Annotated in this window: 201 protein-coding genes, 3 tRNA genes and 7 pseudogenes (2 of these 211 running past the window's edge); 128 read left to right on the top strand and 83 right to left on the bottom strand. The window is 61.7% G+C overall.

The genetic code is table 11. The features are described 5' to 3' along the window. The 4 genes from ACZYHG_RS29365 to ACZYHG_RS29350 all read right to left on the bottom strand — a co-directional run. Positions 1-27, bottom strand: partial view of an AbrB/MazE/SpoVT family DNA-binding domain-containing protein gene (locus ACZYHG_RS29365; protein ID WP_464611548.1) — the beginning only. Its footprint begins 249 nt before the window's first position; the window shows 27 of its 276 coding nt (coding positions 1-27); its start codon is at positions 25-27; the stop codon falls past the left edge of the window. A 76-nt stretch (positions 28-103) separates the two neighbouring features. Next, positions 104-1,516, bottom strand: coding sequence for a metalloprotease TldD (gene tldD, locus ACZYHG_RS29360; protein WP_464611547.1), 1,413 nt, complete (start codon positions 1,514-1,516; stop codon positions 104-106). A 117-nt stretch (positions 1,517-1,633) separates the two neighbouring features. Beyond that, positions 1,634-2,101 carry a YbjN domain-containing protein gene (locus tag ACZYHG_RS29355; RefSeq protein ID WP_464611546.1) on the bottom strand — a complete coding sequence of 156 codons (468 nt, stop codon included), beginning with the start codon at positions 2,099-2,101 and terminating at the stop codon, positions 1,634-1,636. A gap of 77 nt (positions 2,102-2,178) precedes the next feature. Further along, positions 2,179-2,739: an invasion associated locus B family protein gene (locus tag ACZYHG_RS29350; protein ID WP_464611545.1), complete on the bottom strand. Its 561-nt coding sequence runs from the start codon at positions 2,737-2,739 to the stop codon at positions 2,179-2,181. Positions 2,740-3,115: 376 nt separating this feature from the next. Between ACZYHG_RS29350 and coxB the strand changes: the two genes are divergently transcribed. The 13 genes and pseudogenes from coxB (at position 3,116) to ACZYHG_RS29285 (ending at position 13,345) form a co-directional block, all read left to right on the top strand. Next, complete coding sequence (gene coxB, locus ACZYHG_RS29345; RefSeq protein WP_464611544.1) at positions 3,116-4,000, top strand: cytochrome c oxidase subunit II; 885 nt, start codon at positions 3,116-3,118, stop codon at positions 3,998-4,000. 38 nt (positions 4,001-4,038) lie between these two features. Next, positions 4,039-5,691, top strand: coding sequence for a cytochrome c oxidase subunit I (gene ctaD / locus ACZYHG_RS29340; protein WP_027034230.1), 1,653 nt, complete (start codon positions 4,039-4,041; stop codon positions 5,689-5,691). 78 nt (positions 5,692-5,769) lie between these two features. Next, the gene (locus ACZYHG_RS29335) at positions 5,770-6,714 is read left to right on the top strand and encodes a heme o synthase (protein WP_464611543.1); all 945 of its coding nucleotides are present in this window, start codon (positions 5,770-5,772) and stop codon (positions 6,712-6,714) included. Then, positions 6,711-6,875, top strand: coding sequence for a hypothetical protein (locus ACZYHG_RS29330; protein ID WP_464611542.1), 165 nt, complete (start codon positions 6,711-6,713; stop codon positions 6,873-6,875). Before ACZYHG_RS29335 ends, ACZYHG_RS29330 begins: the two co-directional genes overlap by 4 nt. Next, entirely contained in the window at positions 6,875-7,507 is a 633-nt protein-coding gene (locus ACZYHG_RS29325) for a cytochrome c oxidase assembly protein (RefSeq protein WP_464611541.1), read from the top strand. Before ACZYHG_RS29330 ends, ACZYHG_RS29325 begins: the two co-directional genes overlap by 1 nt. 1 nt (position 7,508) lies before the next feature. Further along, positions 7,509-8,390: a cytochrome c oxidase subunit 3 gene (locus ACZYHG_RS29320; protein ID WP_464611540.1), complete on the top strand. Its 882-nt coding sequence runs from the start codon at positions 7,509-7,511 to the stop codon at positions 8,388-8,390. 69 nt (positions 8,391-8,459) lie between these two features. Continuing rightward, entirely contained in the window at positions 8,460-8,972 is a 513-nt protein-coding gene (locus ACZYHG_RS29315) for a L,D-transpeptidase family protein (protein WP_464611539.1), read from the top strand. Between the two features lie 3 nt (positions 8,973-8,975). Further along, entirely contained in the window at positions 8,976-9,380 is a 405-nt protein-coding gene (locus tag ACZYHG_RS29310) for a DUF983 domain-containing protein (protein ID WP_464611538.1), read from the top strand. After that, the gene (locus tag ACZYHG_RS29305) at positions 9,377-10,132 is read left to right on the top strand and encodes an SURF1 family protein (RefSeq protein WP_464611537.1); all 756 of its coding nucleotides are present in this window, start codon (positions 9,377-9,379) and stop codon (positions 10,130-10,132) included. The genes ACZYHG_RS29310 and ACZYHG_RS29305 overlap by 4 nt, the downstream gene beginning before the upstream one ends. Positions 10,133-10,219: 87 nt before the next feature. Beyond that, complete coding sequence (gene ispH / locus ACZYHG_RS29300; RefSeq protein ID WP_027034237.1) at positions 10,220-11,230, top strand: 4-hydroxy-3-methylbut-2-enyl diphosphate reductase; 1,011 nt, start codon at positions 10,220-10,222, stop codon at positions 11,228-11,230. Between the two features lie 5 nt (positions 11,231-11,235). Then, entirely contained in the window at positions 11,236-12,198 is a 963-nt protein-coding gene (locus ACZYHG_RS29295; RefSeq protein WP_464611536.1) for a homoserine kinase, read from the top strand. After that, on the top strand, positions 12,195-12,728 hold the full coding sequence (rnhA, locus tag ACZYHG_RS29290; protein ID WP_464611535.1) for a ribonuclease HI: 534 nt from the start codon (positions 12,195-12,197) through the stop codon (positions 12,726-12,728). Before ACZYHG_RS29295 ends, rnhA begins: the two co-directional genes overlap by 4 nt. Positions 12,729-12,807: 79 nt before the next feature. Next, positions 12,808-13,345 (top strand): annotated as a pseudogene (locus ACZYHG_RS29285) (histidine phosphatase family protein). Positions 13,346-13,349: 4 nt separating this feature from the next. Here ACZYHG_RS29285 and ACZYHG_RS29280 read toward each other — a convergent pair. The 3 genes from ACZYHG_RS29280 to ACZYHG_RS29270 all read right to left on the bottom strand — a co-directional run bounded on the left by ACZYHG_RS29280 (position 13,350) and on the right by ACZYHG_RS29270 (position 15,207). Then, positions 13,350-13,826: a DUF2938 domain-containing protein gene (locus tag ACZYHG_RS29280; RefSeq protein WP_464611534.1), complete on the bottom strand. Its 477-nt coding sequence runs from the start codon at positions 13,824-13,826 to the stop codon at positions 13,350-13,352. A gap of 5 nt (positions 13,827-13,831) precedes the next feature. Further along, a complete protein-coding gene (locus tag ACZYHG_RS29275) occupies positions 13,832-14,317 on the bottom strand; it encodes a peroxiredoxin (RefSeq protein ID WP_027034242.1) in 486 nt (161 codons plus the stop codon). Between the two features lie 83 nt (positions 14,318-14,400). After that, on the bottom strand, positions 14,401-15,207 hold the full coding sequence (locus tag ACZYHG_RS29270) for a protein-disulfide reductase DsbD domain-containing protein (RefSeq protein WP_464611533.1): 807 nt from the start codon (positions 15,205-15,207) through the stop codon (positions 14,401-14,403). Between the two features lie 172 nt (positions 15,208-15,379). On the opposite strand from ACZYHG_RS29270, the gene ACZYHG_RS29265 reads away from it, so the two are divergent. Next, positions 15,380-15,988: a YqgE/AlgH family protein gene (locus ACZYHG_RS29265; protein WP_027046619.1), complete on the top strand. Its 609-nt coding sequence runs from the start codon at positions 15,380-15,382 to the stop codon at positions 15,986-15,988. A gap of 158 nt (positions 15,989-16,146) precedes the next feature. Here the strand turns inward: ACZYHG_RS29265 and ACZYHG_RS29260 are convergent, their stop codons facing one another. From ACZYHG_RS29260 to thrC, 4 genes are read right to left on the bottom strand one after another with little or no spacing between them, the layout of a single operon-like run. After that, on the bottom strand, positions 16,147-19,035 hold the full coding sequence (locus tag ACZYHG_RS29260) for an EAL domain-containing protein (protein WP_464611532.1): 2,889 nt from the start codon (positions 19,033-19,035) through the stop codon (positions 16,147-16,149). Positions 19,036-19,038: 3 nt separating this feature from the next. Further along, the gene (locus tag ACZYHG_RS29255; RefSeq protein WP_464611531.1) at positions 19,039-19,638 is read right to left on the bottom strand and encodes a GNAT family N-acetyltransferase; all 600 of its coding nucleotides are present in this window, start codon (positions 19,636-19,638) and stop codon (positions 19,039-19,041) included. Positions 19,639-19,652: 14 nt separating this feature from the next. Beyond that, complete coding sequence (locus ACZYHG_RS29250) at positions 19,653-20,945, bottom strand: M16 family metallopeptidase (protein WP_027034247.1); 1,293 nt, start codon at positions 20,943-20,945, stop codon at positions 19,653-19,655. 14 nt (positions 20,946-20,959) lie between these two features. Then, positions 20,960-22,357 carry a threonine synthase gene (gene thrC / locus ACZYHG_RS29245; protein ID WP_464611530.1) on the bottom strand — a complete coding sequence of 466 codons (1,398 nt, stop codon included), beginning with the start codon at positions 22,355-22,357 and terminating at the stop codon, positions 20,960-20,962. Between the two features lie 129 nt (positions 22,358-22,486). On the opposite strand from thrC, the gene ACZYHG_RS29240 reads away from it, so the two are divergent. Continuing rightward, a complete protein-coding gene (locus ACZYHG_RS29240) occupies positions 22,487-23,251 on the top strand; it encodes a hypothetical protein (RefSeq protein WP_464611529.1) in 765 nt (254 codons plus the stop codon). 42 nt (positions 23,252-23,293) lie between these two features. Here ACZYHG_RS29240 and ACZYHG_RS29235 read toward each other — a convergent pair whose 3' ends face one another. After that, positions 23,294-23,983 (bottom strand): HAD family hydrolase, encoded by a 690-nt coding sequence (locus ACZYHG_RS29235; RefSeq protein WP_464611528.1) that lies wholly within the window; start codon positions 23,981-23,983, stop codon positions 23,294-23,296. 177 nt (positions 23,984-24,160) lie between these two features. Between ACZYHG_RS29235 and ACZYHG_RS29230 the strand changes: the two genes are divergently transcribed. Next, entirely contained in the window at positions 24,161-25,294 is a 1,134-nt protein-coding gene (locus ACZYHG_RS29230; RefSeq protein ID WP_464611527.1) for a DNA methyltransferase, read from the top strand. 65 nt (positions 25,295-25,359) lie between these two features. Here the strand turns inward: ACZYHG_RS29230 and ACZYHG_RS29225 are convergent, their stop codons facing one another. Both ACZYHG_RS29225 and mutY read right to left on the bottom strand, forming a co-directional pair. After that, positions 25,360-25,971, bottom strand: coding sequence for an HAD family hydrolase (locus ACZYHG_RS29225; RefSeq protein WP_464611526.1), 612 nt, complete (start codon positions 25,969-25,971; stop codon positions 25,360-25,362). Next, the gene (gene mutY / locus ACZYHG_RS29220) at positions 25,964-27,118 is read right to left on the bottom strand and encodes an A/G-specific adenine glycosylase (protein WP_464611525.1); all 1,155 of its coding nucleotides are present in this window, start codon (positions 27,116-27,118) and stop codon (positions 25,964-25,966) included. Before mutY ends, ACZYHG_RS29225 begins: the two co-directional genes overlap by 8 nt. Positions 27,119-27,172: 54 nt before the next feature. Here mutY and ACZYHG_RS29215 point away from each other — a divergent pair, with 54 nt between their 5' ends. The 3 genes and pseudogenes from ACZYHG_RS29215 (at position 27,173) to smc (ending at position 32,097) form a co-directional block, all read left to right on the top strand. Beyond that, positions 27,173-27,682 (top strand): DUF721 domain-containing protein, encoded by a 510-nt coding sequence (locus ACZYHG_RS29215; RefSeq protein WP_027058158.1) that lies wholly within the window; start codon positions 27,173-27,175, stop codon positions 27,680-27,682. 154 nt (positions 27,683-27,836) lie between these two features. Next, positions 27,837-28,581: pseudogene (locus ACZYHG_RS29210) on the top strand (DsbA family protein). A gap of 57 nt (positions 28,582-28,638) precedes the next feature. Continuing rightward, complete coding sequence (gene smc, locus ACZYHG_RS29205) at positions 28,639-32,097, top strand: chromosome segregation protein SMC (protein ID WP_464611524.1); 3,459 nt, start codon at positions 28,639-28,641, stop codon at positions 32,095-32,097. Between the two features lie 102 nt (positions 32,098-32,199). Here smc and ACZYHG_RS29200 read toward each other — a convergent pair. Together ACZYHG_RS29200 and ACZYHG_RS29195 are read right to left on the bottom strand one after the other, a co-directional pair. Next, positions 32,200-32,274 (bottom strand) — tRNA-Gln (locus ACZYHG_RS29200). 128 nt (positions 32,275-32,402) lie between these two features. Further along, positions 32,403-32,747, bottom strand: a complete 345-nt coding sequence (locus ACZYHG_RS29195; RefSeq protein ID WP_464611523.1) for a VOC family protein — start codon at positions 32,745-32,747, stop codon at positions 32,403-32,405. A 213-nt stretch (positions 32,748-32,960) separates the two neighbouring features. On the opposite strand from ACZYHG_RS29195, the pseudogene ppdK reads away from it, so the two are divergent. The 3 genes and pseudogenes from ppdK (at position 32,961) to ACZYHG_RS29180 (ending at position 37,857) form a co-directional block, all read left to right on the top strand. Then, positions 32,961-35,638: pseudogene (ppdK, locus tag ACZYHG_RS29190) on the top strand (pyruvate, phosphate dikinase). A 128-nt stretch (positions 35,639-35,766) separates the two neighbouring features. After that, on the top strand, positions 35,767-36,870 hold the full coding sequence (locus ACZYHG_RS29185) for a glycosyltransferase family 9 protein (protein ID WP_464611522.1): 1,104 nt from the start codon (positions 35,767-35,769) through the stop codon (positions 36,868-36,870). A gap of 246 nt (positions 36,871-37,116) precedes the next feature. Beyond that, positions 37,117-37,857 (top strand): polysaccharide deacetylase family protein, encoded by a 741-nt coding sequence (locus ACZYHG_RS29180; RefSeq protein WP_464611521.1) that lies wholly within the window; start codon positions 37,117-37,119, stop codon positions 37,855-37,857. Positions 37,858-37,875: 18 nt separating this feature from the next. On the opposite strand, the gene ACZYHG_RS29175 is transcribed toward ACZYHG_RS29180, so the two are convergent. Together ACZYHG_RS29175 and ACZYHG_RS29170 are read right to left on the bottom strand one after the other, a co-directional pair. Further along, the gene (locus tag ACZYHG_RS29175; protein WP_464611520.1) at positions 37,876-38,265 is read right to left on the bottom strand and encodes a DUF427 domain-containing protein; all 390 of its coding nucleotides are present in this window, start codon (positions 38,263-38,265) and stop codon (positions 37,876-37,878) included. Between the two features lie 130 nt (positions 38,266-38,395). Next, on the bottom strand, positions 38,396-38,752 hold the full coding sequence (locus ACZYHG_RS29170; RefSeq protein ID WP_464611519.1) for a hypothetical protein: 357 nt from the start codon (positions 38,750-38,752) through the stop codon (positions 38,396-38,398). Positions 38,753-39,071: 319 nt separating this feature from the next. Between ACZYHG_RS29170 and ACZYHG_RS29165 the strand changes: the two genes are divergently transcribed. Together ACZYHG_RS29165 and ACZYHG_RS29160 are read left to right on the top strand one after the other, a co-directional pair. Continuing rightward, positions 39,072-40,700, top strand: a complete 1,629-nt coding sequence (locus ACZYHG_RS29165; protein ID WP_464611518.1) for a fatty-acid--CoA ligase — start codon at positions 39,072-39,074, stop codon at positions 40,698-40,700. A gap of 80 nt (positions 40,701-40,780) precedes the next feature. Next, complete coding sequence (locus ACZYHG_RS29160; protein WP_464611517.1) at positions 40,781-41,566, top strand: DUF1499 domain-containing protein; 786 nt, start codon at positions 40,781-40,783, stop codon at positions 41,564-41,566. A 71-nt stretch (positions 41,567-41,637) separates the two neighbouring features. Here ACZYHG_RS29160 and ACZYHG_RS29155 read toward each other — a convergent pair whose 3' ends face one another. Beyond that, positions 41,638-42,651, bottom strand: a complete 1,014-nt coding sequence (locus tag ACZYHG_RS29155) for a LacI family DNA-binding transcriptional regulator (RefSeq protein ID WP_464611516.1) — start codon at positions 42,649-42,651, stop codon at positions 41,638-41,640. Between the two features lie 199 nt (positions 42,652-42,850). Between ACZYHG_RS29155 and ACZYHG_RS29150 the strand changes: the two genes are divergently transcribed. From ACZYHG_RS29150 to ACZYHG_RS29130, 5 genes are read left to right on the top strand one after another with little or no spacing between them, the layout of a single operon-like run. Further along, entirely contained in the window at positions 42,851-43,894 is a 1,044-nt protein-coding gene (locus ACZYHG_RS29150; RefSeq protein WP_464611515.1) for an ABC transporter substrate-binding protein, read from the top strand. A gap of 36 nt (positions 43,895-43,930) precedes the next feature. Then, entirely contained in the window at positions 43,931-44,968 is a 1,038-nt protein-coding gene (locus ACZYHG_RS29145; protein ID WP_464611514.1) for an ABC transporter ATP-binding protein, read from the top strand. Next, positions 44,965-45,855, top strand: a complete 891-nt coding sequence (locus ACZYHG_RS29140) for an ABC transporter permease (RefSeq protein ID WP_464611513.1) — start codon at positions 44,965-44,967, stop codon at positions 45,853-45,855. The genes ACZYHG_RS29145 and ACZYHG_RS29140 overlap by 4 nt, the downstream gene beginning before the upstream one ends. Then, on the top strand, positions 45,848-46,639 hold the full coding sequence (locus tag ACZYHG_RS29135; RefSeq protein WP_464611512.1) for an ABC transporter permease: 792 nt from the start codon (positions 45,848-45,850) through the stop codon (positions 46,637-46,639). Before ACZYHG_RS29140 ends, ACZYHG_RS29135 begins: the two co-directional genes overlap by 8 nt. A gap of 14 nt (positions 46,640-46,653) precedes the next feature. Then, positions 46,654-47,574: a phosphorylase family protein gene (locus tag ACZYHG_RS29130; RefSeq protein ID WP_464611511.1), complete on the top strand. Its 921-nt coding sequence runs from the start codon at positions 46,654-46,656 to the stop codon at positions 47,572-47,574. 162 nt (positions 47,575-47,736) lie between these two features. Here the strand turns inward: ACZYHG_RS29130 and ACZYHG_RS29125 are convergent, their stop codons facing one another. Further along, positions 47,737-48,645, bottom strand: a complete 909-nt coding sequence (locus ACZYHG_RS29125) for an MBL fold metallo-hydrolase (protein ID WP_464611510.1) — start codon at positions 48,643-48,645, stop codon at positions 47,737-47,739. Between the two features lie 170 nt (positions 48,646-48,815). Between ACZYHG_RS29125 and ACZYHG_RS29120 the strand changes: the two genes are divergently transcribed. The 19 genes from ACZYHG_RS29120 (at position 48,816) to ACZYHG_RS29030 (ending at position 70,804) form a co-directional block, all read left to right on the top strand. Then, positions 48,816-49,406 (top strand): biotin transporter BioY, encoded by a 591-nt coding sequence (locus tag ACZYHG_RS29120; protein ID WP_464611509.1) that lies wholly within the window; start codon positions 48,816-48,818, stop codon positions 49,404-49,406. A 64-nt stretch (positions 49,407-49,470) separates the two neighbouring features. Then, a complete protein-coding gene (locus ACZYHG_RS29115) occupies positions 49,471-50,505 on the top strand; it encodes an NAD-dependent epimerase (RefSeq protein ID WP_464611508.1) in 1,035 nt (344 codons plus the stop codon). 84 nt (positions 50,506-50,589) lie between these two features. Further along, positions 50,590-51,471: a glucose-1-phosphate thymidylyltransferase RfbA gene (rfbA, locus tag ACZYHG_RS29110; protein ID WP_464611507.1), complete on the top strand. Its 882-nt coding sequence runs from the start codon at positions 50,590-50,592 to the stop codon at positions 51,469-51,471. Positions 51,472-51,474: 3 nt separating this feature from the next. Continuing rightward, the gene (gene rfbC / locus ACZYHG_RS29105; protein WP_464611506.1) at positions 51,475-52,026 is read left to right on the top strand and encodes a dTDP-4-dehydrorhamnose 3,5-epimerase; all 552 of its coding nucleotides are present in this window, start codon (positions 51,475-51,477) and stop codon (positions 52,024-52,026) included. Positions 52,027-52,039: 13 nt separating this feature from the next. After that, on the top strand, positions 52,040-53,110 hold the full coding sequence (gene rfbB / locus ACZYHG_RS29100) for a dTDP-glucose 4,6-dehydratase (RefSeq protein ID WP_464611505.1): 1,071 nt from the start codon (positions 52,040-52,042) through the stop codon (positions 53,108-53,110). Then, positions 53,107-54,003 carry a dTDP-4-dehydrorhamnose reductase gene (rfbD, locus tag ACZYHG_RS29095; protein ID WP_464611504.1) on the top strand — a complete coding sequence of 299 codons (897 nt, stop codon included), beginning with the start codon at positions 53,107-53,109 and terminating at the stop codon, positions 54,001-54,003. Before rfbB ends, rfbD begins: the two co-directional genes overlap by 4 nt. Positions 54,004-54,399: 396 nt before the next feature. After that, entirely contained in the window at positions 54,400-55,827 is a 1,428-nt protein-coding gene (locus tag ACZYHG_RS29090; protein ID WP_464611503.1) for a phosphomannomutase, read from the top strand. A gap of 3 nt (positions 55,828-55,830) precedes the next feature. Beyond that, on the top strand, positions 55,831-57,246 hold the full coding sequence (locus ACZYHG_RS29085; RefSeq protein ID WP_464611502.1) for a mannose-1-phosphate guanylyltransferase/mannose-6-phosphate isomerase: 1,416 nt from the start codon (positions 55,831-55,833) through the stop codon (positions 57,244-57,246). Further along, complete coding sequence (gene gmd / locus ACZYHG_RS29080; RefSeq protein WP_464611501.1) at positions 57,233-58,357, top strand: GDP-mannose 4,6-dehydratase; 1,125 nt, start codon at positions 57,233-57,235, stop codon at positions 58,355-58,357. The genes ACZYHG_RS29085 and gmd overlap by 14 nt, the downstream gene beginning before the upstream one ends. Before the next feature lies 1 nt (position 58,358). Beyond that, a complete protein-coding gene (locus ACZYHG_RS29075) occupies positions 58,359-59,456 on the top strand; it encodes a DegT/DnrJ/EryC1/StrS family aminotransferase (RefSeq protein WP_464611500.1) in 1,098 nt (365 codons plus the stop codon). Positions 59,457-59,554: 98 nt separating this feature from the next. Further along, positions 59,555-60,280: an ABC transporter permease gene (locus ACZYHG_RS29070; protein WP_464611499.1), complete on the top strand. Its 726-nt coding sequence runs from the start codon at positions 59,555-59,557 to the stop codon at positions 60,278-60,280. Next, a complete protein-coding gene (locus tag ACZYHG_RS29065) occupies positions 60,277-61,023 on the top strand; it encodes an ABC transporter ATP-binding protein (protein WP_464611498.1) in 747 nt (248 codons plus the stop codon). Before ACZYHG_RS29070 ends, ACZYHG_RS29065 begins: the two co-directional genes overlap by 4 nt. 109 nt (positions 61,024-61,132) lie before the next feature. Then, the gene (locus tag ACZYHG_RS29060; RefSeq protein WP_464611497.1) at positions 61,133-63,412 is read left to right on the top strand and encodes a glycosyltransferase; all 2,280 of its coding nucleotides are present in this window, start codon (positions 61,133-61,135) and stop codon (positions 63,410-63,412) included. Then, positions 63,409-65,022, top strand: coding sequence for a glycosyltransferase (locus ACZYHG_RS29055; RefSeq protein ID WP_464611496.1), 1,614 nt, complete (start codon positions 63,409-63,411; stop codon positions 65,020-65,022). Before ACZYHG_RS29060 ends, ACZYHG_RS29055 begins: the two co-directional genes overlap by 4 nt. Beyond that, on the top strand, positions 65,019-65,639 hold the full coding sequence (locus ACZYHG_RS29050) for a NeuD/PglB/VioB family sugar acetyltransferase (RefSeq protein WP_464611495.1): 621 nt from the start codon (positions 65,019-65,021) through the stop codon (positions 65,637-65,639). The genes ACZYHG_RS29055 and ACZYHG_RS29050 overlap by 4 nt, the downstream gene beginning before the upstream one ends. A gap of 37 nt (positions 65,640-65,676) precedes the next feature. Further along, a complete protein-coding gene (locus tag ACZYHG_RS29045; RefSeq protein WP_464611494.1) occupies positions 65,677-66,765 on the top strand; it encodes a glycosyltransferase in 1,089 nt (362 codons plus the stop codon). Positions 66,766-66,892: 127 nt separating this feature from the next. Further along, a complete protein-coding gene (locus ACZYHG_RS29040; protein ID WP_464611493.1) occupies positions 66,893-68,011 on the top strand; it encodes a glycosyltransferase family 4 protein in 1,119 nt (372 codons plus the stop codon). A 212-nt stretch (positions 68,012-68,223) separates the two neighbouring features. Then, a complete protein-coding gene (locus ACZYHG_RS29035) occupies positions 68,224-70,170 on the top strand; it encodes an SDR family NAD(P)-dependent oxidoreductase (RefSeq protein WP_464611492.1) in 1,947 nt (648 codons plus the stop codon). Positions 70,171-70,249: 79 nt separating this feature from the next. After that, positions 70,250-70,804 carry a sugar transferase gene (locus ACZYHG_RS29030; RefSeq protein ID WP_464611491.1) on the top strand — a complete coding sequence of 185 codons (555 nt, stop codon included), beginning with the start codon at positions 70,250-70,252 and terminating at the stop codon, positions 70,802-70,804. Here ACZYHG_RS29030 and ACZYHG_RS29025 read toward each other — a convergent pair. Together ACZYHG_RS29025 and ACZYHG_RS29020 are read right to left on the bottom strand one after the other, a co-directional pair. Next, on the bottom strand, positions 70,783-71,736 hold the full coding sequence (locus ACZYHG_RS29025; protein ID WP_464611490.1) for an NAD-dependent epimerase/dehydratase family protein: 954 nt from the start codon (positions 71,734-71,736) through the stop codon (positions 70,783-70,785). The genes ACZYHG_RS29030 and ACZYHG_RS29025 overlap by 22 nt on opposite strands. A gap of 18 nt (positions 71,737-71,754) precedes the next feature. After that, positions 71,755-73,083 (bottom strand): O-antigen ligase family protein, encoded by a 1,329-nt coding sequence (locus ACZYHG_RS29020; RefSeq protein ID WP_464611489.1) that lies wholly within the window; start codon positions 73,081-73,083, stop codon positions 71,755-71,757. A 494-nt stretch (positions 73,084-73,577) separates the two neighbouring features. Between ACZYHG_RS29020 and cysD the strand changes: the two genes are divergently transcribed. From cysD to cysQ, 3 genes are read left to right on the top strand one after another with little or no spacing between them, the layout of a single operon-like run. Continuing rightward, complete coding sequence (gene cysD / locus ACZYHG_RS29015; RefSeq protein ID WP_464611488.1) at positions 73,578-74,483, top strand: sulfate adenylyltransferase subunit CysD; 906 nt, start codon at positions 73,578-73,580, stop codon at positions 74,481-74,483. A gap of 2 nt (positions 74,484-74,485) precedes the next feature. Further along, the gene (gene cysN, locus ACZYHG_RS29010; protein WP_464611487.1) at positions 74,486-76,423 is read left to right on the top strand and encodes a sulfate adenylyltransferase subunit CysN; all 1,938 of its coding nucleotides are present in this window, start codon (positions 74,486-74,488) and stop codon (positions 76,421-76,423) included. Between the two features lie 10 nt (positions 76,424-76,433). After that, complete coding sequence (gene cysQ, locus ACZYHG_RS29005) at positions 76,434-77,225, top strand: 3'(2'),5'-bisphosphate nucleotidase CysQ (RefSeq protein WP_464614816.1); 792 nt, start codon at positions 76,434-76,436, stop codon at positions 77,223-77,225. Positions 77,226-77,238: 13 nt separating this feature from the next. Here cysQ and ACZYHG_RS29000 read toward each other — a convergent pair whose 3' ends face one another. The 4 genes from ACZYHG_RS29000 to ACZYHG_RS28985 all read right to left on the bottom strand — a co-directional run bounded on the left by ACZYHG_RS29000 (position 77,239) and on the right by ACZYHG_RS28985 (position 81,238). Then, positions 77,239-78,381, bottom strand: a complete 1,143-nt coding sequence (locus ACZYHG_RS29000; protein WP_464611486.1) for a DegT/DnrJ/EryC1/StrS family aminotransferase — start codon at positions 78,379-78,381, stop codon at positions 77,239-77,241. Between the two features lie 263 nt (positions 78,382-78,644). Beyond that, positions 78,645-79,568, bottom strand: a complete 924-nt coding sequence (locus ACZYHG_RS28995) for a carbohydrate kinase family protein (protein WP_464611485.1) — start codon at positions 79,566-79,568, stop codon at positions 78,645-78,647. Then, entirely contained in the window at positions 79,565-80,011 is a 447-nt protein-coding gene (locus tag ACZYHG_RS28990; RefSeq protein WP_027034291.1) for an RbsD/FucU family protein, read from the bottom strand. Before ACZYHG_RS28990 ends, ACZYHG_RS28995 begins: the two co-directional genes overlap by 4 nt. Continuing rightward, positions 80,012-81,238 carry an ROK family transcriptional regulator gene (locus tag ACZYHG_RS28985; RefSeq protein ID WP_464611484.1) on the bottom strand — a complete coding sequence of 409 codons (1,227 nt, stop codon included), beginning with the start codon at positions 81,236-81,238 and terminating at the stop codon, positions 80,012-80,014. A 269-nt stretch (positions 81,239-81,507) separates the two neighbouring features. Between ACZYHG_RS28985 and ACZYHG_RS28980 the strand changes: the two genes are divergently transcribed. The 10 genes from ACZYHG_RS28980 (at position 81,508) to bglA (ending at position 97,733) form a co-directional block, all read left to right on the top strand. After that, positions 81,508-82,485, top strand: coding sequence for a substrate-binding domain-containing protein (locus ACZYHG_RS28980; RefSeq protein WP_464614815.1), 978 nt, complete (start codon positions 81,508-81,510; stop codon positions 82,483-82,485). A 163-nt stretch (positions 82,486-82,648) separates the two neighbouring features. Beyond that, positions 82,649-83,710: an ABC transporter permease gene (locus tag ACZYHG_RS28975; RefSeq protein ID WP_027034294.1), complete on the top strand. Its 1,062-nt coding sequence runs from the start codon at positions 82,649-82,651 to the stop codon at positions 83,708-83,710. A gap of 2 nt (positions 83,711-83,712) precedes the next feature. Continuing rightward, the gene (locus ACZYHG_RS28970) at positions 83,713-84,495 is read left to right on the top strand and encodes an ATP-binding cassette domain-containing protein (RefSeq protein ID WP_027034295.1); all 783 of its coding nucleotides are present in this window, start codon (positions 83,713-83,715) and stop codon (positions 84,493-84,495) included. A gap of 132 nt (positions 84,496-84,627) precedes the next feature. Continuing rightward, positions 84,628-87,096: a glycogen/starch/alpha-glucan phosphorylase gene (locus ACZYHG_RS28965; RefSeq protein ID WP_464611483.1), complete on the top strand. Its 2,469-nt coding sequence runs from the start codon at positions 84,628-84,630 to the stop codon at positions 87,094-87,096. 106 nt (positions 87,097-87,202) lie between these two features. Then, complete coding sequence (gene glgB, locus ACZYHG_RS28960) at positions 87,203-89,416, top strand: 1,4-alpha-glucan branching protein GlgB (protein WP_464611482.1); 2,214 nt, start codon at positions 87,203-87,205, stop codon at positions 89,414-89,416. Between the two features lie 53 nt (positions 89,417-89,469). Further along, positions 89,470-90,735, top strand: coding sequence for a glucose-1-phosphate adenylyltransferase (gene glgC, locus ACZYHG_RS28955; RefSeq protein ID WP_464611481.1), 1,266 nt, complete (start codon positions 89,470-89,472; stop codon positions 90,733-90,735). An 80-nt stretch (positions 90,736-90,815) separates the two neighbouring features. After that, entirely contained in the window at positions 90,816-92,261 is a 1,446-nt protein-coding gene (gene glgA, locus ACZYHG_RS28950) for a glycogen synthase GlgA (RefSeq protein WP_464611480.1), read from the top strand. Between the two features lie 3 nt (positions 92,262-92,264). After that, positions 92,265-93,893, top strand: coding sequence for an alpha-D-glucose phosphate-specific phosphoglucomutase (locus tag ACZYHG_RS28945; protein ID WP_464611479.1), 1,629 nt, complete (start codon positions 92,265-92,267; stop codon positions 93,891-93,893). 169 nt (positions 93,894-94,062) lie between these two features. Continuing rightward, entirely contained in the window at positions 94,063-96,063 is a 2,001-nt protein-coding gene (gene glgX, locus ACZYHG_RS28940; RefSeq protein ID WP_464611478.1) for a glycogen debranching protein GlgX, read from the top strand. Next, positions 96,063-97,733 carry a beta-galactosidase BglA gene (gene bglA / locus ACZYHG_RS28935; RefSeq protein ID WP_464611477.1) on the top strand — a complete coding sequence of 557 codons (1,671 nt, stop codon included), beginning with the start codon at positions 96,063-96,065 and terminating at the stop codon, positions 97,731-97,733. The genes glgX and bglA overlap by 1 nt, the downstream gene beginning before the upstream one ends. Positions 97,734-97,784: 51 nt before the next feature. Here bglA and ACZYHG_RS28930 read toward each other — a convergent pair whose 3' ends face one another. Then, complete coding sequence (locus ACZYHG_RS28930) at positions 97,785-99,554, bottom strand: pilus assembly protein TadG-related protein (RefSeq protein WP_464611476.1); 1,770 nt, start codon at positions 99,552-99,554, stop codon at positions 97,785-97,787. Further along, positions 99,555-100,001 carry a TadE/TadG family type IV pilus assembly protein gene (locus ACZYHG_RS28925; protein WP_464611475.1) on the bottom strand — a complete coding sequence of 149 codons (447 nt, stop codon included), beginning with the start codon at positions 99,999-100,001 and terminating at the stop codon, positions 99,555-99,557. A 282-nt stretch (positions 100,002-100,283) separates the two neighbouring features. Between ACZYHG_RS28925 and ACZYHG_RS28920 the strand changes: the two genes are divergently transcribed. The 4 genes from ACZYHG_RS28920 to ACZYHG_RS28905 all read left to right on the top strand — a co-directional run bounded on the left by ACZYHG_RS28920 (position 100,284) and on the right by ACZYHG_RS28905 (position 105,712). Beyond that, on the top strand, positions 100,284-101,876 hold the full coding sequence (locus ACZYHG_RS28920; protein WP_027034305.1) for a peptide ABC transporter substrate-binding protein: 1,593 nt from the start codon (positions 100,284-100,286) through the stop codon (positions 101,874-101,876). A gap of 162 nt (positions 101,877-102,038) precedes the next feature. After that, positions 102,039-102,962, top strand: a complete 924-nt coding sequence (locus ACZYHG_RS28915) for an ABC transporter permease subunit (RefSeq protein WP_464611474.1) — start codon at positions 102,039-102,041, stop codon at positions 102,960-102,962. After that, a complete protein-coding gene (locus tag ACZYHG_RS28910) occupies positions 102,955-104,076 on the top strand; it encodes an ABC transporter permease (RefSeq protein WP_464611473.1) in 1,122 nt (373 codons plus the stop codon). The genes ACZYHG_RS28915 and ACZYHG_RS28910 overlap by 8 nt, the downstream gene beginning before the upstream one ends. Positions 104,077-104,092: 16 nt before the next feature. After that, complete coding sequence (locus ACZYHG_RS28905; RefSeq protein ID WP_464611472.1) at positions 104,093-105,712, top strand: ABC transporter ATP-binding protein; 1,620 nt, start codon at positions 104,093-104,095, stop codon at positions 105,710-105,712. Positions 105,713-105,772: 60 nt separating this feature from the next. On the opposite strand, the gene ACZYHG_RS28900 is transcribed toward ACZYHG_RS28905, so the two are convergent. The 3 genes from ACZYHG_RS28900 to ACZYHG_RS28890 form a co-directional block, all read right to left on the bottom strand. After that, entirely contained in the window at positions 105,773-106,801 is a 1,029-nt protein-coding gene (locus ACZYHG_RS28900; RefSeq protein WP_464611471.1) for a hypothetical protein, read from the bottom strand. A gap of 490 nt (positions 106,802-107,291) precedes the next feature. Further along, positions 107,292-107,627, bottom strand: a complete 336-nt coding sequence (locus tag ACZYHG_RS28895) for a hypothetical protein (RefSeq protein ID WP_464611470.1) — start codon at positions 107,625-107,627, stop codon at positions 107,292-107,294. Between the two features lie 161 nt (positions 107,628-107,788). Further along, positions 107,789-107,865, bottom strand: a tRNA-Pro gene (locus ACZYHG_RS28890). 190 nt (positions 107,866-108,055) lie between these two features. Here ACZYHG_RS28890 and ACZYHG_RS28885 point away from each other — a divergent pair. Continuing rightward, the gene (locus tag ACZYHG_RS28885) at positions 108,056-110,290 is read left to right on the top strand and encodes a mannose-1-phosphate guanylyltransferase/mannose-6-phosphate isomerase (RefSeq protein WP_464611469.1); all 2,235 of its coding nucleotides are present in this window, start codon (positions 108,056-108,058) and stop codon (positions 110,288-110,290) included. 100 nt (positions 110,291-110,390) lie between these two features. On the opposite strand, the gene ACZYHG_RS28880 is transcribed toward ACZYHG_RS28885, so the two are convergent. From ACZYHG_RS28880 to betI, 6 genes are all read right to left on the bottom strand, one after another. After that, complete coding sequence (locus ACZYHG_RS28880; RefSeq protein ID WP_464611468.1) at positions 110,391-111,095, bottom strand: YoaK family protein; 705 nt, start codon at positions 111,093-111,095, stop codon at positions 110,391-110,393. 114 nt (positions 111,096-111,209) lie between these two features. Beyond that, entirely contained in the window at positions 111,210-112,673 is a 1,464-nt protein-coding gene (gene betB, locus ACZYHG_RS28875) for a betaine-aldehyde dehydrogenase (RefSeq protein ID WP_464611467.1), read from the bottom strand. A gap of 59 nt (positions 112,674-112,732) precedes the next feature. Continuing rightward, positions 112,733-114,385: a choline dehydrogenase gene (gene betA / locus ACZYHG_RS28870; RefSeq protein WP_464611466.1), complete on the bottom strand. Its 1,653-nt coding sequence runs from the start codon at positions 114,383-114,385 to the stop codon at positions 112,733-112,735. Beyond that, positions 114,378-115,382, bottom strand: coding sequence for a threonine/serine dehydratase (locus ACZYHG_RS28865; protein ID WP_464611465.1), 1,005 nt, complete (start codon positions 115,380-115,382; stop codon positions 114,378-114,380). Before ACZYHG_RS28865 ends, betA begins: the two co-directional genes overlap by 8 nt. Beyond that, positions 115,379-116,908 carry a choline-sulfatase gene (betC, locus tag ACZYHG_RS28860; RefSeq protein WP_464611464.1) on the bottom strand — a complete coding sequence of 510 codons (1,530 nt, stop codon included), beginning with the start codon at positions 116,906-116,908 and terminating at the stop codon, positions 115,379-115,381. The genes ACZYHG_RS28865 and betC overlap by 4 nt, the downstream gene beginning before the upstream one ends. After that, positions 116,905-117,495 carry a choline-binding transcriptional repressor BetI gene (gene betI, locus ACZYHG_RS28855; RefSeq protein ID WP_464611463.1) on the bottom strand — a complete coding sequence of 197 codons (591 nt, stop codon included), beginning with the start codon at positions 117,493-117,495 and terminating at the stop codon, positions 116,905-116,907. Before betI ends, betC begins: the two co-directional genes overlap by 4 nt. 199 nt (positions 117,496-117,694) lie before the next feature. Between betI and ACZYHG_RS28850 the strand changes: the two genes are divergently transcribed. Next, on the top strand, positions 117,695-118,861 hold the full coding sequence (locus tag ACZYHG_RS28850; protein ID WP_464611462.1) for an acetyl-CoA acetyltransferase: 1,167 nt from the start codon (positions 117,695-117,697) through the stop codon (positions 118,859-118,861). Between the two features lie 25 nt (positions 118,862-118,886). Then, on the top strand, positions 118,887-119,891 hold the full coding sequence (locus tag ACZYHG_RS28845; protein WP_464611461.1) for an asparaginase: 1,005 nt from the start codon (positions 118,887-118,889) through the stop codon (positions 119,889-119,891). Between the two features lie 12 nt (positions 119,892-119,903). Here ACZYHG_RS28845 and ACZYHG_RS28840 read toward each other — a convergent pair whose 3' ends face one another. The 3 genes from ACZYHG_RS28840 to ACZYHG_RS28830 are packed head-to-tail and all read right to left on the bottom strand — an operon-like array spanning position 119,904 to position 122,025. Continuing rightward, complete coding sequence (locus ACZYHG_RS28840; protein WP_464611460.1) at positions 119,904-120,527, bottom strand: HD domain-containing protein; 624 nt, start codon at positions 120,525-120,527, stop codon at positions 119,904-119,906. 26 nt (positions 120,528-120,553) lie between these two features. Then, positions 120,554-120,940, bottom strand: a complete 387-nt coding sequence (locus ACZYHG_RS28835) for a Rieske (2Fe-2S) protein (protein WP_464611459.1) — start codon at positions 120,938-120,940, stop codon at positions 120,554-120,556. Beyond that, positions 120,940-122,025 (bottom strand): amidohydrolase family protein, encoded by a 1,086-nt coding sequence (locus ACZYHG_RS28830; RefSeq protein WP_464611458.1) that lies wholly within the window; start codon positions 122,023-122,025, stop codon positions 120,940-120,942. Before ACZYHG_RS28830 ends, ACZYHG_RS28835 begins: the two co-directional genes overlap by 1 nt. 173 nt (positions 122,026-122,198) lie before the next feature. Here ACZYHG_RS28830 and ACZYHG_RS28825 point away from each other — a divergent pair, with 173 nt between their 5' ends. Continuing rightward, the gene (locus ACZYHG_RS28825) at positions 122,199-123,044 is read left to right on the top strand and encodes a LysR family transcriptional regulator (RefSeq protein WP_464611457.1); all 846 of its coding nucleotides are present in this window, start codon (positions 122,199-122,201) and stop codon (positions 123,042-123,044) included. A 116-nt stretch (positions 123,045-123,160) separates the two neighbouring features. Here the strand turns inward: ACZYHG_RS28825 and ACZYHG_RS28820 are convergent, their stop codons facing one another. After that, on the bottom strand, positions 123,161-124,537 hold the full coding sequence (locus tag ACZYHG_RS28820) for a TIGR03808 family TAT-translocated repetitive protein (RefSeq protein ID WP_464611456.1): 1,377 nt from the start codon (positions 124,535-124,537) through the stop codon (positions 123,161-123,163). A 140-nt stretch (positions 124,538-124,677) separates the two neighbouring features. On the opposite strand from ACZYHG_RS28820, the gene greA reads away from it, so the two are divergent. After that, positions 124,678-125,151, top strand: coding sequence for a transcription elongation factor GreA (gene greA / locus ACZYHG_RS28815; protein ID WP_464611455.1), 474 nt, complete (start codon positions 124,678-124,680; stop codon positions 125,149-125,151). A gap of 13 nt (positions 125,152-125,164) precedes the next feature. Here the strand turns inward: greA and scpA are convergent, their stop codons facing one another. Both scpA and ACZYHG_RS28805 read right to left on the bottom strand, forming a co-directional pair. Continuing rightward, positions 125,165-127,288 carry a methylmalonyl-CoA mutase gene (scpA, locus tag ACZYHG_RS28810; RefSeq protein ID WP_464611454.1) on the bottom strand — a complete coding sequence of 708 codons (2,124 nt, stop codon included), beginning with the start codon at positions 127,286-127,288 and terminating at the stop codon, positions 125,165-125,167. Beyond that, positions 127,285-128,726, bottom strand: a pseudogene (locus ACZYHG_RS28805) (methylmalonyl-CoA mutase subunit beta). The gene scpA and the pseudogene ACZYHG_RS28805 overlap by 4 nt, the downstream one beginning before the upstream one ends. Positions 128,727-129,042: 316 nt before the next feature. On the opposite strand from ACZYHG_RS28805, the gene ACZYHG_RS28800 reads away from it, so the two are divergent. Both ACZYHG_RS28800 and ACZYHG_RS28795 read left to right on the top strand, forming a co-directional pair. Beyond that, positions 129,043-130,590: a helicase HerA-like C-terminal domain-containing protein gene (locus tag ACZYHG_RS28800; RefSeq protein ID WP_464611453.1), complete on the top strand. Its 1,548-nt coding sequence runs from the start codon at positions 129,043-129,045 to the stop codon at positions 130,588-130,590. Between the two features lie 79 nt (positions 130,591-130,669). Then, the gene (locus ACZYHG_RS28795; protein ID WP_464611452.1) at positions 130,670-131,452 is read left to right on the top strand and encodes a TIM barrel protein; all 783 of its coding nucleotides are present in this window, start codon (positions 130,670-130,672) and stop codon (positions 131,450-131,452) included. 50 nt (positions 131,453-131,502) lie between these two features. On the opposite strand, the gene ACZYHG_RS28790 is transcribed toward ACZYHG_RS28795, so the two are convergent. Together ACZYHG_RS28790 and ACZYHG_RS28785 are read right to left on the bottom strand one after the other, a co-directional pair. Next, entirely contained in the window at positions 131,503-132,333 is an 831-nt protein-coding gene (locus tag ACZYHG_RS28790) for a L,D-transpeptidase (RefSeq protein ID WP_464611451.1), read from the bottom strand. A gap of 298 nt (positions 132,334-132,631) precedes the next feature. Beyond that, on the bottom strand, positions 132,632-133,294 hold the full coding sequence (locus ACZYHG_RS28785) for a haloacid dehalogenase type II (RefSeq protein WP_464611450.1): 663 nt from the start codon (positions 133,292-133,294) through the stop codon (positions 132,632-132,634). Between the two features lie 156 nt (positions 133,295-133,450). Between ACZYHG_RS28785 and ACZYHG_RS28780 the strand changes: the two genes are divergently transcribed. The 4 genes from ACZYHG_RS28780 to ACZYHG_RS28765 all read left to right on the top strand — a co-directional run bounded on the left by ACZYHG_RS28780 (position 133,451) and on the right by ACZYHG_RS28765 (position 136,597). Then, on the top strand, positions 133,451-134,329 hold the full coding sequence (locus ACZYHG_RS28780) for a branched-chain amino acid aminotransferase (protein ID WP_464611449.1): 879 nt from the start codon (positions 133,451-133,453) through the stop codon (positions 134,327-134,329). A gap of 107 nt (positions 134,330-134,436) precedes the next feature. Beyond that, positions 134,437-135,036: a superoxide dismutase gene (locus tag ACZYHG_RS28775; protein WP_464611448.1), complete on the top strand. Its 600-nt coding sequence runs from the start codon at positions 134,437-134,439 to the stop codon at positions 135,034-135,036. A 163-nt stretch (positions 135,037-135,199) separates the two neighbouring features. Then, a complete protein-coding gene (locus tag ACZYHG_RS28770; protein WP_464611447.1) occupies positions 135,200-135,637 on the top strand; it encodes a c-type cytochrome in 438 nt (145 codons plus the stop codon). A gap of 9 nt (positions 135,638-135,646) precedes the next feature. Then, positions 135,647-136,597: a cytochrome c gene (locus ACZYHG_RS28765; RefSeq protein WP_464611446.1), complete on the top strand. Its 951-nt coding sequence runs from the start codon at positions 135,647-135,649 to the stop codon at positions 136,595-136,597. Between the two features lie 125 nt (positions 136,598-136,722). Here ACZYHG_RS28765 and ACZYHG_RS28760 read toward each other — a convergent pair whose 3' ends face one another. The 3 genes from ACZYHG_RS28760 to ACZYHG_RS28750 form a co-directional block, all read right to left on the bottom strand. Next, positions 136,723-137,112 carry an SET domain-containing protein gene (locus ACZYHG_RS28760; protein WP_027034339.1) on the bottom strand — a complete coding sequence of 130 codons (390 nt, stop codon included), beginning with the start codon at positions 137,110-137,112 and terminating at the stop codon, positions 136,723-136,725. 166 nt (positions 137,113-137,278) lie between these two features. Further along, positions 137,279-137,905: a LysE family translocator gene (locus tag ACZYHG_RS28755; protein WP_464611445.1), complete on the bottom strand. Its 627-nt coding sequence runs from the start codon at positions 137,903-137,905 to the stop codon at positions 137,279-137,281. Continuing rightward, positions 137,902-140,025 (bottom strand): S9 family peptidase, encoded by a 2,124-nt coding sequence (locus ACZYHG_RS28750; protein ID WP_464611444.1) that lies wholly within the window; start codon positions 140,023-140,025, stop codon positions 137,902-137,904. The genes ACZYHG_RS28755 and ACZYHG_RS28750 overlap by 4 nt, the downstream gene beginning before the upstream one ends. A gap of 709 nt (positions 140,026-140,734) precedes the next feature. Here ACZYHG_RS28750 and ACZYHG_RS28745 point away from each other — a divergent pair. After that, on the top strand, positions 140,735-141,160 hold the full coding sequence (locus tag ACZYHG_RS28745; RefSeq protein WP_464614814.1) for a Ros/MucR family transcriptional regulator: 426 nt from the start codon (positions 140,735-140,737) through the stop codon (positions 141,158-141,160). An 85-nt stretch (positions 141,161-141,245) separates the two neighbouring features. Here ACZYHG_RS28745 and ACZYHG_RS28740 read toward each other — a convergent pair whose 3' ends face one another. Further along, positions 141,246-141,674, bottom strand: coding sequence for a SufE family protein (locus ACZYHG_RS28740; protein WP_464614813.1), 429 nt, complete (start codon positions 141,672-141,674; stop codon positions 141,246-141,248). Between the two features lie 101 nt (positions 141,675-141,775). Continuing rightward, positions 141,776-142,125, bottom strand: a pseudogene (locus ACZYHG_RS28735) (DUF5330 domain-containing protein). A 533-nt stretch (positions 142,126-142,658) separates the two neighbouring features. Between ACZYHG_RS28735 and ACZYHG_RS28730 the strand changes: the two are divergent. From ACZYHG_RS28730 to ACZYHG_RS28720, 3 genes are all read left to right on the top strand, one after another. Further along, positions 142,659-144,407, top strand: coding sequence for a sensor histidine kinase (locus ACZYHG_RS28730; protein ID WP_464614812.1), 1,749 nt, complete (start codon positions 142,659-142,661; stop codon positions 144,405-144,407). Continuing rightward, positions 144,382-145,200, top strand: coding sequence for a peptidoglycan-binding domain-containing protein (locus ACZYHG_RS28725; RefSeq protein ID WP_464611443.1), 819 nt, complete (start codon positions 144,382-144,384; stop codon positions 145,198-145,200). Before ACZYHG_RS28730 ends, ACZYHG_RS28725 begins: the two co-directional genes overlap by 26 nt. Positions 145,201-145,281: 81 nt before the next feature. Next, positions 145,282-145,629 (top strand): DUF1491 family protein, encoded by a 348-nt coding sequence (locus ACZYHG_RS28720; protein ID WP_464611442.1) that lies wholly within the window; start codon positions 145,282-145,284, stop codon positions 145,627-145,629. Here ACZYHG_RS28720 and ACZYHG_RS28715 read toward each other — a convergent pair. The 6 genes from ACZYHG_RS28715 to ACZYHG_RS28690 all read right to left on the bottom strand — a co-directional run bounded on the left by ACZYHG_RS28715 (position 145,607) and on the right by ACZYHG_RS28690 (position 153,279). Then, positions 145,607-146,635 (bottom strand): hypothetical protein, encoded by a 1,029-nt coding sequence (locus tag ACZYHG_RS28715; RefSeq protein WP_464611441.1) that lies wholly within the window; start codon positions 146,633-146,635, stop codon positions 145,607-145,609. The genes ACZYHG_RS28720 and ACZYHG_RS28715 overlap by 23 nt on opposite strands. Positions 146,636-147,092: 457 nt before the next feature. Next, positions 147,093-147,662 carry a DUF1254 domain-containing protein gene (locus ACZYHG_RS28710; protein ID WP_464611440.1) on the bottom strand — a complete coding sequence of 190 codons (570 nt, stop codon included), beginning with the start codon at positions 147,660-147,662 and terminating at the stop codon, positions 147,093-147,095. Then, positions 147,655-148,239: a DUF1214 domain-containing protein gene (locus ACZYHG_RS28705; RefSeq protein WP_027034351.1), complete on the bottom strand. Its 585-nt coding sequence runs from the start codon at positions 148,237-148,239 to the stop codon at positions 147,655-147,657. The genes ACZYHG_RS28710 and ACZYHG_RS28705 overlap by 8 nt, the downstream gene beginning before the upstream one ends. Before the next feature lie 103 nt (positions 148,240-148,342). Then, the gene (locus ACZYHG_RS28700; protein ID WP_464611439.1) at positions 148,343-150,496 is read right to left on the bottom strand and encodes a transglycosylase domain-containing protein; all 2,154 of its coding nucleotides are present in this window, start codon (positions 150,494-150,496) and stop codon (positions 148,343-148,345) included. A gap of 223 nt (positions 150,497-150,719) precedes the next feature. Then, the gene (locus ACZYHG_RS28695) at positions 150,720-151,652 is read right to left on the bottom strand and encodes a dimethylarginine dimethylaminohydrolase family protein (protein WP_464611438.1); all 933 of its coding nucleotides are present in this window, start codon (positions 151,650-151,652) and stop codon (positions 150,720-150,722) included. A 40-nt stretch (positions 151,653-151,692) separates the two neighbouring features. Beyond that, positions 151,693-153,279, bottom strand: coding sequence for a zinc-binding metallopeptidase family protein (locus ACZYHG_RS28690; RefSeq protein WP_464611437.1), 1,587 nt, complete (start codon positions 153,277-153,279; stop codon positions 151,693-151,695). Between the two features lie 75 nt (positions 153,280-153,354). On the opposite strand from ACZYHG_RS28690, the gene ACZYHG_RS28685 reads away from it, so the two are divergent. The 19 genes from ACZYHG_RS28685 (at position 153,355) to ACZYHG_RS28595 (ending at position 174,055) form a co-directional block, all read left to right on the top strand. Beyond that, the gene (locus tag ACZYHG_RS28685) at positions 153,355-154,251 is read left to right on the top strand and encodes a LysR substrate-binding domain-containing protein (protein ID WP_027034355.1); all 897 of its coding nucleotides are present in this window, start codon (positions 153,355-153,357) and stop codon (positions 154,249-154,251) included. Between the two features lie 119 nt (positions 154,252-154,370). Then, positions 154,371-155,465, top strand: coding sequence for an ABC transporter ATP-binding protein (locus ACZYHG_RS28680; RefSeq protein ID WP_464611436.1), 1,095 nt, complete (start codon positions 154,371-154,373; stop codon positions 155,463-155,465). A gap of 66 nt (positions 155,466-155,531) precedes the next feature. Then, positions 155,532-156,647: an ABC transporter substrate-binding protein gene (locus tag ACZYHG_RS28675; protein WP_464611435.1), complete on the top strand. Its 1,116-nt coding sequence runs from the start codon at positions 155,532-155,534 to the stop codon at positions 156,645-156,647. An 11-nt stretch (positions 156,648-156,658) separates the two neighbouring features. Further along, the gene (locus tag ACZYHG_RS28670) at positions 156,659-157,492 is read left to right on the top strand and encodes an ABC transporter permease (RefSeq protein ID WP_464611434.1); all 834 of its coding nucleotides are present in this window, start codon (positions 156,659-156,661) and stop codon (positions 157,490-157,492) included. Then, entirely contained in the window at positions 157,492-158,298 is an 807-nt protein-coding gene (locus ACZYHG_RS28665; protein ID WP_464611433.1) for an ABC transporter permease, read from the top strand. Before ACZYHG_RS28670 ends, ACZYHG_RS28665 begins: the two co-directional genes overlap by 1 nt. Before the next feature lie 168 nt (positions 158,299-158,466). After that, a complete protein-coding gene (locus tag ACZYHG_RS28660) occupies positions 158,467-158,874 on the top strand; it encodes a DUF3168 domain-containing protein (RefSeq protein ID WP_027060600.1) in 408 nt (135 codons plus the stop codon). A gap of 172 nt (positions 158,875-159,046) precedes the next feature. Then, positions 159,047-159,346, top strand: a complete 300-nt coding sequence (locus ACZYHG_RS28655; RefSeq protein WP_464611432.1) for a hypothetical protein — start codon at positions 159,047-159,049, stop codon at positions 159,344-159,346. Between the two features lie 124 nt (positions 159,347-159,470). Next, positions 159,471-160,136, top strand: coding sequence for a response regulator transcription factor (locus ACZYHG_RS28650; RefSeq protein ID WP_019857144.1), 666 nt, complete (start codon positions 159,471-159,473; stop codon positions 160,134-160,136). Further along, entirely contained in the window at positions 160,120-161,547 is a 1,428-nt protein-coding gene (locus ACZYHG_RS28645) for an ATP-binding protein (protein ID WP_464611431.1), read from the top strand. Before ACZYHG_RS28650 ends, ACZYHG_RS28645 begins: the two co-directional genes overlap by 17 nt. Positions 161,548-161,755: 208 nt before the next feature. Next, positions 161,756-162,208: a hypothetical protein gene (locus ACZYHG_RS28640; RefSeq protein ID WP_464611430.1), complete on the top strand. Its 453-nt coding sequence runs from the start codon at positions 161,756-161,758 to the stop codon at positions 162,206-162,208. Positions 162,209-162,325: 117 nt separating this feature from the next. Beyond that, entirely contained in the window at positions 162,326-163,465 is a 1,140-nt protein-coding gene (ccmI, locus tag ACZYHG_RS28635) for a c-type cytochrome biogenesis protein CcmI (RefSeq protein ID WP_464611429.1), read from the top strand. Between the two features lie 3 nt (positions 163,466-163,468). Further along, positions 163,469-163,912 (top strand): cytochrome c maturation protein CcmE, encoded by a 444-nt coding sequence (ccmE, locus tag ACZYHG_RS28630; protein ID WP_464611428.1) that lies wholly within the window; start codon positions 163,469-163,471, stop codon positions 163,910-163,912. A 5-nt stretch (positions 163,913-163,917) separates the two neighbouring features. Beyond that, positions 163,918-165,909 carry a heme lyase CcmF/NrfE family subunit gene (locus ACZYHG_RS28625; protein WP_464614811.1) on the top strand — a complete coding sequence of 664 codons (1,992 nt, stop codon included), beginning with the start codon at positions 163,918-163,920 and terminating at the stop codon, positions 165,907-165,909. Continuing rightward, positions 165,906-166,373, top strand: coding sequence for a cytochrome c-type biogenesis protein (locus ACZYHG_RS28620; RefSeq protein ID WP_464611427.1), 468 nt, complete (start codon positions 165,906-165,908; stop codon positions 166,371-166,373). Before ACZYHG_RS28625 ends, ACZYHG_RS28620 begins: the two co-directional genes overlap by 4 nt. A gap of 133 nt (positions 166,374-166,506) precedes the next feature. Beyond that, entirely contained in the window at positions 166,507-168,057 is a 1,551-nt protein-coding gene (locus ACZYHG_RS28615; RefSeq protein ID WP_464611426.1) for a Do family serine endopeptidase, read from the top strand. A gap of 354 nt (positions 168,058-168,411) precedes the next feature. Next, positions 168,412-169,086, top strand: coding sequence for a response regulator transcription factor (locus tag ACZYHG_RS28610; RefSeq protein WP_027034371.1), 675 nt, complete (start codon positions 168,412-168,414; stop codon positions 169,084-169,086). A 7-nt stretch (positions 169,087-169,093) separates the two neighbouring features. Next, positions 169,094-170,575, top strand: a complete 1,482-nt coding sequence (locus tag ACZYHG_RS28605; RefSeq protein ID WP_464611425.1) for a sensor histidine kinase — start codon at positions 169,094-169,096, stop codon at positions 170,573-170,575. After that, entirely contained in the window at positions 170,575-173,535 is a 2,961-nt protein-coding gene (locus ACZYHG_RS28600) for a bifunctional [glutamine synthetase] adenylyltransferase/[glutamine synthetase]-adenylyl-L-tyrosine phosphorylase (RefSeq protein ID WP_464611424.1), read from the top strand. The genes ACZYHG_RS28605 and ACZYHG_RS28600 overlap by 1 nt, the downstream gene beginning before the upstream one ends. A gap of 49 nt (positions 173,536-173,584) precedes the next feature. Continuing rightward, on the top strand, positions 173,585-174,055 hold the full coding sequence (locus ACZYHG_RS28595; protein WP_464611423.1) for an EF-hand domain-containing protein: 471 nt from the start codon (positions 173,585-173,587) through the stop codon (positions 174,053-174,055). A gap of 501 nt (positions 174,056-174,556) precedes the next feature. On the opposite strand, the gene ACZYHG_RS28590 is transcribed toward ACZYHG_RS28595, so the two are convergent. Both ACZYHG_RS28590 and ACZYHG_RS28585 read right to left on the bottom strand, forming a co-directional pair. Beyond that, entirely contained in the window at positions 174,557-174,817 is a 261-nt protein-coding gene (locus tag ACZYHG_RS28590) for a type II toxin-antitoxin system prevent-host-death family antitoxin (RefSeq protein ID WP_464611422.1), read from the bottom strand. 98 nt (positions 174,818-174,915) lie between these two features. Continuing rightward, complete coding sequence (locus ACZYHG_RS28585; protein ID WP_464611421.1) at positions 174,916-177,237, bottom strand: PAS domain-containing sensor histidine kinase; 2,322 nt, start codon at positions 177,235-177,237, stop codon at positions 174,916-174,918. Positions 177,238-177,488: 251 nt separating this feature from the next. Here ACZYHG_RS28585 and ACZYHG_RS28580 point away from each other — a divergent pair. Continuing rightward, positions 177,489-177,786 (top strand): annotated as a pseudogene (locus tag ACZYHG_RS28580) (type II toxin-antitoxin system RelE/ParE family toxin). Position 177,787: 1 nt separating this feature from the next. Beyond that, positions 177,788-178,087 (top strand): addiction module antidote protein, encoded by a 300-nt coding sequence (locus ACZYHG_RS28575; RefSeq protein WP_464611420.1) that lies wholly within the window; start codon positions 177,788-177,790, stop codon positions 178,085-178,087. Positions 178,088-178,133: 46 nt separating this feature from the next. On the opposite strand, the gene pepN is transcribed toward ACZYHG_RS28575, so the two are convergent. Beyond that, positions 178,134-180,779 (bottom strand): aminopeptidase N, encoded by a 2,646-nt coding sequence (pepN, locus tag ACZYHG_RS28570; RefSeq protein ID WP_464611419.1) that lies wholly within the window; start codon positions 180,777-180,779, stop codon positions 178,134-178,136. Positions 180,780-180,980: 201 nt separating this feature from the next. Here pepN and ACZYHG_RS28565 point away from each other — a divergent pair, with 201 nt between their 5' ends. Then, on the top strand, positions 180,981-181,946 hold the full coding sequence (locus ACZYHG_RS28565) for a DMT family transporter (RefSeq protein ID WP_464611418.1): 966 nt from the start codon (positions 180,981-180,983) through the stop codon (positions 181,944-181,946). Between the two features lie 21 nt (positions 181,947-181,967). Here the strand turns inward: ACZYHG_RS28565 and maiA are convergent, their stop codons facing one another. The 4 genes from maiA to ACZYHG_RS28545 form a co-directional block, all read right to left on the bottom strand. Continuing rightward, entirely contained in the window at positions 181,968-182,597 is a 630-nt protein-coding gene (gene maiA / locus ACZYHG_RS28560; protein ID WP_464611417.1) for a maleylacetoacetate isomerase, read from the bottom strand. 54 nt (positions 182,598-182,651) lie between these two features. Next, entirely contained in the window at positions 182,652-183,458 is an 807-nt protein-coding gene (locus ACZYHG_RS28555; RefSeq protein ID WP_464611416.1) for a helix-turn-helix domain-containing protein, read from the bottom strand. 131 nt (positions 183,459-183,589) lie between these two features. Beyond that, complete coding sequence (locus ACZYHG_RS28550) at positions 183,590-184,465, bottom strand: uracil-DNA glycosylase (protein ID WP_464611415.1); 876 nt, start codon at positions 184,463-184,465, stop codon at positions 183,590-183,592. Between the two features lie 51 nt (positions 184,466-184,516). Next, positions 184,517-185,161 carry a hypothetical protein gene (locus ACZYHG_RS28545; protein WP_464611414.1) on the bottom strand — a complete coding sequence of 215 codons (645 nt, stop codon included), beginning with the start codon at positions 185,159-185,161 and terminating at the stop codon, positions 184,517-184,519. 220 nt (positions 185,162-185,381) lie between these two features. Here ACZYHG_RS28545 and ACZYHG_RS28540 point away from each other — a divergent pair, with 220 nt between their 5' ends. Further along, positions 185,382-187,061, top strand: a complete 1,680-nt coding sequence (locus tag ACZYHG_RS28540; protein WP_464611413.1) for an electron transfer flavoprotein-ubiquinone oxidoreductase — start codon at positions 185,382-185,384, stop codon at positions 187,059-187,061. A 61-nt stretch (positions 187,062-187,122) separates the two neighbouring features. Next, positions 187,123-187,722 carry a DUF922 domain-containing protein gene (locus ACZYHG_RS28535; protein WP_464611412.1) on the top strand — a complete coding sequence of 200 codons (600 nt, stop codon included), beginning with the start codon at positions 187,123-187,125 and terminating at the stop codon, positions 187,720-187,722. 59 nt (positions 187,723-187,781) lie between these two features. Here the strand turns inward: ACZYHG_RS28535 and ACZYHG_RS28530 are convergent, their stop codons facing one another. The 5 genes from ACZYHG_RS28530 to ACZYHG_RS28510 all read right to left on the bottom strand — a co-directional run bounded on the left by ACZYHG_RS28530 (position 187,782) and on the right by ACZYHG_RS28510 (position 191,447). After that, positions 187,782-188,816: an endonuclease/exonuclease/phosphatase family protein gene (locus ACZYHG_RS28530; protein WP_464611411.1), complete on the bottom strand. Its 1,035-nt coding sequence runs from the start codon at positions 188,814-188,816 to the stop codon at positions 187,782-187,784. A gap of 102 nt (positions 188,817-188,918) precedes the next feature. Then, on the bottom strand, positions 188,919-190,382 hold the full coding sequence (locus ACZYHG_RS28525) for an AMP nucleosidase (RefSeq protein WP_464611410.1): 1,464 nt from the start codon (positions 190,380-190,382) through the stop codon (positions 188,919-188,921). Positions 190,383-190,498: 116 nt separating this feature from the next. After that, positions 190,499-190,693 carry a hypothetical protein gene (locus ACZYHG_RS28520; RefSeq protein ID WP_464611409.1) on the bottom strand — a complete coding sequence of 65 codons (195 nt, stop codon included), beginning with the start codon at positions 190,691-190,693 and terminating at the stop codon, positions 190,499-190,501. A gap of 39 nt (positions 190,694-190,732) precedes the next feature. Next, entirely contained in the window at positions 190,733-190,885 is a 153-nt protein-coding gene (locus ACZYHG_RS28515; RefSeq protein WP_464611408.1) for a hypothetical protein, read from the bottom strand. Between the two features lie 220 nt (positions 190,886-191,105). Continuing rightward, positions 191,106-191,447 (bottom strand): DUF2147 domain-containing protein, encoded by a 342-nt coding sequence (locus tag ACZYHG_RS28510; RefSeq protein ID WP_464611407.1) that lies wholly within the window; start codon positions 191,445-191,447, stop codon positions 191,106-191,108. Between the two features lie 450 nt (positions 191,448-191,897). Here ACZYHG_RS28510 and ACZYHG_RS28505 point away from each other — a divergent pair, with 450 nt between their 5' ends. Then, positions 191,898-192,164 carry an SEL1-like repeat protein gene (locus tag ACZYHG_RS28505; protein ID WP_010915070.1) on the top strand — a complete coding sequence of 89 codons (267 nt, stop codon included), beginning with the start codon at positions 191,898-191,900 and terminating at the stop codon, positions 192,162-192,164. Between the two features lie 427 nt (positions 192,165-192,591). Beyond that, positions 192,592-193,713, top strand: coding sequence for an ABC transporter substrate-binding protein (locus tag ACZYHG_RS28500; RefSeq protein WP_464611406.1), 1,122 nt, complete (start codon positions 192,592-192,594; stop codon positions 193,711-193,713). Positions 193,714-193,792: 79 nt separating this feature from the next. Here ACZYHG_RS28500 and ACZYHG_RS28495 read toward each other — a convergent pair whose 3' ends face one another. The 6 genes from ACZYHG_RS28495 to ACZYHG_RS28470 all read right to left on the bottom strand — a co-directional run bounded on the left by ACZYHG_RS28495 (position 193,793) and on the right by ACZYHG_RS28470 (position 200,181). Then, entirely contained in the window at positions 193,793-195,775 is a 1,983-nt protein-coding gene (locus ACZYHG_RS28495; protein ID WP_464611405.1) for an acetyl/propionyl/methylcrotonyl-CoA carboxylase subunit alpha, read from the bottom strand. A 49-nt stretch (positions 195,776-195,824) separates the two neighbouring features. Beyond that, complete coding sequence (locus tag ACZYHG_RS28490) at positions 195,825-196,199, bottom strand: hypothetical protein (protein ID WP_464614810.1); 375 nt, start codon at positions 196,197-196,199, stop codon at positions 195,825-195,827. 132 nt (positions 196,200-196,331) lie between these two features. Then, entirely contained in the window at positions 196,332-197,939 is a 1,608-nt protein-coding gene (locus ACZYHG_RS28485; protein ID WP_464611404.1) for a carboxyl transferase domain-containing protein, read from the bottom strand. A 1-nt stretch (position 197,940) separates the two neighbouring features. Beyond that, entirely contained in the window at positions 197,941-199,104 is a 1,164-nt protein-coding gene (locus ACZYHG_RS28480) for an isovaleryl-CoA dehydrogenase (protein ID WP_464611403.1), read from the bottom strand. 69 nt (positions 199,105-199,173) lie between these two features. Beyond that, entirely contained in the window at positions 199,174-199,824 is a 651-nt protein-coding gene (locus tag ACZYHG_RS28475; protein WP_464611402.1) for a TetR/AcrR family transcriptional regulator, read from the bottom strand. 72 nt (positions 199,825-199,896) lie between these two features. Then, entirely contained in the window at positions 199,897-200,181 is a 285-nt protein-coding gene (locus tag ACZYHG_RS28470; RefSeq protein ID WP_464611401.1) for an acylphosphatase, read from the bottom strand. A 146-nt stretch (positions 200,182-200,327) separates the two neighbouring features. Here ACZYHG_RS28470 and ACZYHG_RS28465 point away from each other — a divergent pair, with 146 nt between their 5' ends. Continuing rightward, on the top strand, positions 200,328-200,894 hold the full coding sequence (locus tag ACZYHG_RS28465) for a MarR family winged helix-turn-helix transcriptional regulator (protein ID WP_464611400.1): 567 nt from the start codon (positions 200,328-200,330) through the stop codon (positions 200,892-200,894). Here the strand turns inward: ACZYHG_RS28465 and ACZYHG_RS28460 are convergent. Further along, positions 200,891-202,003 carry a pyridoxal phosphate-dependent aminotransferase gene (locus tag ACZYHG_RS28460; protein ID WP_464611399.1) on the bottom strand — a complete coding sequence of 371 codons (1,113 nt, stop codon included), beginning with the start codon at positions 202,001-202,003 and terminating at the stop codon, positions 200,891-200,893. The genes ACZYHG_RS28465 and ACZYHG_RS28460 overlap by 4 nt on opposite strands. 115 nt (positions 202,004-202,118) lie before the next feature. Here ACZYHG_RS28460 and ACZYHG_RS28455 point away from each other — a divergent pair, with 115 nt between their 5' ends. Then, positions 202,119-203,801: a tetratricopeptide repeat-containing sulfotransferase family protein gene (locus ACZYHG_RS28455; RefSeq protein WP_464611398.1), complete on the top strand. Its 1,683-nt coding sequence runs from the start codon at positions 202,119-202,121 to the stop codon at positions 203,799-203,801. Positions 203,802-204,031: 230 nt separating this feature from the next. On the opposite strand, the pseudogene ACZYHG_RS28450 reads toward ACZYHG_RS28455, so the two are convergent. From ACZYHG_RS28450 to ACZYHG_RS28440, 3 genes and pseudogenes are all read right to left on the bottom strand, one after another. Beyond that, positions 204,032-205,220 (bottom strand): annotated as a pseudogene (locus tag ACZYHG_RS28450) (porin). Between the two features lie 123 nt (positions 205,221-205,343). Continuing rightward, entirely contained in the window at positions 205,344-205,706 is a 363-nt protein-coding gene (locus ACZYHG_RS28445; RefSeq protein ID WP_464611397.1) for a GIY-YIG nuclease family protein, read from the bottom strand. A gap of 56 nt (positions 205,707-205,762) precedes the next feature. Then, positions 205,763-205,853 (bottom strand) — tRNA-Ser (locus ACZYHG_RS28440). A 451-nt stretch (positions 205,854-206,304) separates the two neighbouring features. Here ACZYHG_RS28440 and ACZYHG_RS28435 point away from each other — a divergent pair. After that, a complete protein-coding gene (locus tag ACZYHG_RS28435) occupies positions 206,305-207,510 on the top strand; it encodes a porin (protein WP_464611396.1) in 1,206 nt (401 codons plus the stop codon). Between the two features lie 241 nt (positions 207,511-207,751). Continuing rightward, positions 207,752-208,819, top strand: coding sequence for a tyrosine-type recombinase/integrase (locus tag ACZYHG_RS28430; protein ID WP_464611395.1), 1,068 nt, complete (start codon positions 207,752-207,754; stop codon positions 208,817-208,819). A gap of 59 nt (positions 208,820-208,878) precedes the next feature. Here ACZYHG_RS28430 and ACZYHG_RS28425 read toward each other — a convergent pair whose 3' ends face one another. Both ACZYHG_RS28425 and ACZYHG_RS28420 read right to left on the bottom strand, forming a co-directional pair. Further along, positions 208,879-209,778, bottom strand: a complete 900-nt coding sequence (locus tag ACZYHG_RS28425; RefSeq protein WP_464611394.1) for an alpha/beta fold hydrolase — start codon at positions 209,776-209,778, stop codon at positions 208,879-208,881. A 102-nt stretch (positions 209,779-209,880) separates the two neighbouring features. After that, positions 209,881-211,911, bottom strand: coding sequence for a lytic transglycosylase domain-containing protein (locus tag ACZYHG_RS28420; RefSeq protein ID WP_464611393.1), 2,031 nt, complete (start codon positions 211,909-211,911; stop codon positions 209,881-209,883). A 349-nt stretch (positions 211,912-212,260) separates the two neighbouring features. Between ACZYHG_RS28420 and dapA the strand changes: the two genes are divergently transcribed. From dapA to ACZYHG_RS28405, 3 genes are all read left to right on the top strand, one after another. After that, positions 212,261-213,142, top strand: a complete 882-nt coding sequence (gene dapA, locus ACZYHG_RS28415) for a 4-hydroxy-tetrahydrodipicolinate synthase (protein ID WP_464611392.1) — start codon at positions 212,261-212,263, stop codon at positions 213,140-213,142. Between the two features lie 25 nt (positions 213,143-213,167). Then, on the top strand, positions 213,168-213,647 hold the full coding sequence (gene smpB / locus ACZYHG_RS28410) for an SsrA-binding protein SmpB (protein ID WP_027057698.1): 480 nt from the start codon (positions 213,168-213,170) through the stop codon (positions 213,645-213,647). A gap of 86 nt (positions 213,648-213,733) precedes the next feature. Then, complete coding sequence (locus ACZYHG_RS28405; protein WP_464611391.1) at positions 213,734-214,399, top strand: glycoside hydrolase family 25 protein; 666 nt, start codon at positions 213,734-213,736, stop codon at positions 214,397-214,399. A gap of 105 nt (positions 214,400-214,504) precedes the next feature. On the opposite strand, the gene ACZYHG_RS28400 is transcribed toward ACZYHG_RS28405, so the two are convergent. Continuing rightward, a complete protein-coding gene (locus ACZYHG_RS28400; RefSeq protein WP_181823960.1) occupies positions 214,505-214,867 on the bottom strand; it encodes a winged helix-turn-helix transcriptional regulator in 363 nt (120 codons plus the stop codon). Between the two features lie 110 nt (positions 214,868-214,977). On the opposite strand from ACZYHG_RS28400, the gene ACZYHG_RS28395 reads away from it, so the two are divergent. Then, on the top strand, positions 214,978-215,991 hold the full coding sequence (locus ACZYHG_RS28395; protein WP_464611390.1) for a zinc-binding alcohol dehydrogenase family protein: 1,014 nt from the start codon (positions 214,978-214,980) through the stop codon (positions 215,989-215,991). Between the two features lie 68 nt (positions 215,992-216,059). On the opposite strand, the gene ACZYHG_RS28390 is transcribed toward ACZYHG_RS28395, so the two are convergent. After that, on the bottom strand, positions 216,060-216,716 hold the full coding sequence (locus ACZYHG_RS28390; protein WP_464611389.1) for a uracil-DNA glycosylase: 657 nt from the start codon (positions 216,714-216,716) through the stop codon (positions 216,060-216,062). 11 nt (positions 216,717-216,727) lie between these two features. Next, positions 216,728-217,309, bottom strand: coding sequence for a LabA-like NYN domain-containing protein (locus ACZYHG_RS28385; protein WP_464611388.1), 582 nt, complete (start codon positions 217,307-217,309; stop codon positions 216,728-216,730). A 326-nt stretch (positions 217,310-217,635) separates the two neighbouring features. Here ACZYHG_RS28385 and rpoZ point away from each other — a divergent pair, with 326 nt between their 5' ends. From rpoZ to ACZYHG_RS28315, 14 genes are all read left to right on the top strand, one after another. After that, on the top strand, positions 217,636-218,037 hold the full coding sequence (rpoZ, locus tag ACZYHG_RS28380; protein WP_464611387.1) for a DNA-directed RNA polymerase subunit omega: 402 nt from the start codon (positions 217,636-217,638) through the stop codon (positions 218,035-218,037). A 128-nt stretch (positions 218,038-218,165) separates the two neighbouring features. After that, positions 218,166-220,397: a RelA/SpoT family protein gene (locus ACZYHG_RS28375; protein ID WP_027034414.1), complete on the top strand. Its 2,232-nt coding sequence runs from the start codon at positions 218,166-218,168 to the stop codon at positions 220,395-220,397. A 59-nt stretch (positions 220,398-220,456) separates the two neighbouring features. Then, positions 220,457-221,035 carry an orotate phosphoribosyltransferase gene (gene pyrE / locus ACZYHG_RS28370; protein WP_464611386.1) on the top strand — a complete coding sequence of 193 codons (579 nt, stop codon included), beginning with the start codon at positions 220,457-220,459 and terminating at the stop codon, positions 221,033-221,035. Positions 221,036-221,101: 66 nt separating this feature from the next. After that, positions 221,102-221,482, top strand: coding sequence for a VOC family protein (locus ACZYHG_RS28365; RefSeq protein WP_464614809.1), 381 nt, complete (start codon positions 221,102-221,104; stop codon positions 221,480-221,482). Between the two features lie 261 nt (positions 221,483-221,743). Then, positions 221,744-222,343, top strand: coding sequence for a DUF2062 domain-containing protein (locus tag ACZYHG_RS28360; protein WP_027034417.1), 600 nt, complete (start codon positions 221,744-221,746; stop codon positions 222,341-222,343). Continuing rightward, on the top strand, positions 222,340-222,753 hold the full coding sequence (acpS, locus tag ACZYHG_RS28355) for a holo-ACP synthase (protein ID WP_464611385.1): 414 nt from the start codon (positions 222,340-222,342) through the stop codon (positions 222,751-222,753). The genes ACZYHG_RS28360 and acpS overlap by 4 nt, the downstream gene beginning before the upstream one ends. A 78-nt stretch (positions 222,754-222,831) precedes the next feature. Then, positions 222,832-223,581 carry a signal peptidase I gene (gene lepB / locus ACZYHG_RS28350; protein ID WP_027057688.1) on the top strand — a complete coding sequence of 250 codons (750 nt, stop codon included), beginning with the start codon at positions 222,832-222,834 and terminating at the stop codon, positions 223,579-223,581. 2 nt (positions 223,582-223,583) lie between these two features. Beyond that, a complete protein-coding gene (gene rnc, locus ACZYHG_RS28345; protein WP_464614808.1) occupies positions 223,584-224,297 on the top strand; it encodes a ribonuclease III in 714 nt (237 codons plus the stop codon). Further along, positions 224,282-225,214, top strand: coding sequence for a GTPase Era (gene era, locus ACZYHG_RS28340; protein ID WP_464611384.1), 933 nt, complete (start codon positions 224,282-224,284; stop codon positions 225,212-225,214). Before rnc ends, era begins: the two co-directional genes overlap by 16 nt. Then, a complete protein-coding gene (locus ACZYHG_RS28335; protein WP_464611383.1) occupies positions 225,215-226,111 on the top strand; it encodes an aminoglycoside phosphotransferase family protein in 897 nt (298 codons plus the stop codon). Positions 226,112-226,704: 593 nt separating this feature from the next. Next, positions 226,705-227,871: a porin gene (locus ACZYHG_RS28330; protein WP_464611382.1), complete on the top strand. Its 1,167-nt coding sequence runs from the start codon at positions 226,705-226,707 to the stop codon at positions 227,869-227,871. A gap of 134 nt (positions 227,872-228,005) precedes the next feature. Further along, positions 228,006-228,767, top strand: a complete 762-nt coding sequence (recO, locus tag ACZYHG_RS28325; RefSeq protein WP_464611381.1) for a DNA repair protein RecO — start codon at positions 228,006-228,008, stop codon at positions 228,765-228,767. Beyond that, on the top strand, positions 228,764-229,282 hold the full coding sequence (locus ACZYHG_RS28320) for a PaaI family thioesterase (RefSeq protein WP_464611380.1): 519 nt from the start codon (positions 228,764-228,766) through the stop codon (positions 229,280-229,282). The genes recO and ACZYHG_RS28320 overlap by 4 nt, the downstream gene beginning before the upstream one ends. 83 nt (positions 229,283-229,365) lie before the next feature. Beyond that, positions 229,366-230,686: the 5' portion of a DUF2339 domain-containing protein gene (locus ACZYHG_RS28315; RefSeq protein ID WP_464611379.1), read on the top strand. Its footprint extends 1,463 nt past the window's final position; the window shows 1,321 of its 2,784 coding nt (coding positions 1-1,321); the start codon lies at positions 229,366-229,368; the stop codon falls past the right edge of the window.

Raw genomic sequence — 230,686 nt, 5'->3', positions numbered from 1 at the left:
CGTTACAAGTTTTTCTGTTGCAGCCATCGCGCCACGCCTTCATGTAAGACAATGGTAAGATAGTCTTGTCGCGGAAGACATTCAAGCCTGCCGGATTGCATCCTCAAACCCGGGTGCCGCCGACCGTCATCTGGTTCATCCGGAGATGCGGCTGGCCGACGCCGACCGGCACGCCTTGTCCGGCCTTGCCGCACATGCCGATGCCATTGTCGAGCTTCATGTCGTTGCCGACCATCGAGACGCGGTGCATGGCATCCGGCCCATTGCCGATCAGCATCGCACCCTTGATCGGCTGCGTCACCTTGCCGTTCTCGATCATGTAGGCCTCGGTGCAGCCGAACACGAACTTGCCCGAAGTGATATCGACCTGGCCGCCACCGAAGGAGACGGCATAGATGCCGTTCTTGACCGAGGCGATGATCTCGTCGGGCTCCATGTCGCCTGAAGTCATGTAGGTGTTGGTCATGCGCGGCATCGGCTGGTGCGCGTAGCCTTCGCGACGGCCGTTACCGGTCGCCTTCATGCCCATCAGCCGGGCGTTCTGCCGGTCCTGCATGTAGCCGACCAGTCTGCCGTCCTCGATCAGCACGTTGCGGGCCGAAGGCGTGCCCTCGTCGTCGACGGTGAGTGAACCGCGCCGCTCGGGAATGGTGCCGTCATCGACGACGGTGACGCCTTTTGCGGCAACCTGCTGGCCGAGCAGGCCGGCGAAGGCGGAGGTCTTCTTGCGATTGAAATCGCCTTCCAGCCCATGGCCGACGGCTTCGTGCAGCATCACGCCAGGCCAGCCGCTGGACAGCACGATGTCGAACGTGCCTGCCGGCGCCGGAATGGCCTCGAGGTTGACCAGCGCCTGCCGGAGCGCCTCCTTGGCGGCGTGCTGCCAGGCGTCCTCGATCAGGAATTCGCCGAACGCCTTGCGTCCGCCCATGCCGTAGGAGCCGCTTTCCTGGCGGTCGCCATCGCCAACCACTACCGAGACGTTGATGCGGACCAGCGGCCTGATATCGCGCACCACCTGGCCATCGGCGCGCACGATCTCGACATGCTGCCAGGAAGCGGCGAGCGAGGCGGTCACCTGGCGCACGCGCGGATCCTGCGCACGCAGCCAGGCGTCGATTTCCTGCAGCAGCTTTGCCTTGGCCTCGAAGGAGGGGGAGGGGATCGGGTTCTCATCGCCGTAGAGATGGGTATTGGTGCGGGCCGGTGCGGCGGCAAGCGTGCCGGAATAGCCACCCTTGACGGTCGAGACAGCGGCGGCCGCGCGCAGCAGCGAAACCTCGGACAGGTCGCTCGAATGAGCGTAGCCGCTGGCTTCACCCGCAACCGCGCGCAGGCCAAAACCCTGGTCGGTGTTGAAATTGGCGGTCTTCAACCGACCATTGTCGAACATCAGCGCCTCGCTCTCGCTGTATTCGAGAAACAGTTCGCCGTCGTCGGCGCCGTTAATGGTGTCGGCGACGATCTGCTTGACGCGATCGTCTGAAATGTCGAATTGGCCGATCAGGCTGTTCATGGCGCATCCATTCGTGGGAAGAGAGCTTGTTTCCCACGATGTAGGCGCGAAGCCGCGCCGAGACAATCGTCCCGCTGCGATGCGGGAACAAATGCGATCGCCGACAGGCCGCCGGCGTCACTTCTGGTTGATGAAGTCCTTGATGTTGTTGGTCATCGAATCCCAGTTCGAGAAATCTTCCTCGAGATTGGCCTTGGTGATGCCGCCGATGAAGCTGACATCCATCTTGAAGTTGGATCCGTCGCCGGAAAACGCCTTGACCCAGCGAAATTTCTTGTTCCACTCATTAGCCTGATCGGCCGTGAAGGCATCGGTGTAGCCCGAGGAAAACTGGATCGATTTGCACTTCTCGTGGTTTTCGCAGCCATAGAAGTAGATGACATATTTCATGCCTTCGAGCCGGCCGGAGACCATGGGGTCGCCACCGTCGTCCTTGTCCAGCTTGGCCGAGCCATAACCCTTGGCAATGTCGAGAATTGCCGCCGGATCAGGTGCCGTGATGATTTCGGGATTGTCAGCCCAAGCGACAGAAACCGCGCCAGTCGAAATCAGACCCGCGGATAGAAGCAAAGAAAACGAGCGCATGATGATCCCCACCGCCAAAAACCCGCATCTTGCGGGAATTGTGCGCCAGGATCGAGTTTTCCGCAAGCGTCCTGACGTCAGGGCAGGGCGGCGAAACCGTCGGCGAAGCCCTTGAGGTCAACGGGAATGCCGATGCCTTCTTCCGGCGTCTGGAAGACGATGAAGGTGGCCGACGTGCCGGTTTTCAGCGTGTCGAGCAATGGCTTTTCGAGGATCACCTCTGCATAGCAGCCGTCCTGGAAGCAGCGCACGAAATAGGCGCGGCCGATGTCCTTGCCGTCGACATTGAGGCCAAGCCCGTTGGGCAGGAGCACGCCGAGCGGCGCCAGCACGCGCAGAATCTCGGCCTTGTTGTCGGCGGTCCGCAGCACGACGACCGACAGCCCCATCTCCGGGCGGTCCTCGGCGACGACATTCTGCATCATCACGCATTGTTCAGAGGTGGCACCGGCGGGCGTGTCGCAGATGATCGACCAGGCACCATGCGTCGAGCGCACCGTGCCGCTCGGCTGCGCGGCATTGGCCTGACTGGCGACAGACAGGCCGGCCGCGGACAGGGCAACGACAAAAATGGCTTTCGCCAAGGCGCTCGAAAGCCCCAGTCTCGTACGCCCCAGTCTAGAAAGCCAAGAGTTCATGACGGCTCCATTGCGAATCACGGCACTTTAAGCCGCGCCAATGCCAAGTAAAGGACGAGACCGCGGCCGAACTGTCCCGAAACAGGCAATACGGCGCTTTTTCCCTGCCAAATTCGCCTGAATTACGACGCTGCGCCCACCCCGCCGGCGTGAGGCGGGTAGCTTGCCGGACATACGCGATTCGCAGCCTTCGCCGCCGCCTCGGAAGAGCCGTGCCAGCTTGCGCGCAAAAATGCCGCACAGTTTCCTCCGCTCCTTTCTTGCGGAGGGAAAAAGAGTATGGTTTGAACCACCTTGAGACTGTCGGGATTCCCGTCCCGGCATTGTTCGTATTCTCGCGGGCACGTTCGCGAGAAACTGGGAGACGAAGAGGGCGATGAGAAAATTCCTAGCAAACGCCAAGTTTCTAGCCAGTGCTGGGGCTGCCACCGCGTTTTTCGCCGGCACATCCGCCCATGCTGATCAGCCCGTGCCGTGGGAGACTAGCTTCCAGGCGCCGGCGACCGACATGATGCGGCAGATCGAGAGCTTCGGGAACTACACGATGTGGTTTGTCGTTCCGATCACCCTGTTGGTGCTGTTTCTTCTCGCCTATTGCATCTTCCGGTTTCGGGCGAGCGCCAATCCGGTGCCCGCCAAAACCAGCCACAACACGCTGATCGAAGTGATCTGGACGGTGGGACCGGTCGTCATCCTGCTTTTCATCGCCATTCCTTCGTTCAAGCTCCTGACCGCGCAATATACGCCGGGGGAAGAGCCGAAGCTCACCGTCAAGGCGACCGGCAACCAGTGGAACTGGGACTACGAGTACCAGACGGACAACACGCTCACCTTCAATTCGGCCATTCTTCAGGATGGCGATCGCGCCAAGGCCGGCAAGGAAGACCGCAAGGTTTATCCACGCCTGCTCGCGGTTGATAACGAGCTGGTGGTGCCGGTCAACACGATGACGCGCGTGCTCGTCACCGCGACCGACGTGATCCATTCCTTTGCCATGCCGTCCTTTGGCATCAAGATGGACGCCGTTCCGGGGCGCACCAACGAAACCTGGTTCAAGGCGGAGAAGGAAGGCCTCTATTACGGTCAGTGCTCGCAGCTCTGCGGCAAGGACCACGCCTTCATGCCGATCGCCATTCGTGTCGTATCCGACACGCAGTTCAAGACCTGGCTGGCTGCGGCCAAGACCGATCTGCCAGGCGCCAACAAGACGCTCATGGCCGAAGTCGACGGCCAGAACAAGGTAGCGGCCGCCGGCAATTGATGTCGCGGGTTAGCAAGATTTAGGGAACGGAGCGGAACATGGCAGACGCTGCAGCTCACGACGGGCACGACCACAAGCCGTATCACGGCTGGGTGCGCTGGGTCTATTCGACCAACCACAAGGATATCGGCACGCTCTACCTGATCTTTGCGATCATGGCCGGTATCATCGGCGGTGCGCTGTCCGTTGCCATCCGCATGGAACTGCAGGAGCCCGGCATCCAGATCTTCAGCGGCTTGGCGCAGATGGTCTACGGCATGAACGGTGATGCCGCGATCGATGGCGGCAAGAGCATGTACAATGCCTTTGCCACCGCGCATGCGCTGATCATGATCTTCTTCATGGTCATGCCGGCGCTGATCGGTGGTTTTGCCAACTGGATGGTGCCGATCATGATCGGCGCCCCTGACATGGCATTCCCGCGCATGAACAACATCTCGTTCTGGCTGCTGCCGCCGGCTTTCATCCTGCTGCTCACCTCGATGTTCATGCCGAGCGCGCCGGGCGCCTATGGCGTCGGTGGCGGCTGGACGCTCTATCCGCCGCTGTCGACCTCGGGTCAGCCCGGACCGGCGATGGATCTGGCGATCCTGTCGATCCACATTGCCGGTGCCTCGTCGATCCTCGGCGCCATCAACTTCATCACCACCATCTTCAATATGCGCGCCCCCGGCATGACGCTGCACAAGATGCCGCTGTTTGCCTGGTCGGTGCTGGTCACCGCCTTCCTGCTGCTCTTGTCATTGCCGGTTCTGGCCGGCGGCATCACCATGCTGCTCACCGACCGCAATTTCGGCACCACGTTCTTTGCGCCTGATGGCGGCGGCGACCCGATCCTGTTCCAGCACCTGTTCTGGTTCTTCGGTCACCCGGAAGTGTACATCCTGATCCTGCCGGGCTTCGGCATCATCAGCCATGTCATCTCGACCTTCTCGAAGAAGCCGGTGTTCGGCTATCTCGGCATGGCCTACGCCATGGTCGCGATCGGTGCCGTCGGCTTCATCGTCTGGGCGCACCACATGTACACGACCGGCCTGTCGCTCGACACGCAGCGCTATTTCGTCTTCGCCACCATGGTCATCGCGGTGCCGACGGGCGTGAAGATCTTCTCGTGGATCGCGACGATGTGGGGCGGATCGATCTCGTTCAAGACGCCGATGCTGTGGGCGCTGGGCTTCATCTTCCTGTTCACCATCGGCGGCGTCACCGGCGTTCAGCTCGCCAATGCCGGCCTCGACCGCTCGCTGCATGACACCTATTTCGTCATCGCCCACTTCCACTACGTGCTGTCGCTGGGCGCGGTGTTCGCCATCTTCGCCGGCTGGTACTACTGGTTCCCCAAGATGACCGGCTACATGTACTCGCCTGTCATCGCCAACACCCACTTCTGGGTCACCTTCGTCGGCGTCAACCTGATCTTCTTCCCGCAGCATTTCCTCGGCCTCGCCGGCATGCCTCGCCGCACCATCGACTATCCGGACGCGTTTGCCGGCTGGAATTACGTGTCGTCCATTGGCTCCTACATCTCGGCCGTCGGCGTGTTGATCTTCCTTTACTGCGTGTTCGAAGCCTTCCGGAAGAAGCGGATCGCCGGCGCCAATCCGTGGGGCGAGGGCGCAACGACGCTGGAATGGCAGCTGCCTTCGCCGCCGCCTTTCCACCAGTGGGAGCAGCTGCCGAAGATCAAGTAAGGCGGCAGCCTGCACGAAATCGAAACCGCCGGTTCGCCGGCGGTTTTGGCCAAACGGAATTATGGGACTTGAGTACGCATGGCCCTAGTCGACGAAACCAGTATTGACGAAGCGGGCTTCCGCATGTCGGAAGCGACGGCGGGCGATTTCTTCGCCCTGCTGAAGCCACGCGTCATGTCGCTGGTGGTGTTCACCGCCTTCGTCGGGCTGGTCGCGGCACCCGTGACGATCAATCCGCTGCTGGCGGTGATCGCCATCCTGGCTATTGCCATTGGCGCCGGCGCCTCGGGCGCGCTTAACATGTGGTACGACGCCGACATCGACGCGGTGATGACCAGGACGGCCAGCCGTCCAGTTCCGTCCGGCCGTATCCAGCCGCACGAGGCGCTGACCTTCGGCCTGGTGCTTTCCGTCCTGTCTGTGATGACGCTCGGCGTGCTGGTCAACTGGCTCTCCGCGACGCTGCTGGCCTTCACCATCTTCTTCTATGCCGTCGTCTACACGATGTGGCTGAAGCGCTGGACGCCGCAGAACATCGTTATTGGTGGCGCGGCCGGCGCCATCCCGCCGGTTATCGGCTGGGCCGCGGTGACCGGGTCGGTCAGCCTCGAGAGCATCGTCCTGTTCCTGATCATCTTCCTCTGGACGCCACCGCATTTCTGGGCACTGGCACTGTTCAAGTCCGAGGATTATGCCCGAGCCGGTATCCCGATGATGCCGAATGTTGCCGGCCAGGCGTCGACTCGCCGCCAGATCTTCGCCTATGCGCTGGTCCTGGCCCCAGTCGGTGTGCTGCCTTGGGTGCTCGGCTACACCACGCAGGTCTACGGCGTGGCCGCCGTGCTGCTGGGTGTTGGCTTTGTCTGGTATGCATGGAAAGTGCTCGGCATGGCCGACGATGATCGCGTCATGAAGCCGGCCAAGGCACTATTTGCTTATTCGCTGCTCTATCTCTTCGCCATCTTCGCTGCCTACCTGGCCGACAGCGTCGTCGAACGTGCACTTGCCATGGGTTGGGCATGACCATGGTCGAGGAAAAGCTTGAGACGGTCACGCTGACCGATCGTCAGAAGAAAGCCCAGCGCAGCCGGTCCATCGCCATAGGCTTGGCGCTGGCCGCGCTGGTCGTCATTTTCTACATCGCCACGATTATCAAGTTCGGCCACAATCTGGGCACGATGTGATGAGCGTCGAGATGTCCAAAAAGCCGGCCGGCAAGAACAGCAACGTCATCGTCGCGGCGGTCTGTCTTGCCTTCTTCACCGGCATGATCGGCATGGCCTATGCGGCCGTGCCGCTCTACAAGATGTTCTGCCAGGCGACCGGTTATGGCGGCACGACGCAACGCGCCGAGAAGCAATATGCCGGCCGCGTGCTGGACCGTGAGATCACCGTCCGCTTCGACGCCAATATTGCCGGCGTGCCGTGGGAGTTCCAGCCGGTCCAGCGCTCGATGACGATGAAGATCGGCGAGACGGTGCAGGCGCATTACCAGGCGACCAACAAGTTCGATCGCCCCGTTACCGGACGCGCCACCTTCAACGTGCAGCCGGAATTGGCGGGGCCATACTTCAACAAGGTCGAGTGCTTCTGCTTCACCGACACCTCGCTGAAGCCCGGCGAGACGCTGGACATGCCGGTCCTCTTCTACGTGGACCCCGATATCGTGAATGTGCCGGAACTGAAGGACGTGAAGACGATCACCCTGTCCTATACGATGTTCCCCGTAGAGAAGACCAAGCCGGTCGCCTCCTCGGAGCCGGTTCCGGGCAACGGCAAGACAATTTCCAATACCGAAGCAAATCTCGGGGGTTGATATGGCAGACGCGCACGCAAAACCACAGCATGACTATCATCTCGTCGACCCCAGCCCATGGCCTTTCCTGGGCTCGGTAGGGGCGCTCGTCATGGCGTTTGGCGGTGTCGCCCTGATGGAGTACCTGAAGGGTGGCACTTTTCCGATCTTCGGCCTCAATATCGCCAACCCTTGGCTGTTCTTCATCGGCTTGGCGATCGTGCTCTACACCATGTTTGCCTGGTGGTCGGACACGATCAAGGAAGCGCATGAGGGGCACCATACGCGGGTCGTGTCGCTGCACCTGCGCTATGGCATGATCATGTTCATCGCCTCGGAGGTGATGTTCTTTGTTGCCTGGTTCTGGGCCTATTTCGATGCGAGTCTTTTTGCCGGCGAGGCACAGAACTACGCGCGCGCCACATTTACCGGTGGCGTCTGGCCGCCGAAGGGCATGGAGGTTCTCGATCCCTTCCACCTGCCGCTCTACAACACCATCATCCTGCTTTTGTCGGGCACCACGGTCACCTGGGCGCACCATTCACTCATCCATGGCGATCGCAAGGGCCTGATCAACGGCCTGGTGCTGACCGTCGGTCTCGGCATGCTGTTCACCATGGTGCAGGCCTACGAGTACATGCACGCTCCGTTCGGCTTCAAGGATTCCATCTACGGCGCCACGTTCTTCATGGCGACCGGCTTCCACGGTTTCCATGTCATCATCGGTACCATCTTCCTGCTGGTCTGCCTGGTCCGGGCGATGAAGGGCGATTTCACGCCCAAGCAGCATTTCGGCTTCGAGGCGGCCGCCTGGTACTGGCATTTCGTCGACGTGGTCTGGCTGTTCCTGTTCGCCTCGATCTATGTCTGGGGATCGGTCGGCGCGGTGATCGAAGGCCACTGATCCGGCCGTAGGATTTCGATTTCGGGAGGGCGGCCGCGGCGACGCGGCCGCCTTCTTCTTTTCGGCGCAATGATCGCCGATCGATTGCTGATGCGGCTGACGATCTCCTGGGCGATTTGCGCATTCATCCTCCTGGCGCACCCGGCCCTTGCGGCTGAGAAAGTGGATCTGGTGCGCATTCACAAGGCGGAACGCCGGCTGGAGTTGATCGGCGGCGGCAAGGTCCTGCGCAGCTACAGCATTGCGCTTGGCGGCGATCCTGTCGGCCACAAGCATCAGGAGGGCGATCAGCGCACGCCCGAGGGGCGCTATACGCTCGACTGGCGCAATCCCAGCAGCATCGCGCACAGATCCATCCACATCTCCTATCCCAATGCCGGCGATCTCGCCGCCGCCTGGGCGCGCAATGTCGACGCGGGTGGCATGATCATGATCCACGGCCAGCCCAATGGTTTCGGCTGGTGGGGCTGGCTGCTTCAATTGGTCGACTGGACCGATGGCTGCATTGCCGTTACGGACTCAGACATGGACGAAATCTGGGCAATGGTGGCCGATGGCACGCCAATAGAGATCGAGCGGTAGGCTATGGGCGACGACGCTTCCAGGCGTGAAGATAGGGCGATCTGGCCTCCGATCGATCCGATATCGGCTGGGCTGCATGGCCGTTGCCCGCGTTGCGGCGAGGGGCGGCTGTTTTCCGGCTTCCTCACCGTTGGCAAACGCTGCACCAATTGCGGCCTCGACTATTCTTTCGCCGATGCAGGCGATGGACCGGCGGTCTTCGTCATCCTGATCATCGGCTTCATCATCGTCGGCCTGGCGCTCTGGGTTGACGTGACGCTGAGCCCGCCGCTCTGGCTTCATCTGCTGGTCTGGGTCCCGCTGGCCGTGGTGCTATGCCTGACGGCACTGAGGCTGATCAAGGGCGTGTTGCTCACCCTGCAATATGCCAACAAGGCGGCCGAAGGCCGGCTGGACCACGGCGAATGAGCGAGGCATCCATCAAAACTGGCGGCGGTTCGCGGCCAAGGACAGCATTGCTGCTCGGCCTTGGTCTTGTGTTGCTGGTTATCCTGCTGGCGCTCGGCACCTGGCAGGTCCAACGCCTGCACTGGAAGGAAGGTCTTCTGCAGACCATCGACCAGCGCACCCATTCGGCGCCGCTGCCGCTGGCAGAGGTCGAGAAAGAATTCGCGGCCTCGGGAGACGTCGACTATACGCCGGTCACGGTCTCCGGCACCTTCCTGCATTCCGGCGAACGGCATTTCTACGCGACCTGGGAAGGCGAGGCCGGCTTCAACGTCTATACGCCGCTGGCGCTCGACGATGGCCGCTTCGTGTTGATCAATCGTGGCTTCGTACCCTACGACCTCAAGGATGCCGCCAAGCGCTTGAAAGGGCAGGTGACGGGCAGGGTGACGATCACCGGGCTCGCTCGCAATCCGCTGCCGGCAAAGCCGTCGATGATGCTTCCCGACAATGACATGGCCAAGAACATCTTCTACTGGAAGGACCGCGACGTCATGGCGGCGAGCGCCGGGCTGCCGGCCGGGTTCACGCTGGTGCCGATCTTCATCGATGCCGATAAGACGCCCAATCCCGGCGGTCTGCCGGTCGGAGGCGTCACCATTATCGACCTGCCGAACAGCCATCTGCAATATGCCGTCACCTGGTATGGGCTCGCCGCGGCGCTCGCCGCCGTGCTCATCCTGCGGCTTCGCGGTCCCGCGAAAAAGGAATGAACGCTAGCAGCGTCCTTCATAGGGCCGGCCCTTGACAGAACAGGGGTAGGCACCTCATTTCGGCGCTGACGAACCGGCCAGGATCTAATGCTTCAGACAATAACAAAGCCTCCGCTGACGATCCGGCTCTGCCAGCCGCGCGGCTTCTGCGCCGGCGTCGACCGTGCGATCCAGATCGTCGTGCTGGCGCTGAAGAAATATGGCGCGCCGGTCTATGTCCGCCACGAGATCGTGCACAACCGCTATGTCGTCGAAGGGCTGCAAAGCCTGGGCGCCGTCTTCATCGAGGAGCTTTCCGAGATTCCGGCCGAGCATCGGCAGTCGCCGGTTGTCTTCTCGGCGCATGGCGTGCCGAAATCGGTGCCGGCGGATGCTCAGGCGCGCAACCTGTTCTATCTCGACGCCACCTGTCCGCTGGTCTCCAAGGTCCACAAGCAGGCCATGCGCCATCAGCGGCTCGGCCGCCATGTGCTGTTGATCGGCCATGCCGGACATCCCGAGGTGATCGGCACAATGGGCCAATTGCCGGAAGGCGCGGTCACGCTGGTCGAGACCGAAGCCGACGCCGCCACGCTCGAGCCCGCCGACCCGCAGGCGCTAGGCTTTGTCACCCAGACCACGCTGTCGGTCGAGGACACCGCCGGCATCATCCGGGCGCTGAAGGACCGCTTTCCAGCCCTGCAGGCGCCGGCGGCGGAATCGATCTGCTACGCCACCACCAACCGCCAGGAAGCGGTCAAGGATACCGCCCCGGGCGCTGATCTCTATCTGATCGTCGGTGCCCCCAATTCCTCCAACTCGCGGCGTCTTGTCGAAGTGGCGGAGCGTGCGGGTGCCAAGATGTCGCTTCTCGTACAGCGCGCCGCCGAGATTCCGTGGAATGACATCGGCAACATTTCGACGCTCGGCTTGTCGGCAGGGGCGTCGGCGCCGGAGATCATCGTCGACGAGATCATCGACGCGTTCCGCCAGCGTTTCGATGTCACCATCGACCTGGCCATCACGGCCACCGAAACGGAGGATTTTCCGGTCATGCGGGTACTGCGCGATGTCGAACTGACGCCGGCCGACATGGCCTTCGTCAACGGAGCCGCGTAAGGCACATGGCCGTCTATACCGACGTTGCCGAAGGCGAACTCGGCGCATTCCTGAAGCACTATCCGGTCGGCGATCTCCTGTCCTACAAGGGCATCGCCGAAGGCACCGAGAATTCGAATTTTTTGCTGCACACTTCGACCGGTTCCTACATCCTGACCCTCTATGAAAAGCGCGTCGAGAAGGCGGATCTGCCATTTTTCCTTGGGCTGATGGGCCATCTCGCCAACAAGGGTGTGTCTTGCCCCCTGCCGGTGACCGCGCATGACGGCAGCGTCATCGGTACACTCGCTGGCCGCCCGGCGGTCATCATCACCTTCCTTGAAGGGCTCTCGCTGCGACGGCCGACGGCAACGCATTGTGCCGAGGTCGGTAAAGCCTTGGCCGCCCTGCACCTGGCCGGTGCCGATTTTTCGATGACCCGTCCCAACGCACTCGCCATCGACGGCTGGCGCAAGCTTTGGGACGCATCCCGCGACCGAGCCGACGAGGTCGAGCTTGGGCTGGCGGCCGAAGTCGATGCCGATTTTGTGGACCTTGAGCGGAACTGGCCGAAGGGCCTGCCAGCAGGCATCATCCATGCCGATCTTTTCCCGGACAATGTCTTCTTCCTCGGTGAAAAGCTCTCCGGCCTGATCGACTTCTATTTTGCCTGTGACGACCTCTATGCCTACGACGTCGCCACCTGCCTCAACGCCTGGTGTTTCGAGAAGGACTTTTCCTTCAACCTCACCAAGGGCAAGGCGTTGCTTGAGAGCTATCAGAGCGTGCGTCCGCTGAGCGATCAGGAAAAGGCGGCATTGCCGATGCTGGCGCGCGGCTCGGCGCTGCGTTTCATGTTGACCCGGCTCTACGACTGGCTGACCGTTCCCGATGGTGGCTTGGTCATGAAGCGCGATCCGACCGAGTACATCAGACGGATCCGTTTTCACCGGGCGATCAAATCTGCGTCGGAATATGGGTTAGCATGAGCAAACAGGTTGAAATCTTCACCGACGGCGCCTGCTCGGGCAATCCCGGCCCTGGCGGCTGGGGTGCCATCCTGCGCTTCAACGGCACCACCAAGGAGCTTTCCGGCGGTGAAGCCGAGACGACCAACAACCGCATGGAACTGCTGGCCGCCATTTCGGCGCTGAATGCGCTGAAGGAACCCTGCACCGTCGAGCTTCATACCGACAGCAAATATGTCATGGAGGGCATTTCCAAGTGGATCCATGGCTGGAAGAAGAACGGCTGGAAGACCGCCGACAAGAAGCCGGTCAAGAACGGTGAGCTGTGGCAGGCGCTCGATGAAGCCAACCGGCGCCACAAGGTCACCTGGAACTGGGTCAAGGGCCATGCCGGCCATGCCGAGAACGAACGCGCCGACGAGCTCGCGCGCGAAGGCATGGCGCCATTCAAGAAAGGCACTTTCAAGCCAGCGGTTGCAGCGCCAAAGCCGGATCTCCAAGCAAAGCAGCCGCTTGCCACCAAGGCGCGTCGTTCGACCCAGAGCTATTGAAGTCCTGCTTCGCGGCCCTCGACTGGCGGGAGACATCTGTCATGCCGATCGCCTACTAATCACCCATCCCCAGGTTCAGATGGATGCCGCGATTCCCGTGCCGGAATGGGGGCTGTCCGACGTCGGCCGAGCGAGAGCCTTTACCATGCTCGATCAACCATGGGTCGGGCCGATCCGGCGCATCGTTTCGTCGGGCGAGCGCAAGGCTATGGAAACGGCCGAAATCCTCGCAAGCCATCTCCACCTCGCGGTCGTGGTGAGGGAAAGGATGCATGAGAATGACCGGTCCGCGACGGGCTTCCTGCCGCCGCCAGAGTTCGAGGCGGTCGCCGACCAATTCTTCGCCAATCCGCACAAAAGCGTTCGCGGCTGGGAGCGGGCGATCGATGCGCATCGTGAGCGAGGTCGAGGCCGTGCTCGGCGGCAATGATGCCGGCGACATTGCTTTTGTTGGCCATGGAGGCGTTGGAACGCTCCTGCTGCTGTCACTGAGCGGGCTGGAGATCAGCCGCGAAGCGGATCAGCCGGAGGGTGGCGGCAACTATTTCGCTTACGACATCGGCGCTCGCCACCTTCTCCATGGATGGCGGCCGATCGACTGGCTTGAGCAGTCCTAAACCCTCAACGGATCAGCAGCGCCGTGCCCCAAAGCCCGAGCGCGAACACCGTGTGCGAGATCAGGTTGAGCGCCCGGATCTGCATGGGATTGGGCCGCTTGGAGGCTGCCCATCCGGCACCCAGACCAGGCGCCAACAGGAACCAGCCTGCACCGACGGTGACGATGCCGAGAATGAAGGCGGGCAGGAAGGTCGGCGCGGCCAGCCAGCCCGCTCCGGCCACCAGGACCAGGATGATGCCGTAGATGATGCCGACGAAATAATGAAACGCCCAGCCCAGCGCCACTTCATGGGTATAGGGCGCCGCATCGCCGATGTCGTCGTGAAAGACCTTGTCGCTGAGGTGCCAGACCCAGCGTCCGACCGGTCCCCAGTTCGGCCTTGGCTGTCCGAACGCCTTGTGCAGGAAGACCGCCCAGAGGTCCATCAGCACCGTGGCGCCGATACCGATCGCGATGGCGCGCCAGGCGATATCGAACATCGAGGTCAGATCTGCTCGAGAATCTTGGCGGCGCTCGACTCGACGGCCTGGCCCGGGCTGCCTTCGATATTGAGCGTGGTCACATTGCCATTGTCGACGATCATCGAAAAACGCTTTGACCGCTGCCCCAGGCCACCGGCCGAGAGATCGACATCGAGGCCGACCGCCTTGGCGAAATCGCCATTGCCATCGGCGAGGAACAGGATCTTGCCCTCACCGCCGGTGAAGCGCGCCCAGGCGCCCATGACATGGACGTCGTTGACCGAAACGACGGCAATGGTGTCGATGCCGCGCGCCAGGATGGCGTCGTGGTTTTCGAGATAGCCGGGCAAATGGTTGTTGCTGCAGGTCGGCGTGAAGGCGCCGGGAACGCCGAACAGAACCACCTTCTTGCCCGGGAAAATCTCGGCCGAAGTGATCGCCTTGGCGCCATCGGCGGTCATCGTCTTGAAGGTTGCCTCGGGCAGCTTGTCGCCAACGGAAATGGTCATGAGTTCCTCACTTGGATAATGGGAAGGATGTGTGCTTGCGTAGCGAACTCGGCGTCGTCCTGCAACCGTCCGAACCAGCTGGATCAAGGGAAAGGCAAAAGCCCTTCGACCGCGCCTGACGAACTGGTCAGCGTATAGTGAAGTCCGCCATCCGTGGGTGTTGTCGACGGTCGATCGAGGATCGGCACGGTGAAGATCAGCTTGCCGTCCTTTTCGCTGCGAACCGGAGCACCGAACATGTAGTCCTGCTCGCCGGCGACAAAGAAATCCGCCGCTTCGGGCGCACCAGGAAAGCTCGCCTCGACAACCAGCGTCTCGTGATCACCCGGTAGCACATTGATGCCGAAATCGGGCTTTGCCGGCGCCGGCAGCGCCGTGAAAGCAGCCTTCACCAATGCCGCGTCGTCGGCATTGTCCGGGTCGGAAGTGGGGTCGACGGTCAGCCGTGTCTGCACGGGAATGCAGATCGTTTCGCAAATGCCGAGAAAGATGTCGGCATTGATGACAGCCGGTTGGTTCGGCATCGCCAGCGTGAATGTCACGGGCAGCGAAACCGGATAATTGTAACCTGCCCATTTGCCATAACCGTCATCGTGGCGTTGGGGCGCTGGAAAAGAAAGCGCTGCACCGGCGATGTTGGTGCTGGGTGAAATGTCGAGCTGCGGCGGCACACCGGCGTCGCCCGGATCGCGCCAATAGGTCTTCCAGCCGGGCTTCAGGGCGATGTCGAGAACGCCCAGGATGCGGCCGGCAGCATCGGCTTTGCCTGTTGTCACCAGCCGGACCTTGCCGCCTTCGCTGCTGTACCAAGCGGACGATGAGGCATTGGCGGGAAGGATGGTTGCCGGTCCGAGTGCGACGCCGAGCAACAGGATTTTCAAGCTTTGCATGGCGGTGATTTGATCGTCCGTTCGTGGCTTCGCAATGATTTCATGGCGCTGCCGATATCATATTTGCGTGACCCTTGCGGACAAACAAGTGCAAGGCTGGCGCCATGGGCTTTGGTCGAATCCGCTACCGTGCATCTTTTCGGCGCCCGGGAAACGCGTTACCCTCCCAACGATGGATTTGTTGCGCCACAAAAAGACAGCTGCTGGACGCGGCTTTCTCGACGATCAGTTCCTGATTGCCATGCCCGGCATGAAGGACGACCGTTTCACGCGCTCGGTCATTTACATCTGCGCGCACAGCGATGAAGGCGCGATGGGCCTGATCATCAACCAGACACAGCAGATGCTGTTTCCGGACCTGCTGGTGCAGCTCGGCATAATGAACGAGCAGGAGGCGATCCGCTTGCCGGCGCAGGCGCGCGATTTCGTCGTGCGCAATGGCGGGCCTGTCGATCGCAGCCGGGGCTTCGTCCTGCATTCCGGCGACTATCGCGTTGAATCGTCGCTGACCGTTTCCGACGACATCTGCCTGACCGCGACCGTCGACATATTGCGCGCTATATCGTCGGGGCGCGGCCCTCGCCACGCGCTGATGGCGCTTGGGTATTCCGGCTGGGGCGCCGGCCAGCTGGAAACCGAGATCGCCGAGAATGGCTGGCTGACCTGCCCGGCCAGTCCCGAGCTTCTGTTCGACGCCGACATCGAACGCAAATACGATCGGATTCTTGCCTCGATCGGCATCGATCTCGCCCATTTGAGCCTGGCGGCCGGACACGCTTGACCCATCAGGCCGACGCAGAGGCCGTTTCGAAACTCGCTCATGCGAGTCATATGATGGTGATTTCGAGAACCGGAGCGGAGCGTACTTTTGGTACGTGAGCACCGGAAGCGCAGAAAGCGCCATCAGATGGCCGCAGGAGTAGAGTTTCCAAACGGCCTCTAAGCCTGCGTCAGCGGATACTGTTCCTTCAGCGCCTTCAGCACCTGGTCGCCGGGCATCGGCGCGCCGAACATGAAGCTTTGCACATATTCGCAACCCATCTGGCGCAGTTCCAGGGCATCACGTTCGTCTGATATGCCCTCGGCGACCACCGACAGGCCGAGTTCATGCGCCATGTTGACCATGGATTTGAGCAGCACGGCGCGCTTGGGTGTGCTGTCGTCGACAAAACTCTTGTCGATCTTGATCGTGTCGAACGGAAACCTCGTCAGATATGCGAGCGATGAATAGCCGGTGCCGAAATCGTCCAGCGACAGTCCGATGCCGAGCTGCTTCAGCTTGGTCAGCACATGAGCGGTCTGTTCCGGATTGTCCATGACCAGGGATTCGGTGAGTTCGAGCCGGAAGCAGCGCGGCTTCAGATTGGCGCGCGCGATGACCGAGCGGACGTCGCTGACCAGGTCGCGGCGGATGAGCTGGCGGCTGGACAAATTTACCGAGACCGACAGCGGCGCGTCGCCGATCTGCTTTTGCCAGCCGGCGAGATCCTCGGCCGCCTGCTGCATGGCAAACAGTCCAAGCTGCACGATCAGCCCGCAGCTTTCGGCGACCGGGATGAAATCGGCCGGCGGGATCATGCCGCGGCGCGGATGGTCCCAGCGCAGCAAGGCTTCGAAGCCGGCAACGCTGCCGTCCTCCAGCCGAACGATCGGCTGGTAGGCCAGCGTGAATTCGCGCCGCTCGATGGCGCGCCGCAGGTCGGATTCAAACTGCAGCCGATCGGTACCAACGGTGCGGAAAGCCGGGCGGAACGGCTCGATCCTGTCGCCACCAAAACGCTTGGCCTGGTGCATGGCGAGCTCGGCGTCCTTGACCATGTCCTCGGCCGACATCTGCGGCGAATTCCAGGTGATCAGGCCGATCGACGCGGTCAGCACGATCTCGCGCTTGGCAAAGGTGATCGGGTTGTTGATAGCGTGCTTGATGGCATCGGCCACGCCGGCGATGCGAGCTGGGTCCTGTTCGGAGAGCAGCATCAGCGCGAATTGGTCGCCGGCAAAGCGAGACAGCGAATCCTTCGGCTTGAGCAAGCGGTGCAAGCGGCGCGCAATGGTGAGCAGGATGGTGTCGCCGGCCGAGATGCCGAGCCCATCGTTGACCTGCTTGAAGCGGTCGATGTCGATGACGAAGACGGTCGGGCGCACCTTCTCCTCGGTGCGGGCAATCGAGATGATCGCCTCCAGCCGGTTCATCAAAAGTTCGCGGTTAGGCAGCCCGGTCAGATTGTCGTGCACGGCGTCGTGCAGCAGCCGCTCCTCGGACTTCTTCTGCTCGGTGACATCGACCATGGTGCCGACGCAGCGGATGACCTCACCGTCGGATCCGATAACCGGGCGTGCGCGCAGCGAAAACCAGTGATAATGCCCATCGGCACCGCGCAGGCGGAAATTCTGCGACACCCGGCCGCGCCGATGTTCCAACACCACGTCGAGTGTCGTGCGGAACGTGTCGCGGTCGTCGGCGTGCAGCACCGGCAGCCAGTTGCGCGCGGCCCCGCCCAGACTGTTGGGCGCCAGGCCGAGCTGGATGCTGACATCGGGCTTTGTCACCACGCGGTCGCGCAGCACGTCCCAATCCCACACCGTGTCGCCTGATCCGGCCACCGCTAGCGCCTGCCGTTCAAGATCGGAGAACAGCCCCTGGTGCAGCGCGCCACCAGCAAAGGCGTGCTGCATGACGGTGAAGCCGATCAACAGGATGATCAGGATCAGCCCGCCGCCGAGCGCCGGCTGGGCGATGTCATTGTCGAGCATGCCGGTGATCGCCATCCACGATCCGCATAGCCACAACAGCACCATGACCCAACTGGGCACCAGCATGATGGCGCGGTCATAGCCGCGCAGGCCAAGGAAGATGATCAGGCCGAGCCCGGTGAACGCAGTGGCGGCAAACGAGATGCGGGCGATGCCGGCGGCCACCGCCGGATCGACAATGGCCACGCCGGCAATCAGCACCAGCCCTAGAATCCAGACCAGCGCGCCATAGCTGAAATGGCCGTGCCATCGGTTGAGGTTGAGATAGGCGAACAGGAACACCACGAAGGTCGCCGCAAGCGCCACCTCCGTTCCCGCCCGCCACATCTGCTCATTGCCGGGCGAGATCTCGATGACCTTGTTGAGGAAGCCGAAATCGACGCAGATATAGGCAAGCACCGCCCAGGCAAGTGCGGCGGTCGCCGGGAACATGGAGGTCCCCTTGACCACGAAAAGGATGGTCAGGAACAGCGCCAGAAGGCCGGCAATGCCGATGACGATGCCGCGAAACAGCGTGTAGGAATTGACCGAGTCCTTGTAGGATTCCGGGTCCCACAGATAGACCTGCGGCAGCTTCGGCGAGGCAAGCTCGGCGATGAAGGTGATCACTGTGCCGGGGTTCAGCGTCACCCGGAACACGTCGGCGTCGGGGCTGGTCTGACGGTCGAGCGCGAAGCCCTCGCTGGGCGTGATCGCTGCCAGGCGGGTCGAGCCGAGATCGGGCCAGAAAATGCCGGAATTCACCAGGCGAAAATGCGGCGCCACGATCAGCCGGTCGAGCTGCTGGTCGGTGGTGTTGGCGAGTGCGAACACCGCCCAGTCGCCGGTCGATCGCGCGTCCTTCGCCTCGACCTCGATGCGCCGCACGATGCCGTCCGGCCCAGGTGCGGTCGATACCTGGAAATTGTCACCCTGGTTTCGATAGATCTCGACGGCGCCCGACAGGTCGAGCGCGATGTCGTCGCGGGCAATCTTGATCGGCTCAACGGCAAAGGCCGACGAAGCCGCGCATAGCGTCACGATTGCCGCGAGGACAAAGGCGAAAAGCGGCCCGTTTCGCAGGAAATTCGTCAAAAATCAGTCCTTCGTTCCCGCGCCGCCCAGCGGATCGTCCGCGATCCGGGCGTAGAGGTAGTGGTCCTGCCAGATGCCGTTGATCCTGAGATAGGATCGTAAGAGTCCTTCGCGCCGGAATCCGGCTTTTTCAAGCACGCGGATCGACCTGATATTGTCGGGAATACAGGCCGCTTCGATCCGGTGCAACCTCAGCGTATCGAAAGCGAAGCGGGCCACGACCTTGACCGCGTCGGTCATCAGGCCGCGGCCGCCGAAACGCTCGCCGATCCAGTAGCCGACATGGCCGCTTTGCGAGACACCGTGGCGTATGTTGCCGAGCGTGATGCCGCCCGCCAACTTGCCGCTCGACTTCTCGAAGATGAAGAAGGCGATCGCCGTTCCCTGTGCATAATCTTCACGATAGCGGCTGATGCGCAGCCGCCATGCCGTGCGGTCGAGCTCATCGGGGGTCCAGCGTGGCTCCCAGGGTTCCAGGAAGGCGCGGCTTTCGCCGCGCACCGCCGACCATTCACGGTAGTCGTTGGTGAACGGCACGCGCAACGTGACGAGGTTGCCCTTCAGCGCCGGCAGGTCACGGCGAAAGAAAGGGAGCGCGAACACGACGCTTTGGGGACTTAGACGGCGAGCCTGCGGGCCGTGGTCTGCGTGCCCGGAAGCGAATCGAGGATCGCCTCATATGGTGCCAGCGTACCCACAGGCCCGACAGCGGTAAGCGTCGGCTTGGTCGAGAACATCCGCGACGACAGGTCGGTCAGCCGCTCGATCGTCAGCGCCGACAGGCGCTCCATCAATTCCTCCTTGGCGATCGGCCGGCCGAACAAAAGCAGTTGCCGCGCAATCTGCGAGGCGCGGCTGGCCGGGCTTTCAGCGGACATGATCAGCCCGGCACGATATTGGGCGCGCGCCCGGTCGAGTTCTTCCTGAAGGATATTCTCGCCGGCCTTCTGCAATTCATCGATGATGACGGGAACCAACTCCGCGATGTCACTCTGGCCGGTCGCGGCATGGACACCGAAGATGCCGGTGTCGGAAAAGCCCCAGTGGAAGGCATAGACCGAGTAACACAGGCCGCGCTTTTCGCGGACTTCCTGGAACAGGCGCGATGACATGCCGCCGCCGAGGATCATAGACAGAACCTGCGAGGCGTAGAAGTCGCGTACATGATAGGCGCGGCCTTCGAAGCCCAGCACGATCTGTGCGTCCATCAGGTCGCGGTCCTCGCGGAAATCGCCGCCGACATATTGCGCGTATTGCGGGATGGTGCTGTCGGCCTTGCTGCGGAAGCCGCCAAGCTGCTTCTCCACTTCGCGCACGAAATTGTCGTGCTTGATGTCGCCGGCAGCCACGATCACCATCCGCTCGGCGCCATATTGGCGTTCGATAAAATCGTGCAACTGTTTCGAAGTGAAGGATTTGACCGTCTCGGGCGTGCCCAGGATCGAGCGGCCGATGGTCTGGTGGCGAAAGGCCGTCTCGGTGAAACGGTCGAACACGATATCGTCTGGCGTATCGTGCGCGGCACCGATCTCCTGCAGGATGACATGCTGCTCGCGTTCGAGTTCCTGCGGGTCGAATTCGGACTCCTGCAGGATGTCGGCAAGAATGTCGACTGCCAGCGGGACGTCGTCGGACAACACCCTGGCATAGTAGGAGGTGGTCTCGACGCTGGTGGCGGCATTGATCTCGCCACCGACATCCTCGATTTCCGAGGCGATCTCGAACGCCGTTCGCCGCTTTGTACCCTTGAACGCCATGTGCTCGAGGAGATGGGCCATGCCATGCTCGTCGTCGCGTTCATTGCGGGCGCCGGACTTGACCCAGGCACCCAAGGCAACCGATTCGATACTTGGAAGGGTTTCGGTGGCGACTGTCAGGCCGTTCGACAGACGGCTTACCTCAACACCCATATGGCTCGTACTCCCTAACGCGCCGCCCGCGCGCGGCGGCTGACGTAATCTTCCACCATTTTCAGGTCAGATGGAAGTACCGTGTATTTTTCCTCAAATGTCATCAATCCACCTAGCCATGCGGGCAGGGTTGGCGAGACCCCGCAGGCTGCCTCAACGGCTGCCGGGAATTTTGCCGGGTGCGCCGTGCCCAGCACCACCATGGGAACAGCGCCCGATGCTTTGCCGGCCGCCACATGCATGGCCGCCGCGGTGTGCGGATCAAGCAAGTAGTTGCTGCCCGCGAGTGTCGAGCGGATGGTGGCGGCGACCTCGTCCATATTGGCGCGGCCGGCGTCGAATTCGGACCGCATCCCATTGATTTCAAGGGCTTCTATGGTGAAGGCGCCGGATTGCTTCAGGCCATCCATGTAGCGCCGCACGGTCGCCGCGTCGCGATTTGAGGCCTCGAACAGCAGGCGCTCGAAGTTCGACGACACCTGGATGTCCATCGATGGCGAGGTGGTCGCGAAGACCCCCTTGGTGCGGTATTCGCCAGTGGCGAAGGTGCGCGCCAATATGTCGTTGTCGTTGGTGGCGATGACCAGCCGTTCGATAGGCAGGCCCATCTTCTTGGCGGCGTAGCCGGCGAAGATATCGCCGAAATTGCCGGTCGGAACGGTGAAGGACACAGGCCGGTCCGGCGCGCCGAGCGACAATGCCGAGGAGAAATAATAGACGATCTGGGCCATGATGCGGGCCCAGTTGATGGAATTGACCCCCGACAACGCCACCCGGTCACGGAAGGAATGGTCGTTGAACATATCCTTGAGCAGGCCCTGGCAGTCGTCGAAATTGCCCTCGATCGCCAGCGCATGGACGTTTTCAGCCTTCGACGTCGTCATCTGCCGCTGCTGCACCGGCGAAACGCGGCCATGCGGGAACAGGATGAAGATGTCGGTGCGGCTGCGTCCGGCAAAGGCGTCGATAGCCGCGCCACCAGTATCGCCCGACGTCGCGCCGACGATGGTGGCGTGCTGGTCGCGTTCTGCAAGCACATGGTCCATCAGCCGGGCGAGCAATTGCATCGCCACGTCCTTGAAGGCCAGCGTCGGTCCATGGAAGAGTTCGAGGACAAAAATGTTGGGACCAGTCTGGACCAGCGGGCAGACGGCCTCGTGGCGGAACGTGGCATAGGCTTCGCGCACCAGGCGTTCGAAGACCGGCGCTGCGATTTCGCCGCCAAGGAACGGCGACAGCACGCGGATGGCTAGATCGGGATAGGCAAGGCCGCGCATGGCGCGAATCTCGGAAGTTGAAAACTGCGGCCATTCGCGCGGCACGTATAGCCCGCCGTCGCGCGCCAGGCCCGCCAGCACAGCATCGGAAAATCCAAGCGCGGGTGCCTCCCCGCGGGTACTCACATATTGCATGTCACAGATCCGTTCGAAGCTTGGCTTTCCGTTCACCACAAGGTGGTTAATTTCTGCGCTGGCTCAGTCGCATTTTTGCCGCGCCGTTGATATACGTCACCAGCTTTGCGAGAGGGAAGTGGGAGTTTCATGGCGTTTCGTACATCAAGTGGTCGCTTTTTGGCGGGTCTTGCGCTCACGGGCTTTATGCTCGCCGCCGCCGGCTGCCAATCGGGCGACAATGGCATCCTGAACCTCGGCTTGGGCGGCAAGAAGGATCCGACCGCGCCGCCACCTCCGCAGGATCCCAAGGTACTGGCCAGCCAGTTGAATGCCTATTGCCCCAGGGTGACGGTCCGCGACGGCACGGCATTCTTCAACACCATGGCCAAGGAAGTGCAGAAGCCCAAGGCGAAGTCGAAGCCCATGCACAAGCCGAGGAACAAGGCCGAAGCCGAACAGCAGGCCGCGGATGCACAAGCCGCCGCCGCGGCCGACGCTGCTGCCGCCGCGGCCGCGCCCGATGAGTCGGTGAACATCATCTACCAGGCATCGATCAGCGATGTGACCCGCGACTGCAGCCGCGCCGACGGGCAACTGACCATGAAGATCGCGGTCGCCGGCAAGATCGTGCCCGGGCCGAAGTTCACCCCCGGCACCATCACCATGCCGATCCGCACAGCGGTGATGCACGGCACCGACGTGCTTTATTCGCAGATCCACCAGTATCAGGTCCAGGTCACCGATCCCTCGGTCGCCACCCAGTTCGTCTTCACCGATTCCAACATCGTCGTGCCGGCGCCGACGGCGGCGGACTATCAGGCCTATGCCGGCTATGACGAGACGGCCCCGAAAGCTACGACGGACAAGCCGAAGAAGAAGACCCATAGGAAGAAGGCCGCGGCGACGAACTAAGCGGCCATCCGCGCGGCGTGCGTCCGGCTGGACGCACGCGTCTCAGGCGTCGGCCGACCATTCCGACAGCGCCGCGATCACGCTTTTCAGCTCCGCCCAACGGCGAATAACCGTTTCGGCGCCGGCCTCGGTCAACGCATCTGCATGGCCGGGATAGCTGTGGCTGGCGCCAGTAAAGCCGATCACGCGCATGCCGGCTGCCCTTGCGCCGGCAACGCCGTGCACGGAATCCTCGATGACAAAAGTGTTCGCCGGCTTCGCACCGAGTTTTTCCGCCGCGAGCAGGAACACGTCCGGGGCAGGCTTGGTCTTTTTGCTCGGTATCTCCATGGCCGAGAAGATACGGCCGGCGAAAAACGGCAGCAGATGCACCTTCTCCAGCATGAATTCTATCCTCTCCGAGCGTGAGTTGGAGCATATGCAGCGTTGCGTCGTGACGGAGGCCACCGCTTCGCGCACGCCCTCGATGGCACGGACATCGCTACGCAATTTGCGGTCGACCAGCTCTTCGGCGCGGTCGATCAGCGACGCCTGGAACGGGATTTTGGACTTCTCCTCGATCCGCATCAGGATGTCCTTGAAGGTCAGGCCCGCATAGGTCTCGGCAATCTCCTCGGCCGAGATTTCGTATCCGGCGAGCGTTATCAGCTCGGCCTCGACCCGTGCGGCGATGATTTCGGAATCGACGAGCACACCGTCGCAATCGAAGATGACAAGGTCTGGCTGAGGCATGGTGATCCGGAACAAGGAGGATGGAGGAATGCCGCTATGGGCTCAAGCGGCGCGACATACACCACCGGCCCGGCCTTCGCAAACCAGGCAAGCCATTCCTGAGGCCTTCACTGAATATTTACGCTGATCGGTAACCATAACGGGGAGTAAACAGTAACGCGTGCCTTGGGTGTAAAAATGTCTGCCGTGCGTCTTCTCGACGACCTTTCCAATGCCCCCCAGCAATCCGAATGGCTGGACACCATCCTGAAAGGCGACTGCGTCGCGGCCCTCGACCGGTTGCCAGAGAAATCCATCGACGTCATTTTCGCCGATCCGCCCTACAATCTGCAGCTCGACGGCGACCTGCACCGTCCCGACCAGTCCAAGGTCGACGCCGTCGACGACGACTGGGATCAGTTCGAGAGTTTTGAGGCCTATGATGCCTTCACCCGCGCCTGGCTGCTGGCCGCGCGCCGGGTGTTGAAGCCCAATGGCACCATCTGGGTCATCGGCTCCTACCACAACATCTTCCGGGTCGGCGCCAAGATGCAGGACCTGGGCTTCTGGATCCTCAACGATGTGGTCTGGCGCAAGACCAACCCAATGCCGAACTTCCGCGGCCGCCGTTTCCAGAACGCGCATGAGACCATGATCTGGGCCACGCGTGACCAGAAGGGCAAGGGCTACACCTTCAACTACGAAGCCATGAAAGCCTCGAACGACGATATCCAGATGCGCTCCGACTGGCTGTTTCCAATCTGCACCGGCGGCGAGCGGCTGAAGAACGACAATGGCGACAAATTGCACCCGACGCAGAAGCCGGAAGCACTGCTCGCCCGCATCATGATGGCCTCGACCAAGCCTGGCGACATCGTGCTTGATCCGTTCTTCGGCTCCGGCACGACAGGCGCGGTGGCCAAGCGGCTTGGCCGCCATTTCGTCGGCATCGAGCGCGAGCAGGCCTATATCGACGCCGCCAATGAGCGCATCGATGCGGTGCGGCCGCTGGAAAGCGCCGATCTCACCGTGCTGACCGGCAAGCGCACCGAGCCACGTGTCGCCTTCGTCAGCCTGATCGACACCGGGCTGATGACACCGGGTGCCACGCTCTATGACGCCAAGAAGCGCTGGGCGGCCAAGGTGCGTGCCGACGGCACGGTGGCGATCGGCGACAGCGCCGGCTCGATCCACAAGATCGGTGCAGAAGTGCAGGGGCTGGATGCCTGCAACGGCTGGACCTTCTGGCACTATGAGCGCAGCGGCGGGCTCACCCCGATCGACGAACTGCGCCGTATTGCACGGTTGGGCATGGAGCGGGCAGGGGCCTGAACCCCTGCCAATTGCTGCTTTCGCGTTGATTTAAAATATGAGCGGATCGCCGGAAGCGATTCAGATCACGCCTTGATTCCGAAGCGCTCAAGGTCTGCCTTGAGCGTTTTTGCATCCGTGAACAGCACCGCCTGCCAGCCGGCAGCCTTGGCGCCGTCGACATTCTTTTGGCTGTCGTCGATGAACAATGTGGCCGATGGTTCGAGGCCGAACGCGGCGACGTGATGGTCGTAGATGGCGCGGTCGGGCTTGATCTCACGGATATCGGCCGACACGGTTACGCCGCGCGGGCGGCTGAGAAAATCGAAGCGCAGCCTCGCTTCGGCAAGCGTGTCGGCGGCGAAGTTGGTCAGCATGGTCACATCATGGCCGCTCTCGATCAGGCCGAGCATGATGGCGACGCTGTCGTCATAGGCATGCGGCACCATGTCGTGCCAGTGGCGGCGAAAATTGCGGATGTTTTCCGTGTGCTCGGGATGGTCGGCGATCAGGAGTGCCTCTGCTTCTTCCCAGGTCCGGCCGCGATCCTGCTCTATGTTCCAGTCATGCGTGCAGACATTGTCGAAGAACCACTTTCTCTCTTCGGCATCGGGAATGAGGCGGCTGAACGGAATGTTCGGATCGTAGTGGATCAGCACGCGGCCGATGTCGAAAACGATGTGGCGGATTTCAGTCATGGAGCCTCGTTGCACTCTGTGGCGACGGTTTTTTCGTCGCGCCGGGTATCGCAGCCTCGATTGCCTTTTTCATGACAGTTGGCAGGGCCTCCCCGGAAATCTCGCGGGCGGGCGACCAGAAATGACCTTCCGGCGCATCACCTTTGATGTGGGCGTGGAAGACTTCGAGCTCGAGCGCGAAATGGGTGAAGACATGCGTGATTGTGCCGGCGCGCCGCCAGTCGCCGGGTAAGGGCGCTGCCGCCGGCGTCGTGGCCCCGTCCACCCGCGCCGTCCAGCCCGTTGTCGGCACCTCCGTCATGCCGCCGAGCAAACCGTTCTCGGGCCGTTTGCGCAGAAGAATGGCGCCGTCGTCACGCACGGCAACGAAAGCAGCGCCGCGTCGTTGCGGCTTGTCGGCCTTTGGCAGGCGTACGGGGAAATGTTCGGGGTCACCTGCAAGGACAGCACTGCAGTCTTCGCGCAGCGGACACAGCATGCAGCGCGGCCGGCGCGGGGTGCAGATCGTGGCGCCGAGATCCATCATCGCCTGGGCGAAGTCGCCCGGCCTGGTTGGCGGCACCATGCGCTCGACACGGGCGCGTATATCAGGCTTGGCTTCGCTCAGCGGCGTTGCGATCGAAAACAGCCTCGATATGACGCGTTCGACATTGCCGTCGACAACGGCGGCCGGGCGGTCGAAGGCAATCGCGGTGATGGCCGCCGAGGTGTAGGCGCCGATTCCGGGCAGGTCTCTCAGTCCGGCCTCGGTGTCGGGAAACTGGCCGCCGCGCGCCGCCACCAGATCGGCACAGGCCTTAAGGTTGCGTGCGCGGGAATAGTAACCGAGCCCCGCCCAGGCTTTCATCACGTCCTCGGTCGGCGCCGCGGCCAGTGCCTGGACATCAGGCCATTTCTCTACAAAGGCGCGGAAATAGGATTTCACCGCCTCGACCGTGGTCTGCTGCAGCATGACTTCGGACAGCCAGATGCGGTAGGGATCGGGCCGCACACCGCGCGCATGGTCGCGCGGGCTCACGCGCCAAGGCAGTTCGCGATGGTGCGCATCGTACCAGGCGAGCAGGCGCGACGCGGTATCGCCTGATATTGCGCTGTCAGTTTGGGCCCTGTCAGTCTGGGCCTTGCGGGTCTGGTCTGCTGGTGCCATTGATCGTGTATTGGCCTGGCCGGTATCTGCTGGGGTCGTGGCTGGAGAACGTACATGGCAGGGAGAACGCCCTACGGCAATCCCGTCCCGGTGAGCGATCTCGCCACCGCAATCCTCGACCCGGTGCTGCGCAAGCGGGCTGGCATTTCGATTGGTCTCGTCCAGTCCTGGGAAGAAATCGCCGGACCGCGCCTGGCCAGCCGCTCGCGGCCTGAAAAGATCCAGTGGCCGCGCCGCATGCATGAAGACGATCCGTTCGAACCGGCGGTGCTGGTTGTCGCCTGCGAAGGCATGGCCGCACTTCACCTGCAGCATGAGACCGGCGAGATCATCAACCGGGTCAACGCTTTCCTCGGCTTTACGGCAATAGGCCGCATCAGGATCGTGCAAAAACCGGTGACGGCGGACAAAGGACGGCCTAAACCGACCTTCAGGCCCTTGACGGTGGCGGAGAAGACGAAGTTGTCCGGCACGGTCGAACTGATCGAGGACGAAGGGTTGCGCGCCTCGCTGGAAAGGCTTGGCGCAACCATTTTGGGTGAAAGGAAGTCAAAAACCCCTTGAAGACAGTCATCGATTTGTCGTCAACATCTCGCATTCGTGATCGCCTTTGTCAGGTTTCGCGATTGGATTGGGGATCGAGATGCCTTAATTCGCGCCAACTCTCGCCTTTTCGTGCCTTTGCATTGCAAAATCCAACCCTTGTCAGGTGATTTGTATGAGCCGTTCCCCGTTTGGCCAAAGTCTGTCTCGCAGAAACGTCCTGTCTTCGCTGGCCGCCATTCCGGCGGTCGCCCTTCTCGCAGCCTGCAGCGACTCCGGCGAACAGGCCAAGGCGGCGGATGTGAAGCCGGCGGATCCGGCCGCTCCCGCAAAGCCGGCCACGCCGGCCGCCGTTCAGGTTCCCGAGTTCTCAGGGCAACGTCGACATGGCCGAATTGCTGAAGCCGGGCGCGCTACCCGACAAGCAGCTCGGCAAGGATGACGCCAAGGTCACCATCGTCGAATACGCCTCGATGACCTGCCCGCACTGCGCGCATTTCGCCGAAACCACCTTCCCGGACCTGAAGAAGAAGTACATCGACACCGGCAAGGCGCGCTATATCCTGCGCGAATTCCCGTTTGACCCGAGCGCGGAAGCCGGTTTCATGCTGGCGCGCTGCGCCAAGGACAACTACTTCCCGATGGTGGACGTGCTGTTTGCGCAGCAGGCGAACTGGGTTGGCGTGTCGAACACCAAGGATGCGCTGCTGCAAATCTCGAAGCTCGCCGGTTTTACACAGGAGTCCTTCGAGGCCTGCTTGACGGACCAGAAACTTCTGGACGATGTGAGATCGGTCCAGAAGCGCGGCGCCAATGAATTCAAGGTCGACTCGACACCGACCTTCTTCATCAACGGTAAGACCTACAAAGGGGCGATGTCGATTGAGGAAATGTCGGCCATCATCGACCCTCTGCTCTGACATTAGGTCAGCGCTGAAGCGGCAGCGTTTCGGCGCTCGCCTGTATGGGGCGCGTGAATGAAGTTTTCGCGCCTCCGCCTCCTTGGTTTCAAGTCCTTCGTCGAGCCCGGCGAGTTCGTCATCGAACGCGGCCTGACCGGTATTGTCGGGCCGAACGGCTGCGGCAAGTCGAACCTTGTCGAGGCGCTGCGCTGGGTGATGGGCGAAAGCTCCTACAAGAACATGCGCGCGTCCGGCATGGACGACGTGATCTTTTCCGGTTCAGGAACGCGGCCCGCCCGCAACACCGCCGAAGTCACGCTTTTCCTCGATAACACCGATCGCTCGGCGCCCGCTGCCTTCAACGATGCTGATGAATTGCAGGTGTCGCGCCGCATCGAACGCGAGGCCGGCTCGCTCTACCGCATCAACGGCAAGGAAGCGCGCGCCAAGGACGTGCAGCTTCTGTTCGCCGACCAGTCGACCGGCGCGCGTTCGCCATCGATGGTAGGCCAAGGCCGTATCGGCGAACTGATCCAGGCCAAGCCGCAGGCGCGCCGCGCTTTGCTGGAAGAGGCTGCCGGCATTTCCGGCCTGCACACCCGCCGCCACGAGGCGGAGCTGAGGCTGAAGGCCGCCGAGCAGAATCTCGAACGGTTGGATGATGTCGTCGGTGAGCTGGAAAGCCAGATCGAAAGCCTGAAACGCCAGGCGCGTCAGGCATCCCGCTTCAAGAACCTGTCGGCCGATATCCGCAAGGCCGAAGCGACGCTGCTGCATTTGCGCTGGACATTGGCCAAGACGCAGGAAGGCGAGGCGCGTTCGGCGCTGGCGGTTGCCACGGCTTTGGTCGGCGACCGCGCCGCCGCGCAGATGGCCGCCGCGAGGGAACAAGGCATCGGCGCGCACCGCATGCCGGACCTGCGCGACGCTGAAGCCGCCGCCGCCGCCGCCTTCCAGCGCCTGTCGATCGCCAAGTCGCAGATCGAGGAGGAAGCCGGCCGCATCCGCGCCCGTCAAGCCGAGCTCGAGCGCCGGCTGCAGCAGCTCGACGGCGACATTGCCCGCGAAGAACGCATGGTGCGCGACAATGCGGACATTCTTGAGCGCCTGCGCAGCGAAGAAGCGACGCTGAATTCGGAAAACGCTGGCGCCGCAGAGCGCGAGGCAACCACCCGGGCTGCCTTCGAACAGGCTGCGGCAACACTCTCGCAGAGCGAAGCCAAGCTCGCCGCGCTGACCGCCGAGCGAGCCGAGGCCGCCGCCTCGCGCAACCAGATCGAGCGGACGTTGCGCGACACCGCCGAGCGCCGCGACCGCTTTGGCCGCCAGCTGGCCGAGGTCGACCGCGAACTGTCGGATATCCTGTCCAAGGTCGCCGGCCTGCCGGATCCGGCCGAAAAGCGGGTGCTGGTCGAACAGGCGATGGCGCTGTTGGATGAATCCGAAGTTGCCGTATTGGAGGCCGAGCAGTCGGTCATCGATGCACGCACTACCGAGAGCGCCGCCCGCCCGCCGCTTCAGGATGCCAGGGCGGAGCTTGCTGGGATCGAGACGGAAGCACGGACGCTGGCCAAGATCCTGAATGCAGCCAGTGGCGATCTGTTCCCGTCCGTGCTGGAGCAGATCAGCGTCGAACGTGGCTTCGAGACGGCGCTGGGTGCTGCCCTTGGCGAAGATCTCGACGTGCCGCTCGACCGCAGCGCGCCGGTGCATTGGGGCGAAAGCGAGATCCAGTCCGGCGACGCCGCCTTGCCGGAAGGCATCAAGAGCCTGGCCAGCGTGGTTCGCGCCCCGGCGCAGCTTGCCCGCCGCCTGGCGCAGATCGGCATCATCGAGGCCTCCGACGGCCGCCGGTTGCAGGCGCTGCTCGCGCCAGGCCAGCGGCTGGTCAGCCGCGAGGGTGCGCTCTGGCGCTGGGACGGCCTCACCGCCAGCGCCGATGCACCGACGGCCGCTGCGCAGCGGCTGGCGCAGAAGAACAGGCTGGCCGAACTCGATGCCGAGGCGGTGCAGGCGACGCTGGCCCTGCGCCAGGCCGAGGCGGCATTGGCGCAGGCTGAACAGGCGCTTCGCCAGGCAAGCGAAGCCGAACGCAACACCCGCCAGGCCGGACGTGACGCCCAGCATCGGCTCGACGCTGCCCGCAATGCGCTGGCCGAGGCCGAAAAAGCCGGCGGTGAACTATCGAGCCGGCGTGCCGCTTTGGATGAGGCCCGCACTCGCATCGTCGACAGCCACGAAGAAACCTCGGCGGCTTTCGTCGAGGCCGAAATGCTGCTGCAGGACGCACCTGATCTGGGCGACTTGCAACTGCAGCTCGAACAGTCCTCGGCAAATGTTTCGCGCGACCGTGCCACGCTCGCAGATGCACGTGCCGTCCATGAGGGTTTGCGGCGCGAAGCCGAGGCTCGCGCGCGCCGGCTCGATGCCATTGACGCTGAGCGCAGCAGCTGGTTGCAGCGTGCCGAAAACGCCTCGACGCAGATTGCATCGCTTGGCGAACGCAAGGCCGAGGCCGAGGCCGAGCGCGAACGGCTTGCCGACGCTCCCGACGAAATCGACGCCAAACGGCGCGCTTTGCTGTCGCAGCTCACCGAGGCCGAGACCTTGCGCAAGGCAGCGGCCGATCGCCTGCAGGAAGCGGAGACCAAGCAAGCCGAGCTGGACAAGCTGGCCACCGGCTCCATCCAGTCGTTGGCCGAGGCGCGCGAGACCCGCGTGCGCGCCGAGGAACGGCTGACGGCGGCCGACGAGCGCCGGCTGGAAGTCGAAGCGCGTATCCAGGAAACGCTGAACACGCCGCCGCATCTGGTCATCCGCCATACCGGCTTGGAAGCCGACGATCCGATGCCCGAAATGCCGGAGATCGAACGCCAGCTCGACCGGCTGAAGATCGAGCGCGAACGGCTCGGCGCCGTCAATCTGCGCGCCGAGGAAGAGCAGAAGGAGCTGTCCGACCGGCTGGAGACGATCGTTTCCGAGCGTGAGGACATCATCGAGGCGATCCGCAAGCTCAGGCAAGCGATCCAGAGCCTCAACCGCGAAGGCCGCGAGCGGCTGCTGGCCGCCTTCGATGTCGTTAACGGCCATTTCCAGCGGTTGTTCTCGCATTTGTTCGGCGGCGGCACGGCGGAATTGCAGCTGATCGAATCCGAGGATCCGCTCGAGGCCGGGCTCGAAATCCTTGCTCGCCCGCCGGGCAAGAAGCCGCAGACCATGACGCTTTTGTCCGGCGGCGAGCAGGCGTTGACGGCGATGTCGCTGATCTTCGCCGTGTTTCTCACCAACCCTGCGCCGATCTGCGTGCTCGACGAAGTCGACGCGCCGCTCGACGATCACAATGTCGAACGCTTCTGCAATCTCATGGACGAGATGGCCAAGACCACCGAGACGCGCTTCGTCATCATCACGCACAACCCGATCACCATGGCGCGCATGGACAGGCTGTTCGGCGTGACCATGGCCGAGCAGGGGGTCAGCCAGCTCGTGTCGGTCGATTTGCAGGCGGCAGAGGCGATGCGCGAGGCGAGCTGAGGCCTGGGCTACCTGGATCGCATGAACGATCCGAGACGCTTGGCCACTTTCAGTCTCCGTAGAGTAGAAAACCAATTATTTGATTTTGTTAACCTTAATCTCTGGCTGGGGCGCCAGGATTCGAACCTGGGAATGTCGGTACCAAAAACCGATGCCTTACCACTTGGCGACGCCCCAATTGCCGTCAGAGTCGCTTGTGCGGCGCGTTATTAGCAGAGCAGCCGAAAAGCACAATCCTATCAGCGACAGCGAGAACGCTCAAAACGAGCAATCCACAAAACGCCGCCAGATCATGTCCAGGCGGCCTATTTGCCCCAGACGGCCAGCTCATTGCCGGCCGGATCGATAAAGTGGAAGCGCCGGCCGCCGGGGAACGGGAAGATCGGCTTGACGATCGTGCCGCAAGCACTTTCGACGGCGCCAAGCGTCTCCTCCAGATTTTCGCTATAGATCACGGGCAGCGGCTTGATCGGCGCCTCAGCGGCATCGGCCTGGAAGCCGCCGTCCAGCCCTTCTGCGAAGGCCGAATAGGTCGGCCCATAGTCTGTGAACGACCAGGCAAAGGCGGTACTGTAGAAAGCCTTCAGCCGGTCCAGCGTTCCGCCAGTGGCCGGCATTTCCAGATAGTCGAGTCTTCCGGGCAGTCGCATGGGGCACCTCTTTGTTCCCTTTATGTTCTAGTCTTCCGCCTGTGACGTGGCAAGTCTTTTTGACGCGGCTTTTGCTTAATCGATTGTAGCGACCATACGGCTTTGCCGGCGCTTGCCTTTCGCACTGCAGCATCATATCGCTCCAAGGTCGGACACGGGCGGAACTTTCCGTTTCGCCAATCTTTCCAATCTCCTGCAACCGGAGAGCAAAGCATGACCAAATGGGTTTTCACCTTTGGCGATGGTGCGGCGGAAGGCCGTGCCAGCGACAGGAATCTGCTGGGCGGCAAGGGCGCCAATCTGGCCGAAATGTGCAGTTTGGGCCTGCCGGTGCCGCCGGGTTTCACCATCACGACCGAGGTCTGCAACGCCTACTACGCCGACGGTAATACCTATCCAGCTGCATTGAAAGCCGATGTGGCGAAAGCGCTGGATCATATCGGCAAGCTGACTGGGCGCCGGTTCGGCGATCCGTCGAAGCTGCTGCTGGTGTCGGTGCGTTCGGGCGCACGTGCCTCGATGCCGGGCATGATGGACACCGTGCTCAATCTTGGCCTGAACGACGAGACCGTCGAGGCGCTGGCCACCGATTCCGGCGATGCCCGCTTTGCCTATGACAGCTACCGCCGCTTCATCCAGATGTATTCCGATGTCGTCATGGGCCTCGACCACGAGGTGTTCGAGGAAATCCTCGAAGACCAGAAGGGTGGGCTCGGCCACGAACTCGACACCGAGCTAACTGCCGTTGAATGGCAAAGCGTGATCGCGCTCTACAAGGCCAAGGTCGAGGAAGAGCTCGGCAAGCCGTTCCCGCAGGACCCGCATGAGCAGCTCTGGGGCGCCATCGGCGCCGTCTTCTCGAGCTGGATGAACAACCGCGCCATCACCTACCGGCGTCTGCACGACATCCCCGAGAGCTGGGGTACGGCGGTCAACGTCCAGGCCATGGTGTTCGGCAATATGGGCGAGACCTCGGCCACTGGCGTGGCCTTCACCCGCAACCCGTCAACCGGCGAAAAGCAGCTCTATGGCGAGTTCCTGGTCAACGCGCAGGGCGAGGATGTCGTGGCCGGCATCCGCACGCCGCAGAACATCACCGAGGCGGCCCGCATCGCGGCCGGCTCCGACAAGCCATCGCTGCAGAAGCTGATGCCGGACGCCTTCCAGTCCTTCGTCGCCATTTCCGACAGCCTGGAAAAGCACTACCGCGACATGCAGGACCTCGAATTCACCATCGAGCGCGGCAAATTGTGGATGCTGCAGACCCGGTCCGGCAAGCGCACCGCCAAGGCGGCGCTGAAGATCGCCGTCGAGATGGCCAGGGACGGCTTGATCACGAAAGAGGAAGCTGTCGCCCGCATCGACCCCGCATCGCTCGACCAATTGCTGCACCCGACCATCGATCCGAAGGCCGCGCGCGACGTCATCGGCATCGGCCTGCCGGCGTCGCCCGGAGCTGCAACCGGCGAGATCGTGTTTTCCTCCGGCGATGCCGAGGATCTGAAGACGCAAGGCCGCAAGGCGATCCTGGTGCGCATCGAGACCAGCCCGGAAGATATCCACGGCATGCATGCCGCCGAAGGCATCCTGACCACGCGCGGCGGCATGACCAGCCATGCCGCCGTCGTCGCGCGCGGCATGGGCAAGCCTTGCGTGTCTGGCGCCGGCTCGCTGCGCGTCGACTACAAGGCCGGCACGCTCCTCTCGATGGGACAGACGTTCCGCAAGGGCGACATCATCACCATCGATGGCAGCAATGGCCAGGTGCTGAAGGGCGCCGTATCGATGCTGCAGCCCGAACTATCAGGCGATTTCGCCGCCATCATGGAATGGGCCGACGCGGTGCGCCGCATGAAGGTGCGCACCAACGCCGAAACGCCGCTCGACGCCCGCATGGCCCGTTCTTTCGGCGCCGAAGGCATAGGTCTCTGCCGCACCGAGCACATGTTTTTCGATGGCGAGCGCATCGTCGCCATGCGCGAGATGATCCTCGCCGACACCGAGAAGGAACGTCGCACGGCACTCGCCAAGCTTTTGCCGATGCAGCGCTCGGATTTCCTGGAACTGTTCGAGATCATGGCCGGCCTGCCGGTGACGATCCGCCTGCTCGATCCGCCGCTGCATGAATTCCTGCCCAAGACCGAGGCTGAGGTCGCCGAGGTCGCCGCCGCCATGAACGTGTCGCCCGACAAACTCAGGCAGCGCACCGAGGCCCTGCACGAATTCAACCCGATGCTCGGGCATCGCGGCTGCCGGCTGGCCGTCTCCTATCCCGAGATTGCGGAGATGCAGGCGCGCGCCATTTTCGAGGCCGCCGTCGAGGCCGGCAAGAAGGCCGGCGCGCTGGTGGTGCCCGAGATCATGGTGCCGCTGGTTGGCCTGGTGAAGGAACTCGATTACGTGAAGGCGCGTATCGATGCGGTCGCCAAAAGCGTCATGGACGAGACCGGCGTCAAGATCGATTACCTGACTGGCACCATGATTGAGCTCCCCGGGCGGCGATCCGTGCCCATGTTATCGCCGAATCGGCCGAGTTCTTCTCCTTCGGCACCAACGACCTCACCCAGACCACCTTCGGCATCTCGCGCGACGATGCTGCCTCGTTCCTGGAGACCTACCGCCAGAAAGGCATCATCGAGCAGGATCCGTTCGTCTCGCTCGACATTGACGGCGTCGGCGAACTGGTGCGCATGGCCGCGCAAAAGGGCAAGGCGACGCGGCCCGACATCAAGCTCGGCATCTGCGGCGAACATGGCGGCGATCCCGCTTCGATCCGCTTCTGCGAGGAGGTCGGCCTCGACTACGTGTCTTGCTCGCCCTACCGAGTGCCTATAGCGAGGCTGGCGGCGGCGCAGGCGGCGGTGCTGGTGGCGAAAGCAGGCAAGGGATAGAGCATCAGACAGAGCTAAGATTTACGATTTTGTATGAAAGCTCACGCGAACGTGCTAGAGCCGTTGCACAATCTCGACATTGTTCGTGCCCAATTTGCGGACGGCCCGCCAATTGTCTTCGGAATCACATGTTGCAGATATCACCCGCGCCGTTCCGCTCGATCCTGATCATTCAAACGAAGTTCATCGGCGATATCGTCCTCGCCTCGACGCTCGCCAGGAACCTGCAGCTCGAGTTCCCCGGCGCCAGGATCGCGTTCCTCTGCGAAGCGAATTTCAAGAGCTTCGTGGTGGCGCATGGCATTGCTTCCGAGGTGGTCACGTTCAGGCGCGCCCGCATGCGGGGCACCCCGCTGGAGCGCGGAAAAGAACTCTATGCCATCGTGCGGGAACTGCGCGGCTTCCACTTTGATCTGACGATCGACCTGACCGATTCAAAGACCTCGCGCCTCATCAGCGGGCTCGTCAACGCAAAGACACGCATCGGCTACGATCCTCCCGAAAGGCCTCTGAAGCTGCTGGAGCGGCAACCGGCCAATCTGTTTGCAAAACCACAGGGGTTTGGCGGCCAGCATTTTGTCTATCGCTATCTTTCGCCCCTTGAAGCGCTTGGGATCGATCTGCGCGTGACGGTGCCAAGCATTCAGCCGCTGCCATCCGAGACCGTGAAAGCCCTGGCACTCCTGGGCAAGCATCGTCTCCATCCAAACGCCTTCATCGCCATTCATGCGGGGGCAAGCTTCAAGGGCCGGCAATGGCAGCCGGAACGGTTTGCCGAGGCGATTGACGAGATTGCAACCGACAGCGGATTGGGCGTTGTCCTGGTCGGAGGGCCGGACGAACGCGAGACTGCGGCGCAGATCCTCGCCAGGACGGCGACGCCGGTCATCGACCTTGTCGGGGCGCTGTCGCTCGAGACCTTGCTGGCTGTCTTGAAACAGGCCCGGCTGTTTCTCGGCAATGAGAGCGGGCCGATGCATATGGCCGCCGCCGCGGGCACACCGGTTGTCGGCCTTTTCGGCCTGACGCATCCGTCGCGCTGGGGGCCTGTCGGCGTGCCCAGCATCGCGCTGCGGCCGCCGATGCCGTGCGACTGCGTGGCCAGCAGCCTGTGCCGCCCGAAGGACCCCAGCAAGGCGTGCTGCGTCTGGCGGCTTGAAGTGAAGCCTGTCGTCGAAGCGGTGCGCGAGCTCCTTGCGCGCAGCGAAATGAAGCGGGAACGCGCTGTCTGAGCGGCGATCGATCGCCATGCCGTCGAATGGATTGCTCGCGAAGCGGGCGGCAAATTGCCGCGCCAGGCGCTTTTCTGCTATCCATCGTCCCGATTCCGCCTTCATGCGGGTCCTGGGATACCGGCTTGAAGAGCAATTCCAGGAAAGTGTGAAACGGTTTCCCCACGGGAATTGCTCCAAAACAAAGACTCATAGCGGGCGCCGTTCCGTGAAACGGTGAACTGCGCCAATCAGGAATTCGGTTTGATGCGTCTGTTGCAAAGACATCTCTGCATGATCGCCATGTCGTTGGCGGCGCTATCCGGCGCCCATGCCGCGCCGCTGGTCGAGCCCACGCTGCACATCAAGCCCGAGGCAAGCGGAGCCGGCCACGTGGCACTCACGCTCGATGCCTGCGGCGGAAAGACCGACACACGCATTCTCTCGGCACTCGTGGACAACAAGATACCGGCCACCATTTTCGTCACCGGCATCTGGCTGAAGCGCAACGCCGAGGCCGTCGCCATCATGCAGGCGCATCCCGATCTTTTCGAGCTCGAAAATCACGGCGGGCGCCATGTTCCGGCGGTCGACACGCCGCAGAAGATCTACGGCATAAGCAGCGCCGGCAGCCCCGAGGCCGTTCTGGCCGAGGTCGAGTCGGGTGCCGCGGCCCTCGCTAGGACCGGTGAGCCGGCACCGAAATGGTTCCGTGGCGCAACCGCCGAATACAGCCCTTCCGCGATCGCGATGATCCGCAAGCTCGGTTTCAAGATCGCCGGCTTTTCGATCAATGGCGATGGCGGCTCCTTGCTCGGTGCCAAGGAAACAGCCAAGCGTATCGCCGCGGCCAAGGATGGTGACGTCATCATCTCACACGTCAACCAGCCGACCCACGCCGCCGGTGAGGGCGTGGTGCAGGGCCTGCTGGCGCTGAAAGCCAAGGGCATGACCTTTGTGCGGCTCGATGATGTCGAAGGCACGGGCAATCACGGCACGACCGACTGAGCGGGAGTTTGCCGCTTCTCAGCTTGGCGTGGCTTCGATCGTCACCTTGCTGGCGTAAAACGCGCCGTGGTCGCGAATCTCAGTCATTTCGTCGAAAGGCTGACGATAGGCCCACATCGCGTCCTTGCCGGCTTCTCCGGCCGGCAGCACGCTCCAATAGCTGGCGTCGCCCTTGTAGGGGCAATGGCTCGAGTGTTCGGTGCTGCTCAGCCTGTCGAAATCGATGTCGGCGAACGGAATGTAGAAGGCGGCGGGATAGGGGGTTTCGGTCAGCACCTTGGCGTTCGTCGATGATGCAATGACCGTATCGCCGGCGCGCACGGTGACGGTGCCGATATAGGGCTCGATGGTGATGATCTTGTCGGGATTGCGCTGGAAGCCGGGTGCCGGATTGGCGATCTTGTCCATGCTGGTTCCTCCTTGCCTGGCCCCTTAAGGTGTGGCGGACACAGCTGTTGCGCAAGGTCTGTTCTCATCACGAAAACAGGCGTCAATCGCCGGGCGTGGCGCTACAGTGCTTTCGAATGTCAGCCGAGGCTCAGGCGGCGGTTTTGAATGCGTCCATCAGTCCAGCATAGGCGGCTGCAATGCCCGCCACCGGATTGCTGCTTCTTGAAACGGTCTCGACTTTCAGCGAGCCGCCGCCGGTCGGCAAGGTGAGCAGCAGGAACTGGCGATTGCCGCCAGCGCCGACGGATGCGGCCGCGACATGCTGGCCTTCGCCTTGGTTGTGGACGCACATCTTGAACAGCAGCGTGCCACCGACCGCTTCCAGCGCGCCGCCGACAACTTCTACAAATTCGTCTTCGGAAACAGTCTTTTCGTCCGGCACCAGATCGGCCAGGCTTTCGGCAAGTGTACTTTCGAGGGCCTTGTCGTCGAGCTGCACGTCCATGCGAACCTCTTTCAGTCGCCAATCGCACCCCTTTGCCCGTTAACGAACCTTAACGCCGAGGATGGCCGGATTGTGGCGGATTTCCCGGTCATTTCGCTCCATACGACACCGCTGCCATCATTCATGAGCATCCTGCCATCTCGGTGGCACGAGTGCCCAGCAGCTCAAAATCCAAAATATGGCGGAATTCAACCGCTTGCCGCTGCGGCATGGCCTCTGAAATTCGCCCGCCGCGGAGCCGAGTGACTAGACAATCCGCCGGTTCGCTTCACAATGAACCAAAGCTACGACGCAAAAGGCGCGAGGGAGGAGGAACGAGATGCTGGGGCTGATGCAGGAATGGCCGCTGCTGTGCCACAAGCTCATCGACAACGCTGAACGGCAGCACGGCGTGCGCGAGATCGTATCGCGCTCGATCGAGGGGCCGATCGTGCGCACAACCTATGCCGACATCCACCGTCGTTCTCTCAAGGTTGCCCAGCGGCTGGAACGAGACGGCTATGGGTTGGGCGACCGCATCGCCACGCTGGCCTGGAACACAGCGCGCCATATCGAGGCCTGGTACGGCATCATGGGCGTCGGCGCGATCTATCACACGCTCAACCCGCGCCTGTTTCCCGAACAGATCATCTGGATCATGAACCATGCCGAGGACAAGGCCGTCTTCGTCGACCTGACCTTCATACCGTTGCTCGAAAAGATCGCCGGTGCCGTCAAATCACTGAAAAAGGTGATCGTGCTGACCGACAAGGCGCACATGCCGCAGACGACCTTGCCCAATGCCGTCGCCTATGAGGACTGGCTTGATGAGGTCGATGGCGATTTCGCCTGGAAGACCTTCGATGAAGGCACCGCTGCCGGCATGTGCTACACGTCAGGCACGACGGGTGATCCCAAGGGCGTCGTCTACAGCCACCGCTCCAACGTACTGCATGCCATGATCGCCGCCATGCCCGACGCGATGGGCCTGTCGTCACGCGACACGATCCTGCCCGTGGTTCCGATGTTCCACGCAAATGCCTGGGGCCTTGGCCAGAGCGGCCCGATGATCGGCGCCAAGCTGGTCATGCCCGGCTGCAAGATGGACGGCGCCTCGATCTATGAATTGCTCGACACCGAGAAGGTGACCTTCAGCGCCGCCGTGCCGACCGTCTGGATGATGCTGCTGCAATATCTGGAGGAGACCGGCAAGAAGCTGCCCTATCTGAACAAGGTCGTCATCGGTGGGTCATCCTGCCCGCGCGCGATCATGACGAAATTCCAGGACAATTACGACGTCCAGGTCATCCATGCCTGGGGCATGACCGAAATGTCGCCGCTCGGCACGCTGTGCACCTTGAAGCCAGAATATGCCGGTCTTGAGGGTGAGGCCCGGCTCGATGTCAAGCAGAAGCAGGGCTATCCGCCCTTCGGCGTCGAAATGAAGGTGACCGATGACGACAACAATGCGCAACCCTGGGATGGCAAGACCTTTGGCCGCCTGAAGGTGCGCGGCCCAGCCGTCGCTCGTGCCTACTACGGTGGTGCCGGCGCGGAGCAATTCGATGAGGACGGCTGGTTCGACACCGGAGACGTCGCTCACATCGACGCCGGTGGTTACATGCAGATCACTGATCGGGCCAAGGACGTCATCAAGTCGGGCGGCGAATGGATTTCGACCATCGACCTTGAGAATCTGGCCGTCGGCCACCCCGATGTCGCGGAGGCGGCAGCCATCGGCATTCACCACTCGAAATGGGGCGAGCGGCCGCTGCTGGTCATCGTCGCCAAGCCGGGCAAGGAACCGACCAAGGCCGAAATTCTCGATTTCATGGACGGCAAGGTGGCCAAGTGGTGGATGCCCGACGATGTCACTTTCGTTGGCGAAATACCGCATACCGCCACCGGCAAGATCCAGAAGATCGCCTTGCGCCAGCAGTTCAAGGATTATCGCTTGCCGACGGATTGACGGGATGTTGCGTGTTTCGGCTTCAAGCCGCCGCGAAAAGGCACTAAACCTCCGTCCGGGTTGGGGCAGCGCAGAGAACAATGGTTAGCATTCCCGAACGGCAAACGTCGAAGGCCGCCGGCTGGTCGCGGCGCACGGCGGCATTTTCAGCGGTGCTGTTGCTGACCGTCTTTGTCGGTCATCATTTCGATCTCGTCGAAACACCGGTTTTCCTGTGGGTGCTGGGCATTGTTGCGCTGCTCGCGGCACTGGCGCTGCTGTTCGCCGCCTTTGCCTTTTCGAGGCTCTGGAAATTTGGCGACCGCGGTGGCCGCGACCTGACCGTCGGCGCCTTGCTGGCAATGCTGGTGCTGGTCCCCTACGGCGTTGCCGCCTACTGGGCGACAATCTATCCGCCGCTGAGGGACATCTCGACCGATTTCGACAATCCGCCCGCGCTCGACGTGAGTGACCGGACGAAGGACATGAATGTGCTGTCGCCGTCGACGCCGGGCGAACAGCGGCTGCAGGCCGGCAGCTTTCCGCTGGTTACCGCACGCAGCTACGATCTGCCATTCGAGACCATCGTCAATGCCGTCGAAACCGTGCTCGATCGGCGCGGCTGGGATCTTTCCGAGCCTTATCCCGATCTCGCCGGGCAAAGCGACGTGACCATCACCGCTGTCGCCAAGGGCTTTGTGGTCGGCCTTCCCGCCGATGTGGCGATCCGCGTGACGGACAATGGCGATACCGTCATCGTCGATATGCGGTCGGCTTCGCGTTATGGCCGCTACGATCTCGGCGACAACGCCGCGCGCATCACCGAGTTCCTGGCCGAACTGGACCAGGAAGTCGCCGGCCAGGTCGGCGCGGCTCCGGCCGAGTGAATCCCGGAACATCTTGCAGCCAGGCGGATTTGCGCAGTGCCGCACAAATGTGGCTTCAGTCTGCGAGCGGACTATTCGGCCGGCTCGAACCTGCCTTGCAGCAAGATTGTCGCGACCGGACCAAGCGGATTGGCGATCCGGCTCTCGAGGACCTCGACGAGTTTGTGCCCGACGTCTGCCATGTCCACGGAATGAACGTCGATATTCGCCGGCAGAAAACGCGCCAGACGCGTATTGTCACGGGTGACGATGTGAACGTCGCGGCCCGGCACCAGACCCCGTCTGCCGAGAGCGTGCAACGCGCCCAGAAGGCCCAGTTCGTTTGCGCATGCCAGGCCCGTCGGAGGATCTGACGACGCCAGCAGGCGATCGAACCAGGTCGCGCTCGATTCCATTGTGAACGTGCCGTCACCGATAAGCGATGGGTCGATCTGGATACCGGCCTCGGCCATCGCCCTTCTATAGCCGGCGAGACGCGTGGCGCTCGCCTGATCCTTCTGCACGAGAAGTTGTAGAGCAATGCGTCGACAGCCCTTGTCCATGAGCCGCCGGGTCGCCTCATATGCGATCTGTTCATTGTCGATATCGACATAGGGATAGGCGATGTCCAGGTCGGTTCTTCCAAACGCGACGAACGGTATGCCCTGATCCAGCAGCAGCTTGACGCGCGGATCGCCCGAGACCATGCGCGTGATGATCAGGCCGTCCGCGCTATGCGCCTGAAGCAGGCGCTGCACACTTTCGACCGGGTCGTCGTCGGGCGTGGTTGAATAGATCGACAGACTATAACCCGCTTGCCGCGCCGCCAGCGTCATGCCTTCGATCAAAGGCAGCTTCGCCAGATCGGACAGGTAGTCGCGTGTCTCCATCGGCAGCACTGCCGTCAACGTCAGGGTTCGTCCGGTTTTCAGCGCGCGACCATGATGGTTCGGGACATAGCCGAGCCGCTTCGCCGCCTCCTTGACGCGGGCTATGGTGGAGGGCAGCACTTCCGGCCCATCCTTCAGAGCGCGGGACACCGTGGTCACCGAAAGGGAAAGTTCCGCCGCGATCTGTTTTAGATTGGCCATGTCGCCCGACTTCATTTGCGAAAGCGCCGGCTGATCTTGCTGGGCATCGCAACGTTACCGGATTCGATCCGAGGGTCAAACCCAGGCTCGTCTAAGCAAACGAACCTGCCTGGCACCCGCTTGACTCGCGGACTATTTTCGGCAATCGTAACGTTACGATTAACAAAAAAGCCGATTTTATTGGCATTTTGATGAATTAGGAGGAGGAGAAACCATGTCCCGTTTCCTTCGCATTTCCCTGGCAGCGATCGCCGTCTCAGTTGCTTTGCCCGCCTATGCCCAGACAGTCACCATCACCACCGCAGGCGGCGACTATGGCAATGCCATAAAGGAGGCCATGTGGGCCCCCGCTGCAAAAGAGCTCGGCTATGATGTCCGCGAGGAGACGCAAAGCGACGGCCTGGCAGCTCTCAAGATGCAGGTCACCTCAGGCGCAGTCTCGACAGACATCATCCATCTCGGCTCGCCCGAAGGCACGCAGGCGGCCGCACAGTCGCTGCTGGAGCCGCTCGATTACAAGATCATCGATCCAAAATCCGTGCCGGCCGGCGCGAAGTCGGACTACTGCTATCCGTTCGACTCCTATGGCACTGTCATGTCGTGGAACACCAAGACCTATGGCGAGAATCCGCCAAAGACCTGGGCGGAGTTCTGGGACGTTGCCAAATTCCCGGGCCGTCGCGCCCTGCGCGCCAACGCGCAAGACTTGATCGAGATCGCGCTGCTCTCCGATGGCGTGGCGCCGGCCGACGTCTATTCCGTGCTCAGCACACCGGAAGGCCTGGCGCGCGCCATCAAGCGGCTCGAAGCGATCAAACCGAATGTCTCGGTCTGGTGGACCTCGGGAGCGCAGTCCGCGCAGTTGCTGAAAGACGGCGAGGCGGACTTGGTCGTTACCTGGAACGGTCGGGCGCAGACCGTGAAAGCGGATGGCGGTACGGTTGATTACACGTTCAAGGGTTCCGTCATCGGCACGGACTGCCTTGCGGTGCCGAAGGGAGCGCCGAACAAGGATGCAGCCATGAAGCTCATCGCGGCAATGACGCAGCCCGCGCGCGTGGCCAAGCTGACCGACTTTATCGCCTATGGCCCGGTCAATCCTGCCGGCTATGAGGGGGGTCTTATCCCCAAAGACCGGCTGAAGACCTTGGCGACCGCGCCTGAAAATGCTGGCACTTCGGTGTTTTCGAATGCCGACTGGTGGCTCAAGAACGGCGAGGCCGCTCAAAAGGCCTTCGATGAAATGATGAACCGCTGAGCGTCAAATTCGTCAGCTCTAAAGCTGGAGCCCATCATGAAGTCGCTCCCGGTCACCATCGACAGCGTTCGCAAGACCTATGGGTCTTACGTCGCGCTGGACGATGTCTCGCTTGACATTCAGGCTGGCGAATTCCTCACGCTGCTGGGGCCGTCCGGGTCGGGCAAGACCACGCTGCTCATGGCTTTGGCCGGTTTTGTCCGGCCCGATCGAGGTAAACTCTTGCTGGGGGATCGCGACATTACCCGCCTGGCCCCCAACAAGCGCGACATCGGCATAGTGTTCCAGAACTACGCCCTGTTTCCCCACATGAACGTTCTGGCAAATGTCGAGTATCCGTTGGTGTTGCGCAAAGTGCCGAAAGCGGAGGCCCGGCAGCGGGCGCTTGATACCTTGGCCCGTGTGAAGCTGGAGGGCCTGGCGGAGCGTAACATTGCCGCATTGTCCGGCGGCCAGCGCCAGCGGGTGGCGCTGGCGCGGGCCATCGTCTTCGAGCCACGCGTGATGCTGATGGACGAGCCGTTGTCGGCGCTCGACAAGAACCTGCGCGAAACCATGCAGTACGAGATCCGGCGTCTGCACGATGATCTGGGGATCACCACGATCTATGTGACGCATGACCAGCGCGAAGCTCTGACCATGTCCGACCGGGTCGCGGTGATGAATTCCGGCCGCATTCAGCAGATCGATACGCCACAGCGGATTTATGATCGCCCATCGACCCGCTTCGTCGCGGAGTTCATGGGTGAGGCCAACATTGTGGCTCCCGGTTCGGTGCGCAGAATGGACGGTGCCGATGAGTCACGCGAAGCTCTGATGATCCGCGCGGAAAGCCTCCATCTTGATACGGAACTCGTCGGGCGAGACGGAGTGGCGCTCGAAGGAATACTGAGCGCCAAGGCGTTTCGCGGCGAAAACTGGCTTCTGACGCTGGCGCTTGACGGTGGGCAAGAGGTTCTTGCCTGTATTCCGACGGCGCTTGCCGGGGGCTGCGCCGAGCTCGCCGCCGGTCAGCGGGTGACCGTATATGCACCAGCAGCGAAGGTTCACGCCATACCGGGAGCGATAGCGTGACCGCCGCCGCTGTCGATCCTGCGCTCGCGGCAGACGCTCGACGCGAGCGGCGGTTCTTCCTCTCGCTTTCACTGCCTGCGCTGTTCATCGTTGGGTTGGCGGCGATACTGCCCATCCTGTGGATCATCCGGCAATCCTTCCTGACCACGGGGGGCGAATACACCGTCGGCAACTACGAGAAGGTGCTTTCGAGCGGACTGACATGGTCGGCACTCGTGACAACCGTTGGGCTGTCCTTTGGGACGCTGGCGTTCTGCATTCTTCTGGGCACCCCCCTCGCGCTCGCCCTGGCCAGCGCCAGGCCAAGGGTGGCCAATTTGCTGATGGCCTTCGTCATGCTGCCGTTGTGGACTTCCATTCTGGTGCGCACCTATGGCTGGCTCGTGCTGTTGAGGCGCGATGGCTTGATCAACGCAGCTTTGACCGGCTCAGGCCTTACAACGGAGCCATTGCCGCTGGTCTACAACTTCACCGGAACGCTGATCGGCATGGTCCACTACATGCTGCCGCTCTTCCTGCTGCCCGTTTATGCCGCGATGCGCGATATCGACGCAAACCTCGTCCGCGCGTCAGCGAGCATGGGCGCCACTCTCGGGCAAACGATCCGCACGGTCATTCTGCCTCTTTCTGCCGGCGGCATCTTCTCGGGTTCGATCATCGTTTTCATCTACACGATAGGTTTCTTCATCACGCCAGCGGTGCTTGGCGGCGGCAAGGTAAATCCTCTCTCCATCCGGATCGAGCGCACGCTGTCGACCTTTCAGGATTGGGGTTCGGCGAGCGTCCTGGGCATTCTGCTGCTCGTTCTCATGGCGCTGATCGGCGTGACGTTCCTGGCGGCGCGACGACTAATGGCGCGCAACAATGTCGGTACAGCCCATGCTTGAAGCCTATCCAGACAACAGGCCGGCCCGCATCCTCCTGTGGAGCTTTTGCGCACTCGTAATGGCGTTTTTGATGCTGCCGACGCTGGTCGTCGTCCCGCTCTCCTTTTCGTCGTCCAATCTTCTCGAGTTCCCGCCGCGCGCATACTCGTTGCGCTGGTACGAGGCTTTCTTCGTCTCGGCGACATGGATGGCCGCACTCAGGACGAGCTTGATCCTTGGCACATTGACCGCGATGGTCGCAGTGCCCCTGGGGCTGCTGGCCTGCATCTCGATAAATCGTCTCGGCGGAAAGGCCGCCGCAACCATTCAGGGTATTCTGCTCACCCCGTCCATCGTGCCGGGCATCCTGCTTGCGATCGGCCTCTTCTTTGTGCTGGCGGCGCAACATCTGGTCGGGACGCTGTTCGGCGTGCTGGTGGGGCATGTGGTGCTGGCCATTCCCGTCGCCTGCATTGTGTTGTTGCCCGCACTGGCGCGCTTTGACTGGAACCAGGTGCAGGCGGCGCGCAGCCTCGGCGCAAACTGGGCGAGAGCCATTGGCGGAATAATTGTCCCGCAGCTTCAGATCAGTCTGTTGTCGGCCACGTTGATGGCCTTCCTGACGTCGCTCGACGAGTTCGTTATTTCGATCTTCGTCGCCAGCGGTCAAAACAGCACGCTGCCGAAGCTCATGTTCCTGTCGCTGCGCGATCAGATCGATCCGACCATTGCGGCGATCTCGACATTATGGACCGTCATCGTCGTGGCCGTAGTACTGATTGTGACCCTTCGCCAAAAATCCTGACCGAGACGGGAAACATGCCTACAAATCATCACGCAGCCGATGCTCCGGCGGATCAATCAACCGACATTCCTCAGGTAGGGTTGGCCATCATCACCGGCTCGGCAAACTGGGGGCTTGCCTTCCCGGAAGATGTCGAATTCGAGGGTGTGCGCACCTTGCAGCGCGACATGAGTTTTGAAACGCCTTTCGGTCGCACCGACAACTGGAAGTTGCTCGAGTTCGATGCGTCGATTACCGCGGAAGGCAAGACGAAACGTGCCTTGTGCATGTATTCTCACGGCAATCCCCGCGACCATATCGACCATTCCTGCCATCGCCGCGCGTTCTGGGTCTTGATGAACGCGGGTGTAAGGCAAGTGCTGTCCTGCTCGACCATCGGCGCCGTCAACAAGGCGATCCAGCCCGGTGATATGGTGGTCAACGCCGATATCATCGAACTGACGCAGACCCCGTTTTCACTGCTTCCCGGCCGCCAGAGCTTCGACTGCTCGGGCAAGCAGATCGTATGTCCAAGATGTGCGGCAGTTCTGGTCGAAACCGCCCGTCGTCATTGGCCAGCCGAATGCCGTGTTCATGGCATCGAACAGCAATTGGTCGCCGGCCACTGCTATGGGCCGCGACTTACAAGCCCAGCCGAAGCCCTGGCGTTTCGAAGCATGGGAGCGGATGTGCTCAACCATTCGATTGCCCCTGAGGCGACCTTGTCGCGCGAGATCGGTGCATGCTTCGTGCCCCTGGCATTCGTAACCGCCGGTTTCAACGACTACATGGACCGCAATCGCCAGAAATTGCTGCAGGAGGAGGTGTTGCCGAGCCTCTCCATGACAGCCTCGCGGGTCGCGCTGGAGACCGCAGCACGACTTCCGGTCAATCCGGAATGCTCTTGCCACGGTTTGAAGTCGCCTCAACCGGAAGAGCGGTCGAGCCGGTTCTGAGGGAGGGGCAGCGCAAGGTCGTGGCGAGGTCTTAGTCCAATTCCAGGAAAAGTGTGAAACCGTTTTCCCGGGAAAAGCGCATAGCGCTTTCCCTTTGGAATTGCGTCAAAACAAAGAGTTAGAGCAGTTCGCAGTTTCCGTGAGACTGTGAACTGCTCTAGATTAGCCAGCCGGTGTGAAAATGCCGTCGATGGCAGGCGCAGCGTCGGTCGACACCATGCCGCGCGCCACCAGATCCTCGAGATGGGCAAGCACCGATAGCCCGGCGGCACCATGCAGCCGGGGATCGGTATCCCTGTAGATCGCCTTGACCATGTCGGAGATAGTCCGGTCGCCGGCCCTGACGCGTTCCAGTATGGCCCGTTCGCGCATTTTTCGATGCATCTTCAATCCGCGCATGAAAGCCCGCGGCTTCGTCACCGGTCCGCCATGGCCTGGCAGCAGCAGGCGGTCGTCGCGCTCGATCAGCCGATCCAGCGATGCCATGTAGTCGGCCATTGCCCCATCGGGAGGCGCGACGATGGATGTCGCCCAGGCCATGACATGATCGGCCGAAAACAGGATGCCGGTTCCCTCCAGCGCGAACACCGCATGATTGGCTGTGTGGCCGGGGGTGAGAACCGAGCGGATCGCCCAGCCTTCGCCGGCGATCAGTTCGCCATCCGGCAACACGATGTCGGGAACGAAGGCGATGTCGGCGCTGGCGTCGAGCGCATTGCTCTCGCCTATATGCAAGGGTCTTGCCGGCCGGTGCGGCCCCTCCGCCATCACCAAAGCGCCGGTGCGCTCCTTCAGCCGGGCGGCCAGTGGGGAATGGTCGCGGTGCGTGTGGCTGACGAAAATATGGCTGACCGGCCTGCCGGCGATCACGTCGAGCAAGGTCTGAAGATGCGCCTCGTCCTCCGGTCCGGGATCGATCACCGCCAGCGTGTCGCGCCCGACGACATAGCTGTTGGTGCCATGAAAGGTGAAAGGGCTCGGATTTCGGACCGTGACGCGCTGAACGTCCGGAGCCACGTTCACGCCCTGGCCGTAGTGCGGATCGAAGCTGGTATTGAATTTGAGAGTCATGTTTTCCGAACGATGTCTTTTCGAACCATGTCGGCCCATTGTTCCCGGGAACAATGCAGGCCCATTGTTCCCGGAACGGCAAAACCGATTGCCGCATAGCACGCAAGCCAATATAGGAAAACGCTGAGACCGCGATTATCGGATCGCGACAGATCCTACAGGGGAAGACCATGGCAACTGCAACGACGATGCGCCCGCTTGTTTCTCTGGCTTTGCCGCAAGAAGGCGCGGCGCGACTGGCAACGCAGCTTTTCCTGGCGATCGCCGGAACACTGCTTTTGACCCTCTCGGCCAAGACCAAGGTTGTGTTGGGCCCCGTCGATATCTCGATGCAGACGCTCGCCGTCCTCCTGATCGCCGCCGCCTTCGGCATGCGTCTCGGCGTCGCAACCTTGCTGCTCTACATGGCGGAAGGCGCCATGGGCTTCCCGGTCTTCCAGGGCACGCCGGAAAAGGGCGTCGGCATCGCCTATATGCTCGGCTCGACCGGCGGCTACCTCGCTGCTTTCGTGGTCATGGCGGCGATTGTCGGCTGGGCCGCCGATCGCGGCTGGGATCGCCACCCGATCAAGCTTTTCAACGCCATGCTGGTTGCTGAAGTGGTGATGATGGCGATGGGCTTCGCCTGGCTGGCGCTGCTGATCGGCCCGGAAAAATCCTGGCAGTTCGGCGTCGTGCCGTTCATCGTCGGCGACCTGATCAAGGTTGCGCTGGCAGCAAGCCTTGTGCCGGCCGTCTGGTCGCTGCTGAAGCGCTCCTGAGGTCTGTCGGAAGCTTGGCGTGCCATAGACGTCAGGGGTCCATTCCCGAGGACGGGCGCTTCTGATGAAGGTTCTGGTCACCGGCGCTGCCGGCTTCATAGGCTATCACGTCGCCCGACGGCTTCTGGAGCGCGGCGACGAGGTTGTCGGCATCGACAACGTCAATGACTATTACGATCCAAGGATCAAGCAGGCGCGACTGCGCCTGCTTGCCGAGGCAAGCCGCAGTACCAATGCCGGCTACCATTTCATCCACGGCAATCTTGCCGACAGGGGCATCGTGGACGACTGCTTTGCCGACCATGCCTTCGACCGAGTGATCCATCTCGCCGCCCAGGCGGGGGTGCGCTACAGCCTGGAAAATCCGCGCGCCTATGTCGAAAGCAACATCGTCGCTTTCACCAACATGCTCGAAGCCTGTCGTAGCGGTACAATCCCACACCTGACCTATGCCAGCACGTCGAGCGTCTACGGCGCCAACACCGACATGCCGTTTTCCGAGCATCGCCCGGCCGACCATCCGCTGCAGTTCTACGCCGCCACCAAGCGCGCCAACGAGCTGATGGCGCACAGCTATAGCCATTTGTTCAGGCTGCCGACCACGGGCTTGCGCTTCTTCACCGTGTACGGCCCCTGGGGTCGTCCCGACATGGCGCTGTTTATGTTCACCAGGAGCATCCTGGCCGGTGAGCCGATCAAGCTGTTCAACAACGGCAATCATTCACGCGATTTCACCTATATCGATGACATCGCCGAAGGCGTGATCCGAACCAGTGACAGCCCCGCGGCCGGCAACCCCGCCTGGGATTCCGGTCATCCGGATCCGGCCACGAGCAGTGCGCCCTGGCGCCTCTTCAACATTGGCAACAGCAACCCGGTGAAGCTGACCGCCTATGTCGAGGCGCTGGAAAACGCGCTTGGCCGCAAGGCCATCGTCGAGCTGCTGCCGTTGCAAGCCGGCGATGTGCCCGACACTTTCGCCGACACCTCGGCCCTGCAAGCGGCGGTCGGCTACCGCCCCAGCACCTCCGTGACCGAGGGGGTAGGGCGGTTCGTGGAGTGGTACCAGGCGTATTTTGGTAACGACTCTAGGATATAAGCGGGCGCTGGCAGCGGCTTTTTCAAGGCGTAGTTATGGCTACCACTGCTGCCGAGAGGATTTGGGCATGTCAGGGAGAGCTTCTTGAAAGGAATTATCCTTGCGGGAGGTAGTGGAACGCGCCTTTATCCGCTGACATTGGCAATCTCCAAACAAATTCTCCCGGTCTACGACAAGCCGATGATCTATTATCCGCTGAGCGTGCTGATGCTGACGGATATCAGGGAAATCCTGGTCATTTCGACGCCGCGGGATCTACCCGTTTTCCGTGATTTACTCGGTGACGGATCGGAGTTTGGGCTGGAGATCTCCTATGCGGAGCAGCCGCACCCCAATGGGCTTGCTGAAGCTTTCATCATCGGGCGCGACTTCATCGGCAAGGACAGTGTGTCGATGATCCTGGGCGACAACATCTATTTTGGCGATGGGCTGCCGCAGCTTTGCCGCAACGCAGCTTCGCGCGAGAAGGGCGCTTCGGTCTTCGCCTACCGGGTCGATGATCCTGAACGGTATGGCGTTGTGTCGTTCGACAAGGCCACCGGAACCGCGCTCACGATCGAGGAAAAGCCGCAAAAGCCGAAATCCAACTGGGCCGTCACCGGGCTGTATTTTTACGACAACACCGTCGTCGACATCGCTTCGTCCATTCGACCTTCGGCCCGCGGCGAACTCGAGATCACGGCGGTCAACAACGCCTATCTTGATCGCGGCCTGCTGCATGTGCACCGATTGGGGCGCGGCTTTGCCTGGCTCGACACGGGGACCCATGACAGTCTGAACGACGCATCTTCCTTCGTGCGCACGATCGAACATCGACAGGGCATCAAGGTTGCTTGTCCCGAGGAGATCGCCTTCGAGCAAGGCTGGCTGACGGCGGAGCAAGTGCTGCAGCGCGCCACGCGGCTGGGAAAGAATGAATATGCCGCCTATCTGCGCCGGCGCGTCGCTGATCTGTCGGAGGGCTAAGGGTTGGAGATCAGGTCCCTCGACATCGAAGGCGTGCTTGAAATCGTGCCAAAGCGGCATGGCGATGCACGCGGTTTCTTCATGGAGACCTACAATGCCGAGCGCTTTGCTCAGGCCGGAATAGAATTGCATTTCATACAGGACAACCATTCCTATTCTGCGGCGGCAGGCGTCTTGCGCGGACTCCACTATCAGCTTGCGCCCCGCACCCAGGACAAGCTGCTGCGCGTGACGCGCGGCCGGATCCTGGACGTTTGTGTCGACATTCGCCGCAGCTCGAAGACCTTTGGGAAATGGATTGCTCACGAGATTTCGGCTGAAAAGGGTAACCAGATTCTGGTGCCGAGAGGATTTGCGCACGGCTTCCTGACGCTCGTGCCCGACACCGAGGTCCAGTATAAGGTCACCGACACCTATTCGCCCAAGCATGAACGCTCGATCCGTTTCGATGATCCTGCCATCGGCATCAAGTGGCCGTCTATCACTGGCGGATTCCAGCTTTCGGACAAGGACCTCAAGGCGCCGATGCTTGCTGCCGCCGAGGTGTTTGCCTGATGGGGGCAGGGGTATGAATTTTCTGGTGACAGGCGGTGCCGGCTTCATCGGCTCGGCGGTGTGCCGGCATCTGTGCGCCAATCCGGCCTACCGCGTGACCAATCTCGACAAGCTGACCTATGCGGGCAATCTGGCCTCGCTGCGGCCAATCGAGAATGCACACAATTACAGCTTCGCCCAAGCTGATATCTGTGACGAGAAGGCGGTGCTGGATCTTCTGCGCCGGGACGACATCGACATCGTCATGAACCTCGCCGCCGAGAGCCACGTCGATCGCTCGATCGACGGGCCGGGTGCCTTTATCGAGACCAATATCGTCGGCACTTACAAGATCCTCAATGCCACGCTCGAATATTGGCGCGGCCTTGCCCACGACAGGAAGGGCAGCTTCCGCTTCCATCACGTCTCCACCGATGAGGTGTTCGGCGATCTGCCTTTCGATGGCGGCATGTTCGTAGAGGAGACGCCTTACGCGCCTTCCTCGCCCTATTCCGCCTCGAAGGCGGCCTCGGACCATCTGGTGCGGGCCTGGCACGAGACTTACGGCCTGCCGGTTGTGCTCTCCAACTGTTCGAACAATTACGGCCCCTATCATTTTCCCGAAAAACTGATCCCGCTCGTCATCCTCAACGCGCTCGACGAAAAGCCGCTGCCGGTCTATGGCGCTGGCGCCAATGTGCGTGACTGGCTGTTCGTCGAGGATCACGCGCGGGCCCTGGAGCTCGTCGCCACCAAGGGCACACCCGGCGAGAGCTACAATGTCGGTGGCAATTCTGAACGCACGAACCTCGCCGTCGTCGAGACGATTTGCGATCTTCTCGACATCAGGCGTCCGCGGGCCGGCGGCAGGCGCTATCGCGAGCTGATCTCCTTCGTCACCGACCGCCCCGGCCACGACCGCCGCTACGCCATCGATGCCTCCAAGATCGGCCGTGAGCTCGGCTGGACGCCCAGGGAGAATTTTGACAGCGGCCTGGCCAGAACCGTGGACTGGTTCCTGGACAACAAATGGTGGTGGGGGCCGATCCGCGAGCAGCGCTACGCCGGTGAAAGACTGGGCGAAGCGCGCAAGGGTGGCGCGTGAGGCTCGTTGTCACCGGACGCGACGGCCAGGTCGCGGCAAGCCTTCTGGACGCAGGCCAGGGAAAGGCAGGTGTGCAGGTCGTCGCCATCGGCCGTCCGGAGCTTGATCTGGCGAGATCCGAGACCGTCATTGATGCCATTACTGCGGCGAAGCCGGATATCGTCGTGTCGGCCGCTGCTTACACGGCCGTGGATCAGGCCGAGGACGAGCCCGATCTGGCCTTTGCGGTCAACGCGACCGGCGCCGGCAAGGTGGCGCAGGCCGCCGCACTCCTTGGCGTTCCGATCATTCATCTCTCGACCGACTATGTCTTCGACGGCAGCGCCCCCGGCGCTTATGTCGAGACCGATGCGACGGCGCCCCTTGGCGTCTACGGCGCCTCCAAGCTCGCAGGCGAGCAGTCGGTGGCCGCTGCCGGCCCGCGCCACCTGATCCTGCGAACCGCATGGGTCTACAGCCCGTTCGGCAAGAATTTCGTCAAGACCATGCTGCGCCTTGCCGCCGATCGGGACGAGATTTCGGTGGTGGCCGATCAATGGGGCAATCCCACCTCGGCGCTTGATATCGCCGACGCAGTCCTGCGTGCGGCCGCGCTCTTGCATAGCGACAAAAGCTTCGGTGCATTCGGCGTCTATCACCTGACCGGTGCGGGTGACACCAACTGGAGCGGTTTTGCCCGTCATATCCTGGACACAAGCCGGGCGTCCGGCGGCCCTTGGGCTGATGTGCGGGATATTGCCACCAAGGACTATCCGACCAAGGCGCGGCGTCCCGCCAATTCGCGGCTGTCGAGCGCGAAATTCGCCGCCGCATTCGGATGGAGTGCGCCGCAATGGCGAAAATCCACTGAGCGGGTCGTGGGCCGCATCCTTGATGGTGGCCGGTCCGCTTGAGCCTTCAGCGTTCGATTTACTTGAAACCTGGTGGGTTTGGTCCGTAAGTTTGCGGCATTGAAATCGAACTCAGTCCCGCACGCGAGATTGACAAGCCGTGGCGCGAAACCTAAGCACGGGCGACTTGGTGTCAGGTGGGGGCTTGGCAATCAACGGAGAGGTTCTTGAAAGGAATCATCCTTGCTGGCGACGGTAAGAGCCGGCCTTGCTCAGGAATATTAGTGCCTTCTAAGCAAATACTGTCGAGATACCAAGATCAGGTTGCACGGTCTTGATCCGTTACGACGCATTGTCCGATGTCCGTGCGCGCCTGCCTTCCTGCAGGCTGCCGAAAGCGAGGCGTCGCGTCGCCACAATCGGTGCCAGGACGAAATCCCTGCGAAAAGGTGACGATCGGTGACTTTGAAGTTCGGTACCAGCGGGCTACGCGGGCTCGTCAGCGAGCTTCGGGGACCACCGGCGCGCACCTATACGATTGCCTTCACACGCATGCTTATCGAGCGCGGCGTATTGGGCGAGGGCGAGCAGATCTTCGTTGGACGTGACCTCCGCTCTTCCAGTCCCGACATAGCAGGGATTGTCCAGGCTGCAATCGCCGAAGCCGGATTGGTGCCGGTCGATTGCGGAGCCTTGCCCACTCCAGCACTTGCACTTTATGCCTCGGCCGAGAATGCGCCGGCGATCATGGTGACCGGCAGCCACATTCCCGACGACAGGAATGGGCTTAAATTCTACCGAGCGGATGGCGAGATCGACAAGCGCGATGAGCTCGAGATTGTGGCCATACACGCAGGCTTGCAGACAGCCAATCGATCACAGCCTGCCGTTGAACCCGTACAGCCGGGCACCGAACCGTCCGCAATCTACAGGGATCATTTTCTTGCCTTCTTTCAGCCGGGCAGCCTGTCTGGTGTCCGGGTCGGCGTCTACCAGCATTCGTCCGTAGCCAGGGACATCATTGTCGATGTCCTTCGTGCGCTGGGGGCGGAGGCGGTACCGTTGGGCAGGGCCACGCATTTCATTCCGGTGGATACCGAAGCGGTCAGGCAAGAGGATCTGTTGCTTCTGAAGGATTGGGCGGCGGCTGAGCCGTTCGATGCCATCGTGTCCGCCGATGGCGATGGCGATCGGCCGCTTGTGGCGGATGCGCAGGGCACGTTCGTTCGTGGCGACCTGGTGGGGGCAATCACTGCACGTTTCCTTGGCGCGGACTGTGTTGTCACGCCAGTCAGTTCCAATTCAGCACTGGAGCGTTGCGGGCATTTCGCAACGGTGGTGCGCACACGCATAGGCTCGCCCTATGTTATCGAAGGGATCGGCACGGCCCTCGCTCAAGGGGGCAAATGTGTGGTGGGCTTCGAAGCAAACGGCGGCGTTCTTCTGGGTTCACCCGTCGAAAAGGATGGACGCACGCTCGCAGCCTTGCTGACCCGGGATTCGCTTTTGCCAATTCTCTGCACCCTTTTAACGGTTGCGGCGACAGGTCGCCCGCTCGCCGAGATAGCGGCCAGTTTTGGATTCCTTGCCGCGGCGAGCGGTCGGCTCGAAGGCGTGTCAGCCGAGCACAGCGCGTCTTTTCTCGAAAGATTGGCGACGAACGCCGTCTATGCCGACAATCTCTTCGAGGGCCTGGGCGGCGTCGCGGATGTTGACAATCGCGATGGCGTGCGTATCACCGCCCGCAACGGAGAGGTTGTTCACTTCCGTGCGTCAGGCAACGCCCCCGAATTGCGCTGCTACATCGAGGCAAAGACCGAATCCCGCGCAGGCGAATTGCTCGGTTGGGGTCTTGCCCTTGGCCGAACTCAAATCTTGGAAAGCTGAAGTTTGACCAATATCGTTCCTGTCATCATAAGTGGCGGTGTCGGGTCGCGCCTCTGGCCGATTTCTCGTGCACTGCACCCCAAGCCCTTCATTCCCTTGCCGGGAGGGGGCACGCTTATTCGCCGGACTTACGCCCGCGCAGCCGGTCTCCAAGGCGTTGATCAAATTGTCACGGTCACCAACCGCGATCTATTGTTCCTGACTGCGGACGAGTATGCGGAAGTGTCGGCGCCAGGTGTAAAAAACACCTTCCTGCTGGAGCCTTTCGGCCGTGACACGGCCGCAGCTGTCGCGCTCGCGGCATTGCAGGTCGCGCGCAACAATCCCGACGCGGTCCTGGTTGTGCTGCCCGCGGATCATCTGATCCTGGACGAAGCAGCCTTTGGCGCGGCCGTGGCGAAGGCGGCGGCGATCGCCGCGACGGGGCGGATCGTCACGTTTGGCATGAAGGCCGAGCGCCCTGAGACCGGATTTGGTTATATCGAGGCTGAGGGAGATACGGTCCTTCGGTTCGTGGAGAAGCCGAATGCGGAACGAGCGGCTCAATTTATTGCCAGTGGCCGATTTTTCTGGAATTCGGGCATGTTCTGTTTCGCAGCTCGCGCCATGATCGCGGCCATGCAGGAGCTGTGTCCGGATGTGTTGTCCAATGCGCGCACAGCGCTCGACAATGCCAGGACAAGCGATGCGGCGGACCGCGTCACTGTCGAGATCGACAAGGATGGTTTTGCGGCTGTTCCGGCTGTTTCCATCGACTATGCGGTGATGGAGAAAGCAAGGAACGTAGGTTTCGTCCCCTGCAGCTTCGACTGGTCCGACATTGGCTCATGGAGCGTTCTTTCGAAGCTTGTTCCAGCTGATGACAGGGGCAATCGCACCATCGGCGAGACAATGCTTCATGATGTGACAAACTGCTACGTGCACAGCGAAGACCGGCTCGTTGGTCTTGTCGGCGTCTCGGATCTGCTGGTCATCGACACGCCGGATGCGCTTCTCATTGCCCACCAAGACAAGGCGCAGGAAGTGAAGGACCTCTACAATCGCCTCAAGGCAGAAGGGCATGAGGCGGCAACCGTGCATCGCACCGTGCATCGCCCATGGGGCACCTACACCGTGCTGGAGGAAGGTCCGCGTTTCAAGATCAAGCGGATCGAGGTAAAGCCCAACGCGCGCCTGAGCCTGCAAGCGCATCATCACCGCTCCGAACACTGGGTGGTGGTGAGCGGGACCGCGAAGGTCGTCAACGGCCAGAGTGAAATCCTGCTCGCGACCAACCAGTCCACCTATATCCCCTGCGGCCACAAGCACCGCCTCGAAAATCCCGGCATTCTTCCGCTCGTCATGATCGAAGTGCAAAGCGGGGAATATCTCGGCGAAGACGATATAGTGCGGTTTGATGATGTTTATGGCCGGGCGTAAGAAAAAGGATTCTCAATTGCCAGATAAAAAAGTTGCGCTGATTACCGGTATCACTGGGCAAGATGGATCTTACCTGGCGGAGTTACTGCTTTCAAAGGGGTATTCCGTGCATGGCATCAGAAGGCGTGCTTCGCTTTTCAATACGGACCGGATAGATCACTTATATCACGATCCGCATGACAGCGGTGCCGATCTCACATTGCATCACGGGGACATGACGGACTCGTCAAGTCTGACTCGCGTCATTCAGATGGTTCAACCGGATGAGATTTACAATCTGGCGGCTCAGAGCCACGTCGCCGTTTCCTTTGAAGAACCTGAATATACGGCAAACTCAGATGCCTTGGGTCCGCTTCGCGTGCTTGAAGCGATCCGTATTTTGGGACTGGAGAAAAAAACCCGTTTCTATCAGGCGTCAACGTCCGAGCTTTTCGGGTTGGTTCAGGAGATTCCTCAAAAAGAGACGACGCCATTTTATCCGCGCTCGCCCTATGCCGTGGCTAAGCTTTATGCGCACTGGATCACGGTAAACTACAGGGAATCCTACGGCATCTACGCCTGCAACGGGATCCTATTCAATCATGAGTTGCCGAACCGGGGCGAAACCTTCGTCACACGGAAAATCACGCGGGCCATAGCTCGGATCAAGCTGGGCATGCAGGAGAGGCTGTATTTGGGAAATCTCAGCGCCTTGCGCGATTGGGGCCATGCGCGGGACTACGTCGAGATGCAGTGGTTGATGTTGCAGCAAGATTCCCCTGAGGACTATGTCATCGCGACTGGAGTGCAGCATTCCGTCCGCGAATTTGTGACCGTTGCCGCCGCCGAACTTGGCATCTCCATTCGCTGGGAGGGAGAAGGCGCGGACGAAAAGGGTTATGACAGCTCGACAGGCGCCTGCGTCGTCGCCGTCGACCCACGCTATTTCCGGCCGGCCGAAGTCGAGACCCTGCTTGGCGATCCCTCAAAAGCCCGGCGGAAGCTTGGCTGGGAGCCAAAAGTAACATTCGCCGATCTGGTCAAGGAAATGGTCGTGGAAGACCTCAAGGGGGCTGAACGGGAGGCCTTGTTGGTGAAAAGCGGATATCCGCACTACAGCCGCAAGGAATAACATGGAACGGATCCCTGTTTATGAGCCCTATCTGGCGGGCAATGTCTCCGACTACGTGAACGAGTGCCTGACAACAGGATGGATCTCGTCACGTGGCGGGTTCATCGCGAAATTCGAGGCAGCCTTCGCCGAGTTTACCGGTGCGAAAGATGCCACGAGCGTAGCCAACGGCACGGTCGCAATCCATCTCGCGTTGGAGGCGTTGGGGATAGGCCCGGGGGATGAGGTGATCGTGCCGAGCTTCACCTACGTCGCATCTGTCAACACGATCCTGCAGACCGGTGCGAAACCCGTATTTGTCGATTCCCTGGAGGAAACCCTGCAGGTTGATCCGTCTGCAATTCGCAGGGCCATAACACCGGCAACCAAGGCCGTCATGGCCGTCCATCTCTATGGGCACCCATGCGATATGGATGCCATTGTCGCGCTTTGTCGCGAGCATGATCTTCTGTTGGTCGAAGACTGCGCGGAAGCGTTTGGCTCGTTATGGAAAGGCCGGCATGTCGGCACTTTCGGCGATGCCGCTACTTTCAGTTTTTTCGGCAACAAGACCATCACCACGGGTGAGGGCGGCATGGTGCTGGCCCGCGATCCCGAAATCATGTTGCGATGCCGGCGGCTGAAAAGCCAGGGTGTATCCCCTGGCCGTGAGTATTGGCACGACATGCTGGCCTACAATTACCGCATGACGAACATCGAGGCTGCGATAGGCTTGGCGCAGATCGAGACGGCACCAGATATTATCACGATGAAACGCAAGGTGGCAGATGCGTACCATGTTGGATTGTCGGGCTTGCCGTTGCGCACGCATGATCCGGTGGGAGATGTGACCCATTCATATTGGATGTGTTCCATCATCCTCGATCGGGCGGAAGACCGGGATCCGCTTCGCGCCTATCTCGCCGAGCAGGGTATCGAAACAAGACCCTTCTTTGCGCAGGCCCATCTCATGCCGCATTGCCGCGCCGATGAGGTCTTCCCAGTGGGGGCGAGCCTGAGCGAGCGAGGCATCAACCTTCCAAGCTACCCCGGATTGACCTCTGCACAGATCGAACGAATTTGCGCAGCGGTGACCTCTTTTTGGCGTCAGGGCATCTGATGTGTTCAGCGGCGGCGCGTCCACTTTGAAACGTTGGGACTAAAGTGACTTATCTAAGAGGCATCTGGGCAGCTCGTTACTTCTGGTGGCATCTTTCGATGTCCGACCTGCGCTCGCGCTGGCGACGGTCCTTCTTCGGCATTTTCTGGTCCATTCTGCAGCCGCTCGGACTGACGCTGCTGCTCTCATTCGTGTTCAGCAGGATTTTCAACACGCAGATTACGGAATACGCGCCCTACATTCTCTCGGGAATGATCATGTGGGAATACGTCGTGGGTTCGGTGATCGGCGGCTCGCTGGCCTTTGTCCAGGCTGACGCTTACATCAAGCAAACCAGGCATCCTTTGGCGATCTACACTTTGCGTAATGCCTTGACCGGGCTTATCATCTTGGCCATGGCGAGTACCGCGCTGGTCGCCTGGGTGCTTGTGGTAATGCCGCAAAATTTCGGCTGGTGCTGGCTTGCGGCGCTCACGGCATTTCCCATACTGGGGCTGATTGCGTGGCCATGGGCAACGATCATGGCCTACATCGCGACCCGTTTTCGGGACCTGCCACATGCCCTAGGCTTGATCCTGCAGGCAATGTGGTTCGTTTCTCCCATCTATTTTGAAGCATCGACCTTCCGCAAAGGCGATCTGCATGTGCTGGTGGATTATAATCCGATCTATCATCTGTTTCAGCTCGTGCGCGCGCCTCTGCTGCACGGCGAGTGGCCCACAGCCTCCAACTACACGTGGTCACTGGCGACAGTCGTCATCTTGACGGCGATTGCCGTGCTGGTCGGGCAGCGCGCGGAGAAGAGGGTGATTTTCTACCTATGACCAATATCATTCACCTTCAGAACGTCAATTTGCACTATGCCTCGGTGGCATTCAGGGAGCGATCGCTCAAATCTCTGCTTACCGGCTGGCTTGCTTCAGGCAAAACCGGACGCGATCTGGTCGACATCCATGCGCTCAAGGATCTTACTGTCGAGATCAAGGAGGGCGAACGCGTTGGCCTGCTCGGCCACAACGGAGCGGGTAAGAGCTCGTTTCTCAAAATGGTCGCGGGGCTCTATCCGATTTCCTCAGGCAACAGGGACGTGCGAGGAACCGTCCGTTCAATGCTAGATCTCAGCCTTGGCTTTGAGCCGGATGCCACCGGCCGGGAAAACATTCTCTATCGCGGTCTGCTGCTTGGCTTCTCGCCAAAAGCCATGCGCGCGATGGAAGCAGAAATCGTCGAATTCGCCGACATCGGCGAATTCATCGATTATCCACTCAAGACCTATTCAGCAGGCATGCAGGTGCGCCTTGCGTTCGCCATTTCGACAGCGGTGGGCGGCGACATCCTGCTTCTCGACGAGGTGGTTGGAGCCGGCGATGCGCGCTTCATCGCAAAGGCGCAGGCACGCATACTGGACCTCGTCGAGAAATCCGAAATCATGATCCTGGCCAGTCATGATCTGGCCACCCTGGAGAAACTTTGCCACCGCGGATTGGTTTTTAGCGGCGGTACGCTGATTTTCGATGCGCCGATCGGCCAAGCGATTGCTCACTATCGCAGGATATCCACGCAATGATGGTCTGTGGGTTCTTACCGAGGAAAGGCGCTAGTCAATATCCAGGACATCTGTGCCTACCGGGCATACCAGGCAGCCATCAGATGCACTTAAATGCATTGGAAATGCGATGAACGGGAAAATGCCACGGGTAATGTGGCTGCTCAATCACGGTGCTGCGCGTCGGTTCGAGATACCGATGTTGAAGGCATGCGGGTTCAACGAGATTTTTCTGCCGAAGACCTATCCTGCGGATCCAAGTTTTCGCAGTGCTTCGGTGGATTTCTCGGAGGATCAAAATCTGACGATTCCGGCCGACGATCTCGCGGTCCTTAATGCCGCCGATTGGTATGGCAATCCAGGCCGTGATGCGTGGACTGTCGCCAACCGCCATTTCTCTCTTCTGTTTTTCATCGTGCACAATTCTGATATTTTGGAAAGTATATCCAGGAACTTCAGAGGGTCGGCGATCTGGCGTGGATATGGTCTTTTTAAAGAGTTAAGTTATTCAAGAATACGAAAGTTCTACACTTCCGGTCTAAAAAATATTGAGGGTATGGGGGATCGCTTTTGGTTTGGTGAGGCATATAAAGATCTTCATAAAGTGGAAGAAAAATTTCTTCGCAGCAGAGCCATTTACCTCCCTTTAGGTCTTTCATCCCCGGAGGTCCACGATCAGTGGAGCGGTAGTGACAATCGAGTATTCTTCGTTTGCCCTGATATCGGGGTGAACGCTCACTACAAGGCGGTTTTCGACGAATTCAAACGTGATTTCGCAGGGCTTCCATATGCAATTGGGGGAAGCCAGCCTATTACGGTCGACGATCCCAATGTGCTCGGCTTTGTCCCAGACGAAGTGCATGAGCGGAACATGCGGGAATTGCGTGTGATGTTTTACCATTCCCGCGAACCTCGCCATGTCCACTATCACCCGTTCGAAGCTGTGCGTGCTGCAATGCCCTTGGTATTCATGGCTGATGGCATGCTCGACAGATTGGGTGGGAGAGATTTGCCCGGACGTGCTCGAACCATCGCTGAGGCAAGGGACAAGGTACAGAGACTCTTGCGCGGCGATAAGCGCTTGGCTGAACAAATTCGGACAAGTCAGGCAGTCTTGCTGGATTCCATGAGGCCTGATCATCTAGAAGGTGCATGGCGTGAGAGCCTCAATCGCGTCGTCGAGCGACTGGAATCAGTCAAGGCGGTTGAAGCTTCGCTATCGGTTCCAAAAAAAAGGATAGCGGTCATTATCCCGGTTGGCTATCGCGGCGGTTCACTCCGTGGAGCGAAGTTGCTGGCAGAGGCGATACTCGAAGGAAGCCAGCAGGCAGGCGAGGCAGTGGAAGTGGTCCTCGTTCACCTCGACGAGCCAGGGACCTACTCCGAGAAGGATTGGGCGGACATGCCGTCCACTATCAAGGTTCGATCGTTTCGGTGGCGCACGGTGGATAGCACGGAGGCAGTCCGTGCGATGCGTTATGCCGGACATTCCGAGTGGGAATCCCTTTCTGAAAAGTATCTCATAATCGAGGACGACATTCAGCAACTTTGCGATTGTGACCTGTGGGTCGTAATATCCGACCGGCTTGCAATCCCGCCTTTGCCTTTGCGCCCCAAAGTGCTGATGGTATTCGATTATTTGCAACGTCATTATGAGGTCACTGCCATTGTTGACCAAATCCTTCTTGCGAACAGGACTGCTGAGCACATACTTGTAACGACCGAGTTTACTCGTCAGGACGCGTTGCAATATACGGGTGTAAGACCCCGCAGTGTGACCAAAGTTCCAATGTTGGCGCCGAGCGGTTCGGATGCCACTCGCGATAGACGGGGCACTAATCACGGACACTTCTTGTGGACAACCAACCTTGGCACGCACAAAAACCATCGGCGCGCGTTAGCTGCTTTGCAGTTATACTACGAGGTTTATGGCGGACAGCTGAAGTGCCACGTAACCGGCGTAGGAACTGGGGAAATCATCGGCAACCTACGGCCACATCTCGAAGGACTGGGCCAGTTTGTCGCCAATAGTCGCGTCCTTAGAAAGAACGTCAAGTTTCTGGGCGAACTGTCCGATGCAGACTACCGTAAGGAACTCTCCGACGCAGCATTTCTGTGGCATCCAGCAGAGCTAGACAATGGCACATTCAGCGTCATCGAAGCCGCTCATTTCGGCGTTCCTTCACTGTCGAGCGACTATCCCGCGATGCGCGAGATAGACCAACAATTCAAGCTTGGTCTTAGTTTTATGAATCAGGACGACCCCGAGCAGATGGCCGCACAGTTGCATTCGATGGAAATCAACTTGGCGGAACGCCAGAACGGGCTTGCCAGTTCAGAACAACTTGCGAGTCAAAGCGTGAGCCTTTTAGCTCCGAAGTACTGGCAAGTGATACGCGAGTTTATATGAAAAAGTACGGAATTTTCATAGCTTATTCGCCCAATACGAACCTTCGTACGGAGGGACTTGGCCGGTATCTGGCTGCTTTTCTTAAGGCTGCGGCGGCAAGAGGGGACGCCCATTTTTCAATTCTTTGTCCAAGCTGGTCCCGAGAGGCGATGAGCCAATTGTGCGCGGAGGCCGGTATTTCTGCTCGGTCCTATAGCCTGCTAGGACCTGATCGAACGCCGCTACTGTTTCGCTTTTATCAGCGTATGCAGCGTCCAAAAAGGCCCAAGCCATCGCGGCGATCGCTTCGTGACAGGCTTTACCCGATTGCGACCAAGCACGCCGAATGGCTCAAGGGGCGCCTAGTGGGCTCGCGAAGTGTTACCGCACTGGTCGGCCTTCTCATTTACAGCATGCTCTTGGCGGTGCCGGCACTAATGATTGGGGTAATTACCCATTTTCTTCATCGAATTAGGGCGATTGCCTATCGTCGAACCCATCGAGTTGTCAGGAAGCTGCGGCAAGGCTTGTCTGTTTCGGCGCTAGTGTCGCCGTCGGCGATTCGCTTCCAGCTTTATGAAGGGATGTTGGAGCGAGAAACGGCATTAATGATCGACATCGGCAATGCCGAAAAGGACATCGTAGCATGGTACACGCCAGCCGCCTTTTGGCCTATCGTCAATAACCTGAACGCCCCTGTTCTTACGTGCGTGCCGGACGTAGTGCTTGCAGAGTTTCCCGCAGGGTTTGCCGCCGTTGGAGGTGCACCTATGCTGCAGGCGTTTCAGACCGTGGCGGAGACCATTCGCTCGGGGAAGAATTTTGTCACGTATAGCGAACACATCAAACGAAATACTCTTGTTAAAAAATTTGGTATCGACTCCGAAGTCGTTCGAACCATCTCGCACGCCCCAAATGATCTGAGCCGTCTGATGGCGATTACAGGATTTCGCGACAATGAAGCGACTAGCCTCGAATACTCGAAGCTTTTATTAATTGGCGCCATCCGAAAGGCAAGTTATGCAGCCTATTCGAGTACTTTCGACAACCCTGATGTGAAATTTCTATTTTATGCGAGCCAGTTTCGACCGTCAAAAAACGTGATTACCTTACTAAGGGCCTATGAATGGCTGGTGCGAAAGCGACGTATTGGTCACAAGCTGGTCTTGACTGGAAATGGACACCAAGAGGATGTCAGGGCATTTCTCAGGGAGCGGAACTTAAGGTCGGAGGTGCTGTGCATCCAGGGCCTTACCGAGGCTGAACTTGCGGCCTGCTATAAACTAGCCGACCTTGCTGTGAACCCTAGTCTGTCGGAAGGCGGGATGCCGTTTACATTCACGGAGGCACTATCCGTAGGGACGCCAGTGGTGATGGGCGATATCGATGTCACGCGCGAGATTATTACCGATCCTGCGCTGCGTGCGGCCTCGCTGTTCGACCCTTATGACTGGCGTGCCATGGCCGACAAGATCGAGTGGGCGCTCGACAATCGAGAAAGTCTCTACGCCCAGCAACGAAAATTCTACGACGATGTGCTGGCCAAGCGGACATGGGACGATGTCGTGGCCGAACACATTGCCATCCTCGATGAGATAGCGGCGCAGCCAAGACAATCGGCACCGGCATGAGTTCGATAGCCTATAGTGGCCTTTATGTGCTGGGTTTTGGCGGGCATGCACGCAGCGTTGCCGATGTGGCGCTGGCGGCGGGGGTCAAGGGTCTTCTGTTTGTCGATGCCAATGCCATGCCGGATGAAGAGTTTGCAGGATTTGCCGTGGTCAGCTCCATGCCGCACCCGGCAAGTGTCGACTGGGCGGTGTTTTCCGCCCTCGGCGACAATCTGCGTCGCAAGCAGGCCTTGGATAATGCGGCTCTGCCGTCTGTGGTGCTGGTGTCACCGACAGCCACAATTGGCAGGCTGGCTGAATTGGGCGAGGGGACTTTTGTTGGACACCACGCCCACGTAGGTCCAGCAGCGCGTGTCGGGCGTGGGGCGATTATCAATACCGGCGCGATCGTGGAACACGAGTGTGACGTGGGGGCTTTCTCCCACATCTCGGTCAACGCGGCAGTCGCCGGGCGTAGTCGCATCGGCGCGAACGTTGTGGTCGGAGCAGGAGCAACCGTGATCGATGGAATACGGGTCTGTGATGACGTGGTGATTGGCGCAGGTGCAACAGTGGTCGACCACATTGTGGCAACCGGCACCTATGTAGGCACGCCTGCTCGCCTGATAAGATCGTGAACTCTGCGGCTACGCAAATCGGTGAGCGAGTTCAGCCGTGATACACCCTGAAAAGATGGTCGTGGTTCATGATTATTTTGGCATCAGGGGAGGTGGCGAACGTGTGGCGCTAAGCCTTGCGCGCACTTTCGAGGCCACGCTCATGTTTGGCTACAGAACCAGCGAGACCTTCGATGCCGATATGTTTTCACCGGACATTCACGATCTCGGGTTGCCATCGATTTTCCAGAAACCAGGTCTTCGCGCAGCCGCCCTGGCCATGCGGTTCCGCGCAAGCCGGCGCACAGTGCAAAAATACGGCACCCGTATCTTCAGCGGCGTCTCGGCCCCCTTTGCGGCACCCGAAGCCGGCAGTGGGCGAAATATCTATTATTGCCATACGCCGCCGCGCTTTCTTTACGATCAGAAAGATCATTTCTCCAGGCTTGTCCGCGGCAGTTCGGTGAGAACATACGCGCTGGAGCGTTTCCGCAAGGCTTATGAGGCAGCATTCGACCGTATGGACGTGGTCGTGGCCAATTCGCAAACCGTGCGCGAACGGATCCAGACTTTTCTCGGGCGTGATGCCGTCGTTGTTTACCCGCCTTGTGATACCGACGCCTATAATTGGCTGGGCCAGGATCCGTTCTATCTGTCGACTGCACGCCTTTCGCCGCTGAAACGTGTTGATCGCATCGTAGATGCCTTCATCAGGATGCCGGACAAGCGGCTCGTGGTCGCGTCGCAAGGCGATGATTTCGAGATGTTGAAGCGTCGCGCCGCCGATGCGCCAAACATCACCTTTCTTGGCTGGGTCGGGGAGGAAAAACTGCGAACGCTGATGGGGCAGGCGATCGCGACGCTCTATGTGCCAGTTGACGAGGATTTCGGGATTTCGCCGGTAGAATCCATGGCTGCCGGCAAGCCGGTGATCGGGGTTGCCGAAGGTGGCCTGCGTGAGACCATTCTTCATGGTGAGACGGGATGGCTCCTTGAACCTGCCTTCGGTGTGGACCAACTGATAGAAGCCGTCCAGACAATGACCTCCGTGCGGGCGCTTGCCATGCGCTCAGCCTGTGAGGAGCGGTCGGTCTTGTTTTCTGAAGCCCGATTTGTCGCCGGGATGCATGCAGTTGTTGGCAAATGACGATATGCGCTCTCCATTTCTTACCGCTGGCCCGGAAAAATGCCGCACCCTTCACTTGGGAAAATCACGCCAGGGGCATGCTGCGGGTTTTTGAGCAGGCCATCGAGCAAAGACGGAAGAGCAACGCTTGAAAGTCCTGCACTTCTTCAAGACCTATTGGCCCGATACCTTTGGCGGGGTGGAGCGGACGATCCATGCCATTGCCCAAAGCACGGCTGCTCACGGCGTGGAAACCGAGGTGCTGTCGTTGAGCCGTGCTCCGGCTGAGAACACGAAGCAACTTGACGGACACATGGCCCGCAAAGCCAGGCTCGACTTCGAACTGGCGTCGACCGGATTCTCGCTTGAGGTTTTTCGGAGGTTCAGAGAGCTCGCGGCGAAAGCCGACCTGATACACTACCATTTCCCATGGCCGTTCATGGACTTGGTGCATTTTCATTCCCGTCACGGCAAGCCGAGTGTCGTCACCTATCATTCCGACATCGTCAAACAGAGACTGTTGCTGCCTTTTTATCGACCATTGATGCTGCGTTTCCTGAAGGACGTGGATGCCATCGTTGCGACATCGCCGAACTATCTGAAATCGAGTCCTGTTCTCAAAGCCTTCGAGGCGAAATCGACCGTCATTCCGATTGGCATCGACGAGAATGCCTACCCCGCACCAACCGAGGCAGACAAGAACTGGTGCCGATCGGTGGTGGCGCAACCCTTCGTGCTGTTTGTCGGCGTCTTGCGCTACTACAAGGGACTGGACGTGCTGATCCAGGCAGCCAGTCAGGTGCGGTGCAAGATCGTCATCGCCGGATCCGGCCCCATTGAGCAGCAACTCAAGCTCCAGGTCGCAAAACTGCGGCTCGATAACGTGATCTTCCTTGGAGAGATTACGGAGCAGCGCAAGATGGCGCTGCTTCATGCCTGCCGCGGATTCGTTTTCCCATCGAACCAGAGGTCGGAAGCCTTTGGGCTGTCCCTGGTAGAAGCAGCGATGTGCGGCAGAGCAATGATCTCGTGCGAAATCGGCACGGGAACGACCTATGTCAACGAGCCTGGGGTAACCGGGCTGGTGGTCCCGCCGTCGGACCCGGCGCGGCTGGCTGAAGCGATCAACCGCTTGGTGGATTCGCCTGAAGACGCCGGGAGATGGGGGCGGGCGGCGCGGGATCGCTATGCCAGTCTTTTTACCGCTGACAGGATGGGAAGCGCTTACGCCGCGCTCTATTCCCGGCTGGTCTCGCGCGTCATCTGAAACAGCCAGGTAACAAAAAAACTCTGGCGATGACAGCAACTCCACGCTATGCGATGGATTGCAGCGGGGGCTGAGGATTTTGACTTCAACGCGTGGTCAATGACGTATGTCAATTGATCTCACGCTAATGTAGTGTTCAAGTCCTTTCGCCTGGAGTTCAGTACTGGCCAATGACTTCCTATTTACAAGCCGTGTCCGGAAGTCGGCCGAAGATGCGGCGCGCCATCATCATGGTGCAGGATCTGGTAATGGTCTTGGTCGCTGTGGCGCTCAGCCTCGTCCTCTCACGGTCAAATCTTTCGTTCGAGCCGCTCTCCTATGAGGGCTTGGTCACCTGGGTTGGCATCGTTGTCATCAGCCACCTGCTGTTCAGATATTGTGGTCTCTACACAACCATCTGGCGCTTTGCCTCGACCCCGGATTTTTTCAACATTCTGAAGAGTTGCGGGATTCTGACGATTGTCCTTTATGGCGTCTCGCTGCTGGCTCGCTACATCCAGCCCGTCGCCGGCCTCAACGAGCGCCAGTTCATCGTCTTCTTCCTCGTTTCCTTCACCATCATATCGGCGCCTCGGCTGTTCTACCGATTTCTTCGCGATGGCGCGAGCTGGGGCATCCTTACCCATAAGACCGATAAAGCGCAGGCCAAGCGGGCGCTGTTCGTCGGCCGCCTCGGCGAGGCCGACCTGATCATTCGTTTCACGCGCACGGCAGAGCCATCAGACCATTCCATCGCCGGCATCATGGCGACAGAGCGCGGTGCGCCGTTGGGCACACGCATTCAAGGTGTTCCCGTGGTGGCGACCCGGCCGCGCCTGATCGATGTCCTGGAGGACTACGCCGCCGGCACCAAGAGCATCGACCTGCTTATTTTCGGCAGCGGCGCCGAGCATGAGATCGAGGAATATACTGAACTTGTGCGTGTCGCCCGGCATGGCGGCATAGCCGTTGCCCAGTTCTCGAGGCTTTCGCAACTGGGGCAGGAGGGTAAGCTCGTTCTCGACGAAGTCGAGATGGAAACGATCCTGCGCCGCCCGACGGTGCCGTCCGATATAGAACGCATTGGTGCCTTCGTCGGCGGCAAGCGCGTCCTGGTGACGGGAGGCGCCGGATCTATCGGCCGCACACTGGTCAAGCGGTCGTTGGAACTCGGAGCAGCGGCCGTGCTGGTCGCCGACAATTCCGAGTTCGGCATCTTCCAGTTGAGCCAGTATGTCGACGAGAAGGACCAGGATCGCCTCAAGGTCCGCATCGTCGATGTCGCGGACCGGCGCCAGATGACGCTCGTCGTCACGGAATTCAAACCGGATATTATCTTTCACGCCGCCGCGCTCAAGCACGTTCCGCTGCTCGAGGAAAACTGGGAATTGGCCATCCAGACCAATGTTTTCGGTACGCTTGTCTGCGCTGAGGTTGCCGCCAAATGTGGCGTTCCGCAGTTCCTGCTCATCTCGAGCGACAAGGCCGTGGATCCGTCCTCGGTGCTTGGCATTACAAAGAGAGCAGCCGAGCAGCTTGTCAGTTCCCTGCACGAAAGCCACGCAATCGCGCCGGATGGGCGCCGTTGCGGCACCAAGTTCATAGCGGTGCGGTTCGGCAACGTGTTCGGCTCCAATGGTTCGGTGGCAACGATCTTCCAGGCACAGATTGAAGCCGGCGGTCCGGTCACGATTACCGATCGACGCATGACCCGTTATTTCATGACGGTGGCGGAAGCTGTCGACCTCGTCATCATGGCGGCCGCCGACGCACAGTCGCGCAACGGTAAGGACGACTATGCCATCTACATGCTGGACATGGGCAAACCCGTGCCGATTCTCGAAGTGGCGGAAACCATGATCCGCATGGCCGGCAAAACGCCCTATACGGATATCCCGATCCGCTTCACCGGCATCAGGCCCGGTGAGAAGCTTCATGAGACGCTCCAGGGCGCCAATGAAGAGGTCGTCACGCTCGATATCGCCAAGATCTTCGGCCTCAGAACCGATGTCGTGGCGTGGCCGACGGTTCAGGCCGCGCTGGCCGCGTTGCAGGCGGCGATGAAGAATCAGGATAAGGCTTCGGCCCTTGCCGTGTTGGCGGAACTCCATGGGCCGGAGACGTCAGCGCCCGATACACGGCGGGAAACGGGCTCGAGAATAGTCGGGGAAGCAGGTTAGATACGTTGCAGCTGGTGGTTGAACGGCGAGATTTTGCCCTGAAATCGATCCCGCAGCCGGCGGTCTTATTGATTGGCGGATGGCCGTGAAGGGACTGAAGCGAGCCTTCGACCTCGTCGCGACAACCCTGCTGTTGCTGGTGACGTCCCCTGTTTTGTTGCTCTGCATCCTGGCCGTGCGGGCATCGTCGCCCGGTCCGGCGATTTTTTCCCAGACGCGGGTCGGCCGCGATGGCGTGCTTTTTCGTTGTCACAAGTTGAGGACGATGTATCAGGGAACGCCGTCCTTGCCCTCGCACGAAGCGCCCGCGCATGCCGTGACTTCGGTCGGAAGGGTCCTGCGGAAATTCAAGCTCGATGAGCTGCCGCAATTCTGGAACGTTCTGCGGGGCGAGATGAGCCTGGTCGGACCGCGCCCGTGTCTGCCGACCCAGACGGAACTGATCGAGTGTCGCAGGCAGCTGGGGGTTTTGGCGGCACTTCCGGGCATTACCGGCATGGCGCAGATCAGGGGCATCGACATGTCGAATCCGCGGCTTTTGGCGCAAACGGATGCCGCCTATCTCAGGGCGTCGTCGTTCTGGCTCGACCTTCGCATCCTGTTTGGAACGCTCTATCGTAGCGGAGGCGGTTGAGCGTTTTCGAGCCGCGCTATCTCGGCCAGCCGCTCGAGGGTGCCTGTTTCCGGCAGCCAGCCCTCGGATACGAGCAGGGAAGGGTCGCATATCTGGGTCGCGGTCATGCTGTCCCAGGATGTCCGCTTGCCCAAGAGGATCGCGGCTGCCCGCAGCGGCCCGGCCGGCACGGCCGTCAGGCGCGTCGGCCGCCCGAAACCGCAGCGAAAGGCGCCGACAATGGCCGCGATCGAAACCGGCGGCACATCGCTGGCAACATGGATCGGTCGCAGCGGCTCCGAATGGCTCAGGAGATGCCACACCGCGCCTGCCGCGGATTGCAATGACATGAGCGAGCGGGTTCCGGTCAGGGCGCCTGTCGGCAGCGGCAAGGCCGTGTCGGCCAGCCGCATCAGCATTGCCATGTTTCCTTTCATGCCACTGCCATAGACCGGGGGCAACCGCAGCACCGTGGCGTCGGGGCGGCCATGCGACGCATAGGCGCCCAGCACCCTGATCTCCGCTTCGCGCTTCGAGCGGCCATAGGCACATTGCGGATCGGGCATCGTGTTCTCGTCGATCGTTGCATTGACGCGCGCGCCGATCACGGCCCGGATCGAGGAGAGCTGGATGAAGCGTCCGCTTGCCTGTTCGGCCGCCGCTTGCGCCAGCCGCGCGCTCAATTCTGCATTGGCCGCCCGAAAATCGGCTTCGGTTGTGTTGCCTTCATCATTGTTCAGGCCAGCGCAATGCACGACGTCCGTAACATCCCTGGTCAGCGCCAGGAAGGCAGCCATCGGCGCATCGAAGCCGGGCATCAGCATGGCGTCATGTCCCGGACCAAGCCTTTCCGGACGGCGGGACGCGAGGCGGAGCTCCGCGCCCGCCTCACGAAGCCGATGCGCCACCTGACGGCCGATGAAGCCTGTCGCGCCTGTGACCAGGACTTTCATTGGCTTTGCCCTGAACGACTATTGGGTGGATCTAGGTGCCTGATCTTCCGTCGCTGGCGGAAGCACTCGGTCGTCCGTCCCCTGCGCATATGCCTGGTCGTGCGGCAATGGAACCTGGCGTCCGGAAGCAAGATATGTTCCCGATATCAGGAAGACCATCAGCACTGAGTCAAGAATGTCGTGACCAACCAGGATGCCTGTCATTCCGGCCGTGAGATAGATGATCACCACGATGACAATCATTGTCGCGCCAAAACACTCGAGCGGATCGGTGCTGTTTCGCAGGACCAGGGCGGCATTTCTGGCCGCAACAACAAAGATCGCCGCCAGCGTCACGGCGCCCAGGATACCTGCCTGCACCAAGGCGGTCAGGAAGCCGTTGTGGAAATGATTGAAGCCGGCATCCATTCCGAACTGATCCCGAAAGCCCTGTCTTATCAGGGTCTGGGTGGCACCCACGCCATGTCCGAACAATGGGGCCTCGCGGAACGCCTTCAGGCCTATGTCCCAAAGGGCAACTCGGAAACCCAACGAGGTGTTGTAGTTGCCCTGTGCCCCAAGTGCATCCAAGTCGGCGCGCAGAAAATCGACACGCCCGGATATCGTCTGGAAGCCGACAGCCGCCACCACGACGCCAACCGCCAACAGCAGCAACAGTAGGCGAACGGCATTCCTGCCTCTCAGCCGCTGCTGGTTGATCAGCAAGACAGCAATGCCGGCGATCAGCAGCGACAGCCAGATAATGCGCGTACCGGAATAGACAATGGCGATCGTCCCGCTAAGCGCTGCGCAGATAAAGGCGTTCCTGTGTCTCTCGATACCCGACAAGGCGCCAGCCACACAGACCATGACGGCAAGGCAGAGGACCTCGGCGAACACTATAGCATTACCGGCCCCGCCCTTGGCCCTCATCCCCAGCCAATATTGCTGGACAACGGCCAGCAGCAGCGCGACGAAACAGGCGGCGAGGCTGCTGAACACGATTATGCGGACAAGCGTGGTTTTCTGCGAGATGCTCCAGGTCGAATAGGAGATGGGAAAAAGCAGGAACGTCACGAGTGGAATAAGGCGTGGCGCATCCTGGACGATCGCGTTGTTGACGATGGACGCCACGAGATTGGACGCGCAATAGGCATATATCGCGATCGTCAGCGCCATCATCGCCCTGTCGGTGTTGAAGCGCCTCTTCTTCAAGGCAATCAATAGGGCGGACCATAGGCCGCCGCCATTGAACACGAAGCTGACCAGCGATCCCAGGACCGGTGGAAAAAAGAAGCAAAGGGTGGAGAAGTAGATATTGATCCGCGACGGCGTGAGTTGTGGTCTTATGGACGAAAGCCGGTTCAAGTTTCGGGCTCGCTATTCTCGAGTAGCTTTGTGCGGCACATCCTGTTCAGCGGAACCGAATGTGCTCGCCTCGAAATTGCCCATGCCTGATGACGCATCTTGCCCGCTTCCGGAGGTTTGTATAGTGGCTGGGCTGTCTTTTCGATAGTGCGTTGGGGCTGGTTGTCACCGAAAATCGGCGGCCCTGCGCCTGTCGACCGGGAAAGCGCTTCATGAGCGTTTGTCATCACGTTCTCCCGAGCAATTTTCTTCCTGCATTTCTCCGGGCGAAGGCCTTGCGAACAGAAATTTCCGGGTTCCGGCGAAAGCGTGGAAAATTCATTCTCGAACCGGCCGCTGCCGGGCTTGTCTTGCATTGTTCTGCCGTGCGCTGATCTGCTAGAACGCCCCGCACGAAACATGTTGTCCAGAAGCGAAGCTTGAATTGGCCATAAAGGCCCCATCATTTGACGCAAGGTCTTCTGCGAGAAAGCACGAGAGAACGCTCACAGTCGATGACAATAGCGCTTACGCATTTGCAGCGGCTTGAAGCCGAATCCATTCACATCTTCCGCGAGGTTGCGGCCGCCTTCGCCAAGCCGGTCATGCTCTATTCGGTCGGCAAGGATTCATCCGTGCTGATGCATCTGGCAATGAAGGCGTTTTATCCGGCCAAGCCGCCGTTCCCGTTCCTTCATGTCGACACGACGTGGAAATTCCGCGAGATGATCGCATTTCGCGACCAGATGGCACAAAAACTCGGCTTCGACCTTTTGGTTCATGTCAACGAAGACGGCGTGCGCGACAACATCAATCCGTTCGATCACGGTTCGAACACCCACACCCATGTGATGAAGACCGTGGCGCTGCGCCAGGCGCTCGACAAATACGGTTTCGACGCCGCTTTCGGTGGCGCCCGCCGCGACGAGGAGAAATCCCGCGCCAAGGAGCGCATATTCTCTTTCCGTAACGCCCAGCATGTCTGGGATCCGAAGAACCAGCGGCCCGAAATGTGGAAGATCTTCAACACGCGCATCGCAGCGGGTGAATCGATCCGCGTCTTCCCGCTGTCGAACTGGACCGAACTCGATATCTGGCAGTATATCCTGCAGGAGAACATCCCGATCGTGCCGCTTTATTTCGCCAAGGAGCGGCCAGTGGTGGAACGCGACGGCATGCTGATCCTCAAGGATGATGAGCGCATGAAACTGCGCCCCGGCGAGACAGTCGAGAACCGGCTGGTCCGGTTCCGCACTTTGGGCTGCTATCCGCTCACTGGCGCTATCGAATCCGATGCCGATACGCTCGAAGCCATCGTCGGCGAGATGCTGACCGCGCGTACCTCCGAACGGCAAGGTCGCATGATCGACCGCGACGAGGCGGGCTCGATGGAAAAGAAGAAGCGCGAGGGGTATTTCTGACCATGCGCCACATCATGGCAAAAAGCCTCGCACCCACCGACAGCGTCCGCGACTATCTGGCCGCACAGGAGAAGAAGTCGCTGCTGCGCTTCCTGACCTGTGGTTCGGTCGATGACGGCAAGTCGACGCTGATCGGGCGCCTCTTGTCCGACACCAAGCAGATCTTCGAGGACCAGCTTGCCGCGCTCGAACGCGATTCGCGCAAACATGGCACCACCGGTGACGACATCGATTTCGCGCTGCTGGTCGACGGCCTCGAGGCTGAGCGTGAGCAAGGCATCACCATCGACGTTGCCTACCGCTTCTTCGCCACGCCGAAGCGCAAGTTCATCGTCGCCGACACCCCGGGCCACGAACAATACACCCGCAACATGGCGACCGGCGCCTCGACCGCCGATCTGGCGATCGTGCTGATCGATGCCCGGCAAGGTGTGCTGCGCCAGACCAGGCGCCATTCGATCATCGCCTCGCTGCTCGGCATCCGCCACATCGTGCTGGCCGTCAACAAGATCGATCTCGTCGATTTCGATCAGGCGGTTTTTGACCGGATCGTCGAAGAATACCGGCAATTCTCTCGTGATCTCGGCTTCCAGACCATCGCGCCGATCCCGATGTCGGCCCGCTATGGCGACAACGTCAGCAGCCGCTCGCAGAACATGAAATGGTATTCCGGCCCGACTCTGATCGAGCATCTTGAGACCGTTTCGGTCGAAGAGGCTGCCGTCGAGCAGCCGTTCCGTTTTCCGGTGCAATACGTCAATCGCCCCAATCTCGATTTCCGTGGTTTTGCCGGCACGATCGCCTCCGGCGCCATCGCGCAAGGCGACGAGGTCGTTGTCGCTAAATCCGGCAAGTCGTCGCATGTCAAACGCATTGTCGCTTATGGCGGCGATCTTAAACAGGCGGTGGCCGGCCAGGCCATCACGCTCGTTCTTGACGACGAGGTCGAGGTCTCCAGAGGCAACATGCTGGTTTCGCCGGCCGCCCGGCCGCAGGTCGCCGACCAGTTCGCAGCCAACATCGTCTGGTTCGACGAGCATGCGCTGCTGCCCGGCCGTTCCTACATCCTGCGCACTGAAACCGACCAGACCAGCGCCACCGTCACCGACCTGAAATACCGCATTAATGTCAACGACTTCGCCCATGAGGCTGCCAAGTCGCTGGAGATGAATGAAGTCGGCATCTGCAACATCTCGACGCGGGCGCCGATCGCCTTCGATCCCTTCGCCGAGAACCGCACCACCGGCGCCTTTATTCTGATCGACCGTATCAGCAACGCCACCGTTGGCGCCGGCATGATCCTGCATTCGCTGCGTCGTGCCGAAAATATCCACTGGCAGTCGCTCGATGTCGGCAAGCGTGTGCGCGCCGACATGAAGAACCAGCGGCCAGCGGTGTTCTGGTTCACCGGGCTTTCGGGTTCCGGCAAGTCGACCATCGCCAATTTGTTCGAGAAGAAGCTGTTCGCCACCGGTGGCCATACCTATATCCTTGACGGCGACAACGTCCGTCACGGTCTCAACCGCGACCTTGGCTTTACCGACGCCGATCGTGTTGAAAACATCCGCCGCGTCGCCGAAGTCGCCAAGCTGATGGCTGATGCAGGACTGATCGTCATTGTCTCATTTATCTCGCCGTTCAGTGCCGAGCGGCGCATGGCCAGGGAATTGATGGCCGATGGCGAGTTCATCGAGGTGTTTGTCGACACGCCTTTCGAGGAATGCGCCAGACGAGATCCCAAGGGCCTCTATGCCCGCGCGCTGAATGGCGAGATCAAGAATTTCACCGGTGTCGATTCGCCTTATGAAGCGCCGGAAAAACCGGAAATCCATCTGAAGACGCTCGGCAGATCAGCGGAAGAGATGGTCGACACCCTGGAACACTGGCTGAATGAGCGCGACATTGCCGAAGACCAATATGACAACGGCGGCGGCATCTGACGACAGGCCGATGCTCGACATCTTCGAGCGGCTGGCCCTGGCGGCCGGACGCGAGGTCATGCGCGTGTTTCACGCCGGCTGTGCGGTCGACCACAAATCAGACGCCTCGCCGGTGACGGAGGCGGATCGCGAGAGCGAGAAGATCATTCTCGCCGGACTGCGCACCGCATTTCCCGACATTCCCTGTGTGGCTGAGGAGGAGGCCGCGGCCGGCATCATGCCGACCGATCTTGGCGACACCTTCTTCCTCATCGATCCGCTCGACGGCACCAAGGAATTCGTCAATCGCCGCACCGATTTCACCGTCAACATAGCGCTGGTCCGCCATGGCGTGCCGGAAGTCGGTGTCGTCTTTGCGCCTTGCACAGGCCGCTTCTTTTCCGGCCTGCCGGGCAGGGCGGAAGCCCTCGAAATCGATGGCGACTACCAGATCGTCGCGCGCAGGCCGATTTCGGTGAGAACGGCCGCAGCACCGCTGGCCGTTGTTGCCAGCCGCTCCCACAACACGCCGGAAACCGAGGCCTATATTCGTGACCTCGGTAGCGCCGAGATCGTCTCGGTAGGCTCGTCCTTGAAATTCTGCCTGCTCGCCAGCGCCGAGGCGGACGTCTATCCGCGCTTCGGCCGCACCATGGAATGGGACACGGCCGCCGGCGACGCGGTGCTGCGCGCGGCGGGCGGCACGACACGCACGCTGGATGGCAAACCCCTGGTCTATGGCAAACGCGACCAGGCCGATGACGAGGATTTCGCCAATCCGCATTTCATCGCCAGCGGCAGGGCAGGGGCCAGCCCCGCCTGAAAGCGGCCGCCGATTACTCGGCCGCGGCCTGCGCCGAGTTCGAGCCGATGTAGTTGCGGATCGTCTCGATGATCCGGTTCTGGTCGTCTTCGCTGAGATAGGCGTGCATCGGCAGGCACAGGATGCGCTTCGGCAGGTCTTCCGACACGGCAAGACCGCTCGGCGTGCGCGGGTAGTCGCGATAGGCGACCTGGGCATGCAGCGGTTTGACGTAGTAGATGACCGACGGAATGCCCCTTTCACTGAGATGCGCCTTCAGACCATCGCGTTTGGGCGTTTCGATGGCGTACTGCGCCCAGGCCGAACGGCCCCCATCGAGGTTGCGGGCAGCCGTGACGATATCGCCGAGCCCTTCTGCGTAACGGTTTGCCACCACCTGGCGCGCCACCATCTCGTCTTCCAGAATAGCGAGCTTTTCGATCAGAATGGCCGCTTGGATCGTGTCGAGCCGCGAATTGATGCCGACGCGGACATTGTCGTATTGCGTCTCGCCCTTGCCGTGGAAGGCGAAGGATCTGAGTTTGTCGGCCAGCGCGTCATCGTTGGTGAACATGGCGCCGCCGTCGCCGTAGCAGCCAAGCGGCTTGGCCGGGTAGAAGCTGGTCGAGCCGACATGGCCGAAGGCACCGCACATCTTGCCGTCAAGCGACCCGCCCATCGACTGGGCGGCGTCCTCGATCACCAACAGCCCTTCGCGGTCGGCGATCGCCATGATGGCATCATAGTCGGCGGCAAGGCCGAACAGGTCGACCGGGATGATCGCCTTCGGCTTCAACCGGCCTTCCTTCTTGATCATGGCGATGGCCGCCTCGAGGCTGGCGATGTCGATGTTGTAGGTATGAGGATCGACATCGACGAATACAGGTTCCGCCTTGGCGAGCGCCACCACTTCGGCGGTGGCAGCGAAAGTGAAGCTCGGCACGAACACCGCATCCCCCGGGCCGATACCGGCGGCAAACAGCGGCAAAAGCAGCGCATCGGTGCCGTTGGCGCAGGCCACGACATGCTTGGCGCCGATATAGGCGGCAAGTTTGTTCTCGAATTCGGTGACTTGCGGCCCCAGGATATAGCGGCCCTCTTCGACGACACGGTCGATCGCGGCCTTCAGCCGGTCGCGGATGCGTTCGCGCTGCGCGCCAAGATCAATGAACTGCATGTCGGCCTCAAAAAACGGTTCGAACCAGGCGGTTTAGCCAGATAACGGCCCGCTGGTACCAGAGTTGCGCCTGCCGAGAAAGCCGGACACGCAGAGCCGCGAATTGCCGAGGTGCCGCAGTCTGTTACCTCTGATTTGACGCGAATCCTGGCGAGATGCCGGAAATCCGGGCTTCGTCGGACGCAATTGTGCCTTTATAGTCCCACGGAGCGGTCCTGCGAAACATAAAGTGATCGGCTGGCTCAACTTAAGTTGAGCGTTGCTCAGGTGATTTCATGCCGCCACGGCGGATTGGCCCCTGCGCGCGACACGGTCACGGCCGCTGCCTTGGCGCCGAGCGCCAGCGCCTTGCGGATGGCGTCCTGCGTAAGGCCGGCGATGGCCGTCTTGTTCAGCAGGCCCTGTTCATGCAGGGAGGCGAGGATGCCGGCGTTGAACGTATCGCCCGCGCCGACCGTGTCGACCACCTCGACTTTTTCCGGCATTACGGTGACAGCGTGGTCCTTGGTGTAACCGACAGCGCCTTCGCTGCCATGCGTGACGACGATCAGCTTGGGGCCGCGGTCGAGCCAGTTGCGGATGACATCCTCGTGCGAACCGGCTTCGCCGAACCAGTTCAGGTCTTCGTCCGACAGCTTCACGATGTCGGCCATCGCCATCATGGCGCGGATGCGCTTGAGGTGCTTGGCCTTGTCCGGGATGAAGTTCGGCCGGATGTTGGGATCGAGCATCATGACGCGGCTTGCATGCTCGCGCTTCATGAACTCCTCATAGGCACTGCCGGCAGGCTCCGAGATCAGGCTGATGGCGCCGAATAGCATGGCCACGATCTCGTTGCCGAGCGTTGGCAGGTCATCGATGGTCAGCAGGCGGCCCGCGGTGTTCTCGTCGTAGAAGGTGTAGGTCGCCTGGCCGTTGGTGAGCTTCACGAAGGCCAGTGTCGTTGGCCGTAGCGAGGTGTGGGCATAGGTGGAACTGACCTTGCTTGCGCCAAGTGCGTCCCTGAACTGGCCGCCGAACAGATCCGACGACAGGCCCGAAAAGAAACCGGCCGGCGCGCCCAGCCGGCCAAGCGCGATGGCCGTGTTGAACACGGCGCCGCCGACATAGGGAGCAAAGGCCGGCTCACCTTGCGTCGTGGTGCGCGGCAGCATGTCGATCAGGGCTTCGCCGCAGCAAAGGATCATGGTTTTCTGGTCTCCGGCGGATAGATCACGCCCTTGCGGATGATGATGTTGGCGTAAAGCCGCGGCTCGCTTGTCGCGACGATGGCATGCGCCGATTTGACCCGTGCATAGAAGTCGGCGCCGGCCAGTGCAACCACCTTGCGGCCCGGCGCGCGTTTGGCACAGATCGCCTCGATCTCATGATGGACGGGATCGGCACGCGATGGGTCGCCCTTCACGGACGCCCGAAACAACGCTTCCGGCACCGCGTCGTCCACCGGCAGCACGCTCAGGATCGCGTCGAGCACTGGAATGAGTGCATGACCGTCGGCGCGGATCAGGCGTCTTGCCTGCTCCTCGGCCGGATAGTTTCCGTCGACAAGGGCGATCTCATCGCCATGGCCCATGGCGCGCAATGTCGCCAGAAGCTCCGGACCGAGCAGCGCCGGGATTCCGATCAGCATTCAGGCGCTCCTGGAAATCGTCGTCGAACCGATGAGGAAGCGTTCGGAAAGCGGCAGGCTGGCGCCGCCGAGCGCCCGGGCGTGGATGCCGACAGTTCCTTCGCGAACGGCGGGAAGTTTCAGGCCTTCGCCATCGATCATGGCGATGGCCGCGATGATGGCATCGACCAGCCGGCGGCGCACCGCCTTCGGCATCCAGCCGTCGACCACCGCCGCTTCGAAATCGATGACCGAGGATGCCGCGACGATCGCATAGGCAAGCGCCTTTGAGGCACTGGCGATCCAGTCGTCGAGTTCGTAACCGATCTCGCCCCAGTCCTCGGGCGAGGTCCACAGATGCGAGGCTTCGACGCCCCGGGCATTGAGCGCCTTTTCCAGCATGGCGATCGACGCCACGTCGATCAATTGGGTCGGCTTGCCGTCCGGTCCGGGCACGGGCATCGAGCCGAGCGCGCCTGCATTGCCGGTTGGCCCGCCGAACAGCCGGCCGTTGAGCACGATGCCGCCGCCGGCGAAGGCGCCGATATAGAAATAGACGAAGTCACGCGCGCCGCCCGCCTGGCCGAAGACGAGCTCGGCGCCGCAGGCCGAGGTGGCGTCATTTTGCAGATAGACCGGAAACTCACATTGCCCCTGTATATCGGCCCTGATGTCGCGGTGGCGCCACTCGTCCATGACGTCGCGCGGCGCGCCGGCGGTGTCGGCCCAGTTCCACAGTTCGAACGGCATGGCGATGCCGAGCCCGGCGATGCGCTTGTCCTGCGCCGGTGTCAGTTCGCCGCGCATCTTCTTCATGCCTGATGTGACGAATTCCACCGTCTCGCGCGGTGCCGGATAGCGATAGGAGTGCTGCAGCATCGCGCGCACATGGCCAAGAAAATCGATCAGCACCAGTTCCGCGCTGCGGCGGCCGATCTTGAGGCCGATGAAGAAGGCGCCCTCGGGGTTGAGCGCCATCGGTATGGAGGGCTGCCCGATCTTGCCGCGCAGCGGCGCCTGGCGAACGAGCAGGCCTTCTTCCTCCAGTTCGCGCATGATGACCGAGACTGTCTGCGCCGAAAGTCCGGTCATACGGGCGATGTCGGATTTCGCCAGGCTGCCGTGCTGGCGCACCAGCGAGAGCACCAACCGTTCGTTGTGGTCGCGCATGCCACTCTGGTTGGTGCCGCGGTGAATCAGGCTGTCATTCGCTTCGGGCGAACCGTGCCTCGCATTGGCGGTCTCCACCCTGTTCCTCCCGTCGTTTCTTCTCAATGCTTTTGGGCCAGAATGAGTGAACGAAGCAAGGCTGTCAATAATAAATAAGAGTGATTTAATTATTGACAGAGGCCTCGGTCTGGTGTCTGTTGGAGCCGCGTCCACGCTGGGAGAAATTCGTTGGATGCGCTGTGGATGTCGGTTGGCCGGCATCCGGAATTGGTTCCACTGGGAGGAAAATCGTGACCAATACAAAACTGTTGAAGTCCACCGTCTTTGCGGCGGCGGCCCTGGGCCTGATGGCGTTTGCCTCGTCTGCATCCGCGGCCGGTGTCGGCGCTTGCCTGATCACCAAGACCGATACCAATCCCTTCTTCGTCAAGATGAAGGAAGGCGCGACCGCAAAGGCCAAGGAACTCGGCGTCGACCTCAAGACCTACGCCGGCAAGATCGACGGCGACAGCGAGAGCCAGGTCGCGGCGATCGAAAGCTGCATTGCCGACGGCGCCAAGGGCATCCTGATCACCGCGTCCGACACCAAGGGCATCGTGCCGACCGTGAAGAAGGCGCGTGACGCCGGCCTGCTGGTGATCGCGCTCGATACGCCGCTCGACCCGATCGACGCGGCCGATGCGACCTTCGCCACCGACAATCTCGAGGCCGGCAAGCTGATCGGTGCCTGGGCCGCCGCGACCCTCGGCGACAAGGCCAAGGACGCCAAGATCGGCTTCCTCGACCTGACGCCTTCGCAGCCGACCGTGGACGTGCTGCGCGACCAAGGCTTCATGATGGGCTACGGCATCGACGTGAAGGACCCCAACAAGATCGGCGACGAAACCGATCCGCGCATTGTCGGCCACGACGTCACCAACGGCAATGAGGAAGGCGGCCGCAAGGCGATGGAGAACCTGCTTCAGAAGGACTTCGGCATCACCGTCATCCACACCATCAACGAGCCGGCCGCTGTCGGTGCTTACCAGGCGCTCAAGGCCGTCGGCCTTGAAAAGCAGGTGCTGATCGTCTCGGTCGACGGTGGCTGCCCCGGCGTGAAGTCGGTTACAGAAGGCGTGATCGGCGCGACATCGCAGCAGTATCCGCTGCAGATGGCGGCGCTCGGCATCGAGGCGATCGCCGCCTTCGCCAAGGACGGAACCAAGCCGAAGCCGACCGAAGGCAAGAACTTCTTCGACACCGGCGTCAACCTGGTGACCGACAAGCCGGCCACTGGCGTGAAGTCCATCGACACCAAGGAAGGCCTAGCCAAGTGCTGGGGCTGATGCCGGTCTGACTGGCAACAAAACAACCGAAACGGCCGGGGGGACTTGATCCCCGGCCGCTTCGGGTGGACGATGGGTCGCGTGACCGCGAACAATCCCGGCGATAGACCGGAAAGGCGTGGACGGGCGTCAGCGATTGGCTGACCCCTCACGGGGAGGAAACATGGCTCAAGCTCAGGAATTCGAGAAGGTTCTCTCGAGCAGCGACACCAGCGTCGCCGCTTTTGACGAGCACAAATCGGCCGTCAAGCGCATCCAGCATTTCCTGCATTCAACACCGGCCGCTGTGCCGCTGATCGTGCTGGTCCTGTCGATCGTCATCTTCGGTATCGCCATCGGCGGGCGGTTCTTTTCGTCCTACACGCTGACACTGATCCTGCAGCAGATCGCCATCATCGGCATTCTCGGCGCCGCGCAGACGCTGGTCATCCTGACCGCCGGCATCGACCTGTCGATCGGCGTGATCATGGTTATTTCCGCCGTGATCATGGGCAATTGCGCGGTCAGTTACGGTATGCCGGCCATTCTCGCCGTGACGATCGGGCTCGCCGCCGGTGCGGCCTGCGGGCTGCTCAACGGGCTGCTGGTCGCTTACATGAAGCTGCCGCCCTTTATCGTGACGCTTGGCACCTGGAACATCGTCATGGCGACGAACTTCATCTATTCGGCCAATGAGACGATCCGCGACACCGACGTCGACGCCCAGGCGCCACTGCTGCATCTCTTTGCGCTGAGCTTCAAGATCGGCACGGCGGTGCTGACGCTCGGCGTCATCGCCACGGTCGTGCTCGTTCTGATCCTCTGGTACGTGCTCAATCACACGGCATGGGGTCGCCATGTCTACGCAGTCGGCGACGACCAGGAGGCGGCGAAGCTCTCGGGCATCCAGACCAAGAAGGTGCTGATGACGGTCTATACCCTTGCCGGGCTGATCGCCGCTTTCGCTGCTTGGGTCTCCATCGGCCGCAATGGCTCGATCTCGCCTTCGGCCGCCGTCACCGACTACAATCTGCAGGCCATCACCGCGACGGTGATCGGCGGTATTTCCCTGTTCGGCGGGCGCGGCTCGATCCTGGGCACGCTGTTTGGCGCGATGATCGTCGGCGTCGTCTCCATGGGTCTCAACATGCTGGGCGCCGATCCGCAGTGGAAAGTGTTGCTCACCGGTGTGCTGATCATTGGCGCCGTGGCGATCGACCAATGGATCAGAAAGGTTTCGGCATAATCATGACCCAGGAACCCATCCTTACCGCGCGCGGTCTGGTCAAACGCTATGGCCGCGTCACCGCCCTCGACAATGCCGACTTCGACCTTTATCCCGGCGAAATCCTCGCCGTCATCGGCGACAATGGCGCCGGCAAGTCATCGCTCATCAAGGCGATTTCCGGCGCGGCCGCGCCGGACGAAGGCGAGATCCGGCTCGAAGGCAAACCCGTCGCCTTCAAGTCGCCGATGGAGGCCCGCGAAGCCGGCATCGAGACGGTCTACCAGAACCTGGCGCTGTCGCCGGCCCTGTCGATCGCCGACAACATGTTCCTCGGCCGTGAGATCCGCAAACCCGGCTTCCTCGGCCAGTGGCTGCGCATGCTCGACCGCCCGGCGATGGAAAAACGTGCCCGCGACAAGCTCACCGAACTTGGCCTGATGACCATCCAGAACATCAGCCAGGCGGTGGAGACGCTCTCCGGCGGCCAGCGCCAGGGCGTGGCGGTGGCGCGCGCCGCTGCCTTCGGCAGCCGGGTTGTGATCATGGACGAGCCGACGGCTGCCCTCGGCGTCAAGGAGAGCCGCCGCGTGCTCGAGCTGATCCTCGACGTCAAGAAGCGCGGACTGCCGATCGTGCTGATCTCGCACAACATGCCGCATGTCTTCGAAGTGGCCGACCGCATCCACATCCATCGCCTGGGCCGTCGACTCTGCGTCATCGACCCCAAGCAGTATACGATGTCCGATGCCGTTGCCTTCATGACCGGAGCAAAGGCCCCCCCGGAGGCAGCGCTGGCAGCGTGACTGCCAAGTTGCCGCAGGCGCTCCTTGTTGCGGAATCGCCTAAATCGATTGAACATCCTGAAAGATGCGCTAGCATGGGCTGGGAGGATTGACGAAAGCCGGTATGATCGGGGCAACCGCACGAGAGGCAGCATGACGCGCGCGATGACATCCGAAACCCTTCCCCCACTGCTCGAAAATCCCGATCCGAAGACGCTCGCAAGAGAAGTTCTGATGGCCCTCAAATACAGGGTCGGCAAGGACACCACCGTCGCGACCCAATATGATTGGCTGACTGCCTCGATCAAGGTCGTGCGCGACCGCATCATCGATCACTGGATGGAGGCGACCAAGGAAGCCTACGACCAGCAGGAAAAGCGGGTTTACTACCTGTCACTGGAATTCCTGATCGGGCGCCTGATGCGCGACGCCTTTTCCAATCTCGGCCTGATGGAGAGCATGCGCGAAGCGCTGTCCTCGCTCGGCGTCGACCTCGACCTGATTGCGGCACTGGAGCCGGATGCCGCGCTCGGCAATGGCGGCCTCGGCCGGCTCGCCGCCTGCTTCATGGAAAGCATGGCGACAGTCGACATCCCCGCCCACGGCTACGGCATCCGCTACGCCAACGGCATGTTTCGCCAGGAAATCCACGATGGCTGGCAGGTCGAACTGCCCGAGACCTGGCTCGACCACGGCAATCCGTGGGAGTTCGAGAGGCGTGAGCGCTCCTTCGATGTCGGCTTCGGTGGCTCGGTGGAATCGGTCACGTCGAAGGCCGGCCGGCTCGAGCGCCATGTCTGGAAGCCGACCGAGCACGTCCTGGCCGTCGCCTACGACACGCCGGTCGTCGGCTGGCGGGCGAACCGCGTCAACACGCTGCGGCTGTGGTCGGGCATGCCGGTCGATCCGATCCTGCTCAGCAAGTTCAATGCCGGCGACCACATCGGCGCGCTCGCCGAAAGCAACAAGGCTGACGCGCTGTCGCGCGTGCTCTACCCCGCCGATTCCCACATGGCCGGTCAGGAGCTCAGGCTACGCCAGGAATATTTCTTCTCCACAGCCTCGCTGCAGGACATTGTCCAGCGTCATCTCAGCCAATATGGCGACCTGAAATCACTACCCGACAAGGCCGCGATCCATCTGAACGACACCCATCCGGCGATCGCGGTGCCGGAGCTGATGCGGCTCTTGATGGATGTCCACGGCATGGACTTCGATCTTGCCTGGGATGTCACCAAGCGCACCTTCGGCTACACCAACCACACGCTTCTACCCGAGGCGCTGGAAAGCTGGCCGGTGCCGCTGTTCGAGCGGCTTTTGCCGCGTCATATGCAGATCGTCTACGCCATCAACGCACAGGTGCTGCTCGAAGCCCGCGCCACCAACCAGTTCTCGGACGAACAGATCAGCCGCATTTCGCTCATCCAGGAGAATGGCGACCGCCGGGTGCGCATGGGCAATCTCGCCTTTGTCGGCTCGCATTCGATCAACGGCGTCTCGGCGCTGCATACCGAGCTGATGAAGGAAACGGTGTTCGCCGACCTGCACAAGCTCTATCCTGATCGTATCAACAACAAAACCAATGGCATCACGCCGCGGCGCTGGCTGATCCAATGCAATCCGGGGCTGACGTCGCTCGCCCGCGAAGCGATCGGCGACCGTTTTCTCGACGATATCGAGGCAATCAAGGGGCTCGACACATTTGCCGATGACAGCGCGTTTCGCGACAAGTTCGCCGCAGTCAAGCGACAGAACAAGGCGCGGCTGGCCAATCTCGTCGCCGATCGGCTCGGCATCAAGGTCGACCCCTCGGCGCTGTTCGACATCCAGGTCAAGCGCATCCATGAATACAAGCGCCAGCTGCTCAACATTCTGGAGGCGATCGCGCTCTACGACCAGATACGCTCGCATCCCGAGCGGGAATGGATGCCGCGCGTGAAATTCTTCGGCGGCAAGGCGGCGCCCAGCTATCACAACGCCAAGCTGATCATCAAACTCGCCAATGACGTCGCCAAGGTGATCAACGGCGACCCGTCGGTGCGCGGCCTGCTCAAGGTCGTGTTCGTGCCCAACTACAATGTCAGCCTGGCCGAGGTGCTGATGCCGGCCGCCGACCTTTCCGAGCAGATCTCGACCGCCGGTATGGAAGCGTCGGGCACCGGCAACATGAAGTTTATGATGAATGGCGCCTTGACCATCGGCACGCTCGATGGCGCCAATGTCGAGATGAAGGAGCATGTCGGTGACGACAACATCTTCATCTTCGGCCTCACCACCGCCGAGGTCGCCGAGCGGCGCAACAACGGCTACAATCCGCGCGAAGTGATCGAAGCGTCCCCCGAACTGGCGCAGGCGGTGTCGGCGGTTTCGTCCGGCGTGTTTTCGCCCGACGACCCCAACCGCTACCGTGATCTCATGAACGGCCTTTACCAGAGCGACTGGTTCATGGTGGCGGCCGACTTCGATTCCTATACGGCCTGCCAGCGCGACGTCGATGCCGTCTGGCGCAACAGCCCCGACTGGTACGCGCGTGCCATCCGCAACGTCGCCCGCGCCGGCTGGTTCTCTTCCGACCGCACGATCCGCCAATACGCGAAAGAAATCTGGAACGTGCCCGCCTGATGTGATTGCATGAGGCCACGAACAATGTGGTCCCGGTGATGTGAATTGCATGTCAGTTCACATCACCAGAAATAAACACCTGGTGGCCGGGGAGGGACACTGCCTGATGACGAAGCCGCGCGCGACCGCTGCGACAAGCGGGCCGGACGGACTGGCGCCAGCCAGCGATGTTGTAGCGATTGTCGCCGGCACGCACGGAGATCCGTTTGCGGTCCTTGGTGTCCATGAGGTTGGCAAGAGCCTGTTTGCCCGCTGCTTTGTTCCGCATGCCGAGACCGTCACCGCCTATACGCTGACGGGCATCGAAGCCGGTGAGCTGTCGCGGCGAGACGACGTCGGCTTCTTCGAAGGCAAATTGTCGATCAGGAAGCGGCAGCCGCTGCGCTACCACGCGCGCAATGCCGGCGGTGACTGGTGGCTGACCGATCCCTATTCGTTCGGCCCGGTGCTCGGTCCGATGGATGACTATTACATCGCCCAGGGATCGCACCTCAGGCTGTTCGACAAGCTTGGCGCGCATGTCATCGATCACGAGGGCGCCACCGGCGTGCATTTCGCCGTATGGGCTCCCAATGCGCGGCGCGTCTCGGTGGTCGGCGATTTCAACGACTGGGATGGCCGCCGCCACACGATGCGCGATCGCCGCGACACCGGCATCTGGGAACTGTTCGTGCCCGACATCGGCGCCGGGCGACCCTACAAATACGAGATCATCGGACCGGATGGCGTCAGGCTGCCGCTGAAGGCCGATCCGTTTGCGTTCAAATCCGAACTGCGTCCGGCCACCGCTTCGGTTGTTGCGGTGCCGCCGGCGCATCAGTGGGGCGACGAGGCGCACCGCAATTTCTGGCGCAATGCCGACCACCGGCGCGAAGCCATCTCGATCTACGAAGTCCACGCCGGTTCCTGGCAGCTTCGCGACGACGGTACGTTCCTGTCATGGGACGAACTGGCCGACCGGCTGATCCCCTATGTGGTCGAGACCGGTTTCACCCACATCGAATTCATGCCGATCTCCGAGCATCCCTATGACCCGTCCTGGGGCTATCAGACGACCGGCCTCTATGCGCCGTCAGCCCGCTTCGGCGATCCGGACGGCTTTGCCCGTTTCGTCGATGGTGCGCACCGCGCCGGCGTTGGCGTCATCCTTGACTGGGTGCCGGCGCATTTCCCGGTCGACGCACATGGCCTGGCCCATTTCGACGGCACCGCGCTCTACGAACATGCCGATCCGCGCAAGGGCTTCCATCCCGACTGGAACACCGCGATCTACAATTTCGGCCGCCGCGAGGTGGTGTCGTTCCTGGTCAACAACGCGCTGTTCTGGGCCGAAAAATATCATGTCGACGGTTTGCGCGTCGATGCGGTTGCCTCGATGCTTTACCTCGATTATTCGCGCAAGGCCGGCGAATGGATCCCCAACGAAAAGGGCGGCCGCGAGAACCTCGAAGCGGTCTCCTTCCTGCAGAAGATGAACAAGGAGGTCTACGGCCATCATCCTGGCGTCATCACCATCGCCGAGGAATCGACATCGTGGCCGAAGGTCTCGGCGCCGGTGCATGAAGGCGGGCTCGGCTTCGGCTTCAAGTGGAACATGGGCTTCATGCACGACACGCTCGAGTATTTTGCCAAGGAGCCGATTTTCCGCAAGCACCACCACAATGATCTGACATTCGGCCTGACCTACGCTTTCTCCGAGAATTTCGTGCTGCCGCTCTCGCATGACGAGGTCGTGCACGGCAAAGGCACGCTGCTGGGCAAGATGGCCGGTGACGATTGGCAGAAATTCGCCACCTTGCGCGCCTATTACGGCTTCATGTGGGGTTATCCCGGCAAGAAGCTCTTGTTCATGGGGCAGGAGTTCGCGCAGCGCCGCGAATGGAGCGAGGCGCGCGCACTTGACTGGAACCTGCTGGATTTCCGCCCGCATCGCGGTGTCTGGCAGACAGTGCGCGATCTCAACTATCTCTACCGGTCACGCCCGGCGCTGCACGGCCGCGACTGCGAGCCGGAAGGGTTTTCCTGGCTGATCGTCGACGACAGCCAGAATTCGGTTTTCGCCTGGGTACGCAACGCGCCGGGCGGCAGCCCGGTGGCCGTCATCTCCAACTTCACGCCGGTGCCGCGCGACAATTATCGCGTGCCGCTGCCGAAGGCCGGCAAGTGGCGCGAGATCATCAACACCGACGCTTCTGAATATGGCGGCTCCGGTATGGGCAATGGCGGCATGATCGAGGCAAAGGCGGAGGGCAAGAGCATCTCGGCAACGATGCTTTTGCCGCCGCTGTCGACGATCATGCTTGAACTTGTTGCCGACTGAGCCCGGCAAGGCCGAGCACCATGGCGAGACTTGAGTAACTTGGGAGGGTAGAAATGGCAGACTTGAAACGGACCCAGCCGCTGGCGCGCGATGCCATGGCCTATGTACTGGCAGGCGGCCGTGGCAGCCGCCTCAAGGAACTGACCGACCGTCGCGCCAAGCCGGCGGTCTATTTCGGCGGCAAGACGCGCATCATCGATTTCGCGCTGTCCAACGCGCTAAACTCCGGCATTCGCCGCCTTGGCGTCGCCACCCAGTACAAGGCGCATTCGCTGATCCGCCATCTGCAGCGCGGCTGGAACTTCCTGCGGCCCGAACGAAACGAAAGCTTCGACATCCTGCCGGCCAGCCAGCGCGTCTCGGAAACGCAATGGTATGAAGGCACGGCCGACGCCGTCTACCAGAACATCGACATCATCGAGGCCTACGGCCCAGAATACATGGTGATCCTCGCCGGCGACCACATCTACAAGATGGACTATGAGTTGATGCTGCGCCAGCATGTCGACGCCGGCGCCGATGTCACCGTCGGATGTCTCGAAGTGCCACGCATGGAAGCGACCGGCTTCGGCGTCATGCATGTCGACGCCAAGGACAACATCATCGCCTTCGTCGAAAAGCCTGCCGACCCGCCCGGCATTCCCGACAGACCGGAGTTTGCCCTGGCCTCGATGGGTATCTACGTCTTCAGGACCAAGTTTTTGATGGAACAGTTGCGTCGCGATGCCGCCGAGCCAGGCTCGAGCCGCGACTTCGGCAAGGACATCATCCCCTATATCGTCCAGCACGGTAAGGCGATCGCCCACCGCTTTGCCAAGTCCTGTGTCCGCTCGACGATGGAAAACGAGGCCTATTGGCGCGATGTCGGCACCGTCGACGCCTATTGGGAAGCCAATATCGACTTGACCGACATCACGCCGGAGCTTGATCTCTACGATCGCGACTGGCCGATCTGGACCTATGCGGAGTTGAAGCCACCGGCAAAGTTTGTTCATGACGAGGATGGCCGGCGCGGTTCAGCCGTCTCCTCGCTTGTATCGGGCGACTGCATCGTCTCCGGCGCTTCGCTCAAGAAAAGCCTGATCTTCACCGGCGCGCGCATCAATTCCTATTCGACGCTGGAAGAAGTCGTCATGCTGCCAGACGTTCATGTCGGCCGGAACGCAAAGTTGAAGCGCGTCGTCATCGACCATGGTGTTAGGATACCGGAAGGGCTGGTGGTCGGCGAAGACCCGGTGCTCGACGCCAAGCGTTTTCGCGTTTCCGAGAAAGGCATCTGCCTGGTCACGCAGGACATGATCGACAAGCTGAAACTCTAGAAGCTATTCCAGGAAAAGTGTGAAGCGGTTTTCCGTCCGGAATTGCGCAAAACAAAGAGTTGTACAGGATCCATACACGCATGCAGGTTCTGTCGGTCACGCCCGAGATTTTCCCGCTGATCAAGACCGGCGGGCTTGCCGACGTGACCGGCGCGCTGCCCATCGCGCTCGCCGCCAAGGGCGTGACCATGCGCACGCTCATTCCCGGCTTTCCCGTGGTGATGGGTGCCTTCAAGAAAAAGAAGGCTGTTTACCAATACCCGCTGCTGCAGGGCGGCAAGGCTTCGGTCCATGCCGTCAAGATTGCCGGGCTCGACCTGTTCGTGCTCGACGCGCCGCATCTGTTCGACCGCCCCGGTGGCCCCTATGGCAATGCTGCGGGCGCGGATTGGCCGGACAATTGGCGGCGCTTTGCCGCACTGAGCCAGGTCGGCGGCGATATCGCCGGTGGCGCCATCTCGGGCTATCAGCCTGACCTCGTCCACGCCCATGACTGGCAGTCGGCGATGACGCTGGCCTATATGCGCTACGGCAAGGCGGTTGGTGTTCCGTCGATGATGACCGTCCACAACCTCGCCTTCCAGGGCCAGTTCGGCGCCGGCATCTTTGGCGAACTCGGCCTGCCTGCGGTGGCGATGGCGCTCGACGGCGTCGAATATTATGGCGGCGTCGGCTTCCTCAAGGCCGGCCTGCAGGCCGCCTGGGCAATCACCACGGTCAGCCCGACCTATGCGCAGGAAATCCGCTCGGCGGAATTCGGCATGGGTCTCGACGGCCTGATCAACATGCGGTCTTCGGACCTCTACGGCATCGTCAACGGCATCGACACCGACATCTGGAACCCTGAGACCGACAAGCATCTTGTGTCGAACTATACATCCGGAACACTCAAGGCCCGCCTTGCCAACCGGGCGGTTGTCGAGGACCGTTTCAGCCTCGAACGCGACGACAGCCCGATCGTCTGCGTCATCAGCCGGCTGACCTGGCAAAAGGGCATGGATATCTTGGCCACCGTGGTCGACGGCATCGTGGCGACCGGTGCACGCCTGGCCATACTGGGCTCCGGCGATGCCGGTCTCGAAGGCGCGCTGCTGGCTGCCGCCGCACGCCACCGTGGCCGCATCGGCGTGGTCGTCGGCTATGATGAGGGGCTGTCGCACACCATGCAGGGTGGCTGCGACGCCATCATCATCCCGTCGCGCTTCGAACCCTGCGGACTGACGCAGCTTTACGGTCTGCGTTACGGTTGCGTGCCGGTGGTTGCCCGCACCGGCGGCCTCGCCGACACGGTCATTGATGCCAATGAAGCCGCCGTTTCGGCCGGCGTTGCCACCGGCTTTCAGTTCGCGCCCAACAATGGCGTTGCCATGCTGCACGCCGTCCGTCGCCTCGTCGACGCACATGCCAATCCGGCTGTCTGGGAATTGCTGCAGCGCCAGGGCATGAAGGCCGATGTGTCCTGGGACAAGAGCGCGGAAAAATATGTCGAACTCTATCGCCTGCTGCTTTCGAAAAGGGTTGCCTGAAGCATGATACGCACCGTCCCCACCAAACCCTACCCCGACCAGAAGCCCGGCACGTCGGGCCTGCGCAAGAAGGTGCCCGTGTTCCAGCAGGAGCACTATGCCGAGAACTTCATCCAGTCGATCTTCGATGCGCTCGACGGCTTCAAGGGCAAGACCCTGGTGATCGGCGGCGATGGCCGCTTCTATAACAGGGAGGTCATCCAGAAGGCCATCGCCATGGCCGCCGCCAACGGCTTCGGCAAGGTGATGGTCGGGCAGGGCGGCATATTGTCGACGCCGGCCGCCTCGCATGTCATCCGCAAATACAAGACCTTCGGTGGCATCATCCTGTCGGCAAGCCACAATCCCGGCGGCCCGCACGAGGATTTCGGCATCAAGTACAATGCCGGCAATGGCGGCCCGGCGCCGGAAAAGCTGACCGACGCGATCTTCGAGAAAACCAAGGCGATTTCGAGCTTCAAGACATCAGATATCGATCCGATCGACATCGACACGATCGGCACGATCAAGGCCGCCGGCATGACGGTCGAGATCATCGATCCGGTCACCGACTATGCCGAGCTAATGGAAAGCCTGTTCGATTTCGACGCGCTGCGCAAATTGTTCAAGTCGGGCTTCCGCATGCGCTTTGATGCCATGCACGCGGTGACCGGTCCCTACGCCAAGGAGATCCTCGAAAGCCGGCTCGGTGCGCCGAACGGCACCTGCCGCAACTTCAAGCCGCTGCCGGATTTCGGCGGCCATCACCCGGATCCGAACCTCGTTCATGCCAAGCACCTCTATGACGAGATGATGGGTCCGGATGCGCCAGATTTTGGTGCCGCTTCCGATGGCGACGGCGACCGCAATTTGATCATCGGCAAGGGTATCTTCGTCACGCCGTCGGACTCGGTCGCCATGCTTGCCGCCAATGCCCGCCTAGCGCCCGGCTACAAGGACGGGCTGAAGGGCATCGCCCGCTCGATGCCGACCAGCGGCGCCGCCGACCGCGTCGCCGAAAAACTCGGCATCGGCATTTATGAGACACCGACCGGCTGGAAGTTCTTCGGCAATCTGCTCGACGCCGGCATGGCAACGATCTGCGGCGAGGAGAGCGCCGGCACTGGTTCCAATCATGTGCGCGAGAAGGATGGGCTGTGGGCGGTGCTGTTGTGGCTCAACATCCTTGCCGCGCGCGGCGAAAGCTGCAAGCAGATCGTCACCGAGCATTGGGCGACCTATGGGCGCAATTACTATTCGCGCCACGATTATGAAGAGGTCGAGAGCGACCGCGCCAATGCCCTGGTCGACGAATTGCGGGCCAAGCTCGGCTCGCTGCCCGGCAACAGCGTGCGCGGCCTGAAGATCGCCAATGCCGACGATTTTGCCTATCACGACCCGGTCGACGGTTCGACCAGCGAGCATCAGGGCATCAGGGTGCTGTTCGAAGGCGGCTCGCGCGTCGTCTTCCGGCTTTCCGGCACCGGCACTTCGGGCGCAACCTTGCGCGTCTACATCGAGCGCTACGAGCCGGACAAGGCGAAGCACGACATCGACACACAGGTCGCACTCGCCGACCTCATCGCCGCCGCCGACGACATCGCCGGGATCAAGAGCCACACCGGCCGCAACAAGCCGAGCGTGATTACTTGAGGGTGGTGTCGTGCGCTTCACCTTCTCCCCTTGTGGGAGAAGGTGGATCGACGCGTAGCGTCGAGACGGATGAGGGGTGGGTGACAGATCGCCGTCTTTGCCAAGCTGGAGCCCCCTCATCCGTCGCCTTCGGCGACACCTTCTCCCACAAGGAGAAGGGGGAGCCTGAATGACCCAACTCGGTGCCACCATCACCCCGGAAGGCATCCGCTTTGCCGCCTGGTCCTCGTCGGCCCGTCGCCTTTGGGTGTCGATCTTCGACGAGCAGGGAAACCGCGAACTCGATCGGCTGGAACTGCAGCCGGAAGGCGAGGGGGTTAATGCGCTCTTCGTCTCCGGCCTTGCCGCGGGCACGCGATATGGCTTTCGCGCCGATGGCGATTATGCGCCCGAGCGCGGACTGTGGTTCGACCCCGACAAGCTGCTGACCGATCCCTACGCTGTCGAACTCGACCGGCCCTATGAATACCACTGGCGGCTTGCCGCAAAGCGTAACGAGGGTGCGGACACCGCGCCGCTGATGCCCAAGGCCGTGGCGACGAACTTGCCTAAGGCCGTGCCTACCCTGCCGCCGCTGTTTCGCCCGGGCGGCCTGATCTATGAGCTGAATATCCGCGCCTTCACCAAGCTGCACCCAAACATTCCGGAAGGGCAACGCGGCACGATCGCGGCACTTGCTCATCCTGTTATCATCGAGCATCTGCAAAGGCTCGGCGTCTCCGCCGTCGAACTGATGCCGGTGACCGCCTGGATTGACGAACGGCACCTGCCACCGCTGGGCCTCAGCAACGCCTGGGGCTACAACCCCGTCACTTTCATGGCGATTGATCCGCGCCTGGCGCCCGGCGGCCTGGCGGAATTGCGAAACACTGTCGCGGCGCTGCGTCAGGCAGGCATCGGCACGATCCTCGATCTTGTCTTCAACCACACAGGCGAGAGCGACCGGCTCGGCCCAACGCTGTCGCTGCGCGGCTTCGACAATCAGGCCTACTACCGGCATACATCGGACGGCAGGCTGGCCAATGACACCGGCACCGGCAACACGGTTGCCTGCGATCATCCGGTGGTGCGGAAAATGGTGCTCGACACGCTGCGCCACTTTGTCCGTCATGCCGGCGTCGACGGCTTTCGTTTCGATCTCGCTCCGGTGCTCGGGCGCGTCGACGGTGCGTTCGATCCCACAGCGCCGCTGCTCGGTGCGATCGCCGGTGATCCTGTCCTTGCCGATCGCGTGTTGATCGCCGAACCCTGGGATATCGGCCCGAACGGCTACCAGCTCGGTAATTTCCAGCCGCCATACCTTGAATGGAACGACAGCTACCGCGACGATGTCAGGCGCTTCTGGCGCGGCGATGCCGGTGTGATCGGCGCGCTGGCTACCCGGCTTGCCGGTTCGTCCGATGTCTTCGGCAAAGCCGGCCATCTGGCGAGCCGCAGCGTGAATTTCATTGCCGCCCATGACGGCATGACACTGGCCGACATCGTCGCCTATGAGCACAAGCACAATGCAGCCAATGGCGAGCAGAACCGCGACGGTCACAACGACAATCTGTCCTGGAACAACGGCGTCGAGGGCGAGACGGACAGCGCTGCGATCACCAAGGCGCGCTTCGACGACCAGTGCGCGCTGCTTGCCACGCTGTTTGCCTCGCGCGGCACCATTATGCTCACCGCAGGCGATGAATTCGGCCGCAGCCAGCAGGGCAACAACAATGCCTACGCGCAGGACAATGCCATCACCTGGCTCGACTGGGCAGGCCGTGACCAGGCGCTGGAGGATTACACGGCGGCACTATCGGCGCTGCGGCGTGCCTTGCCGGTGGTGGCCGATACGCATTTCCTGACCGGTCATTCGGCAGGGGGAGCAGCCATCCCCGATGTCGCCTGGCTGACCGAGACCGGCGCGCCGCTCGGCGAGGCCGACTGGAACGATGCCGCGCGACATCGCCTCGTCATGCTGCTCGGGGATATGGAGGGCAATCGCCTTGCCGTCATGGTCAATGGCGACCGCCGCCAATGCGTCTTCACCTTGCCGGCCCGAGAAGGCTTTGCATGGCAGCCGGCGGTCGAAACGCAGACGCTCGACCTTGCGCACCCGCTGCCGGGCCGCAGTGTCAATTTCATGATCGAGCGTCGGGCCGCAAAGGGCGGCGCCGGGAAGGGTTCGTAATGGCCGACAACAATGCCAGCCCTTGGGCCGACCCGGTGAGCGAGCGGGGGCCCGAGCAGGGCACCGAATGGTGGCGCGGCTGCGTCATCTATCAGGTCTATCCGCGTTCTTTCCAGGATACGACCGGCGACGGCAGCGGCGATCTCAAAGGCATCACGGCAAGGCTTGCCCACATCGCTTCGCTCGGCGTTGATGCCGTCTGGCTGTCGCCCTTCTTCAAGTCGCCGATGGCCGACATGGGCTATGACGTGTCGGACTACCGCGACGTCGATCCGATGTTCGGCACGCTGGAGGATTTTGACGCCCTGGTCGCCGAAGCGCGCCGGCTGGGCCTGAAGATCATCATCGACCAGGTGCTGTCGCACTCCTCCGACAAGCACGAATGGTTCGTCGAAAGCCGTGCCAGTCGCGACAATCCCAAGGCCGACTGGTACGTCTGGGCCGACACGAAACCCGACGGCAACGCGCCCAACAACTGGCTGTCCGTCTTCGGTGGCCCGTCCTGGGAGTGGGATTCGACCCGCCGGCAATATTACATGCACAATTTCCTCGCCTCACAGCCCGACCTGAATTTCCACAATCCCGAGGTCCAGGACGCGCTGCTCGACACGGTGCGGTTCTGGCTGGAGCGCGGTGTCGATGGGTTCCGGCTTGATACGGTCAACTACTATGTCCACGACCGCTGGCTGCGCAGCAATCCGCCTTTGGCGTCCAGCGTCGCCGGCACCAATGGCGAGACCAACACCTACCTTTATCAGGAGCATCTGTTCGACAAGACGCAGCCGGAAAACCTGGCTTTCCTCAGGCGTTTCCGGGCGTTGCTCGACGAGTATCAGGACCGCGCCGCCGTCGGTGAAATCGGCGATGAGGGGCGCTCGCTGCAGACGCTGGCCGCCTACACCTCCGGCGGTGACAAGCTGCAGATGTGCTATACGTTCGATCTGCTCGGTTCGCAATTTTCGGCGGCACATGTGCGCGGCTGCGTCGAGGCCTTCGAACAGGCGGTTGTCGATGGCTGGGTCTGCTGGGCGTTTTCCAACCACGATGTGGTGCGCCATGTCAGCCGCTGGACACGGCCGGACGGTGATGCCGACGCGGTCGCCAGATTCTCGATCATGCTGCTCGCTTGCCTGCGCGGCTCGATCTGCCTCTATCAGGGTGAGGAACTCGGCCTGGAGGAGGCGGAGCTTGCCTATGAGGATCTGCGCGATCCTGTTGGCATCCGCTTTTGGCCCGGCGTGAAGGGGAGGGATGGCTGCCGCACGCCGATGGTCTGGGAGGCCGGCGCCGACAATGCGGGTTTCTCGACCGGCAAACCCTGGCTGCCGGTCCTGGCCAGTCATCGCGCCCGCGCCGCCGATGTGCAGAACGGCAATGAGCAATCGGTACTGTCCGCCTACCGCTCTACGCTCGCCTTGCGCAGGCGCCATCCAGCGCTGGTCAGCGGTTCGATCCGCTTTCTCGACGTCGAGGGTGATGTGCTCGCCTTCATCCGCGAGGGCTGCGGCGAAAGGCTGCTCTGTGTCTTCAATTTCTCTGGGGAGCCAGCGAATTGTCCGTTGCCGCGTGATATCGGAACCGTTGCGGCTGTCTTGGGTGGCACTGCCGCCGTCGAGGAAGAGGCGCTCTCGTTGCCGGCTATCGGTTGCTTCCTTGGCCGGATCGACTGACTGCCGGTTCGACCGTGTCTTGGCCAAGCGATCCGCTTCGCTACAAATACCCTATTGAACCAGCACCGCCCGTCCGCAGGTCGCTCCGGTGACACGCACGTCGGCCTGGCCAACACCGACACCCAGTGCCGAAAGCACATTGTAGAGCAAGTCGTCAACGGGCGCCGTTACGGTGTTGAGCACCGCCACCACCGCGGGTTTGACAGTTCCAAGCAGGGCGGTGAGGTCGATGCCGAGACCAAGCACGCCCACCGAAAGCGACAGGTTGTTGACCAGCGACGTGGTGAGCGACTGCGAGATGTTGCGCGTCGAAACGGTCTTGATCGTCTTGTTGGCAATCTCGGTTGCGTTGAAGGTCAGGGTCTGGGGGCTGTTGTTGGTGATCGCCGTCGCGGCCGAGCCCATCACCTGGATCAGGGGGAGATTGATCAGCAGCAGATGCAGGCTCACATCCGCGATCTCGGCATCGGTGAAGGTCTGCGGTTGGCTGAAATCGGCGAAGCCGGAGGGATTGTTGCTGTTGGCCAGGTTCAACTGGGCAATGCCGGGGTGCGCTGCGATGGAAACGCTGATGCTGGACGGCCCTGTCGGACAGGTGATGTCGGTCAGCTTGGCTTCGGCGTAGGCGACTTCCACATTGAGTGGCAGGTTGACGGCCAGCAAGCTGATGCCGCCGCCGAGGCCAGACGTGCCGACACCGACGGAGGCCGTCAGCTTGATACGCGTCTGGGCGGTCCGCACCGTGGTGCCGATGCCATCGATGGCCAGCCATGGTGAAGATTGTGCCGGCTCGCCAATGGCGATGGCAAGCTGGGTGGAAAGAAGACCAGGTATGGTGGCGCCGAGATTGACCTGAGCCTGGTTGGTGCCGTTGGCCAGCACGGCAGCGGCCGTCAGCATACCCATGGCGCTTGCATCGACCCCTAGGCCTGTTGGGGTTTGCCCCAGTCCCAGGCTGCCGACGGAGCCGAGATCGACAAGGCTGCTGAGCGGGATCTTGACCGTGCTGGTCGACTTGGAGGCGATGCTTTGCAGGGCAAGCTTTGCCGTGTTGCCGAGACCGGGAACGTTGGCCATGGCTGTGGCGATCTGGCCGACCGTCGCCTTGGAGGCCAGCACGTCCGAATAGGTGCCGGCCGTGATGTTCAATTGTGTGGCGAGCGCACTGATGAAGGAAAGCACGCTGACATCGGCCGAGATCAGTCCGTTGTAATCCATGACGCTGAGCGAGATGTTGCCGCCGAGAAGTCCGCTCAGCAGAGCGTTGAGGATGCCGCCGTTGACGCTGAGCAGTCTCGAACCGACCGAGAATGTCGCCTGCGGCGTCATGCTGGCCGTGGCCACGGTGCCGATGACCGGAGTGGGGATAAGAGAGCTGGCGAAATAGCGGTTGGGTATTTTTGCCAGCGTGACACGCACCGCGTTGTAAGGCGTCACGCCGGCCTGGAAGCGCTGGGTGACATTGGTGGTCGTTGAGGCATATCGGCCTTGCGTGACCGTCACCACCGTCTTCCCGACAGCCGGCGGAATGGTCTGGCCCGAAGCTTGAACGACGACGCCTGGCATGCCGTTGTCGTTGAGCGTGGTGATCACCGCCGTGTTGACGTTGGTCATGTTGGAGGCGGCGGTGATTGCTGCCAGGTCAACCATCGCCTGGGCTTGCCGACGCTCTGTGTAGATCGAGCCCTCATCGATCGCCACAGCTGCCAGCGCCAGCGCGACAGGTGCGCTCAATGCCATCATGACGGCGAAATTCGCCTTCCTGTCGGTCAACAGACGCAGGGCTGCTCGGCCGATCCTCGTGCGTGCGCGAAGCAACATTCAGATACCCCCGACCCTGATCGTTGACTGGCGCGTGATCGTGGTCCCCGGCATGGCTATGCCCGGGAAGAGATTCCAGATCGGCAGGTTGCGGGCATCGTACGAGATCGACACCACGAACTGGCTTCCATCGGCGACGCTGTCATTGGCCTGATAGGTCAGTTTGCTGGCGTCCACGAAGGGGTAACCGCCGGCATTGTTGGTAAGGTAGCTGGCCACCAGCGTCTGACGCTCGGTCTGGTTCAACCCGGCTATGGCCGTCCGGGCGGCATCCGCAGCGATCTGCTGGATCGAGTTGGCAGCCCCAAAATAGATGCCGTATGCAACCATTCCGAGCAGGAGCAGGATGAAGAGTGGCGATAGCAAAGCGAACTCGACCGCCGACGTTCCCGAAGTGTCTGTTCGGAACACGCACCTTTGGACCTTGGAAATGAGGTTCTGCACCATGGTGCTAGCATGCCAAAGTTCGCATGCAGAAAGCGAAAACTCCGGGTGCAACCTAAGGGTGTGCGCAATTGAAAAAGCCTTTCTAATTTAGCTGTTGCTTCTTCGTTATGCGGATTGACTTAGGGTCAATCAGTACTCGGTTGAAAAGAGCTTACCTCCTGTCTAGTCTCCTGCCACCAGCTGCCGGAGGGAACCGGCGGCGCGCTCAAAGGGGCCATACATCGGTTCCGGGGCGTCAACACGTAAAGGCGCGCCCACGGCAGCGCCGACAGGGAGAATTTCATGCTGAAAAACATGCTGAAGGCGACGGTATTCGCCACGACAATGACCTTGGCTGCCGGCACATTCTTGACGCCGGCCTTTGCCGAGACCGTCTACAACAGGGGCACCGCCGCAGAGTCGGAATCGGTCGACCCGCATAAGACCTCGACGGTCTATGAAGCGAATGTCTTGCGTGACCTGTTCCAGGGCTTGGTCATGCAGGACCAGAAGGCCAACCTCATCCCGGGGGCGGCCGAAAGCTGGACGGTATCGGATGACGGCACCGTCTACACCTTCAAGCTGCGCAAGGACGGCCAGTGGTCGGACGGCAGCCCGGTGACGGCGGACGACTTCGTCTACGCCTTCCACCGCCTGGAAGACCCGGCGACCGGCGCCGAATACGCCTCGATGCTGTACCCGGTGAAGGGTGCGGAGGACGTCAACACCAAGAAGGGCAAGCCTGAGGACATGGGCGTCAAGGCAATCGACGCCAGCACTCTTGAGATAACGCTCAAGGCGCCGACCCCATACTTCCTGGAAATGTTGACCCACCAGGCGACCTATCCGGTCAGCAAGGCCTCCATCGAGAAGCTCGGCGCGGACTGGATCAAGCCAGGCAATCTCGTTTCGAACGGCGCCTATACGCTGGCCGAATGGGTTCCCAACGACCATATGAAACTGGTCAAGAATCCAAAATTCTGGGATGCGGCGACCGTCAAGTTCGACGTGGTCAACTACATCCCGACCGAAGACCGTTCATCGGCGATGAAGCGCTTCGAGGCCGGCGAACTCGACAGCTATGACGATCTGCCGACCGAACAGCTCGCCGATCTGAAGACCAAGTTCGGTGATCAAATTCATGTCGGGCCATATCTCGGCACCTACTATTACGCGATCAAGACCGACAAGGCGCCGTGGAACAATCCCGAGCTGCGCAATGCCATCTCGATGGCGATCGACCGCGACTTTATCGCCGAAAAGGTCTGGCAGAATTCGATGCTGCCCGGCTATTCGATGGTGCCCCCGGGCATCGAGGGCTACACGCCGGCGATGGCCAAATTCGCCGATATGCCGCAGATCGATCGCGAGGACGCAGCCAAGAAGGTGCTCGAGAAGCTCGGCTATACGCCCGATAAGCCGCTGAAGATGGAGATCCGCTACAACACTTCGGAAAACCACAAGAATATGGCAGTGGCGATCCAGGAGCAGTTGAAGCCGCTTGGCGTCGAAGTGACCCTGCTCAACACCGACACCAAGACCCACTATTCCTTCCTTGAGCAGAAGGGCGACTATGATTTGGCTCGTGCCGCCTGGATCGCCGACTACAAGGATCCGGAAACCTTCCTCGGCATCTCGCGCAAGGCGAGCGGCAACAATTATTCGAACTACAACAGCCCGGCATACGAGGCGGCCATGGACAAGGCGGCGGCCGCCGGCGGCAAGCCCGAAGAGCGCATGAAGGACCTCTCCGAGGCCGAACGCATCCTGGTCGACGATGTCGGCCAGATCCCGCTCCTCTATTATAGCTACCACGACATCGTATCTTCGAAGCTGCATGGCTTCACCGACAATGTGATGGATGTCCATCCGTCGCGCTTCGTCAGCAAGGACTGATCCCGGCCAAGCCGCCGCGTCTTTCGAGGCGCGGCGGCGCTGGTTTGCCATCGCATCGGCCGGGAAACGGAATCGATTTTCGGAAAATCCGGTGCGAAGATTTGAAGGCTGGAGCATGTCAGTCCAATTGGACGTACAGGCTCCGGATCAAGCGGGGCACCGATGCTGCGATACGTATTCCGGCGGCTTTTGACCGCCATCCCGACGCTGTTCGTCATCGTGACGATGGCGTTCTTCCTCATGCGCGTCGCACCAGGCGGCCCATTCAACCAGGAGCGGGGGCTTAGCCCCGAGATCAAGGCCAACCTTGAAGCCCAGTTTGGCCTCAACGATCCGCTCTGGCTGCAATATGTCCACTATCTCGGCAGTCTCCTGCGCGGCAATTTCGGGCCGAGCTACAACATGCCGGATTTCACCGTCACCGAACTGTTTGCCAAGGGCCTGCCCATTTCGATCCAGCTCGGTGCTTCGGCGCTGATCCTGGCTTTGCTGCTGGGCAGCGTGCTCGGCACCATCGCCGCGCTTAACCAGAACAAGCTTGGCGACTATACGGTGATTGCGCTGGCGACAGCCGGCAGCACCATCCCCACCTTCGTCATCGCACCGGTGATCCAGCTTCTGTTCGGGCTGACCTGGAAGCTGTTGCCGATCGGTGGCTGGGGCGATGGCGCCTTCCTCAACAAGATCGGCCCGATACTGACGCTTGCTCTGCCGCAGATCGCCATCGTTGCCCGCCTGATGCGCGGCTCGATGATCGAATCGTTGCGCTCCCATCATATCCGCACCGCCCGCGCGCTCGGCCTCTCCGACTGGTCGGTGGTGGTCAAGCACGCGCTGCGCGGCGCCATCCTGCCGATCGTTTCGTTCACCGGCCCGGCGGCCGCGGCGCTGCTGACCGGTTCGGTCATCGTCGAGACGATCTTCTCCATTCCAGGCGTCGGCCGCTATTTCGTCGATGCCGCGCTCAACCGCGACTACACGCTGGTGATGGGAACCGTGGTGGTGATCGCCATCTTCACCATCGTCTTCAACCTGATCGTCGACGTCATGTACGCGGTCGTCGACCCGAGGGTGCGCTATGACTGATATTGCAGCCACCGCTCCCGCCATTGTCGGCCGCTCCTTGTGGGGCGATGCCTGGGCACGCCTCAAGGCCAATCGCGCCGCCATGATCAGCCTTTATTACCTCGCCTTCATCGCTCTCATCAGCGTGTTTGGACCTTGGGTCGCGCCGCATGAATACACGACCATCTATGGCGACTATGTGCGCACCCCGCCAAGCCTGACGCCCTATCCCAAGGCCGACATGATCGAGACGGCTCTCAACGACGCGGTCAAGCGCATGAGGGTCGAGATCAAGGAATGGAAGCAGGATGGCCAGCGCGTCACGGTGACCGTCACCTCGACCAAGCCGATCGACGATCGCAACATCCGCTATCTCGACCGATCCGATGCCTTTGACGACACCAAGATCGAGAGCAAGTCGCCCGACGGGCTCGAGGTGACGATGAGCACGTCGGTCAAGCAGCAATATTTCCTGTTCGGCACCGACAACACCGGCCGCGATCTGCTGTCGCGCACGCTGATGGCCGGACGCATCTCGCTGGCCATCGGCCTGCTCGCCGGCGTCGTGGCGGTGGTGATTGGTGTGATCTACGGCGCCGCTGCCGGCTTTTCCGGCGGCAAGATCGACGAGGTGATGATGCGCATCGTCGATGTGCTCTATTCCTTGCCGTTCATCTTCTTCGTCATCATGCTGGTGGTGTTCTTCGGCCGCAACTTCGTGCTGATGTTCCTGGCCGTGGGGGCGGTGCTGTGGCTCGACATGGCCCGCATCGTGCGCGGCCAGGCGCTGTCGATCCGCCGCCAGGAATATGTCCAGGCGGCGGAAGCCATGGGCGTCGGCCAGCGCGGCATCCTGCTACGCCATGTCATTCCCAATCTGCTCGGCCCGGTCGTCATCTACATGACGCTGCTGGTGCCGCAGGTCATCATCCTGGAAAGCTTCCTGTCGTTCCTCGGCCTCGGCGTGCAGGAACCGATGACCAGCTGGGGCGTGCTGATCTCGGTCGGTGCCAAGAACATCGGCTACGCCAATTGGCTGCTCTTGTTCCCCGCCTTCTTCCTCGTCTCGACGCTGTTCGCCTTGAATTTCGTCGGCGACGGTCTGCGCGACGCGCTCGACCCGAGAGATCGATAAGATGGGGACCGTTGACATGGCCACTCCCGAAACGATCCTCAGCGTCAAGGACCTGCGCGTCCGCTTCCGCACGCTCGATGGCGCGGTCGAGGCGGTGAAGGGCATCAACATTCACGTCAACGCGGGCGAGACCGTTGCCGTGGTCGGCGAATCCGGCTCCGGCAAGAGCCAGACGATGATGGCGGCGATGAGCCTGCTCGCCTCGAATGGCGAAGCGTCAGGCCACGTCGACTATCGTGGCCGCAACCTGCTGACGCTCAGCAAATCCGACCTCAACAAGGTCCGCGGCGCCAAGATCAGCATGATCTTCCAGGAGCCGATGACCTCGCTCGATCCGCTCTATTCGATCGGCAACCAGCTGATCGAACCGATCCGCCGGCATCGCGGCCTGAATGCCGCCGAGGCACGCGAAGAGGCGCTCAAGCTTTTGCGGCTGGTGCATATTCCTGATCCCGAGCGGCGGATGAAATCCTATCCGCACGAAATGTCTGGCGGCCAGCGCCAGCGCGTCATGATCGCCATGGCGCTGGCCAATGACCCCGACATCCTGATCGCTGACGAGCCGACCACGGCGCTCGACGTCACCATCCAGGCGCAGATCCTGATGCTGCTCGCCGAATTGCAGCGCAAGCTCGGCATGGCGATCGTGTTTATTACACACGACCTCGGCATCGTTCGGCGCTTCGCCGACCGGGTCTATGTCATGCGCCAGGGCGAGGTGGTCGAGGAGGGCGAGGCGGAGGCGATCTTCGCCAACCCGCAGCATGCCTATACCAAGATGCTGCTGGCGGCTGAGCCGACAGGAACCAAGACGCCACCGCCGGCCAATGCTCCCGTGGTGCTCGAAGGCAGGAATGTCGAAGTCACCTTCAAGATCGGCGGCGGGTTTCTGGCTGGCGAGCCGATGATGCTGCGTGCCGTCGATGACATTTCGATCCGGCTGCAGCGCAACCAGACCATCGGCATAGTCGGCGAATCCGGTTCAGGCAAATCGACGCTCGGCCGCGCCTTGCTGCGGCTGCTGCCGAGCGATGGGCTCATTCGTTTCGGCGATCGCGACATTTCCCAGGCTGACCGCCAGCAGATGCGGCCGCTGCGGCGCCAGATGCAACTCGTCTTCCAGGATCCGTTCGGCTCGCTGTCGCCACGCATGACAGTCGGCCAGGTCATCACCGAAGGGCTGCTGGTGCACGAGCCTAACCTGTCGCACAAGCAGCGCGATCAGCGCGCAGTGGAAGCCTTGCTTGAAGTTGGCCTCGATCCCAACGCCCGCAACCGCTACCCGCATGAGTTCTCCGGCGGGCAACGACAACGCATCGCCATTGCCCGCGCCATGATCCTGAAGCCCAAAATGGTCGTGCTGGATGAGCCGACCTCGGCGCTCGACCGCTCGGTTCAGAAACAGATCGTCGAACTGCTGCGCAAGCTGCAGGCCGACCACGAACTGTCCTACCTCTTCATCAGCCACGATCTGACGGTCGTGCGCGCCATGGCCGACTACATCATCGTCATGAAGCAGGGCAAGATCGTCGAAGAAGGGCCGACCGAGGCGATCTTCAGCAGTCCACAACACGCCTACACGCAGACACTGATGGCTGCGGCGATCGATGTGACGCGTTTCCGGCTGAGCGCTTGAATTCGGCGAAAAACAGAGACTTGAGGCGCGTTGCCTGTCTCCGTTTCGACGCGACACGCTTCAAGCTTCGGAGAGACTTTTCTGAAGGGCATCGAACGCAGCCCGGTATTCCTTTTTGACGGCCTCAGCCCCACCGAGGGCCGCCGTCTTTTGTTCGAGGCGGGACCAGAGCCCGGTTTCGTCGAGCTCCTTCGCCGAATAGTAATGACTGTAGTCCTGCCAGATTTGGCCGGTCTTCACCGCGCCTTTGGCGGTATCGTCGACATAGTTCTTCAACAAGCTGATCGGCGGATCGGCAAGCGCCAGCTCATAGGGCTGTCGTCCGACATTGTCGGCCGTGTCGCCGCTCCGAAACCATTGATTGAAGCGGTCTCGGCCGATCAGAATTTGGCCAGCGGTACGCGATGGTCTGAGCCGTACGGGGTCGTCGCCATGGCTGAGATAAAGGTCTTCGCTGAGGAAATGCGGCGTCGCGTGCGCCTTCTTCCTCGAACTCGGGTCCTGGTAGACGACCTCCCTGGCTACGGGAATATTCACGACGCGCAGCATGGCGGCGAGAAAGGCCGTAGTTCCCCAACAGCCCGCGGTGATGTGGTGAGGCGGGTCGTTGCGGCCGGCGGCGACCGTGCCTGAGATGATGCGGGACATTGGCGGCTCGCCATAGTACTGCCATTGCCGTTCCAGATTTGCATTCGACGTGTCGCCGGTGAAGTGTATGAGCCGCGCGATGCACCACTGCAGCAGTCGTTCGATCGTTGCCCGACGGGTAGGGCCGATGAGTGCCTGGGTGCGCAGAAAATGATACGCGACATCCGGAGGCGCGGGGATGCCCGACCAGTTCACCCGATAGAGTTGGGTGTGACGGTCGAACAGGAACATTTCCGTTGGCGAGAAGAGGGCAGAGAAGCTTGCATCGTTGTCCTGCTCAATCGACCAGGGCACGCGTTTGCCGATCTCGACGACGAGACTTTGCGCCACAAGCGCCAGGAACAGACGCCGCGCGTCATCCGCGCTCAGGAGGTCTCGTTGATGGACGGGTCGCACCGATTGGGAGGTGGATCGGTCAGGGCCAGTGGCTGTCCGGCCCATAGCAGATTGACGAACTGCTTAAGTTCATCTTTCCAGGTGGCCGGCCATTGCGCATAGGCGAACTGATTGGCGGCGCCGGGGGCATACCAGGTGATCGCACTTGCAACACGAGGGCGTCGGTTGAGCTCGCGCGCGACGTCAGGTGCCGGGCCGGATGCCGCGCAGGCAAACTTTGCCGATGCGGAAACGGCGCTTAATCCAAGGATGATCAGAAAGGCTCGGCGTGTCTGCACCGGACCGCAAAGAACACATCTCAAATGCATGGAAACCTCATTCTTGAACCGTTGCGGGCAGAAAGAGCCGGAGTGCACGGGTTGTCGAATCGTCTCCTGTTACAGTTGCGTAAGCCCTGAAGCTGCCGTGTCGGTGAAAGGATGCCATGCTTTGGTCCTGAGCGGCATCTCCCAAATGGGTGGCACGCTCCCCTCAGTCCCGTTCAACGGCAAGACCTTGAGGGATAGACGCTGATCGAACATGAAGCGGACGCAACTCATTGCGAGGACGCACAGCGGCTCTTTCTCGCAGCGATGATCGCCTGCTGTTGTTCCTGCAGCCGCTCGATTCGGGTGGTTTCGCGATTGGCCACCACGGTCTTCACCCGCTCGCCGCCAAGCAGCCATGTGGGAACACTGGTGCTGGCGACCTTGCCGCGGCTGATCGCGGTCCGCGAGATGTCTGTGGCGGCATCGCCAAGCGCCACGTTGAGTTCCTGACAGCTCATCCGGTCGTATTTGGCCGGACTGATTGACGCCACTGTCGACGAGCAGCCGGCTGCCAACAGCAGCAGTGCAGTTATCGGTAAAATGGCCATCGGCGCGAATTTCATACGCTCACCCGGTTCACCGTCCCAAATATGGACCACCGCCCAAAGTAGCGCATGACGCCATGAGATCAAAGGAAGGACTGTCCGCCGAGCGCAAGCGGCCCGCTCGGTATTCGACGCAGATGAATTCGGGAGAACAACAAGCATCAAGTGCTTGTTTTTTCTGGTCGGAGTGGCAGGATTTGAACCTGCGACCCCCTCGTCCCGAACGAGGTGCGCTACCAGGCTGCGCTACACTCCGTGACCAGACGCGGGCTTATAGCCGCCACACTTCATTCCTGCAAGCGGCAATGGCAGCACTTCTGTCGCATTTGTTTGCTTTCCCGAAGCTTCTCCGGATGGCTTGGGATTTAGCAGTCGGATAAAGGTGAACTTAAGCGCCGAGTTGATAGATCGGGGCAGCCTGGGAACAGATTTTTGACGAGACTTCCATGAGCCAGCGCATCGTCAGTTTCGTCATGAGCGGCGGCGTCGGCTCGCGGCTATGGCCGCTGTCTCGCGAGGACAATCCCAAGCAGTTTCACGATTTTTCGGGCAATGGTTCGATGCTGGCCAAGACCTTGCGCCGGCTGACGGCGCGGCCGGCTGGCGAGACACCAGTTTTCCTGATCGCATCCGAGCGCCATGCCGATCGCGTCCATTCCGACCTTGCCGGCCTCGATCTTGCCGGCGGCGGCCCATTGTTCGAGCCCACGGGGCGCAACACCGCCGCGGCGGTGGCGCTGGCGACGCTGCGAACCTTGTCCGAATTCGGCGACAGCCTGGTCCTGGTGGTGCCGTCGGACCACGAGATATCAACCGCAGGGCAGTTCTGGCAGAGCGTCGAGGCAGGCGCCGAGGCGGCAGGCGCCGGCCGGCTAGTGGTGTTCGGTATCAAACCGACGCAGCCCGAGACCGGCTATGGCTATATCGAGGTGGCAGGCGCGCATGGCGGCATCTTCCACGTCGCGCGCTTCGTCGAAAAGCCGGACCTCGGTACCGCGCAGAGCTATCTCAAGGCGGACAATTTCTACTGGAACACCGGCATCTTCCTGTTTCGCGCCGGCGCCATGCGCGACGCCTTCGCGAGGTTCCAGCCCGACATCTGGCAGGCCACCGAGAGAGCCTACAAGGCGGCAACATCGGACCTGTCCGGCCTCTATATGCCACTGGAGCTCTACGAAGCCGTCCCCTCGATCTCGATCGACTATGCCATCATGGAACGTGCTGATGACATTGCCATGGTGCCCGCCGACTTCCGCTGGAACGATCTCGGCTCCTGGCAATCGCTGCTCGACGTCGGTCCCGCCGACGACCAGGGCAATGTCGTCATCGGCGATGTCGTCGCCATCGATTGCGAGAACTCCTACATCCGCAGCGACGGCCGCCTCTTGTCGGCAATCGGCATGAAGGATGTCGCCATCGTTTCGACCGCCGATGCCACTTTCGTCGCCCCTGTCAGCCACAGCCAGCACGTCAAGAAGATTGTCGAGCAGCTCGAAAAATCCGGCCGGCTGGAAACCAGGTTCACACCTGCGCACGACCGTGTCATCGAAAGCGGTGCCTGGCGGCGGCGTGTGCACCACTGGCTGTTTCAAGAAACCTTGCCGCTGTGGTCGACATCGGGTGTCGATGAGCGCCATGGCGGCTTCCACGAGGCGCTGGGCTTCGACGGCACGCCGCTGATGAAGCCCAAGCGCATGCGCACAATGGCAAGGCAGGTCTATGCCTTCGCGGTCGCCAGCGCGCGCGGCTGGGATGGCCCGGCCGACCGGCTGATCAGCCACGGTATCGAGTTCATGGTCAGAAATGGTCGCACCGACAAAGGCGGCTGGGTGCGCACCCTGCATGTCGACGGCTCTGTCGCCGACGCCACCGAGGATGCCTACGATCATTCCTGCGTGCTGCTGGCGCTGGCACATGCGCATATGTCGGGCAATCCCGATGCCTTGCGGCTCGGCGAGGAAACCTTCGCCTTCCTCGATGCCCATCTCGAGGACAGCCGCATGACCGGCTTCCTCGAGACATCGGACGGCGAGGGCGAGCGGCGCTCCAACCCGCACATGCATTTGCTCGAAGCCTTCCTGGCTTGGCACCAGGCAACCGGCGAGCGGACCCATCTGCGCCGCGCCGCACGCATCATCGATCTCTTCCGCAGTCATTTCTTTGATCGGGAAAGCTGGACGCTGGGCGAATATTTCGATGCTGAGTGGACGCCGTCAGCCGGTGAGAAGGGCGCCTGGACCGAGCCTGGCCATCACTTCGAATGGGCGTCGCTGCTGGTCGATTTCGCCGGGCGTAGCGGGCAAGCCGAGTTGAACGGCTTCGCCAGGAAACTCTATGCCTCGGCCATCGCCAATGGCCTCAACCGCGCCACCGGCCTTGCCTATGGTGCGGTCTCCCGGCAGGGTCTACCGCTTGACCTGATCTCGCGCAGCTGGCCTCAGGCCGAGGCGGTCAAGGCGGCGATTGCGCTGGATGGCGTTGGCGGTCCAGATCTCAAGCCGGAGATCGAGGAGCGTGTCGGCCGGCTGTTCCGCTGGCACATCGACCCGGCGCCGCTCGGCCTGTGGATCGACCGCATCGACGAGCGCGGCCGCTCGCTGGCATCAGACGTGCCGGCCAGCATCTTCTATCACCTGGTCTGCGCGCTGACGCAGTATCTGGATGGGACGGCGAAGCCGTAGAGCAATTCCAGGAAAAGTGTGAGCGGTTTTCCGTCCGGAATTGCGGAAAAACAAGGGTTAGGGCGCTTCGCCGTTTCCGTGAAACGGTGAAATGCTCTAGTCACGGCGTGGTGGCGGGCGCGCTTTCCCGTATCACAAGCGGCACGATCGCAACGATCGGCGGAAGCACAAAACACCACATGCCGATCCTGGTATAGAGCAGGGCGGCGCTTCCGCATCCCAGCGCGAAGATAAGCACGGCAACCGACATGCGTGCGAGGCGTGATCGTGACGCCGCTTTGCTCTCGGGCGGCGCGCCATGGATCAGATCGGCCAGGTCAAGCATGATCTGGGTCGTGGTGCCGGTCATCAGCGTCGACGGCGGCGCGCTGGGAAGGTGGACGCGATGAGCGGCATTCTGCACCGCCATGGCCGAAACCAGGACCATGCCGGTGACAATGGCGGCCCAGCTGTTTCCATCCGCAAACGGCCCGAGGCGGATAGCCAGGATCGCGGCTGCTGTCAGCAGAACAAGCTTGATCGCCAATAGGGACCGGAAGACCGGCAGCTTCCAGCTTTTCAGCGGGTACGACAGAAGCCGGCTAAGGATGACGATGAGACAGAAGACAGGCAAGGCCAGAAGCTTTGCCAGGGCGCCCGATGTACCGAGCGCCAGCGATGCGCCGAGCGTGACGAAATTGCCGGTGACGTGCGCCGTGAACAGTCCCTGAAGGGCAAGGAACCCGGCTGTGTCGACATAGCCGGCGTTGAAACTGAGCAGCATTGGCAGCACGGCAATTCTTTTGTCGTTGGTCTCGGCCACCATGTTGGCCTCCTCGGCGCTCATGCCCCACGAAGCTTATGGCAAACTGACGGGCGAAGAAAACGCTCTGGACAACGGGTCGAACGGCCACGCGGACAACAGCCCAAACTTCTGCCCTCAATACGGGCTCGCCACATCCCCGGTCTCGACATAGATCGACTTCAACTGCGAATAGAGCGCCAGTGCGGCCAGAGAGTTCTCGCGGCCGATGCCGGACTGTTTGAAGCCGCCGAAGGGGATTTCCACCGGTGTCAGATTGTAGGCGTTGATCCAGCAGGTGCCGGCCTGCAATTCGGCGATGACACGGTGGGCGCGCGGCAGGTCGCGGGTGAAGACGCTGGCGGCAAGACCGAACTCGGTGTCGTTGGCGCGGTCGATCACCTCGTCCTCGCCGTCGAATCTCAGCACGCTCATGACCGGCCCGAAAATCTCCTCGCGGGCGATCCGCATCGTGTCGGTGACACCGGTGAAGATCGTCGGCTCGACGAAGAAGCCGCCGTCGAAACCCTGCAGCGAGGGCACATTGCCGCCGCAGGCGAGAACAGCGCCATCCTGCTTGCCTATCGCGATATAGCCGACCACCTTGTCGTGCTGCGCTTTCGACACCAGCGGGCCCATCTGGGTCTCGGGGTCAAGCGGGTCGCCGATGCGGATCTTTTTCGTCCGCTCGATCAGACGATCGACGAAGCGATCGTGGATGCCGCTCTGCACGAAGACGCGCGTACCGTTGGAGCAGATCTGGCCGGTGGAGTAGAAATTGCCGAGCATGGCGCCGCCGATGGCGTTTTCGATGTCGGCGTCGTCGAAGACGATCAACGGCGACTTGCCGCCGAGTTCCATCGTCGCATGTTTCATCTTCGAGCCGGCAAGCGACAAAACCTTGCGGCCAGTGGGGACCGAGCCGGTCACCGAAACCTTGGCGACGACATCGTGGCCGACAAGGCCCGCACCGACATCGCCATAACCCTGCACGACGTTGAACAAGCCGTCCGGCAGACCGGCCTCGCTGTAGATCTCGGCCAGGGCCAGCGCTGAAAGCGGTGTGTTTTCCGACGGCTTGAACACCATGGCATTGCCCATGGCGAGCGCCGGTGCCGATTTCCAGCCGGCGATCTGGATCGGATAGTTCCAGGCGCCGATGCCGACGCAGACGCCGAGTGCCTCGCGCCGCGTGTAGGCGAAAGGCCCGCCGAGATCGACGGCCTCGCCATTGTAGGCGGCGACCGCGCCGCCGAAATATTCGAGGCAGTCCGCGGCCGAGGGCGCGTCCGCGACCAGCGTCTCCTGGATCGCCTTGCCGGTGTCGAGCGTCTCGATGCGGGCAAGATCGGCATTGCGGGCGCGAAGAATGTCGGCGGCGCGGCGCAGGATGCGGCCGCGCTCGACCGGCTTCAACCGCGCCCACGCCGGTTGCGCGGCTCGTGCGGCCTCGACGGCGAGTTCCAGCACGTTAGGCGTCGCCGAATGCAGGGTAGCGATGACCTCGCCGGTTGCCGGATAGATCACCGGCAGCGGTGCACCGCCTTCGTCCTCTATGTAGCGTCCGTTGACATAGTGCGATGCCGTGGGTTGGGCGCGCATGGGGAAGTCTCCAAATTGTCTTTCGCGGCATGCGGATCGTGCAGTCTCACGATCATGGCCTATCTGTCGGATAGCTGCCAGCGCGGATTGATCCATGGTTCCTGGTTGGACGGCGCCAGCGGCGTGCGGCCAAGGATGTGGTCGGACGCCTTCTCGCCGGTCATGATCGACGGCGCGTTGAGGTTGCCATTGGTGACACGCGGGAAGATCGAAGAGTCCGCGACCCGCAAGCCGTCGACGCCGATGACCCGGCATTCCGGATCGACGACGCTCATCACGTCGTCAGCGTGACCCATCTTGCAGGTGCCGCAGGGATGGTAGGCGCTCTCGGCATGGTCGCGAATGAAGACATCAAGATCGTCGTCCGACTGCACATGGCTGCCCGGCGAGATCTCCTTGCCGCGATAGGCGTCGAAGGCCGACTGGCCGAAAATCTCGCGGGTCAGCCGGATGCAGTGACGGAACTCTGTCCAGTCGTCCGGATGCGACATGTAGTTGAAGCGGATCACCGGTGTCGCCTTTGGGTCGGGCGAGCGCAGTGTCACCGAGCCGCGCGACTTCGAGCGCATCGGTCCGACATGCGCCTGGAAGCCATGCGACTTCGCCGCTGCCTTGCCGTCATAGCGGACCGCCGCCGGGATGAAGTGATACTGGATGTCTGGATAGTCGACGCCGGCGCGCGAGCGCACGAAAGCGGCCGCCTCGAAATGGTTGGTGGCGCCGAGCCCGGTCTTGAAGAACAGCCACTGCGCCCCGATCAATGCTTTCGAGAATGGATTCAGCACCGAATTCAGCGTGATCGGCTTGGTCGATTCCTGCTGGATATAAAGCTCCATATGGTCCTGCAAATTGCGGCCGACACCAGGCCTGTCGGCAACGACGGCAATGCCGTTTTCGCGCAAATGCTCGGCCGGTCCGATGCCCGACAGCATCAGGATCTTGGGCGAATTGATCGACGATGCGGCGATGATCACCTCACGTCGTGCCTTAACGACTTGAATCTGTTTGTGAGCTTCGATCTCGACGCCAACAGCGCGTTGATTCTCGATGACCACCCGGCGGGCGAAGCCCTTGAGCAGGCTAACATTCCCGCGCTTGAGAGCCGGCTTCAGATAGGCCGATGCCGCCGACCAGCGGCGGCCGCCACGGATGGTCTGCTCCATCGGCCCAAAGCCTTCCTGCTTGGAGCCGTTGTAATCGTCGGTCAGTTCGAACCCGGCCTGGCGGCCTGCCTCGACGAACGCGCCGTAGAGCGGATTCTTGCGCGAGCCACGCCGCACATGCAACGGGCCGCCATGACCGCGCCACCCATCCTCGCCGCCATCATTGTCTTCCATGCGCTTGAAGTAGGGGAGCACGTCGGCAAAGCCCCAACCTGAGGCACCTTCTTCGGCCCAATGGTCGAAGTCACGGGCATGGCCGCGCACATAGACCATGCCGTTGATGGAGGATGAACCGCCAATCACCTTGCCGCGCGGCGTCGCCAGCACGCGGCCGCCAAGATGCGGCTCCGGTTCGCTGGCAAAACCCCAGTCGTAGAGGCTCATATTGAGCGGGATCGACAGCGCCGACGGCATCTGGATCAACGGCCCGACATCGGTGCCGCCGAACTCGATGACGATGACCGAATGCTTGCCGTCCTCCGACAGGCGATAGGCCATGGCCGAGCCGGCCGAGCCGGAGCCGATGATGACGAAATCCGCTTCAAGCATGGTTCATATGCGCCATAAAATCGGCGAGCGAGACGTTGCCGCCGGTTGCCACCACAAGGACGGTCTTATCCTTCACATCCACCTTGCCGCCGAGCAGCGCCGCCAGCGACGCAGCCCCAGACGGCTCCAGCACCAGCTTCATGCGCTCGAAGGCGATCTTCATTGCCCGCCGCACCGACTGGTCGTCGACGGTGATGCCGCGAACGCCAGCGGTCTTGACTGCCGCGAATGGAGCGTCGCCCGGCCGTCGCGACATCAGCCCGTCGCAGATCGACTTCGGACCGATCGGCATGGTCTCGATGGCGCCATGCGCCAGTGACGAGCCCATGCCATTGAAACCTTCCGGCTCGACGCCGATGATCTCGGTTGCCGGCGACAGATAGTGGAAGGCGAGCGAAACGCCACCGATCAACCCGCCACCGCCGACCGAACAGAACAACAGGTCGGCGCTGGCATCCTTGTCGGCAAGCTGGTCGAGCGCTTCGAGCCCGGCGCCTGCTTGGCCGGCGACGATCTCCGGGTCGTCGAAGGGATGCAGCAGGGCCAGTCCTTCGGTCTCGGCGATCTCGCGCGCCTTGGCGGCGGCGACCTCTTCGCGCGCGCGCTCGCCATGGTCGGTCAGCACGACACGGGCGCCATAGCCTGCCGTGGCATCGCGCTTGGCGGCAGGCGCGTCGATCGGCATGACGATGGTGACCGGAATGCCGAGCGCCTGGCCGGCGGCGGCCAGCCCTTGCGCGAAATTGCCGGAGGAATAGGCGACGACGCCCTTCCTGGCTTCATCGGCCGATAGCTGCTTCAGCCGCCAGTAGGCGCCGCGCACCTTGAACGATCCCGCCCATTGCAGCGATTCCGGCTTGATGAAGACGCGGGCCGCGCCGGTCTCGCGAGCAAGTGCCGCCGATTCCAGCAGCGGCGTGATCTGCGTCGCCCTGGAGGTGACGGCGTAGGCCTGTTGGAGGTGGTCTAGGGAGGGAACGAGAAGGTCTGCCATCATTCGCCTCGCGGGAACCGTTTCTGCTCTTCGAGCACGTTCAAATCCATATGGTTGCGCATGTAACGTTCAGAAGCCTTTTGCAGCGGCTGGAACTCCCAGGGGTAGTGCGTGCCGTTGCGCAGCGCTGGATAGACCACCCAGCGCCGCGCCTGGCTGACCCGCACGGCAGCGTCGAAAGCCGCCATGTCCCAGCGCGCGCGGACCTTTTCCATGAAAGCCGCCACCAGACCGGCGTGCGCCAGATCGGCGGCGAGATTGTTCAATTCATGCGGATCGGCCTCGATATCATAGAGTTGTGACGGATCGATCTCGCAATGGACGAACTTGTAGCGGCCGTCGCGGATCGCCACCAACGGCGCATTGGAGCCTTCGGCGGCATACTCCATCAGCACCGGTGCTGTACGTGGCTTGCCATTCAGCAGCGGCAGCAGCGACTGGCCGTCGGTCCATGGGGCGATCGCGCTCATGTCGATGCCGGCGAGGTCGCACAGCGTCGGCGTCACGTCGAGATTGGAGACCGGCGCCTCGATCAGGCCGGCGGGCACGCCCTTGCCGGCGATCATCAGCGGCACCCGCGCCGAACCCTCAAAGAAGCACATCTTGAACCACAGGCCTCGCTCGCCGAGCATGTCGCCGTGGTCGGAGCAGAACAGGATGATCGTGTCGTCGAGCATGCGCGTGCGCTCAAGCACCGACAGCAACTCGCCGACCTTGTCGTCGAGATAGGAGATGTTGGCGAAATAGCCGCGCCGCGCGCGGCGGATCTGCTCGGCCGTGATGTCGAAGCTGTCATAGTCGGAGGCTTTGTAGAGCCGCTGCGAATGCGGGTCCTGCTTGCCGTAGGGGATGAAGCCCACTTCGGGTTCGAGCGCCGGGCAATCCTCGTAGAGGTCCCAATATTGCCGCCGCGCCACATAGGGGTCGTGCGGATGGGTGAAGGAGACCGTCAGGCACCAGGGTCGGTGCGCGGCATTGTCGGAGACGCGGGCGAGATCGTAGAGCTTCTGCACCGCATGGAAGGCGACCTCGTCGTCATACTCCATCTGGTTTGAGATCTCGGCGACGCCGGCGCCGGTCACCGAGCCCAGATTGTGATACCACCAGTCAATGCGCTCGCCCGGTTTGCGGTAGTCCGGCGTCCAGCCGAAATCGGCCGGATAGATATCGGTGGTCAGCCGCTCCTCGAAGCCATGCAACTGGTCGGGGCCAACGAAATGCATCTTGCCAGAGAGCACGGTGTGGTAGCCGTCGGCGCGCAGATGATGGGCAAAGGTTGGGATCGACGAAGCGAATTCGGCGGCGTTGTCATAGACCTCGGTGCGCGACGGCAACTGGCCGCTCATGAACGAGGCGCGGCCCGGCGCGCAGAGCGGCGAGGCCGTGTAGTTGTTGGCAAAGCGTGCCGATCGTGCGGCCAGCGCCTTCAGATGCGGCGCGTGCAGAAACGCGGCCGGCCCATCGGGGAAAAAAGTCCCGTTGAGCTGATCGACCATGACGATCAGGAAATTGGGTCGCTTCGTGGTCACTGTTTGCGCCGCTCGCCGAGTTTGGTTTCAAGGTAGTCCTCGACCAGCGCAATCGCTGTCGCGGCGTCGGGCACGCCGTCCTTCAGCGCCCGCCTGATATAGAGCCCATCGATCATCGCCGCTGTCGCTTCGGCGGCACGGTCGGCTTCTTTGCGAGGCAGGATGCCGGTCAGCCCGCTCATCAGGTTCGAATGCAGCCGTCGCGCATAGACCCTGAGCAACCGGCGAAGCGCTGACGATTTCTGCGCCTCGACATAGAAGGCGAGCCAGGCGGCTATGGTTTCCGGCTGGAACTGGATGTCGGAGAAGTTGACGGCAACCACCGCCGAAACGCGTTCGCGTGGGGACGCGGCGGATTGCAGGGCGCGGCGCATGTCGATGGTCAGTTCGGCGAGGATGTGTCGCATCGTTGCCAGCAGCAACTCGTCCTTGGCGCCGAAATAGTGATGGGCAAGCGCCGAGGACACACCAGCGCGCCCGGCGATCTCGGACATGGTCACGTCAAGCGACCCGCGCTCGCCGATCGCTGAGATCGTCGCGTCGATGAGCGCCTTGCGGCGCAGTGGCTCCATTCCGACTTTCGGCATGTTGTTCCCGATTTTTGCGCGGAGATTATTTTTTATTGACGGGTCAATCAACAAAAAATCGACGGCGGGACAGCCTGTACCAAGCGATTTTCGGATGCCGGCCCTTCACGGCTCGGGCGAGAATGTTTACATTTGAACAATAGAGGCGAACTGCGCCATGAGCTCACAGGCTAGGCTGGCGCCAAGGATGGAGACCGCCATGACCGCATGCATCGTTGGCTGGGCGCATTCGCGCTTCGGCAAGCTTGAAGGCGAGACGCTTGAAAACCTGATCGTCAAGGTGGCGACAGATGCACTCGACCATGCCGGAATCGGCCCGGACGAGGTCGAAGAGATCGTGCTCGGCCATTTCAACGCCGGCTTTTCAGCGCAGGATTTCACCGCCAGCCTGGTGCTGCAAGCCGACGATCGACTGCGCTTCAAGCCGGCGACTCGCGTCGAGAACGCTTGCGCAACCGGTTCCGCGGCGGTCAGGCAAGGCATCCGCGCCATCGACGCCAACGCGGCCCGCATCGTGCTGGTGGTCGGCGCCGAGCAGATGACGACGACGCCCGGTCCGGAAATCGGCAAGAACCTCTTGAAAGCATCCTACCTGCCGGAGGATGGCGAGACGCCGGCGGGCTTCGCCGGCGTCTTCGGCAAGATCGCACAGGCCTATTTCCAGCGCTATGGTGACCAGTCGGACGCGCTGGCGATGATCGCCGCCAAGAACCACAAGAACGGCGTCGACAATCCCTATGCGCAGATGCGCAAGGATTTCGGCTACGAATTCTGCCGGCAGGAGAGCGAAAAGAACCCCTTCGTCGCCGGCCCGCTGAAGCGTACCGACTGCTCGCTGGTCTCCGACGGTGCCGCTGCCCTGATCCTCGCCGATACCGCGACGGCCCTGAAGATGCGTCGCGCGGTTGCCTTCCGGGCCAACGAGCATGTGCAGGATTTCCTGCCGATGTCGAAGCGCGACATCCTGGCCTTCGAAGGCTGCGAGCAGGCTTGGGGCAAGGCGCTGAAGAGCGCCGGCGTGACGCTCGACGATCTCTCATTCGTCGAAACGCATGACTGCTTCACCATCGCCGAACTGATCGAATACGAAGCGATGGGCCTGGCTAGGCCGGGCGAGGGCGCCAGACTGGCGCTGGACGGCACGACGGCGAAAGACGGCCGCCTGCCGGTCAACCCCTCCGGCGGGCTGAAGGCCAAGGGTCATCCGATCGGCGCCACCGGTGTCTCCATGCATGTCCTGACCGCCATGCAGCTTGTCGGCGAAGCCGGCGGCATCCAGGTGCCGGGCGCAAAGCTTGGCGGCATCTTCAACATGGGTGGCGCTGCCGTCGCCAACTACGTTTCCATTCTCGACCGGATCAGGTAAACCGCCCGCATTTACGGGAGGGTTCATGACAAATCCGGTTCTGATCGAGGTTCTGCGTGGCGCGATCGTCGAGAGCGTGCATCGCGGTGCCGTAGCGGTCTTCGATGCCGACGGCAAGCCGGTTCTGGAGATCGGCGATACCGCGAAGCCGGTGTTTCCGCGCTCGGCGGTCAAGGCGATCCAGGCCTTGCCGCTGGTCGAGAGCGGGGCCGCCGATGCCTATGGCTTCGGCAACCGCGAACTGGCGCTGGCCTGTGCATCCCATTCCGGCGAGCCGGCGCATGTCGAACTGGCGCGGTCCATGCTGGCCAAGGCCGGGTTGGACGGGTCGGCGCTCGAATGCGGCACGCATTGGCCCTCAAACCATGATGCGGAGATTGCGCTTGCGCGTGCCGGCGGCTTGCCGAATGCGTTGCACAACAACTGTTCCGGCAAGCATTCCGGCTTCCTCTGCACCTGCGTCCATTCCGCCATTGCCCATAAGGGCTACGTCAAGGCCGGGCACGGCCTGCAGGAGATGGTGCGTGACGCCATGCAATCGGTCACCGGCGCCGTCCACAGCGCGGACGAGCGGGCGACCGATGGCTGCTCGATCCCGACCTATGCGGTGCCGCTCAAAAGTTTCGCGCTCGGCTTTGCCCGCATGGCCACGACATCAGGTTTTGGTCCCGAGCGGGCAAAGGCCGCGAAACGACTGCTTTCAGCATGCATGGCAGAACCATTCTTCGTTGCCGGCACCGGTCGCGCCGATGTCGCCCTGATGGAAGCGGCACCGGGCCGGATTTTTGCCAAAGGCGGTGCCGAAGGGGTCCACTGCGCCGCAGTCCCGGAACTTGGCTTTGGCATCGCGCTCAAATGCGATGATGGGGCCGGCCGTGCTGGCGAAGCCATGGTTGCCGCCGTCCTTGCCAGGCTATTGCGTGCCGACGAGACCTTGGCAGTCAAGCTGCTCGAACTGGCAAATGCTCCGATCGAAAGCCGGATTGGCGCCAAGGTTGGGGCGCTAAGGCCGACCGCCGCCCTCGGCTGAAGAGCGACATCATTAGATCGCCGCGCGTGCCGCAGCGACAGCAGGGTTCGACATGGCTTCCCGTTGGTTGGCTCTGACTACAGCTGGGTCATAGCTTTTGCGGGCGAAGACTTCCCTCACCATCGGCGCGAAGAATTCCAGCTGCTGGGTCGAATAGTCCGGGTCGAAGCTCGACTGGTCCCATTTGTCACAGAACTCGGCGCAGTCATCAAAATATGCGCTATCCCTGAAGGCATCCCGCTTGTGCGGATTCGCGCCAACATGCTCGCCATAGTATAACAGCTGGAAATCACCGTGTTTCTCGATGACCCAGGCGCATTGCTCGCGCACGAACGGCCTGATGATTGCGGCGGCGTATTCGTCGTGATTGTAGGGCGCGTAGATGTCGCCGATGTCGTGCAGCAGCGCCGAGACCACCCAGTCGATATCCGCTCCGGCACTCCACGCTCGCGTTGCCGTCTGCAGGGAATGGCCAAGCCGCGTGATCTTGTAACCTGACAGCGACTTATCGAGATCGACCATGGCCGCCAGCAAGCGGTCTGCCGTGCCGGCGGCGTATTCGATTTCATGCTCCGTGAGGAAGGCATAATCCTCGCAATCGCCATCCTTCATCTGCGTGAATTTTACCGTCTCCATCTTCGTTACCTTCTGCAACCAGAAACCTAGCGGCCGAGCTCGAGATAGAGGTCGTCGGCTACGACCTCGACCGGAAATGTCCGCGCCTTCAGCCTGTCATCGACGAGGCATTTTCCCGACCTGATCTCGAATTCCCAGCCGTGCCAGGCACAGCGAACGATTTCGCCAGCGCGCTCATAGACGAATTCCGCCCTGTCGGTCGGCCTGGTGGTTCCACAAACCGGCCCCTCGCAAAGCCGTCCTGCCCGGTGCGGGCAAATGTTGAGCAAGGCGGCATAGCCATCGTCGAGCTGGAATATACCGATGCTCATGCGGCCGAAGGAGACGATCCTGGGTTGCCCGATCGCGACCTCGTTGACCTTGCAGGCAAAGGTGCGGCCTCTGACTGGCACGGCTGCTGCATTGGCCGCCATCACGCAACCCTCGCGCTGGCGGCGGGCGCCTCGATGCGCTTGTAGACCTCCAGCGCATTCAGCCCCATCACCTTGTCGCGCCAGGCCGGCGGAATGTGGATGTTGGTCGGCGCGTCGAAATCCCAATGCGGATAGTCGGACGCGAAAAGCAGCGTGTTCTGGCCATCCATGTGCTCGAGCGTCTCCCACAGATGCCTCACATTTTGCGGCTGTTCGAGCGGTTGGGTGCTGAAGCGGATGTTGCGGCGGCAATATTCCGAAGGCAGCATCTTCAGCCACGGCGTCTCCTTGCGCAATGCCTTGAAGTTGGCATCGAGCCGCCACATCAGCGATGGCACCCACGACACGCCGCATTCGATGACGACGAAATAGAGATCGGGATATTTCTCGAAAACGCCGTTGGAAATCATGCTGACGACATGGGTCATCGCCGGCTGGCTCAGCAGCGCATGTGTTTCCCAGTAATAGGTCGTCGGGCCGCTGGCGATGGCATTGTGGTTGATGCCGCCCTGGCCGCCGAAATGGATGGCGAAGGGCAGCCCGACTTCGGCGCAGGCCTCGAAGATCGGGTGATAGAACGGGTCGCCGTAAGGACGTTGCGAGCCGTGGCTGGCCAGCACCTGGACGATGTCCTTGTGGCCGCCAAGCCGGCGGATCTCGGCCGCAGCACCGTGCGGATCGGTCGGCGAAATGATGATCGATCCCTTGAAGCGCCTGTCCTTGGGTAGCCACCAGTCGATCATGTAATCGTTGTAGGCCCTCACCAGTGCGTTGGCGTAATGATAGTTGGCCAGCGTCGAAGCTTCCAGCGGCTCGTCGGCGGTGAGAATCGCCACATCGATGTCGTAGAGATCGAGGTGCTTCTCCTTCATGATCAAATAGTTGTCCTCCTCGGTCTGCGGCTTGATGTCGTGCCGCGAAAATCCCTCGGGATGCAGCCATGGGCGGTGGCCGTGCGGGAAACTGCCCTTTGGTCCCGGCTTTTCGCCGCGAACCAGAAAATCACGCCAATAGGGCTCGAGATAGGGAAGCAGAACCTCGGCACTGGACCAGTAATTGTGGACGTCGGTGTCGACGATGAACATGGATGGATGACCTGCCGTGGCGGATGTCTGAAAGATGCTGCAATTCTGCGCGTGAAGGCGATATCCGGCAACGCAACCCGGGATGGGATGTTAATCGAAGAATCCGATTAGCCATTGTCGAAGCGGATCAAAAAGCGGTAGCCGTTGCGGACGTTTTCCGTGGGGTGGCCAAGATGCAGATCGAATTGCTCGACACATTCCTGGACCTGATCGAAACCCGCAACTTCAACAGGACAGCGGAGCGCCTTGGCATCACCCAGTCGACCGTTTCGAGCCGCATCCGCACGCTCGAGACGCTGCTGGAAAAGCAGCTCTTCATCCGCAACAAGAGTGGCACGGAGCCGACCGTCGCTGGGCTGAGGTTCGAGGAGCATGCGCGCGCGGTCAAACTGCGCTGGCTCGACGCCCGCCGCGAAATCCAGTCGGTCGGCAAGTTCGACCGCCTGATCCGCATCGGTATCCAGTTCGAGCTCTACGAACGCGTGTTGGAAGGGTGGCTGGAATGGGTGCGGGCGACGATGCCCAAGCTCGCGATCTATGTGGAGATCGACTACTCCAACCAGATGATCCTCGATCTGACCACCGGCAGCCTCGATCTGGCGGTGCTCTATTCGCCACAGCATCTTCCGGACATGCACTACGAGCAGATCGCCGAGGAAAATTTCGTCATGGTTTCGACGCGCGGCGTTGCCTTCGGCGAGGTGGTGCCGGCGGACTACATCCGCGCCAATTACTCGGCCTTCTTCAACCGCGCCCACAAACAGATGCTGCCGGAACTGGAAAACAGCCCCGTATCGACGGGGAATGGCGGCGCGGTTGCCTATCTGCTGCGAAGCCGGGGCGGCACCGCCTTCGTCACCGAAACGGTGGCGACAAAATTGCGGCAGGACGGTGTGGCACAACTCGTTGGTGATGCGCCGAAGATCTCACATCCCATCTATTCGGCCGTGCATGTCAGACACCATCATTCCCACACGCATGTCCGCCTGCTCAAGGCGCTCAAACTGATGACCGCGTAAATTAGAGGTCGAGCGACATGTTTCCCTTTGGCGTGCTGCAGCAGGCCAAGATGAAGCCCATCTCCGAAAGCCCGCCCATGTCGCCTCATTGATCGCCAAAAGCGTTCAGGCCATCTTCAGCTGACGCGGTTGCGCTCAACCGTCAGATGCGCAAAGCCACTGTTGGTCAACTGGGTCAGGTCTGCCGTCACCGGTTCGGCCCAGCGCTGGCCGATGACGGCGCCGTTCAACGCGCCATCGATGACGTTGTCGGAGATGACGGCTGTGCCGGCACCTTCGACCACGCTGACGACAATGCCCGTGCCTGCCTTGCGGATGATGTTGCTCGTGGCCACGACATTGCGCAGATACGGCCCCCAGCCGATCGACATACCGTAGAGCGGCGCATTCTCGATGACATTGTTGGACGCGATGGTGTCGGCCTCGACGCCAATGCCGACGCCGAAGCCGGGCGGGTCCGCGGTGTAGGGGCCGCTGGTCGACAAATTGCGCACGATGTTGCCAGAGCAGACACCCAGGCGGCCGCCTTCATTGAAGTTGACGATCGAGATGCCGTTGGCCGCGCCATCGACGATGTTGTTGCTGATGACGGCGCCCTCGAATGAGAATTCGGAATAGACCGCGGTCTCGCCCGAGCGCGAACAGGTGTTGCCGGAAATCTGCAGATTGCTGGAACTGTTGGCGCGGATCGCCGAGAAAGCGCAGTCCGAGACGACATTGCCCGAGATGATGACATTGCCGGCGCGAAAGGCGTTGATGCCATTGCCGTTCTGGCCGGTTCCGCCGCTGCGCGCACCGATGCGTTCGACACGATTGCCGGTGACCATCGTGCCGTCCTCCGCCGCTTGCCAGCGATGCACGAGGATGCCGCCATTGGCGCAGTCGGAGACGGTGTTGCCCGTGATCGCCAGGCCTCCGGCTTCGACTGAATAGATGCCGGCATCGGCAGCTCCAGATATGTCCGTGCGCTCGATGCGCCCAACCGCACGTTCCAGCGCCAGTCCGTTCTTGCCGCTGCCGGTTATCTGGCAATTGTCGACCACGAGATGGCCGACCCGGCGCAGATCGAGCAGCCCTTGCGCATAGTCGCCCATCGAGCGGTTCGAGCCGTCAAAGACCAGCCCGCTCAACTCGATATGGTCGGCCTGTTCGGCCATGAAGAGGTGGCCGTCGCCGCCATAGACGATCCGCGTCGCACCCGGCACGCCGGAAAGCCGCACGCGGCCGGGCAGCGAGAGGTTGGATACCACATAGGTGCCCGCCGGCAGGAACACCGGGATGTCCCGGCTGTTCGCGTCGCGCAGCAGCTTGGCAAAGGCTTTGCTCTGGTCGTCGAAGGTGCCGGGCTGCACGCCAAGCTCGGTGGCATTGATCGAGCCGCGTATCGAGGCCTTTTCGATGCCGGTCAGGCCGGCTGCCGCCGCTTTGCCGAGCGCAAGGCCGATGACGGCAAAGCCGGCGGTCCCGGTCAGCAGCGTTCGTCTGTTCAACATCGGCACAGTTTCCCAGCGTTCAGCACCGCCACCGCAGTGTCAGCCCTGACACCGCAGGAATCGTGCCAGACGTTCTGTTCCCCTTCACGAACTGTCGACGATGGCTTGTCGAGCAACCACTCAAGGCCTAGGTTTAGGGAATGAGCAGAGCTTTTACCCGCGAAGAAGACAGCGAAAACGCCATCGCCGGCGTCGGCGAACGGCCGATCAGCACGCACCGCAATCTGGTGACCGAGCACGGGCTGGCGCAGATCGAGGACAATCTGGCCGATCTGCGCGATATCCTGGCGAAAGCCGAACGGAAAGCCGACCGCGAGCGCATCGCGGTCGTCTCACGCGATTTGCGCTACTGGACGGCCCGGCGTGAGAACGCCGAACTGTCCGTGCCGGAGCCCGGCAGCGATCTCGTGCGCTTCGGCATGGGTGTCACGCTGGAAGGCGATGACGGCAAGAAGGTGCACTGGAAGATCGTCGGCGAGGACGAGGCCGATCCGGCCAAGGGCAGCATTTCGCACGTTTCGCCGATGGCCGTCGCCCTGTTCGGCAAGAAGGTCGGCGAGGTCGTCACGGTCAACGGCAAGGAATGGGAAATCGTCAAGCTATCGGACAGTTAGAGCAGCGCAGCAACTACTCCGCAGCCAACAGCCGATCCAGCAACCGATCCGCCGCCTCCGGAATAACTGTCCCCGGCGGGAAGATTTCCGCCGCACCAGCTTGCAGCACCGCGTCGTAGTCCTGCGGCGGGATGACACCGCCGGCAACGATCACGATGTTACCGTGGCCGAGCTTCTTCAGCGCGTCACGCAATTCGGGGATCAATGTCAGATGTCCGGCTGCCAGCGAGGAGGCGCCGATGATATGGACATTCTGCTGGACGGCCAGTTTCGCGATCTCTTCCGGTGTCTGGAACATCGCGCCGACCGTGACGTCAAAGCCGAGATCGGCGAAGGCGGTGGCGATCACCTTCTGCCCACGGTCGTGGCCATCCTGTCCCATCTTGGCAACGAGGATGCGCGGCCTGCCGCCGTTTTTCTTCTCGAAGGCGTCGAGCTTGTCTTGCAGCCCGTCGACCACCGGATTGTCGCCAAGCGCCTTGCGATAGACGCCGGAAATGGTCTGCACCGTCGCTACATGGCGGCCAAAGGCCCTTTCCAGGGCGAACGAGATTTCGCCGACCGTGGCATTGGCACGTGCGGCACGGATGGCGAATTCCAGAAGGTTTTCATTGCCATGCGCAGCGCGGGTCAACGCATCGAGCGCGCTTTCGACAGCGGCGACATCGCGCGTGCCTTTCAGCCGTTGCAGCTTCGACAATTGCCGCGCCCGGACCTCGGCATTGTCGATCTTCAGCACGTCGACCTCGATGTCGGTCTCAGGGCGATGCGCGTTGACGCCGACCAGCATCTGCTCGCCGGAATCGATGCGCGCCTGCGTGCGTGCGGCAGCCTCCTCGATACGCAGCTTCGGAATGCCTTGTTCGGTCGCAGCCGCCATGCCGCCAAGAGCCTCGACCTCCTCGATATGGGCAAGTGCGCGCGCCGCCAGATCATGGGTGAGCCGTTCCAGATAGGCCGAACCGCCCCACGGATCGATGATGCGCGTGGTGCCGGATTCCTTTTGCAGGATGAGCTGTGTGTTGCGGGCGATGCGTGCCGAATGGTCGGTCGGCAGCGCCATCGCCTCGTCGAAGGAGTTGGTGTGCAGCGATTGGGTATGCCCCTGCGTCGCCGCCATCGCCTCGATCATGGTGCGGATAATGTTGTTGTAAGGGTCCTGCGCCGTCAGCGACCAGCCGGATGTCTGGCAATGGGTGCGCAGCGACAGCGAGCGCTCGTCCTTCGGCGCGAAATTCTTCTTCATCAGCGTTGCCCACAGCAGGCGCGCGGCTCTGAGCTTGGCGACTTCCATGAAGAAGTTCATGCCGATCGCCCAGAAGAAGGACAGGCGTGGCGCGAAACGGTCGATATCGAGGCCCGCCGCTACGCCGGCGCGGGCATATTCGATGCCGTCGGCGATCGTATAGGCGAGCTCCAGGTCGGCGGTCGCGCCGGCCTCCTGCATGTGGTAGCCGGAGATCGAAATCGAATTGAACTTCGGCATGTTCGTCGACGTGTAGGAGAAGATGTCCGACACAATCCGCATCGAGGGTTTTGGCGGATAGATGTAGGTGTTGCGGACCATGAACTCCTTCAGAATGTCGTTCTGAATGGTTCCGGCCAGATCCTTCTGCGCAACGCCCTGTTCTTCCGCCGCGACGATGTAAAGCGCCATGATCGGCAGCACCGCGCCGTTCATCGTCATCGACACGGTCATGTCGCCCAGCGGAATGCCGTCGAACAATTGCCGCATGTCGAGGATGGAATCGATGGCGACGCCCGCCATGCCGACATCGCCGGCAACGCGCGGATGGTCGCTGTCATAGCCGCGATGCGTGGCGAGATCGAAGGCGACCGACAGGCCTTTCTGACCGGCGGCAAGATTGCGCCGGTAAAAGGCGTTGGACTCTTCGGCTGTGGAGAACCCGGCATATTGCCGGATCGTCCAGGGCTGCTGGACATACATGGTCGGGTAGGGGCCGCGTACGAAGGGCGGCAGACCCGGATAGGTATCGAGATGCGGCAGGCCCTTGAGGTCGCCCTGATTGTAGAGATGCTTGACGACAAGGCCTTCCGGCGTCGTCCGCTGTCCCTTGACTTCGACTGGCGCGCGGCGTGGCGGCACCCAGCCGATCTGACTGAAATCCGGGATCAAGAAGCGGCCCCGATGGATTGGTCGATGCGGGCCGCAAACAGCGGTTCGCAGAGCACGACACCTTCGGTGAAGGCGGGCCGCCGCTCGGCGTCCAGCGTCTCGACCGGGCGCTCGTTTTTCACGGGATAGAGCGTGGTGCCAATAATGGCGCGCTCGCCGCCCTTGAAGGCGGTTTCGCGTTGAGCCGCAGCGGCGCGGACGCGCTTCTGGATATGCCCGTCCCGAAGGCTGGACAGCACACCCCCTTCGGCCTCGATCGTCTGCAATTCCGCCCATGCGGCTTCGCAAAGGTCAGATGTCAGCGCCTCGACCGCGCCGGAACCATAGGCAGGATCGGCAACATGATCGACATGGCTTTCATTGGCCATGATCAACTGCGCGTTGCGCGCGACGCGGCGGGCAAAAGCCGCCGGCAGGCCGTGCGCGATCGTGTGCGGCAGGATGGAGATCGAATCGGCTCCCCCGCTGCCGCTGCGAAGCAGCCGATCGTCGTGCGCAGTATGTTGGTTTCCGGGTCCAGTGCCGTCATCATCCGGAATGATGTCTCGGCATGGATGTTGGCCGTCGAGTTGGGGATCGAGCAGGCCTCCTGCACCCGCGCCCACAACCTGCGCAGGGCCCGCACCTTGGCCATCGACAGGAACTGGTCCTGGTCGACGCTGAGCGCGAAGCCAATGTGAGGTGCTGCATAGACGAGCGGCTGCCGCGCCTTCTCGAACATTCTGAGATACGAGACCGCCGAAGCCAGCATGATGCCGAGCTCCTGTGCCTCCGTGGCGCCGGCATTGTGGAAGACGCGACCGTCCGCCTCCAACAGCACACCCGGAACACCCATCGAGAAGAAATGCGCCAAGGATTGCGGCATCGATTCCTGCAGTGCCTCGATCGACATGCGCAGCCGGCCGGTGCCGGCAAGGATCGCCGCCGGGTCGATGCCGAAGGAGAGGTTGAGCTTGGCCGGATCGGAGCGGCGCTTGCTCAGGAACGCCACCAGCCAATCGGCCATTGGACGACTCCAGGGATGGGTATCGATGCGGATCTGGATCCGGTTGAGGGGCACGCCTTCCAGCACCGTCTCCAGCGCCTGTGCCGTCCTCGGCAGGCCATAGCCGAATGCGTTCGGTGCGCCTTCGAAGACGAGCGACAATCCCGTCGCGCCCTGCGCGATATCCTCGAGCACCTGGGCCTTGGCGCGATCGATATCAGGGTCGTCGACGCGCTGGCTGACGATCCAGGTCGATCGGGGATTCGTGCGCACGATCGGCTCAGTCCCGGTCGCACGGTCGTAGAGGGGCTCGATGCGGATGTTGTCGTCGGTATGCGAGACCAGCTTTTCCTCGAAGGATGCACCGGCCAGCGCCTTTTCCGCCAAGGCCAGCCAACGCTGGCGCTCCGCGTTCACAGGTCCAGCATCCCTAGTCAAGGCTCCGGCGCCCATCGATCTTCCTCGTTTTATGCGGCCGCATCAGCCGGTGCGGTTCAGTCTACGGTTCCCAGTCGGTTATCGCAATGCGACGTGCCTCCAAGGTCAAAATTCGATCCTCAAGACATAGGGCGGCTTGCGTGGACGAACCATGAACGATTGCCAAACACCAGCAAAATCCGCAAGTTCCAAAAAATTCCGATTTCGGCGACAGGCCGATTTGGACGACCAGCCCTCTTTGGACGATGTCATTGCCGCAGTGCAACAGCCTCACTATACCTTCGTGCAAAGGCTGGCTTTTTAAACACATCAGTTTGCGGAGACCCTGGATATGGCTGACGACACCAGTATTTTCATCGGCGCCAGCCGCAAGCCCGACGACAGCTATCAGCGCCCTGAGCAGCTGTTGCTGCAGTATGGGAATCGCCATGGCCTGGTGACCGGCGCCACCGGTACCGGCAAGACCGTCACCTTGCAGATCCTGGCCGAAGGGTTTTCGAATGCCGGCGTGCCGGTGTTCTGCGCCGACATCAAGGGCGACCTGTCCGGCATCGCCATGATGGGCACGGCGCAGGATTTCCTCGTCAAGCGGGCCGAACAGGTCAAGCTCGACCCCTACGATTTCCAGGAATTTCCGGTCATCTTCTGGGACCTGTTCGGCGAGCAGGGCCATCCGATCCGCGCCACCGTCTCGGAGATGGGGCCGTTGCTGTTGTCGCGGCTGATGAACCTGACCGAGGCGCAGGAAGGCATCATGAACATCGCCTTCCGTCTGGCCGACGAGGAAGGCCTGCTGCTGCTCGACATGAAGGATCTGCAGGCGCTGCTGGCCAACATCGCCGAGCGTGCCGACGAGATCGGCTCGCGCTACGGCAATGTGACCAAACCTTCGGTGGGCGCCATCCAGCGCACGCTGCTGGTACTGGAGCAGCAGGGTGCGACCCATTTCTTCGGTGAGCCGGCGTTGCGGATCTCCGACATCATGCGCACCACCCGGGACGGACGCGGCGCCATCAGCGTGCTCGCCGCTGACAAGCTGATGATGAGCCCACGGCTCTACGCCACCTTCCTACTCTGGCTGATGTCGGAATTGTTCGAGGTGCTGCCGGAAGTCGGCGACCCCGACAGGCCGAAGCTGGTGTTCTTCTTCGACGAGGCACATCTTCTGTTCGACGAAGCGCCGAAAGTGCTGATCGATCGCGTCGAACAGGTCGTCCGCTTGATCCGCTCCAAAGGCGTCGGCGTCTATTTCGTCACGCAGAACCCCCTGGATATCCCTGAAAAGGTCCTGGCCCAGCTCGGCAATCGCGTCCAGCACGCGTTGCGCGCCTATACGCCGCGCGAACAGCAGGCGGTCAGGACAGCGGCGGAAACGTTCCGCCCCAATCCCGATTTCGATTGCGCCGTTGCTATAACCCAGCTCGCTACCGGCGAAGCGCTGGTCTCGACGCTCGAAGCCAAGGGAATTCCGTCGATGGTGCAGCGCACATTGATCCGTCCGCCGTCGTCACGGCTCGGGCCGATAACTCCCGCCGAGCGGCAAAAGCTGATCGCGGAAAGCCCCGTCTCCGGCCAGTACGATCAGGTCATCGATCGCGAATCTGCCTTCGAGATGTTGCAGAAAAAGGCCAAGGAGGCGCAGGACGCCGAAGCGCAGGCACAGCAAGCAGGCACCGGCGGTTCGCGCTGGACCATTCCAGGCTTCGGCAATGACGACCCCGAACCGCAGTCGGGTGGCCGCCGCGCGCCGGCGCCGCGTCCCTCCAATCGCCAGACGGTGACCGAGGCCGCGATCAAGTCGGTGGTGCGCTCGGTCGGCTCCTCGGTCGGACGCGCGATCGTGCGCGGGATTTTGGGGAGCCTCTCGCGGGGGCGTTAAGCCACGCCCAGCGTCGCGGTGAATCTTGAAACCTACACCACGAAGGTCGAGAACGGCCGCGTGTACATCGAGGTCTCACATGTCCGATACTTTTGCGCTTGCGGCTTGCGCCGAAATGCTGTGGCGCGACAGGCCGATGGAATGGCGGGTCAAGCGCCTCACCGAAATGGGTTTTCAGGTCGGCCTCTGGAACTGGCCCGAGCACGACCTTGCAATGCTGGAAAGGTCCGGCGCGACCTTCTCGATCATGAACGGTTACCTGCGCGGTCGGCTGACCGATGACGAGGGTGCCGCCGAACTCCTAGAGACGGCGAAGGAGACGGCGGCGGTCGGCAAGCGCCTTGGTGTGGCGCGGCTCAACCTGCATGGTACCGGGCTCGGCGACGGCGGCCTACCGGTCACGCCTTGCGAGACGGTCACCGGTGCCATGTGGCTCAAGGCGCGCGACACGCTGAACCGCATTGCCGACCTCGCCGAGGCGGAAGGCGTGACCTTCACGCTGGAGAATTTGAACCTGCCGGTTGAACATCCCGGCGTGCCTTTCGGGCGCGCGCAGGATACGCTGGCGCTGGTCTCGAGCGTTAATCGGCCGGGGCTGCGCCTCAATCTCGATCTCTACCATGCCCAGATCGGCGAAGGGAATTTGATCGAGCTGTGCCGCGCCTGCCTGCCCTGGATTGGTGAGGTCCAGGTTGCCGATGTTCCCGGACGCATGGAGCCCGGCAGCGGTGAGATCAATTACCGGGGCATCGCCCACGCGCTGAAGGACATGGGCTATCGTGGGCCTGTCGGCATGGAGGCGTTCGCCTCCGGAGACCCTGAAGCAGCCTTGCGGGCTTTCCGCGAAGCTTTCACCGTCTGAGGAACTTCGCCGCCAAGGAGCGACGGCTGACCGCCGCTCACTCAATCAGTTCAGAAGATCGCGTTCGTCACTGCCTTGACCGGTCCGAGCAGGACCGATCCGTCGGGCACGCCGGCGTCGATCGGGATGGCCTTCCGATTCGCCGTCGCCGCAGCGGCCTGACTGATATCGGCGGTGACAATGACCGGGGTCTTCGACGGCACGCGATCATACAGATCGATGATGTCCTGGTTCATGAAGCGCACGCAGCCTGACGAGACCGACTTGCCGATCGATTTCCATTCTGGTGAACCATGCAGGCGGTAGAGCGTGTCGACGTTGCCCTGGAAAAGATAGAGCGCACGCGCGCCGAGCGGGTTCTTCAAGCCGCCGGGCATGCCGCCATTGTCGGCGCTGTACGGCTTCAACTCCGGCTGACGGGCAATCATTTCATCCGGCGGCGTCCACTTCGGCCATTTCTGCTTCCACTGGACGACGGCATCGCCGGACCATTCGAAGCCGGCGCGGCCGAGACCGACGCCGTAACGAATCGCCTGGCCGCCCGGACGCACCAGATAGAGATGATGTCCGGTCGTATCGACGATGATGGTGCCGGGCTTCTGCCCCGTCGGATCGGGCACGATCTGACGCAGATATTGCGGATCGATCCTTTCGAACGGGATGGCCGGAAGGTCGAAACCGCCATCGCTGACGGCTGCATACATCGTCGCGTAGTCGGGCAGAGGCGGTTCGACATAGGTGGGCGGCGGTGGCTCGACCGGCCCGGGTCCGGGTCCGGTGGTGGTGCATGCGGAAACCGCAATCGAGGCGGCGCCCAATGCTGCGGCGTTGAGAAAGCCGCGACGGCTCAGGCGATAGGATTCGATTTCGGTTATGGACATAGTTGCCTTCTTTAAGTCGGGAATCGCAACAAAGCGTGAATTCACCGACCGCTGTTACCGGTGCCTGACAACACCTGGGGCGATAGGCGGTTCCGATTCTGGCCCGAACGTGGACAAACAAAGGCGAAGCTGTGACCGCGCCGCCACTGTGGCGCCAAGGCCACAGGCTGTTGCTGGAGCAATTCCGGGAAAAGTGTGAAGCGGCTTTCCCGGGAAAAGCGCATAGCGCTTTCCCTTGGGAATTGCATCAAACGAATAGCTGAAGCGGTTCACCGTTTCCGTGAAACGGTGAACCGCTTCAGCTGCCGGGCACCAGCGCTTCAAGAGTCGGTAGGATCAGGGCGGGCGGGAAGTCGCGGTATTCCTCGGGCTGGTTGGAGCGGTTGATCCACACCGTGCGGAAGCCGAACTTGGTGGCGCCGGCAATGTCCCAGCGATTGGAGGACTGGAACGAAACAGCGCCGGGATAGAGACGCCAGCCGGTGGCAACCATGTCGTAAACCGCCGGATCGGTCTTGAAACGCCGCACGGCATCGACCGAATAGATGTCGTCCAGGACCTGGTCGAGCGCGGCCGACTTGACCGCCGCTTCCAGCATTTCGGGCGAGCCGTTTGAGAGGATCGCCAGCCTCGCTCCCGAAGCCTTGAGCGCCTTCAGAACCGCCGGCACTTCCGGGTAGCAATCCAGCCGCCAGTAGGCTTCCAGCAGCCTGGCCTTGAGGCCTGGATCCGCCGAGGGGACCTTGCGCAAGGCGAAGTCGAGCGCCTGTTCGGTCAGCTGCCAGAAATCGGCATAGGCGCCCATCAGCGTGCGCACCCAGGAATATTCGAGTTGCTTGGCACGCCAGATTTCGGACAGCAGCTGGCCGTCCGGCCCAATCTGGTCTGCATGGCGGCGTACGGCGGCATGCACGTCGAACAGCGTGCCGTAGGCGTCGAAAACATAGGCGGCGTATTGCATGGCAACAGTTTTGAGGCGAGGCGGGGCAAGGTGCAAGCCTTGATTGCATCGCGCCCTGTCGCTGGCCTCAACAAAACTCCTTGATGCTGGTTGACGGCAGCGGCCAAAGCATCATCCAATGTTGTCACACAAGGTTGATCGGAACGGGACAACGCGATGACACTGGCGGCAGCGGCGCAATCCGCGACATGGACTTATGTCGACGGCGACTGGTACGAAGGCAATGTCGCCATACTGGGGCCGCGCAGCCATGCTATGTGGCTCGGCACCAGCGTGTTTGATGGCGCCCGCTGGTTCGAGGGCGTAGCGCCCGACCTCGACCTTCATGCCAAAAGAGTGAACGCCTCGGCGATCGCACTTGGCCTCAAGCCGAACATGACCCCCGAAAAGATCGTCGGGCTGACCTGGGACGGGTTGAAGAAGTTCGACGGCAAGACGGCGGTCTACATCAGGCCGATGTACTGGGCCGAGCATGGCGGCTATATGGGCGTGCCGGCCGATCCCGCTTCGACCCGTTTCTGCCTCTGCCTCTATGAATCACCGATGATCGCGCCAACCGGGTTTTCGGTGACGGTGTCGCCGTTCCGGCGCCCGACGATCGAAACCATGCCGACCAACGCCAAGGCCGGTTGCCTTTATCCTAACAATGGCCGCGCCATCCTCGAAGCCAAGATGCGCGGCTTCGACAATGCGCTGGTGCTCGACATGCTGGGCAATGTCGCCGAGACCGGAAGCTCCAATATCTTCCTGGTCAAGGATGGCCACGTGCTGACGCCGGCGCCGAACGGCACCTTCCTGTCCGGCATCACGCGCTCGCGCACGATGACGCTGCTGGGCGAGTACGGCTTCAAAACCACGGAAAAGACGCTGTCGGTGCGCGATTTCCTCGAGGCGGATGAGATTTTCTCGACCGGCAACCATTCCAAGGTGGTGCCGATCACGCGCATCGAGGATCGCAACCTGCAACCCGGGCCGGTGGCCAAGAAGGCGCGCGAACTCTATTGGGATTGGGCGCATTCGACTTCCGCCGCGTGAGCGGATAAAAAGGCGGCCGACGCTTCATTCCGGAGTTGTCCAAATCCATTCCAGACCTATCTTAAATCGGTATCCACACCGGACTTTTCCACGAGGGAGTACTACCCATGGCTTTTGAATTGCCCGCTCTGCCCTACGACTACGAGGCCTTGCAGCCCTATATGTCGAAAGAGACGCTGGAGTATCACCACGACAAGCACCACAAGGCCTATGTCGACAACGGCAACAAGCTCGCCGCGGAAGCCGGCATGGGCGATCTGTCGGTCGAAGAGGTGGTCAAGCAGTCGTTCGGCAAGAATGCCGGCCTCTTCAACAATGCCGCGCAGCATTACAATCACATCCATTTCTGGAAGTGGATGAAGAAGGGCGGCGGCGGCAACAAGCTGCCTGGCGCGCTGCAGAAGGCGGTCGACGCCGATCTCGGCGGCTATGACAAGTTCAAGGCTGATTTCATCGCTGCCGGCACGACGCAGTTTGGTTCTGGCTGGGCCTGGGTTTCGGTCAAGGACGGCAAGCTGGCGATCTCGAAGACTCCGAACGGCGAAAACCCGCTCGTTCATGGCGCCTCGCCGATCCTCGGCGTCGACGTCTGGGAACATTCCTATTACATCGACTACCGCAACGCCCGCCCGAAATATCTCGAAGCGTTCGTCGACAGCCTGATCAACTGGGATCATGTGCTGGAGCTCTACGAAAAGGCGAAGTAATCGATCGTCAGAAAGGCCCCGGCAATCCCGGGGCTTTTCTTTTTCTGCATCGATGTCCGTGGCTGCGAAGGCCCGGCAAAAATCGTCAGAGGAAAGGGAATATTTCCCCCGTCGCATCCGTTGACGTCCTGTCCTGAAATGCCTTCATCATGGAGCCAAATGAATGAGAAAGCTTGTCATCGCCATCTCAATGCTCGCCTTCGCCGGTTCGGCCGCCTTTGCCGATCCGATCCTCGACAGGCAGGCTTTGATGAAGGAACGCGGAAAGATCGTCGGCGGCCTGGCAAAAGTGGCCAAGGGCGATGACCCGTTTGATGCCGCTGCGGTGCTGACGCAGTTGCAGGCGTTGCAAGCAAATGCCGAAAAGTTGGATATCGACGCGTTGTTCCCGAAAGGCAGCGATACCGGCGACACCACGGCAGGACCGAAAATCTGGGAAGACATGGCCGGCTTCAAGGCGGCCGAGGACAAGTATCTCGCCGACGTCAAGGCAGCGACCGCTGCTGCTCCCGCCGACGTTGATGCGCTGAAGGCGCAGATCAATACCCTCGGTGGCGATTGCGGCACCTGCCACCAGACCTACCGGGTGAAAAAAGGCTGATAGCCGGCGATGCCCTGGCTAAAGAAACTCGTCGGCGTCGTCGTCATCTTGGGCGGCGTCGGCGCGGTTGCCGGATGGGTTCTGTCAGAGCCGGTCAGGCTCGACAGTGCGATCCTGGCCAAGCTAGGACCAGGTGACGTGGCCAAGGGCAAGCGCATTTTCTATGCCGGTGGCTGCACCTCCTGCCATGCAAAACCGGGGTCGCAGGGTGATGCACGGCTTCAGCTCGTCGGCGGCCTCGAACTCAAAACGCCGTTCGGTACTTTTGTCCCGCCCAACATTTCGCAGGACCCGAAGGACGGGATCGGTGCGTGGTCGGTCGAGGACCTCGCCAACGCCATGCTCAAGGGCGTCTCACCGTCCGGCGAGCATTTCTATCCAGCCTTTCCCTATGCATCCTATGCCCGCATGAAGCCGTCGGACATTGCCGATCTCTACGCCTTCCTGAAGACGCTCCCCGCGGTCGCAGGCAAGGCGCCGGCCAATTCGCTCGGTTTCCCCTTCAACATCCGTCGTGGCATCGGCTTGTGGAAGCTGCTTTATCTTAGCGACCAGCCTGTCATTCCCTTGCCAGCCGGCACACCTGACACTGTGATGGCCGGCCGCTATCTGGTCGAGGGCCCGGGTCATTGCGGCGAATGCCACACGCCGCGCGACTTCGCGGGCGGTATAAAAAAGAACGAATGGCTGGCTGGTGCCGTGGCCGCCGAAGGCAGCGGCATCGTGCCGAACATCACATCGGGCGGGGGTGGTTTCGACAACTGGTCGCAAGCCGACATCGCCAACTATCTGGAGACCGGGTTCACACCCGAATTCGATTCCGTCGGCGGCGCGATGGTCGACGTCCAGCGCAACTTGGCCGAGCTGACACCAGAGGATCGCGCCGCGATTGCCGCCTATCTCAAGGCTGTGCCGCCGCACCCGAACGGTTATCCCGCACGCAAACCGGCTGCGAATTGATTTCGGCTTTGCCGCTCAAGGCTTGGCCCCCGTCCCCTAGCGAAACATTAGACGATCTTCGCCAGCGCATTGCCGGGCAATCGAAGTCTCAAGGCCATTTTCGCGATCAAGCGGCCGTCCTCAGACTACAGGTGGCGATCACCCAGGAAATCGAAGCCCGTCTCGAAGAAATGATTGTAGTTGCAGGTCATTTCCTCGCCGGCCGCGATGTCGCGCAAGGCGTAGGTTTCCTCGGGTGAGGAGACATCGCAATTCGGCTCGTCGTCATGGTTCATGTAGCGGGCGTCGTCCGCTTCGAAGACGATATAGGCCGGATCGCGCCGGTCGGGATAGGAATAGCGGTCGAGATAGTTCTTCACCGGTCCGCTCTCGCCCTCATAGGTCTCGACGTCGATGATGCGGTCAAACCGGGGGTCGAGCTTCCAGACCAGCGTGCCCTTGGCAATGTGGTTCTTGGCAAACACACCGATGCCCTGGATCGGCGATTTGTCGAGATAGACGTCGACGAGCAACATGGTACACCCCGGTAAAAAACATGGCAGGCACGGCTTGCGAAAAGCCGCGCACTGGTTAGCGCGCGGCTGGTGCAATTGCGAGCGGAAATGAGCAGTGCGGAATTCAAAAAGTCATGATCGCAAATGTCTTCCCAGAGATGTCCGTCGGACGCCGGCCTCTCCAGCGTCAGCGTTGTTGCAAAGCCAGGCGGACGCCAAGGGCACAATAGATACCGCCGACCATCTTGCCCTGCCATTTCAGCGCTGTCGGATTTCTGCGCAGGAAACTGCCAAGCCGACCTGCGCTCACCGCAAAAATGACCGTGCTGAAAAGACCCAGCACGACGAAGACAGTTCCCAATACGGCCAGTTGAAGCATCGCCGAACCGTTTTCGGGCCGCACGAACTGAGGCAGGAATGCCAGGAAGAAAAGCGCGGTCTTGGGATTGAGCACCTCGGTGAAGACAGCCTGTCGAAACGCCTTGCCGGCAGGGATCGCGAGCGCGCCGGCGGTCGGATCGGTCGGGGTCTTCTCGATGATGGCGCGAATGCCGAGGTAAACGAGGTAAGCCGCGCCGATGTACTTTACGATGCTGAACAGTGTCGCCGACGTGGCGATGATGGCCGAAATGCCGACCATCGCCATGAGCGTGTGAAACATGTCGCCGGCCGCAATCCCGGCACCGGTCGCGATGCCGACCTTCGTTCCCGAACTCGTTGCCCGGGCGATCGTCAGCAGCGTGGCCGGCCCCGGAATAAAGACGAAGCCGAGCACGACGGCGATGTAGGCGATCAATGTCGACAGATCGATCATTGGAGGGTCTCCTCGGTAAGGTGCGCCTTGCCCGTCACCTTCAGCGCGAAGGAATAGGTGTAGGCGATCTCTTCCAGGCGTGAGAACCGGCCTGACGCACCTGCATGGCCGGAATCCATGTTGATCTTGAACAGAACCGGATTGTCGCCGCTCTTGCGGTCGCGCAGCCGCGCCACCCATTTGGCCGGCTCCCAATAGGTGACGCGCGGATCGGTGAGACCGGCGAGCGCCAGGATCGGCGGATAGTCGAGTGCCGCGACATTGTCGTAGGGCGAGTAGGCGGCGATCGTCCGGTAGTCGTCGGCGGACGCGATCGGGTTGCCCCATTCTGGCCATTCCGGCGGCGTCAGCGGCAGGGTCGCGTCGAGCATGGTGGTGAGCACGTCGACGAACGGCACCTCGGCAACGATGCCGCCGAAGCTTTCGGGCGCCATGTTGGCGATGGCCCCCATCAGCATGCCGCCGGCCGAGCCGCCTTGCGCGACGGTGCGGTCAGGCGCGGTATAGCGTTCGGCAACGAGGTGTCGCGCGCAGGCGATGAAATCCGTGAAGGTGTTCATCTTCGTTGCCCGCTTGCCGTCGTCGTACCAGCCATAACCCTTGTCCTTGCCGCCACGGACATGGGCGATGGCGTAGACGAAGCCGCGGTCGACCAGCGACAGGCAATTGGTGTTGAAGGCCGCCGGCACGGTGATGCCATAGGAGCCGTAGCCGTAGAGCAGGCAAGGTGCTGATCCGTCGAGCGGCGTGTCGCGATGGTGCAAAAGCGAGATCGGCACCAGTTCGCCATCGGCGGCGGGCGCCATCAGCCGCCTTGTCACATAGTGGTCCGCATCATGGCCGGACGGCACTTCCTGGGTCTTGAGCAGCACGCGCTCGCGCGTGCGCATGTTGTAATCGAACACCTGCGCCGGCGTCGTCATCGACGAATAGGAAAAGCGCATGATCTCGGTGTCGTATTCGTAGGAACCCGACAGGCCGAGCGAGAAAGCCTCTTCATCGAGGGACAGAAGATGTTCTTCACCGCTGGTGCGGTCGTGCACGACGATGCGCGGCAAGCCCTCCTTGCGTTCAAGCCGAACCATATGGTCCTTGAAGCCGATCACCGACAGGATCAGCCGGCCCGGCTCGTGCGCCACCAGCTCCTGCCAGTTGGCACGGACCGGATCGCTCGCCGGCGCCGTCATGATCTTGAAATCCTTGGCGCCGTCGGCATTGGTGAGGATGAAGAAGATGTCGCCGCCTTCCTCCAGCTCATACTGCAGGCCGATCTCGCGCGCCGAGACCAGCCTGGGTTCGGCAAACGGGTCGCTGGCGCTCAACAGGCGATATTCCGAGGTCTCGTGATCGTTGATGCCGATCATGATCCATTCGTTGTTGCGGGTGCCGTCGACATTCATGAAGAAGCCGGGGTCGGTTTCCTCATAGATCAGGCGGTCATTTTCAGGGTCTTGTCCAAGTGCGTGGAACAGCACTTTCGACGGCCGGTGGTTGGGGTCGAGACGCGTATAGAAGAACCCGTCATTGCCCGCGTCCCACACACCTGAACCGCCGGTGGCTTGTATCTGGTCCGCCAGTTCCTTGCCATCGGCAAGATCGCGCACGCGCAACGTGTAGAATTCGGACCCCTTATCGTCGAAGGCCCACAAAAGCTTGCGATGATCGGCCGAATGATCGACGCCGCCGAGCCGGAAATAGGCCTTGCCTTCCGCCTCCAGGTCGCCGTCGAGCAGGATCTGTTCAGCCCCGCCGTCGCGTGGCATGCGGAAATAGCGCGGCTGCTCGCCGCCGAGCTTGAAGGAAGAACCATAGGCATAAGGCCCGTCCTGCATTGGAACGGAAGAATCGTCTTCCTTGATGCGGCCCTTCATCTCCTTGAAAAGCTGCTTTTGCAGGCCTGATGTGTCGGCCATCAGCTTCGACTGGTAGGCATTTTCCGCTTCGAGTTCGGCGCGGATCCCTGCATCGAGCAGGGAAGGGTCCCGGAACATCTCCTGCCAGTTGTCGGCCCGCAGCCAGGCATATTCATCGGTCCGCGTGATGCCGTGATGTGTGTCGAAGACCGGCCGCTTTTCGGGTGTTGGCGGGCTGGCGATCGGAAACATGGAAGTCTTGGTCATTGCGTCTCGCTTGGGAAATATCTTGAGTGTGCAGTGAATACGCCGGTCAGGGCGGGTTCAAGGACCGCAGCCTGGGATGGTGCCGGCTTCATGAGATGAGGCCGGGAGGAAAGATGATGACGTTCGATCTTGGATTGCTGCGACTTTCGCCGTTGCTTCGCTAACTCTGGTCTTTGCCGGCCAGTCTCATGCGACCGTATTCGCGGCTTGGCAAGTGGCCAATGCGCCGTTCGGCGACACGGCTCAACGAGCGCCTATGGCAAGTATTAATTGACCGCCATCGATTGGCCCCGAGCCGGTGGCGTGTCGTCCGCTTGCTTGTGCATGATGCACGGCAACCTGTGGTTTTGTGGACAGATATGAACAACCAAGATTCTCGGCGCGATAGCAAAGCAAACCAGAGCATTGAAGCTTGCTTTGTGAGTTATCGCGAATGTAACGAAGGGCTGACGTAACGTCAGCCCTTGTCGGTTTGGCGAGCGGAATATCGAAAAATTACATGATGCACGAAAGATTGAAGCTGTTCCGCGAATAGTTGATCAACATTCTTAAATATAATGCAGAGATCGAATTGACTTACTTGCTTTATGGTCGCATTGATGTGCCCGTGACACGAATCGCAGGAATTCTACCTGCACAAAATTCGTGCAATGCCCTGCCAGCAAAAAAGGGCACAGATCGACGTAACTCTTGTTGGGGCCTGAAGACCATGGATATTGTCGAAACACCTTCCAGAAACAATGATGCGCTGATCGAGTTGACCGCCGATGTGGTGGCCGCCTATGTCAGCAACAATCCCGTGCCGGTCGGCGAACTGCCGAACCTCATATCCGATGTCCATGCCGCTCTCGGGCGTGTGGGCGGAACCGCCGAACAGCCCCCTGCCGACAAGCAGAAGCCGGCTGTCAACCCGAAGCGCTCGGTTCATGACGACTACATTGTCTGTATTGAAGACGGCAAGAAGTTCAAGTCGCTCAAGCGTCATCTGATGACCCACTATGACCTGACGCCGGACCAGTATCGCGAAAAGTGGAATCTCGACCCGAGCTATCCGATGGTTGCGCCGAACTACGCCGCGGCCCGCTCTCAGCTCGCCAAGAAAATGGGCCTTGGCCGCAAGCGCAAGGCGCGGTAATCGCTGCTTTGTCAGGTCGAAGCTGAATCAACGGCGCTTTCGGGCGCCGTTTGATTTTGGGGGGCCGTTGGCGGACTGGATCCGATCAGGCGGTCTGCGCGAGTGCCATTTCGGCATCGCGCTTGATGCGCTTGACCATCGAGCGAAGGCCGTTGGCGCGCTGGGGCGATAGATGCTCGTCCAGGCCGAGCTCTTTTAGCGTTGCTTCGGCATCGGTTTTCTGGATTTCGCTGGCGGTCTTTCCGGAAAACAGCGCCAGCATGATCGCGACCAGTCCGCGCACGATATGGGCGTCCGAATCGCCGGTGAAGGTGATGACTGGATCGCTGCCCGGTCCCCGTTCGGTGGTCAGCCAGACCTGGCTGACGCAGCCTGGCACCTTGTTGGCGGCATTGCGCTGCTCATCGGGAAATGGCGGCAGCGCCTCGCCCAGTTCGATTACATAGCGGTAGCGGTCTTCCCATTCATCAAGGAACGAAAAATCGTCGCGGATCTTCTGGATCGTGGTCGTCATGATCCCGGATATAGTCACGCGGCAGCGCCGCGTCACGAGAAAAACAAAGACACCGCGGGCGTCGAGAGGGCAGACGGCCCGCGGTGTGCCGTCGAGACGCCTTAATTCCTTATCGGTAGGTTGACGGTCTCGGGCAGGACGATTTCTTCCGGCACGCTGGCCGTCATTGTCGAGGTATCGGGGCCGGCGGACTTGTCGTCCAGCATGGCGGCCGCGATCTGGCCGTCTCCTTGGCACGCGCGGTGATGGTGTGCATCGCCGACTTGCCGGTTTCACAGACATCGGGTTTGCGCTCGCAGATGCCGGCAATGTCGCCCACCGCATCGCGCGCCGCGAACAGGGCCTGGATCGGCCCGACGCTTTCCTGCCCCGGCTCGTCGGAACCGACACTCAGCGGCAGCGCCAGCAGCACCAGTGAAAACCAGAAAGCCATTCTTATCAGGAAGAACATGCCTTGCCTCTCGTCGTGACCGGATCATGCATCACATGGCATGACCTCTTTTATGGGCAGGATGTTGGCACACAGGCACAAAGGACGGCTTGCAAGTTAGACGAGAATTTTCCTCAAATTTTAGGCAAATCCGAAAGGAAGTGTGTTGCAACCGATTTGTTTCATATCGGGACCATTCGCATTACCATCCGATAACCATTTATCTGGTTGTTTCCATTGCAGTTTTCATGAATTCGGGTGGCTCTCTTCCCGCCCATGGTCCGCCGACGGCAGGCGTTGGCGGATAACGCTCCATTTACTATGGCGGCATTTGCACGGGTTTTCGGCAGCGAGCGTCCCGATATTTGCCGCAGGCCGGGCGTTGGTCGGCCCTGCCTTATCCATTCCTTAAACGCTGGATGAGAGTTTCAGAGGCAATCAAAAGAATCTGCAAAAGCAGTGCTGTTCACGACGAGTGCGAGTGCGTTGAGTTGAGTTTGATCAAGGCCAGATACGCTGAATTGCCTGGCGCGATTGCCGCCGGTTGCGAACGTATGGTCCATCCCTCCATTCTTGGGCAGAGCGACCGCGAACGCCAGCGCCGCTTCATCGGCGTCATGCTGGCAGCGCCGTTCTTTGCCGCCGGCGCTGCGGTCACGCTGGTCACATCGGGCATGGGTGCCGCGGTCACCATGGCTGCCATCTTCGCGGCCTTCGGCCTGTGCTGGTTCGTCGCCTTGCTGGTGGCGGCGACCGGCAAGATGGCCGTGGCGTCGCGGATCGCCCTGGCAATGGCCGCTGTTGCTCTTGGCGGCCTCATCGCCGCCGCCGGTGGGTTGAGTTCTCCCGTTGCCATGCTTGCGGTGGCGCTGCCCTTCGAAGCCTGGTGGATCGGCGCGTCGCGGCGTACGGCCCTGTGGGGGGCTGTTTCGGCCATTGTCGCCATTGCTCTTCAGCCTCTGGCCACCGCCTTCATGCCAATCACGGGCGCGCAGATTGCTGCCTGGCACTGGCTGGTGCCATTGGCCTGGGCGTTTACGCTGGTCCCGCGCCTGTCGGCGTTTCGCGACACCGCCGACGCGGCCGATACGCTGGATAGCGGTGATCGGCTTGAAGACATCATCGATGCGGTTGTTTTCCGCGTCGCCCGCCACGGCGAGGTGCTCGATGCGTCCGCCAGGGCGCGCACGCTTTTGAAACTGCCGCCGGAACTGCTTTGCGGAAGCGGCTTCTTCGACCGCGTCCATCTGTCGGACCGCGTCTGCTATCTCAGCGCCCTGGCCGACATGCGTGATGGCGCCCTGTCGCGCCGCCTAGAATTGCGCGTCAGGCTGCCTCAGAATGGCAACGGCCAGAATGACAATCGCCTGGCGGCCGACAATTACCGGCCATTCACGCTGGAACTGGTGCGCGGTGTGGAACAGAGCGACGTCTTCACGCTGGTCCTGCGCGAGAATGACGAGACTGCCCGGCTGCGCGAAGAACTGGCAGAAGCCAATGAGGCAGCGGTCGCTGCTGAAGTGGCCAAGGGACGGTTCCTGGCGGTGGTGAGCCATGAGCTGCGCACGCCGTTGAACGCCATCATCGGCTTCTCGGACATGCTGCTGCACGAGATGTTCGGCGCCTTCAAGGATCCGCGCCAGAAGGAATATGTCACCTTGGTGCGGGATTCGGGCCAACACCTTTTGGCCGTCGTGACATCCATACTCGACGTATCGAGGATCGAATTGGGCGCCTACGCGACAGAACCGGAGCCGTTCCGGTTCATGGAAGCCGTCGACATGTGCCAGTCGATGATGCGGCTGCAGGCGCAGGCGAAGAACATCGACCTGCAGGCGCAGATCGCACCCGACGCCGGCGACATCAATGCGGATCGCCGCGCCGTGCAGCAGATCCTGATCAACCTCGTCTCCAACGCGATCAAGTTCACACCCGATGGCGGCGACGTCGTCGTCGGCGCCAAGCGGATCGGTTCACGCCTGCATTTCTGGGTCAGGGACACCGGCATCGGCATTGCCGAGGAGGATTTCGCCAATCTCGGCAAGCCCTTCATGCAGATCCAGAACGACTATACCCGCCGTTTCGAGGGGACCGGCCTTGGCCTGTCGCTGGTGAAGGGCCTGGTGGCCCTGCACGAAGGTACCATGTCGATCGAAAGCATGCCGGGTGAGGGCACCACGGTGACCATCAGCCTGCCGGTCAACGGGCCGAAGGGGCGCCCGGCCAACCAGGCAGGGGTGCTGACGATGCCGGTGACGAGGGCGAAAGGGGACAGAAATGGCTCGCTCCGCAAAACAGCCTAAGGCGGTCAAGCGCCGCAGCAACGCCTTCCAGGACGGCGCCATTGCCGGCGCCATCGCCGTCGGCGGGATGATTTCGCGCAATCCCGTCCTGGTGGGCGGATCGACCGCATTCCTGGTGACGCTGTTCTATGTCTCGGCCAACGCGCTGTGGTATCAGCCTTTCCCGCATGCCGGGGCGTTCTTCGCCACCCGCACTTTCCAGGGTGTTCCGCACGCCGCCGCCGATGAGCCGGAGACGACGATTAACATCGAGCGGCCGAATGCGGCACCCGCACCGATGAAGGGCGATCCAGTGGTCGAGCAGGTGCAAGGCATCTTGAAGGATCTCGACTTCTATCCGGGCACGGTCGACGGCATTTCCGGGCCCAACACGCGCAAGGCCATCCAGGCCTATCAGCAGAAGGTCGGGCTCAACGCCTCCGGCGAGATCGACGCGCTGCTGCTGGATCAGCTTGGCGCAACGCCGAAGACTGCTGCCGTGCCGAAACCGCAGCCACGTCCCGACGTCTCGCCAGCCGCCGTTCCGGTGTCGTTGCAGACCAATTCCGGGCAGACGAATTCCGGACAGGCGAATGCCGCACAGACCCCGATCGCGGGACCCGACCCCCGCATCGTCAAGATCCAGGCCGGTCTGAAGGCATTCGGCAATGACGATATGCGGCTGGACGGTGTCGTCGGTACCCGCACCAAGGCGGCGATCAAGGAATTCCAGTCGCTGTTCGGACTGCCGCAGACCGGCGAGCCCGACGAGATCGTCTACGTCAAGATGCGCGAGATCGGCCTGACCAACTGAGGTCCGACCTACGATCCCGAAACGCGGCTCGCACAGCGAACGAAATATCGATAGATAGCCCGCACGGTTTGCGGAGTTTTCATGCGCGTCACATCGGATCTGTGGGTCTCGGCCTTGTTGCGCCGCGTTTTCAGCGCCGGCGGCTTTGCCGCCGTGGTCAACCGTGGCGCGACGGAGGCCGGCGCCGTTTTCGTGCTGGCGCGGAGCAGGCTGGGCCAAATCGCCCTCTACGGGCCGGCGCCGCAGACAAGTTACGATTCGGCCAAGCCCGACGACCGCTTCTTCAGCCTTCTTGCCACCGGCGATGATCCAGCAGTGCTCGATGCCCGCCTTGAGAGGGAAAAGAAGTTTGATCCCGACATCTGGGTGGTCGAGATCGAGGCCGGGACTGTTCCCGTAGAAGAACTTATTTCCGTGAAGACGCCCTGAGGCCGGGAGCAGCGGCTTCGTCGCTGTTTGAGGCCTCGCGGCTATCGCTGTTTGCGGGAGAAGCGTCGCGAACCATCCTGGACAGCGTCTCTGCTTTCCATCCCCGCACCCGGTCCAGAGCCACATCGCGATGCAGCAGACGGTAGCGGTCGAGATAGGTGCGGATGGCCTGCGGATGCGGGAACAGTCTCGGATAGATGGCGACCGTGATCAGGAATGCCCTGTCTTCGCTGAAGTCGAGCGAGCGCAGCGCCGCAAGCAGTGAGGCGTAGTTCTGGTTCGCGGTCAGCGAGCGGGCGGTCGAGAAATCGATGTCGAGGGCGTCGGCGAGCGCGGTCTGGAAGAACGCGGCGTTTCCCGTCAGCGCCGTCTCGCGCAGCTTGACATAGGTATCCGAACCGGGGAACGCATCGACCTTCGCCGCTGATGCTTCGTCGCCGGTGCGCATCATGGAGCGCAGCCTGCGCCGCGCATTCTCGGCGGCTATGCCGGCAGACTGTGGGCTTGCCGGGGTATCTTCTGTCGCTTCCGTAGCAACGACTGCGACTGCTGGCGTCTCGGGGGCTTGCGGATCCCGCACGCGCACCAGTGTCGGTCTTTCGAGCGCCCTGATCAGATCGGCGATGGTCGGGTTGAGGTCCTTGCGGCGCGCGATGGCGCGCGCATGCGGCAGCCCATGCCGGCCGATCAGCGCGATAAGGTCGATATCGCTGACAGCGCGTGAGCGGATCAGCAGCGGCGCGGCAATATCGACCGGCTCTTCGCACAGGCGCCGCACAAGTGCTGCGGGTGCATATTCGCATTCGGAGAGGGCGGCGGCCACGTAGCGTCGCGATTCGACGGACACATCGTCGAACAAAGGCAGCGTCAGGTCTTCGAGCTGGCCAATCTCGCGGCGTGACGGGCGGGTCAGCGAACAGAAAGCCGACACCGCGGCGCGGAACAGCCTTTCGGCTTTGCCCGATTCCGTCCGTATCGCGATTTGCCTGAAGTCCGAAGATGACACGAAGGATACCCGATACTCGATACGCAGCCCTGATCATGCTCAACCGGTACTATGTCGGTTTCGCGATCGCCAAGAACAAAGATCAAGTTAGCGACGATCCGTTAGCGCTCCGTTAACCCTCTGCCGGCCTTAATAACATTTGGAGGCGTTGCGTTGTGCTCCGGGGAAACCGAGAGGAATGCGCGAATCATGGGCATGGTACTGTCTTTCGTGCCGCGAGCGGCACCAACCAATCGAGCCAAGCAAACCGCTGAAATACCGGCAGCGGTGATCATCTTTCCCGGGATCCGCTATGAGCGGTCCAGCGCCGCTGATGCGCGGCCTGCCGGGCCAGAAAAGCCGGGATCGCCACGGACGCCGATGCCGCACCATTGAGTTTTCTTGAAGCAGCAGACTGCCTCATCGGGCAGTATTCGCTGCCGGCTCTCCTGGTACGGATATCAAGTCTCGATCTGGTCTAGAAATCCTGCAGCTCGCAGGAACTCTGATCGAGGAAGCGCGACACGATCGGCTTCCAGCTGTCGTCCGGCACGAAGCTGCGGATGACGAAGATGCCTTCGTCGATGGGCGCTTCGACGAAGATGGCTCCCTGCAGATCCTCAGGCAAGTCCTTGCGCACGTCGATCATCTGCGCCGGCGTCAGCACGACGGCGTCAAGCTTGCCGCCGGTCGCCGTATGGTCGTTGAAGGAATAGATGTTGTGGCCGCTGCGGTCATAGACCGAGACCGACCAGAAGGGCACGTTTCCCGGCGCCTTGATGCGGACCATGCCTTCTTCGAGGTCGAACCGGCAGGCCGTGGCGTAGAACAGCGGGTCGACCGATTTCACCACAGGCGCGCCGCCGGCCTCGGCATCGAGCCGGTTCATCCGGTAGAGATCGGACGCCATGGACAGTCGGGACCAGGCGTCGCGTTCCGAAAATTCCGGTACCAGAAGCAGCACCACGATGTGCACGATGCTGGCGCCGACCAGGCCGAGCAGGACGGCATGGAAAAGGCGGCGTAGTGCTGCCAGGACATTACGCATCGCAGCCGGCCTTCACGATCCTGGGCAGCGAAACGTCCGACAGGCCAGTGCTGCTGGCGATCGGCGTGTCGTAGAAGGTCAGGACGAAATACATCCGCCCGGAACCGTCAGTCAAAAGCCAGTTGCCGGGCATCGGGTGGTGGCCGACCGAAATGATCACCGAATTGTCGGCTTGGCGCAGCACCTCATAGGATTGAAGCGCGGCAAGTCGCGGTTTGCCGGTCTCGACGACGCCGAGCGATTGATCGGCGGCATAGAGTGTCCAGAAGCGGGCCGTCGGAAATCCGCCCTCTATCCTGTAGGTGCATTCCCGCTTGAGCTGATCGCCGGCAGCGTCATTTTCCGCGACGAAGGACAAGCCTTCGGCGCGGCCGAGTGCAAGCACGCCCTCGCGTGCCACGCGCGCCTTGGAATAGGGGTCGGCGGCCGGCGTGCCGATGTCGGGAAAGGCGGTCCATTGGCCGATCCGGATCGCGCCGACACCGTCCTGGATCTTCAGCGCATACCAGACGCTGGCGCCGCCGCCGCCAATGGCTATGGCAAGCGAAAGCAGCATCAGGAAGGCGTTCTTGAGCATCAAAAGCCGGTCATGTGGAGAATTGCAGCTCGGGGATATCGCGGCGCGGGGCCTCGTGGCAAGCCGGCGTGATGGAATTGCCCATTCTGCTGCGCTGCGGCAATCACAGCGCCGAAAGCGTTTCGGGCGGGGCGGGGGCGTCGAGCCGGGGCGCTGTCTCGAACAGCCGGGTCATATCCCTCAAAGTCTGTGTGGTTCGGCTGGAAAGCACCGCCGGGCGCTCGGCAGCGGCATCGGCCGCAGCCTGTTCCTCGCTCTTCTTCTGTGCATCAGCGGCCTTGGCGGCGATCTCCTCGTCGACGAACGGTTTGTCGATGCCGGGGATCGGCTTCAGGTCGATGTTCTGGTGCGCGTAGACCATCAGGCGCTGCCAGACCATCGCCGGCAGTGTGCCGCCGGTCATGTTCTTGGTCGGGGTGAAATCGTCGTTGCCTAGCCACACGGCGGCCGTGTAATTGCCGGTAAAGCCGACAAACCAGGCGTCGCGGTAGGATTGCGTCGTGCCGGTCTTGCCGGCGACGACGATGTTGGGAATGAGCGCCCGCCGCCCCGTGCCCATCACGGGCACAGCGGCCAACATGGTGTTCATCGATTTCAGCGCCTGCTCCGACAGCACGCGGTGCGGCGGCGGCGCGTCCTTGGTCCAGTCATACACCACGTCGCCGGTGCGGGTAACGAGCTGGGTGATGCCGTGCCTGGAACCGACGAAGCCGTTCTGAGCGAACACGCTGTAGCCCGTAGCCTGGTCCATCACGGTCATGCCCGAGGTGCCGAGCACCATCGTCTTGTGCCCCTCCAGCGGTGATTCCACCCCGAATGACTCCGCCATCGCCTTGATGGGTGCGATGCCGAGATGGTCCTTGGCCAGCCGCACCGGCACCGTGTTGATCGACTTGGCCATGGCCATAATCAGCGTGATATTGCCTGCGGATTCGCCGGCATAATTGTGCGGAGACCAGTTGCCCCAGCTGATCGGGCCGCCCGAAATGATCGAATTGGGCGTGAAGCCGTGTTCCATCGCCGTGGCATAGACATACGGTTTGAATGACGAACCGGTCTGGCGCAGCGCCTTTGTGGCACGGTTGAACTGGCTGGCGCCGTAATCGCGGCCACCCACGATCGCTCGCACCGCGCCGTTGGTCTCGATGACGACCACGGCACCTTCGGTGACGTTGTACTCCTTGCCGAACTGGCGCAGGTGGAATTCGACCGACTCTTCCGCCGCCTTCTGGATGTTGGCGTCGAAGGTGGTGTGCGCGACCAGCGAGTGCTGCCCCGGCTTGGCGATCTTCTTGACCTCGTCGAAGGCCCAGTCGAGGTAGTAATCGGGGCTCTTCTGTTCGCCGCGGTCGACGACATCGGCCGGATGCAGCCTTGCCTGCAGCACCTGGCCCTCGGTCATGAAACCGGAATCCACCAGGTTTGACAGCACCACATTGGCGCGGGCGCGTGCCGCCGGCAGGTTGATGTGGGGCGCGTATTTGGTCGGCGCCTTGAAAAGGCCGGCCAGCATTGCCGCCTCGGCAAGGTTCAAGTCCTTGACGCTCTTGCCGAAATAGAAGTCGGCCGCCGCCTCGATGCCAAAGGTGCCGCCGCCCATATAGGCGCGGTCGAGGTAGAGCTGCAGGATTTCCTTCTTCGACAGATTGGCTTCGAGCCACAGCGACAGGAAGGCTTCCTTGATCTTGCGCTCGAAGGTGCGCTCATTGGTCAGGAACAGGTTCTTGGCCAGCTGCTGGGTGATGCTGGAGCCGCCCTGGACGACCGAGTTCGCCCGCACATTCTCGAAGATGGCGCGTGAAAGGCCGAGCACATCGATTCCATAATGCTCGAAAAAACGGCGATCCTCCGTCGCCAGCACCGCCTTGATGACGTGATCGGGCATCTCGTCCACCGGCACCGAGTCGCGCTGGATGATGCCGCGCTGGCCGATCTCGTTGCCGTAGCGGTCGAGGAAAGTGACGGCGAAATCGCCCTGGGCGCGCCAATCGCCGGCCGTATCCTGGAAGGCCGGGATGGCCAGCGCCAGCATCACCACGATGCCGCCGGCGCCAAGCGTAAAACCTTCGCTCAAAACTTCGATCATGCCGCGGCGCCAGCCTTTGAGGCGGAAACGCCGCGAGAAGATCGTCGCGCCTTCCCAGAACTGGCGCGCCTTGAACCCAACCTCATAGAGCGAGGAATCGACCCAGGCATCCACTGCCAGAAGGCGCGACGCGATCGGACCTCTTCTCTTGCGCGGTTCAGGGTTGACCATTCAAAAACCCGGCTCGGCTGTGGCGTGACCTGAAAACCGCAAGCGGGCAATTTCAGGGCGGCGCCCTGTCGCGACTATTCATCCATTTTTCGGACGCTCACAAGGGCAGGCAGGACACAGCCGCGTGGTTTGTCGATGGAAAAGGCAGGCAACAGCCAACATAGTTGCTCACCCGCCGGATTCTCGATCCGGCGGGTGAGGGGTTATTGCCGTTATCCGGCTATTATGCCGCTTCGCGCTTCAGCGCCTGCGCCATGCAGTGGATGCCGCCGCCGGTCTTGGAGATCTCGCTCATGTCGACGGCCGCAACCTCGAAGCCGCGCGCCTTGAGCTGGCCGATCAGAGACTGGCTCGACGTCGGCGCGATCACCCGGTCCTTGCCGAGCGACATGAAGTTGCAGCCGAGCGCCATCGTGTCCTGGAAGGGGACATCGATGATTTCGTGGCCCTTGCCCTTCAGCCAGTCGACGATGCCGGGTTCGGTGCAGGCGAGGCAGACGGCGGTGAGCTTTTCGGCGATCGGCACCACCATCAGGTCGATATGGACATAGTATTCGTCGATAAAGGCGAGACGCGTCTCCCAGCCTTCTTTCTCAAACCAGGACTGCACCTGGCGGGCGCCTTCCTCCTGCGTGCGGGCGCCGCCGCAGCCGATCAGCACCACGCCCTCCTCGATGACGTTGAAGTCACCGCCCTCGAAAGTGCCTGCGGTGACCATGTCGTAGATCGGGATGCCGAGTTTCTCGTAGGTGCGGATGGCGGCATAATTCTCGCCGCGTCGCCACCAATTGGCCATCGCGGTGATAAAGGCGCCGTAGGGCGTCATCACGCTGGAATCGCGGGAATAGACCTGCATCGGCAGTTCCGGCGTCGGCTCGTGCCAGTGGATGTTGACGCCGAAATGCTCGTAGGCGGCGACCAGGTCCTTATGCTGCGCCTGCGCGATCTGGACGTTGCAGGGTGCCTCGCGCAGATGTTTTCGCGACAGCGAGCTGGTCGACAGATGGCGCAGGAAATTGGGCGAGCCGAGCAGCACGTCGGTCAGCACGTCGGTTTCGTTGGCGAAGCCCCAGGCGGTCAGCGGCTTGGTGCCGCCAGCCGGATTGCGGCGCTGCAGCGAAAACGGCTCGGCGACGATGCGATCATGAACGGTCATGGAGTTCTCCTCGTGGGCTTGTTCTCAAGAGTTGGTCTGGTCATGCATTGCTTGGGATCCACCAGTCGCGGCCGCGCGCGGTGGTGACATATTCCGGCCAGCGGAAATTGATCGGCGGTTCGTAGTCGCAGAGCGGCGCGATCCAGTTCGTGCCACCAACGCCGCCTCCGGTGCGGGTGACGAATTCGTCCATCGCCGCGTCGCGGGCGGTCTTGTCCTCGAGCAGGCGCAGCGCCGCCAGCGCGACGGTCTTGGCCGCGCAGGTCACCATCGGGTCGATGGTGGCGGAAATGCCGCCCAGTGCATTCATCACCCAGGATGGATAGGCGTGGCCATTCGCCGAGCGCAGCGCCGGGCGCGCGACATAGAAGCGTGCCGTCGGCGCATGCCAGCTCATGTCGGTGTAGTCATCGGAGGTCGAATTCACCTGCGAGGGTGGCAGGTCGCGGCGCAGGATCGCCTCGGCGTCTTGTGGCGAAATCAGCCGCTCCAACTCGTCGATGAACGGGTTCTCCGTCGCGGTAGCCCCGGCATTGACCTGGATTTCGCGCGCGATCGCCCTGGCGGCCTCGTCCCAGCGCGGCGGGCCGACCGTCGACAGCGCTTCATAGGCGATCTCGGCCATGGCATGGTTGGCCAGCCCTGGCCGCGACTTCGACACCCAGTGGCGCTCATAGCGGCAGCCGCTCATGCTGGCCGCCGCCGCCGCATTGCGGTCGAGCACTGATGTGACCTGCTCAGCCATGGCAATGGTCGGCACGCGGATCATGTACTGGATTTCCGCCAGTCCCGCCGGCAGATTGTCGGCCGTTGCCTGGCCGGCGGTCAGGATCGCCTCGCTGATCGACCAGCCGCCCTGGTGCGGCAGCATGGAATCGCGCAGCGCCTTGGAGGCCATGTACATCGTCATCAGCGCGTCATTGGCGCCCGGGGCGCGGACCGCCGAATGTGCCTGCGGGATCGGCGCACCATCGCCTGCGTGGATCCAGTTTTCGGGTTCGTCGCAGATGAAACGGTAGATCATGGCGTAGGCAGCGCCGCAATGCGTGTCCCAGCGCGCCGTGTTGCAGAGCGGCAGCATGTAAAAGGGATGGAAGGAGATCATGCCGGCAAGGCCGTCATAATAGCCTTTTGCCGCATGGATCGGCTTCGAGCCGCGCACTTTTTCGGCCGGCTCGCCGGTAAAGCGCAGCGTGCCTGGAATGCCGTGGCGCTGCATGGCGGCCTTGGTGGCCAACAGGCCGCCGAGGCTTGCCATGCCGAGCCCCGAATGCGGATCGGTGTGGCCGCCGGCCTCGACGCCAAGGCCGGGCCGCGGCTGCTTCACCGTCACCGCGTCCTGGCAGTTGCCGGGCACGGCGTCATATTCGGCATACATGCCGATCGTCGGCCCGGCGCCATTGGTCCAGTGGGCGCAAAAGGCAGTCGGCATGCCGCCCGAGCCTTCCTCGACGGAAAAGCCCTCATGCTTCAGCCGTGCCACGTACCAGGCGGCCGACTGGTATTCGCGCCAGGCGGTCTCGCCGAAATCGAAAATGGTGTGCGTCCATGCCGACAGCGACGGCTGGATGCCGTCGAGGCAGGCAAGCGCGGTCGCTTGCGCGGATGTCGTCACCGGTTTGTCCATGCGTCAAAGAAAGCAGTGAAGCGGCGTGCCAAAAAGTGATATGTTTTCCCGGTTCGTGCAAATTCGGTTCACCTCTTGAGAATTCCGTCCACGCAAGCGCTGCGCGCCCTCGACAGTTTCGCCCGCCACGGCAGCGTCTGGCGCGCCGCTGACGAATTGCACCTCACCCGCAGCGCGGTAAGCCATCAATTGCGGCTGCTGGAGCGCGATCTCGGCTTCGATCTGCTGGAGCGCATCGGCAAGGGCGTCGCGCTCACCCCGCGCGGCCAGCGCTACGCCAGCGATGTGCGCAAGGCGCTGACCGTGCTGGGTGACGCGGTGACGCGTGATGCCGGCACCGGCGTCGGCGGCTCGTTCGCCGTTTCCTGCACGCCGGGCTTCGCTTCGCTGTTTTTATGCACCCATATCGGCGAGTTCCGGCAGATGTATCCTGACGTGGCGTTGCGCATCCTGACGCCCAGGCGGCTCGACGATGTCAGCAATGCGGAGGCTGACGCCTTCATCGCTTTCGGTGTCGGCAATTGGCCGAACCGCTTGGTCGAGCCACTCTGCGAAATCTCGTTCACGCCGCTGTGCAGCCCGACGCTGCTCAACAAGGTCGGCGGTTTTTCCCGGCCGGCGGACGTGCTGCGTGCCAATCTGCTGCATCTCGACGACACCGAGGATTGGGCGCGCTGGCTGGCGCTATCCAAGGTGGAAAATCCCGACACCGAGGGCGGCATCTTCTTTTCCGACATGAACCTTGTTTTTTCGGCAGCGATTGCCGGGCAGGGCATTGCCATGGGCGACGAATTGACCAGCCGGCGCGCACTCAGCGAGGGCCGGCTGGTCAGGCCGTTCGACATCGCCATCAAGTCGCCGCGCTCCTATTTCCTCGTCTCCGAACACGCCAAGGCTTCGCATCCGGTGCTGGACGCTTTCGCTGGGTGGTTGAGGTCGAAGCTCTCGGAGAACCGCATTCAGCCCTATTAAGCGCAGGACGACCAGCCCGGCATAGATGAATGAAATTTGCCGATGAGGCGAAAACTATTCGGTTGCGGTGAGCCGCCAGCCTGCCTACGATTTCCTCTTGGGACTGAGGAAGAGGCAGGATGCAGCAACCCGGCCGGGCCGCGGAGATCAAGGCAATCGGGATCGGCAAGAGCTTCGGCTCGTTCCGTGCGCTGGACAATCTGTCGCTCAACATCGGCCGCGGCGAGTTCCTGACGCTGCTCGGCCCATCCGGTTCGGGCAAGACGACATTCTTGATGATCCTTGCCGGCTTCGTGCAGCCGACCGAAGGCAGGCTGTTCAGCGACGGCACCGACATCACCGACCGCCCGGCCGAACAACGCGCCGCCGGCATGGTGTTCCAGGGCTATGCGCTGTTCCCGCATATGAGCGTCGAGGCCAACATCGCTTTCCCGCTCAAGGTCCGCAAGAAATCGGCCTCCGAGATCAAGAAGCGCGTCGGCGAGATGATCGAGCGCGTCGGTCTGATCGGCCACGAGAAGAAACTGCCCGCGCAGCTCTCCGGCGGCCAGCAGCAGCGCGTGGCGCTTGCCAGGGCGCTGGTGTTCGAGCCGGGCGTGCTGTTGCTCGACGAACCGTTCTCGGCGCTGGACAAGAGCCTGCGCGGCCAGATGCAGGCCGAAATGAAGCGCCTGCACCAGGAAACCGGCACCACTTTCGTCTTCGTCACCCACGACCAGAGCGAGGCGCTGGCGCTGTCGTCGCGCGTCGCCATCTTCAACCATGGCAAATTGCTGCAGGTCGGTGCGCCGGACGAAGTCTATGACCGGCCGGACAACCGCTTCGTCGCCGAGTTCCTGGGCGAGATCAACATGCTACCGCTGAAGGGGGTCCAGCCCGCCGACAATGGCTCGACCGGCCTCTGCGAGGACCGCGCGGTCAACATGCACTGCAGGGCCGAGAAAGTCCGTGGTGACGCCATCCTGGCGATCCGGCCCGAACACATGTCGATCGCGCGCGAAGCGGCGGTCGGCGAGAACGGCATTGCCGCGACCGCCACCGCCTCGACCTATCTGGGCGCCGCGACCAAGCTTGATCTCACCACACGCCAGGGCGCCAAGGTGACCGTCTCGGTGCCCAATGAGGTCGCGGCGGCAGCGCTGAGCAAAGGCAATTCCGTCTGGCTGACCTGGCCGGCGGAAAAGGGTTTCCTCCTTCCGGATGGAGGACAATGACCGCCAGCGTGACCGATGGGACACGCAGGCTTCCGGGAACGATCGACAACAAAAAGGGGAACTGACATGACTAACGATACCAGGAAACAAGCCATCGACAGCCTGTCCGCCAGGGCAGGCCGCGGCGAGATTTCGCGCCGCCAGTTCACGCAGTTGGCGGCCCTCGTACTCGCCGGCACGCCGATGCTGCTGCGCTCGACCGGTGTCTTCGCGCAGGCCAAGGAACTGGTGCTGGTCAATTGGGGTGGTGACGCCATCACGGCTTACGATGCCGCCTACGGCCAGGCCTTCACCAAGGACACCGGCATTACCGTGAAGATGGACGGCTCGGGCCCGACCGAAGGCGCCATCTCGGCGCAGTTCAAGAGCGGCGCACCGACCTGGGATCTGGTCGACGTCGATCCGTTCTCGGCCATCACGCTCGGCGCCCAAGGTGCGCTCGAGCCGATCGACTACAACATCGTCGACAAGAAGAAGATGCGGCCGGGCTTTGGCTGGGACTACGCCGCCTCGACTTACTTCTTCTCCTACATCATCGCCTATGATTCCGAGAAATACGGCAAGGATGCCCCGACCGGCATGGCGGACTTCTTCGACGTGAAGAAGTTCCCGGGAAAGCGCTCGCTCTACAAATGGGGCGTGTCGAGCTGGGAGGCGGCCCTTCTCGCCGACGGCATTGCGCCGGCGTCGCTCTACCCGCTCGACCTCAAGCGTGCGCATGACAAGATCGCCGCCTTCAAGGAAAACGTTGTCGCCTATTGGGGCGGCGGCGCCGAGAGCCAGAGCGTGCTGCTCAACGGTGAAGCCTCGATGGCCATCGTCTGGTCGACGCGCGCTTCGCTGATCGAGCAGGACTCGGGCGGCAAGATCAAGTTCATCTGGGATCAGGGCCTGATCTCGCCCGGTGCGCTGGCCGTGCTCAAGGGCAACCCCGGCGGCAAGGATGCGGCGATGAAGTTCATTGCCAGCGCCCAGGATCCGCAAAAGCAGCTCATCATGTTCGACAAGCTCGGCCAGGGCCCGGCCAATCCGGCCACCGACGCGCTGATCCCTGCCGACAAGAAGCGCATCAACCCCGTCGACCCGGACAACATGAAGAAGCAGATCGCGCTCGATATGGATTGGTACGCCAAGAACTACGGCGCGGCACTCGACGAATACACCAAGATCATCTCCGCCTGATCCGGGCAGGGATGCGGTCCTATCTCTCAGACAGGATGGGCGCGGCGCTGTTGATGGCGCCGCTGCTCCTGTTTCTCGTCCTGGCCTATGCCTGGCCGTTCCTTGGCGTCGTCAAATGGAGCTTCACGCTGCCGACGCCTGGGCTCGGCCAGTACGAGGCGTTGCTCACCGACGATCTGGTGCAGTCGGTCTTCATCCGCACGCTGCGCATCGCCGCCATCGTTACCATCGTCTCGGTCTGCGCTGCCTACGCCATCACTGTGGTCTGGGTACGCGGCACGCCGGCACAGCGCCTTGTCGCCGAATTCTGTATCCTGGTGCCGTTCTGGATCTCTGTATTGACACGCGCTTTCGGCTGGGTGGCGCTGCTTTCGAATCGCGGCCTGATCAACACCTGGCTGCAGGCGATCGGCTTCATTTCAGAACCGCTGGCGCTGGTGCGCAACGAGTTCGGTGTCATCGTCGGCATGACGCATTTCCTCATTCCCTTCGCCGTCTTTCCGCTGGCATCGGCCATGCGCAGCCTCGATGACCGCGTGCTGCTGGCAGCGCGCGGCCTCGGCTCCAGCCGCATGCGCACCTTCTGGACGGTGTTCGTGCCGATGACGCGCTCCGGCATCATCGGCTCGGCGATGATCGTTTTCGTCTTCTCGCTCGGCTTCTTCGTCACCCCGGCGATCCTTGGCGGCGGCCGCAGCGTCATGATCGCCGAACTGATCTATCTCAGGATTTTCCAGAGCCCGGACTGGGGCCTGGGCGCGGCGATCAGCGTCGTCCTGGTGCTGTTCGTCGGTGTGCTGATGGCGGTGCTGTTCCGCTATGTCAAACCGAAGCAGTTGATCTGATGCCGACCTATCGCCCCGGTCCCGTCTCGCTTGTTATCGCAGCCCTGGTGGCGCTGTTCCTGTTGATGCCGCTGCTCGCCGTCATCCCGGTGTCGCTGACGCCGAGCCGCATGCTGGCGATGCCGTCAGGCGAACTGTCGCTGCGCCACTACAGGGCATTGATCGAGGATCCGCGTTGGGTCGACTCGATCCTGCTTAGCATCCGCATCGGCATCGTCAGCAGTGCCTTTTCCACAGTACTCGCTCTGTGCTTCAGCCTCGGCGTGTGGATGTTCCAGCCGCGCTTCACGGCGGCCCTCGTTGGTTTCGTGTTGCTGCCGATGGTCGTGCCGCCGGTGGTGTCGGCGATCACGCTGTACTTCCTTCTGACCTCGGTCTCGGGGATGAGTTCGTTCTTCGGCTACGACACCTGGCTCGGTGTCGCCATGGCGCATTCGGTGATGACGGTGCCCTTCGCCACGGTGCTGATCCTGGTCTCGCTCAGCCAGCTCGACCGCCGCATCGACCTTGCCGCGCGGGGTCTCGGCGCAACTGTCTGGGAGCGCGCCACGCGCATCATCATGCCCAACATCAAATTCGGTATCGTCACCGCGGCGCTATTGTCCTTCGTGCTGTCCTGGGAAGAGATCGGCGTCACCCTGTTCATCACCTCGGTCAACGCCATCACGCTGCCCAGGCTGATGTGGATGGGCCTGCGCGATAATATCGACCCGGCGATCGCCGCTCTTTCGGTGATTCTGATCATCATCACCGTGCTGGTGTTGGCGGTGCGCAGCTTCGTGGTCAGGCTGCGCCCCATCAACTGACGGGATTGTCGGCAAAGTCGTATTGCCGAGATCATCGGCATTCATCATTGCGATGACGAATCGCCATCGTCTTCGCGTGGCGAACCGCTATATCTGGCAAGGGTATGCAGACATGGGCAGGCTTTGGAAAAGCATTGTCGGTGGTGCAATGGCTTGAGGAAATGGACGATGACCGCGCCCGGCGACTTGCAGCAGGCACTGTTTCTGAGACTGAAAAGCGACAAGTCGCTGTCGGCGTTGCTCGGCGGCGCTGGACTGTTGGAAAGCCCAGCCGCAAATGCCGCTTTTCCCTATGTGACCTGCGGTCAGACCTCGGCCTTTGACTGGGATACCGGCGCCGAGAACAATGACGACCAATTGATCACGTTGCATGTCTGGTCGAAAGCCCATGGCGAAGCCGAGACGCTTGCCATCATGGACGCCATCAAGGCACGCTTGGCCAATGCGGCGCTGACGATTGGCCCGCGCGGGCAGACGCGGCTGACGCTTGAATTCACCGAGGCCCGCTACGACGAGGATCTCCTTGTGCACCATGGTCTGTTGCGGTTTCGTGCACTGACGCAGGAAAATGCCTGACGCGCTTTCAATGTGACCGAAACGGAGTCTAGACTGGCGTCTGCGTGATTTCGTCGAGCTGGGCGTCGAAATCACGATCTGTCGTCTCACGTTTCAGGGGTGTAGCGGACATGGTTTTCGCATCGTTCACTGTTCATTTCACGTTCAGCACCGATGCGTTACAACGCCGACCATGAAAACGCTTCGCTCTCACTTCCGAACCGCGACCCTGGCGCTCTGTGCTGCCGGGCTGTTTGCGTCGCAGGCAAGCGCCACGCCGGTCGCGGCGTCCGGCCAGGGCGATCCGATCGTCGTGGCCGGGAACGACTGCTACGCGATTGGCCAACAGGTGGCCGAGCAGAATGGCGGAACGCTGGCCAAGGCCTCGCAGTCGACGCGCGGTGGCCAGGCGGTCTGCGTCATCGTCGTTCTGGTACCTGGCAAGGATGGGCAGCGCCCGCGCCGCTCCGAGATCGTCGTTCCGCAGAACTGAGCCAGCCTTCCGTCTTACGGGCTACGTTTCCCTGGCCGCCGGAATCGGCCTATATCTGACCCAGACTTCAACCCGACCAAGTTCTTCAATCTAACCAAGCTCTTCAACAGGTATCGATCTCCGCATGCGCGTACTCGTCGTCGAGGATGACAAGGATCTCAACCGGCAGATAGCGGATGCGCTGGTCGACGCCGGCTATGTGGTCGACCGCGCCTTTGACGGCGAGGAGGGCCATTTCCTCGGCGACACCGAGCCTTACGACGCCGTCGTGCTCGACATAGGCCTGCCGCAGATGGACGGCATCAGCGTGGTCGAGCGCTGGCGTCGCGGTGGCCGCAAGATGCCGGTGCTGATCCTGACCGCGCGCGACCGCTGGAGCGACAAGGTCTCCGGCATCGATGCCGGAGCCGACGACTATGTCACCAAGCCGTTCCATATCGAGGAGGTGCTGGCCAGGCTCCGGGCGCTGATCCGCCGCGCCGCCGGCCATGCCTCGTCGGAACTGACCTGCGGGCCGCTGCGTCTCGACACCAAGGCCTCGAAGGCCGATGTCGACGGCGTGCCGCTGAAGCTGACCTCGCACGAATTCCGCCTGCTTGCCTATCTGATGCACCATATGGGCGAGGTCGTCTCGCGAACCGAACTGGTCGAGCATCTCTACGACCAGGATTTTGATCGTGATTCCAACACCATCGAGGTGTTTGTCGGGCGGCTGCGCAAGAAGATGGGCATCGACATGATCGAAACCGTGCGTGGCATGGGCTACCGCATGCGTGAGCCGGAGGCGTAACTCGGAACCGCTCAAACCAACCGCAAAGGCGCCGCTTTCGCTGCGTTTGTGGCCGCGTTCGCTGACGTTCCGCGTCATCGCCTTTTCCACGGTCTGGGCGATCCTGACGCTTGTCGTCATCTTTACCCTGATCACCACGCTCTATCGCCAGGCCAGCGAACGCGGCTTCGACAGTCTTTTGTCGGCGCATCTTTTCAACCTGATCGGTTCCATCGGCATTTCCGACACCGGCGCGCTGACCGGCGCCCCCGACCTCGGCGATCTCCGGTTCTCGGAGCCGAATTCGGGCTGGTACTGGTCGGTGGAGCCTGCCTCTGAAGGCGTGCATGGCGATCTTCATTCCTCTTCGATGACCAAGACCATCCCGTCGCCAAGCGTCGCCGAAGTGCCCTTCAATGCCAGCTTCCAGCGCAGCTATGCGACCGAAGGCATCGATGGCGAGCAACTCCAGGTGTTCGAAAGCGAGTTCGTGCTCGACGCCAAGAACCGCGCCGCGCGTTTCCGCGTCATGGGCAATCAAAGCGAACTTGAACAGGAAATCTCCACCTTCCAGCGCCGCCTGCTGACCTATCTCAGCCTGTTCGGCGTCGGCATGATCGCCATCAATGCGATTGCCATTTTTCTTGGCTTGCAGCCGCTGCGCCGGGTCCGGAACGCACTGGCCATGGTTCGTGAAGGCACCGCGCAGAGGCTTGACGGCCGCTTCCCGGCCGAGATCGAACCATTAGCCAACGAAACCAACGCGTTGATCGAAAACAACAAACGCATCGTCGAGCGCTCTCGGACTCAGGTCGGCAATCTTGCTCATTCATTGAAAACACCGCTCGCGGTGATGCTCAATGAAGGCCGCGCGCTCGGCGGCGCCAAAGGCCAATTGATTGCCGAACAGGCCGCCTCCATGCAGAAGCAGGTCGAGCATTATCTGCAACGCGCCCGTGTGGCGGCGCAGCGCGACAGCGTCGTTTATCGCACGCCGGTAACGCCGTTGGTGCAGCGCATGGTGCGGGTGTTGCAGAAGCTCAATCCGCAGACCAGCCTGTCGCTGTCGCTGCCGGCCACCGAGATTGTGTTCGCCGGTGAGCGCGAGGACCTCGAGGAGCTGCTCGGCAATCTTCTCGAAAATGCAATGAAATGGGCAAGAAGCGCGGTGTCGGTCACCGTCGCGCCCTTGGCTAGCAAGGATGACAATCTTTTTGAGATCAGCATCGACGACGACGGCCCGGGCATTCCCGAAGACAAGGCGCGCGACGCGCTGAAGCGCGGACGGCGCCTGGACGAGACAAAACCGGGAACAGGTTTGGGGCTTGCCATTGTCGCCGACCTCGTCAACGAGTATGGAGGCGTTCTCGCGCTTGAACGGTCCGGCATGGGGGGATTGAAGGCGGTGGTGCGGTTGCGGAGCCTTCAGTGACGCTTTCCCAGGCCAATCGACAGCGGTGGACGGGCCATGTTATGGCGACATATCGATTGCTCCCCGAGCAATATCTATTGCTCCCGGCCTTGCCGGCAGCGGCCAAATTTCCGACAAATATCAATACTATGGCCACGCCTACTTCTCCGATGACGCGGCCCCCGGCGCATCCATGGCAGGCTCCAACTCAAGAAAACCGGTTGTTTGCATGAAGATTCGCGTCGCGCTTGTTTCCGCCTTGCTGGCCTTGTCCGGGCTGGCCGTGTCAGGCTGCACGACCTTGGGCGGCAAGGGTCCAACCATTGGGGCTACGCCGGCCTCAACGCCTCCTTCCGTCGGTAAGGTCACCACCTCGATCATTTCCGCGATGGATGGTGGCCTGATTGGCGGCTCGATCGGCAATAGCCTCAGCGCAACGGAGAAGCGCAGTGCGCTCGAGGCGGAATACAAGGCGCTCGAATATACGACCAGCGGCCAGAAGGTGACATGGAAGGGCGATCAGGCTTCGCGCTATGGCGAGGTGGTGCCGGCCCAACCCTATCGCGTTGGTTCGCAGGATTGCCGCCAGTACACGCAGACCGTCTTCACCGGCGGCGCCGGCGTTACGGCCCGTGGAACCGCCTGCCGCAACGCCGACGGCAGCTGGACGCCGCTGACCTGATATCCAGACCGGCTCCGGCCGGTTGATGTCGATCAAGGACGTCAGGCGCGGCGGCCGTCAAAGCGTCGCAGGATGCTTGTGTTGGCAGGGCAGGGCTCTGCCGTTATTGGAAGAACCATGCTGTTCTGGGTCATAGCCGCGATACTTACGCTCGGTGCGAGCCTGGCGGTGCTGCTGCCGCTGGCCGGGAGCGCCAAAGGCGTGTCGTCGAGCAGCGATCACGATCTGGAAGTTTATCGGGATCAATTGTCCGAACTCGACCGCGACGCAGCGCGGGGCTTGATCCAGCCTGCGGAAGCGACAGAGGCCCGCGCCGAGATCGCGCGCCGCATCCTTCGCCTCGACAATGCGGAAACGGCCGGCAAGACCTCGGCCAGGCAGGTATCGGTTACGGCACGGCTTGTCGCGACCGCGGCCGTGCTCGCCGTGCCGCTGGTCAGCTGGGGTCTCTACAGCCAGATCGGCTCGCCTGATTTGCCGTCGCAGCCGCTTAGCGAGCGGCTGGCCAAGAACCCGGCCGACAGTTCGGTCGACGAGTTGGTGGCGCGCGCCGAGGCCCATCTTGCCGCCAACCCTGCCGACGGCAGGGGCTGGGAGGTGCTGGCGCCGGTCTATTTGCGCATGCAGCGTTTTGCCGACGCGGTGGCCGCCTACCGCAACGCCATTCGCCTCGACGGCGACAGTGCTGCCCGTCGGGCGGGGCTTGGCGAGGCGATTGCCGGTGCGGCAGGCGGCATTGTTTCTGCCGATGCCCAGGATGCCTTCGAGGCGGCGCTGAAACTCGATCCGGCCAATGCGAAGGCCAGCTTTTATCTGGCCATGGCCTTGGCGCAGGAGGGACGGAACAAGGAAGCGATGACGGCCTGGCAGGCAATGCTGGGCACTTTGCCGCCGGACTCGCCATGGCGTGGTGCGGTCGAGCAGGCATTGGCCAAATCCGGCACGCCTGAAGTCGCTTCCGGCGCGACGGCGAAAGGCCCCGATGCCGGGGATGTCGACGCCGCGTCCTCCATGTCGCAGCAGGATCGCGAAGCCATGATCAACACGATGGTCGCCGGCCTTGACGAAAAACTGCGGCAAAATCCGCGTGACCCGGAAGGATGGATGCGGCTCGTTCGTTCCTATGTAGTGCTGGGCAAGGCCGACCAGGCGCGTGATGCGCTCGGTCGCGCCATCGCCGTCTTTGGCGCCGGCAGTGACGAAGCCAAGAAATTCACCGCCTTTGCCGCCTCGCTCGGCCTGACGGCGACGGAGTAGGATATGACGCGCAAGCAGAAACGGTTGTCAGTGATTTTGGGTGGACTGGCCTTCCTCGGCGCCGCCACCGGGCTGACCTTCTACGCGCTTGGCCAGAAGGCGTCCTATTTTTACATGCCGGCCGAGATCACCACGGCAAGCGTCCAGCCCGGCCAGCGTATCAGACTCGGCGGTCTGGTCGAAAAGGGCACGGTCCAGCGCGGGCAGGGCGCGACTGTCGCCTTTTCGGTTACGGATACGCACCAATCGGTCAAGGTGACCTATACCGGCATCCTGCCCGACCTTTTCCGCGAAGGGCAGGGCGTCATCACCGAGGGCACTTTCGGCCCGGACGGCGTCTTCATTGCCGACAGCGTGCTGGCCAAGCATGATGAGCGCTACATGCCCAAGGAAGTGGCCGACGGCCTGAAGGCCAAGGGCGTTTGGCAGGAGAGCAAGAGTGAGTGACGGGGATGGTTGAAACCGGACATTTCGCCCTGGTCCTGGCGTTTGCGCTTTCGCTGGTGCAGATGATCGTGCCGATGTTCGGCGCGCGCCTCAACAACCAGCGCCTGATGGCTGTTGGCGGTCCTGTCGCGGTGACCGGCTTTGCCCTGACGGCGCTGTCTTTCGTCGCCCTGGCGAGTGCCTATGCGTACTCCGATTTCTCGGTGGCGAGTGTGTGGGAAAACTCGCACTCGCTGCAGCCGCTGATCTACAAGATCACCGGAACCTGGGGCAATCATGAAGGCTCGATGCTGCTCTGGGTGCTGATCCTGACCTTTTTCGGCGCCCTTGTCGCCGCTTTCGGCTCCAATTTGCCGGCCACGCTGCGGGCCAATGTGCTGGCTGTGCAAGGCGCCATTGGCGCTGCCTTCTTCCTGTTCATCCTGGCGACATCCAACCCCTTCGTCCGGCTCAATCCAGCGCCCATCGAAGGCCGTGACCTGAACCCGGTCCTGCAGGATCTCGGCCTCGCCATTCATCCGCCGCTGCTCTATCTCGGCTATGTCGGCTTCTCGATCTGCTTCTCCTTCTCGGTCGCAGCCCTCATCGAGGGCCGGATCGACGCCTCCTGGGCGCGCTGGGTGCGGCCGTGGACACTGGTCGCCTGGATGTTCCTGACCGGCGGCATAGCCATGGGCTCGTACTGGGCCTATTACGAGCTGGGCTGGGGCGGTTTCTGGTTCTGGGATCCGGTCGAGAACGCTTCGTTCATGCCGTGGCTGGCGGGCACCGCCCTGCTGCATTCGGCCATCGTCATGGAAAAGCGCTCGGCGCTGAAGATCTGGACGCTGCTGCTCGCCATCCTCACCTTCTCGCTGTCGCTGCTCGGCACTTTCCTGGTGCGCTCGGGCGTGCTCACCTCCGTGCACGCCTTCGCCACCGATCCGACGCGCGGTGTCTTCATCCTGTGCATTTTGACACTGTTCATCGGCGGCTCGCTGGCATTGTTTGCGCTGCGCGCCTCGAAATTGACGGCCGGCGGCCTGTTCCACCCCATCTCGCGCGAAGGCGCGCTCGTCCTCAACAATCTGTTCCTGACCACAGCGACCGCCACCGTGCTCGTCGGCACGCTCTATCCGCTGGCGTTGGAGGCGCTCACCGGCGACAAGATCTCGGTCGGGGCACCCTTCTTCGACCTCACCTTCGGCCCCTTGATGCTGCCGCTTCTGGCCATCGTGCCGTTCGGGCCGCTGCTGGCATGGAAGCGTGGCGATGTCTTCGCCGCATCGCAACGCCTGATGGCGGCCTTCGCAGTAGCGCTGGCGGCGATGCTGGTCACCGGCCTGTTTATCGACGGTGCGTCGGTTTTCGCCGCCCTCGGCATCGGCCTTGCCGTCTGGCTGGTTGCTGGCGCGCTCACCGACCTTGCCGTCAAGTCCGGGGTCGGATCTGTCGCACCGGCCGTCATGTTCAGGCGCTTCGCCGGCCTGCCGCGCTCGGTCTTCGGCACGGCATTGGCCCATCTCGGCCTCGGCCTGACCTTGCTCGGCATCGTCGCCACGCTCTCCTTCGGCACTGAGAAGATCCTCACCATGCGCGCCGGCGAGACGGTGGAATTGTCAGGCCATACGCTGCGTTTCGTCGGGCTTTATCCGGCGCAAGGGCCAAACTACAGCGAGGACCGTGGTCGCTTCGAACTGATCGGCGCCGACGGAAACGCGGCTGGTGAAATCACCTCGGCCAAGCGCTTCTTCCCCGTGCGCCAGATGACGACGACAAAGTCCGGCATCAAGACACTCTGGTTCAGTCAGCTCTATCTCTCGCTCGGTGATGAGAACAAGGATGGCTCGGTCGTGGTGCGCCTGTGGTGGAAACCGCTGGTGACGCTGATCTGGGGCGGCGGCCTGGTGATGATGGCGGGCGCTGCCATGTCGCTGATGGACAGGCGCCTGCGTGTCGGCGCGCCCTCGCGCCGGCGCAAGCAGGCGAGCGCCGTGGCGCCCGCGACCCTGCCATGAACGCACGCCTTTCATTAACCTCGATTGTCCTACTGTTGGCGCTGTTCTTCGCCGGCTCTGCCTTGGCGGTGAAGCCTGACGAGATGCTGGCGGATCCGGCGCTCGAGGCGAGGGCGCGGGCACTGTCGGAAGGCCTGCGCTGCATGGTCTGCCAGAACCAGTCGATCGACGAATCCGATGCCGATCTTGCCCGCGATTTGCGCATCCTGGTGCGCCAGCGCCTCGTCGCCGGCGATACCAACCAGCAGGTTATGGACTATGTCGTGTCGCGTTACGGCGAATTCGTGCTGCTGAAGCCCCGTTTCGACCTGCGCAACGCACTGCTTTGGGGCACGCCCGTACTGTTGCTGCTGGTCGGAGGCGTATTCATTGTGCTGACAGCGCGGTCGCGCCGGACACTGGCGACAAAGTCCCTGTCGTCAGAGGAACAGGTGGCATTGGATGCCATCCTTCACCGCGACTGACGGCGGCGACCGCTCCGCCAACATTACCAAAGTTTCATGTGTCGGAAATGGCGCCGTAATGTGCGCCTCTCTAATTCTCTCTCCCCGAGGATGCCGATCAAGCAGCGTCCGTTTGAAAGAGGATAAGAGATCCATGAATATTGCCCCCAATTCATATTCCAGAACCCGCAAGCGTTTCCTGGCTGCTGCCGCTTCCGTCGCCGTTGCCGGCGTGATCGGCGTTGGCGCGCTGACCAGTGGAACCAGTCCCGTTCTGGCCGACGCCGTACGCGTCGAGGCGCCGCAGGTGCAAGGCTTTGCGGATGTCGTCGAGCGCGTTTCGCCCGCCGTCGTCAGCGTCAAGGTGAAGGCCAAGATCCAGCCGACCGCCGATGATGGCTCCGATGATCAGGACGGTCTGGATAATCTTCCCAACAATCCGCAGTTGCGGCGCTTCTTCAAGGAGTTCCGCGGCTTCGGCGACCAGAATGGCCAGAACGATGACGGTCATCGCCGCTTCGGTAACCGCGACCGCAACAACGACCAGCCGCGGCCGGTGGCGCAGGGCTCCGGTTTCTTCATTTCCGAGGACGGCTACCTCGTCACCAACAACCATGTCGTAGAGGAAGGCACCGCTTTCACCGTGGTGACCAGTGACGGCAAGGAACTCGATGCCAAGCTGGTCGGCACCGACCCTCGCACCGACCTCGCCGTGCTCAAGGTCGATGGTGGCGGCAAGTTCACCTATGTCGACTTCGCCGACGATTCCAAGGTTCGGGTCGGCGACTGGGTCGTGGCGGTCGGCAATCCGTTCGGTCTCGGCGGCACCGTCACCGCCGGCATCGTCTCGGCGCGCGGCCGTGACATCGGCGCTGGACCTTATGACGATTTCCTCCAGATCGACGCCTCGGTCAACCGCGGCAATTCGGGCGGCCCGACCTTCAATCTCAACGGCCAGGTGGTGGGCATCAACACGGCGATCTTCTCGCCTTCCGGCGGCAGCGTCGGCATCGCCTTCGACATTCCGGCCTCGACCGCCAAGCAGGTTGTCGAAGACCTGATGAAAAGTGGTGCGGTTCAGCGCGGCTGGCTCGGCGTCGAGATCCAGCCGGTCACATCAGACATCGCCGAATCACTTGGTCTGAAGTCCAACAATGGCGCGTTGGTGTCGAGCGCCCAGGACGACGGCCCAGGCAAGAAGGCCGGCATAACAGCCGGTGACGTGATCACCCAGGTCGAGGGCAAGGACGTCGCATCGCCGAAGGAACTCGCCCGCTTGATTGGCGCTTATTCGCCAGGCAAATTGGTCGACGTCACTGTCTGGCGGGACGGCAAGAGCCAGACCATCAAGGTCGATCTCGGCAAGCTGCCGGCAAGTGACAAGCAGGCCTCGAATGACCAGCAACAGCAGCCCGCCGCTCCGGCAAAGCCCGACACGCTTGCCGATCTCGGCCTCAAAGTCACCAAATCTGAAAACGGCAAGGGTCTTGTCGTGACCGATGTCGATCCCGACAGCGATGCCGCCGATCGTGGCATCCAGCCGGGTGACGTCATCACCGCGGTCAATTCGACAGAAGTGAATGGCGCCGACGACATCACCAAGGCGATGACCGAAGCGGTGAAATCCGGCCGCAAGGCAGTGCTGATGCAGATCACCCGCGACGACAACAACCGCTTCGTCGCGCTGCCCGTCGCCAAGGGCTGACAACGACTTTTCCGATGCGGCGGTTTCAAACACCCCCGAGCCGCCGCATGGGAAAGCATGGAGCCGGGTACGTTAGTCAGTCATCGTGCTCTCCTCCAGCGGCAGCGGGCCTCCCATCGCCCGCTGCCGCACATTTTGAAAGCCTACCCAAAACGCTCCCTCGGGTCTGGGCCGAGAGGATGTGGTGATTGCAGGATCATGCCTGAACACAGGCATGTCCGGGATGAAGATAATCAGAGAACAAGATTTTATCGCGCGCGGTCTCGATCATCTTGATCGCGATGCGCTTTGGCAAAGGCTAAAATGCAGATGCCTACTACTCAACCTTCCAGCGAAATCGCGTATAACGGTCCTATGAAGATTCTTGTCATAGAAGATGACCGCGAGGCTGCGGATTATCTGCAGAAAGCCTTTGCCGAGGCCGGTCATACCGCGCATGTCGCCGGTGATGGCGAAACCGGCTTCGCGCTGGCGGACGCCGGTGACTATGACGTGATGGTCATCGACCGGATGATGCCGCGCCGAGACGGCCTGTCGGTCATTGCCGGCCTTAGATCGCGGGGCAACACCACACCGGTGCTGATCCTGTCGGCACTGGGTGAGGTCGATGACCGGGTCACGGGTCTGCGCGCCGGCGGCGATGATTATCTGACCAAGCCCTACGCATTCTCCGAACTTCTGGCCCGCGTCGAGGTGTTGAACCGCCGCGCCAGCGCCAAGGAGACCGAAACCGTCTACCGGGTTGGCGACCTTGAACTCGACAGGCTGTCGCATTCGGTCCGCCGGGCGGCGCGCGAGATCACGCTGCAGCCGCGCGAATTCCGCCTGCTCGAATATCTGATGCGTCATGCCGGCCAAGTGGTGACGCGCACCATGCTGCTCGAAAATGTCTGGGATTATCATTTCGATCCGCAGACCAATGTCATCGATGTTCACGTCTCGCGGCTGCGCGGCAAGATCGAGAAAGGCTTCGACAAGCCTATTCTGCATACGGTTCGCGGCGCCGGCTATATGCTGAAGGGCGGCTAGCGACAGCATGGCTCTTTCCGTGCCCGCCATCATGAAGACGACGGCTGCGCGGCTTTCGGCGCTCTACTTCCTGCTTTTCGCGCTGTGCGCCGTGCTGCTGGTTTTCTACATGACATCGCTGTCAGCGAGCATGCTGACCGGGCAGACGCAGGACACAATCAATGATGAAGTAATAGGCTTGGCCCGCGCCTACAAAAAGGGCGGCCTGCCGTTGCTGGTGCGCGTGGTCGAAAACCGCTCGCGTCAGCCCGGCGCCAATCTCTATCTGATCGCCGACGCCAATGGCCAGATCCTGACCGGCAATGTGCAGGCCCTGGAACCTGGTGTGATCGATACCGAGGGCTGGACGACCGAGCCGTTCTCCTACAAGCGCTTTGGCGAAGGCGAGCTCGACCGTCTGCGCAGCGGGACGTCCGACCAGACGACGTCTCCTGCAACTGGCGACAACGCAGCGCCGCAGGCCGAAGGCGAGAAGGGTCACAACGCCATTGCGCTGGTGCTCCGGCTGCCCAACCAGATGATCCTGCTGGTCGGCCGCGATCTTGGCGAACCGGAGCGCTTCCGCGCCGTCATCCGCCGCGCCCTGATGCTGGCGCTTGGCATGATGGGGCTCGGCGGACTGCTCATCTGGTTCTTTGTCGGCCGCGCCGCGCTGAAGCGCATCGACAGCGTGTCGGAGGCGAGCCGCCGCATCATGGGCGGCGACCTCTCGGGCCGGCTGCCGGTGACCGGCGCCGGCGACGAGTTCGACCGGCTCTCCGAAAACCTCAATGCCATGCTGGCGAGGATCGCCACGCTCAACGAAGGCCTGAAGCAGGTTTCCGACAACATCGCGCATGATCTGAAGACGCCGCTGACCCGGCTGCGCAACCGGGCCGAAGCGACGCTTTCCGGCAAGCACAAGCCAGCCGATTACCGTCAGGCGCTGGAAGGCACGATTACCGAGTCCGATCAGCTGATAAAGACCTTCAATGCCATCCTGATGATCTCCCGGCTGGAGGCCGGATATTCTTCCGAACACACCAACCGCGTCGATCTGGCGGCGGCCGTGCGTGATGTCGTCGAGCTCTACGAGCCGGTGGCGGAGGAGGCCGGCGTTTTGCTCGAAGGAGCGGTGAATGGTGCTTTTCTGGTCGACGGCAACCGCGAATTGATTGGCCAGGCGCTGTCCAACATCGTCGACAATGCGATCAAATATTCGACGGACTCCACGTCCAAACCCACGGTCCGTGTGGCGCTCGAGCGGACCCATGGCGAGATCAGGCTTTCCGTCGCCGACAACGGCCAGGGCATTCCCGACGATGCTGATCGGGCCCGGGCGACCGAGCGTTTCGTGCGGCTGGAGAAGAGCCGTTCTCAGCCCGGCTCCGGTCTTGGCCTCAGCCTCGCCAAGGCGGTCATGAGCTTCCACTATGGCCGGCTTGATCTCCTGCCTGGCAATCCAGGACTATCCGTGGTCATGAGTTTCCCTGCACGGGAGGATCATTGATGGCTGCGGTCGCGAAACGGACGGCTACGGACTGGTTGCTGAAGCCGGCGGTTGGGCTTGTCCCTCTCGACGAAGCCCGCGCGCGGCAGGAACTGGCCGAAATCGCTGCGGCGGCACGCGAAGAAGGGCTGACGCGGCTGGCCAGGTTTCTGAGCGGCAAGGGCGAGGGCCAGGATTTTCTCGCCGCCGTCTTCGACCTCTCCCCATTCCTGCGGGACATGGCGCGGCGCCGGCCTCGGATTCTGGATGCTCTTTTCGACCAGCCGGTCGAGGTTCGCCTCAAAGCGATCGCCAACGCGATCGATAAGGCGCCTTTGGCTGAGATGGTTTCCGAATCCAGCCTGATGATGGAGCTGCGTCAATGCAAGGCCGAGGCGCATTTCCTGATCGCGCTCGCCGATCTCGCTGGTGAGGCAGAAACATCTCTTACGGTGCGGCGGTTGAGCAACCTTGCCGATGCCTGCACTCGTGCAGCCGTTGACTTCCTGCTGCGTGATGCGCATGGCCAAGGCAAGCTCAAACTGCCGGACCTCGACAACCCGTCGCGGCAATCGGGCTGGATCCTGCTCGGCATGGGCAAGCTTGGCGCGCATGAGCTGAATTTCTCCTCCGACATCGATCTCGTCGTCTTCTTCGATCCGGAAGCGCCTGCCGTGGTCGATCCTCTCGACGCAACCGAACTGTTTTCGCGGCTGACGCGACGGCTGGTCCGGATACTGCAGGACCGCACCGAGCACGGCTATGTCTTCCGGACCGATCTGAGGTTGCGCCCCGATCCCGGTTCGACCCCGCTGGCGATCCCTGTCGAAGCAGCCCTGCGCTACTACGAGGCGCGCGGCCAGAACTGGGAGCGAGCGGCGATGATCAAGGCGCGTGCGGTGGCCGGCGATCCGGCTGCGGGTGCCGCCTTCCTCAAGGAGCTTCAGCCCTATATCTGGCGCAAATACATGGACTACGCGGCGATTGCCGACGTCCATTCGATCAAGCGCCAGATCCACGCCCACAAGGGCCACGGCGAGATCGCGGTGAAGGGCCACAACGTCAAGCTCGGACGCGGTGGCATCCGCGAGATCGAGTTCTTCGTCCAGACACAGCAACTCATCGCCGGCGGCCGCTTCCCGGAACTGCGCGGCCGCGAGACGGTGCCAATGCTTGGCCAGCTTGCCGCGCGTGGCTGGATCACATCAGACGCGCGTGACGCACTCGCCCGCCAATACTGGTTCCTGCGCCGCGTCGAACACGCCGTGCAGATGGTGGCCGACGAGCAGACGCACACGCTGCCGGAAGACGATGAAGGGCTGGAGCGGATCGCCCGCATGCTGGGTTTTGCCGATGCGGCTGCCTTTTCGCTGGCGTTCCGCGCCTCGTTGCAGCAGGTCGAGCGCCATTATGCGGCGCTGTTCGAGACGGCGCCGGAGCTTTCGGCGGGCATCGGCAATCTGGTCTTCACCGGTGATGTCGATGATCCAGACACGTTGCAGACCCTGCATGGTCTCGGCTTCCAGCGGCCGAGCGACATCTGCCGTGTCATCCGTGGCTGGCATTTCGGCCGCTATCGCGTCACCCGGTCGGCGGAGGCGCGCGAGCGGCTGACGGAGTTGACGCCGGCCTTGCTGCGCGCTTTCGGCCAGACACGCCGGGCGGACGAAGCCTTGATCCGCTTCGACGAGTTCCTTGCCGGTCTGCCCGCCGGCATCCAACTGTTCTCGCTGCTCCAATCCAACCCGCCTTTGCTCAAGCTGATAGCGACGATCATGGGCGCCGCGCCCCGGCTGGCGGCGATCATCACCCGCCGCCCGCATGTCTTCGATGGCCTGCTTGACCCGGCCTTGCTGACAGAGTTGCCGGACCGCGCCTATTTGTCCGCGCGACTTTCCGCCTTTCTTGAGGGCGACCGGCTCTATGAAGACGTGCTCGACCGGCTGCGCATCTTTGCCTCGGAACAGAAGTTCCTGATCGGCGTGCGGCTGCTTGCCGGCTCGATTGACCCGGCCAGGGCTGGCCGCGCTTTCTCCGATCTCGCCGATCTTACCATTGAGGCGGCTCTAGGGGCGGTGTCGGCCGAATTCGCGGCGCGCCACGGCACGATCGCCGGCGGCGTGGTTTCGTTGCTGGGCATGGGCAAGCTCGGCAGCCGCGAATTGACCGCGGGGTCGGATGTCGACCTCATCCTGCTCTACGATCACGCTGCGGACGCCGAGGATTCCAACGGTGACAAGCCGCTGGCGCCTTCGCACTACTACACCCGCATGACGCAGCGGCTGATCTCGGCCGTATCCGCGCCGACGGCGGAAGGGGTGCTCTATGAGCTCGACCTGCGGCTGCGACCGTCGGGCAACAAGGGGCCGGTGGCCACCCACATCGATGCCTTCAAGAAATATCAGCGCCAGGAGGCCTGGACCTGGGAGCACATGGCGCTGTCGCGGGCGCGTGCAATCGCCGGCGATGGCGGTCTGTGCGCCGAGGTCGAAGCGGAAGTGGCGGCCGTGCTTGACCAGCCGCGCGACGCCGCAAAAGTGAGGGCGGAAGCCTCGGACATGCGCGCCATGATCGAGACGGAAAAGCCGCCACGCGATCTCTGGGACATCAAGCTGATCCCCGGAGGACTGATCGATCTCGAATTCATCGCCCAGGTGGCTCTCATCACCGGGCAGGTCGAGGCTGGGCCACGCGTCACCGGTACAGCCGAGATCCTGTCTCGCTTGACACCGCGCTTCGCCGATGCCGGAGTCAGGCAGGAACTTGCCGATGCTTATGCGCTCTATCTGGCGCTGACCCAGATGACGCGGCTGTGCCTCACCGGCGCTTTTGAGCGCGACGATGTTCCGCCAGGGCTTTCGGATTTGCTTCTGGCGGTCACCGACCTGCCGGATTTCGGTGTGCTGGAAGCGCACCTCAAGGAGACGTCGCAAAAGGTCAGGAAGGACTTTGACCTTTTGCTTCGTGCCGGACGACCGTGAAATAGCGGGTCCGGCCGCATCGGGGGTGACGATGCAACAGGAGAAGACCATGAGAAAGTCAACCAAACTCGCATTTGCCTTCATCGCTCTCGCCGGCGCCGTCGGCAGCGCGGCGCACGCCGAAAACATCGACAGCGCAAAGATTCGCGAGCGCACGATGATGCGTCTCGACAGGGCGATGGATGACAATGGCGGCACCATCACCTTCGACCAATTCTCCGATGCAATGAACGCCCGGCTGAAGAAGCTCGTCGCCGACAATGGCGGCAAGCTGACCGTCGCCCAACTTGCCGACGCACTGGAGAAGGCCCGCTTCGAGCGGATGGCCAGCCGCATCATTGCCCGCTACGACACCAGGGGCGATGGCACGCTGACCTCAGATGACATCACCGGTCGCGAGAAGAAGGTCTTCGCCATGCTCGACAAGAACAATGACGGCAAGATCGAGAAGAGCGAACTGCCGAAGGGCAGGCGTTTTGGCCATCATCGCCAATCGGATGACGACGACAGCGTGGAGTGAACGTGATCCTGGAAACTCTGGCGGCGTCAGTCGCCGGAGCTTTTCGCAACTCAAGCGATCTCGCGGCTACTCTGTTCGCCGAACCTGCCGAAGCGCGCGGCTTGCGTGAGCCTGCAAAATCCTGTCGCGCAGATAGGCATAGAAGCGCGGCGGCAAGCATGCCATAGTCAAAGCGGGATGGCTTGCTGCCTGCAATGGGCCTCAGGTCGGGACCTGGCCAGAGGAAATCATTGGTTTCGGTCACGACGATCCATGACGGCGTTTCATCGAGCCTGAGATAGGCCTTGAGTGGCGCAGGTATCTCGATCGCATCGGCAGGGTCAGCCGGTGGTGAGTGTGTGATTGGAACCACCGTTACGACCTCGCGGCCCTCCACGATCCGTCGAGCGGCGACAATGGCGCAAGGCCGGCTTTTGCGGCCTTCCTCCGCACCTCCTTGGTATTCTCTCACCCAGAGGTACGAATAGGATATCACCAGGCCGGGGATAGGCTTGGGCAGGCTCACGGCGTCCAGTCTTTGAGCATTGCGTCAAGCCCGGCATATTCGGTAGGGACGGCGCTTTCGGCGACTGCGCTTAGCGTCTGGTCGTCCAGTTCTTCCACCGGACGGGCGACCCGCCCCTTGACCAGAACCTCGAACATTGCCGCCGACAACAGCACTGTGTGAGTCCGGCCATTCTTTGTGATCGCGACCGGCGCACGCTGGGCGGCGTCCTGGAAGCGCCCGACATTCTGCTGGAATTCCGTTGATGTGACGCGCATGATAAATCCTCTTCTTATCTAAAATAGATAGAATGGATAATTTTGTCAAAGCATCCCGCCTTGCGCTCACGGCGGAATGGGAGAGAAAATTCTGGTATTCAAGCCGCCGCTTTGACCGCCGCCAGAGCCCTCTTCACCGGTATGCGAACCGACACGATGGTGCCGACGCCCTCGGTCGAACGGATCTTCAGCGCGCCGCCCTGGAGCTCGGCGAGCGAGCGCGAGATGGCGAGGCCAAGGCCTGATCCGGCGTGGTTCTTGGAAAACTGGTTCTGCACCTGTTCGAACGGCCGCCCGAGCTTGCCGAGCGCCGCTTTCGGGATGCCGCAGCCATTGTCTTCGATCGTCAGCACCAACGCGCCTGATGTGTTGCGGGCCCGGACCGATATGTGTCCGCCCTGGCCGGTGAACTTCACCGCGTTGGACAGGAGGTTGATGACGATCTGCTTGATCGCCCGGCGATCGGCGAACAAAGTCAGCGCGTCGGCGATACGCGTTTCGACGGTGATCGCCTTTTGCGCGGCCTGCAGCGAGACGACGCGGACCGTCTCGCTGATCAGCGGCCCGAGATCGATCTGCTCCTGGTCCAGCGAGAACTGGCCAGCCTCGATCTTGGACATGTCGAGAATGTCGTTGATGACGCCGAGCAGATATTTGCCGCTGCTGTTGATGTCGGTGGCGTACTCCTCGTAGCGCTCCGAGCCGAGCGGGCCGAACAGCCCCTGTTCCATTAGTTCGGAGAAGCCGATGATGGCGTTCAGCGGGGTGCGCAGTTCATGCGACATGTTGGCCAGGAATTCGGATTTGGCCCGGTTCGCCGCTTCGGCGCGTTCGGTTTCCTTCATGTATTTGCGGTTGAGGTCGACCAGCTCACTGGAGCGCTCCTCTTCGGAGCGCCTGGCGAGGCTGAGATCATGGATCGTTGCCATCAGCCTGCGTTCGCTCTCGACCAGCTTTTCCTGGTGCAGCTTGATCTGGGTGATGTCGGATCCGACCGAGACGATGCCGCCGTCCCTGGTCCTGAGTTCGTTGACCTGCAGCCAGCGGCCGTCATTCAGCTGGCGCTCGAAAGTGGCGCCGCCTTGCGGACCATTGGTGTTGGCGAGCCGGCGCTCGGAAGCAAAGGCAAGCATCCGCTCTTCCAGAGACGCGCGCGTCACGCCCGGCATCACGTCGCGATCCGAGAGCCCGTTGTCCTGCTGGTATTTGGAGTTGCACATGATCAGGCGCTGGGCCGAATCCCAAAGCACGAAGGATTCATTGATGTTCTCGATCGCGGTCCGGAGGCGAAGATCGGCCGCCTCGGACCGCAGCGCCAGATGGCGCTGCTCGGTGACGTCGACGGCGATGCCGATCAGCTGGATTTCCGGCGCTTCCGGATCCATGACCTGTGCACGAGCGCGCATCCACACCCATTGGCCATCGGCATGCCGCATCCGGAACACCTGGTCGATATGGTCGATCTCGCGGGCAACAATTTTGTTGGCGAGCTCGAACAGGTCGCCATCCTCGGGGTGGATGATCTCGTCAACCTCGCCGAAGGACAGCATTGTGTCGCAGGGTTCGTAGCCCAGCATGTCGTACATCGAGCGCGACCAGTACATCTTGCCGCGCACCATGTCCCAGTCCCACAGGCCGCAGCGGCCGCGAACCAGCGCCATGTCGATGCGCTGATGCGCTTCGACATAGATGCGGTCGGCGGCCTGCGCCCGCGCCGCCTGCCCGAAATAGGCATAAAGGATGATGATCAGCACGCCGGCGGTCAGCACGAACAGGGTGACGTTCAGCGAGACAGTTTTGCGCCAGGCGTCGAAGACCGCGTCCTGCGGTACCAAAGCCGCCGCGGCACCCTTCTGGTCCTTGGCCACGCTGACCGCGGCGTACCAGTCCTGTCCGCCGATGCTGACCTCCATGACGCCGGCGCGATCACCGAACATGAACAGGGGCTGACCGCCTTCGACGAGGCCGTCGAGGGCATGGCCTTGCCAGGGCATCGAGCGCGGCGTCACTGCGGTGATCTTGAAGGCGCCGTCGGTGATGACGAGCACATGGCTGCGGCCCATCGCGCCCTGACGGCTGGTGGTTTCCAGCAGATCCTGAACGGCGCCGGGCACGGTATCCGAGGTCGTGGCCAGAGCACTGGCGAGCTGTGCCGCCGCCAGCGTCAGGATCGCCTTGGCATCGCGCTCGACATCGTCGCGCTCATTCATCAGTGACAGCACGCGCAGCGCCGCGATGACGAGCAGGAAGATGATGATCAGGGCCGGTATCGACCGGCGCAGCAGCGGTTCGGCGGCCAGAAGCCGCTTGTAGGCCGGTTCGGCAATGAGCCGCGTATTCCCGGCAAGGCCATCACTGCGCATCTCGCGACGCGCAAAAGCCATCCCACCGGGCGCGCCCCACGCGTCCGCCTTCGCCATAAATGGCACTCCCCGAATTTGCCTATGCTGCTTGGTGATCCGGCAAACACCGCACATCCGAATCGTCAGTAAAGAATCAAACGTGATTCGCCTTGTCCAGTGGTCCGGAGAAAAAAGATTAAAAATCGACTAAAATAATGCCGAAGTGGTCCGATGCGCATGTGGAGCACGACCAGAAGACGAGTTGGAGAAGATCGAAACCGATCTGGAGCCTTCCTTGACAAACTGTAGTTTATAAACTACAGTTTGATATGATCGATCTGAAGCAGACCGAAACGTTCCGAAAATGGTGGACGCGGCTAAAGGATGAGCGCGCTCGTGGCGCGATCTTTGCCCGGCTCGACCGTCTTGCCCTATGGGAATGCGGGAGACGTTGAGCCCGTGGGTGAGGGGATAAGCGAGCTGCGTATCCACTATGGTCCCGGCTACCGCGTCTATTTTCAGAAGCGGGGCAACACGGTCATCGTCCTGCTATGCGGCGGCGACAAAGGCACCCAGAAAAAGGACATCAAGACGGCGAAACGTCTGGCACAAGAATGGAGCGAATGAGATGGCTGAAAAACTGACGAGCGTTGATCCGGCTGAGGGCCTGACCTCCGATGAAGCGATTGCGGCGTTCATGGCAGAGGCGTTTGCTTCCGAAGATTCCGGCTATATCGCGCATGCGCTGGGTGTCGTTGCTCGCGCCAAGGGCATGGCGCAAATAGCGAGCCAGACGGGACTTTCGCGTGAACAGCTTTATCGTTCATTCAGTGAGAACGGCAATCCGACCTTGAAAACGACAATTGCCGTGATGAAGGCCCTTGGAATTGAGTTGACTGCAAAGGCACAGCCCCACCGGCCGGTTTGATAGACGCCCGGTCGTTGAAGCTTCCCATGATCAGCAGAGTTTGCACTCACGCCAGAGTGCGCTCGACAATATCGCGCAGATCCGCCGACAGGTTTTCGGCACTGGCGATCGAAAGCAGCGCTTCCCGGGCCTTGGCTTGCCGGCCCGGTTCGAGCGAACGCCATGACCTCAGCGCTGTCGCCAGCCTTGCCGCCACTTGCGGATTGCGTTTTTCGACCTCAAGCACCGTTTGCGTAAAGAACCGGTAGCCTTCGCCGTCAGCGCGGTGGAAGCCGGTCTGGTTGGCGCTGGAGAATGTGCCGATCAGCGAGCGCACCCGGTTTGGATTGCCCATCGAGAAGGCCGGGTGAGCGGCCAGAGCACGCACTGTGTCCACAGCCTGCGGTCCCGGCACGCTGGCCTGGATCTGGAACCATTTGTCCATCACCAGCGGATCGGACCCATAAGTCGCCTCGAATGCGGCCAGCGCCTCGATGGCCTCGGGCGAGCCGTGGTGGCGATGAGCAAGCGCGCCAAGAGCGGCTGCGCGGTCGGTCATGTTGGTCGCGAACTGGAAATGCCCGGCGGCCAGCGCAGCGCCGCCAGGCTGTAACGCGAGATAGTCGAGCAGTGTGTTGCGCAAGGCTCGCCGTCCGGCACTCGCCGCATCGGGGCTGAACGCGGCTTGGTCGGCAAGGCCGCCATAGAGGTCCAGGAAAGCCTCGCGGTCTGCATTGCCGATTGCGCGCGCCAGCGCTTCGCGGGCCGCATAGATGGCATCGGGATCAATGTTCTTGCCGATATCGCGGGCGATGTCGGCCTCGCCGGGCAGCGCCAGCGCCAAGGCCCGGTAGGCCGGCTCCAGCGTCTCGTCACCCGCGATGCTGCCGGCGAGCTCGGTCAGCCGCGTCGCGAAGACCGGCTGCTTGCCGCCAAGGATCTCGCGGAAGGCTGCGATCAGCGCATCGGTGAGCAGCGTGTTGAACGCCTGCCAGCGCGAGAAGGCATCGCTGTCATGGCGAGCGAGGAAGAACTGGTCGTCGGCCTTCTGTTCGACCGACAGCGTCACCGGCGCCGAAAAGCCGCGGTTGAGTGACACAGCTGGGCGCTCAGTCACACCCGAGAACCGCACCACATGGCGGCGCTTACGGAGATGGATGACGCCATCCTCGACGCTGGCGCCCTCGATGCCGCTATACTCGACAGGATTGCCGCCGGTGCCGATCAGACCGAAGGCCAGCGGAATATGCATCAGCCGCTTGCGGCTTTCGGATGGTGTCGGCGGCACCGACTGTTCGATTTCGAGCGTGAATTCCTGCGCGGCCGGATTGTGCGTCGAACTGACCGTTAGATTGGGCGTGCCCGCCTGGTGGTACCACAGCGCGAACTGCGACAGGTCGCGGCCCGACGCATCCTCGAACACCTTGATGAAATCCTCGATCGTCGCCGCGTCGCCGTCATGCCGCTCGAAATAGAGGTCCATGCCGGCGCGAAAGGCCTTAGCCCCGAGGATGGTGCGGATCATGCGCACCACTTCGGAGCCCTTTTCGTAGACCGTCGCCGTGTAGAAATTGTTGATCTCGCGATAGCGGCGCGGCCGCACCGGGTGCGCCAGCGGGCCCTGATCCTCGGGGAACTGATGCGCGCGCAGCAGGCGTACCTCGGCGATGCGCTTGACCGGCCGCGAGCGCTGGTCGGCGGAGAACTCATGGTCGCGGAAGACCGTCAGCCCTTCCTTCAGGCAAAGCTGGAACCAGTCGCGGCAAGTGATTCTGTTGCCTGTCCAATTGTGGAAATATTCATGCGCGATGATCGCCTCGATATTGGCGAAATCGGCGTCCGTCGCTGTCTCCTGGTCGGCCAGCACATATTTGTCGTTGAAGATGTTGAGGCCCTTGTTCTCCATCGCGCCCATGTTGAAGTCGGACACGGCGACGATGTTGAAGACGTCGAGGTCGTATTCACGGCCAAACGCCTCTTCGTCCCATTTCATGGATCGCTTCAGTGCATCCATCGCGTAGCCGGCGAGCATTTCCTTGCCGGGCTCGACATAGATGCCGAGCTCGACCTTACGGCCGGATAGGGTGACGAAACTGTCTGCGACCCGACCGAGATTGCCGGCCACCAGCGCGAACAGATAGGACGGCTTGGGGAAGGGGTCGTGCCAGACGGCGTAATGCCAGCCGCCGCCGAGATCGCCTTTTTCTCCGGGATTGCCGTTGGACAGGAGCAGCGGCGCCTCGTCGCGCAGCGCCTCGATGCGCACGGTATAGACGGACAGGATATCGGGGCGATCGAGGAAATAGGTGATGCGGCGAAAGCCCTCGGCCTCGCACTGCGTGCAATAGACGTTGTTCGAGCGGTAGAGACCCATCAGGGCTTCGTTGTCGGCCGGCGCCAGTTCCGTCTCGATCAGCACATGAAAGCGATGCGCTGCCGGCGGCTTGAGAATGGTGAGTTGGTCAGGTGTCGCCAGCAGATCCGCCGGCTTCGCCTTCCTACCGTCGATCTCGATGCGCTTGAGCGTCAGCCCGTCACCGTCGAGCACCAATGGCGCCGACACGGACACCCCCTCGCGACGCTCAATCGTCAGTGTGGCGGTGACGATTGTGGCCTCAGGCGAAAGGCGGAAGGTGAGGTTGGTCAGCGGAATGAGATAATCGTTGGGGCGATAGTCTTCGAGTTTGAAGACCTGGCCGGTGTCCGTGCGCATTCCCTGATTTTTCCTGTCTATTGTGTTGTGAGCGGACAGTTTCCGCTGATCCAAAAAATGAAGTCCGCGCTCTTTACACGAAACGGTCCCTCGACAAAACTGCGAGAGGGGCTATCGAGCCTTCTTCCGGTATCGCGGCTAGAGCATGTTCTGTGCCGGCGTTGCCGGCATACAGACGACGATTGAGGACTCATCGCCAGCGTGACATCAGGAGCCGGGGGTCAACCAGAAACAACCGGCGGCCACGGCGCGCTGAGGGGCATTGCCCTGAAGATCGTGTCAGTGGCGGTTTTTGTCGGCATGCAGACCTGCATCAAGGCGGCCGGCGAGGTGCCAGCCGGGCAGATCGTCTTCTTCCGCTCCTTCTTCGCCATCTTCCCGATCATTGCCTTCCTGGCCTTGAAGGGACATCTGGCGACGGCATTCGTCACCAAACGTCCCTTCAACCACGTTGCGCGCGGCGTCGTCGGCGTCGGCGCCATGGGGCTTGGCTTCTTCGCGCTCACCAGGCTGCCGCTGCCGGAGGCGATCACGCTGAACTATGCACAACCGCTGCTGGTCGTGGTGTTCTCCTCGGTCTTCCTTGGCGAGACGATCCGCGTCTATCGCTGGAGCGCAGTCGCGATCGGTCTCATTGGCGTGCTCATCATTTCCTGGCCGGAGCTGACCCTGCTCAACTCGGATGAAGGGCTCGATGATCAGGAGGTCCTGGGCGTCATGGCCGCGCTGGTGGCCGCGGCGATCTCAGCTGTCGCCATGCTGCTTGTGCGCAATCTCGTGCAAACGGAGAAGACAGCGACCATCGTGTTATGGTTCTCGTCGACCGCCAGCGTGCTCTCGCTGCTGACGCTGCCTTTCGGCTGGCAATCGCTGACGCCAGCGCAAGCCGCGCTGCTCGTCATGGCCGGCTTCTGCGGCGGCCTCGGCCAGATCCTGATGACCTCGGCCTATCGCCATGCCGAGGCTTCGGTGGTGGCGCCGTTCGAGTACACGTCGATGATCCTCGGCGTCGTCGTCGGCTATTTCGTTTTCAGCGACGTGACCTCGTTCAGGACGCTGGTCGGCGGCGTGATCGTGGTGGCCGCCGGCATCTTCATCATCTGGCGCGAGCGGCAGCTCGGTCTGGAGCGCCAGCGAGCACGCAAGGTAACGCCTCCGCAGGGGTGAGAAGAGGCCCTCGACCGCTATTCAGCCAGGAAAATCGGACTGCGCTTCGGACCGTGACTGGCGGAAGGCGTCGACCTGGTTGCAAAGATGATCCACGGAAACCAGCAAAGGGTAGGGCGAGAGATCGACGCCGAAACGACGGGCGTTGTTCATTTGAGGGACAAGGTGCAGGTCCGCCCACCCCGGTGCGTCGCCGAAACAAAATGGGTATTTGGTTTCGCGTTGGGTCAGCGTTTCCTCCAAAGCGGCGAAGCCCAGGCTCAACCAGTTTTGTACCCAGCGATCGATACCGGCTTCGTCGATGGAAAATTCGGATTGCAGAAATCGACGAACCCTCTGGACCGTGATGGCATGCATTTCTGACGCAATGTGCGCCCCGAACGCCCGAGCTTGCGCGCGCGTTACGGGGTCCAGAGGCAACAGGCTTGGCTTCGGGTAGAGCTCCTCAAGATATTCGAGAATGGCGGGCGATTGGGCGATAATCCGGCCTTCGATGTCGAGGGCCGGCAGTAAGCCTTGCGGATTGAGGGTTTTGTATTCGCCCGGCGCCAGGGATCGCACCGGCACGTAGGTGAACTGCAATCCCTTCAGTCGAAGCGCAATTCGAGCACGTTCACCGGCCGAATTCTGCCAGCGGGACAGCAGACGCATGTGGTTTCTCCACTCCGCGAACGGTAACAGGCTGCGCGGCAAGCCCGTCAAGGGTCAGCCAGCTCGCTCCTTAGCCAGCCGCACCAGCACCGCCCTTGTCTGCTCATCCGCAGGGAAGAAGGACTCAATCGCCAGTTCCGACAAGGTCACGTCGAGCGGCGTGCCGAACACGGTGATGGTACTTATGAATGACAGCACCTGATCGCCATGGGCAAGCCTGAGCGGATGCACGATGGCATTCGGCTCGACGGATATTGGCCTGCTGCCCCTGAGTCCGGAAGGATAGCCGCGCAATTCGCGTTCCAGTTCGACCAGCACCGGGTCGCCGGCGGCATCGTTCTGGTGCTTGAGACGCTCGAGTAGATGTGTGCGCCATTCCTGGAGGTTGACGATGCGCGGTGCGATACCGCCGGGATGCAGGCTGAGGCGAAGCACGTTGACCGGTGGCGTCAGCAGCGAAGCCTCGCCGACATCGGCAAGGAACGGAGCGATCGCGGCATTGGCCGAAACCAGGTTCCAGTGCCTGTCCACCGCCAGCGCCGGGAACGGCTCATGGCCCTTGAGCACAATCTCGACCACCGCCATCGCTGGTGCCAGCGTCGTGTCGGTAAGCGGCCGTTCGCCGAAGCTCGGCGCAAAGCCCGCGGCCAGCAGCAACTGATTGCGTTGCCTCAACGGGATCGCCAACTGCTCGGCCAGGTGCAGGACCATGTCACGGGAAGGCGCGGCGCGTCCGCTCTCGACGAAGGAGAGATGCCGCTGAGAAATCTCGGCTTCCATGGCGAGGTCGAGCTGGCTCATGCGGCGTCGCGTGCGCCATTCGCGGATGAGGCTGCCGGCGGAGGTTTGGGCTGTTGTCATAGGGAAGATCGTTAGGCTGACAACCGGCGTATTTCAATTACTTGGGAGGTTATCGCTAGAGCAATTTCAGGAAAAGTGTGAAACGGTTTTTCGTCAGAAATTGCTCCGCTTACGCGAAACGGCGAACTGCTCTAAGAGAGCGTCCGCAGCTTCGCCTTCACCTCGAGAAAATCCCGCCATGCCAGCTTCTTGTGGGCGGGTGTCCGCAGCAGATAGGCCGGATGAAGTGTCGGCATGGCCGGAATGGCGATACCGGAGGCGGTGGTGTGGACACGCCAGTTGCCGCGCAGCCGCAAAATGCCCTCCGAGGTGTTGAGCAAGGTCTTGGCCGACGGGCCGCCGAGATTGACCAGCACCTTTGGATTGACCAGCTCGATCTGCCGCTCGATGAACGGCCGGCAGATTTCGGTTTCATGCGGTGTCGGGGTGCGGTTGCCCGGCGGCCGCCACGGAATGACGTTGGCGATGTAGACCGACGTGCGGTCGAGCCCGATCGCGGCCAGCATGCGGTCGAGCAGCCGGCCCGAGCGGCCAACGAAGGGCAGACCCTCGATGTCCTCGTCGCGGCCGGGCGCTTCGCCAACCAGCATGACCGCAGCCTCCGGATTGCCGTCGGCGAATACCAGGTTCTTGGCGGTGGTCTTGAGATTGCAGCCGTCGAAGGCCGCCATATGCTGGCGCAACTCGTCCAGGGTCGTTGCCGTCGTCGCCAACTGGCGCGCAAGTGCTGCCTGTGCTTCGTCTGGCACCGCGGCGACCGATGAACGTGCCGGTGGCGCATCCGGCACTCGGCTCGCATCCAGTCGTGGAGCTGCCGCTGGTCGCTCCGGCGCCTTGTCTTCGCGAGCGGGCGCCGCTGGCGCCGGCGCGCGCTCGACAGGCCTCGGCGCAGCCTCGGCGAAGCGGTTCACCGGGGCGTCTTCCAGCGCCTCATCGACGCCGGCGCTGGCATAGAAGGCCAGGATGTCGGCAATTTCGGTCGGGCTGTTGGGGGAAGCGGCAGTCATGGCACGCACATTCGTCCGCATGACCGCAATTTGCAAGGCTGGCGGCTCGCCCTATCCCGTCGGTATGCGCGGATCCTGCACGACATAGAAGGTCCACCGGGGCGTGTAGTCGGTCATCAGGAACGCGAAGCTGGCCGTCTTGAGCGGATCGACCTTGCCATTCTTGAACAGCAAGCGGTCATAGGGTTCGAAGTCGCGGTCGAAATTGGCGAAATTGCTCGACCGGATATCGTCGGTTGTCTTGTTGCGCTGATCGAACGAAAGCCCGTCGCCAAAGACACTTGGCTGATCCAGTATCTCCTGAAGCTCGAACTGGAACTCGATCCAGGCTTGGCCGCTGTTGTTGAGCACGTCGATGCGCATGTACATGATGCCATTGGCGAACTCGCCCGCCTTGCCGAACGCCTGGATTGGCTTGGTGGTGCGGATGGTCAGCGTCACCGGCGTCGCCGAATTTAGCTCTTCGGTGATGACCAGCGGATCGTCCTTGGTTCCGATGCCGGAGGCTCCGGTGATGCGGAAGCCGCCAAGCTCATCGGAAAAGGAGTAGGCGCCTGTTGCCCAGACTTTCACCCCCTCCGCGGCGGCGTGACCCGGTGCCGATATCAGAAGGGCCAGAAGAATCGCCCGGCAGGCCCGGCCGGACGGGAAAAGGAAGCGCGTTGAAGGAAAGCCGGCTGGCCCAGGAATGCGCATGGCGGGAAGTATGGCCGATAAGCAAGCCGCCGAACAATTAAAAAACGCAAGCGCGGCAGGGCGCATCGGGCACAAACGGCTACCGTGCCGCAGGATGCGCGACTTTTTGGCCAAATCCGCATTGTCACGTATGCGCCGGTTTCCTGTCGCCAATTGATGCGCTATGCAGCGCAGGAGCCAGCAAGATACGCAACAGCGGCAAGCCAGTGCGGAGGGGTTGATGAGCGACATCGAACGCGAAAGCATGGAATTCGACGTGGTTATCGTCGGCGCCGGACCGGCCGGCCTTGCCGCGGCCATCCGCCTCAAGCAGGTCAATCCGGAGCTTTCCGTCGTCGTGCTGGAAAAGGGCGGCGAGGTCGGTGCGCATATCCTCTCCGGCGCCGTTGTCGACCCGATCGGCATCGACCGGCTGCTGCCGGGCTGGCGCGAGGAGGAGGGCCATCCGTTCAAGACACCGGTCACGGCGGATCATTTCCTGGTGCTGGGCCCTGCCGGCTCGTTCCGTCTGCCCAACATTTTCATGCCGCCACTGATGAACAATCATGGCAATTACATCGTCTCGCTCGGCAATGTCTGCCGCTGGCTGGTTGGTAAGGCCGAGGCGCTTGGCGTCGAGATTTATCCCGGCTTTGCCGCCGCCGGCCTGCTCTATAACGATCAAGGCGCCGTCACCGGCGTCGTCACCGGCGACATGGGCGTCGAGAAGGACGGCACGCACGGCCCGGGCTTCGCACCGGGCATGGCGCTGATGGGCAAATATGTGCTGATCGGCGAAGGCGCACGCGGCTCGCTCGCCAAGCAGCTGATCGCCAAATACAAGCTTTCCGATGGCCGCGAGCCCGGCAAGTACGGCATCGGCCTGAAAGAACTCTGGCAGGTCAAGCCGGAGAACCACCGGCCGGGCCTGGTGCAGCATTCCTTCGGTTGGCCGCTCGACATGAAGACCGGCGGTGGCTCCTTCCTCTACCACCTCGAGGATAACCAGGTGGCGGTCGGTTTCGTCCTCCACCTCAATTACAAGAACCCTTATCTGTCGCCGTTCGAGGAATTCCAGCGCTTCAAGACGCACCCGGCAATCGCAGGCACGTTCGAGGGCGCCAAGCGGCTGGGCTATGGCGCGCGTGCCATCACCGAGGGCGGCTGGCAGTCGGTGCCGAAGCTATCTTTCCCGGGCGGCGCGCTGATGGGCTGTGCTGCCGGCTTCGTCAACGTGCCGCGCATCAAGGGTTCGCACAATGCGGTGCTGTCGGGCATGCTGGCGGCCGATCATGTTGCCGAAGCGATCGGTGCCGGCCGCGCCAATGATGAGCTCACTTCCTATGAGGAAGCCTGGCGGGCGACCGACATCGGCAAGGATTTGAAGAAGGTCCGCAACGTCAAGCCGCTGTGGTCGCGCTTCGGCACCATCCTCGGCATTGGCCTCGGCGGCCTCGATATGTGGCTGAACACGCTGTTCGGCGTCTCGCCCTTCGGCACGCTGAAGCACGGCAAGGCCGACTATGCCGCGCTGGAGCCTGCGGCGAAGCACAAGAAGATCGTCTATCCCAGACCGGATGGCGTGCTGACCTTCGACCGCCTGTCCTCCGTGTTCCTGTCCAACACCAATCACGAGGAAAACGAACCAGTCCATCTGCTGGTCGGCGACATGGAGCTGCAGAAGCGCTCCGAACACGATATCTTTGCCGGCCCTTCGACGCGCTATTGCCCAGCCGGCGTCTACGAATGGGTCGACAAGGACGGCAATGCCGCGGCCGATCCCGCCGCCAAGGACGTGCGCTTCGTCATCAACGCGCAGAACTGCGTCCACTGCAAGACTTGCGACATCAAGGACCCGAACCAGAACATCAACTGGGTGCCGCCGCAAGGCGGCGAAGGCCCGGTCTACCAGGGAATGTGAATGCCCTCAGCGTCGGCGGCATGCTACCGTCGGCCTTGGTCATCTTTGAAGGGAAGCGTGGATGCGCTTGCTCGCACGTTCAGTTCTGGCGGTCATCGGCGCGTTGTGCAGCTTTGCCACGGCCGCATCGGCTGATGTCAAAGTCCTGGTGAAGACGCAAACGTACGATATTTCCGGCACGGCGGGAGAGGCCCTGATCGAGTCCATGGACCGCAATGGCCCACGGCATGGCTTCATGGCTCGCGCCATTGCCCAGACCAGCTATACCAAGGATTGGGATTTCGATTTTGTCCAGGTCAAGGGCTCCTGCCGCATCCGCCAAGCCAACGGGACGCTCAACCTGAGCTTTACCTACCCGCATGTTGTTTCCGCGCTGCCGCCGGCGCTTAACACGCGCTGGGCGCGTTTCTTCACCGGTGTTCGCACGCATGAGGAGACGCATGGCGGCATCGCCAGGCAGATGATGGCGGCGACCGAGAAATCGCTTACCGGCCTCACCACTGCGAACGACGCGCAGTGCTCCAAAACACGACGCGAAGCGCGCCGTCGGATCGACGCCATCTTTGACGAGTACGAGGGCAAGCAGAACGCCTTCGACGCGCGCGAGCACCGGGAGGGCGGTCACGTAGAGTATCTGGTCGATGCCCTGGCGAAATCATAGAGCTTCATCAGCGCTTTTCCGGTGAATTCGATGCTCGCCCCGTAAATAACCGGCCAAACTCAGCCTTGTGGTTTGCCCGGCTGAGGCAGGGAGACGGTCGCGGTTTCATGCTCGTCGACCGGTTTCTGCTCCTGCGGCCTGAGCGTGAACTCGACCAGCACCGGCAGGTGGTCGGAGCCGGTATCCTCCAGCCGCGTCGAGGACAGGATCGTCAGACCGCCCTTGCTGAACACTTGGTCGATCGGCAGGCCCGCATAACGGCGCAGGAAGTCCGGCAGTGTCCGGTGGATCCAGGTCGGGCCGGCGGAAGGCATGAGCGTCAGCCCGCCAAGAGCCGCGACCCGCCGCACCGCGGCGCTCCACGGCACGCCGTTGCAATCGCCGGCCATGATCGCGGTCTCGCCGAGCGCGCCCAGTGTTTGCGAGAGTTCGCCGATCTGCCAGTACTGCTCCTTCGGCCACGGCCAGCTCAGATGGATTGCCGCGACATCGACGCTGATCCCGCCGAAGTCGACAGTGGCGATCGCCATCGCGCCGCGCGGCTCGCAGTGCGGCGTGCTGCCGGCGACGAAGGGCCGTCGCGACAGCAGCGCCACGCCGAACATGCCGTTCGGATAGGGGCACAGGATCCGGTAGGGATAGGCGCTGGTGATGGTGCCTAGCTCGGTTGCCCACATGCCGGACACTTCATCGAGGGTAATCACGTCCGGATTGGTGCGGCCGATCAGCGACAGCACTTTCTTCGGCGTCGGGTTGTTGAAGCGCAAATTCATCTGCAGCAGGCTGTAGACAGCCTGGCCGGCGGGCTTGGCGACCGCCGGCTGCGGCCAAAACCCCGGCAGGGCGCTTGCCGTCGTGGCCAGGCAGGCGATGGCAAAAAGAAGCGCTGCCGCCGCCTGCAGCCGGAACGAGGTGGCGAGCAGCGGCAGTGCCAGAAGCGCCATAAGCACGCTGAAGTGGATGCGGAAATGCGAGAAGGAATCGAACGCCGGATGCAGCGCGCCGAAGAACCCCGCCAACAAGGCAGCCGACAATGCTGTCATTGCCAGGAATGCCAACCCAGCCACCATGTTCGAGCGCGCGCCTGTTGTCATTGAGGTCGTGTCTGCTGAATGCCGCCTGCGTTTGATCTGCTTAGCGGCCAAATTGCGGCGTGGGCAAGACGACGAATTGCCTCGCCGCGGCTTCGCGGCCGCCTACTGGAACGCCGTCTCCGAAAAGCTTCTGAGCTTGCGCGAATGCAGCCGTTCCATCGGCATTTCCGAGAGCTTCTCCATCGCCTTGATGCCGATGGTCAGGTGCTGCGCCACCTGGCGCTTGTAGAATTCGGTCGCCATGCCGGGCAGCTTCAACTCGCCATGCAGCGGCTTGTCGGAAACGCACAGCAGCGTGCCATAGGGGACGCGGAAGCGGAAACCATTGGCGGCGATGGTCGCTGATTCCATGTCGAGCGCGATGGCGCGTGACTGCGACAGGCGCTGTACAGGTCCGCGCTGGTCGCGCAGTTCCCAGTTGCGGTTGTCGATGGTGGCGACGGTGCCGGTGCGCATGATGCGCTTCAGATCATAGCCGGACAGGCCGGTGACTTCGGCAACCGCCTCCTGCAGCGCCACCTGGATCTCGGCCAGCGGCGGGATCGGTACCCAGACCGGAAGATCGTCATCCAGCACGTGATCCTCGCGCACATAGGCATGTGCCAGCACGTAGTCGCCGAGCGCCTGCGTGTTGCGCAGTCCGGCGCAGTGGCCGAGCATCACCCAGGCATGCGGCCTCAGCACGGCGATGTGGTCGGTGATCGTCTTGGCGTTCGAAGGGCCGACGCCGATGTTGACCATGGTGATGCCGCCATGGCCGGGCTTCTTCAGATGATAGGCCGGCATTTGCGGCAGGCGCGGCGCTGCCACACCTGAACTCGGTGCGCTTTCTCCGGCCTTGGTGATGACATTGCCCGGCTCGACGAACTCGGAATATCCACCGCCGCCTTCCGCCATCTGCGCGCGAGCGCGGGCGACGAATTCGTCGATGTAGAATTGATAGTTGGTGAACAGCACGAAGTTCTGGAAATGCTGCGGCGTGGTCGCCGTATAATGCGACAGGCGGTGCAGCGAATAGTCGATGCGCTGCGCCGTGAACGGAGCCAGCGGCCTCGGTTCGCCGAAGGCCACTTCGAACGTACCGTTGGCGATCTGGTCGTCGGTGCCGTCGAGGTCCGGCACGTCAAACAGGTCGCGGATCGGCCGCTTGATGCGTTCGGCCGCCGCGCCATCGACATGGGTACCTTCGAGAAAGGCGAAATGCAGCGGGATTGGCGTGGTTGATTCCGAAACGGTGACCGCGACACCATGATTGCGCATGATCAGGCGCAACTGCTCGATCAGGTAGCTCTCGAACAAATCTGGCTGGGTAATCGTGGTCGAAAAATGTCCCGGCGTCGGCATGTGCCCATAGGCCTGCCGCGAATCGATCTGGGTGAACGAATTGGTGGTGACGCCGATCTCTGGATAGAAGGCGCGGTAGCGCTTGCCGTTGTCACCGCCGGCTGCCGCCAGCTCCGCGAAAGAGTCGCGCAGGAACTTGGTGTTGCGGCCGTAGAGAACCTGCAGTGCGGCGACGGCTTTTTCAGCGCTGTCAAAGCTTTGCCGGCCAAAAGGCTCGGGCATGACGACAGATTCGATGGCTTGGGGGTAGATTCGCTTTTCCATGGCTCAATATAGAGACTCGGATGAGCGGTTGGGAGGGGGCTCGCGGCCGAAGGCGCCCAAAGCGCCATTTTTCTTTATCCCCGCTGCAGGCTGACCAGCAGAATGAAACCCACGCCGGAGTTCTTCAAGGCCGGCGCCTCGATCGTCGAGCCGGTATCGGCGCGCATCATCGGAACAGCCAGCACCGGGGCGGCCAGAAGCATCAGGACAAGCACCGCCCGCGGCAGAAGCCGGAGGGTCTTGAGGGTGTTGGCGGCGATGCGGTTCATGGCTTTTGCTTTTCTCTTTGGATCTGTGTCTTTGTCGCTTCAGCGGCGAAAGTGGTTCACGCAATCGAATTGGCAGGAACTGGCTTTGTCCCAGGGGCGTGCAGGCCGGCCCGCTTCGGCGACGAGGATGGCGAAGAACATTCCAAACAGGCTCATCAGCAGGCAGACGATGGTGAAGCGGCGAGCAAGCATTGGGGTCGTGTCTCCTTCAACACGCACGAGATTGCCCCAACGCCTCTGAACCGGCTCTGATGCTGGCGTTCATCTACGGTTCAAATTGATTGACGGGATCTGACCGGGCCGCCGGTGGTCTGTATGGCAGCAGGACAAGAGCATTGTTGCTCGACATGTCGATGAAACGAAAACGGGGCCCGCTGGCCCCGCTTTGAGATTACTTAGAAGGAATGGCCGATCAGAGCTTGTGCCAGGTCTGGCTCTTGCAGATCAGCCCGCCGAGCACGCAACCGCTCATCTTCAGCGAGGTGCCCGACAATGTCGCCTTGCCCGAATAGGTCTTGTCGTTCGCCGGATCGGTGATGCTGCCGGCATATTTGTTATCGCCGGCCGCTTTCAGCGAGCCGATGGTCTTGCCGGCATACTTGCCTGATTTGAGCGTGATGGAAAACGAGCTGCTGCCTGAAATGGCGGCGGTATCGCCGGCTTGCGTCTTCCAGTTGCCCTCGATTGGATCGGCCCACGCCGCTCCGCCCATGATCAATGTGGCTGCAAGAGCCAGACTCACCTTTCGAAACATGTCTTCCTCCCTTTGGATAGCCGGCCGAATGCTCCGCCTCGCCGGTCTGCCGCTTACGCAAACGTAAGCTAATCCAGGTCCCGGCAAAACAAAAGCGGTGCCGCAACGGAAGAGTTTGGGATTTTGAAAGCGCCTGAATCCGCACTGTCGACGAGGAAATGAAAACGATCGGCGCATCGTGTTTGTTTCCTAGGGTTAGCGGAGTGTTGATTCCGCCTCCGAAAATTTTCGTCAAATTTAGCGAAAATCCGCTCAATCGCTGGCTTTGTATCCTTAACGAATTTCAGCGTTTACCTCTTGTTTTAGCTTTGTTTTCCTCAAATTAAGCACGCCATTTAACGACGGATTCAAGCCTGCACGTCATTCTCGAAAGCATCGGAAGAGCAGCCGACGAGAACGAAAGAAGGCAGCTCTCGGGAGCCTGACAGGGGCCACAAACAGGGGACTGAAATGGCACGTTTTGAAATGCTTGAAGCAGGTTTCGGCGCCATGGGGGCAACTGCCCAGGCCGACATTCTTTTCGAACTGGGCATGATGTATGCGACCGGCCGCGACTGCGAGACCGACGTCGTTGCCGCCCACAAATGGTTCAACATCGCCGCCATCAAGGGTTCGGCCCGCGCCGCGGAACTGCGCTCGGAACTGTCGGCGGCCATGTCGAAGGTCGAGATCGCCAAGGCGCTGCGTGAAGCCCGCGAATGGATGACCATGCACTGAGTTTTCGTCAGACGGGGACGCTCCGGCCAAGACCGCTCGAAGACGGTCGGGCCAAAAACAGGGACAAGGCTGCGCAGACAGCCAGGCCAAAGGCCATCAACAACAAGAATGCGGCAGGTGGCGCACGTCTATGCCGCGCGATAGACCATGATCCCGAAAATCGGGAAAGATCACGGTCAAAGGGAAGACAGGGAAGGCGACGTTGGGTTCGCGGCGCGGGGGCGCTGGGGAAACAGCCCGACAGGCAAAAAAACCACGACCAGCCGGAACAAGGCTGGCGTGGCTTTTTTGCGTGGATGACGCCTTGCAGGCCCAATCGAGCGCTGCCGATGCGCCTAGACAGGCCCAATGAAGGATGAAATTGTCCCGCCTCTCTGGAAGAAGCGCGGCCGGGGCGGCCGCGCGTGAGTGGAGGAGTTCTATTGTCATGAAAAAAATGAGTATTTTGAGCGCGGCCATTTTCGGCCTGATGATGAGTGCGCCGGTCGCATTCGCCGACGACATCACCGTTTCGGTGGTCGGCCCGATGACCGGACAGCTCGCCACGATCGGCGATCAGTTCAAGCAGGGCGCACAGGCCGCAGCCGACGCCATCAACGCTGCCGGCGGCGTCAACGGCTCGATGATCAAGCTCGACATCGAGGACGATCAGTGCGACCCCAAACAGGCTGTGTCGGTCGCCAACCGTATTGTCGCCAACGGCGTCAAGTTCATCGATGGCCATGCTTGCTCGGGCTCGAGCATTCCGGCCTCGGCCGTCTATGCCGAAGCCGGTGCCCTGATGATGAGCCCGGCTTCCTCGAACCCGGTGCTGACCGACGCGGCCGCCAAGGCCGGCTGGCCGACCATCATGCGTCTCTATACGCGTGACGATGCGCAGGGCGCCTTCATCGGCCCGTGGATCGCTAAGAAATATGCCGGCAAGAACGTCGTCGTCCTGCACGACAAGAGCGCCTACGGCCAGGGTGTGGCTGACGCCGTCAGGGCAACCATGAATGCCGGCGGCCTCAAGGAAGTCTACTATGACGCCATCAATCCCGGCGAGAAGGACTATTCGGCGCTCGTCACCAAGCTGAAGGATCTCAAGGCCGACGTCGTCTATTTCGGCGGCTATCATCCTGAGGCTGGCCTGATCCTGCGTCAGTCGGCCGAACAGAACTTCAAATTCCAGCTGATCATGCCAAACTCCATCGCCTCGCCGGAATTCTGGCAGGTTGCCGGCCCGGCCGGCGAGGGCACCATGTTCGTGTTTCCGTCGGATCCGCAGGCAAAGCCGGAAGCCAAGGCAGCCGTCGAAAAGATCAAGGCCGGCGGCTTCGTGCCGGAAGGCTTCACGCTGTTCTCCTATGCCGTCGTCCAGGCTTTCGCCGAAGGCATCAAGCGTGCCGGCAGCGACGATCCAGCCAAAGTTGCCGAGGCGCTGAAGAACGGCACGCCGATCAGCACCGTTGTCGGCGACGTCACCTTCGACGAGAAGGGCGACCTCAAGAACGCCAGCTACGACATTAACCAGTGGCATGACGGCAAATACGCGCCGATCGCGCAGTAATCTCAGGCGATGAGATAATCCAGGGAAATGGCCGGGTTCGTCCCGGCCATTTTTCGTTGCGGTCGCCCGATTCCAGCTGTCAGTTGGTGACGGGCGTCGAAGCGCTCTGCTCCTCGACGAAGCGGACAAGCACGGTCCCGTCGCTGACTTGCGCACCTTCCATGGCGATCTCGGCAATCACCCCGTCATGTGGGGCGGCGATGGTGTGTTCCATCTTCATGGCCTCTAGGATCAGCAGAGGTTGTCCCTTGATCACCGTGTCGCCCTTGGCCGCGCGCACCAGCTTGACCAGACCGGGCATCGGCGCGCGCAGGCTGCCGGACGCCGCAGCGGCTTCGTCGGTTCTGGCCAAGGGGTCCGGCACCGCGAACGTATAGCCGATGGCGCCTTCGAACACCGTGATGTGGCCCGGCCAGCGGGCGAGGCGCGGAACAGCGCGAAAATCATGCGCATTGGCGTTGTCATAGGGCGCATCGAGCGCCACCTGGAAGCGCCCGTCCGGCCGCACCGAAACCCTTGCCGCAATATCGGCCTCGCCGAACTTCAGCCGCGTGCTCCGCGCCACGCCATGGAAATGCGCGTAGCCGGAAAGCGACGACCACGGGTCGTTCGATGGTGGCAAGGCTTCTGCACCGGAGGCGGCCAGCGCGGCCGCCGAGATGATCTCGCCGGTTGGCGGTGCGACCTCGGTCAGTGCTGCCTGATGCCTGCCGATCAGGCCGGTGTCGACGTCACCAGTACAAAAATCCGGATCGGCGGCAAGAGCGGCAAGAAAGGCGGTGTTGACGGTGGACCCTGCGATTTCGGTTCGCGACAGCGCCGCGCCCAGCGCCTCCAGCGCCGCTTGCCTGTCCCTGGCATGGACGACCAGCTTGGCGATCATCGGATCGTAATAGGGTGAGATGGCATCGCCGGCCCGCACGCCGGTCTCGATGCGCATCGTGGCACCATCGGGTGCCGAATCCGGAAATTTCAGATGATGCAGCGTGCCGGTCGCCGGCAGGAACCCCTTTGCCGCGTCCTCCGCATAGATGCGCGCCTCGAAGGCATGGCCGGCAAGCGTGATCTCGCCCTGCGTCTTCGGCAGCTTTTCGCCGCTGGCGACGCGCAACTGCCACTCGACCAGATCGGTGCCAGTGACCATCTCGGTGACCGGATGCTCGACCTGCAGGCGCGTGTTCATTTCCATGAACCAGAAGCGGTCGGCTTTTACGCCTTGCGAGGCATCGACGATGAACTCGATCGTGCCGGCGCCGGAATAGCTGATCGCCTTGGCGGCCTTGACCGCTGCATCCGTCATTGCCTTGCGCAAGGCCGGCGTCATGCCGGGGGCAGGGGCTTCCTCGACAACCTTCTGGTGGCGGCGTTGTGCGGAGCAGTCGCGTTCATAGAGATGCACCGCATCTCCGAAATTGTCGCCGAACACCTGCACTTCGATGTGCCGCGGCTTGTCGACATATTTTTCGACCAGCACGCGGTCGTCGCCGAAAGCAGCCTTCGCCTCGCGCCGCGCGCTGGAAAGCGCTTCGGAAAATTCGTCGGGATGTTCGACACGACGCATGCCCTTGCCACCACCGCCGGCGCGCGCCTTGATCAAGACGGGATAGCCGATCTCGCGTGCCTTGGAGGCAAGCAGCACGATCTCCTGCGCTTCGCCATGATAGCCCGGCACCACCGGTACCCCAGCCTTTTCCATCAGCCGCTTGGCGGCGTCCTTCAATCCCATGGCGCGGATCGAAGCTGCCGACGGGCCGATGAAGGTGAGCCCTGCCGCCACCACCTGGTCGACGAAATCAGGATTTTCCGACAGGAAGCCGTAACCCGGATGGATCGCCTGCGCCCCCGTCGCGAGCGCCGCCGCGACGATCTTGTCGCCGCGCAGATAACTCTCGCCGACCGGCGAGGGGCCGATGTGAACAGCCTCGTCGGCCATCTCGACATGCAGGGATTTCGCATCGGCATCCGAATAGACGGCCACTGTGTGCACGCCAAGCTTGCGGGCCGTGCGAATGACACGGCAAGCGATCTCGCCCCGATTGGCGATCAGGATCTTGGTGAACATGGAGCCTCCCGGTTTTGTGGCGGGCGGCACCTGTTCGGCAGACGCCAGCCTACTTGGACGCGGCGATCTCGCAGGCGCCTCCGTTCGTCACCTTGTAGTGCGCGCGCGTGGCCACGCAGGATTTCATCGCAGCCGCTTCGGCGACCTTCTGCGACGGCGCATTCAGGCTTGAGCCGCATATGATGTAAAGGGACATCACCCTGGTGTACGGCGTGGTGGCGTAGGCCGAATGGCCGCCGGCCGCGACATAGGCCTTGTAGCCTTTGTTGCATGGCGACTTGGCATCTCTGGTCAACGCAGGCGGGAACCGCTTGTCCCCCTCGCTTCCCGCCAACGAGCCGGCGGCAATCGCGCCGGATGCTGAGAACATAAGAAGTGCCGAAAGTATTGAGGCGAATGCCTTCGGAAAATATTTCAGCTTCATTTCCACCCAATCCCCATTGCGCGATGTGGCCAAAGCATAAGCCGTAGCGAATATCCTCCATCGTCGCCAGTACTGCGAAGACAGCTCGCAATTTTGTGAGCGGGTGGATGATCTCCCCCATGGCGTTCATCGTCACATCCTGAACACGCCGAAGCGTGTGTCCTCGATCTCGGCGTTGAGTGCCGCGGACAGACTGAGCGCCAACACGTCGCGCGTCCTCGCTGGGTCGATGATGCCGTCATCCCACAGGCGCGCGGACGAGTAGAGCGGATGGCCCTCATGTTCATATTTCATCAGGATCGGTTTCTTGAATTTCGCCTCTTCCTCGGCGCTCCATTCCCCACCCTTGCGCTCGATGCCTTCGCGCTTGACCATGGCCAGCACCGTTGCCGCCTGTTCGCCGCCCATCACCGAGATGCGGGCGTTCGGCCACATCCACAGGAAGCGCGGCGAGTAGGCGCGGCCGCACATGCCGTAATTGCCGGCGCCAAACGAACCGCCGATGATGACGGTCACCTTCGGCACCCTGGCGGTGGCGACAGCCATCACCAGCTTGGCGCCGTCCTTGGCGATGCCGCCGGCTTCGTATTTCCTGCCGACCATGAAACCGGTGATGTTCTGCAGGAAGACCAGCGGGATTTTGCGTTGGCAGCACAGTTCGATGAAATGCGCCCCCTTCAGCGCGCTTTCCGAAAACAGAACGCCATTGTTGGCGATGATGCCGACCGGCATGCCATGGAGGTGGGCAAAGCCCGTGATCAGGGTGGTGCCGTAGTTCTGCTTGAACTCGTCGAACTCGGAACCGTCGACAAGGCGCGCAATCACCTCGCGCACATCGTAGGGTTGGCGCAGGTCCGTCGGCACGATGCCGTAGACTTCGTCTGCCGGATGAAGGGGCGGAATTGGCTTCTGTAAGTTCAGGCTTACGGTCTTGTTCCGATTCAGATTTTTGACGATGCGGCGGCAGATGGCGAGCGCATGGTCGTCGTCCAACGCATAGTGATCGGCAACGCCGGAAAGCCGCGTATGCACCTCCGCGCCGCCGAGATCTTCGGCGCTGACATCTTCACCGGTGGCGGCTTTGACCAATGGCGGCCCGCCGAGAAAAATGGTCGCCTGGTTGCGCACCATGATTGTCTCGTCGGACATCGCCGGCACATAGGCGCCGCCTGCGGTGCAGGAACCCATGACGCAGGCGATCTGCGGCATGCCGGCGGCGGACATGTTGGCCTGGTTGTAGAAGATGCGGCCGAAATGCTCGCGGTCGGGAAACACCTCGTCCTGGTTGGGCAGGTTGGCGCCGCCGCTGTCGACCAGATAGATGCAGGGCAGGTTGTTCTGCAGCGCGATCTCCTGCGCCCGCAAATGCTTTTTCACGGTCAGCGGATAATAGGTGCCGCCCTTCACCGTGGCATCGTTGACGACGACCATCACCTCGGTGCCTTCGACACGGCCGACGCCGGCGATCAGCCCGGCCGACGAAATCTCCTCGCCATACATCGACCATGCCGCGAACTGGCCGATCTCGAGGAAAGGCGAGCCGGTGTCGAGCAATTGGGCGAGACGTTCGCGCGGCAACAGTTTTCCGCGCGAGACGTGGCGCTCACGTGCTTCGTCCGAGCCACCACGCTCGACGCTTGCCGCCTTCTCAGAAATGTCACTGACCAGCACACGCATGCGCTCGGCATTGGCACGGAATGTGTCTGAGGAGGGGGAAATCTGGGTCTGCAGGACCGCCATGCTACACCCCCTCCGCCATGATCTCGCGGCCGATCAGCCAGCGGCGGATCTCGCTGGTGCCGGCGCCGATCTCGTAGAGCTTGGCGTCGCGCAGCAGCCGGCCGGTCGGATAATCGTTGATATAGCCGTTGCCGCCAAGCAGTTGAATGGCGTCGAGCGCCATCAGCGTCGCTTTCTCCGCTGCAAACAGCACGCAGCCGGCGGCATCCTTGCGCGTCGTCTGGCCGCGATCGCAGGCGGCGGCGACGGCATAGACATAGGCGCGAGCAGCGTTCATGGTCGTATACATGTCGGCAAGCTTGCCTTGCACCAGCTGGAATTCGCCGATCGGCTGGCCGAACTGCTTGCGCTCGTGAACGTAAGGGATCGCCACGTCGAGGCACGCCGCCATCAACCCGATCGGGCCACCGGCGAGCACGGTGCGCTCATAGTCGAGACCAGACATCAGCACTTCGACGCCGCGTCCTTCCTCGTGCAGCACATTGTCGAAAGGCACTTCGACATTCTCGAACACGAGTTCGCCGGTGTTGGAGCCGCGCATGCCGAGCTTGTCGAGTTTTTGTGCCACGGAAAATCCGGCCATCGCCTTTTCGACGATGAAGGCGGTGATGCCGCGCGATTTCCGCTCTGGATCGGTCTTGGCGTAGACGACCAGCGTTTCTGCGTCCGGTCCGTTGGTGATCCACATCTTGGTGCCGTTGAGCACATAGCGGTCATTGTGCTTTTCGGCGCGCAGCTTGAGCGAGACGACGTCCGAGCCCGCACCGGATTCCGACATCGCCAGCGCGCCGACGCGCTCGCCCGAGCACAGCGGCGGCAGGAATTTCTCCTTCTGTGCCGGCGTTGCCCAGCGGTTGATCTGGTTGACGCAGAGATTGGAATGAGCGCCGTAGGAGAGGCCGACCGACGCCGACGCCCGGGAAATCTCTTCCACCGCAATCACGTGAGCGAGATAACCCATGCCGCTGCCGCCGAAATCGGGATCGGCGGTGATGCCAAGCAGACCCAGCGCGCCGAGTTCGCGCCACAGATGCGCCGGAAATTCGTTCTGGCGATCGATGTCGTCAGCGATCGGCGCGATCTTGTCCTGCGCGAAGCGCCGCACCAGATCGCGCAGCGCCTCGATGTCCTCGTCATGCCCGAAGCTGAGCGTGTTCGTGTACATGCCGTTCCTCCCCAGTGCCGCATGACCCCGAAAATCGAATTCGATTTCCGGAAAGGAACATGCGCGAAATTACAGTGTTACAGCGTCCTTTGCGCGTCCGATGGGACGCGCGGCGCTGTAGGTGTCAGTTTGTGCGCCAACAAGGCGCATTGTCATCGAGAGATATGTCGCCGTCACTTCAGTGATCGACAGCCGTTCGCCGGGCCGGAACCAGACGATGACGCCGGTCATCATCTGGATCAGCGCCATGGCCGTCAGGCCGGTGTCCTCGATGCTGAAGACGCCAGCCTCGGCACCATCGCGCAGGATCGTGCGCAGGTCCTTTTCGTAGGCCGTGCGCATGCGCAGGATCTGAGTCAGCCTGTCGGGCGACAGGCTGCGCAACTCCATGTTCGACACATGCGTGGCGTGCCGGCGCTCGATATGGAAAGCGATGTGGTTGCGCACATAGGCCGCAAGCTGTTCTGCCGGATCGGCATCGGCTGGGCAGGCGCGTTCCCAAGCCTCGCGAAGCCCTTCCATGTGCTCGCGCATCAGCGTGAACAGCAGGTCTTCCTTGGTCGGGAAATAGCGGTAGAGCGCGGCGGCCTGGACGCCGACCTCGGCCGCCAGCTGGCGCATCGACATCGCCTCGTAACCGTAGCGTGCGATCAGGTTGACCGCCGCCTCGCGGACGGCCGCCTCGGTCTTTTCGCCATCGGATCCGGTCGTGCGCGCCATACTCGCCTCGCCAAGGCGGCGACAATAAAACAAACGTTCAATTAATTCAAGAGGCGCTGGAAGGCTACACGCCTATGCAACGATCCTGAAGTCTTCAGGCTCGTTCCACGTCTCGATCTCCTCCGTGTCGATCCGCGCCACCGAAGCGCCCACCGGGCCTTGCCAAAGCCGTTCGATCATGGCCGAAACCGCTGGATCGGTGCCGGCAAACCATGCCGTTACCGAGCCGTCTCTTTCATTGCGCACCCAGCCCACCAGCCCAAGCCTCGTCGCTTCGCCTCTCGCCCAGATCCTGTAGCCGACGCCTTGCACCTTGCCATGTACGCGGGCCTTCACTGCCTTTTTCCGATCGCTCATGACGCGCTCCCTTGCATAGAGTCTGGCGCAGGTTCGAGCCAAGACAACAGGCTTGACTGGAGGATGCTATCAAATTGATGGGCCGAGATTGGCCAGGGGGCAGATGGCTGCTCCAACAGATAGTTGACTCCGTCAAGTTTTTCGCGATGATCCGTCTGCGTGGAAATCTTCCGGGCGCCGCCATGACAACCGATCGGAATGCTTTGGTCAGCGATCTCAGGTGCTTCAACCGGTTCTATACCGGCCTGATCGGGCTGCTCGACGAAACCCTGACGCACAGCGCCTATACGCTGACCGAGGCGCGGGTGCTGTTCGAGTTGGGCCGTCGACCCCGCCACCTTGCCGCCACCTCTGGGGGCAAAGCAGGCTTTCTGGCACGGGCTCTTCAAATCGATTTTGAACCAGCCGCGTCCGACATTGCCAGGGAACTACGATTGGATCCTGCCTACGTCACAAGAATCCTTCGAAAACTCTCCGCCGCCGGCTTGATCGAAACGCTTGCCGCCTCCGATGCTCCGCGCCGTCGCGTTCTCTCGCTCACCGTACGCGGCCAGGCCGCGCTTGCCGCGCTCCAGGCGGCCGCGGATCGCGATCTCGCCCGCCTGACCGCAGACCTGGGCGACGAGGACGCCGCCGAGCTGTCGGAAATGCTGACACGCGTCAGGCGTCTGCTGGGCGGAGCACCGGCGTCCGAACGCTGGGAAATTACCTAGTTCCCTCTTGCTGCTGCCAGCGCGCCGGGCAACTCCTCGGCGAAAATGTCCAGCTCGTGGTCGAGGCCGACGCTGACGCGGACGCAGCGGTCGAGCCCAGGTGCCATCGGCTTGCGGATGAACACGTCGCGCGACAGCAGCCCCTGCAGCACTTTCAGCGCGAAGGCGCCGTCCTGGCCGCAGTCAATGGTGACGAAATTGGTCGCCGAGGCCAGCGGCTTCAGCCCGTTCTGCTCGGCGATGTCAGCGATGCGCCGGCGCCCAGCCGCCACCCGCGTCACCACTGTCTCGAGATAGGCCTGGTCGGCGAGCGCCTCGACGCCGGCGATCTGCGCCATGCGGCTGACGCCGTAGTGGTTGCGGATCTTCTCGAAGTCGCGGATCACTTGTTTCTCCGCCACTGCATAGCCGCAGCGTATACCGGCCAGCCCATAAGCCTTTGAAAAGGTTCGCATGCGGATGACATTCGGCCTGGAAATATCGATCGGCGGCAGGGCCGAGGCCGGCCCCAATTCGCCATAGGCTTCGTCGAGCACCAGCATGGTGGTTTCCGGCAACGCGTCAATGAAGCGAATGATCTCGTCCGCTTCCCACCAACTGCCCATCGGATTGTCCGGGTTGGACAGATAGACCAGCGGCGCCTTTTCCCTAGCGACCGCCGCGAGCAGGCCGTCCAGGCTTTCCTTGTCGTTTTCGTAAGGGACGGTCACGAGCCTTCCGCCCACGCCGGCAACATGGAAGTTGAAGGTCGGATAGGCGCCAAGCGAGGTGACCACGGCATCGCCGGGCGTCACATACATGCGCGCCACCAGGCTGAGCAGGCCGTCTATGCCTTCACCGACAACGACGTTGTCGATCGCCACGTCGTGATGCGCGGCAGCCGCAACCTTGAGATCGTAGTTATCCGGGTCGCAATACATCCATTGGTCGCGTGCGACGCTCTCCATGCGGGCGATAACGCGCGGCGAGGGCCCGAAACTGCTTTCATTGGCACCGATGCGAGCACGAAAAGAACGCCCGCGCTCACGTTCCTGCGCTTCGGGGCCGACAAACGGCACTGTCGACGGAAGCGCGGCGATGACAGGCGTGAGGAGAGGGCGCTGGCGCATGGCAGAGGCTCGCGTGGAAAGGGAGTTTCTTGCTAGCGTGGCGACAAGGTGGGCGCAAGCTTGCGGAGTGTGCAGAAGGCTGGATTCCTTCGTGGCTTTTTGCTAGCAAGATTCAATGAACAACCGTCTGCCACCCGCCTGGGCAAAACACCTCAAGTCTGGTCCCGCGCCGAAGCCGCGCTTGCCTCAAGCAAATCCGACAGTAGCAAAACCACTCGTGCGCGCCGCCAATGACGCGCGTGCGCGGGCTGATGACCAATTGCTAATGCAGGCCTATGAATATCAACAGGCCAAGCGGCTGGCCGAGGCCCAGGACTTATGCCTTGAGGTGCTGACGCGTACGCCGAACCATCCGCTGGCTCTCTACATCATGGGCACCGTTTATCTGGGCTACGACGACGAAGCGGCTTTGCGCTATTTCGGACGTGCGATCGCTGAGGAGCCTAGAAATCCCTACTACCATCTTAGCCTTGGCGAGGCCTATGGGAAGCTGAGTGAATTTTCAGTTGCCGTAAATCATATCCAGTACGCCTTGGAAGTGCGGCCCGACCTTATAGAAGCCCTGTGTGCCTTGGGGCGTGTTTATACCCAGTACGACAAACCCGACCTGGCCTTGCCGCTTTATGAGAAGGCGCTGAAGATTAACCGTAATCACCCCAAGGCGCGGATCGGCATGGCTGCTGCGCTCACTGGTCTTGGGCGCATGGACGAGGCCGGCGTCTTTCTTAAGGAGGCGATCGAACACCGCGTCGACGTAGGGGCGGCCTACTACGACCTTGTGCAGACCCGAAAATTCACCGAGGAGCCGGCCGAACTCCAGCCGATCCTGCGCGAGTTGCAGAGTCCGGGAATTAAGCCGGAGACGAAAGCGAGTCTCAACTACGCCGCCGGTAAGGTGGAAAACGACCTCAAGCGCTATGCGGAAGCCTTCGACCATTTCAAGAAGGCGAAGCAGGCCGAAGGCTATAGATTCGACATAGACCAGTACCGCCGCTTCATTGACGCATCGATCGAGACCTTCACGGCGGACTTCTTTGCCGAAAGGTCCGGCTACGGCAATCCTTCGGAAGCGCCTGTTTTCGTGGTCGGGATGCCGCGCTCGGGGACGACACTGACCGAACAAATATGCGCCAGTCATCCCGACGTTCATGGAGCTGGAGAGCTTAGCAAGCTGAGGCGGGTAGCGAACGCGATGGGTCTGAAACCCAACGCTTCTGATCTAGACAAGCAGATTATGACGGTCACCGAAGGCTTCTCCAGGACGTTGGCCGAAGAGCATCTTTCCTATCTGCGGGAGCGCGCTCCGACTGCGCAGCGAATCATCGATAAAATGCCGCACAATTTCGAATTGATCGGCCTCCTCACCCTGCTCTTTCCCAATGCCCGCATCATTCACTGCCGCCGCGATGCCATCGACAATTGCGTGTCGTGCTTTGTCCTGCCTTTCAGTTCGGCACACAGCTACAATACAGACCTGCGGGCACTCGGGCTCTACTATCGGGAATATGACCGCTTGATGCGTCACTGGAACGAGGTTTTTCCGGGTCGTATCTTTGAAAATCGCTATGAGACGCTTGTAGAGGATCAAGAGGCGCAGTCGCGCCGGCTCATCGATTATCTCGGCCTTCCCTGGGATGACGCATGCCTACGCTTTTTCGACCGGGAAGGGGCGGTCACCACGCCCAGCCGCTGGCAGGTTCGTCAGCCGATCTACAAATCGTCCATGAAGCGCTGGAAGAATTACGAAAGTGAGATCCAGCCCTTGATTGAAGCGTTGGGAGACCTCGCCGACGTTTGACCGTTAGTTTCCCGGGCCAAAGCCTGTCAAAGCCATAAGCGCAGAAGCGAATCTCAGAGATCGCGACGTGCTTGATAGGGTGGTTCGGCGCTTGGTAGAATCGCCAATGCGACGCCAGTTTCCCGTCGCCATCCTCGAGCTTGATCCGAGGATCCGGTATGCATCAAAACAAAAAAGAAAAACCCGGCGGTTGCCCGCCGGGTTCTCCTGTCTCGCAGAAATATCTGGTGTTAGAAATCGCGCTGGAAGCGGATGATACCGCCGACGGCGTCCTTCTTCTCGGCACCAGCCCAAACGTTGCCGGCGTCAATAGCGCCCGAACCAACGTGCTGGTAGTCGATCTCGGGCGTGATCGTGAAGCCGGGAACGAGTGTGTAGGCAACGTTCGCCGCAACACCGTAGTCTTTCCACTGATCACCCGACACCTGGAGGTTGAACGAGGCCTTCTCGTTGAACTTGTAAGTGGCGCCGGCCCAGGCGCCCCAGTGACCACCCCACGGCTTGTAGAAGCCGCGGCCGTTGGCAAACGAGGTATTCGGGTCGGGATTGAAGTCGTTGAGCTTTCCCTCACTGGCGTAGCCGAACATGCCGAAGAGCGACAGTGCACTGGAAACGTTCACGTCCACGCGAACCTTCCCCGAGACGTATTCGTAATTGCTGTCATAAGCAACGACGCCGACGACATCACCCCAGCCCTGCGTGTACTTCACGCCGCCGACGACATGGGGAACATAGCTGTCGACCGTGCCGCGACCATAACCATAAGTAGCGCCTGCTGCTGCCTGGTCGGCGCCGCCCGAACCTTCTTCGAGAGAGGCCACCGCCGAGAAACCGTTGCCGGCATCAAAGTAGTACTGAACGACACCGGTCTTGAACCCGCCGTAGGGGACGATGGTGTCGTTGATGACGTTGCCGGCGTAGCCGACGAACGTATCGAATGCCGAACTCGTCCTCGCCTACACGCAGGCCGCCAAGCTGGATCCAGGCGAAATGCTGGTCGATGTTGTTGTGAGCGTCATTGGCGTCACCGTTGTCCAGCGGGCTATTTTGGAAGTTTAGGCGCGTTTCGGTATAGGTCTTCAAGGTGCCGAGTTCGGTTTCCTGGCCGGTCCAGGTCTTCAGCGTGAAGCGAGCGTCTTTGTAGAACGTGCCCTGGTTCTTGCCGCTGGTGACGTCGTCGGCGCGTGCGCCGGTGAACGAGCCAACGTCGCCGGCGCCGACGTCATAACGGACATAACCGCCAATGCGCAGGCAGGTTTCGGTGCCGGGGATGTAGAAGTAGCCAGCGCCGTAGACGTCGCAGATCTTGACGTATTCAACGGGTTCCGGCTCGGCGACGACGACGGCGTCGGCGGCGCGTGCACCGGAAACTGCGATCAGGGCCGCAGCGGAGCCGAGGAGAAGGCTCTTAATGTTCATTTTCTGACCTCCAGTCAGAATCGAACGAAACGACGGCCGCCACGACGTGTGCTGCCGCTCTAACAATTTGTTATTGTTGTATTTTATCGGAAAATGCGGAGGTTTACGGCAGGCGCGCGGCCATCACCACAAGCGTTTGTTGGCGAACGCGTGACCCGAGGCGGATTTGATATACCGTTCGAAAGAGGTGGCTTTGGCCTGATTTGAGAAGGCCATATAGGTGACGATCCGCCATGGCAGGAACTTGGACGTATGGCTGGATTTTCCCGCGTTGTGCTCGGCAATTTGTCGCTTCAAATCCGACGTTATGCCGACATAGCGCTCGCCTTTAGCTATCTCGCTTTCCAGAAGATACACATACCACACGGGCCGGCCCTCCCTTACCAAGGCGAGGGCATCGTGCGTCGCTGATAGGCATTTGCCGACCTGGTTTCGCAAGAAATTCAGGCGTTTAAGGCCCTCCTTCGCCGAGGCTTCGGAGGGCATCCTGCTTCGCTCAGTGGTTGGGGCTTGTCCTGCGAAGCTCGAAGAGCGAAGCAGGATGGCGGAGAGGATGGGATTCGAACCCACGAGAAGCTTTTGACCTCTACTCCCTTAGCAGGGGAGCGCCTTCGACCACTCGGCCACCTCTCCGTTGCGCCGGTGGATAAAGAAAAGCGCCGGCACAATCAACAAGCCCGCATCATTATATGGAAAAATAACAGCGGGCCGGAACCGCAGGATTACCTGGTACGGCGGTTTTGCGGCAACTCCCTGGCTGGTGACTCGCGGCCCTGCCATGATTCCGTCGGCCGATTGCCGGATTCGGCGGGAAATAAGCGGTTGCGGCGGGCCTGATGGTTAACGAGAGCTTTCTGAGTGAGGCCAAATCGTGTCATTTGTGCAACAACGCCGGGGGATAGCAGCCCAACAGCCCTTTCGCCGGTACGATCGTTGTTGAACGCCGCCGGCTCATGGGTAATGTCGGTTTCGAGGAAGCGGCGCGGTGCGCATCTTTTTCGGTAGTGGGGATGGGGCAGGGAACGCTGTCCTTCAGCAAAGAATACCCAGACCCGTTTTTTAACTTTTGACTGGAGGTCAGAAAATGAACATTAAGAGCCTTCTCCTCGGCTCCGCTGCGGCCCTGATCGCAGTTTCCGGTGCACGCGCCGCCGACGCCGTCGTCGTCGCCGAGCCGGAACCCGCTGAATACGTCAAGATCTGCGACGTCTACGGCGCTGGCTACTTCTACATCCCCGGCACCGAAACCTGCCTGCGCATTGGCGGCTACATCCGGTACGACATCGGCGTCGGTGACGTCGGCTCGTTCGACGGCGCCCGCGCCGGCGACGTCAAGGACGGCAAGGACCAGGGTACCTATTACAAGCATGCCCGCTTCGCGCTGAAGACCTGGACCGGCCAGGAAACCGAACTCGGCACCTTGAAGACCTACACCGAGACCCGCTTTAACTTCAAAAACAGCAACGCCGACACTGCGCCTTACGTCAATGGCGCCGGCAATAGTGCTGTTTCGCTGAACTTCGCCTGGATCCAGCTCGGTGGTCTCCGCGTTGGTAAGGATGAATTGGCCTTCGACACGTTCATCGGCTACGCCGGCAACGTCATCAACGACACGCTCGTCCCCTACGGCGGCTTCGACACCAACGTCGTGCAGTACACCTTCGATGCTGGCAACGGTTTCTCGGCGATAATCTCGCTTGAAGAAGGCTCGGGCGGCAGCAGCCTCAATGATGGCACCCACGTTAACGCCGGCTCTTACACTTATTACGGCGCTGGTACCATCGACTCCTATGTTCCGCACGTCGTCGGCGGCTTGAAGTGGACGCAAGGCTGGGGCGCCATCACCGGCGTCGTTGCTTACGACAGCAATTACGAGGAAGTTTCCGGCAAGGTCCGCTTGGATGTGAACGTCAACAGCGCGCTGTCGCTGTTCATTATGGGCGGCTATGGCTCCAAGAACAACCTCGAGGATCAGAGCTACCTCAGCTTTGCAGGCGGTCGCGGCTTCTACAAGCCGTGGGGTGGCAGCTGGGCGGTGTGGGGCGGCGGCACCTACAAGTTCAACGAGAAGACCTCGTTCAACGCCCAGGTCTCGTATGACGACTGGAAGAACCTCGGCATAGCAGCGAACGTGTCCTACGACGTCGTTCCCGGCTTCAATGTCACGGCCGAAGTCGACTACTCGCATGTGGGCAATTTTGGTAATTTTGACGGAAATTACTACAACTGGACCGGTGGCAGCAAGAAGAACAGCGTCGGCGGCATGCTCCGCTTCCAGCGCTCCTTCTAAGGGCTGGTTCCTTACAGGTGAAATCCAGCCCGGGCGCACAATCGCCCGGGCTGTTTTTGTTTCGTGACTGGGTCAACGCAAACGAAGGAACAGGGGGAATTGGTAGCTGAATAAATCCGCGGGACGATGTCGTGGGATCCGTTGATGGGCGGATGGGATCACAACCGCGTGATTAAAATCTCTTGAAAGGACGCTTCCAAGCGGATAGGGCTGATCTATCCACTCGGGGGTGTGACGAATTATGACCAACGAAGCGATTCAAGAGGGTAGCCCCCCGGATCCGTTTTCGATGTTTTCTTCTCAGAACTCAAAGATCAACTACACCTACAACAAGATAAGAGAAGTAAAGTCGTATAGGGTCGGAGAGCTTTTTTCAGCTTACCGGGACATACTGTGGGATGATGGGCGGCATAAATACAATGTCAGCTCATTCATCGGCGAAATAGATGAGATTCTCCGTGGGGAGCGTTTCAGCGCCGTTGACCAGAGTACCCTTGATAACCTTATCGGCACCTTGCGCCAGCGCGGCAACAGCAACGCAACCATCAATCGGAAGATGGCTGCCCTCAGCAAACTGCTGCGCAAGGCTCACAAGATGGGAGATATCCACAGCCTGCCCGAGTTCCGCCGCCAGAAGGAGCGGGCGGGACGGATTCGTTTCCTGGAAAGGGACGAGGAGGCGCGGTTGTTCGCTGCCATAAAGAGTCGCAGCGAGGATGCTTACCGGCTTTCCGTCTTCCTGGTTGATAGCGGTTGCCGCCTCGGCGAGGCGCTCGGATTGATCTGGAATGACATCCAAGAGCATCGCGTCTCCTTCTGGATCACCAAATCCGGCCGCAGCCGCACGATTCCGATGACCGAGCGGGTCAAGGAGGTCATCAAGCTGCCTCCAACGGAAGGCCGCCGGCCAAAAGGCCCGTTCACCAAGCTCAGCCAGGCACAGTTTCGTGCCATCTGGAACGACGCGAAAGCAGAAGTCGGCCTCGGCGCAGACGATCAGGTCGTGCCGCACATTCTGCGCCACACTTGCGCCTCGCGTCTCGTCCAGGGCGGCATCGACATCAGGCGCGTGCAGATGTGGCTCGGCCACCAGACCCTTTCGATGACCATGCGCTACGCCCATCTGGCCACCAACGATCTCGACGGTTGCGTTGTGGTCCTGGAAACGCCCCGTGGCGAGGGACTGGCTGGCGGCGCACAAAGTTCGGTGTTTTCATCTCCGCTGACTACGCCTTCAGCGGCAACGCCCGCGAAAAAGAGCAAGGCGGTCGCGGCAAAGGCGCCCGGGAAAAGCTCGAAAGTCAAATAGTTCCGTCAGGCCCGCATATATTGTGATACTGACCCCAGGACCAGATTTGGTCTTGGGGTTTACTTTGTTTGAGGTTGTTGCTGCGCCCGATCCAGGAAGGTCGCGATGGCGCTCGGCAGATTTCCGGTTTCCAGGAATGGCGCGTGGCCCTGGCCCTCGACGGTGATCGTCTCCATGCCGGGATGGCGTTTTTGCATGTCCTCGAGCGTTGCGGTGGAGAGCAGTTTGGAATTGCCGCCGCGGATGGCAAGCAGTGGCACGGCGACAAGCGCATCGAATTGCGGCCACAGATCTGGCAACGGCTTGCTGAAATCGATCCCGGCCAGAGTGTCGATCAAGGCCGGGTCGAAATCGGGCACGAGTTCGACATCCGTGTTGCGGTAGAGCGCATCCACCATCCGAACCCAGTCCGCATGGGCAAGTGCCGGAAAGTCGCCACCATGCGTGCGCCGCTGCGCGTCCACGGCTTCATCAAATGTCTTCGGCTTCGGCGAGCGCTCAAGATAGGATCGGATGTTGGCAAAGCCTCTGGCTTCGATCACAGGCCCGATGTCATTGAGCACGATGGCTTTCAGTGCGGCCGGCTTCAATGCCCCGAGCACATGGATGATCAGGCCACCGCGCGAGGTGCCGATGAAAGCTGCGTGGTCAATGCCGAGTGCCGCTAGCCCGGCCAGGATGTCGCCGGCTTCGACACCGATATTGTAGTGAGCGATTTCGGGATCGTAGGCCGACATCCCTCGGCCTCGGTAGTCGAAAGCCACGACCTGGCGTGAAGTGCCGGCAGACTGCGACAGATAGAGCGCAAGTTCATGAAAGTCGCGGGCGTTCCGGGTCAAGCCGGGCAGGCAGACCACCGGCCAGTCGCCGGCATTGGCCTTGCCGTAGACCCGGGCGTGCAGTTTCAACCCGTCCGGTGCCGCATAGAAGAAGTCGGTAAAGCCTTCGTCGCTCGACATTTTTGAACTCTGCTGGCTGGATAGACCCAGACAGCTACAGGCGAGAGCAGGGCCGGTCAAATGAAAGACGCTCTTCCTTCAACCTGATCGAGCAGGCAAGCCTCAGCTGCGCCCGTTCACCAGATCCCCGACGATGTCGTACTTGCCGGAAATACGCATCTTGTAGACCTCGTAATTCTCCATCACGCGCTGTACGTAACTTCTTGTTTCCGTGTAGGGAATCCGCTCTATCCAGTCCACCACCGCATCGATGTCCTTGCCGCGCGGGTCGCCGTATTTAGCCATCCACTGGCTGGCCCGGTTGGGGCCTGCATTGTAGCCAGCGAAGGTCAGCACGTAGGAGCCGTTGAAGCGGTCAAGCTGCTCGCCGAGGAAGGCTGAGCCGAGTGTGGCGTTGTAACCGGCATCGGTGGTGAGCCGCGTCTGCGAAAACTCCAAACCGGCCTTCTTCGCCAGTTGCCTGGCGGTTCCCGGCATCAACTGCAGCAGACCGCGCGCGCCAGCACTTGATACCGCGCCGATGTTGAATTCGCTTTCCTGGCGGGCGATCGCGTAGGCCAGTGCCTTGCCCGAGCCGGAAATGTTGGCCGAATCGGGGATAACGCCGAGCGGGTGCGACAGCGCGCCGACATCGATGCCACGCGCGCCGGCGATCTTGCCGACCTTCAGCGCCATGAAATGGTTGTCTTGCTTCTCGGCAAGGACAGCGAGCAGCGCCAGTTCGCCCGGGCTGGTCAGCTGCCCGGCAAGGTCGCGATAAAGCGTTTCGGCATATCGGTCGTAACCCGCCTCTTGCAGGCGCTTGATGGCGCTGACCGCCTCGCGGCTGGCAAAACTCTGCCGGTCGGCAGCGCTTGGCGAGGGATAGACGATGTTGAGCGCTTGCCGGCCGATACGTTCGGCGGCAAGCTGGCCGTAAAAGGTCGTGCCGTAAGTGGCGGCCCGTCCAAAATAGTCCTTGGCATTGCCCGGACCGCCGACTTCCGCCGCGCGGCCGAGCCAGTAATAGGCGCGCGACAGGGTCATCGGCCCTTGCGCGAGGTCGGCGATGCGCGAAAAATGCGTCGCGGCAAGCTTGGGGTCGTTGAGGCCGCGCAGCGCATACCAGCCGGCGTGGAATTCGGCCTCAGCCGCATTGGCCGCACTTTCGGCGGCATGCGTGGCGACGATCTGGTAGGCCGTCTTCATGTCGCCCTGGTCGACCAGTTCGCGCGACAGCACCCGGCGCTCGACCCACCAGGCGTCCGGATCGACCAGAGCTTCGCGATCCGTCGGCGCCTTCATCACAACGGCAGCGGCGCCGGCAAAATCCTGCTGCTTGCGCAGATATTCCGCCTGCGCGAAGAAGTAGCCGGCCGAACGCTGGGATGCCGGCACTGCTTTCAGCAGTTTCAGCGCATTCTTGTCCCCTCTGTCAGCCGCGACCCAGGCCTCGGCAAACTGCTGGGCGCCGGCAAGACCGGCAACGCGAAGGGCGGAATTCACCCGGTCGGCATAGAACATGCGGTCCATGCGAAAACGGTGGTCGGCGGCAGGGATCAAACCGCCGAATTCCTTGATCAGCGCCGTCTCGTCCTTGGCTTCCAGGACCGTGGTGCGCCAGAACGGCGACAGCACCGAGCGGGCCGCCTTGACGTTGCCCGTTGCCACATAGGCGCGGGCGAGGACCATGACGCCTTCAAATGTTTGCGGCTGGCTGCCATCGAATGCCGCAATGACGATGTCGGGGGCGGGGTTCTCGCGGTAGAGCGCGCGCTCGCTGTTCTTGCGCAGCACAACCGTGCCCGGCCAGTTGGGCAGCATCTTCGCGGCGGCGGCGATGTCGCCGCTCGGAACCTTGTCGCCGCCATAAAGCGCGATCGCCCAGGCCAGTATGTGCTGGTCGAGCGATTGAGCGGGAAGCGCATCGCGCACGCCACGGGCGCCCGTGATATCGCCGGCCGCCAGAGCGTCCAGCCCGCTTTTCAACAGCGCGACGCTGGGGGAAGCGGCCGGTTGCGCGTTGTCTTGCACACCCGGCACCGGGATCGCCGACGTGACCTGCACATCGACGCTGCTGCTGATCGCCATGCCGGGTATCAACACGGCAATGGCGCCAAGCAGCGCGAAGAGGTGAGGCCGACGGGTCGGCATGATCTCGTGTCTTTCCTTAATCCAGCATTTTACCAGCAGGCGAAGAAGCCTCGAAGCCTAAACTTAGGTCATGAAGGGCTCGTAAACAAAGAGTTATCGAGGCCGTTCGAATTGCGCTTGCTGGCACCATGGCAATGCTTGCCGCGCAACCATGTCGAGACTATGGTGCGCCGCTTCGCTTTCGGCTAGAAGGCGCGCACGACAAAACACCGATGCATGTCGCCCAAAAGTGGATACCGGTTTTGGGACAACGACATGCACAAACAAACCGATGCATGTCGCCCAAAAGTGGATACCGGTTTTGGGACAACGACATGTGTAAACAAAAAGTCCCAAGGAGTTGGACGACATGCTGAGAGGCTCGCTTACTGCGCTCGTGACACCGTTCGAAAAGAGCGGGCGTTTCGACGAGAAAGCCTTTCGCGCGTTTGTCGAATGGCAGCTCGGGGAAGGCACGACGGGTCTGGTTCCCGTCGGCACGACCGGCGAGTCGCCGACGCTGTCGCATGACGAGCATCGCCATGTCATCAAGGTGTGCATCGAGGTGGCCAAGGGTCGCGTCCCGGTAGTCGCCGGTGCTGGCTCCAACAACACCGAAGAAGCGGTCGGGCTTGTACAATATGCCGAGAAGGCCGGCGCCGATGCCGCCCTGGTCGTCACGCCCTACTACAACAAGCCGACACAGCGCGGCCTCTACGAGCATTTCGCCGCTGTCGCCAAGGCGACCAAGCTGCCGATCATCATCTACAACATCCCGCCGCGCTCGGTGATCGACATGATGCCGGAGACGATGGGCCGGCTGGCGCACGACTTCAAGAACATCGTCGGCGTCAAGGATGCCACCGGCAAGGTCGAGCGTGTGTCCGAGCAGCGTATGACCTGCGGCAAGGGTTTCATCCAGCTTTCGGGCGAGGACGCTTCGGCGCTCGGTTTCAACGCCCATGGCGGCGTCGGCGCTATCTCGGTGACGTCGAACGTCGCACCGCGGCTGTGCGCCGAGTTTCAGGAAGCAACGCTCTCCGGTGACAGTGCCAAGGCGCTGGAATTGCAGGATCGCCTGCTGCCATTGCACAAGGCGATCTTCATCGAACCCGGAGTCTCCGGCGCCAAATATGCCCTGTCGAAGCTCGGCAAGGTCGAGAATGTGCTGCGTTCGCCATTGGTCACCGTTGAGCAGTCGACGGCCGAGAAGATCGATGCGGCTTTGAAGCACGCCGGCTTGATTAATTAGCGATGAGGCGCCACCTCTCCACATCATGAACCAAGTCAGAAAAGCCGACCCCAACAACAAGACCGTCTCGGAAAACCGCAAGGCGCGGTTTTCCTATGAGGTGCTCGACACTGTCGAGACCGGCTTGGTGCTGACCGGCACCGAGGTCAAGTCGCTGCGCCAGGGCCAGGCCAACATCCAGGACAGCTATGCCTCCGTCGAGGGCGGCGAGATCTGGCTGATCAATTCCTATCTGCCGGAATATCTGCAGGCCAACCGCTTCAACCATGAGCCGCGCCGGCGCCGCAAACTCCTGCTCAAAAAGCGCGAGATGGCGAAGCTGTCGCAAAGCGTCGACCGCGAAGGTATGACGCTGGTGCCGTTGAAAATCTATTTCAACGACCAGGGTCGCGCCAAGCTCTTGCTCGCCGTCGGCCGTGGCAAGAAACTGCACGACAAGCGCGAGACCGAAAAGCAACGCGACTGGTCGCGCGAGAAGGGCCGGCTCTTAAAGGAGCGTGGGTGAGAAGCGTCAGGTGATGGCTCGAAAAAAGCCAAGTTGGCTTTTAAATCTCGAACATACAGAGCGAGCAAACACCTGAGAGGACAGCCTTGAAGAATCGAATCGTCTTCTGGGGCCTGGTTGGTGTGGTCTTTGCTGGCCTCATCATCGCCGGTGGCTTCACCTACTTTCACACCTATTCTCCTGATCGCGGCAAATATCCGCTCAGAGGCATCGACGTCTCGCACCACCAGGGCCAGATCGATTGGCTGCGCGTTGCCGCCGCCGATGTCGCCTTCGCCATTATCAAGGCGACCGAGGGTGGCGATCATGTCGATCGCGCCTTTGCCACCAATCTGCGTGAGGCGCGCGCGGCTGGCCTCGCTGTCGGCGCCTATCACTTCTTCACCTTCTGCCGGCCAGGCGCCGACCAGGCGAAGAATTTCATCTCTGTCGTGCCACACGATCAGCCCTTGCTGCCGCCGGTCGTCGACATCGAATTCGGGGGCAATTGTCCGCAGCGGCCTTCGCCCGAACAGTTGAATGCCGAACTCCAAGCCTTCCTTGGACCTGTCGAGGCGGCGTTCGGCAAGACGGCAATCGTCTATCTGACCGATGAGGCAGAGGCGGCCTATGCCGGGCAGATCGCCGTCCGGCCACTCTGGCTTCGTTCCTTGCTCATGGAGCCGGATCGCCACGATTGGGTTTACTGGCAGTACCACAATATGGGGCGCGTGGACGGTATCCAGGGCGACGTCGATCTCAATGTACTGTAGGGTGGGCCGGCCGTGTTGGCTGATCTGTTTGCAGCATCGCCCGGATCGACATCTCCGGAAGTTCCGCCATCCCAGTGAACCCCATTCGGGAACACCGGCGCCGCTTCAAGCCGCGGCCTGGGAAACCTCCGGCGCCAGCGTCACATTTGCATCGCCCCAGACCTTCAGGGCTGTAATCACCGGTTCCAGGCTTCTGCCGCGCGGCGTCAGGCTGTACTCCACCTTCGGCGGCACTTCCGGGTAGATCTTGCGGGCAATCAGCCCATCGGCTTCCAGTTCGCGGAGCTGGTTGGTCAGCATGCGCTGCGTGCAGTTGGGAATGCGCCGGCGGATCTCGTTGAAGCGCAGCGTACCCTCGAACAGATGGTAGAGCACGACGCCCTTCCACTTTCCGTCGATATAGCGGAGCGTTCCTTCCACGGTGCAGCCGGGGCTGCAATCGAAGCGCTCATGGCGAATGCGCGGCATGACGGTATCCTTTTCGACACTATGTGCTTTATATGTGCATTCTTGCGCTCCGCGCACATAATCCGCATCTCTGCCCCACACAACGCTCAACAGCAATCGCGGAGACCAGAATGCGCGCCGTCGGCTATCAAATCCCAGCCCCCATCACCGATGAGGCCTCCCTTGTCGATATCGACCTGCCCAAGCCGGAGCCGAAAGGCCGTCAACTGCTGGTCGAAGTGAAGGCTATCTCGGTCAACCCTGTCGACACGAAGGTGAGGCAAGGTGCCAAACCCGAGGCCGGAACCTGGCGGGTGCTCGGCTGGGACGCCGCCGGCCGTGTTATCGCGACCGGTCCGGACGCCAGCCTCTTCAAGCCCGGCGAAGATGTCTTCTATTCCGGTGCGCTCGCGCCGCAGGGCACCAATGCCGAGTGCCATCTTGTCGATGAGCGCCTTGTCGGCCGCAAACCCGGCTCGCTCGGCTATGCGCAGGCAGCGGCGCTGCCATTGACCGCGATCACCGCTTGGGAAGCCTTGTTTGACCGTCTCGATGTGAAGAAGCCTGTCGCGGGCGCGCCAAAAGCCATCATCATCATCGGCGGTGCGGGCGGCGTCGGTTCGATTGCGGTCCAGCTTGCACGCCAATTGACCGATCTGACGGTGATCGCCACCGCATCGAGGCCCGAAACCCGCGATTGGGTGCTTCGGCTTGGCGCCCATCATGTGATCGATCATTCCAGGCCGCTGGCTGCCGAAGTCGCGGCCCTCGGCATCGGTGCACCAGCCTTTGTGTTCTCGACAACCAACACCGACCAGCACCTGGCTGAGATCGCCGAATTGATCGCACCGCAGGGCCGGTTCGGCTTGATCGATGATCCCAAGACGCTCGACATCAACCCATTCAAGCGCAAGAGCGTCTCGGTCCATTGGGAGTTCATGTTCACCCGCTCGATGTTCGAGACGCAGGACATGGCGGCGCAGGGCGAGCATCTCAACGAACTGGGACGGCTTGTCGACGCCGGCACCATCCGCACCACGCTGGGCGAGATATTCGGTCCCATCAATGCCGCCAATCTGAAGCGAGCCCATGCGCTGATCGAGACTGGCAAGGCCAAGGGCAAGATCGTGCTGGAGGGGTTCTAATGCATGTCGCCCAAAAGTGACCTCGGTTTTGGGGCCACGACATGCATAAAAACAAAGACGGAGCGACTTTATGTCCGCAGGAACGCTGCGATCTGGCTGAACACACTGACGAACATTTCTTCCGTCAAAAGACCGGTATTGGTGTTGTAGCGCGAGCAATGATAGCTGGAAAACAGCGTAATGCCGCCGGCCGGCAATTGCCCGCCATGCTTGAACGGGTAGGCGGCGACACGCCCGCCCAGCGCGCGCACCGTCGACTGGTGCGCGATCGACCCCAGCGCCAAAATGGCGCGCAGGTTGGGGAACCGGGCGATCGTCGGCACCAGGAATGTCCGGCAGGTGGAGATTTCGGCGCCCACCGGCTTGTTCTCAGGCGGCACGCAGCGCACCGCATTGGTGATCGCGGTGCCGACAAGCTCCAGCCCGTCATCGGGCCGCGCCTTGAACTCACCGCGTGCGAAGCCGTGCGCAATCATCGTGGAGTAGAGAAGGTCGCCGGCATAGTCACCGGTGAAGGGGCGGCCGGTGCGGTTGGCGCCACGCAGGCCGGGCGCCAGTCCGACGATCAGAAGCTGGACGGTGTCCTCGCCGTCCAGTGGCAGGAAGGTCGGCACCGGCGCATTGAACCATGACGGCTCGCGCTGCCGCCATTCGGCGATGAAATCATGCAGCCGCGGGCAGAGCGGACAGTCGCGGCCGGGTTCGGAAGCGGAAAGGGCGGTCAAGGTGACCAGCCTCAGTAGTCGTCCTCTTCGACTTCAGCCGGTTCGGGCCGGCGCACCGGCCGCTCGGAGGGGTCGCGGCCAACCTCGCTCTTCAGCGTCGTCAGGTCGATGAAATGGTCGGCCTGGCGGCGCAGATCGTCTGAGATCATCGGCGGCTGCGAGGCCATGGTCGAGACGATCGACACCTTGCGGCCGCGCCGCTGCAGCGCTTCGACCAGCGTGCGGAAGTCGCCGTCCCCGGAAAAGATGACATAGTGGTCGACGACGTCGGCCAGCTCGAGCGCATCGACGGTGAGCTCGATGTCCATATTGCCCTTGATCTTGCGGCGGCCGGTCGAGTCGGTGAATTCCTTGGCCGGCTTGGTCACCACCTTGAAGCCGTTATAGTCCAGCCAGTCGATCAGCGGGCGGATCGAGGAGTATTCCTGATCCTCCACCAGCGCCGTGTAATAATAGGCGCGCAAGAGATAGCCGCGCTTGTGGAAACTCGCCAGGAGCTTGCGATAGTCGATGTCGAAGCCGAGCGCCCGCGACGTGGCGTAGAGATTGGCGCCGTCGATGAACAGGGCTATTTTTTCCCGAGGGTCGAACATGGAAAATATTCCTTTTCGAAAAATGCGGTCGTCTAAACGAAATGCGGCAGCGACTATCGGTCAGGCTCATAATAAACCGGCTGACCTTCGCCATCCGAGATAACGCCAGTTTGGCGGCAATCCAAGGCGAGATGAGGCAACGCAAGCAATTGTGATCGAGGCGTCCGACGCCATGGACACGACGGCGTTGTGCTTCAATCCGATGTTTTGACCGCAGGATTGAGTGCCTGCAGTGCCGACTTTGGCAAGATGCTTGTGTTTTGGCGGCGTTCGGGTTATGGACCCCGCCTGTTTTCCATCAAATCCAGGCATGAAAGGGGCAGTCCATGGCCCGCGTAACCGTTGAAGATTGCATCGACAAGGTCGACAACCGCTTCGAGCTGGTGCTTTTGGCCGGCCACCGTGCTCGCCAGATCAGCCAGGGCGCGCAGATCACCGTGCCGCGTGACAACGACAAGAACCCGGTCGTCGCGTTGCGCGAGATCGCCGATGAAACGCTGTCGCCCGACGATCTCAAGGAAGATCTGATCCATTCGCTGCAGAAGCATGTCGAAGTCGACGAACCCGAAGCCGACGGCGAGGCGATTGCCGATCAGACCGGCGGTGCCGTTGCGGCTACCGACGCCGACGACACCGAGGAGAATGTGACGTTCGATCGGATGACCGAGGAAGATCTGCTGGCCGGCATCGAGGGTCTGGTGCCGCCGGAAAAAAGCGACGACTACTAAGACAACGCTCCGGAAGCACCTGGAACAATCCAGCGGCACTTCCGTATCGGCAGTTTCGTGGCTATCTATGACATGCGCCGTACAGCAGTGCGGCGCATGATTCATTTCATCGCTGAGAGATTGTGCCCATGATGCGTCAGTATGAGCTTGTCGAGCGCGTCCAGCGCTACAAGCCTGACGTCAACGAGGCGCTGCTCAACAAGGCCTATGTCTATGCCATGCAGAAGCATGGCCACCAGAAGCGCGCTTCCGGCGATCCCTATTTCTCGCATCCCCTCGAAGTCGCCGCTATCCTCACCGAAATGCACATGGACGAGGCGACGATAGCCGTCGCCCTGCTGCACGACACCATCGAGGACACCACCGCGACGCGGGCCGAGATCGACGATCTGTTCGGCCCAGAAATGGGCAAGCTGGTCGAGGGCCTGACCAAGCTGAAGAAGCTTGATCTCGTCTCCAAGAAGGCCGAGCAGGCGGAGAACCTGCGCAAGCTGCTGCTGGCGATCTCGGAAGATGTGCGCGTGCTGCTGGTCAAGCTCGCTGACCGTTTGCACAACATGCGCACCCTTGACCATATGCCGGAGGCCAAGCGCCTGCGCATCGCCGAGGAGACGATGGACATCTATGCGCCACTGGCCGGGCGCATGGGCATGCAAGGCATGCGCGAGGAGCTGGAAGAGATTGCCTTCCGCTTCATCAATCCGGAAGCCTACCGCGCCGTCACCGCGCGGCTTGCCGAGATATTCGAGCGCAACAAGGGCGTGCTGACCGACATTGAAAAGGCGCTGTCGGCGCTGTTTGAAAAGCATGCCATCAACGCTGGCGTGAAGAGCCGGCAAAAGAAGCCGTGGTCGGTGTTCCGCAAGATGGAGGCCAAGGCGCTGTCCTTTGAACAGCTCTCCGACATCTTCGGCTTCCGCGTCGTCGTCGACAGCGTCGAAGACTGCTACCGCGCGCTCGGCGCCATCCACACCACCTGGTCGATGGTGCCCGGCCGCTTCAAGGATTACATCTCGACGCCGAAGCAGAACGACTACCGCTCGATCCACACCACCATCGTCGGGCCGTCGCGTCAGCGCGTCGAGCTGCAGATCCGCACCCGCGAAATGAACAAGATCGCCGAATATGGCGTCGCCGCCCATTCCATCTACAAGGACACCGGCGGCAAGACGAACGGTGCTGCCCCCGCGATCTCGAAGGAGACCAACGCCTATGCCTGGCTGCGGCGCACCATCGAGCAGCTCGCCGAAGGCGACAATCCCGAGGATTTTCTCGAAAACACCAAGCTGGAACTGTTCCAGGACCAGGTGTTCTGCTTCACGCCGAAAGGCATGCTGATTGCATTGCCGCGTGGCGCCACGCCCATCGACTTCGCCTACGCCGTGCACACCGATGTCGGCGACACCTGCGTCGGCGCCAAGGTCAATGGCCGCATCATGCCGCTGATGACGGAACTGAAGAACGGCGACGAGGTCGAGATCATCCGCTCCAAGGCGCAAGTGCCACCGGCAGCCTGGGAATCGGTCGTTGTCACCGGCAAGGCCCGGGCCGCCATCCGCCGGGCCACCAAGAACGCCATCCGCAAGCAGTATTCGGGTCTCGGCGCGCGCATTCTGGAGCGTGCCTTCGAACGGGCCGGCAAGACCTTCACAAAGGAAAGCCTGAAGCCGGTGCTGCACCGGCTGGCGCGCAAGGACATCGAGGATGTGCTGGCGTCCGTCGGCCGTGGCGAACTGGCCTCCACCGACGTCATGAAGGCGGTATTCCCCGACTACAAGGACGAGCGCGTCACCGTCAGTGCCCCCAAGCAGCGTGAGGAAGGCTGGTCGAAGATCCGCAACGCCGCCGGCATGCTGTTCCAGATGCCCGGTACTCGGGCCGCGCGCAAGGACAAGGATCAGCCGCGCGATGGCGCGGTGCCGATCCGCGGTGTGCGCGGCGACCTGCCGGTGCGTTTTGCGCCGGAAGGCGCGGTGCCGGGCGACCGCATCGTCGGCATTGTCCAGCCAGGCACCGGCATCACCATCTATCCGATCCAGTCGCCGGCACTGCAGGCCTTCGACGACCAGCCTGAGCGCTGGATCGACGTGCGTTGGGACATCGATGAACGCACCAAGGAACGCTTTCCGGCGCGTGTCTCGGTCACCGCCATCAATGCGCCGGGGTCGCTTGCCGACATCGCCCAGGTCGTTGCGTCCAACGACGCCAACATCCATACGCTGTCGATGGTGCGCACCGCGCCCGACTTCACCGAAATGCTGATCGATCTCGAAGTCTGGGATCTGAAGCATCTCAACCGGCTGCTGTCGCAGCTCAAGGACAATTCGAGCGTCAGCGACGCACGGCGTGTAAATGGCTAGACCATGATCCCGAAAAGTGGGAACCGGTTTTCGGAATGGTCAATTCAAAAGAGGCAAAGATGAATACCGATGAAGTGCTGGGCATCTTCCGTGAGGCGGGTGCTGTTCTGGAGGGGCATTTCATCTTGACGTCGGGCCTGCGCAGCCCGGTCTTCTTGCAAAAGGCGCGGGTGTTCATGCATGCCGACAAGACCGAACGGCTATGCAAGGCGCTGGCCGAGAAAATCCGCAAGGCGGTGCCAGGCAAGATCGACTATGTCGTCGGCCCGGCGATAGGCGGCCTGATTCCGGCCTACGAAACCTCGCGCCATCTCGGCGTGCCGGCCATCTGGGTCGAGCGGGAAGGGGGCGAGTTCCGCCTGCGCCGCTTCGAGATCGACAAAGGTGCGCGCGTCGTCATCGTCGAGGACATCGTCACAACCGGCCTGTCGATCCGCGAAACCATCGACTGCCTGCGCGAGCTTGGCGCCGAAGTGGTGGCGGCGGCCTGCATCATCGACCGTTCGGCCGGCAAGTCCCATGTCGGTGTGCCGCTGATCGCGCTCGCCGAGTATGAGGTTCCGGCTTATCCCGCTGATCGCTTGCCGCCGGAACTTGCCGCCATCCCGGCCGTTAAGCCCGGTAGTCGCAACATTTGACCGTGCATGTCGCCCAAAAGTGTGCAGCGGTTTTGGGAGGGACGACATGCATGAAAATAAATGCAGATGATCGTCGGCATCGATCATTTCGTGTTGACGGTCGCTTCGCTCGAAGCGACCTGCGCCTTCTATCAACGCGTGCTGGGCTTTGAACGCATCGATACTGCGGGACGGCCGACAGCGCTGGTGTTTGGCAATCAGAAGATCAATGTTCACGAAGTCCGCCGCACTTTCGAGCCGAAGGCCAAGTCACCGACACCAGGTTCAGGCGATTTCTGCCTGATCACCGACAGGCCGCTCGACGAAGTCCGAGCCCATATCGAGGCCAATGGCGTGGTGGTGGAACTCGGCCCGGTCGAACGTGTCGGCGCTCGAGGCCTGATGCTGTCGGTGTATTTTCGCGACCCGGACGACAATCTGGTCGAGGTCAGCGAATACCGATCTTAGCCGCCAGCAAGGCCGTGCTTTCGGCGAAGCGGCTGCCGGCTCCATAAATTCGCCGCGATTGTCCAATGTTCGAACCTAAGAATGGTTGTCTCGAAAGGGGCGGCAACAAGCACGCGGCGCTTAGACGGTGTTCGGTTGTTCTTGCGCACGCGCGTCGCTATATCAACGTTGTGATTGCCATCGGGCGATCCTTAAGCGCAAGATGATGTATCTCATAGCCGGCGGAAGTTGCCGGTGCGAGAGTTGTGGAACGGGAACAGAGTGCTTTTTCGACGCCGCAAGCCTGATGGCCTTCTCGAACGGGTGCGTACCTACCTTTGGCCGCGCCGCTCGTTTTCGCGCTCACTTCAGTACTTGTCCAAGCGCATCCTGCGGCTGAAGGCCACGCCGCATGCGGTGGCTGCCGGCGTTGCGGCTGGCGTCTTCGCCTCGTTCTTTCCCGTCGGTTTCCATTTCGTCATTGCCTTCGTCCTGTGCTGGGTGATCGCCGGCAATCTGGTGGCGGCCGCACTTGGCGCTGTTTTCTTCGGCAATCCACTGACTTTTCCTATTCTGTGGGGCGCGTCCTGGGAGACCGGCAAGCTCATCCTGCATGACCGGCTGCCGGCGCATGGTCCGCCTGCGCATCTGGGCGAGATGCTGCACACGCTTTCCTTCGCAAAGCTGTGGCATCCCGTGCTAGAGCCGATGCTGATCGGCGCGGTGCCGCTCGGGCTGGTGTTTGGCCTCCTGTTCTACGGTGTCACGCGCTGGGGCATGAATGTCTTCCGCGAGCAAAGGCGCAAGCGCCTTGCCGAGCGCGCGCATCGCCACGCTCAATCGTCCCATCCCGGCGGAAGCGTCGGTTCCGCCGCACAATGATCATCGGCATCGGCAGCGACCTGATCGATATCAGGCGCATTGAGAAGTCGCTTGAGCGTCACGGCCAGCGCTTCGTCCAGAGGATTTACACTGAGGTCGAACAGGCGCGTTCCGAGAACCGACGCGCCCGCGCGGCCTCCTACGCCAAGCGTTTCGCCGCCAAGGAGGCTTGCGCCAAGGCGCTGGGGACCGGTCTGGCACAAGGCGTGTTCTGGCGCGACATGGGTGTCGTGAACCTGCCCAGCGGAGCGCCGACCATGGCATTGACCGGCGGCGCGCTGGCGCGGCTGGAAAAGATCCTGCCGAAAAGCTATCGGGCGGCGATCCACCTCACCATCACGGATGATTTTCCACTTGCTCAAGCCTTTGTGATCATAGAGGCGTTGCCCGTCGAAGAAGCGCCACATTGATTGCATCTGACGACCGGCATTGACGTTGCCCAGCGCGCGCCGAGACTTTATACCATCCAACGCACAATCGAGGACGACATGAGCGTGGCTGAAAAATCCCAGAAGAAATCCGGCGGGCTTGGCGAAACCGTCAGCGTCATCGTCCAGGCGCTTTTGCTTGCGCTGGTCATCCGCACGCTGTTGTTCCAGCCCTTTTCGATCCCGTCGGGATCGATGCGGCCGACGCTTCTGGAAGGCGACTATCTGTTCGTCACGAAATGGTCCTACGGCTATTCGCGTTATTCGCTGCCTTTTGGACCCGACATTTTCTCGGGTCGCATCTGGGGCTCGGAGCCCAAGCGTGGCGATGTGGTGGTGTTCAAGTTCCCGCCGGATCCGTCTGTCGACTATATCAAGCGCGTGGTCGGCCTGCCCGGTGACAAGATCCAGATGAAAGATGGCCAGCTGTTCATCAACGGCGTTGGCGTGCCGCGCGTGAAGACCGGCCAGATCGACAATCCCGATATCACCGAAATGCCTCAGCCGATCGATGTCTACCGGGAAACGCTGCCCAACGGCGTCAGCTACGACACGCTTGACCTCAATCCGAATTCGATCGGCGACAACACGCGCGAGTTCGATGTGCCGCCCGGCCATTATTTCATGATGGGCGACAACAGGGATAATTCCGCCGACAGCCGTTTCACCGTCGGTTACGTTCCTGCGGAAAACCTGGTTGGCCGCGCCAACCTTGTCTTCTTCTCGATCGCCGGCAAGGCAAGCCCGCTCGAAATCTGGAAATGGCCGTCGCTGATGCGCGCTTCGCGCCTGTTCCATTTCGTCAACTAGGGATGGCAGCGGCGAAGCGGCTGACCGCCGACGCGCTCGCCGAAGCGCTTGTGGAACGCACGGGCCATGCCTTTGCCGACCGCCAGCGCCTGCAGCGTGCGCTAACCCATGCCAGTGCCCGCAGTGCCAATGCCGGCGCCGACTATGAGCGTTTCGAGTTTCTCGGCGACCGGGTTCTCGGCCTGGTCGTTGCCGACATGCTGCTGGCCGCGTTTCCTGATGCGGCGGAAGGCGAATTGTCGCTGCGGCTCAATGCGCTGGTCAATGCCGAGGCGCTTTCCGAGATCGCCGAGGATATCGGGCTGCCGGAGCTGATCCGTGCCGGATCGGATGTGCGCGGCCTTGAGGGACGCAAGCGCGTCAATCTGCGCGCCGATGCCTTGGAATCGCTGATCGCCGTGCTCTACCTTGATGGCGGACTGCAAGCAGCGCGCAGCTTCATCCATAAGTACTGGCAACCGCGCTCGCAGGCTTCGGGTGCGGCGCGCCGTGATGCCAAGACCGAATTGCAGGAATGGGCGCATCAGGTGGCGAGTGCCGTTCCAGCCTATCAGGTCGACAGCCGCGAAGGGCCGGACCACGATCCGTTGTTCACGGTGAGCGTCAAGGTTGGTGCATTTCAGCCGGCGATCGGCAACGGCCGTTCCAAGCGCGAGGCCGAACAGGCTGCTGCGGCTGCCCTTCTGTTGCGCGAAGGTGTATGGAACGCTGCATGACGGATATTGAAACTGCTGAACCCCCCGCCACGCATTCCGGCTTTGTCGCGCTGATTGGCGCGCCCAATGCCGGCAAGTCGACGCTGGTCAACCAACTGGTCGGCGCCAAGGTGTCGATCGTCACCCACAAGGTGCAGACCACACGCGCCATCGTGCGCGGCATCGCCACGCATGACAATGCTCAGATCGTCTTTGTCGACACGCCCGGCATCTTCAAGCCCAAGCGGCGGTTGGACACGGCTATGGTGACCACCGCCTGGGGCGGCGCCAAGGATGCCGATATCGTGCTTTTGCTGATCGATGCGGAGCGTGGCATCCGCGGCGATGCCGACGCGATCCTGGAGCGATTGAAGGACGTGCGCCAGCCGATGGTGCTGATCCTCAACAAAGTCGACCGGGTCAAGCACGAGGCACTTTTGGCGTTGTCGGCCGTGGCGAACGAGCGGGTGCCTTTCAAACGCACTTTCATGGTCTCGGCTCTGACCGGCTCCGGCTGCAAGGATGTTCTCGACTATCTGGCCGAAACGCTGCCTGCCGGTCCCTGGTATTATCCCGAGGACCAGATTTCCGATCTGCCGATGCGTCAGCTTGCCGCCGAGATCACCCGCGAGAAACTCTATCTCAGGCTGCATCAGGAACTGCCTTACTCTTCCCATATCGAAACTGAGAAATGGGAAGAGAAGCAGGACGGCTCGGTGCGTATCGATCAGGTCATCTATGTCGAGCGCGATAGTCAGAAGAAGATCGTGCTTGGCCACAAGGGCGAGACGATCCGCGCCATAGGCCAGGCGGCGCGCATGGAGATAGCAGGTATTCTCGAGCAGAAGGTGCACCTGTTCCTGTTCGTCAAGGTGCGTGAGAACTGGGGCGACGATCCCGAGCGTTATCGCGAGATGGGTCTCGAATTCCCGCATTAAATGGCCGGCAAGCTGAACATCGATACGGCTTTGGTCAGTCGGTTGGTCGCTGCGCAATTCCCCCAGTGGAAGGACCTTGCTGTCAGGCCGGTCGAATTTGGCGGTTGGGACAACAGGACCTTTCATCTGGGCGACGGGATGACCGTACGGCTGCCGAGCGCGGCCGACTATTCCCTGCAAGTGGAAAAAGAACAGCGCTGGCTGCCAAGGCTGGCACCACTTTTGCCATTGCCGATCCCCCTGCCATTGGCGATGGGCGTGCCGACCGGGGATTATCCCTGGCATTGGTCCGTCTATGGCTGGATCGAGGGCGAGACGGCAAAGCGGGAGCGCATCTCTGACCTGTCGCAATTCGCGGCGGACCTGGCGAGTTTCCTGGTTGCCCTGAAGCGCATCGACCCCACCGGAGGGCCGGCGCCCGGGCAGCATAATTTCTTTCGGGGCGGACCGCTGGCCGTATATGACGGCGAGGCAAGGCGAGCGATCACCGCTCTCGGCAACCACATCGACGCAAGCCTGGCGAGTGCCGTTTGGGAAGCGGCCCTTGCCGCGACCTGGAAGGGGCCGCCGGTCTGGTTCCATGGCGATGTCAGCTGGGGCAATCTCCTTGTCGACGAGGGGCGATTGAGTGCTGTGATCGACTTCGGCACCTCCGGCGTCGGCGACCCTTCATGCGACCTGGCGATCGCCTGGACCTTGTTCGAGGGCGAGAGCAGGGAGGTTTTCCGCACCGGTCTTGCCGTTGATGATGCGACCTGGGCACGCGGACGCGGCTGGGCGCTGTGGAAGGCACTGATCACGGTCGCTGGCCATACGAACAATCAGGCGGAAGTCGAAAAGTCGCGACGGGTGATCGACGAAGTGCTGGCCGATTACAAGAAACTCAGCGTGACGTGATTCCGCGATCGCCCTTGTTTCTTGTTCGCCTTCCTTCGTCGCGTTGGCTGAGAAAGCGGTCCCCGCCGGCCCACGGTGAGCCGGTGACTGTCACAATCGATAGCACCGGAGCGTGCGCCAGCCTGTTTCCGCCGCCATGGCGAGATTTGGCCGACTTGGCAGGCGGTATTGGAACTCCCTTGCGTCATCGCTGGGTGGAGGACGCCCGCCTCGCATCTGCCGCGCGCAACGTAACGGTTACTTTTCAATCTAAGTAGCCAAAAAATGCCATTTTAAGGCTAATGATTGGAAATATCTCGTGCTGAGCGCCTAGTTAGCCGCGAAACTATTCGAAGATATATTGAATATATGACGTTGTGCCAATTGTGCCAATCGCGGTATAGGCCAGTGTTATTTGTGCAACACAGAATTAATCTGTTCACAGCATCGCCGTTATTTCCAAAACCGTCATTGAAGACGGAGGATTGATGGGTATGTTCGCCGCGAAAAGGGGACGCGGTGCGCGCCTTTTTCGTTGTGGGGGTGAGGTGGGAAAACATATCCGCCAGCCACAAATCCGAAGCCATTTAAACTATGACTGGAGAGGTCAGAAAATGAATATCAAGAGCCTCCTTCTCGGCTCAGCCGCGGCCCTGATCGCGGTGTCCGGCGCTCGCGCTGCGGACGCGGTTGTCGTCGCCGAACCGGAACCGGCCGAATACGTCAAGATCTGCGACGTCTACGGCGCCGGCTACTTCTACATCCCAGGCACCGAGACCTGCCTGCGCATCGGCGGCTATATCCGCTATGACATCGGCGTCGGCGACGCCGGCTCGTTCGATGGTGTCAACCATGTTCCGGACCATCAGAACGCCGGCGACACCCACTCCACCTACTACAAGAACACCCGTTTCACGTTGAAGACCTGGACGGGTCAGGAGACGGAACTCGGTACCCTGAAGACCTACACCGAGACCCGCTTCAATTATGGCAACAGCTCCGGCGACTATATCAATCAAGGCGCCTCCAATGCGGACGACTGGCAAGGCCGCAACAAGTCGCTCTCTCTGCGTTTCGCCTGGATTCAGCTCGGTGGTCTGCGCGTCGGCAAGGACGACACGGCTTTCGACACGTTCATCGGCTACGCCGGCAACGTTATCCAGGATACGATCGTGCCCTATGGCGGGCAGGAGAGCAACGTCGTTCAATACTACTTCGACGGAGGCAACGGGCTGACCGGGTTGGTCTCTCTTGAAGAAGGCGCCGGCAAGGTCGGCACCATCGATAGCTATGTTCCGCATGTCGTCGGTGGCCTGAAGTATAAGGCCGACTGGGGTGCAATTACCGGCGTTGTCGCCTATGACAGCAATTACGAGGAAGTGGCCGGTAAGGTGCGTGTGGACGTAAACGTCACCAAGGAATTCTCGTTGTTCGTCATGGGCGGCTACGGCACCGATGACAACCTCACCGATCCGACAAACGCAATCAACGCGAAGGGTCGTGGCTTCTACAAGCAGTGGGGCGGCAACTGGGCAGTCTGGGGCGGCGGCACCTACAAGTTCAACGACAAAACTGCGTTCAACGCCCAGATCTCTTATGACGACTGGAAGAACCTCGGCATCGCGGCTAACATTGCCTATACCGTTGTGCCCGGCTTCACGGTCACGGCTGAAGTTGACTACCAGAACGTCGGCAATGACACCCCGGCGAACTCCATCTGGGCTGGTGCCACCAAGAAGAGCAACGTCGGCGGCATTCTCCGCTTCCAGCGCTCGTTCTAAGGATCGACTGACCTTACCAGGCCGCCCGCAGCGTATCGCTGCGGGCGGTTTTTTATTCCCGTCTGCGAGGCTTGGCCTGCCTGAACCTGCTGCCTCATCTTGATTTCGCCATCCGATCGGTGAAAAGCTCCGGCATGGAATGGCGTGATGAGGGAATCATTCTCGGCACCCGCAAGCATGGCGAAACCAGCGCCATTCTCGAGGTGATGACACGCGCCCATGGCCGCCATCTCGGTCTCGTGCGCGGCGGCCGTTCACGCAAGCAGCAGCCCGTTCTCCAGCCCGGCAATCGCGTCGATCTTCTGTGGCGCGCGCGCCTTGACGAGCATCTCGGCACATTCCAGGCCGAGGCGATCGAGATGAATGCCGCCCGGCTGATGGACAGCGCCGTCGCCGTCTACGGCCTTCAGACCATGGCCGCGCATCTGCGCCTGTTGCCGGAACGTGACGCCCATGGCGGCCTTTACGAAGCGCTCGCGGTGATGATCGTCCATCTCGACGATGCCGATGCTGCTGGTGAACTGGTGGCACGCTTCGAGCTTCAGATCCTAGAAGAACTCGGCTTCGGCCTCGATCTCAGCCAATGCGCTGCCACCGGCACGCGACAGGACCTTGCCTATGTCTCGCCGAAGTCGGGCCGAGCGGTGTCGCGTGAAGCCGGCGCGCCTTGGCGCGACAAGATGCTGGCTCTGCCGGCGTTTCTGCAGCGCGGCTCCGGCCTGCGCGGGGATCCGGCGGCGGTCGAGGACGCCTTCCGGCTGACCGGCTTCTTTTTCACGCGCCACGTCTACGAGCCGCGCGGCATCGAACAACCCGATGCCCGCGCCGGCTTCCTTGCCGCACTGCGCAAGCACCACGCGCGCGGCAAGACCATAGCCGGAGAAAATGCAGCATGAGCGAAGTCGAACTGTATCCGGGCCGGGTCTCGCCGCTCGGCCTCGGCACCATTCCGCACGCCGATATCCAGAAATATACCGGCCTGGAACTGCTACAGCGCATCATTGACAGCAAATATCCGGCGCCGCCGATTTCCTTCCAGCTCAACTTCGATCTGACCGAAGTGTCGAAAGGCCGCGCCGTGTTCCGCGGCGTTCCCAATGAGCGGCATCTCAATCCACTCGGCACAGTGCATGGCGGCTGGGCGGCGACGCTGCTTGATTCGGCACTCGCCTGCGCCGTGCAGACACTGCTCGAGAAGGGCGAGGCCTATACGACGGCGGAGTTCAAGGTGAATCTGACGCGGCCGATCACGCCCAGGACCGGCGAGGTGGTCTGCGAAGGCAAAGTGGTCCACAAGGGCCGCACACTTGCCGTTTCGGAAGCGACACTGAAGGATGCCAACGGCAAGCTGCTGGCTTTCGGTACCGAGACATGTTCGATATTTCCGGCTGCGAATCTGGCGGCGCGGTGAGTTTACCAGCCGCTTGGTTGCCGTATTTGAGTGTCAGTGAGACGAAACGTCAGTGAAAACTGGCCTGGTTTGGGGGAACCGCCATGTTTGAGAGCCTGATCGGCCTTGTCGCCATCATCGCTTTGTTCGTCATCATTTCACGCCAGCAGGGCCGCATCGGCCTGATCGAGCGCGAACTTGGCGCACTGCGCAGCCTTGTCCTTTCAGGCGTGGTGCCGCCCGCGGCCAAGCCATCCGAACAAGCCGTCACCGAAGGTAAGCCGGCCGATGCGACCCCGGTAGCTGCGGCAGCGGCCGAAATCGCCGTGCCGGTGGCTGGCGAGCCGGCGATGGCCGCGCAAGCGCCGGCTATGGAGGCCGTTGAGGTTGTGTCCGGGCCGTCGTCGGCTGGCGAGGCAGCCCCGACTGTGGCGGAGCCTGCCAAGCCTGCCACGGCAGCAAAAGCCGCCCGCCAGTCCGATGTCGAAACAGCACTCGGCACCCGATGGGCGGTCTGGGTCGGTGGCATCGCGCTGGCGTTGGGCGGGCTGTTCCTGATCCGCTACACCATCGAGGCCGGCATTTTCGGCCCCGGCGTGCGGCTCACCATGGCAGCGCTGCTCGGCCTCGTTCTGGTCGCCGGCGGCGAGTTCATCCGTCGCACCGGCTTCAAGGTGCCGGTACAAGGTGTCGCCGGCGCCTATATTCCAGCCATCCTGACCGCGGCCGGCGCCTTCATCCTGTTCGGCACGGTCTACGCCGCTTATGCCATTTACGGGTTCGTCGGCCCGGCCTTCGCCTTCACCGTGCTCGGCGCCATCGGCGTTGCGACGATTGTCGCTGCTCTCGTCCACGGTCAGGCCCTGGCCGGCATCGGTCTCGTCGGTTCGATGGCGACGCCGGCGCTTGTGTCGTCGCAGGCGCCAAATCCATGGGCGCTGTTCGTCTATCTCGCCATCGTGCTTGCCGCCACGGCGGTGATCGCACGCATGCGCGACTGGAAGTTCCTGATGGCAGCCGCCTTCTTCGGCACCGGCGCCTGGACCATCGCCTACATGATGAACGCGCCCGGTGCCGACCTTGCCGTCATCCTGTTCATCAACGCGGTGACGCTGGCGGTGCTTGCTCTCGTCTGGCTGGGCATTCGGGGCAGTGAAGCGGAGATTGCAAAAAAAGGTTTCGACTGGCCATCGATCGTTCCCGGCGTCTTTGTTGCATTTTCGGCACTTGGCCTGTCCGTCGACTCCACGCTTGTTGCCGCCGGCGATGCCTTGCCGGGCGCTTTGGTCCTCGTCGCTCTTGTCGCCACCGCACTCTACCGGCCGCGCGCCGTGCCGCTGCTGCACGCCGCTGGGGTGGTGAGCGTGATGATCTATCTCGGCATCATTCCGCCCACCACCATCGGCACCGATTTATCCCAGGGCA

The organism is Mesorhizobium subarcticum (genome assembly GCF_055456085.1).
The sequence above is the reverse complement of the archived record's forward strand: the minus strand, read 5'-3'. Positions and strand labels throughout refer to the sequence as shown.

Coding starts and splice junctions, on each gene's coding strand:
- tldD (WP_464611547.1), bottom strand. CDS start 1,516: ATGAACAGCCTGATCGGCCAATTCGACATTTCAGACGATCGCGTCAAG.
- ACZYHG_RS29355 (WP_464611546.1), bottom strand. CDS start 2,101: ATGCGCTCGTTTTCTTTGCTTCTATCCGCGGGTCTGATTTCGACTGGC.
- ACZYHG_RS29350 (WP_464611545.1), bottom strand. CDS start 2,739: ATGAACTCTTGGCTTTCTAGACTGGGGCGTACGAGACTGGGGCTTTCG.
- coxB (WP_464611544.1), top strand. CDS start 3,116: ATGAGAAAATTCCTAGCAAACGCCAAGTTTCTAGCCAGTGCTGGGGCT.
- ctaD (WP_027034230.1), top strand. CDS start 4,039: ATGGCAGACGCTGCAGCTCACGACGGGCACGACCACAAGCCGTATCAC.
- ACZYHG_RS29335 (WP_464611543.1), top strand. CDS start 5,770: ATGGCCCTAGTCGACGAAACCAGTATTGACGAAGCGGGCTTCCGCATG.
- ACZYHG_RS29330 (WP_464611542.1), top strand. CDS start 6,711: ATGACCATGGTCGAGGAAAAGCTTGAGACGGTCACGCTGACCGATCGT.
- ACZYHG_RS29325 (WP_464611541.1), top strand. CDS start 6,875: ATGAGCGTCGAGATGTCCAAAAAGCCGGCCGGCAAGAACAGCAACGTC.
- ACZYHG_RS29320 (WP_464611540.1), top strand. CDS start 7,509: ATGGCAGACGCGCACGCAAAACCACAGCATGACTATCATCTCGTCGAC.
- ACZYHG_RS29315 (WP_464611539.1), top strand. CDS start 8,460: ATGATCGCCGATCGATTGCTGATGCGGCTGACGATCTCCTGGGCGATT.
- ACZYHG_RS29310 (WP_464611538.1), top strand. CDS start 8,976: ATGGGCGACGACGCTTCCAGGCGTGAAGATAGGGCGATCTGGCCTCCG.
- ACZYHG_RS29305 (WP_464611537.1), top strand. CDS start 9,377: ATGAGCGAGGCATCCATCAAAACTGGCGGCGGTTCGCGGCCAAGGACA.
- ispH (WP_027034237.1), top strand. CDS start 10,220: ATGCTTCAGACAATAACAAAGCCTCCGCTGACGATCCGGCTCTGCCAG.
- ACZYHG_RS29295 (WP_464611536.1), top strand. CDS start 11,236: ATGGCCGTCTATACCGACGTTGCCGAAGGCGAACTCGGCGCATTCCTG.
- rnhA (WP_464611535.1), top strand. CDS start 12,195: ATGAGCAAACAGGTTGAAATCTTCACCGACGGCGCCTGCTCGGGCAAT.
- ACZYHG_RS29280 (WP_464611534.1), bottom strand. CDS start 13,826: ATGTTCGATATCGCCTGGCGCGCCATCGCGATCGGTATCGGCGCCACG.
- ACZYHG_RS29275 (WP_027034242.1), bottom strand. CDS start 14,317: ATGACCATTTCCGTTGGCGACAAGCTGCCCGAGGCAACCTTCAAGACG.
- ACZYHG_RS29270 (WP_464611533.1), bottom strand. CDS start 15,207: ATGCAAAGCTTGAAAATCCTGTTGCTCGGCGTCGCACTCGGACCGGCA.
- ACZYHG_RS29265 (WP_027046619.1), top strand. CDS start 15,380: ATGGATTTGTTGCGCCACAAAAAGACAGCTGCTGGACGCGGCTTTCTC.
- ACZYHG_RS29250 (WP_027034247.1), bottom strand. CDS start 20,945: ATGGGTGTTGAGGTAAGCCGTCTGTCGAACGGCCTGACAGTCGCCACC.
- thrC (WP_464611530.1), bottom strand. CDS start 22,357: ATGCAATATGTGAGTACCCGCGGGGAGGCACCCGCGCTTGGATTTTCC.
- ACZYHG_RS29240 (WP_464611529.1), top strand. CDS start 22,487: ATGGCGTTTCGTACATCAAGTGGTCGCTTTTTGGCGGGTCTTGCGCTC.
- ACZYHG_RS29235 (WP_464611528.1), bottom strand. CDS start 23,983: ATGCCTCAGCCAGACCTTGTCATCTTCGATTGCGACGGTGTGCTCGTC.
- ACZYHG_RS29230 (WP_464611527.1), top strand. CDS start 24,161: ATGTCTGCCGTGCGTCTTCTCGACGACCTTTCCAATGCCCCCCAGCAA.
- ACZYHG_RS29225 (WP_464611526.1), bottom strand. CDS start 25,971: ATGACTGAAATCCGCCACATCGTTTTCGACATCGGCCGCGTGCTGATC.
- mutY (WP_464611525.1), bottom strand. CDS start 27,118: ATGGCACCAGCAGACCAGACCCGCAAGGCCCAGACTGACAGGGCCCAA.
- ACZYHG_RS29215 (WP_027058158.1), top strand. CDS start 27,173: ATGGCAGGGAGAACGCCCTACGGCAATCCCGTCCCGGTGAGCGATCTC.
- smc (WP_464611524.1), top strand. CDS start 28,639: ATGAAGTTTTCGCGCCTCCGCCTCCTTGGTTTCAAGTCCTTCGTCGAG.
- ACZYHG_RS29195 (WP_464611523.1), bottom strand. CDS start 32,747: ATGCGACTGCCCGGAAGACTCGACTATCTGGAAATGCCGGCCACTGGC.
- ACZYHG_RS29185 (WP_464611522.1), top strand. CDS start 35,767: ATGTTGCAGATATCACCCGCGCCGTTCCGCTCGATCCTGATCATTCAA.
- ACZYHG_RS29180 (WP_464611521.1), top strand. CDS start 37,117: ATGCGTCTGTTGCAAAGACATCTCTGCATGATCGCCATGTCGTTGGCG.
- ACZYHG_RS29175 (WP_464611520.1), bottom strand. CDS start 38,265: ATGGACAAGATCGCCAATCCGGCACCCGGCTTCCAGCGCAATCCCGAC.
- ACZYHG_RS29170 (WP_464611519.1), bottom strand. CDS start 38,752: ATGGACGTGCAGCTCGACGACAAGGCCCTCGAAAGTACACTTGCCGAA.
- ACZYHG_RS29165 (WP_464611518.1), top strand. CDS start 39,072: ATGCTGGGGCTGATGCAGGAATGGCCGCTGCTGTGCCACAAGCTCATC.
- ACZYHG_RS29160 (WP_464611517.1), top strand. CDS start 40,781: ATGGTTAGCATTCCCGAACGGCAAACGTCGAAGGCCGCCGGCTGGTCG.
- ACZYHG_RS29155 (WP_464611516.1), bottom strand. CDS start 42,651: ATGAAGTCGGGCGACATGGCCAATCTAAAACAGATCGCGGCGGAACTT.
- ACZYHG_RS29150 (WP_464611515.1), top strand. CDS start 42,851: ATGTCCCGTTTCCTTCGCATTTCCCTGGCAGCGATCGCCGTCTCAGTT.
- ACZYHG_RS29145 (WP_464611514.1), top strand. CDS start 43,931: ATGAAGTCGCTCCCGGTCACCATCGACAGCGTTCGCAAGACCTATGGG.
- ACZYHG_RS29135 (WP_464611512.1), top strand. CDS start 45,848: ATGCTTGAAGCCTATCCAGACAACAGGCCGGCCCGCATCCTCCTGTGG.
- ACZYHG_RS29130 (WP_464611511.1), top strand. CDS start 46,654: ATGCCTACAAATCATCACGCAGCCGATGCTCCGGCGGATCAATCAACC.
- ACZYHG_RS29125 (WP_464611510.1), bottom strand. CDS start 48,645: ATGACTCTCAAATTCAATACCAGCTTCGATCCGCACTACGGCCAGGGC.
- ACZYHG_RS29120 (WP_464611509.1), top strand. CDS start 48,816: ATGGCAACTGCAACGACGATGCGCCCGCTTGTTTCTCTGGCTTTGCCG.
- ACZYHG_RS29115 (WP_464611508.1), top strand. CDS start 49,471: ATGAAGGTTCTGGTCACCGGCGCTGCCGGCTTCATAGGCTATCACGTC.
- rfbB (WP_464611505.1), top strand. CDS start 52,040: ATGAATTTTCTGGTGACAGGCGGTGCCGGCTTCATCGGCTCGGCGGTG.
- gmd (WP_464611501.1), top strand. CDS start 57,233: ATGGCCGGGCGTAAGAAAAAGGATTCTCAATTGCCAGATAAAAAAGTT.
- ACZYHG_RS29075 (WP_464611500.1), top strand. CDS start 58,359: ATGGAACGGATCCCTGTTTATGAGCCCTATCTGGCGGGCAATGTCTCC.
- ACZYHG_RS29070 (WP_464611499.1), top strand. CDS start 59,555: ATGTCCGACCTGCGCTCGCGCTGGCGACGGTCCTTCTTCGGCATTTTC.
- ACZYHG_RS29065 (WP_464611498.1), top strand. CDS start 60,277: ATGACCAATATCATTCACCTTCAGAACGTCAATTTGCACTATGCCTCG.
- ACZYHG_RS29060 (WP_464611497.1), top strand. CDS start 61,133: ATGAACGGGAAAATGCCACGGGTAATGTGGCTGCTCAATCACGGTGCT.
- ACZYHG_RS29055 (WP_464611496.1), top strand. CDS start 63,409: ATGAAAAAGTACGGAATTTTCATAGCTTATTCGCCCAATACGAACCTT.
- ACZYHG_RS29050 (WP_464611495.1), top strand. CDS start 65,019: ATGAGTTCGATAGCCTATAGTGGCCTTTATGTGCTGGGTTTTGGCGGG.
- ACZYHG_RS29035 (WP_464611492.1), top strand. CDS start 68,224: ATGCGGCGCGCCATCATCATGGTGCAGGATCTGGTAATGGTCTTGGTC.
- ACZYHG_RS29030 (WP_464611491.1), top strand. CDS start 70,250: ATGGCCGTGAAGGGACTGAAGCGAGCCTTCGACCTCGTCGCGACAACC.
- ACZYHG_RS29025 (WP_464611490.1), bottom strand. CDS start 71,736: ATGAAAGTCCTGGTCACAGGCGCGACAGGCTTCATCGGCCGTCAGGTG.
- cysD (WP_464611488.1), top strand. CDS start 73,578: ATGACAATAGCGCTTACGCATTTGCAGCGGCTTGAAGCCGAATCCATT.
- cysN (WP_464611487.1), top strand. CDS start 74,486: ATGCGCCACATCATGGCAAAAAGCCTCGCACCCACCGACAGCGTCCGC.
- cysQ (WP_464614816.1), top strand. CDS start 76,434: ATGCTCGACATCTTCGAGCGGCTGGCCCTGGCGGCCGGACGCGAGGTC.
- ACZYHG_RS29000 (WP_464611486.1), bottom strand. CDS start 78,381: ATGCAGTTCATTGATCTTGGCGCGCAGCGCGAACGCATCCGCGACCGG.
- ACZYHG_RS28995 (WP_464611485.1), bottom strand. CDS start 79,568: ATGATCCTTTGCTGCGGCGAAGCCCTGATCGACATGCTGCCGCGCACC.
- ACZYHG_RS28990 (WP_027034291.1), bottom strand. CDS start 80,011: ATGCTGATCGGAATCCCGGCGCTGCTCGGTCCGGAGCTTCTGGCGACA.
- ACZYHG_RS28980 (WP_464614815.1), top strand. CDS start 81,508: ATGGCGTTTGCCTCGTCTGCATCCGCGGCCGGTGTCGGCGCTTGCCTG.
- ACZYHG_RS28975 (WP_027034294.1), top strand. CDS start 82,649: ATGGCTCAAGCTCAGGAATTCGAGAAGGTTCTCTCGAGCAGCGACACC.
- ACZYHG_RS28970 (WP_027034295.1), top strand. CDS start 83,713: ATGACCCAGGAACCCATCCTTACCGCGCGCGGTCTGGTCAAACGCTAT.
- ACZYHG_RS28965 (WP_464611483.1), top strand. CDS start 84,628: ATGACGCGCGCGATGACATCCGAAACCCTTCCCCCACTGCTCGAAAAT.
- glgB (WP_464611482.1), top strand. CDS start 87,203: ATGACGAAGCCGCGCGCGACCGCTGCGACAAGCGGGCCGGACGGACTG.
- glgC (WP_464611481.1), top strand. CDS start 89,470: ATGGCAGACTTGAAACGGACCCAGCCGCTGGCGCGCGATGCCATGGCC.
- glgA (WP_464611480.1), top strand. CDS start 90,816: ATGCAGGTTCTGTCGGTCACGCCCGAGATTTTCCCGCTGATCAAGACC.
- ACZYHG_RS28945 (WP_464611479.1), top strand. CDS start 92,265: ATGATACGCACCGTCCCCACCAAACCCTACCCCGACCAGAAGCCCGGC.
- glgX (WP_464611478.1), top strand. CDS start 94,063: ATGACCCAACTCGGTGCCACCATCACCCCGGAAGGCATCCGCTTTGCC.
- bglA (WP_464611477.1), top strand. CDS start 96,063: ATGGCCGACAACAATGCCAGCCCTTGGGCCGACCCGGTGAGCGAGCGG.
- ACZYHG_RS28930 (WP_464611476.1), bottom strand. CDS start 99,554: ATGTTGCTTCGCGCACGCACGAGGATCGGCCGAGCAGCCCTGCGTCTG.
- ACZYHG_RS28925 (WP_464611475.1), bottom strand. CDS start 100,001: ATGGTGCAGAACCTCATTTCCAAGGTCCAAAGGTGCGTGTTCCGAACA.
- ACZYHG_RS28920 (WP_027034305.1), top strand. CDS start 100,284: ATGCTGAAAAACATGCTGAAGGCGACGGTATTCGCCACGACAATGACC.
- ACZYHG_RS28915 (WP_464611474.1), top strand. CDS start 102,039: ATGCTGCGATACGTATTCCGGCGGCTTTTGACCGCCATCCCGACGCTG.
- ACZYHG_RS28910 (WP_464611473.1), top strand. CDS start 102,955: ATGACTGATATTGCAGCCACCGCTCCCGCCATTGTCGGCCGCTCCTTG.
- ACZYHG_RS28905 (WP_464611472.1), top strand. CDS start 104,093: ATGGCCACTCCCGAAACGATCCTCAGCGTCAAGGACCTGCGCGTCCGC.
- ACZYHG_RS28900 (WP_464611471.1), bottom strand. CDS start 106,801: ATGGGCCGGACAGCCACTGGCCCTGACCGATCCACCTCCCAATCGGTG.
- ACZYHG_RS28895 (WP_464611470.1), bottom strand. CDS start 107,627: ATGAAATTCGCGCCGATGGCCATTTTACCGATAACTGCACTGCTGCTG.
- ACZYHG_RS28885 (WP_464611469.1), top strand. CDS start 108,056: ATGAGCCAGCGCATCGTCAGTTTCGTCATGAGCGGCGGCGTCGGCTCG.
- ACZYHG_RS28880 (WP_464611468.1), bottom strand. CDS start 111,095: ATGGTGGCCGAGACCAACGACAAAAGAATTGCCGTGCTGCCAATGCTG.
- betB (WP_464611467.1), bottom strand. CDS start 112,673: ATGCGCGCCCAACCCACGGCATCGCACTATGTCAACGGACGCTACATA.
- betA (WP_464611466.1), bottom strand. CDS start 114,385: ATGCTTGAAGCGGATTTCGTCATCATCGGCTCCGGCTCGGCCGGCTCG.
- ACZYHG_RS28865 (WP_464611465.1), bottom strand. CDS start 115,382: ATGATGGCAGACCTTCTCGTTCCCTCCCTAGACCACCTCCAACAGGCC.
- betI (WP_464611463.1), bottom strand. CDS start 117,495: ATGCCGAAAGTCGGAATGGAGCCACTGCGCCGCAAGGCGCTCATCGAC.
- ACZYHG_RS28850 (WP_464611462.1), top strand. CDS start 117,695: ATGACCGCATGCATCGTTGGCTGGGCGCATTCGCGCTTCGGCAAGCTT.
- ACZYHG_RS28845 (WP_464611461.1), top strand. CDS start 118,887: ATGACAAATCCGGTTCTGATCGAGGTTCTGCGTGGCGCGATCGTCGAG.
- ACZYHG_RS28840 (WP_464611460.1), bottom strand. CDS start 120,527: ATGGAGACGGTAAAATTCACGCAGATGAAGGATGGCGATTGCGAGGAT.
- ACZYHG_RS28835 (WP_464611459.1), bottom strand. CDS start 120,940: ATGGCGGCCAATGCAGCAGCCGTGCCAGTCAGAGGCCGCACCTTTGCC.
- ACZYHG_RS28830 (WP_464611458.1), bottom strand. CDS start 122,025: ATGTTCATCGTCGACACCGACGTCCACAATTACTGGTCCAGTGCCGAG.
- ACZYHG_RS28825 (WP_464611457.1), top strand. CDS start 122,199: ATGCAGATCGAATTGCTCGACACATTCCTGGACCTGATCGAAACCCGC.
- ACZYHG_RS28820 (WP_464611456.1), bottom strand. CDS start 124,537: ATGTTGAACAGACGAACGCTGCTGACCGGGACCGCCGGCTTTGCCGTC.
- greA (WP_464611455.1), top strand. CDS start 124,678: ATGAGCAGAGCTTTTACCCGCGAAGAAGACAGCGAAAACGCCATCGCC.
- ACZYHG_RS28800 (WP_464611453.1), top strand. CDS start 129,043: ATGGCTGACGACACCAGTATTTTCATCGGCGCCAGCCGCAAGCCCGAC.
- ACZYHG_RS28795 (WP_464611452.1), top strand. CDS start 130,670: ATGTCCGATACTTTTGCGCTTGCGGCTTGCGCCGAAATGCTGTGGCGC.
- ACZYHG_RS28790 (WP_464611451.1), bottom strand. CDS start 132,333: ATGTCCATAACCGAAATCGAATCCTATCGCCTGAGCCGTCGCGGCTTT.
- ACZYHG_RS28785 (WP_464611450.1), bottom strand. CDS start 133,294: ATGCAATACGCCGCCTATGTTTTCGACGCCTACGGCACGCTGTTCGAC.
- ACZYHG_RS28780 (WP_464611449.1), top strand. CDS start 133,451: ATGACACTGGCGGCAGCGGCGCAATCCGCGACATGGACTTATGTCGAC.
- ACZYHG_RS28775 (WP_464611448.1), top strand. CDS start 134,437: ATGGCTTTTGAATTGCCCGCTCTGCCCTACGACTACGAGGCCTTGCAG.
- ACZYHG_RS28770 (WP_464611447.1), top strand. CDS start 135,200: ATGAGAAAGCTTGTCATCGCCATCTCAATGCTCGCCTTCGCCGGTTCG.
- ACZYHG_RS28765 (WP_464611446.1), top strand. CDS start 135,647: ATGCCCTGGCTAAAGAAACTCGTCGGCGTCGTCGTCATCTTGGGCGGC.
- ACZYHG_RS28760 (WP_027034339.1), bottom strand. CDS start 137,112: ATGTTGCTCGTCGACGTCTATCTCGACAAATCGCCGATCCAGGGCATC.
- ACZYHG_RS28755 (WP_464611445.1), bottom strand. CDS start 137,905: ATGATCGATCTGTCGACATTGATCGCCTACATCGCCGTCGTGCTCGGC.
- ACZYHG_RS28750 (WP_464611444.1), bottom strand. CDS start 140,025: ATGACCAAGACTTCCATGTTTCCGATCGCCAGCCCGCCAACACCCGAA.
- ACZYHG_RS28745 (WP_464614814.1), top strand. CDS start 140,735: ATGGATATTGTCGAAACACCTTCCAGAAACAATGATGCGCTGATCGAG.
- ACZYHG_RS28740 (WP_464614813.1), bottom strand. CDS start 141,674: ATGACGACCACGATCCAGAAGATCCGCGACGATTTTTCGTTCCTTGAT.
- ACZYHG_RS28730 (WP_464614812.1), top strand. CDS start 142,659: ATGGTCCATCCCTCCATTCTTGGGCAGAGCGACCGCGAACGCCAGCGC.
- ACZYHG_RS28725 (WP_464611443.1), top strand. CDS start 144,382: ATGGCTCGCTCCGCAAAACAGCCTAAGGCGGTCAAGCGCCGCAGCAAC.
- ACZYHG_RS28720 (WP_464611442.1), top strand. CDS start 145,282: ATGCGCGTCACATCGGATCTGTGGGTCTCGGCCTTGTTGCGCCGCGTT.
- ACZYHG_RS28710 (WP_464611440.1), bottom strand. CDS start 147,662: ATGCGTAATGTCCTGGCAGCACTACGCCGCCTTTTCCATGCCGTCCTG.
- ACZYHG_RS28705 (WP_027034351.1), bottom strand. CDS start 148,239: ATGCTCAAGAACGCCTTCCTGATGCTGCTTTCGCTTGCCATAGCCATT.
- ACZYHG_RS28700 (WP_464611439.1), bottom strand. CDS start 150,496: ATGGTCAACCCTGAACCGCGCAAGAGAAGAGGTCCGATCGCGTCGCGC.
- ACZYHG_RS28695 (WP_464611438.1), bottom strand. CDS start 151,652: ATGACCGTTCATGATCGCATCGTCGCCGAGCCGTTTTCGCTGCAGCGC.
- ACZYHG_RS28690 (WP_464611437.1), bottom strand. CDS start 153,279: ATGGACAAACCGGTGACGACATCCGCGCAAGCGACCGCGCTTGCCTGC.
- ACZYHG_RS28680 (WP_464611436.1), top strand. CDS start 154,371: ATGCAGCAACCCGGCCGGGCCGCGGAGATCAAGGCAATCGGGATCGGC.
- ACZYHG_RS28675 (WP_464611435.1), top strand. CDS start 155,532: ATGACTAACGATACCAGGAAACAAGCCATCGACAGCCTGTCCGCCAGG.
- ACZYHG_RS28670 (WP_464611434.1), top strand. CDS start 156,659: ATGCGGTCCTATCTCTCAGACAGGATGGGCGCGGCGCTGTTGATGGCG.
- ACZYHG_RS28665 (WP_464611433.1), top strand. CDS start 157,492: ATGCCGACCTATCGCCCCGGTCCCGTCTCGCTTGTTATCGCAGCCCTG.
- ACZYHG_RS28660 (WP_027060600.1), top strand. CDS start 158,467: ATGACCGCGCCCGGCGACTTGCAGCAGGCACTGTTTCTGAGACTGAAA.
- ACZYHG_RS28655 (WP_464611432.1), top strand. CDS start 159,047: ATGAAAACGCTTCGCTCTCACTTCCGAACCGCGACCCTGGCGCTCTGT.
- ACZYHG_RS28650 (WP_019857144.1), top strand. CDS start 159,471: ATGCGCGTACTCGTCGTCGAGGATGACAAGGATCTCAACCGGCAGATA.
- ACZYHG_RS28640 (WP_464611430.1), top strand. CDS start 161,756: ATGAAGATTCGCGTCGCGCTTGTTTCCGCCTTGCTGGCCTTGTCCGGG.
- ccmI (WP_464611429.1), top strand. CDS start 162,326: ATGCTGTTCTGGGTCATAGCCGCGATACTTACGCTCGGTGCGAGCCTG.
- ccmE (WP_464611428.1), top strand. CDS start 163,469: ATGACGCGCAAGCAGAAACGGTTGTCAGTGATTTTGGGTGGACTGGCC.
- ACZYHG_RS28625 (WP_464614811.1), top strand. CDS start 163,918: ATGGTTGAAACCGGACATTTCGCCCTGGTCCTGGCGTTTGCGCTTTCG.
- ACZYHG_RS28620 (WP_464611427.1), top strand. CDS start 165,906: ATGAACGCACGCCTTTCATTAACCTCGATTGTCCTACTGTTGGCGCTG.
- ACZYHG_RS28615 (WP_464611426.1), top strand. CDS start 166,507: ATGAATATTGCCCCCAATTCATATTCCAGAACCCGCAAGCGTTTCCTG.
- ACZYHG_RS28610 (WP_027034371.1), top strand. CDS start 168,412: ATGAAGATTCTTGTCATAGAAGATGACCGCGAGGCTGCGGATTATCTG.
- ACZYHG_RS28605 (WP_464611425.1), top strand. CDS start 169,094: ATGGCTCTTTCCGTGCCCGCCATCATGAAGACGACGGCTGCGCGGCTT.
- ACZYHG_RS28600 (WP_464611424.1), top strand. CDS start 170,575: ATGGCTGCGGTCGCGAAACGGACGGCTACGGACTGGTTGCTGAAGCCG.
- ACZYHG_RS28595 (WP_464611423.1), top strand. CDS start 173,585: ATGAGAAAGTCAACCAAACTCGCATTTGCCTTCATCGCTCTCGCCGGC.
- ACZYHG_RS28590 (WP_464611422.1), bottom strand. CDS start 174,817: ATGCGCGTCACATCAACGGAATTCCAGCAGAATGTCGGGCGCTTCCAG.
- ACZYHG_RS28585 (WP_464611421.1), bottom strand. CDS start 177,237: ATGGCGAAGGCGGACGCGTGGGGCGCGCCCGGTGGGATGGCTTTTGCG.
- ACZYHG_RS28575 (WP_464611420.1), top strand. CDS start 177,788: ATGGCTGAAAAACTGACGAGCGTTGATCCGGCTGAGGGCCTGACCTCC.
- pepN (WP_464611419.1), bottom strand. CDS start 180,779: ATGCGCACGGACACCGGCCAGGTCTTCAAACTCGAAGACTATCGCCCC.
- maiA (WP_464611417.1), bottom strand. CDS start 182,597: ATGCGTCTGCTGTCCCGCTGGCAGAATTCGGCCGGTGAACGTGCTCGA.
- ACZYHG_RS28555 (WP_464611416.1), bottom strand. CDS start 183,458: ATGACAACAGCCCAAACCTCCGCCGGCAGCCTCATCCGCGAATGGCGC.
- ACZYHG_RS28550 (WP_464611415.1), bottom strand. CDS start 184,465: ATGACTGCCGCTTCCCCCAACAGCCCGACCGAAATTGCCGACATCCTG.
- ACZYHG_RS28545 (WP_464611414.1), bottom strand. CDS start 185,161: ATGCGCATTCCTGGGCCAGCCGGCTTTCCTTCAACGCGCTTCCTTTTC.
- ACZYHG_RS28540 (WP_464611413.1), top strand. CDS start 185,382: ATGAGCGACATCGAACGCGAAAGCATGGAATTCGACGTGGTTATCGTC.
- ACZYHG_RS28535 (WP_464611412.1), top strand. CDS start 187,123: ATGCGCTTGCTCGCACGTTCAGTTCTGGCGGTCATCGGCGCGTTGTGC.
- ACZYHG_RS28530 (WP_464611411.1), bottom strand. CDS start 188,816: ATGACAACAGGCGCGCGCTCGAACATGGTGGCTGGGTTGGCATTCCTG.
- ACZYHG_RS28525 (WP_464611410.1), bottom strand. CDS start 190,382: ATGCCCGAGCCTTTTGGCCGGCAAAGCTTTGACAGCGCTGAAAAAGCC.
- ACZYHG_RS28520 (WP_464611409.1), bottom strand. CDS start 190,693: ATGAACCGCATCGCCGCCAACACCCTCAAGACCCTCCGGCTTCTGCCG.
- ACZYHG_RS28515 (WP_464611408.1), bottom strand. CDS start 190,885: ATGCTTGCTCGCCGCTTCACCATCGTCTGCCTGCTGATGAGCCTGTTT.
- ACZYHG_RS28510 (WP_464611407.1), bottom strand. CDS start 191,447: ATGTTTCGAAAGGTGAGTCTGGCTCTTGCAGCCACATTGATCATGGGC.
- ACZYHG_RS28505 (WP_010915070.1), top strand. CDS start 191,898: ATGGCACGTTTTGAAATGCTTGAAGCAGGTTTCGGCGCCATGGGGGCA.
- ACZYHG_RS28500 (WP_464611406.1), top strand. CDS start 192,592: ATGAAAAAAATGAGTATTTTGAGCGCGGCCATTTTCGGCCTGATGATG.
- ACZYHG_RS28495 (WP_464611405.1), bottom strand. CDS start 195,775: ATGTTCACCAAGATCCTGATCGCCAATCGGGGCGAGATCGCTTGCCGT.
- ACZYHG_RS28490 (WP_464614810.1), bottom strand. CDS start 196,199: ATGAAGCTGAAATATTTTCCGAAGGCATTCGCCTCAATACTTTCGGCA.
- ACZYHG_RS28485 (WP_464611404.1), bottom strand. CDS start 197,939: ATGGCGGTCCTGCAGACCCAGATTTCCCCCTCCTCAGACACATTCCGT.
- ACZYHG_RS28480 (WP_464611403.1), bottom strand. CDS start 199,104: ATGTACACGAACACGCTCAGCTTCGGGCATGACGAGGACATCGAGGCG.
- ACZYHG_RS28475 (WP_464611402.1), bottom strand. CDS start 199,824: ATGGCGCGCACGACCGGATCCGATGGCGAAAAGACCGAGGCGGCCGTC.
- ACZYHG_RS28470 (WP_464611401.1), bottom strand. CDS start 200,181: ATGAGCGATCGGAAAAAGGCAGTGAAGGCCCGCGTACATGGCAAGGTG.
- ACZYHG_RS28465 (WP_464611400.1), top strand. CDS start 200,328: ATGATCCGTCTGCGTGGAAATCTTCCGGGCGCCGCCATGACAACCGAT.
- ACZYHG_RS28460 (WP_464611399.1), bottom strand. CDS start 202,003: ATGCGCCAGCGCCCTCTCCTCACGCCTGTCATCGCCGCGCTTCCGTCG.
- ACZYHG_RS28455 (WP_464611398.1), top strand. CDS start 202,119: ATGAACAACCGTCTGCCACCCGCCTGGGCAAAACACCTCAAGTCTGGT.
- ACZYHG_RS28445 (WP_464611397.1), bottom strand. CDS start 205,706: ATGCCCTCCGAAGCCTCGGCGAAGGAGGGCCTTAAACGCCTGAATTTC.
- ACZYHG_RS28435 (WP_464611396.1), top strand. CDS start 206,305: ATGAACATTAAGAGCCTTCTCCTCGGCTCCGCTGCGGCCCTGATCGCA.
- ACZYHG_RS28430 (WP_464611395.1), top strand. CDS start 207,752: ATGACCAACGAAGCGATTCAAGAGGGTAGCCCCCCGGATCCGTTTTCG.
- ACZYHG_RS28425 (WP_464611394.1), bottom strand. CDS start 209,778: ATGTCGAGCGACGAAGGCTTTACCGACTTCTTCTATGCGGCACCGGAC.
- ACZYHG_RS28420 (WP_464611393.1), bottom strand. CDS start 211,911: ATGCCGACCCGTCGGCCTCACCTCTTCGCGCTGCTTGGCGCCATTGCC.
- dapA (WP_464611392.1), top strand. CDS start 212,261: ATGCTGAGAGGCTCGCTTACTGCGCTCGTGACACCGTTCGAAAAGAGC.
- smpB (WP_027057698.1), top strand. CDS start 213,168: ATGAACCAAGTCAGAAAAGCCGACCCCAACAACAAGACCGTCTCGGAA.
- ACZYHG_RS28400 (WP_181823960.1), bottom strand. CDS start 214,867: ATGCCGCGCATTCGCCATGAGCGCTTCGATTGCAGCCCCGGCTGCACC.
- ACZYHG_RS28395 (WP_464611390.1), top strand. CDS start 214,978: ATGCGCGCCGTCGGCTATCAAATCCCAGCCCCCATCACCGATGAGGCC.
- ACZYHG_RS28385 (WP_464611388.1), bottom strand. CDS start 217,309: ATGTTCGACCCTCGGGAAAAAATAGCCCTGTTCATCGACGGCGCCAAT.
- rpoZ (WP_464611387.1), top strand. CDS start 217,636: ATGGCCCGCGTAACCGTTGAAGATTGCATCGACAAGGTCGACAACCGC.
- ACZYHG_RS28375 (WP_027034414.1), top strand. CDS start 218,166: ATGATGCGTCAGTATGAGCTTGTCGAGCGCGTCCAGCGCTACAAGCCT.
- pyrE (WP_464611386.1), top strand. CDS start 220,457: ATGAATACCGATGAAGTGCTGGGCATCTTCCGTGAGGCGGGTGCTGTT.
- ACZYHG_RS28365 (WP_464614809.1), top strand. CDS start 221,102: ATGATCGTCGGCATCGATCATTTCGTGTTGACGGTCGCTTCGCTCGAA.
- acpS (WP_464611385.1), top strand. CDS start 222,340: ATGATCATCGGCATCGGCAGCGACCTGATCGATATCAGGCGCATTGAG.
- lepB (WP_027057688.1), top strand. CDS start 222,832: ATGAGCGTGGCTGAAAAATCCCAGAAGAAATCCGGCGGGCTTGGCGAA.
- rnc (WP_464614808.1), top strand. CDS start 223,584: ATGGCAGCGGCGAAGCGGCTGACCGCCGACGCGCTCGCCGAAGCGCTT.
- era (WP_464611384.1), top strand. CDS start 224,282: ATGGAACGCTGCATGACGGATATTGAAACTGCTGAACCCCCCGCCACG.
- ACZYHG_RS28335 (WP_464611383.1), top strand. CDS start 225,215: ATGGCCGGCAAGCTGAACATCGATACGGCTTTGGTCAGTCGGTTGGTC.
- ACZYHG_RS28330 (WP_464611382.1), top strand. CDS start 226,705: ATGAATATCAAGAGCCTCCTTCTCGGCTCAGCCGCGGCCCTGATCGCG.
- recO (WP_464611381.1), top strand. CDS start 228,006: ATGGAATGGCGTGATGAGGGAATCATTCTCGGCACCCGCAAGCATGGC.
- ACZYHG_RS28320 (WP_464611380.1), top strand. CDS start 228,764: ATGAGCGAAGTCGAACTGTATCCGGGCCGGGTCTCGCCGCTCGGCCTC.